At 37.8% G+C, this 230,686-nt stretch carries 230 protein-coding genes, 1 tRNA gene, 1 pseudogene and 3 riboswitches (1 of these 235 cut by a window edge); of the genes and pseudogenes, 73 read left to right on the forward strand and 159 right to left on the reverse strand.

Features of this window, described 5'->3' with window-relative positions; genetic code table 11:
* Nucleotides 1–6: 6 nt before the first annotated feature.
* Genes AC3WJG_RS11890 through AC3WJG_RS11915 form a run of 6 tightly spaced genes read right to left on the reverse strand, consistent with a single transcriptional unit; the run spans nucleotide 7 to nucleotide 10,542 of the window.
* Nucleotides 7–2,880 (reverse strand): ATP-binding protein, encoded by a 2,874-nt coding sequence (locus AC3WJG_RS11890; protein WP_337133727.1) that lies wholly within the window; start codon nucleotides 2,878–2,880, stop codon nucleotides 7–9.
* Entirely contained in the window at nucleotides 2,870–3,238 is a 369-nt protein-coding gene (locus tag AC3WJG_RS11895) for a response regulator transcription factor (RefSeq protein ID WP_025749698.1), read from the reverse strand. The genes AC3WJG_RS11890 and AC3WJG_RS11895 overlap by 11 nt, the downstream gene beginning before the upstream one ends.
* Nucleotides 3,239–3,240: 2 nt before the next feature.
* Nucleotides 3,241–6,489 carry a hypothetical protein gene (locus AC3WJG_RS11900; protein ID WP_492588256.1) on the reverse strand — a complete coding sequence of 1,083 codons (3,249 nt, stop codon included), beginning with the start codon at nucleotides 6,487–6,489 and terminating at the stop codon, nucleotides 3,241–3,243.
* Nucleotides 6,486–7,895, reverse strand: a complete 1,410-nt coding sequence (locus tag AC3WJG_RS11905) for a glycosyltransferase family 2 protein (protein WP_492588258.1) — start codon at nucleotides 7,893–7,895, stop codon at nucleotides 6,486–6,488. Before AC3WJG_RS11905 ends, AC3WJG_RS11900 begins: the two co-directional genes overlap by 4 nt.
* On the reverse strand, nucleotides 7,885–8,934 hold the full coding sequence (locus tag AC3WJG_RS11910; RefSeq protein ID WP_098332429.1) for a HEAT repeat domain-containing protein: 1,050 nt from the start codon (nucleotides 8,932–8,934) through the stop codon (nucleotides 7,885–7,887). Before AC3WJG_RS11910 ends, AC3WJG_RS11905 begins: the two co-directional genes overlap by 11 nt.
* Entirely contained in the window at nucleotides 8,935–10,542 is a 1,608-nt protein-coding gene (locus AC3WJG_RS11915; RefSeq protein ID WP_028407643.1) for a GGDEF domain-containing response regulator, read from the reverse strand.
* Nucleotides 10,543–11,028: 486 nt separating this feature from the next.
* On the opposite strand from AC3WJG_RS11915, the gene AC3WJG_RS11920 reads away from it, so the two are divergent.
* Nucleotides 11,029–11,544 (forward strand): GNAT family protein, encoded by a 516-nt coding sequence (locus AC3WJG_RS11920; protein ID WP_013055642.1) that lies wholly within the window; start codon nucleotides 11,029–11,031, stop codon nucleotides 11,542–11,544.
* A 31-nt stretch (nucleotides 11,545–11,575) separates the two neighbouring features.
* Here the strand turns inward: AC3WJG_RS11920 and AC3WJG_RS11925 are convergent, their stop codons facing one another.
* From AC3WJG_RS11925 to AC3WJG_RS12005, 17 genes are all read right to left on the reverse strand, one after another.
* The gene (locus AC3WJG_RS11925) at nucleotides 11,576–12,310 is read right to left on the reverse strand and encodes a sugar phosphate isomerase/epimerase family protein (RefSeq protein WP_098433455.1); all 735 of its coding nucleotides are present in this window, start codon (nucleotides 12,308–12,310) and stop codon (nucleotides 11,576–11,578) included.
* A 51-nt stretch (nucleotides 12,311–12,361) separates the two neighbouring features.
* Complete coding sequence (locus AC3WJG_RS11930) at nucleotides 12,362–13,168, reverse strand: carbohydrate ABC transporter permease (RefSeq protein ID WP_013055640.1); 807 nt, start codon at nucleotides 13,166–13,168, stop codon at nucleotides 12,362–12,364.
* Between the two features lie 68 nt (nucleotides 13,169–13,236).
* Complete coding sequence (locus AC3WJG_RS11935) at nucleotides 13,237–14,091, reverse strand: carbohydrate ABC transporter permease (protein WP_014461372.1); 855 nt, start codon at nucleotides 14,089–14,091, stop codon at nucleotides 13,237–13,239.
* Between the two features lie 72 nt (nucleotides 14,092–14,163).
* The gene (locus AC3WJG_RS11940) at nucleotides 14,164–15,441 is read right to left on the reverse strand and encodes an ABC transporter substrate-binding protein (protein ID WP_028407641.1); all 1,278 of its coding nucleotides are present in this window, start codon (nucleotides 15,439–15,441) and stop codon (nucleotides 14,164–14,166) included.
* Between the two features lie 351 nt (nucleotides 15,442–15,792).
* A complete protein-coding gene (locus AC3WJG_RS11945) occupies nucleotides 15,793–16,404 on the reverse strand; it encodes a flavin reductase family protein (protein WP_028407640.1) in 612 nt (203 codons plus the stop codon).
* Nucleotides 16,405–16,817: 413 nt separating this feature from the next.
* Nucleotides 16,818–18,086 carry a 3D domain-containing protein gene (locus AC3WJG_RS11950; protein WP_025749708.1) on the reverse strand — a complete coding sequence of 423 codons (1,269 nt, stop codon included), beginning with the start codon at nucleotides 18,084–18,086 and terminating at the stop codon, nucleotides 16,818–16,820.
* Nucleotides 18,087–18,525: 439 nt separating this feature from the next.
* Nucleotides 18,526–19,446: a ribose ABC transporter substrate-binding protein RbsB gene (gene rbsB, locus AC3WJG_RS11955; protein WP_013055634.1), complete on the reverse strand. Its 921-nt coding sequence runs from the start codon at nucleotides 19,444–19,446 to the stop codon at nucleotides 18,526–18,528.
* A gap of 11 nt (nucleotides 19,447–19,457) precedes the next feature.
* Nucleotides 19,458–20,417: a ribose ABC transporter permease RbsC gene (gene rbsC, locus AC3WJG_RS11960; RefSeq protein ID WP_025749709.1), complete on the reverse strand. Its 960-nt coding sequence runs from the start codon at nucleotides 20,415–20,417 to the stop codon at nucleotides 19,458–19,460.
* Nucleotide 20,418: 1 nt separating this feature from the next.
* A complete protein-coding gene (locus AC3WJG_RS11965; RefSeq protein ID WP_492588261.1) occupies nucleotides 20,419–21,900 on the reverse strand; it encodes a sugar ABC transporter ATP-binding protein in 1,482 nt (493 codons plus the stop codon).
* A gap of 14 nt (nucleotides 21,901–21,914) precedes the next feature.
* Entirely contained in the window at nucleotides 21,915–22,304 is a 390-nt protein-coding gene (gene rbsD / locus AC3WJG_RS11970) for a D-ribose pyranase (protein WP_013055631.1), read from the reverse strand.
* The gene (gene rbsK, locus AC3WJG_RS11975) at nucleotides 22,305–23,183 is read right to left on the reverse strand and encodes a ribokinase (protein ID WP_337133739.1); all 879 of its coding nucleotides are present in this window, start codon (nucleotides 23,181–23,183) and stop codon (nucleotides 22,305–22,307) included.
* The gene (locus AC3WJG_RS11980; protein ID WP_208756053.1) at nucleotides 23,176–24,165 is read right to left on the reverse strand and encodes a LacI family DNA-binding transcriptional regulator; all 990 of its coding nucleotides are present in this window, start codon (nucleotides 24,163–24,165) and stop codon (nucleotides 23,176–23,178) included. The genes rbsK and AC3WJG_RS11980 overlap by 8 nt, the downstream gene beginning before the upstream one ends.
* 116 nt (nucleotides 24,166–24,281) lie before the next feature.
* Nucleotides 24,282–24,707, reverse strand: coding sequence for a MarR family winged helix-turn-helix transcriptional regulator (locus tag AC3WJG_RS11985; protein ID WP_013055628.1), 426 nt, complete (start codon nucleotides 24,705–24,707; stop codon nucleotides 24,282–24,284).
* 163 nt (nucleotides 24,708–24,870) lie between these two features.
* Nucleotides 24,871–25,293 (reverse strand): hypothetical protein, encoded by a 423-nt coding sequence (locus AC3WJG_RS11990; protein WP_060744913.1) that lies wholly within the window; start codon nucleotides 25,291–25,293, stop codon nucleotides 24,871–24,873.
* Between the two features lie 8 nt (nucleotides 25,294–25,301).
* Nucleotides 25,302–25,832 carry an NAD(P)H-dependent oxidoreductase gene (locus tag AC3WJG_RS11995; protein WP_014461382.1) on the reverse strand — a complete coding sequence of 177 codons (531 nt, stop codon included), beginning with the start codon at nucleotides 25,830–25,832 and terminating at the stop codon, nucleotides 25,302–25,304.
* Between the two features lie 18 nt (nucleotides 25,833–25,850).
* A complete protein-coding gene (locus AC3WJG_RS12000; protein WP_028407633.1) occupies nucleotides 25,851–27,476 on the reverse strand; it encodes a DHA2 family efflux MFS transporter permease subunit in 1,626 nt (541 codons plus the stop codon).
* 42 nt (nucleotides 27,477–27,518) lie between these two features.
* Nucleotides 27,519–28,157: a biotin/lipoyl-containing protein gene (locus AC3WJG_RS12005; RefSeq protein ID WP_013055624.1), complete on the reverse strand. Its 639-nt coding sequence runs from the start codon at nucleotides 28,155–28,157 to the stop codon at nucleotides 27,519–27,521.
* A gap of 352 nt (nucleotides 28,158–28,509) precedes the next feature.
* Between AC3WJG_RS12005 and AC3WJG_RS12010 the strand changes: the two genes are divergently transcribed.
* Nucleotides 28,510–28,965, forward strand: a complete 456-nt coding sequence (locus AC3WJG_RS12010; RefSeq protein WP_028407632.1) for a MarR family winged helix-turn-helix transcriptional regulator — start codon at nucleotides 28,510–28,512, stop codon at nucleotides 28,963–28,965.
* A 93-nt stretch (nucleotides 28,966–29,058) separates the two neighbouring features.
* Here the strand turns inward: AC3WJG_RS12010 and AC3WJG_RS12015 are convergent, their stop codons facing one another.
* The 4 genes from AC3WJG_RS12015 to AC3WJG_RS12030 all read right to left on the reverse strand — a co-directional run bounded on the left by AC3WJG_RS12015 (nucleotide 29,059) and on the right by AC3WJG_RS12030 (nucleotide 32,082).
* Nucleotides 29,059–29,820 (reverse strand): SDR family oxidoreductase, encoded by a 762-nt coding sequence (locus AC3WJG_RS12015; protein ID WP_028407631.1) that lies wholly within the window; start codon nucleotides 29,818–29,820, stop codon nucleotides 29,059–29,061.
* Between the two features lie 121 nt (nucleotides 29,821–29,941).
* On the reverse strand, nucleotides 29,942–30,769 hold the full coding sequence (locus tag AC3WJG_RS12020; RefSeq protein ID WP_075421316.1) for an aldo/keto reductase: 828 nt from the start codon (nucleotides 30,767–30,769) through the stop codon (nucleotides 29,942–29,944).
* A gap of 32 nt (nucleotides 30,770–30,801) precedes the next feature.
* Nucleotides 30,802–31,557, reverse strand: a complete 756-nt coding sequence (locus tag AC3WJG_RS12025; protein WP_028407629.1) for an IclR family transcriptional regulator — start codon at nucleotides 31,555–31,557, stop codon at nucleotides 30,802–30,804.
* Between the two features lie 216 nt (nucleotides 31,558–31,773).
* Entirely contained in the window at nucleotides 31,774–32,082 is a 309-nt protein-coding gene (locus AC3WJG_RS12030; protein WP_013055618.1) for a hypothetical protein, read from the reverse strand.
* A 498-nt stretch (nucleotides 32,083–32,580) separates the two neighbouring features.
* On the opposite strand from AC3WJG_RS12030, the gene AC3WJG_RS12035 reads away from it, so the two are divergent.
* The gene (locus AC3WJG_RS12035; RefSeq protein WP_034275644.1) at nucleotides 32,581–32,916 is read left to right on the forward strand and encodes a DUF485 domain-containing protein; all 336 of its coding nucleotides are present in this window, start codon (nucleotides 32,581–32,583) and stop codon (nucleotides 32,914–32,916) included.
* A 16-nt stretch (nucleotides 32,917–32,932) separates the two neighbouring features.
* Nucleotides 32,933–34,483 carry a solute symporter family protein gene (locus AC3WJG_RS12040; RefSeq protein ID WP_060744910.1) on the forward strand — a complete coding sequence of 517 codons (1,551 nt, stop codon included), beginning with the start codon at nucleotides 32,933–32,935 and terminating at the stop codon, nucleotides 34,481–34,483.
* A gap of 40 nt (nucleotides 34,484–34,523) precedes the next feature.
* Here the strand turns inward: AC3WJG_RS12040 and AC3WJG_RS12045 are convergent, their stop codons facing one another.
* A complete protein-coding gene (locus AC3WJG_RS12045; protein ID WP_013055615.1) occupies nucleotides 34,524–35,009 on the reverse strand; it encodes a DUF6985 domain-containing protein in 486 nt (161 codons plus the stop codon).
* A 126-nt stretch (nucleotides 35,010–35,135) separates the two neighbouring features.
* On the opposite strand from AC3WJG_RS12045, the gene AC3WJG_RS12050 reads away from it, so the two are divergent.
* The 3 genes from AC3WJG_RS12050 (at nucleotide 35,136) to AC3WJG_RS12060 (ending at nucleotide 38,928) form a co-directional block, all read left to right on the forward strand.
* Nucleotides 35,136–36,878, forward strand: coding sequence for an ABC transporter ATP-binding protein (locus tag AC3WJG_RS12050; RefSeq protein WP_337133748.1), 1,743 nt, complete (start codon nucleotides 35,136–35,138; stop codon nucleotides 36,876–36,878).
* Between the two features lie 16 nt (nucleotides 36,879–36,894).
* A complete protein-coding gene (locus tag AC3WJG_RS12055) occupies nucleotides 36,895–38,679 on the forward strand; it encodes an ABC transporter ATP-binding protein (protein ID WP_337133890.1) in 1,785 nt (594 codons plus the stop codon).
* A gap of 114 nt (nucleotides 38,680–38,793) precedes the next feature.
* The gene (locus tag AC3WJG_RS12060; protein ID WP_255257681.1) at nucleotides 38,794–38,928 is read left to right on the forward strand and encodes a hypothetical protein; all 135 of its coding nucleotides are present in this window, start codon (nucleotides 38,794–38,796) and stop codon (nucleotides 38,926–38,928) included.
* A gap of 87 nt (nucleotides 38,929–39,015) precedes the next feature.
* Here the strand turns inward: AC3WJG_RS12060 and AC3WJG_RS12065 are convergent, their stop codons facing one another.
* Nucleotides 39,016–39,999, reverse strand: coding sequence for a zinc-binding dehydrogenase (locus tag AC3WJG_RS12065; RefSeq protein ID WP_337133750.1), 984 nt, complete (start codon nucleotides 39,997–39,999; stop codon nucleotides 39,016–39,018).
* Nucleotides 40,000–40,177: 178 nt separating this feature from the next.
* Between AC3WJG_RS12065 and AC3WJG_RS12070 the strand changes: the two genes are divergently transcribed.
* Complete coding sequence (locus AC3WJG_RS12070; RefSeq protein ID WP_225049546.1) at nucleotides 40,178–40,510, forward strand: winged helix-turn-helix transcriptional regulator; 333 nt, start codon at nucleotides 40,178–40,180, stop codon at nucleotides 40,508–40,510.
* Between the two features lie 212 nt (nucleotides 40,511–40,722).
* Nucleotides 40,723–42,060 carry an RNA polymerase factor sigma-54 gene (gene rpoN, locus AC3WJG_RS12075; RefSeq protein ID WP_335570614.1) on the forward strand — a complete coding sequence of 446 codons (1,338 nt, stop codon included), beginning with the start codon at nucleotides 40,723–40,725 and terminating at the stop codon, nucleotides 42,058–42,060.
* Between the two features lie 57 nt (nucleotides 42,061–42,117).
* Here the strand turns inward: rpoN and AC3WJG_RS12080 are convergent, their stop codons facing one another.
* The 3 genes from AC3WJG_RS12080 to AC3WJG_RS12090 all read right to left on the reverse strand — a co-directional run bounded on the left by AC3WJG_RS12080 (nucleotide 42,118) and on the right by AC3WJG_RS12090 (nucleotide 46,157).
* A complete protein-coding gene (locus tag AC3WJG_RS12080; protein WP_098333791.1) occupies nucleotides 42,118–42,969 on the reverse strand; it encodes a class I SAM-dependent methyltransferase in 852 nt (283 codons plus the stop codon).
* A 97-nt stretch (nucleotides 42,970–43,066) separates the two neighbouring features.
* Complete coding sequence (locus AC3WJG_RS12085; RefSeq protein ID WP_221840736.1) at nucleotides 43,067–45,484, reverse strand: YhgE/Pip domain-containing protein; 2,418 nt, start codon at nucleotides 45,482–45,484, stop codon at nucleotides 43,067–43,069.
* A gap of 187 nt (nucleotides 45,485–45,671) precedes the next feature.
* Nucleotides 45,672–46,157 carry a GNAT family N-acetyltransferase gene (locus AC3WJG_RS12090; protein WP_337133758.1) on the reverse strand — a complete coding sequence of 162 codons (486 nt, stop codon included), beginning with the start codon at nucleotides 46,155–46,157 and terminating at the stop codon, nucleotides 45,672–45,674.
* 175 nt (nucleotides 46,158–46,332) lie between these two features.
* On the opposite strand from AC3WJG_RS12090, the gene AC3WJG_RS12095 reads away from it, so the two are divergent.
* Genes AC3WJG_RS12095 through AC3WJG_RS12105 form a run of 3 tightly spaced genes read left to right on the forward strand, consistent with a single transcriptional unit; the run spans nucleotide 46,333 to nucleotide 48,731 of the window.
* The gene (locus AC3WJG_RS12095; protein WP_013055605.1) at nucleotides 46,333–46,563 is read left to right on the forward strand and encodes a FeoA family protein; all 231 of its coding nucleotides are present in this window, start codon (nucleotides 46,333–46,335) and stop codon (nucleotides 46,561–46,563) included.
* On the forward strand, nucleotides 46,560–48,530 hold the full coding sequence (gene feoB / locus AC3WJG_RS12100; RefSeq protein ID WP_098332442.1) for a ferrous iron transport protein B: 1,971 nt from the start codon (nucleotides 46,560–46,562) through the stop codon (nucleotides 48,528–48,530). The genes AC3WJG_RS12095 and feoB overlap by 4 nt, the downstream gene beginning before the upstream one ends.
* Nucleotides 48,531–48,545: 15 nt before the next feature.
* On the forward strand, nucleotides 48,546–48,731 hold the full coding sequence (locus tag AC3WJG_RS12105) for a FeoB-associated Cys-rich membrane protein (protein WP_013081918.1): 186 nt from the start codon (nucleotides 48,546–48,548) through the stop codon (nucleotides 48,729–48,731).
* A 43-nt stretch (nucleotides 48,732–48,774) separates the two neighbouring features.
* On the opposite strand, the gene AC3WJG_RS12110 is transcribed toward AC3WJG_RS12105, so the two are convergent.
* Nucleotides 48,775–49,098, reverse strand: a complete 324-nt coding sequence (locus tag AC3WJG_RS12110; protein ID WP_013055602.1) for a DUF3243 domain-containing protein — start codon at nucleotides 49,096–49,098, stop codon at nucleotides 48,775–48,777.
* Nucleotides 49,099–49,114: 16 nt separating this feature from the next.
* Nucleotides 49,115–49,696, reverse strand: a complete 582-nt coding sequence (locus AC3WJG_RS12115) for a hypothetical protein (protein ID WP_028407619.1) — start codon at nucleotides 49,694–49,696, stop codon at nucleotides 49,115–49,117.
* Nucleotides 49,697–49,948: 252 nt separating this feature from the next.
* Between AC3WJG_RS12115 and hxlR the strand changes: the two genes are divergently transcribed.
* From hxlR to hxlB, 3 genes are all read left to right on the forward strand, one after another.
* Entirely contained in the window at nucleotides 49,949–50,314 is a 366-nt protein-coding gene (gene hxlR / locus AC3WJG_RS12120) for a transcriptional activator HxlR (RefSeq protein ID WP_028407618.1), read from the forward strand.
* A 267-nt stretch (nucleotides 50,315–50,581) separates the two neighbouring features.
* Nucleotides 50,582–51,211, forward strand: a complete 630-nt coding sequence (hxlA, locus tag AC3WJG_RS12125) for a 3-hexulose-6-phosphate synthase (protein WP_028407617.1) — start codon at nucleotides 50,582–50,584, stop codon at nucleotides 51,209–51,211.
* A 10-nt stretch (nucleotides 51,212–51,221) separates the two neighbouring features.
* The gene (hxlB, locus tag AC3WJG_RS12130; protein WP_014461404.1) at nucleotides 51,222–51,779 is read left to right on the forward strand and encodes a 6-phospho-3-hexuloisomerase; all 558 of its coding nucleotides are present in this window, start codon (nucleotides 51,222–51,224) and stop codon (nucleotides 51,777–51,779) included.
* Nucleotides 51,780–51,890: 111 nt separating this feature from the next.
* Here the strand turns inward: hxlB and AC3WJG_RS12135 are convergent, their stop codons facing one another.
* The 13 genes from AC3WJG_RS12135 to nei form a co-directional block, all read right to left on the reverse strand.
* Nucleotides 51,891–52,136, reverse strand: a complete 246-nt coding sequence (locus tag AC3WJG_RS12135) for a ferredoxin (protein ID WP_060744902.1) — start codon at nucleotides 52,134–52,136, stop codon at nucleotides 51,891–51,893.
* 86 nt (nucleotides 52,137–52,222) lie between these two features.
* The gene (locus tag AC3WJG_RS12140) at nucleotides 52,223–53,233 is read right to left on the reverse strand and encodes an ABC transporter substrate-binding protein (protein WP_098525487.1); all 1,011 of its coding nucleotides are present in this window, start codon (nucleotides 53,231–53,233) and stop codon (nucleotides 52,223–52,225) included.
* Nucleotides 53,230–53,973 carry an ABC transporter permease gene (locus AC3WJG_RS12145; protein WP_028407613.1) on the reverse strand — a complete coding sequence of 248 codons (744 nt, stop codon included), beginning with the start codon at nucleotides 53,971–53,973 and terminating at the stop codon, nucleotides 53,230–53,232. The genes AC3WJG_RS12140 and AC3WJG_RS12145 overlap by 4 nt, the downstream gene beginning before the upstream one ends.
* On the reverse strand, nucleotides 53,970–54,734 hold the full coding sequence (locus AC3WJG_RS12150) for an ABC transporter ATP-binding protein (protein WP_028407612.1): 765 nt from the start codon (nucleotides 54,732–54,734) through the stop codon (nucleotides 53,970–53,972). Before AC3WJG_RS12150 ends, AC3WJG_RS12145 begins: the two co-directional genes overlap by 4 nt.
* Complete coding sequence (tenA, locus tag AC3WJG_RS12155) at nucleotides 54,727–55,398, reverse strand: thiaminase II (protein ID WP_492588266.1); 672 nt, start codon at nucleotides 55,396–55,398, stop codon at nucleotides 54,727–54,729. Before tenA ends, AC3WJG_RS12150 begins: the two co-directional genes overlap by 8 nt.
* 5 nt (nucleotides 55,399–55,403) lie before the next feature.
* A complete protein-coding gene (locus tag AC3WJG_RS12160) occupies nucleotides 55,404–56,681 on the reverse strand; it encodes an acetylornithine deacetylase (protein ID WP_098248622.1) in 1,278 nt (425 codons plus the stop codon).
* Between the two features lie 114 nt (nucleotides 56,682–56,795).
* Nucleotides 56,796–56,898, reverse strand: a riboswitch (TPP riboswitch).
* Nucleotides 56,899–57,117: 219 nt separating this feature from the next.
* On the reverse strand, nucleotides 57,118–58,128 hold the full coding sequence (locus tag AC3WJG_RS12165) for a MupG family TIM beta-alpha barrel fold protein (RefSeq protein WP_102813444.1): 1,011 nt from the start codon (nucleotides 58,126–58,128) through the stop codon (nucleotides 57,118–57,120).
* Nucleotides 58,125–59,486, reverse strand: coding sequence for a PTS transporter subunit EIIC (locus tag AC3WJG_RS12170; protein ID WP_050689257.1), 1,362 nt, complete (start codon nucleotides 59,484–59,486; stop codon nucleotides 58,125–58,127). Before AC3WJG_RS12170 ends, AC3WJG_RS12165 begins: the two co-directional genes overlap by 4 nt.
* Nucleotides 59,487–59,575: 89 nt before the next feature.
* Entirely contained in the window at nucleotides 59,576–60,430 is an 855-nt protein-coding gene (locus AC3WJG_RS12175; protein WP_028407607.1) for a MurR/RpiR family transcriptional regulator, read from the reverse strand.
* Nucleotides 60,431–60,442: 12 nt separating this feature from the next.
* Nucleotides 60,443–61,348 carry an N-acetylmuramic acid 6-phosphate etherase gene (murQ, locus tag AC3WJG_RS12180; RefSeq protein ID WP_060744895.1) on the reverse strand — a complete coding sequence of 302 codons (906 nt, stop codon included), beginning with the start codon at nucleotides 61,346–61,348 and terminating at the stop codon, nucleotides 60,443–60,445.
* Nucleotides 61,349–61,505: 157 nt separating this feature from the next.
* The gene (locus tag AC3WJG_RS12185; protein WP_337133766.1) at nucleotides 61,506–62,885 is read right to left on the reverse strand and encodes a DUF6612 family protein; all 1,380 of its coding nucleotides are present in this window, start codon (nucleotides 62,883–62,885) and stop codon (nucleotides 61,506–61,508) included.
* Nucleotides 62,886–63,096: 211 nt separating this feature from the next.
* A complete protein-coding gene (locus AC3WJG_RS12190; RefSeq protein WP_013055587.1) occupies nucleotides 63,097–63,474 on the reverse strand; it encodes an FAS1-like dehydratase domain-containing protein in 378 nt (125 codons plus the stop codon).
* Between the two features lie 104 nt (nucleotides 63,475–63,578).
* A complete protein-coding gene (nei, locus tag AC3WJG_RS12195) occupies nucleotides 63,579–64,397 on the reverse strand; it encodes an endonuclease VIII (RefSeq protein WP_098525493.1) in 819 nt (272 codons plus the stop codon).
* Between the two features lie 249 nt (nucleotides 64,398–64,646).
* On the opposite strand from nei, the gene AC3WJG_RS12200 reads away from it, so the two are divergent.
* Nucleotides 64,647–65,648: a DUF3231 family protein gene (locus tag AC3WJG_RS12200; RefSeq protein ID WP_102813446.1), complete on the forward strand. Its 1,002-nt coding sequence runs from the start codon at nucleotides 64,647–64,649 to the stop codon at nucleotides 65,646–65,648.
* A gap of 34 nt (nucleotides 65,649–65,682) precedes the next feature.
* Here the strand turns inward: AC3WJG_RS12200 and AC3WJG_RS12205 are convergent, their stop codons facing one another.
* From AC3WJG_RS12205 to AC3WJG_RS12270, 14 genes are all read right to left on the reverse strand, one after another.
* Nucleotides 65,683–65,847, reverse strand: coding sequence for a hypothetical protein (locus AC3WJG_RS12205; protein ID WP_165918632.1), 165 nt, complete (start codon nucleotides 65,845–65,847; stop codon nucleotides 65,683–65,685).
* 124 nt (nucleotides 65,848–65,971) lie between these two features.
* Nucleotides 65,972–66,988 (reverse strand): FecCD family ABC transporter permease, encoded by a 1,017-nt coding sequence (locus tag AC3WJG_RS12210; RefSeq protein ID WP_136790273.1) that lies wholly within the window; start codon nucleotides 66,986–66,988, stop codon nucleotides 65,972–65,974.
* 5 nt (nucleotides 66,989–66,993) lie between these two features.
* The gene (locus AC3WJG_RS12215; protein WP_028407601.1) at nucleotides 66,994–68,028 is read right to left on the reverse strand and encodes a FecCD family ABC transporter permease; all 1,035 of its coding nucleotides are present in this window, start codon (nucleotides 68,026–68,028) and stop codon (nucleotides 66,994–66,996) included.
* A 79-nt stretch (nucleotides 68,029–68,107) separates the two neighbouring features.
* A complete protein-coding gene (locus AC3WJG_RS12220; RefSeq protein WP_217598944.1) occupies nucleotides 68,108–69,052 on the reverse strand; it encodes an ABC transporter substrate-binding protein in 945 nt (314 codons plus the stop codon).
* A gap of 342 nt (nucleotides 69,053–69,394) precedes the next feature.
* Nucleotides 69,395–70,585 carry an acyl-CoA dehydrogenase family protein gene (locus tag AC3WJG_RS12225; RefSeq protein WP_337133772.1) on the reverse strand — a complete coding sequence of 397 codons (1,191 nt, stop codon included), beginning with the start codon at nucleotides 70,583–70,585 and terminating at the stop codon, nucleotides 69,395–69,397.
* A 15-nt stretch (nucleotides 70,586–70,600) separates the two neighbouring features.
* Entirely contained in the window at nucleotides 70,601–71,734 is a 1,134-nt protein-coding gene (ssuD, locus tag AC3WJG_RS12230) for an FMNH2-dependent alkanesulfonate monooxygenase (protein ID WP_028407598.1), read from the reverse strand.
* A gap of 107 nt (nucleotides 71,735–71,841) precedes the next feature.
* Nucleotides 71,842–73,023, reverse strand: a complete 1,182-nt coding sequence (locus tag AC3WJG_RS12235) for an acyl-CoA dehydrogenase family protein (protein WP_217598945.1) — start codon at nucleotides 73,021–73,023, stop codon at nucleotides 71,842–71,844.
* The gene (locus tag AC3WJG_RS12240; protein ID WP_337133776.1) at nucleotides 73,020–74,405 is read right to left on the reverse strand and encodes an LLM class flavin-dependent oxidoreductase; all 1,386 of its coding nucleotides are present in this window, start codon (nucleotides 74,403–74,405) and stop codon (nucleotides 73,020–73,022) included. Before AC3WJG_RS12240 ends, AC3WJG_RS12235 begins: the two co-directional genes overlap by 4 nt.
* A 307-nt stretch (nucleotides 74,406–74,712) precedes the next feature.
* A complete protein-coding gene (locus tag AC3WJG_RS12245; RefSeq protein ID WP_492588269.1) occupies nucleotides 74,713–75,372 on the reverse strand; it encodes an HAD family hydrolase in 660 nt (219 codons plus the stop codon).
* Nucleotides 75,373–75,485: 113 nt separating this feature from the next.
* Nucleotides 75,486–76,865, reverse strand: a complete 1,380-nt coding sequence (locus AC3WJG_RS12250; RefSeq protein ID WP_060744885.1) for an APC family permease — start codon at nucleotides 76,863–76,865, stop codon at nucleotides 75,486–75,488.
* A gap of 320 nt (nucleotides 76,866–77,185) precedes the next feature.
* Nucleotides 77,186–78,121 (reverse strand): agmatinase, encoded by a 936-nt coding sequence (speB, locus tag AC3WJG_RS12255; RefSeq protein ID WP_028407594.1) that lies wholly within the window; start codon nucleotides 78,119–78,121, stop codon nucleotides 77,186–77,188.
* Between the two features lie 122 nt (nucleotides 78,122–78,243).
* Nucleotides 78,244–79,620 (reverse strand): putrescine aminotransferase, encoded by a 1,377-nt coding sequence (locus AC3WJG_RS12260; RefSeq protein WP_028407593.1) that lies wholly within the window; start codon nucleotides 79,618–79,620, stop codon nucleotides 78,244–78,246.
* Nucleotides 79,621–79,645: 25 nt separating this feature from the next.
* Nucleotides 79,646–81,133, reverse strand: coding sequence for an aldehyde dehydrogenase family protein (locus tag AC3WJG_RS12265; protein WP_034275514.1), 1,488 nt, complete (start codon nucleotides 81,131–81,133; stop codon nucleotides 79,646–79,648).
* 135 nt (nucleotides 81,134–81,268) lie between these two features.
* Nucleotides 81,269–81,856, reverse strand: coding sequence for a TetR/AcrR family transcriptional regulator (locus AC3WJG_RS12270; protein ID WP_028407591.1), 588 nt, complete (start codon nucleotides 81,854–81,856; stop codon nucleotides 81,269–81,271).
* Between the two features lie 594 nt (nucleotides 81,857–82,450).
* Here AC3WJG_RS12270 and AC3WJG_RS12275 point away from each other — a divergent pair.
* From AC3WJG_RS12275 to AC3WJG_RS12285, 3 genes are read left to right on the forward strand one after another with little or no spacing between them, the layout of a single operon-like run.
* Nucleotides 82,451–83,314: a glycine betaine ABC transporter substrate-binding protein gene (locus AC3WJG_RS12275; RefSeq protein ID WP_028407590.1), complete on the forward strand. Its 864-nt coding sequence runs from the start codon at nucleotides 82,451–82,453 to the stop codon at nucleotides 83,312–83,314.
* A gap of 35 nt (nucleotides 83,315–83,349) precedes the next feature.
* A complete protein-coding gene (locus AC3WJG_RS12280) occupies nucleotides 83,350–84,555 on the forward strand; it encodes a quaternary amine ABC transporter ATP-binding protein (RefSeq protein ID WP_028407589.1) in 1,206 nt (401 codons plus the stop codon).
* Complete coding sequence (locus AC3WJG_RS12285; RefSeq protein ID WP_013081885.1) at nucleotides 84,548–85,393, forward strand: ABC transporter permease; 846 nt, start codon at nucleotides 84,548–84,550, stop codon at nucleotides 85,391–85,393. Before AC3WJG_RS12280 ends, AC3WJG_RS12285 begins: the two co-directional genes overlap by 8 nt.
* A 38-nt stretch (nucleotides 85,394–85,431) precedes the next feature.
* On the opposite strand, the gene AC3WJG_RS12290 is transcribed toward AC3WJG_RS12285, so the two are convergent.
* Both AC3WJG_RS12290 and AC3WJG_RS12295 read right to left on the reverse strand, forming a co-directional pair.
* Nucleotides 85,432–86,205 carry a class I SAM-dependent methyltransferase gene (locus AC3WJG_RS12290; protein ID WP_028407588.1) on the reverse strand — a complete coding sequence of 258 codons (774 nt, stop codon included), beginning with the start codon at nucleotides 86,203–86,205 and terminating at the stop codon, nucleotides 85,432–85,434.
* Between the two features lie 65 nt (nucleotides 86,206–86,270).
* Nucleotides 86,271–87,389, reverse strand: a complete 1,119-nt coding sequence (locus AC3WJG_RS12295) for an AbrB family transcriptional regulator (protein WP_028407587.1) — start codon at nucleotides 87,387–87,389, stop codon at nucleotides 86,271–86,273.
* Nucleotides 87,390–87,529: 140 nt separating this feature from the next.
* On the opposite strand from AC3WJG_RS12295, the gene AC3WJG_RS12300 reads away from it, so the two are divergent.
* Nucleotides 87,530–88,402: a LysR family transcriptional regulator gene (locus tag AC3WJG_RS12300; RefSeq protein WP_337133782.1), complete on the forward strand. Its 873-nt coding sequence runs from the start codon at nucleotides 87,530–87,532 to the stop codon at nucleotides 88,400–88,402.
* Between the two features lie 129 nt (nucleotides 88,403–88,531).
* The gene (locus AC3WJG_RS12305; RefSeq protein ID WP_098332453.1) at nucleotides 88,532–88,711 is read left to right on the forward strand and encodes a hypothetical protein; all 180 of its coding nucleotides are present in this window, start codon (nucleotides 88,532–88,534) and stop codon (nucleotides 88,709–88,711) included.
* A gap of 38 nt (nucleotides 88,712–88,749) precedes the next feature.
* On the opposite strand, the gene AC3WJG_RS12310 is transcribed toward AC3WJG_RS12305, so the two are convergent.
* The 9 genes from AC3WJG_RS12310 to pdxR all read right to left on the reverse strand — a co-directional run bounded on the left by AC3WJG_RS12310 (nucleotide 88,750) and on the right by pdxR (nucleotide 98,871).
* Nucleotides 88,750–89,718, reverse strand: coding sequence for a tripartite tricarboxylate transporter substrate binding protein (locus AC3WJG_RS12310; RefSeq protein ID WP_025749762.1), 969 nt, complete (start codon nucleotides 89,716–89,718; stop codon nucleotides 88,750–88,752).
* A 24-nt stretch (nucleotides 89,719–89,742) separates the two neighbouring features.
* Complete coding sequence (locus tag AC3WJG_RS12315; RefSeq protein WP_028407585.1) at nucleotides 89,743–90,414, reverse strand: response regulator; 672 nt, start codon at nucleotides 90,412–90,414, stop codon at nucleotides 89,743–89,745.
* A gap of 27 nt (nucleotides 90,415–90,441) precedes the next feature.
* On the reverse strand, nucleotides 90,442–92,031 hold the full coding sequence (locus AC3WJG_RS12320; RefSeq protein WP_028407584.1) for an ATP-binding protein: 1,590 nt from the start codon (nucleotides 92,029–92,031) through the stop codon (nucleotides 90,442–90,444).
* Nucleotides 92,032–92,184: 153 nt separating this feature from the next.
* Nucleotides 92,185–93,489, reverse strand: a complete 1,305-nt coding sequence (locus AC3WJG_RS12325) for a CitMHS family transporter (protein ID WP_028407583.1) — start codon at nucleotides 93,487–93,489, stop codon at nucleotides 92,185–92,187.
* Nucleotides 93,490–93,817: 328 nt separating this feature from the next.
* Nucleotides 93,818–94,381 carry an ImmA/IrrE family metallo-endopeptidase gene (locus tag AC3WJG_RS12330; protein ID WP_043980266.1) on the reverse strand — a complete coding sequence of 188 codons (564 nt, stop codon included), beginning with the start codon at nucleotides 94,379–94,381 and terminating at the stop codon, nucleotides 93,818–93,820.
* A gap of 228 nt (nucleotides 94,382–94,609) precedes the next feature.
* Nucleotides 94,610–95,035, reverse strand: a complete 426-nt coding sequence (locus tag AC3WJG_RS12335) for a CBO0543 family protein (RefSeq protein WP_176528180.1) — start codon at nucleotides 95,033–95,035, stop codon at nucleotides 94,610–94,612.
* Between the two features lie 438 nt (nucleotides 95,036–95,473).
* Nucleotides 95,474–96,106, reverse strand: coding sequence for a fumarylacetoacetate hydrolase family protein (locus AC3WJG_RS12340; RefSeq protein ID WP_098248639.1), 633 nt, complete (start codon nucleotides 96,104–96,106; stop codon nucleotides 95,474–95,476).
* Nucleotides 96,107–96,400: 294 nt separating this feature from the next.
* Nucleotides 96,401–97,336, reverse strand: coding sequence for a homocysteine S-methyltransferase (mmuM, locus tag AC3WJG_RS12345; RefSeq protein WP_028407579.1), 936 nt, complete (start codon nucleotides 97,334–97,336; stop codon nucleotides 96,401–96,403).
* A 134-nt stretch (nucleotides 97,337–97,470) separates the two neighbouring features.
* Nucleotides 97,471–98,871, reverse strand: a complete 1,401-nt coding sequence (gene pdxR, locus AC3WJG_RS12350) for a MocR-like pyridoxine biosynthesis transcription factor PdxR (protein ID WP_419789174.1) — start codon at nucleotides 98,869–98,871, stop codon at nucleotides 97,471–97,473.
* A gap of 111 nt (nucleotides 98,872–98,982) precedes the next feature.
* Between pdxR and AC3WJG_RS12355 the strand changes: the two genes are divergently transcribed.
* The gene (locus AC3WJG_RS12355; RefSeq protein ID WP_337133793.1) at nucleotides 98,983–99,453 is read left to right on the forward strand and encodes a GNAT family N-acetyltransferase; all 471 of its coding nucleotides are present in this window, start codon (nucleotides 98,983–98,985) and stop codon (nucleotides 99,451–99,453) included.
* Nucleotides 99,454–99,682: 229 nt separating this feature from the next.
* On the forward strand, nucleotides 99,683–99,883 hold the full coding sequence (locus AC3WJG_RS12360) for a YolD-like family protein (RefSeq protein ID WP_074893948.1): 201 nt from the start codon (nucleotides 99,683–99,685) through the stop codon (nucleotides 99,881–99,883).
* A gap of 76 nt (nucleotides 99,884–99,959) precedes the next feature.
* Here the strand turns inward: AC3WJG_RS12360 and ltaS are convergent, their stop codons facing one another.
* The gene (gene ltaS / locus AC3WJG_RS12365; RefSeq protein ID WP_221840719.1) at nucleotides 99,960–101,888 is read right to left on the reverse strand and encodes a lipoteichoic acid synthase; all 1,929 of its coding nucleotides are present in this window, start codon (nucleotides 101,886–101,888) and stop codon (nucleotides 99,960–99,962) included.
* Between the two features lie 382 nt (nucleotides 101,889–102,270).
* Between ltaS and AC3WJG_RS12370 the strand changes: the two genes are divergently transcribed.
* The 6 genes from AC3WJG_RS12370 to AC3WJG_RS12395 all read left to right on the forward strand — a co-directional run bounded on the left by AC3WJG_RS12370 (nucleotide 102,271) and on the right by AC3WJG_RS12395 (nucleotide 105,371).
* On the forward strand, nucleotides 102,271–102,453 hold the full coding sequence (locus tag AC3WJG_RS12370; protein ID WP_013081871.1) for a YolD-like family protein: 183 nt from the start codon (nucleotides 102,271–102,273) through the stop codon (nucleotides 102,451–102,453).
* Nucleotides 102,454–102,601: 148 nt separating this feature from the next.
* Nucleotides 102,602–102,820, forward strand: coding sequence for a helix-turn-helix transcriptional regulator (locus AC3WJG_RS12375; protein ID WP_013081870.1), 219 nt, complete (start codon nucleotides 102,602–102,604; stop codon nucleotides 102,818–102,820).
* Nucleotides 102,810–103,280, forward strand: a complete 471-nt coding sequence (locus AC3WJG_RS12380; RefSeq protein ID WP_013081869.1) for a DUF2178 domain-containing protein — start codon at nucleotides 102,810–102,812, stop codon at nucleotides 103,278–103,280. Before AC3WJG_RS12375 ends, AC3WJG_RS12380 begins: the two co-directional genes overlap by 11 nt.
* Nucleotides 103,281–103,495: 215 nt before the next feature.
* The gene (locus tag AC3WJG_RS12385) at nucleotides 103,496–103,882 is read left to right on the forward strand and encodes a hypothetical protein (protein ID WP_337133798.1); all 387 of its coding nucleotides are present in this window, start codon (nucleotides 103,496–103,498) and stop codon (nucleotides 103,880–103,882) included.
* Between the two features lie 12 nt (nucleotides 103,883–103,894).
* Complete coding sequence (locus AC3WJG_RS12390) at nucleotides 103,895–104,818, forward strand: FAD:protein FMN transferase (protein WP_337133800.1); 924 nt, start codon at nucleotides 103,895–103,897, stop codon at nucleotides 104,816–104,818.
* Nucleotides 104,793–105,371: a ferric reductase-like transmembrane domain-containing protein gene (locus tag AC3WJG_RS12395; RefSeq protein WP_337133802.1), complete on the forward strand. Its 579-nt coding sequence runs from the start codon at nucleotides 104,793–104,795 to the stop codon at nucleotides 105,369–105,371. The genes AC3WJG_RS12390 and AC3WJG_RS12395 overlap by 26 nt, the downstream gene beginning before the upstream one ends.
* Nucleotides 105,372–105,403: 32 nt before the next feature.
* Here the strand turns inward: AC3WJG_RS12395 and gdh are convergent, their stop codons facing one another.
* The 4 genes from gdh to AC3WJG_RS12415 all read right to left on the reverse strand — a co-directional run bounded on the left by gdh (nucleotide 105,404) and on the right by AC3WJG_RS12415 (nucleotide 109,554).
* Nucleotides 105,404–106,189, reverse strand: a complete 786-nt coding sequence (gene gdh, locus AC3WJG_RS12400) for a glucose 1-dehydrogenase (protein WP_043980290.1) — start codon at nucleotides 106,187–106,189, stop codon at nucleotides 105,404–105,406.
* 17 nt (nucleotides 106,190–106,206) lie between these two features.
* Nucleotides 106,207–107,067 (reverse strand): RhaT/GlcU family sugar-proton symporter, encoded by an 861-nt coding sequence (locus AC3WJG_RS12405; RefSeq protein WP_028407570.1) that lies wholly within the window; start codon nucleotides 107,065–107,067, stop codon nucleotides 106,207–106,209.
* Between the two features lie 219 nt (nucleotides 107,068–107,286).
* The gene (locus AC3WJG_RS12410) at nucleotides 107,287–107,973 is read right to left on the reverse strand and encodes a response regulator (RefSeq protein WP_028407569.1); all 687 of its coding nucleotides are present in this window, start codon (nucleotides 107,971–107,973) and stop codon (nucleotides 107,287–107,289) included.
* Between the two features lie 12 nt (nucleotides 107,974–107,985).
* Nucleotides 107,986–109,554, reverse strand: a complete 1,569-nt coding sequence (locus AC3WJG_RS12415) for an ATP-binding protein (RefSeq protein ID WP_028407568.1) — start codon at nucleotides 109,552–109,554, stop codon at nucleotides 107,986–107,988.
* Nucleotides 109,555–109,662: 108 nt separating this feature from the next.
* Between AC3WJG_RS12415 and AC3WJG_RS12420 the strand changes: the two genes are divergently transcribed.
* Together AC3WJG_RS12420 and AC3WJG_RS12425 are read left to right on the forward strand one after the other, a co-directional pair.
* Nucleotides 109,663–110,721, forward strand: a complete 1,059-nt coding sequence (locus tag AC3WJG_RS12420) for a DctP family TRAP transporter solute-binding subunit (RefSeq protein ID WP_028407567.1) — start codon at nucleotides 109,663–109,665, stop codon at nucleotides 110,719–110,721.
* Between the two features lie 145 nt (nucleotides 110,722–110,866).
* Nucleotides 110,867–112,135, forward strand: coding sequence for a dicarboxylate/amino acid:cation symporter (locus tag AC3WJG_RS12425; protein WP_028407566.1), 1,269 nt, complete (start codon nucleotides 110,867–110,869; stop codon nucleotides 112,133–112,135).
* A gap of 37 nt (nucleotides 112,136–112,172) precedes the next feature.
* Here AC3WJG_RS12425 and AC3WJG_RS12430 read toward each other — a convergent pair whose 3' ends face one another.
* Nucleotides 112,173–112,838 carry a TerC family protein gene (locus AC3WJG_RS12430; RefSeq protein ID WP_050689286.1) on the reverse strand — a complete coding sequence of 222 codons (666 nt, stop codon included), beginning with the start codon at nucleotides 112,836–112,838 and terminating at the stop codon, nucleotides 112,173–112,175.
* A 377-nt stretch (nucleotides 112,839–113,215) separates the two neighbouring features.
* Here AC3WJG_RS12430 and AC3WJG_RS12435 point away from each other — a divergent pair, with 377 nt between their 5' ends.
* Complete coding sequence (locus AC3WJG_RS12435) at nucleotides 113,216–113,398, forward strand: YolD-like family protein (RefSeq protein ID WP_013081858.1); 183 nt, start codon at nucleotides 113,216–113,218, stop codon at nucleotides 113,396–113,398.
* A 110-nt stretch (nucleotides 113,399–113,508) separates the two neighbouring features.
* Here the strand turns inward: AC3WJG_RS12435 and bioA are convergent, their stop codons facing one another.
* The 5 genes from bioA to AC3WJG_RS12460 all read right to left on the reverse strand — a co-directional run bounded on the left by bioA (nucleotide 113,509) and on the right by AC3WJG_RS12460 (nucleotide 119,261).
* Nucleotides 113,509–114,882 carry an adenosylmethionine--8-amino-7-oxononanoate transaminase gene (gene bioA, locus AC3WJG_RS12440; RefSeq protein ID WP_492588275.1) on the reverse strand — a complete coding sequence of 458 codons (1,374 nt, stop codon included), beginning with the start codon at nucleotides 114,880–114,882 and terminating at the stop codon, nucleotides 113,509–113,511.
* Nucleotides 114,863–115,585, reverse strand: coding sequence for a dethiobiotin synthase (gene bioD / locus AC3WJG_RS12445; RefSeq protein ID WP_028407562.1), 723 nt, complete (start codon nucleotides 115,583–115,585; stop codon nucleotides 114,863–114,865). The genes bioA and bioD overlap by 20 nt, the downstream gene beginning before the upstream one ends.
* Before the next feature lie 32 nt (nucleotides 115,586–115,617).
* Nucleotides 115,618–116,181, reverse strand: a complete 564-nt coding sequence (locus AC3WJG_RS12450) for a biotin transporter BioY (protein ID WP_060744865.1) — start codon at nucleotides 116,179–116,181, stop codon at nucleotides 115,618–115,620.
* Between the two features lie 132 nt (nucleotides 116,182–116,313).
* Nucleotides 116,314–117,750 (reverse strand): amino acid permease, encoded by a 1,437-nt coding sequence (locus AC3WJG_RS12455; protein ID WP_013055535.1) that lies wholly within the window; start codon nucleotides 117,748–117,750, stop codon nucleotides 116,314–116,316.
* Between the two features lie 317 nt (nucleotides 117,751–118,067).
* Complete coding sequence (locus AC3WJG_RS12460) at nucleotides 118,068–119,261, reverse strand: NupC/NupG family nucleoside CNT transporter (protein ID WP_013055534.1); 1,194 nt, start codon at nucleotides 119,259–119,261, stop codon at nucleotides 118,068–118,070.
* Nucleotides 119,262–119,399: 138 nt separating this feature from the next.
* A riboswitch (purine riboswitch) is annotated at nucleotides 119,400–119,501 on the reverse strand.
* 387 nt (nucleotides 119,502–119,888) lie between these two features.
* Here AC3WJG_RS12460 and liaG point away from each other — a divergent pair.
* A complete protein-coding gene (liaG, locus tag AC3WJG_RS12465; RefSeq protein WP_337133810.1) occupies nucleotides 119,889–120,758 on the forward strand; it encodes a LiaG family protein in 870 nt (289 codons plus the stop codon).
* A gap of 26 nt (nucleotides 120,759–120,784) precedes the next feature.
* Here liaG and AC3WJG_RS12470 read toward each other — a convergent pair whose 3' ends face one another.
* The 3 genes from AC3WJG_RS12470 to folP all read right to left on the reverse strand — a co-directional run bounded on the left by AC3WJG_RS12470 (nucleotide 120,785) and on the right by folP (nucleotide 123,321).
* On the reverse strand, nucleotides 120,785–120,979 hold the full coding sequence (locus AC3WJG_RS12470; protein ID WP_013055532.1) for a hypothetical protein: 195 nt from the start codon (nucleotides 120,977–120,979) through the stop codon (nucleotides 120,785–120,787).
* 241 nt (nucleotides 120,980–121,220) lie between these two features.
* A complete protein-coding gene (locus tag AC3WJG_RS12475) occupies nucleotides 121,221–122,354 on the reverse strand; it encodes a zinc-dependent alcohol dehydrogenase (RefSeq protein WP_098333808.1) in 1,134 nt (377 codons plus the stop codon).
* Between the two features lie 118 nt (nucleotides 122,355–122,472).
* Nucleotides 122,473–123,321 (reverse strand): dihydropteroate synthase, encoded by an 849-nt coding sequence (gene folP / locus AC3WJG_RS12480; protein WP_081085188.1) that lies wholly within the window; start codon nucleotides 123,319–123,321, stop codon nucleotides 122,473–122,475.
* A gap of 353 nt (nucleotides 123,322–123,674) precedes the next feature.
* On the opposite strand from folP, the gene AC3WJG_RS12485 reads away from it, so the two are divergent.
* A complete protein-coding gene (locus tag AC3WJG_RS12485) occupies nucleotides 123,675–124,661 on the forward strand; it encodes a S8 family peptidase (protein ID WP_080754379.1) in 987 nt (328 codons plus the stop codon).
* 69 nt (nucleotides 124,662–124,730) lie between these two features.
* Here AC3WJG_RS12485 and AC3WJG_RS12490 read toward each other — a convergent pair whose 3' ends face one another.
* From AC3WJG_RS12490 to yknW, 4 genes are read right to left on the reverse strand one after another with little or no spacing between them, the layout of a single operon-like run.
* A complete protein-coding gene (locus AC3WJG_RS12490) occupies nucleotides 124,731–125,927 on the reverse strand; it encodes an ABC transporter permease (RefSeq protein ID WP_016763129.1) in 1,197 nt (398 codons plus the stop codon).
* Complete coding sequence (locus tag AC3WJG_RS12495; protein ID WP_028407557.1) at nucleotides 125,924–126,613, reverse strand: ABC transporter ATP-binding protein; 690 nt, start codon at nucleotides 126,611–126,613, stop codon at nucleotides 125,924–125,926. Before AC3WJG_RS12495 ends, AC3WJG_RS12490 begins: the two co-directional genes overlap by 4 nt.
* Nucleotides 126,610–127,740: an efflux RND transporter periplasmic adaptor subunit gene (locus AC3WJG_RS12500; protein WP_098433431.1), complete on the reverse strand. Its 1,131-nt coding sequence runs from the start codon at nucleotides 127,738–127,740 to the stop codon at nucleotides 126,610–126,612. The genes AC3WJG_RS12495 and AC3WJG_RS12500 overlap by 4 nt, the downstream gene beginning before the upstream one ends.
* Nucleotides 127,741–128,427, reverse strand: a complete 687-nt coding sequence (gene yknW / locus AC3WJG_RS12505) for a YknW family membrane protein (protein ID WP_098248652.1) — start codon at nucleotides 128,425–128,427, stop codon at nucleotides 127,741–127,743.
* Between the two features lie 337 nt (nucleotides 128,428–128,764).
* Here yknW and AC3WJG_RS12510 point away from each other — a divergent pair, with 337 nt between their 5' ends.
* The 3 genes from AC3WJG_RS12510 (at nucleotide 128,765) to AC3WJG_RS12520 (ending at nucleotide 131,659) form a co-directional block, all read left to right on the forward strand.
* Nucleotides 128,765–130,072, forward strand: coding sequence for a homocysteine synthase (locus AC3WJG_RS12510; RefSeq protein ID WP_492588279.1), 1,308 nt, complete (start codon nucleotides 128,765–128,767; stop codon nucleotides 130,070–130,072).
* A gap of 97 nt (nucleotides 130,073–130,169) precedes the next feature.
* A complete protein-coding gene (locus tag AC3WJG_RS12515) occupies nucleotides 130,170–130,907 on the forward strand; it encodes an ABC transporter ATP-binding protein (protein WP_337133818.1) in 738 nt (245 codons plus the stop codon).
* A complete protein-coding gene (locus AC3WJG_RS12520; protein WP_028407552.1) occupies nucleotides 130,904–131,659 on the forward strand; it encodes an ABC transporter permease in 756 nt (251 codons plus the stop codon). Before AC3WJG_RS12515 ends, AC3WJG_RS12520 begins: the two co-directional genes overlap by 4 nt.
* 31 nt (nucleotides 131,660–131,690) lie before the next feature.
* On the opposite strand, the gene AC3WJG_RS12525 is transcribed toward AC3WJG_RS12520, so the two are convergent.
* The 6 genes from AC3WJG_RS12525 to aimA form a co-directional block, all read right to left on the reverse strand.
* On the reverse strand, nucleotides 131,691–132,698 hold the full coding sequence (locus AC3WJG_RS12525) for an aromatic ring-hydroxylating dioxygenase subunit alpha (protein ID WP_102813469.1): 1,008 nt from the start codon (nucleotides 132,696–132,698) through the stop codon (nucleotides 131,691–131,693).
* A gap of 392 nt (nucleotides 132,699–133,090) precedes the next feature.
* On the reverse strand, nucleotides 133,091–133,534 hold the full coding sequence (locus AC3WJG_RS12530; RefSeq protein ID WP_050689301.1) for a hypothetical protein: 444 nt from the start codon (nucleotides 133,532–133,534) through the stop codon (nucleotides 133,091–133,093).
* 217 nt (nucleotides 133,535–133,751) lie between these two features.
* A complete protein-coding gene (ppc, locus tag AC3WJG_RS12535) occupies nucleotides 133,752–136,520 on the reverse strand; it encodes a phosphoenolpyruvate carboxylase (protein ID WP_337050993.1) in 2,769 nt (922 codons plus the stop codon).
* A 460-nt stretch (nucleotides 136,521–136,980) separates the two neighbouring features.
* On the reverse strand, nucleotides 136,981–137,490 hold the full coding sequence (locus tag AC3WJG_RS12540) for an acyl-CoA thioesterase (protein ID WP_013055518.1): 510 nt from the start codon (nucleotides 137,488–137,490) through the stop codon (nucleotides 136,981–136,983).
* A gap of 151 nt (nucleotides 137,491–137,641) precedes the next feature.
* Nucleotides 137,642–138,688: a DUF5105 domain-containing protein gene (locus AC3WJG_RS12545; RefSeq protein ID WP_337133891.1), complete on the reverse strand. Its 1,047-nt coding sequence runs from the start codon at nucleotides 138,686–138,688 to the stop codon at nucleotides 137,642–137,644.
* 182 nt (nucleotides 138,689–138,870) lie between these two features.
* Nucleotides 138,871–140,466 (reverse strand): glutamate/serine transporter AimA, encoded by a 1,596-nt coding sequence (aimA, locus tag AC3WJG_RS12550; protein WP_028407547.1) that lies wholly within the window; start codon nucleotides 140,464–140,466, stop codon nucleotides 138,871–138,873.
* 56 nt (nucleotides 140,467–140,522) lie between these two features.
* A riboswitch (ZMP/ZTP riboswitch) is annotated at nucleotides 140,523–140,601 on the reverse strand.
* Nucleotides 140,602–140,986: 385 nt separating this feature from the next.
* On the opposite strand from aimA, the gene AC3WJG_RS12555 reads away from it, so the two are divergent.
* From AC3WJG_RS12555 to AC3WJG_RS12565, 3 genes are all read left to right on the forward strand, one after another.
* On the forward strand, nucleotides 140,987–141,586 hold the full coding sequence (locus AC3WJG_RS12555) for a cupin domain-containing protein (protein WP_081085187.1): 600 nt from the start codon (nucleotides 140,987–140,989) through the stop codon (nucleotides 141,584–141,586).
* 377 nt (nucleotides 141,587–141,963) lie between these two features.
* Nucleotides 141,964–142,167: a DUF3311 domain-containing protein gene (locus tag AC3WJG_RS12560; protein WP_028407546.1), complete on the forward strand. Its 204-nt coding sequence runs from the start codon at nucleotides 141,964–141,966 to the stop codon at nucleotides 142,165–142,167.
* A complete protein-coding gene (locus AC3WJG_RS12565) occupies nucleotides 142,167–143,666 on the forward strand; it encodes a sodium:solute symporter family protein (protein WP_028407545.1) in 1,500 nt (499 codons plus the stop codon). The genes AC3WJG_RS12560 and AC3WJG_RS12565 overlap by 1 nt, the downstream gene beginning before the upstream one ends.
* A 29-nt stretch (nucleotides 143,667–143,695) precedes the next feature.
* On the opposite strand, the gene AC3WJG_RS12570 is transcribed toward AC3WJG_RS12565, so the two are convergent.
* Nucleotides 143,696–145,126, reverse strand: coding sequence for an alanine/glycine:cation symporter family protein (locus AC3WJG_RS12570; protein ID WP_050689307.1), 1,431 nt, complete (start codon nucleotides 145,124–145,126; stop codon nucleotides 143,696–143,698).
* Between the two features lie 102 nt (nucleotides 145,127–145,228).
* The gene (locus AC3WJG_RS12575; protein ID WP_028407543.1) at nucleotides 145,229–146,218 is read right to left on the reverse strand and encodes a glutaminase; all 990 of its coding nucleotides are present in this window, start codon (nucleotides 146,216–146,218) and stop codon (nucleotides 145,229–145,231) included.
* 266 nt (nucleotides 146,219–146,484) lie between these two features.
* Here AC3WJG_RS12575 and AC3WJG_RS12580 point away from each other — a divergent pair, with 266 nt between their 5' ends.
* Together AC3WJG_RS12580 and AC3WJG_RS12585 are read left to right on the forward strand one after the other, a co-directional pair.
* Nucleotides 146,485–147,735, forward strand: a complete 1,251-nt coding sequence (locus AC3WJG_RS12580) for an ATP-binding protein (protein ID WP_060744928.1) — start codon at nucleotides 146,485–146,487, stop codon at nucleotides 147,733–147,735.
* Between the two features lie 4 nt (nucleotides 147,736–147,739).
* Complete coding sequence (locus AC3WJG_RS12585; protein WP_028407541.1) at nucleotides 147,740–148,678, forward strand: response regulator; 939 nt, start codon at nucleotides 147,740–147,742, stop codon at nucleotides 148,676–148,678.
* Nucleotides 148,679–148,717: 39 nt separating this feature from the next.
* Here the strand turns inward: AC3WJG_RS12585 and AC3WJG_RS12590 are convergent, their stop codons facing one another.
* The 9 genes from AC3WJG_RS12590 to AC3WJG_RS12630 all read right to left on the reverse strand — a co-directional run bounded on the left by AC3WJG_RS12590 (nucleotide 148,718) and on the right by AC3WJG_RS12630 (nucleotide 157,484).
* Nucleotides 148,718–149,326 carry a malonate decarboxylase holo-ACP synthase gene (locus AC3WJG_RS12590; protein ID WP_060744854.1) on the reverse strand — a complete coding sequence of 203 codons (609 nt, stop codon included), beginning with the start codon at nucleotides 149,324–149,326 and terminating at the stop codon, nucleotides 148,718–148,720.
* Nucleotides 149,314–151,014 carry a biotin-independent malonate decarboxylase subunit beta gene (mdcD, locus tag AC3WJG_RS12595; RefSeq protein ID WP_328240395.1) on the reverse strand — a complete coding sequence of 567 codons (1,701 nt, stop codon included), beginning with the start codon at nucleotides 151,012–151,014 and terminating at the stop codon, nucleotides 149,314–149,316. The genes AC3WJG_RS12590 and mdcD overlap by 13 nt, the downstream gene beginning before the upstream one ends.
* Nucleotides 151,001–151,303 carry a malonate decarboxylase subunit delta gene (locus AC3WJG_RS12600; RefSeq protein ID WP_028407538.1) on the reverse strand — a complete coding sequence of 101 codons (303 nt, stop codon included), beginning with the start codon at nucleotides 151,301–151,303 and terminating at the stop codon, nucleotides 151,001–151,003. The genes mdcD and AC3WJG_RS12600 overlap by 14 nt, the downstream gene beginning before the upstream one ends.
* A gap of 23 nt (nucleotides 151,304–151,326) precedes the next feature.
* Entirely contained in the window at nucleotides 151,327–152,193 is an 867-nt protein-coding gene (locus tag AC3WJG_RS12605) for a triphosphoribosyl-dephospho-CoA synthase (RefSeq protein WP_221840704.1), read from the reverse strand.
* 5 nt (nucleotides 152,194–152,198) lie between these two features.
* Nucleotides 152,199–153,851: a malonate decarboxylase subunit alpha gene (mdcA, locus tag AC3WJG_RS12610; RefSeq protein WP_050689313.1), complete on the reverse strand. Its 1,653-nt coding sequence runs from the start codon at nucleotides 153,849–153,851 to the stop codon at nucleotides 152,199–152,201.
* A 37-nt stretch (nucleotides 153,852–153,888) separates the two neighbouring features.
* Nucleotides 153,889–154,815, reverse strand: coding sequence for a malonate decarboxylase subunit epsilon (mdcH, locus tag AC3WJG_RS12615; RefSeq protein ID WP_098433423.1), 927 nt, complete (start codon nucleotides 154,813–154,815; stop codon nucleotides 153,889–153,891).
* A 101-nt stretch (nucleotides 154,816–154,916) separates the two neighbouring features.
* Entirely contained in the window at nucleotides 154,917–155,150 is a 234-nt protein-coding gene (locus AC3WJG_RS12620; protein WP_176536144.1) for a hypothetical protein, read from the reverse strand.
* Nucleotides 155,151–155,270: 120 nt separating this feature from the next.
* Nucleotides 155,271–156,227 carry an LLM class oxidoreductase gene (locus tag AC3WJG_RS12625; protein ID WP_328240394.1) on the reverse strand — a complete coding sequence of 319 codons (957 nt, stop codon included), beginning with the start codon at nucleotides 156,225–156,227 and terminating at the stop codon, nucleotides 155,271–155,273.
* Nucleotides 156,228–156,284: 57 nt separating this feature from the next.
* Nucleotides 156,285–157,484 carry an MFS transporter gene (locus tag AC3WJG_RS12630; protein WP_028407533.1) on the reverse strand — a complete coding sequence of 400 codons (1,200 nt, stop codon included), beginning with the start codon at nucleotides 157,482–157,484 and terminating at the stop codon, nucleotides 156,285–156,287.
* Between the two features lie 329 nt (nucleotides 157,485–157,813).
* Between AC3WJG_RS12630 and AC3WJG_RS12635 the strand changes: the two genes are divergently transcribed.
* The 7 genes from AC3WJG_RS12635 (at nucleotide 157,814) to AC3WJG_RS12665 (ending at nucleotide 163,728) form a co-directional block, all read left to right on the forward strand.
* Nucleotides 157,814–158,182, forward strand: coding sequence for a winged helix-turn-helix transcriptional regulator (locus tag AC3WJG_RS12635; protein ID WP_013055500.1), 369 nt, complete (start codon nucleotides 157,814–157,816; stop codon nucleotides 158,180–158,182).
* A gap of 82 nt (nucleotides 158,183–158,264) precedes the next feature.
* Nucleotides 158,265–158,444, forward strand: coding sequence for a hypothetical protein (locus AC3WJG_RS12640; protein WP_060744848.1), 180 nt, complete (start codon nucleotides 158,265–158,267; stop codon nucleotides 158,442–158,444).
* Nucleotides 158,444–158,641 (forward strand): YwbE family protein, encoded by a 198-nt coding sequence (locus AC3WJG_RS12645; RefSeq protein WP_028407531.1) that lies wholly within the window; start codon nucleotides 158,444–158,446, stop codon nucleotides 158,639–158,641. Before AC3WJG_RS12640 ends, AC3WJG_RS12645 begins: the two co-directional genes overlap by 1 nt.
* An 868-nt stretch (nucleotides 158,642–159,509) precedes the next feature.
* Nucleotides 159,510–159,674 carry an aspartyl-phosphate phosphatase Spo0E family protein gene (locus tag AC3WJG_RS12650; protein ID WP_081731992.1) on the forward strand — a complete coding sequence of 55 codons (165 nt, stop codon included), beginning with the start codon at nucleotides 159,510–159,512 and terminating at the stop codon, nucleotides 159,672–159,674.
* A gap of 226 nt (nucleotides 159,675–159,900) precedes the next feature.
* Nucleotides 159,901–161,580: an acetolactate synthase AlsS gene (gene alsS, locus AC3WJG_RS12655; protein ID WP_081731991.1), complete on the forward strand. Its 1,680-nt coding sequence runs from the start codon at nucleotides 159,901–159,903 to the stop codon at nucleotides 161,578–161,580.
* 16 nt (nucleotides 161,581–161,596) lie between these two features.
* Nucleotides 161,597–162,310, forward strand: coding sequence for an acetolactate decarboxylase (gene budA, locus AC3WJG_RS12660; protein WP_060744847.1), 714 nt, complete (start codon nucleotides 161,597–161,599; stop codon nucleotides 162,308–162,310).
* Between the two features lie 236 nt (nucleotides 162,311–162,546).
* Nucleotides 162,547–163,728 carry an MFS transporter gene (locus AC3WJG_RS12665; RefSeq protein WP_028407520.1) on the forward strand — a complete coding sequence of 394 codons (1,182 nt, stop codon included), beginning with the start codon at nucleotides 162,547–162,549 and terminating at the stop codon, nucleotides 163,726–163,728.
* Nucleotides 163,729–163,777: 49 nt separating this feature from the next.
* Here AC3WJG_RS12665 and nasC read toward each other — a convergent pair whose 3' ends face one another.
* Both nasC and nirB read right to left on the reverse strand, forming a co-directional pair.
* Nucleotides 163,778–165,928, reverse strand: a complete 2,151-nt coding sequence (gene nasC, locus AC3WJG_RS12670; protein WP_060744845.1) for an assimilatory nitrate reductase catalytic subunit NasC — start codon at nucleotides 165,926–165,928, stop codon at nucleotides 163,778–163,780.
* A 19-nt stretch (nucleotides 165,929–165,947) separates the two neighbouring features.
* Nucleotides 165,948–168,293, reverse strand: coding sequence for a nitrite reductase large subunit NirB (gene nirB, locus AC3WJG_RS12675; protein ID WP_337133833.1), 2,346 nt, complete (start codon nucleotides 168,291–168,293; stop codon nucleotides 165,948–165,950).
* A 337-nt stretch (nucleotides 168,294–168,630) separates the two neighbouring features.
* On the opposite strand from nirB, the gene AC3WJG_RS12680 reads away from it, so the two are divergent.
* Entirely contained in the window at nucleotides 168,631–169,065 is a 435-nt protein-coding gene (locus AC3WJG_RS12680) for a hypothetical protein (protein ID WP_060744843.1), read from the forward strand.
* Between the two features lie 55 nt (nucleotides 169,066–169,120).
* Here AC3WJG_RS12680 and lrgB read toward each other — a convergent pair whose 3' ends face one another.
* The 12 genes and pseudogenes from lrgB to AC3WJG_RS12740 form a co-directional block, all read right to left on the reverse strand.
* A complete protein-coding gene (lrgB, locus tag AC3WJG_RS12685; protein WP_050689329.1) occupies nucleotides 169,121–169,801 on the reverse strand; it encodes an antiholin-like protein LrgB in 681 nt (226 codons plus the stop codon).
* Nucleotides 169,802–169,834: 33 nt separating this feature from the next.
* On the reverse strand, nucleotides 169,835–170,269 hold the full coding sequence (gene lrgA / locus AC3WJG_RS12690) for an antiholin-like murein hydrolase modulator LrgA (protein WP_098332487.1): 435 nt from the start codon (nucleotides 170,267–170,269) through the stop codon (nucleotides 169,835–169,837).
* A 162-nt stretch (nucleotides 170,270–170,431) separates the two neighbouring features.
* Entirely contained in the window at nucleotides 170,432–171,172 is a 741-nt protein-coding gene (locus AC3WJG_RS12695) for a LytR/AlgR family response regulator transcription factor (protein ID WP_102814012.1), read from the reverse strand.
* A 1-nt stretch (nucleotide 171,173) separates the two neighbouring features.
* On the reverse strand, nucleotides 171,174–172,925 hold the full coding sequence (locus AC3WJG_RS12700) for a sensor histidine kinase (RefSeq protein WP_043980398.1): 1,752 nt from the start codon (nucleotides 172,923–172,925) through the stop codon (nucleotides 171,174–171,176).
* A gap of 121 nt (nucleotides 172,926–173,046) precedes the next feature.
* Nucleotides 173,047–174,375 (reverse strand): 6-phospho-beta-glucosidase, encoded by a 1,329-nt coding sequence (locus AC3WJG_RS12705; RefSeq protein WP_337133834.1) that lies wholly within the window; start codon nucleotides 174,373–174,375, stop codon nucleotides 173,047–173,049.
* On the reverse strand, nucleotides 174,372–174,701 hold the full coding sequence (locus tag AC3WJG_RS12710; RefSeq protein WP_025749845.1) for a PTS lactose/cellobiose transporter subunit IIA: 330 nt from the start codon (nucleotides 174,699–174,701) through the stop codon (nucleotides 174,372–174,374). The genes AC3WJG_RS12705 and AC3WJG_RS12710 overlap by 4 nt, the downstream gene beginning before the upstream one ends.
* 13 nt (nucleotides 174,702–174,714) lie before the next feature.
* On the reverse strand, nucleotides 174,715–176,073 hold the full coding sequence (celB, locus tag AC3WJG_RS12715; RefSeq protein ID WP_337133835.1) for a PTS cellobiose transporter subunit IIC: 1,359 nt from the start codon (nucleotides 176,071–176,073) through the stop codon (nucleotides 174,715–174,717).
* Between the two features lie 13 nt (nucleotides 176,074–176,086).
* Nucleotides 176,087–176,392, reverse strand: a complete 306-nt coding sequence (locus tag AC3WJG_RS12720; RefSeq protein ID WP_013055477.1) for a PTS sugar transporter subunit IIB — start codon at nucleotides 176,390–176,392, stop codon at nucleotides 176,087–176,089.
* A gap of 161 nt (nucleotides 176,393–176,553) precedes the next feature.
* Nucleotides 176,554–178,503: pseudogene (locus AC3WJG_RS12725) on the reverse strand (BglG family transcription antiterminator).
* A 260-nt stretch (nucleotides 178,504–178,763) separates the two neighbouring features.
* On the reverse strand, nucleotides 178,764–179,342 hold the full coding sequence (locus tag AC3WJG_RS12730; RefSeq protein ID WP_337133836.1) for a TetR/AcrR family transcriptional regulator: 579 nt from the start codon (nucleotides 179,340–179,342) through the stop codon (nucleotides 178,764–178,766).
* 4 nt (nucleotides 179,343–179,346) lie between these two features.
* Complete coding sequence (locus tag AC3WJG_RS12735) at nucleotides 179,347–180,069, reverse strand: MBL fold metallo-hydrolase (RefSeq protein ID WP_337133837.1); 723 nt, start codon at nucleotides 180,067–180,069, stop codon at nucleotides 179,347–179,349.
* A gap of 265 nt (nucleotides 180,070–180,334) precedes the next feature.
* Nucleotides 180,335–180,673 carry a YflT domain-containing protein gene (locus AC3WJG_RS12740; protein ID WP_013081802.1) on the reverse strand — a complete coding sequence of 113 codons (339 nt, stop codon included), beginning with the start codon at nucleotides 180,671–180,673 and terminating at the stop codon, nucleotides 180,335–180,337.
* A 445-nt stretch (nucleotides 180,674–181,118) separates the two neighbouring features.
* Here AC3WJG_RS12740 and AC3WJG_RS12745 point away from each other — a divergent pair, with 445 nt between their 5' ends.
* Nucleotides 181,119–182,510: an amino acid permease gene (locus tag AC3WJG_RS12745; RefSeq protein ID WP_028407507.1), complete on the forward strand. Its 1,392-nt coding sequence runs from the start codon at nucleotides 181,119–181,121 to the stop codon at nucleotides 182,508–182,510.
* Between the two features lie 288 nt (nucleotides 182,511–182,798).
* Here AC3WJG_RS12745 and AC3WJG_RS12750 read toward each other — a convergent pair whose 3' ends face one another.
* The 10 genes from AC3WJG_RS12750 to AC3WJG_RS12795 all read right to left on the reverse strand — a co-directional run bounded on the left by AC3WJG_RS12750 (nucleotide 182,799) and on the right by AC3WJG_RS12795 (nucleotide 191,062).
* Nucleotides 182,799–183,428, reverse strand: a complete 630-nt coding sequence (locus AC3WJG_RS12750; RefSeq protein WP_098790839.1) for a copper homeostasis protein CutC — start codon at nucleotides 183,426–183,428, stop codon at nucleotides 182,799–182,801.
* Nucleotides 183,429–183,492: 64 nt separating this feature from the next.
* Complete coding sequence (locus AC3WJG_RS12755; protein WP_337133838.1) at nucleotides 183,493–184,938, reverse strand: DEAD/DEAH box helicase; 1,446 nt, start codon at nucleotides 184,936–184,938, stop codon at nucleotides 183,493–183,495.
* Nucleotides 184,939–185,306: 368 nt separating this feature from the next.
* Nucleotides 185,307–186,524 (reverse strand): hypothetical protein, encoded by a 1,218-nt coding sequence (locus AC3WJG_RS12760; protein WP_337133839.1) that lies wholly within the window; start codon nucleotides 186,522–186,524, stop codon nucleotides 185,307–185,309.
* A 15-nt stretch (nucleotides 186,525–186,539) separates the two neighbouring features.
* Nucleotides 186,540–186,902: a hypothetical protein gene (locus AC3WJG_RS12765; RefSeq protein WP_337133840.1), complete on the reverse strand. Its 363-nt coding sequence runs from the start codon at nucleotides 186,900–186,902 to the stop codon at nucleotides 186,540–186,542.
* Between the two features lie 273 nt (nucleotides 186,903–187,175).
* Nucleotides 187,176–187,538, reverse strand: coding sequence for a hypothetical protein (locus tag AC3WJG_RS12770; protein WP_337133841.1), 363 nt, complete (start codon nucleotides 187,536–187,538; stop codon nucleotides 187,176–187,178).
* Between the two features lie 55 nt (nucleotides 187,539–187,593).
* The gene (locus AC3WJG_RS12775) at nucleotides 187,594–189,258 is read right to left on the reverse strand and encodes an HK97 family phage prohead protease (RefSeq protein WP_337133842.1); all 1,665 of its coding nucleotides are present in this window, start codon (nucleotides 189,256–189,258) and stop codon (nucleotides 187,594–187,596) included.
* Nucleotides 189,259–189,395: 137 nt separating this feature from the next.
* Entirely contained in the window at nucleotides 189,396–189,629 is a 234-nt protein-coding gene (locus tag AC3WJG_RS12780) for a hypothetical protein (protein ID WP_337133843.1), read from the reverse strand.
* A 176-nt stretch (nucleotides 189,630–189,805) separates the two neighbouring features.
* Entirely contained in the window at nucleotides 189,806–190,024 is a 219-nt protein-coding gene (locus tag AC3WJG_RS12785) for a hypothetical protein (protein WP_337133844.1), read from the reverse strand.
* Complete coding sequence (locus AC3WJG_RS12790; RefSeq protein WP_337133845.1) at nucleotides 190,017–190,541, reverse strand: P27 family phage terminase small subunit; 525 nt, start codon at nucleotides 190,539–190,541, stop codon at nucleotides 190,017–190,019. The genes AC3WJG_RS12785 and AC3WJG_RS12790 overlap by 8 nt, the downstream gene beginning before the upstream one ends.
* 290 nt (nucleotides 190,542–190,831) lie before the next feature.
* Nucleotides 190,832–191,062: an HNH endonuclease gene (locus AC3WJG_RS12795; protein ID WP_419789175.1), complete on the reverse strand. Its 231-nt coding sequence runs from the start codon at nucleotides 191,060–191,062 to the stop codon at nucleotides 190,832–190,834.
* Here AC3WJG_RS12795 and AC3WJG_RS12800 point away from each other — a divergent pair.
* Nucleotides 190,979–191,200, forward strand: a complete 222-nt coding sequence (locus AC3WJG_RS12800; RefSeq protein ID WP_337133846.1) for a hypothetical protein — start codon at nucleotides 190,979–190,981, stop codon at nucleotides 191,198–191,200. The two genes, AC3WJG_RS12795 and AC3WJG_RS12800, sit on opposite strands and share 84 nt — an antisense overlap.
* Before the next feature lie 5 nt (nucleotides 191,201–191,205).
* Here the strand turns inward: AC3WJG_RS12800 and AC3WJG_RS12805 are convergent, their stop codons facing one another.
* The 4 genes from AC3WJG_RS12805 to AC3WJG_RS12820 all read right to left on the reverse strand — a co-directional run bounded on the left by AC3WJG_RS12805 (nucleotide 191,206) and on the right by AC3WJG_RS12820 (nucleotide 194,414).
* On the reverse strand, nucleotides 191,206–191,580 hold the full coding sequence (locus AC3WJG_RS12805; protein ID WP_337133847.1) for a hypothetical protein: 375 nt from the start codon (nucleotides 191,578–191,580) through the stop codon (nucleotides 191,206–191,208).
* A 43-nt stretch (nucleotides 191,581–191,623) separates the two neighbouring features.
* On the reverse strand, nucleotides 191,624–191,965 hold the full coding sequence (locus AC3WJG_RS12810) for a hypothetical protein (protein WP_337133848.1): 342 nt from the start codon (nucleotides 191,963–191,965) through the stop codon (nucleotides 191,624–191,626).
* Nucleotides 191,952–192,143 carry a hypothetical protein gene (locus AC3WJG_RS12815; protein ID WP_337133849.1) on the reverse strand — a complete coding sequence of 64 codons (192 nt, stop codon included), beginning with the start codon at nucleotides 192,141–192,143 and terminating at the stop codon, nucleotides 191,952–191,954. The genes AC3WJG_RS12810 and AC3WJG_RS12815 overlap by 14 nt, the downstream gene beginning before the upstream one ends.
* Before the next feature lie 570 nt (nucleotides 192,144–192,713).
* On the reverse strand, nucleotides 192,714–194,414 hold the full coding sequence (locus tag AC3WJG_RS12820) for a DEAD/DEAH box helicase (protein WP_337133850.1): 1,701 nt from the start codon (nucleotides 194,412–194,414) through the stop codon (nucleotides 192,714–192,716).
* Nucleotides 194,415–194,645: 231 nt separating this feature from the next.
* Between AC3WJG_RS12820 and AC3WJG_RS12825 the strand changes: the two genes are divergently transcribed.
* Both AC3WJG_RS12825 and AC3WJG_RS12830 read left to right on the forward strand, forming a co-directional pair.
* A complete protein-coding gene (locus tag AC3WJG_RS12825) occupies nucleotides 194,646–194,810 on the forward strand; it encodes a hypothetical protein (RefSeq protein WP_337133851.1) in 165 nt (54 codons plus the stop codon).
* Nucleotides 194,810–195,070: a hypothetical protein gene (locus tag AC3WJG_RS12830; RefSeq protein ID WP_337133852.1), complete on the forward strand. Its 261-nt coding sequence runs from the start codon at nucleotides 194,810–194,812 to the stop codon at nucleotides 195,068–195,070. Before AC3WJG_RS12825 ends, AC3WJG_RS12830 begins: the two co-directional genes overlap by 1 nt.
* Before the next feature lie 240 nt (nucleotides 195,071–195,310).
* On the opposite strand, the gene AC3WJG_RS12835 is transcribed toward AC3WJG_RS12830, so the two are convergent.
* On the reverse strand, nucleotides 195,311–195,649 hold the full coding sequence (locus tag AC3WJG_RS12835) for a hypothetical protein (RefSeq protein WP_337133853.1): 339 nt from the start codon (nucleotides 195,647–195,649) through the stop codon (nucleotides 195,311–195,313).
* Between the two features lie 237 nt (nucleotides 195,650–195,886).
* Between AC3WJG_RS12835 and AC3WJG_RS12840 the strand changes: the two genes are divergently transcribed.
* From AC3WJG_RS12840 to AC3WJG_RS12860, 5 genes are all read left to right on the forward strand, one after another.
* Entirely contained in the window at nucleotides 195,887–196,321 is a 435-nt protein-coding gene (locus AC3WJG_RS12840; protein ID WP_337133854.1) for a hypothetical protein, read from the forward strand.
* A 297-nt stretch (nucleotides 196,322–196,618) separates the two neighbouring features.
* Nucleotides 196,619–196,861, forward strand: coding sequence for a hypothetical protein (locus AC3WJG_RS12845; RefSeq protein ID WP_337133855.1), 243 nt, complete (start codon nucleotides 196,619–196,621; stop codon nucleotides 196,859–196,861).
* Between the two features lie 135 nt (nucleotides 196,862–196,996).
* The gene (locus tag AC3WJG_RS12850) at nucleotides 196,997–197,578 is read left to right on the forward strand and encodes a hypothetical protein (protein ID WP_337133856.1); all 582 of its coding nucleotides are present in this window, start codon (nucleotides 196,997–196,999) and stop codon (nucleotides 197,576–197,578) included.
* A gap of 109 nt (nucleotides 197,579–197,687) precedes the next feature.
* Entirely contained in the window at nucleotides 197,688–198,359 is a 672-nt protein-coding gene (locus AC3WJG_RS12855) for a hypothetical protein (RefSeq protein WP_337133857.1), read from the forward strand.
* Between the two features lie 114 nt (nucleotides 198,360–198,473).
* Entirely contained in the window at nucleotides 198,474–199,412 is a 939-nt protein-coding gene (locus tag AC3WJG_RS12860; protein ID WP_337133858.1) for a zinc-ribbon domain-containing protein, read from the forward strand.
* 69 nt (nucleotides 199,413–199,481) lie between these two features.
* Here AC3WJG_RS12860 and AC3WJG_RS12865 read toward each other — a convergent pair whose 3' ends face one another.
* The 4 genes from AC3WJG_RS12865 to AC3WJG_RS12880 all read right to left on the reverse strand — a co-directional run bounded on the left by AC3WJG_RS12865 (nucleotide 199,482) and on the right by AC3WJG_RS12880 (nucleotide 202,270).
* Nucleotides 199,482–199,865 (reverse strand): hypothetical protein, encoded by a 384-nt coding sequence (locus tag AC3WJG_RS12865; protein WP_337133859.1) that lies wholly within the window; start codon nucleotides 199,863–199,865, stop codon nucleotides 199,482–199,484.
* Nucleotides 199,866–200,121: 256 nt separating this feature from the next.
* Nucleotides 200,122–200,823 (reverse strand): hypothetical protein, encoded by a 702-nt coding sequence (locus AC3WJG_RS12870; RefSeq protein WP_337133860.1) that lies wholly within the window; start codon nucleotides 200,821–200,823, stop codon nucleotides 200,122–200,124.
* A gap of 160 nt (nucleotides 200,824–200,983) precedes the next feature.
* The gene (locus tag AC3WJG_RS12875; RefSeq protein WP_337133861.1) at nucleotides 200,984–202,075 is read right to left on the reverse strand and encodes a tyrosine-type recombinase/integrase; all 1,092 of its coding nucleotides are present in this window, start codon (nucleotides 202,073–202,075) and stop codon (nucleotides 200,984–200,986) included.
* Nucleotides 202,076–202,198: 123 nt separating this feature from the next.
* Nucleotides 202,199–202,270 (reverse strand) — tRNA-Val (locus AC3WJG_RS12880).
* 264 nt (nucleotides 202,271–202,534) lie between these two features.
* Between AC3WJG_RS12880 and AC3WJG_RS12885 the strand changes: the two genes are divergently transcribed.
* Complete coding sequence (locus AC3WJG_RS12885) at nucleotides 202,535–203,290, forward strand: arylamine N-acetyltransferase family protein (RefSeq protein ID WP_060744836.1); 756 nt, start codon at nucleotides 202,535–202,537, stop codon at nucleotides 203,288–203,290.
* Nucleotides 203,291–203,317: 27 nt separating this feature from the next.
* Here the strand turns inward: AC3WJG_RS12885 and AC3WJG_RS12890 are convergent, their stop codons facing one another.
* Complete coding sequence (locus tag AC3WJG_RS12890; RefSeq protein ID WP_013055467.1) at nucleotides 203,318–203,767, reverse strand: Lrp/AsnC family transcriptional regulator; 450 nt, start codon at nucleotides 203,765–203,767, stop codon at nucleotides 203,318–203,320.
* A 172-nt stretch (nucleotides 203,768–203,939) separates the two neighbouring features.
* On the opposite strand from AC3WJG_RS12890, the gene AC3WJG_RS12895 reads away from it, so the two are divergent.
* Nucleotides 203,940–204,560 (forward strand): YitT family protein, encoded by a 621-nt coding sequence (locus AC3WJG_RS12895; RefSeq protein ID WP_028407503.1) that lies wholly within the window; start codon nucleotides 203,940–203,942, stop codon nucleotides 204,558–204,560.
* A 38-nt stretch (nucleotides 204,561–204,598) separates the two neighbouring features.
* Here the strand turns inward: AC3WJG_RS12895 and AC3WJG_RS12900 are convergent, their stop codons facing one another.
* The 5 genes from AC3WJG_RS12900 to gnd form a co-directional block, all read right to left on the reverse strand.
* On the reverse strand, nucleotides 204,599–205,210 hold the full coding sequence (locus AC3WJG_RS12900; protein WP_337133862.1) for a DUF1349 domain-containing protein: 612 nt from the start codon (nucleotides 205,208–205,210) through the stop codon (nucleotides 204,599–204,601).
* A 154-nt stretch (nucleotides 205,211–205,364) separates the two neighbouring features.
* On the reverse strand, nucleotides 205,365–206,693 hold the full coding sequence (locus AC3WJG_RS12905; protein ID WP_028407501.1) for a GntT/GntP/DsdX family permease: 1,329 nt from the start codon (nucleotides 206,691–206,693) through the stop codon (nucleotides 205,365–205,367).
* Between the two features lie 268 nt (nucleotides 206,694–206,961).
* Complete coding sequence (locus AC3WJG_RS12910; protein ID WP_337133863.1) at nucleotides 206,962–208,488, reverse strand: NCS1 family nucleobase:cation symporter-1; 1,527 nt, start codon at nucleotides 208,486–208,488, stop codon at nucleotides 206,962–206,964.
* 278 nt (nucleotides 208,489–208,766) lie between these two features.
* Complete coding sequence (gene gntK / locus AC3WJG_RS12915; protein WP_028407499.1) at nucleotides 208,767–210,308, reverse strand: gluconokinase; 1,542 nt, start codon at nucleotides 210,306–210,308, stop codon at nucleotides 208,767–208,769.
* Nucleotides 210,309–210,333: 25 nt separating this feature from the next.
* Complete coding sequence (gene gnd / locus AC3WJG_RS12920) at nucleotides 210,334–211,233, reverse strand: phosphogluconate dehydrogenase (NAD(+)-dependent, decarboxylating) (protein WP_028407498.1); 900 nt, start codon at nucleotides 211,231–211,233, stop codon at nucleotides 210,334–210,336.
* A 150-nt stretch (nucleotides 211,234–211,383) separates the two neighbouring features.
* Between gnd and AC3WJG_RS12925 the strand changes: the two genes are divergently transcribed.
* Complete coding sequence (locus tag AC3WJG_RS12925) at nucleotides 211,384–212,229, forward strand: MurR/RpiR family transcriptional regulator (protein WP_013055460.1); 846 nt, start codon at nucleotides 211,384–211,386, stop codon at nucleotides 212,227–212,229.
* 169 nt (nucleotides 212,230–212,398) lie between these two features.
* Entirely contained in the window at nucleotides 212,399–212,878 is a 480-nt protein-coding gene (locus AC3WJG_RS12930) for a GNAT family N-acetyltransferase (protein ID WP_025749861.1), read from the forward strand.
* 125 nt (nucleotides 212,879–213,003) lie between these two features.
* On the opposite strand, the gene AC3WJG_RS12935 is transcribed toward AC3WJG_RS12930, so the two are convergent.
* On the reverse strand, nucleotides 213,004–213,540 hold the full coding sequence (locus AC3WJG_RS12935; protein ID WP_013055458.1) for a phosphatidylglycerophosphatase A family protein: 537 nt from the start codon (nucleotides 213,538–213,540) through the stop codon (nucleotides 213,004–213,006).
* Between the two features lie 173 nt (nucleotides 213,541–213,713).
* On the opposite strand from AC3WJG_RS12935, the gene AC3WJG_RS12940 reads away from it, so the two are divergent.
* The 5 genes from AC3WJG_RS12940 (at nucleotide 213,714) to AC3WJG_RS12960 (ending at nucleotide 216,790) form a co-directional block, all read left to right on the forward strand.
* Nucleotides 213,714–214,100: a hypothetical protein gene (locus tag AC3WJG_RS12940; protein ID WP_028407497.1), complete on the forward strand. Its 387-nt coding sequence runs from the start codon at nucleotides 213,714–213,716 to the stop codon at nucleotides 214,098–214,100.
* A 162-nt stretch (nucleotides 214,101–214,262) separates the two neighbouring features.
* Complete coding sequence (locus tag AC3WJG_RS12945) at nucleotides 214,263–214,988, forward strand: alpha/beta hydrolase (protein WP_028407496.1); 726 nt, start codon at nucleotides 214,263–214,265, stop codon at nucleotides 214,986–214,988.
* 82 nt (nucleotides 214,989–215,070) lie between these two features.
* Nucleotides 215,071–215,583 carry a YjcG family protein gene (locus AC3WJG_RS12950; protein ID WP_013055455.1) on the forward strand — a complete coding sequence of 171 codons (513 nt, stop codon included), beginning with the start codon at nucleotides 215,071–215,073 and terminating at the stop codon, nucleotides 215,581–215,583.
* A gap of 5 nt (nucleotides 215,584–215,588) precedes the next feature.
* Entirely contained in the window at nucleotides 215,589–216,023 is a 435-nt protein-coding gene (locus tag AC3WJG_RS12955; RefSeq protein ID WP_028407495.1) for a GNAT family N-acetyltransferase, read from the forward strand.
* 89 nt (nucleotides 216,024–216,112) lie between these two features.
* Entirely contained in the window at nucleotides 216,113–216,790 is a 678-nt protein-coding gene (locus AC3WJG_RS12960; protein WP_013081784.1) for a DUF421 domain-containing protein, read from the forward strand.
* Between the two features lie 76 nt (nucleotides 216,791–216,866).
* On the opposite strand, the gene AC3WJG_RS12965 is transcribed toward AC3WJG_RS12960, so the two are convergent.
* Entirely contained in the window at nucleotides 216,867–217,118 is a 252-nt protein-coding gene (locus tag AC3WJG_RS12965; RefSeq protein WP_028407494.1) for a hypothetical protein, read from the reverse strand.
* A gap of 378 nt (nucleotides 217,119–217,496) precedes the next feature.
* On the opposite strand from AC3WJG_RS12965, the gene AC3WJG_RS12970 reads away from it, so the two are divergent.
* Both AC3WJG_RS12970 and AC3WJG_RS12975 read left to right on the forward strand, forming a co-directional pair.
* A complete protein-coding gene (locus AC3WJG_RS12970; protein WP_098332494.1) occupies nucleotides 217,497–219,815 on the forward strand; it encodes an ATP-dependent helicase in 2,319 nt (772 codons plus the stop codon).
* Between the two features lie 431 nt (nucleotides 219,816–220,246).
* On the forward strand, nucleotides 220,247–221,035 hold the full coding sequence (locus tag AC3WJG_RS12975) for a M48 family metallopeptidase (RefSeq protein WP_028407492.1): 789 nt from the start codon (nucleotides 220,247–220,249) through the stop codon (nucleotides 221,033–221,035).
* Nucleotides 221,036–221,081: 46 nt separating this feature from the next.
* Here AC3WJG_RS12975 and spoVIF read toward each other — a convergent pair whose 3' ends face one another.
* The 5 genes from spoVIF to AC3WJG_RS13000 all read right to left on the reverse strand — a co-directional run bounded on the left by spoVIF (nucleotide 221,082) and on the right by AC3WJG_RS13000 (nucleotide 222,555).
* Nucleotides 221,082–221,339, reverse strand: coding sequence for a sporulation-specific transcription regulator SpoVIF (gene spoVIF / locus AC3WJG_RS12980; RefSeq protein WP_013055449.1), 258 nt, complete (start codon nucleotides 221,337–221,339; stop codon nucleotides 221,082–221,084).
* A gap of 133 nt (nucleotides 221,340–221,472) precedes the next feature.
* A complete protein-coding gene (locus AC3WJG_RS12985) occupies nucleotides 221,473–221,595 on the reverse strand; it encodes a YjcZ family sporulation protein (protein WP_013055448.1) in 123 nt (40 codons plus the stop codon).
* 87 nt (nucleotides 221,596–221,682) lie between these two features.
* On the reverse strand, nucleotides 221,683–221,862 hold the full coding sequence (locus AC3WJG_RS12990) for a hypothetical protein (RefSeq protein WP_041816498.1): 180 nt from the start codon (nucleotides 221,860–221,862) through the stop codon (nucleotides 221,683–221,685).
* A gap of 61 nt (nucleotides 221,863–221,923) precedes the next feature.
* Nucleotides 221,924–222,100 carry a hypothetical protein gene (locus tag AC3WJG_RS12995; RefSeq protein WP_164797097.1) on the reverse strand — a complete coding sequence of 59 codons (177 nt, stop codon included), beginning with the start codon at nucleotides 222,098–222,100 and terminating at the stop codon, nucleotides 221,924–221,926.
* Nucleotides 222,101–222,168: 68 nt separating this feature from the next.
* On the reverse strand, nucleotides 222,169–222,555 hold the full coding sequence (locus AC3WJG_RS13000; protein ID WP_060746414.1) for a hypothetical protein: 387 nt from the start codon (nucleotides 222,553–222,555) through the stop codon (nucleotides 222,169–222,171).
* Between the two features lie 261 nt (nucleotides 222,556–222,816).
* On the opposite strand from AC3WJG_RS13000, the gene AC3WJG_RS13005 reads away from it, so the two are divergent.
* Nucleotides 222,817–223,554: a BMQ_0737 family morphogenetic spore coat protein gene (locus AC3WJG_RS13005; RefSeq protein WP_060746415.1), complete on the forward strand. Its 738-nt coding sequence runs from the start codon at nucleotides 222,817–222,819 to the stop codon at nucleotides 223,552–223,554.
* Nucleotides 223,555–223,693: 139 nt separating this feature from the next.
* A complete protein-coding gene (locus AC3WJG_RS13010) occupies nucleotides 223,694–224,527 on the forward strand; it encodes a hypothetical protein (RefSeq protein ID WP_033578058.1) in 834 nt (277 codons plus the stop codon).
* Between the two features lie 47 nt (nucleotides 224,528–224,574).
* Here AC3WJG_RS13010 and AC3WJG_RS13015 read toward each other — a convergent pair whose 3' ends face one another.
* The 5 genes from AC3WJG_RS13015 to mgtE form a co-directional block, all read right to left on the reverse strand.
* Nucleotides 224,575–224,910 (reverse strand): DUF1360 domain-containing protein, encoded by a 336-nt coding sequence (locus AC3WJG_RS13015; protein WP_034267630.1) that lies wholly within the window; start codon nucleotides 224,908–224,910, stop codon nucleotides 224,575–224,577.
* Nucleotides 224,911–224,987: 77 nt separating this feature from the next.
* Nucleotides 224,988–225,500: a CotO family spore coat protein gene (locus AC3WJG_RS13020; RefSeq protein ID WP_028407488.1), complete on the reverse strand. Its 513-nt coding sequence runs from the start codon at nucleotides 225,498–225,500 to the stop codon at nucleotides 224,988–224,990.
* Between the two features lie 217 nt (nucleotides 225,501–225,717).
* Nucleotides 225,718–225,852 (reverse strand): hypothetical protein, encoded by a 135-nt coding sequence (locus AC3WJG_RS13025; RefSeq protein WP_268798642.1) that lies wholly within the window; start codon nucleotides 225,850–225,852, stop codon nucleotides 225,718–225,720.
* A gap of 172 nt (nucleotides 225,853–226,024) precedes the next feature.
* Complete coding sequence (locus AC3WJG_RS13030) at nucleotides 226,025–227,884, reverse strand: monovalent cation:proton antiporter family protein (protein ID WP_028407487.1); 1,860 nt, start codon at nucleotides 227,882–227,884, stop codon at nucleotides 226,025–226,027.
* Between the two features lie 158 nt (nucleotides 227,885–228,042).
* On the reverse strand, nucleotides 228,043–229,419 hold the full coding sequence (gene mgtE, locus AC3WJG_RS13035; protein WP_014461563.1) for a magnesium transporter: 1,377 nt from the start codon (nucleotides 229,417–229,419) through the stop codon (nucleotides 228,043–228,045).
* A gap of 177 nt (nucleotides 229,420–229,596) precedes the next feature.
* On the opposite strand from mgtE, the gene prpE reads away from it, so the two are divergent.
* On the forward strand, nucleotides 229,597–230,337 hold the full coding sequence (prpE, locus tag AC3WJG_RS13040) for a bis(5'-nucleosyl)-tetraphosphatase PrpE (protein WP_025749875.1): 741 nt from the start codon (nucleotides 229,597–229,599) through the stop codon (nucleotides 230,335–230,337).
* Nucleotides 230,338–230,355: 18 nt separating this feature from the next.
* Here prpE and AC3WJG_RS13045 read toward each other — a convergent pair whose 3' ends face one another.
* Nucleotides 230,356–230,686 carry the final stretch of an RluA family pseudouridine synthase gene (locus tag AC3WJG_RS13045; RefSeq protein WP_013081773.1) on the reverse strand. 578 nt of this gene lie beyond the right edge of the window, so 331 of the gene's 909 nt are visible here — the last part of the coding sequence; the start codon falls outside the window, past its right edge; it ends in the stop codon at nucleotides 230,356–230,358.

The raw sequence follows: 230,686 nt of genomic DNA on the forward strand, positions 1-230,686 counted from the left end.
AAATTTCTACTCTTCTTTATCTGATGGAATCATAATTTCTCCTTCATGCTCTTGTTTTTTTAAGAGCAGCTGGAGAATCGTTTTGGATAATTTACTAGGCTGATAAGGTTTAATCAGAAACTCACACACTCCAAGCTCTAACCCTTTGCTTCTTTCGTCTAAAGCAGATGAGATTAAGATAGGGATTTTTTCTGTCTCTGTATTTTCTTTGAGGTGTCTTAAAACATCCCATCCGTCTAACTTATTTTCCCCTAGCATAATATCTAGAACAACCACTTCAGGCTTTTGCTGATGAATAGAGTTTAATGCGTCTTCTCCGTTGTTAAAATACCGAACATGAAAACCGCTTTCTTTTAATTCTACCTGTAAAAGCGTCGCTAAACTTTTATCATCTTCTACAATCACTACGCTTTTACGGTTATCATTTGTATTTATCATCTCTTCATCGTACTGAACTTCATATAGAAGAGGCAGAACAACCGTGAATGTTGTTCCTTTTTTCCATTCCGATTGTACAGTAATGTCTCCGCCATGAGCTTTTACAATTTCTTTTACAATTGCTAATCCTAGACCCGTTCCGCCAATTTTGCGCATATCGGAATTATCTACTCTGTAGAATTTGGTAAACAATTGACCTATCGCTTCACTTGGTATACCAATTCCTTCATCTTGAATATCAATATAAACAGCGTGTTCCTTTTGATACACTTTAACTGTAACGTTCCCTCCATCGGGCGAATATTTCACTGCATTGCTAATTACATTATTAAACAATTGCAGCAGCTTATCTTTATCTCCCATTACTGTAAAATGCTCTTGATCAGAAATCATATCAAATTCATGCTTACTTGTTTGTATTTTCTGGACCTCAATCACCTGCTTAATAAGCGGCAGAACGTCTTGATACTTTTTATCGTAGGTTTGTTTCCCTGCTTCCATCCTTTGGACGTCCAGAAAATCGTTGATTAAAGACGTTAACCGCTGTGCTTCCTGATAAATAGTAGTTAAATACCTCTTCTGTCTTTCTTCTTTTAATGTTTTGTTTAGCATAAGCTCAGTGAACCCTAATACGCTTGCTAGCGGTGTGCGCAGCTCATGACTCACAGTGCTTACAAATTCCGACTTCATCTGATCAACTTCAAATTCTTTCGTAATATCACGATGAACGAACAATATGCCAAACATCTGACGGTTTCGATACACGTATTCGCTATAAACTTTTATAACTTTTCGCTTACCATCCGTGTGCAGGTAATAAACAAAAGACTTTTCTACTTGCTCTCCCTTACAAATGGCTTCAACGTATTGTCTCAGCTGATGTATATTTTCGACTTTTTGAGAGAGAGCATCTATCCATTGATCGAGAGAAAGCTGAAGAAGCCCGCTTTGATGCTCATATTGAAACAATTCGCTAATCTTTGTATTCACTTGTAGAATCGTACCGCTTGTATCTACAAGCTGCATTCCTTCTTGAATCGAATTTAAAATATCTTGAGATAGCAATCGGTCATGCTCGGACTCTTCGTAAATATAAATTTTTTCAAGAGCAATCGTGATTTGTTTGGCCAGTATTTCAAATGTCTGTAATTCATGTTCTGTGTATTCATCCGCGTAGCGGCTGTAAAACATATAGGCTAGCATATCTCCCTGCGAAGACAGCACCGGTACGATAACATCATACAAATAAAACGTTTGCTGATGATATAGGCGCTCATGTTCTATACACTCTCTTTTTACTACCATACATTTTTTCGTCTTTTGCACATGATCAACGTAATTATTATGAAGATTTGCCACCATCTGTTGAACACTTGCTGAAGATAGACCAAATGAAGCATGTGTCTTTTCATCGGTTAGCATAATAAACCCGTGATCAGCTTTCATCACCCGGCTCATGTTTGTGACAGCACTCGTGAGAACTTCTTGCTTGTGAAGAGAATTTGTTAGTCCATGCACAAATAAATTGCGCAATTCTAACTCTCCTTCTCTTTCCTTTGTTAATTCTAATGCGTGCTGAAGTTCATCTTGCTGACTGTGCAACTCATCTTGCTGTGCAATCAGCTCCTCATTTTGAGCCGTTAACTCCTGTTCATTATTTTGCAAAGTCGATACCATTTTGTAAAAGGCTTGAGATAGCATACCGATTTCATCTCTTCTATGTTCATCAAATGTTATAGGCATTTCTTTTCCGGCAGCAATTTCGCTTGCCGTATATGCTAGCTGACTCAGTGGCTTTACAAACTTATTTAGCAATACCCGTGTAAGCAATAATAAAATGACCACTGTAAACGCTAAAAATAAAATAAAGAACGTTTGACTTTTCTGCATGTCACTCGACGTGTCATCGTACTGTGTATTTAAGTCTTTAGTTAATTCATTTTGGTAGTCATCAAGTTCTTTTTGCATTTGTTCTATTGATTTAGAAGCAGCCTTCCGCTCAGGGCTAGAGCGGACTCCTTCAATACCTTTTTTGTCGTAAATATCTTTAAAATAAGGAAGCGTTTGATTAAAATACGTGTTTAGCATAACCGTCGCTTCATTTACAAACGTACGTTCACGTCTATCTGCGGCTAGACCTGACAGTCGATCAAGATTTTCTTCGATAATTTTTTGCTGACTTGCAGCCTCGTTATACATATCCTCCGAATCAAATGCAATAAACCCACGAGCCTGCAAAAAAGCCTTGTTCATTGATTTATCAATTGTAGATAGCAGCTGTGCCTTCTCCCGTACTTGTGCCCTGTACTGGGCATAATCAGCTGTAATTTCTTTTTGCCGTACAACAAGTACAGTTGAACCCGCTGCAAAAGCAAGTAAAAGGATACTTGCTAAGAGGATGAACTGGGTTGAGATACTTTTTCGTTTTAGTTTATTGTTCATCTAAAATTTCCTCGACACGTTCGGCTAGTAATAGGGGACTAAACGGCTTAGACATAAAATACGCAGCCCCTGCTTCTAACACTCGGCTTTGATCAGCAGCTTGATTCTTAGCTGAAAGCATCAATACTTTTGTATGGCGCTTATCTTTCATTTCTTTCAGCTGTTGAATGACTTCAAGCCCGGTGAACACGGGCATCATATAATCCAAAATAATCAAGTCAAAATCACGTTCTTTAATAAATTCCAAAGCTTCTTCGCCATTTTCTGCTTCCGTCACATCATGTCCTTCATCTTCAAGCGTATCTACCACTAACATACGAAGCACTTCTTCATCTTCCGCTAATAAAATTTTTGCCATTGTTATCCCTCCGCTTGTAGTCGTCCATACGTTTTTTGCAATATGAAGTAGGACGGCTTTATTCGTTCGTGAAAAGTTGGATACTCCCAATTTTTCCACTTGTATAAGTAAAAATCTTTTAATAAAAGTTCTCCTTTTTTCTGAGTCGGAAACGTATCTTCCACGTCATTGCTCTTCTTATTAACAGCTACGACTCCCACTTGAATTCCTTTTATTTTCTCGCTGGATTCCAATCCTTTTTTGGACCAAATATCTCCCATTATTTCTTTTTGACTAGGGTCTTTTACATTTAAAAGCGCCCAAGGAATGCGAAGTTCAGCAATTCCATTTGATTCATTCACTTTAAAATCTGCTAGCGAATCAAATGAAGAAGAGTTAGGATCGCTGTTTCCTTCTTGGAGCTTCCCTGTTTCATAGGCGTCAAAAGGAATGGTTCTCTTGTTTTCCCCTTCTCCAATCGCTAACTCTTTGTTAAGGGCGAGCCTGATTGGGTTAAACATGCCGTTGTCTTTTGTATCGGTTCCTTTTACCGCCGGAATCATTTGAAGCTGATGAGCATATGAAAAATAATACGTATCGTAATAGCTGTCTACCCATAAATGACTGTCTTCTTTCCCGTTTAATTCTGCTACAAAATCAATTCCTTTTGTTTTTAAGGAAGGGATTTGAGGGATCTTTGACTGTCCCTGATTGTTAATCGTGTTAAACAAGAAATAAAGCTTTTGATTTTCCAATTCTTTTGCATTCACGTGTAGATATAGATAACCTTCATCACTTGTAATGTTCAATGCTTTTAACTTCTTAGACGGCTTATACACCGACTTGCTGTTCAGCTTTTTCCAATCATCTGATTTACCGTCCACTTTGACTTTCAGCTTCTTTCCTGGATCAAAACTCAGCAGTCCAAAATGCTGCTCTCCCGTTTGCAAATTCGTCCAAAATGGCCTGCGGTTCGGATTGTCGTACTCCATCGTATTCCACGTTCGCTTAAACCATTCATCTTGCCATGTAAAGACCATACCGCCAGCCATTTTTTCTTCAGCAATATCTTCGTATAAGCGTGACAGAATCTTTCCTTGTTCTTGTTCCGTATGAAAACCTTGATCCCATCCGTATACGTTTCTATGGGTGAGTCCTCGCGAAGCCGGAATGCCAAATTCAGCAACAAGAACGGGCATATGATGAACTTCTTTCATATTTTGCAAATAGCCTGCGTAGTTATTTTTCTCTCCTCGATGATCTCGATAAGCGAGATAACGAGGTTCATAGTTTAAAAAGTCAGGATAGTACGGATAAATATGATAAGAGGCAAATAAGCCCGGCTCAAATTTTTTAGTTGTGTGAATTAAATTAGGATTAACAGACACTTTATCTTCGTCTTCAGAAGGCTCATATGGATGAGTAAGCAAATCCGTCGTCACCCAGTTCGTAAAGCTCATAGGCCGCTGCCAATCATATTTATCCTGCTCATAGGAAATTGTTTTTTCCATAAGCTGGGCAAGCCAAATTTCAAAGGGGTTGCCTTTTTCGGTATAGATGTACTGCCCTTTAAAATCTTTCATGCCTTTATGTTTTTCATTTGTCGAAAGGGCTACCGTGGGATCCCATTCAACTCCTATAATCCATCCTAAAACATAAGGAGACACGTCTGCTGTATACGTTCCGCTTGCATGTCCTGTCCGTTTTGGCAGTGTTGCCTTTCCGTGAATAACGTTTACAATCCTTTTCATTTCAGCTTCAAATTCTTTTGTATTTTCCTTCGCAAAAGCATCTTGGGAATCATAGAAAACTTCTTCATTCACCCATGCCCCATGAAAAAGATAAATAGGTTCTTCGGCTTTTTGGTTATACTCAGCAAGCGCTTCATAAAAGGCGGGAGGATGAATGGTGTATACGCGGATTGAGTTGGCATTCATCTTTCCAATTTCTTCAAACCAGCGCAAATATTCTTCTTTTGAAATAGCAGTCTCACCAGGGAAATGGCCTGGCTTACTAATGCCCATATTTACTCCTTTAATAAGCAAATCTTTCCATTTACCATTTTGATAAACTTGCAAATAATCTTTTCCTACTTTCCCTGCTACTTTAAGGTCAGCATCTTCATAGATTTCCATATTTTTATTAAAAGTAACAGAAGCAGGCTGCGATTCATTTTGCTGTTGATCGATGATCTTATTCATAAGAGGAAGATAAACAGTCCAGTAAAAAGAAGACTCATCTTCTTTTCCGATTTTCTCTGTCCATTTCTTCCACACCGGGTAAAAAGAAGTTTGATAAATGGAAGGTACTTCTCCTTGATCTGCAAAATCTCCTGCAAAGTAATAAGTATCATATCGCTCTTTGTTATGATGAACGACTGCTGGTATGGACAAAGGGATACCATTTTCCTTCAGCTTGTTTTTTCCTTCAGAATCCAAGTGAAAGACAAACTGAGCCTGCACATCACTTTTTTGCTGGGGTGTAATTACGTCAAACCAATATTGATAAGCAGATTCATCCTGTAAATTCGATGTTTTCTTTCCTTGTTTTGTATATTGAAACCATACTGGATTTTCTTTTAATTCTTTTTCCGTTATAATAACGAGCTTATTGGATTCATTAACGAATAATAAGCCTTTTCCTGTAAGGCTCCACTCTTTGTTGTACTGCTTTTTGTAAGCACTCTTCACCCAAGCAGGAACTTCTTCACTGCCGAATTCATCAAAATAGCGACCAATCCAGCCGGACCACGTCACATTGTACAATTCATACAGTTCTTTGCGAACGTCTAAGGAAGTAGGGCTTCCAAATGTATTAAACTCTCCAATCAGCGTTTTTGTACGTCCATTCAATGCTTTCTTAACGTAGCTCACGTCTTCAGAAGTCATGCCGCCATACACCAATTGAGAGCGATCTCCTCTTTTAGCTTTTACGCCTAAATCTTCTTTGTATACACCATACGTGTCCGTGATATAAATCATATCTGCAGAGTTTGTTTTTGGCAGAGATTTAATGCTGTATGTTTTATCTCCTTTCGGGTAAAACCCTGCATAATCTTTTGAGATTTCATAAGGCTTCCCGTCTTTGCGTACTTTCGCTTGATTCAGCATCCACATTAAGCCTTGATGCTCTCGAAACGTTTGATCTGGCACTGTTTTATCAATGACAAGCATATTCAAATCAGTTGGTTTCTTTAGCTGCCAAATAAGAAATGGAGAAGCCGTTATCGCCATAACCAAAATAATGCCGCCGATTAATAACCATTTTTTCATTGTGAAACTCCTTTTCGCTGCATGTCTCCCCAGCCTTTTTTATTGCGAATAACATCCAACAATCCATGACAGCGCCATATAACAGTTAGAGGGCGATACCAAAAGGATTCAGTCAGGGAAAAGACAAATAGCTTAGCAATATCAGATACTTTTGGATATTTACGAAGGCTCCACTCTTCTAGCAAAACGGCCGCCATTGAATAAAGAGAACCATATACAACCATTAAAAGAAAAAGCAAATAAGCAAATTCTACATAAATTCCGCCTACAACTAGAGAAATAACAATAAACAAATAGCCTAACATTTCCATGACCGGTCCGATTAGTTCAATAAACACAAAATAAGGCATGGAAATCATTCCGATGCTTCCGTATTTCGGATTAAACAGCATCTCTTTATGCTTCCAAAGACTATCAAATAAACCACGGTGCCAGCGGTTTCGCTGTCTTCGCAAATATTTGATTTCATCAGGTGCTTCTGTCCAGCATACGGGATCTGGAATATAAACAATTTGATTGTTGGTTTTTTTCTGTTTAATCAGCCGGTGCAGGCGAACGACAAGCTCCATGTCTTCGCCGACTGTATGAGAATACCCGCCAGCTTCAATCACCCAGCGTTTAGAAAATACGCCAAATGCTCCTGACACAATAAGTAATAAATTATGGCGACTGAGACCAATGCGCCCCATAAGAAAGGCACGTAAATATTCAATAATCTGCATCACAACAAGCGGCTGCGTATCAAGTCCAATCGATACGACCGCACCGTTTTCGATTTTACATCCGTTTGCAATTCGAATACTTCCCCCTGAAGCAATTACTTCTCCGTCTGAATCAATAATTGGCTTCATAACTTTTAAAAAAGCATCTCTTTCTAACACTGAATCGCCATCGATCGAACAAAAATAAGGATAGTTGGATAAATTAATTCCTGCATTTAATGCATCTGACTTTCCCCCATTTTGTTTATCGACTACATATAAATAATCGTATAATTTAGAACGATATACAGCTTTTACTGCTTTCGTCTCTACTTGCTTTCTCACAACTCGATTCATTTTCACAAGAGAAAACTCTTCGATAAGCTTTTCTAACGTATCATCTGAAGATCCGTCATTTACTACGATTACTTCATATTCCGGATATTCAATTCCAAGCAGCGAACGTACGCTCCCAATAATCCCGACAGATTCGTTATAAGCGGGAACTAATATAGATAACGGCGTTGTATAGCTAACCGCAAGCAAATCTTCATAAGGTTCTTCATCGTTTAATTGATATTGCTTTCGCAGTTGAAAAGCAGAGATGATAAACATCATAAAATAAAAACAAAGCACAAAAATCATATAAGCAAATACAGCCCATCCGCAAATGGACAATAAAAGATGCCAAACACTATTCCACAACCGTAATTCCTCCTTTTTCAAGCCATTCTGCTGCCATATCTTTCGAAAACTTGTCATCAGTCGTTTTGTATACATGAACTAAGTATTCTTTACCTGTTGGGATTTTCATCATTGACTGAGCAGCATTCGAACGCACAAGAAAATGAGAATCTTTTAGCGACTGCTCGAGAATTGATAACCCCTTCTCATCTCTCGTTTTACCTATTAGTTTTGTAGCCATCATTCTTTCTTGCCAAATACCTGACTGAAGATGGTTCGTGAGCTCCTCTATTCTTAATGGAAAAGATAAAGCATTAAGTGATTTCAACGAACGAATTCGCAGTTCTTCTGATGAACTTTTCATGTGCATTTTTAAGAAATCTATATACTCTAACTTATGATTGATACCGATCATATCGATAAGAGGCAGCTGAATTTCTTCTTGCAGGTCTTCAAATTTATTAATAAATTGCTGAAACTGTTCACTGTTCATAGTTCCAAACAAAGAGCGGTACATAAATTCAGACAGCGGTCTAGAAGCGTTCGTCATGTACACAACAAACTCAGGGCGGTTCAGCTTAACCAAAATCTTTAAAATTTGATTTTTTTCAGCCGCTGTACTATTTTTTTTCTCATACATTTCTACTAATTGGTCTGTTAGCGTAGTTAGACCAAAGTCTTCAATAGCATAAAGGGCATTCATTCTGACACTCCACCTAGAATGATGCAGCTCTTTTTTATATTTGGGAGTAAAAACCTTCTCCGCATAGAGCGTAATGTTATTTAAAATTTCATCGCCTTGCACAGCTGCAGAAAAACCGCTTAATAGTTCCTCTACACCCGCCAGCTCTATTTTATTTTTAGGCTCTACCCGATGCTCTTCATCTTTTCTGTATAAATAAATAAAAAGAGATTCTTTTATACTATCTTTATAGGATTCTACTTTTGCTCGAAAAGCGTTTAAACGCGCTTTTTGAATAAGTAAATAACTCAGAAAACAGACTAAAAGCAATAGCAATCCGCTAAATAAGACATACACCACTTGAATGGACATCGCCATTTATTTCACCTTCTTCATTAAATGACGTACGCGCGCTTCAAGCTCCATTAACTTAAATGGCTTTGTCATGTAATCGTCTGCCCCGAGCTCTAATGCTCTTTGAATATCTTGTTCGCTGTTTCTTGATGTAAGCATAATAACCGTATACTGATCGTGACGTTTATTATGTCTTAATTTTTGCAGCACTTCTAAGCCATCCATTTTAGGCATCATTCCGTCTAAAATAACAAAGTACTGATCGCTAGAATGAATCCATTGAGACTCAAAAAATTCGATCCCATCTTTAAACACTTCTATTTTCACTTCATAGCGATCTCCTACATCAATCTTGCTTAAAAGCTCTTTCAGCATCGTTCGAATGATAGAATCATCATCAATAATAGCCATACGAAGCGTTCGCTTTTTAACCAGCTTGCTTTGAGAAGAAGCTACAATTTTTTGACGTCCTGATTCCTTCGCTATATATAATGCCTCATCAGCTTGATGAAGAGCTTTTTCTAACGGCCATTCAGTGTTATGAACTTCTACAACTCCGCCGGAAAAGCTGCAATAAAACGAATTGCTTTGATGTGTGAACACTTTTTCCACAAAGAAATCCAACAGTCTATTTAATACTGTTTCTGCCTCTTTTATATTGGTTTTTGGCAGTAAAAGAATAAATTCTTCGCCTCCATATCTAAAAATGTGATCTGTTGGACGAATTTCATGCTTCATATACTCTACAAATGCTTGCAGCACACGGTCTCCCATAAGATGTCCATATCGATCATTTATTCTCTTAAAGAAATCTAAATCTAAAATCGCTAAACAAAAAGGATCTTTTAAGCGGTCGTAGCTGGATAGCTGCTGACTGTAGATTTCTTTTAAATACGTTCGGTTATAGGCTCCTGTTAATTCATCAAACATTAAATAGGAGTTAAACATCTGCTTTCGTTCAATATGGTGACCAATTCGAAGTAGACTTTCTTCCATATCGAGAGGTTTAACAAAAAAATCATCGGCCCCTAATTTAAAAGCCTTCAAACGCGTCTCTCTTTGATTATCAACGCTCATCATGACAATCGGGACGAACAGTTGCTTTGTTTTATCGCGTAAAAATGAAAGAATGTCAAAGCCTGTACCGTCTTTCATATGGACATCTACAACAAAACAATCCGGCTTTAATTCGTAAAAAGCCGTAATAGCTTTTTCTTTAGAGGCAGTTGCTAATACGTACCAGCCTTGTTTTTCAAACTGTTCTTTTAAATACATCAACATTGAAAGATCGTCGTCAACAAGTAAAATATTAGCTGTTTTTTCACTGATTTCTAGCGGTTTATTTATATCTTCTACCGATTGAATTTCATCTTGATAACAAATTTTAATAATATCTAATAAAAAAGCATTTAACTCCGCGTAATCCCAGGTTTTTTTCTGATTTTTTTCCACAGCTTCCATTAACTCGCGGGAGCGGTCTCCTAAATAATGCAGTCCAATGGTCGCAGCCGTTCCAGAAATTGAATGCAAAAAGCGGTACACCTCTTCATGAGGTATTTCTTTATTTTGATCGGTCCACTCTTGCAGCTGCTTGCGGACATTAGCTAATAATGCAATTTGATATTTATCCATCTTATACACCCTTTGTTCGATATAGTTAACACTTACTCCATATTACTTCATACATTTTTCTATAATATTTTGTAAGTAAATGAAATATTTTCTTACTTTTATTTTAAGTATGTTTTTTAAAAATGAAAAGCAATTCCTTTTTAACCATACTTTTCCTCCAATGATTTTACTTTAAAATGATTCTTTTTTCACTCATTATTTTTTCTTCCCAATAAGCAAAATGACCTGTTATCTTCTTTATAAATAGACCTGCAACCTTATTGACAAAATTAATGAGTCTTTGTTACCCTTATACACGTTGTGAAAAATTTAAAAGTGAATGTTAAGGAAAGCATCCGTTTTGATGAACGATCAATCAAATCAGGTTCTTTCCTTTTTATATTTTTACTAAGGTAGATACTTTGCTAAATAAAGTTTCGCTTTATACACCGTGTCCTCTTTGTCATAGGCGCACTTAGACCGAAAACAGACGGAAAGGAGTATAAAATGTTTACTCAGCTTACAGAAAAAAACCAGAATGCAGAAGAACTAAAAGAAACACTTGATGATTTAGAGTTTCAGCTATTTCGCATGCAGGATAATTTAAAAGAAATTGCTAAAAAGTATGAAGTTATTGGCGTCGATCAGCCTGAAGATAATCAGTTAGTTATTGTATCGGCACAAAATGACGGAAACGCATGTAAAATTATGCTAAACGAATGCACAAAAGCTTATAGAGGGGCTTGGGATTTTGCTATCGACGGCGTATATGAAGATAATCACACGATTTTCATCGGTGATATTAAAGGGCCTGCTAATAAAGGATATGGCTCTGTATGTATGAATTATTTAAAAGAAGTAGCGGTTGATCAAAATGTTCATGTCATTAAAGGCGATATCGCTGAACGCGACTGGGATCATCTCGAAAGATTGATTCATTTTTATGAAAAACATAACTTTGAGGTGAATATCGATTATACGAATAAGTGCGGAGAAATTGAGTGGACTCCAGCTTATCAATAAAAAAAACGAACAGACAGCATCTGTTCGTTTTTTATTTGATATATGCTAAGCTTTTTTTAATGCTGCTAAGAGGACTTTCTATACAGTGATCTTGTTCAACGATCCACCATTTTACGCCTGCTCTATGTCCTTCTTGCATTACAGCCTTTACATCTACTCCTCCGGTACCAAGAGGAGCAAAAAATTGCTCGCCGTCTGTTGTCATATCTTTTAAATGAATAAAAGGCGTACGATTTTGATAATGCTTCATCCACTCCACTGGATCTTCGCCTGCTTTAGTCAGCCAATAAATGTCCAGCTCTACGTTTACCTCAGTTTCTTCTAAGATTGTTTGGAGAGCTGACTTTCCAGTTGACAATTTCTTCAGCTCAAAATCATGATGATGATAGCTAAACGACATGCCTTCTTTTTTACAATACACGTAAATAGAATTTAAAGAATCAATAAGTTCGTAATATCCTTTTTCCGTTTGACGTTCAGGCATTAAATAAGGACAAACAATATGTGAATTTCCAACTTGCTGTTCAAAGTGAATCACTTGCTCTAAATTAGATTCTAATTGTTCAAGCGGCACATGACTAGAAGCCGGCTTCAACTGTAAATCCGTTAACCATGCTTTTACTTCTTTTGCTGTATATCCTTCGTACCCTGCAAATTCTACCCCTTGATATCCTAAAGCAGCTACTTTTTGAAGCGTTCCTTTAAAATCTTTTTTCGTTTCTTCACGCAGCGTATAAAGCTGAACTCCTACAGGTATTTCTTCCATCTTCTCTCCCCCTGTTCATTGAGAAAGCTCCTATAATAGGAGCTTCTGCTTTTATTTCACTGCACTTCCAAGCATTCCTGAAATAAAATGACGCTGAAGTGCCAGGAAGAAAACAATGATTGGAATGGTTGCAATCGTTACTCCCATCATTACTTGACCGTAATCAATAATCGATAAGCCAATTAAGCTTGAAAGAGCAACTGGCAATGTAGCCATTTCGTTAGATGTAGTCGCAACTAGAGGCCACATAAAGTTATTCCACTGTGTCATAAATAAGAAAATAGCTGCTGCAGCCATAGCAGGCTTCATAGAAGGAAGCACAATAGTTAAAAAGATTCTCATCTCTCCAGCTCCGTCTAAACGAGCTGCTTCAATAAGTTCCGTTGGAAAAGCTAAAAAGTTCTGACGTAATAAAAAGATAGCAAACGGAAAGCACAGCTGCGGAACAATAAGAGCAAAATACGTATCAAGCAAATTAAAATTCGACATCAGCTGAAAAAGCGGAATGAGCGTTGCTTGATATGGAATCATCATAGACAATAAAAGCGTAGTGAAAATTGCGTTTCGACCTTTGAATTCAAATTTAGACAGCGCATATGCGGCTGTGGAGCAGACCATTAAAGCTACAATCACATACACGACTGAAACAAATACTGAGTTAAAAAAGACGCGCCCTAAATCAATTGAAGCATTTAAATTTTGTAGATTTGTCATAAATTGATCGCCAGGCTTCAGCGTTGGAGGGTTTGTAAACATTTTTCCTGATTCATTCGTAGCGCCGATAATCATCCAGTAAAAAGGAAAAATAGAAATAATCGTGAACAGCCCAAGCATGCTGTATAATCCTATTTTGCGCATGACGTTACTTTTCTTTTTAACTTTAGGCAAGGTAGCTACTGCAGTTGCTTCTACTCTCTCTAATACACTCATGATTTATCACCCGTAAATTTAAATTGGAAGAACGTTAAAATGCCAACTAATAATACAACAACGTACGCAATGGCTGAAGCATATCCAAAATCAAAGTATTTAAAGCCATTTTGATAAATATATAAGCCTAGCGTCATCGTGGAATCAGCAGGGCCGCCTTTTGTTAAGTTAAAAGGTTCGTCAAACAATTGAAGCGTGCCAATTGTTGATAAAATAGTAGCAAATAAGATAACGGGTTTTAATTGTGGAACCGTTACGTGGAAAAACTTTTGAATTCGGTTTGCCCCGTCTAAATCAGCTGCTTCGTAAACTTCATGAGATAAACTTTGAAGAGCTGCTAGAAAAATAACCATGTTATAACCTGTCCATCTCCAAGTCATCGCAACGATGATTGAGACTTTAGCCCAGAATGGATCTCCCAGCCACTGAATGGCATCAATACCAAAAAAACCTAAAATAGTATTCATTATTCCTTCATCTTGAAGAATGATTGAAAACAAAATAGAATAGGCAACTAGTGACGTTACTGCAGGCAAGAAAAATGAAACTCGGAAAAAACCTTTTAGTCTTAAAAGCTGACTGTTTAACGCGTTAGCTAGTACAAGTGCTAATAAAATCATTACGGGCACTTGAACGATTAAAATAATGCCGGTATTTCCAAGCGCTTTCCAGAAAATATCATCTCCGAGCAATCGTGTATAGTTTGATAACCCGGTAAATACATACTTTCCGCCTTCCATGCTCTGAAAGCTTAGAATAAAAGATGAAAAAATAGGGTAGATGGTAAACAGCGCAAACAGCAAAAGTGCTGGAGCAATAAATAAGTAAGGCAACGATTTATTTGTCTTCATGATGACCTCCTAGTACCGCAAGAAGAAGAGATAGAAGGCAATTTTCTAAAAATCACCTTCTATGCTTCTTGATTATTTTTGAATTCGGTTTTCTAAGCGTTTTTGAGCTGCTTCAAGCGAGTCTTTAACGCCTTTACCATTTGTTACTTCTGACACAGCTTTGACTGCTTCACTGTTTGCAACTGAGTAATTGCCCGTAAAGTTAACCGGCTTAATATCTTTCATTTCATCTGCGAATGTTTTCCAAATCGTTTGATTGCTAAAGTACTCATCTTGTGCAGTGAATAATTTTGAAGAATATACGGTATTTAATGATGGGAATAATCCGCCCTTCATCGCTTCTTCTTGAACTTTATCCGTTGTTGAGAAATACTCCATAAATTTGTACGCTTCATCTGCTTTTTGACTAGTTGCTGAAATCACATAGTTGCTTCCGCCTAAGTTAGAAGCACGGTTGCCTCCTTCTTCAAACGAAGGTAATAAAAACACTCCCCATTTTCCTTTTAAATCTGGAGCCTGCTGCGTAATAGAACCTGATAGCCAAGCACCAGATGGTGAACTTGCTACTTTACCTTCTGCTAAAGCACTGATTGAAGCATCCCAGCCCACTGTATTTTTAACAATGCCTGCTTCTTTTAACTTCTTATTTAACTCCATTGCTTTTTTCGCTTCTTTAGAAGTTAAATTCAACTTTCCTTTGTTATTAAAATAGAACGTACCTTGCTGTGTCAGCGTCATTCGGAATAAGCCATCGTCATTATTAAAATCTAAACCTAGTAAATCAACGCCGACTTTTTCTTTAATTTTCTTACCAGCCGCAATGTAATCATCCCATGTTTTGATACTGTTTGGATCTACGCCTGCTTTTTCAAAATAATCTGTGCGATAGAAAACGCCTGTTGGACCTGCATCAAACGGGAAGCCGTACATATCCCCATCCTTTGATAAAAGAGTTTTCTTAAACTCTGGAAACTTATCTTCTTGCTTATCAAATCCTTTTTTAGATAGGTTTAAAAATGCATTTGGAAATGCATCCAAGTATCCTTGGAAACGATCGTCTTCTACTAATACAATATCAGGAAGGCCTTTTCCGCCAGCTTGCAATCCTGTTGTTAATTTTGAATAAACGTCTTCACGTCCCATATCCACTACTTTTAATTTAAATCCTGGATTCTCTTTTTGGTATTCTGCTGCTGCTTTCTTTAATACCGGTACGTTAATATTCCAAGCCCATGCAACAACTTCTTTTCCACCGCTACCACTTGTTTCATTAGCGGACTTTCCTCCGCATCCTGCAAGTACTAGGGTTAAAATGAGTGCAAAACTGATTAAACTAAACCAACGTTTCAATGAATACCCCTCCTATAATCTCGTCTCCTAGTGTGGCAAGTTTTTTTGTAAACGCTCATGACTCTTTCTCAAGAGAATTATTGAAAAATAATTCTGTATATTGAAAGCGTATACAATTTACTTAATCTAAATTATATGAATGAATACCCTTTTCCTCAATGGTAAATATAAAAGGCAAAAACCTTACATTTTTGCCTTTTTCTAAATTGGTTTTGTTATTATGGTTTCTATTAACTTTTTCGTTCATGAAAAAAAGCGAATGTACTGTCGTTGTTGAAACAGAACACAATCGCTTATTTAAAAAAATCCAATGTATACTATTTTTTTGCTACATAAGTAACACTTTCTTGCTTATTTGGGACGTTCTAAGGAAAATAATTGCCCCAATTTACTATAGTTAGAACCCGCAAGTCGGCTGACTGGCTTCACACGTTCTGCAGAAACGCGATCGTTTTCTATCACTTTTTCACTAATATGAAACATCACAACTTCACCGATAAACAAATCTGAGCTGTATGCCTCATCCGTTCCTAATGGAACAATTTGGTGAAGCTTACATTCCATCCGAATGCTGGCTTCTTGAATTCCGGGAACCTGCACTTTTTTGCTCGGTGCTAGTGTTAACCCTGTTTCTTCGACTTCACTCACGGAAGAAGGATAAGAAGATGCCGCTTGATTCACTTGTTCCACTAAGTTTTCGTCTACAAGATGAACTACAAATTCTTTAGATGCACTAATATTTTTTGCCGTATCTTTCGTCATTTGACCTTCACTTCTCGAAACCGAAACGGCAATCAGCGGAGGCTCTGCCGCAACTACATTAAAGAAACTAAACGGTGCGGCATTCACTACACCGTCATCATTTTGACTTGTAACAAACGCAATCGGCCGGGGAATGACGACCCCTGTTAACAAATGATAATTGTCTTTTGCACTTTGTACCGCTGGATCGACTACCTTCATTTTACACACTCCTTTTCTTCCATTTACTTTATTGTATGGTAACGAAAAGAGTATAGATTAGCTAGCAACTTGCTCACCAAATATGCAAAAAAGAGATTGAGACATACCTCCATCCACCTAATCCGAAGACAAACAAATGGGAGTAATGAGCTGGTATCGATCACTTGTGACACCACTGTTGATTTCCATAGAAGGCTTCGCTTTCCGCGGGCGACCGATGAGCCTCCTCGTCGATTACGGGCCTGCGGGGTCTCATCACTTCTGTTTTTCCCTCAGGAGTCTTCGCCTTCCTCTCCAATCAACAGCTAGAAGCAACTAACTAGATGAAACCTACGTTCACTACAACAATGAAAAAATCCGAACGATTCATCGTTCGGATTTTCCTGCAACTAAAATATTTTCAGCCTTTTTCTTTAATTTAACACCGTGATTTTCACTGTACGACGTCCGAATGCTTTTGCAGCTGACTCAGAAGGTACTAATACATCAATTCGATATCCTTTAATCGCACCGCCCGTATCACCTGCTGTTGCCACTCCGTATCCTTCTACATATACTTTTGAACCTAATGGAATAACGGATGGATCTACCGCAATAATTTTATGAGTGCCTGAACTTACATTTTGTCCAGTCGCTGTTACGCCGCTACATCCTGCACAATTAGCTGTATAAGCTGTTGCTTCTACATACATTTCTTTTCCAGAATGCTTTTGTGTGCTTTCTTCTTTTTTCGTTTCTTTTGCTTCTGAAGAAACGGCTGCTTTCTTCTCTGTAGCAGCAGCTGTTTTTACTTCTTGTTTTGGCTCTGTTTTTACTTCTTTTTTAGCCGTTGCCAGTTCAGCTTGACGCTTTGCTTCTGCATCAGCCTCAGCCTTTTCAGCTGCCTGCTGTTTTGCCACTTGCTCAGCTTGCTTTTGAGCTGCTTCTTTTTCTTTTGCAATCTTATCTTGAATGCCTGTTAATTCAGACTGAAGGTTTGCTTTTTCTGAAGAAGCTGCATCAATTTCATTTACGACCGTGCTGTACTTTTCTTGCATAGTTGTTAACGTTGCTGTTTGTTTGGCAACGTTTTTATCTAATTCAGCTTGTTTAGCCGCTAAGCTACCTTTTGCTGCTTCTAATACTTTTTCTTGCTTATCAATTTCTTTTTTATCTTTTTCAATTTGATCTAAATCATTTTGATGCTGCTTTAAAATATCATTATCTGCTGACAATAACGTTGTGACAGCACCCATACGTGCAACAAAATCTCCAAAGTTATCAGCATTCATTAATGTATCAATAACAACACTTGTTTTATCGTCTTGCTGCAAAGCAACTAATCGATTTTCAATAATATCTTTACGACTTAACACTTTTTCCTGAAGCAAAACAATTTCTTTTTTCTTTTTCTCAATCATTTTGTTCGCTTCTGAAATCTGCTTTTCAGTCGATGCTAACTCTTTTTTATTGCTAGAGATTACTGTATGTAATGAATTTAATTGTGATTGAATGTTTTGAACATCTGAATTGATAGACTGTTTCTCTTTCTCTTTTTGTTGAACAGCCTTTTCTGTTTCTTTAATTTTATTTTCAGTACTCTGGAGCGCTTCTTCATTCGATTGGGCGTGAGTCTCTGTGATGCCGGTCATGAAGAAAATTCCTGTGACTGCTGCAAGAGTCATACGCTTAAAAATTTTCATAAAGTAATAGTCCCCTTTCCTCATAGACATAGTTATACCATAAAAAACTATCTGTTTATGTTACAATACAGTTAAAAGTTTCCCATAATCTGTATAACCAAGAATCTCTTTCTGGGAATTCATCACCAGAATCCCTTGATAGAGAGGTTTACTGTTTATTAAAAAAGATATATTTTTGTCATAAACAGGGCAAAATTGCTCTTTAAAAATAGAAATAAACGCTTATTATTACAGGTATATTACAAATTTTTCACAGAAAATTATGTGTTTTACCGTCTTTTTTCGGTGTTTTTTACTTTTTATTACATAAATTCCACCTACATAATTCCTACACTATTTATAAAGTTGTGACTTTTTCACTTCTTTTTTACACTTTACATACATAAAAAGACGCCCATAAATCAAATGAGCGTCTTTTTTCTACACACGTATAAAACCATTATTTGTCAGAGGTTACTAGTTTTAAAGGCACTGGAATTTGCTTATCTACCTTTTTGCCTTGAAGAACATTTTTAGCAGACTTTACGGCAAGTTTACCGATTAAAACAGGCTGCTGAGCTACAGTTGCTCCTAGCTTCCCTTCTTTTACCGCTTTAATTGCATCGTCGTTTCCATCAAACCCTACTACTAGCACATCTTTTCCTGAGCTGTTAATCGCTTGAATAGCTCCTAATGCCATTTCATCATTATGAGCAAATACGGCTTTGATCCCAGGATTTCCTTGAAGAACATTCTCCATAACGTTTAAGCCTTTTGTACGGTCAAAATCAGCCGACTGTTTAGCCGTAATATCTAGCTTTTGATCTGCAACGTTGTGGAACCCTTTTCCTCGTTCACGAGTTGCTGAAGCTCCCGGCACGCCTTCAAGTTCTGCTACTTGAGCTTTTTCCCCTACTTTTTTCACAATGTAATCAGCAGCCATTTGACCACCTTTTACATTATCTGAAGCTACCAGTGTTTCTACTTTTCCTTTTTCTGCTGAACGATCTAGCGTAATAACTGGAATTCCTACATTATTAGCCGATTGTACAGCTGTTGAAATAGCAGCTGAATCCGTTGGGTTAATAAGCAGAATGTTAACACCTTGCTGCATTAAATCTTCTACATCGTTAATTTGTTTTGCTGAATCATTTTGAGCATCTACTACAACTACTTCCATGCCCAGTTTTTTTGCTTCTTTTTGTACCCCTTCTTTTAACGAAACAAAGAACGGATTGTTTAATGTAGAAACGGATAAACCAATTTTAATATCTTTTAAATTTTTACTTTCAGATGGTTTCGCCCACTCAGGAGGCTGAAGTGAACAAGCCCCTAACAGTAATAATGAAAATGATAATAGCACGAGCCAAATTTTCTTCATGTTTTTCCCTCCTAAGCTGACTTTTTGCGATCAATTAATACCGCGATTAAAATAACAATTCCTTTTACAACCATTTGGTAAAATGACGAAACGCCGAGTAAGTTCAAACCGTTGTTTAACGTTCCGATAATCAGCGCACCAATTAACGTTCCAACAATGCGTCCACGTCCTCCAGAAAGGCTTGTTCCCCCCAGTACTACTGCAGCGATAGCATCTAACTCATAAGACGTACCTGCCGTTGGCTGAGCAGAGTTCAAGCGAGAAGTCAAAATCGCTCCTGATAGCGCTGCCAATAATCCTGCTAGTGAGTAAATCATAACCTTAACTTTCGGAACTTTGATTCCTGAAATAAATGCTGCTTTTTCATTTCCACCGATTGCATATGTTCTGCGGCCAAACGGTGTTTTATGCAAAATCACCCATAGGACAGCAAACGCTAGTACCATCGTAATTGCCGGAACAGGAATACCTAGAAAATAGCCGCGGCCAAATAACTGGAAGTAATAGTTTTCGCCTAAGCCCGTAATCGGATTTCCATCTGTATAAACAAGCGTTAACCCTCTAAAAATTGTCATCGTCGCTAGCGTTGCAATAAACGGCGCCATTTTTCCTTTTGTAATAAGCAAGCCGTTAATCATACCCATTACAGCTCCTAACACACATCCTATTAAAATAGCTAAAATAGGATCTACACCTGACACAATCATACCTGCCATTAACGCACTTGATAAAGCAAGTATAGAGCCAACCGATAAATCAATTCCGCCTGTTAAAATGACAAACGTCATACCGAATGCAATTAAGGCATTAATGGCTACTTGACGCAGCAAGTTTAAAATATTTAAAGGTTCTAAAAAGCTTGGATTTAAAATCGATACAATGACAATAAGAATAAATAGACCTAGTAACGGACCTAGCTTTTGCATCACGTTATCAACGCGATTTTCTTTTATCGCTGTGTTTGCTTTCATTTTACTGACCTCCTGTTGCAAATGTCATAATTTTTTCTTGAGTTGCTTCTTCACTTGTCAGTTCACCCGTTATTTTTCCTTCATGCACAACCAAAATGCGATCGCTCATGCCGAGCACTTCCGGAAGCTCTGAAGACACCATGATAATAGCCACGCCTCTGTCTGTCAGTTCATTCATAAGCTGATAAATTTCACGCTTTGCCCCGACGTCAACTCCTCGAGTTGGTTCATCTAAAATCAGCACTTTTGGTCCAATGCCAATCCACTTGGCAATCACTACTTTTTGCTGATTGCCTCCCGATAAGTTACCCGCACTCGTCTCAGACGACTCGGTTTTGATCGTTAAACGTTTAATAAGTAAATCTACAAATTGCTGCTCGCTTTTTTGTTCAATAAAGCCTTTTGGCGAAAAGCTGAATAGACTTGGAAGCGCAATATTTTCTCGAATAGAAAAATCCAGGACGAGCCCTTCTGTTTTACGATCTTCTGTAATGAACCCGAGACCTAATTTAATGGCTTGGTCGGGCTTTGTGATACTGACCCGTTTGCCATTTAATATAATTTCGCCTTTTTCTAATGGATCAAGCCCGAAGATAGCGCGCATAATTTCGGTTCTGCCAGCTCCCATTAGCCCCGCAACACCGACAATTTCTCCTGATCGCACTGAAAAATGAACGTCATGAAATACACCTTTTCTCTCCAAGCCTTTTGCTTCAAATACAACGTCTCCTTTAGGAGATGTCCTAGCAGGAAATCGATCGGTTAGCTCTCTTCCTACCATTTTGCGAACCACGTCATCGAAGCTGGTTTCTGGAATCGGCTTTTTGTCTACCGTCTGTCCGTCACGCATGACCGTAATGGAATCACAAATAGCAAAAATCTCTTCCATACGATGTGAAATATACACAATCGACACACCTTGTCTTCGCAGCGCATTAATTACGTCAAATAACTTTTGAATTTCTCTTTCAGTAAGCGCTGCGGTTGGCTCATCCATGATAATGACTTTTGCATTCGTCATCAGCGCTTTGGCTATTTCAATCATTTGCTGCTGTCCGACAGAACAAAGTCCCGCTTCTTGATCAAGAGGAATGGTCACAGCTAATTTTTCAAACTGCTTCTTTGCTAACGCTTTCATTTCTTTTGTTTTTAAAAAACCTAAAGGCGTTTTTAATTCTTTGCCGATAAATAAGTTCTCAAGCACCGTCATTTCAGGCCAAACGTTCAGCTCTTGATGAATAAAGGTAATTCCGTTTTGTTCTGCTTCTTTTGGATTTTGAAAATACGTCTCTTTGCCATCAATCAGAATCTGCCCTTCATCTTTTTTATGAAGGCCGGTTAAAATATTCATCAGCGTAGATTTCCCCGCTCCATTTTCCCCCATTAGTGCGTGAACTTCACCTTCATGTAATTCAAAATCCACGCCTCTTAGTACACGGTTTGCTCCAAAGGCTTTATGAATCCCTCTCATTGCAATATGCATGCTGTTCACCTCTTTTAAAAAATAACTCCCGCTTGTAAAATACAGTTTGCATAAGGAGTTGCTTCTCCTGTACGAATCACAACTTTCGCTTTGCTTGTCAGCATTTTTAATTGTTCATGCGATACTTCTTCTACTAAGATGTTTTGCTTTTCCATCAACTCGTAAGCCTTTTGATTTCTTTCTTTCATCTCAGAAGCAATCACTATTTTTTCTGTAGCCATATCTTCTAACACAGCTACTACTACATCTTCGAAGCTAGGCACTCCTAGCTTTAAAGATAAATCAATTTTAGGCACATCACTCGGAACAGGTAACCCTGCATCTGCAATGACAATAGTGTCTGTATGACCTAGATCTGTTAGTATTTTCGTAATATGACTGTTAATCATTCCGTGACGTTTCATTTACAGACTCTCCTCCACTTCTTTGCGAGTCGGCATACCGCCTTGTGCACCAAATTTAGTGACGGATAGCGAAGCTGCGCGATTAGCAAACTGAATTCCTTTTTCAAAACCCATTCCTTCGGCAAGTGCCACAGCAAGCGCTGCGTTAAATGTATCTCCTGCTCCTGTTGTATCAATCGTTTCTACTTGATAAGAAGGAACCAATACTTCTTTCTTGCCGTTAAAATAGCGCACACCTTGTTTTCCTTCTGTAATAAACAATTTATTTGGATACTGTTTTAATACTTCTTCTTTTTCTTTTCCTTCAAATAAAAGCTCTGCTTCATGTTCATTTGGAGTGATGTAAGAAACTTGTTCAATCACTTCTGCTTTTAATGGTCTTGCAGGCGCCGGATTTAACAAAAGCGGTACTTTAAGTTCCTGACAAAGCTCAGCAACATATTCAACCGTTTCTTCTGGAATCTCTTGCTGAATAAGTACGATATCCGCTTCTTTAATTTTTTCTTTTGCTTTTTCCATGTAGTCTGGAGTAATATAATCGTTTGCTCCTTTGACGACTACAATGCTGTTATCTCCTTCAGCGAGTATAATGTGCGCTGTTCCGCTATCTGAATCTGTAACCGGTTTCACATTTTCCACAGATACACCGTTTGATTTGAAATTCTCCAGGATTGCTTTTCCGTAATGATCTTCGCCCACACACCCAATCATACTCACATCAGCTCCAAGACGGGCTGCTGCAACAGCTTGGTTCGCTCCTTTTCCTCCCGGAACGGTTTTGAATGATTCTCCTAATACTGTTTCTCCAGCTCCAGGACGAATATTTGATGTTACTACTAAATCCATTGATGAACTTCCAATCACAGTTACTTTAGCCATGTTCCTCAACCTTTCGTGTCGTATTTCGTTCAATAAACGTAACGGGTAGTTGTACTTGCTTTTGAATTAAAGGTTCTTTCTTAATGCATTTTATTAACAGACCTGCTGCTTGCTTGCCCATTTCATAAGCAGGCTGACGAATTGTAGACAGCGCTGGAAACGAAAAGCGGCTTTGCGGAATATCATCAAAACCAATTACTTGTAGATCATCAGGCACGCTTTTTTCTAATCGAAACGCCTCGTGTAAAACGGCTGTGGCTACAATGTCATTACTTGCAATAATCCCGTCCGTTTCAGGGTACTTTTGAAAGATTTCCTTTGCCCATTTCTGCGCATCGTCAAACGCTAGAGAATTTGTATTTAATACGTAAAAGTCTACATCAGACTGACTCAAAACAGACAGAGAGCCTTGAAAACGTTCCTGAGCAGGCTTTACATTTACTGGACCTTTGATAAGTGTAATTCTTTTACTTCCTCTTTTGATTATTTCTTCTGCAGCAAGTTTTCCACCTTCAAAACCATCAGCATAAACGGATGGATACTGATCAGAACTTCTATCTAAAAACACGACGGGAAATGTAAGACCTTCATATAGTTTCTGAGCTAGACTTGTTGTTGCCGTGATCATCCCTACTACATGGTTTTGCGTAAACGTTTGGAGATAAGTTAATTCTTTCTCTAACTGCTCATCACTATTGCCAAGAATTAAACGAAATCCATGGCTATGTACTTCATCTTCTATTCCTCGTGCAAGCTGAGGGAAAAAAGGGTTTGTAATGTCTGGAAGCAAGAGACCAATCAAACGAGATTCACGTGTATAAAGCGAACGGGCTACCTCGTTAGGGCTGTAGTTTAATTTTTGAATTGTATTCATTACTCGCACACGCGTGTCTTCTTTTACATATCCTGTACTGTTTAAAACGCGCGAAACGGTCGCAACGGACACGCCTGCTTCTTTTGCTACATCGCGAATTGTTACCACTTTATTTCCCTCCCTTCATATATGTAACCGTTTACACAAATGATAACATGGAAAAGTGAAGTTGACAATCTTTTTATTAAAAAAAATCACTTCATTAAGAAGTGATTTTTCTTTCATTAGATATTAGCGTCTAGTTTCTTAAATAATTTCAAAAATTGCTCTTGATCTTTCGGTTCATAGCAAGAAAAGAAATGAGCAATCATCTTTTGCACAATTTCATTTGCTTCTTCAATCACTTGTTCACCTTTAGCTGTTAACTCAATGTTTACTTTGCGGCGATCCTCTTTAGAGTGATAGCGTGAAACTAACTCTAAGTCTATTAAACGATTAATAACAGGAGTAATTGCACTAGGCTTGACGCGCATCTCTTCTGCCAGCTTGGTTACTCCAATGTGACTGCACTTACCGATAATTAATAAGATATGATATTGAAAAGGTGTAATCCCTTGTGAAAGTAACCTTTCTTTTATCTCTGTCATTACCTTTTTGTTAAGGGATATCGAAATTCTCTGGACCTCTTCAATAAATGTGAGCTGTTCCATGTTTTGACGTCCCCTTTCTTATAATCAGGGAGTCGATGGTTAACATGTCAGCCCCCTGCTGCACTCCAAGCAAAACCTAGCCTGGGGAGAGCGGCTGGTTTCGCGGAATGCTTATAACCTATTTTCTATCTATTTTATTCCGTACTATTATAATAGAAGAAACTCATTCACTATCGTTTTTCTTAAACGATCTTAAAGCCTTACGAAAAGCGTCATCATTCATAACGTCACGTTCTTCTTTTGTAAAAACCGTGTCGTCTTTTTCGCCTTCTCTAAACTTTTGCAGCACTTGACGATACATATCATCGTTCATGACATCTTTTTCTTTCTTATGTCTAGATGTTCTCGTTTCCGTCTTGGCCTGTGGCTCTTTTGGCTCTTCTTTTGGTGCTTCTTTTGGTGTTGCAGGTTTTTTTTCTGCCACTTTTTTCTCTTCTACTTTTGGCTCTTTAGGAGCATTTGAAGCAGCCGCTTCTTTTTTAGGTGGAACTGTACGCTGGCGCTTAGAAGATGATGCTTTAGCATTCATTGTAATAATTAGTACAACCAGAATCACAGCTACAACGATCAGTAAAATACCTAACATACTGTCACCTACTGTCCTTGTGTCATTCGTTTAGTCACTTGAACAACACGTTCTCCTAACGCTTTACCTAGCGCTTGGTCGTTCTCTGTTAATAATTCGTCACCTTCGATTGGACAAGTAATTCCCACACCGTAATAAGTACCGTACAGCGCATTTTCTGGAATGTTACCTGGTAAGCCAGCGATAACCATTCCTTGATGAAGCATCGGTGTGATTAAATTTAAAAGCGTTGCTTCTAAGCCACCGTGCGTTGTAGCTGTTGTACAGAACACCGCACCTACTTTATCAATTAATTTACCTTCTGCCCATAAATAACCTAATTTATCAATCCACGTTTTTAACCCTGAACTGATTGTTCCAAAATGCCCTGGGCAGCCCCAAATAATAGCATCCATTTCAGGCAGTTCACGTACATCTGCTTCTTCTACATGCTTTACATATACAGTTGCTTCTCCAGACAGCTCGGCGCCAGAAGCAATCGCTTTTGCTAATGCTTCTGTATGTCCGCCTTCACTATCATATACGATACAAATTTTCATCCTTTATCCCTCCGTTGCTTATGAGTTCATATCTTTTGGTGCCGGTAACATACGAATATCGTCTGTTGTTTCTTTTTCTGTCTCTTCTACTTCTACTACTGCATCTTTACGAACATCACGTAGGAAGAAACTTAAAATCAATCCAATAATGGCAATAATAACTGTCCAATAAAACGCGTCGTTAATTCCTTGCACAGTTGCTTGCGCTTGAACTTTTCCAGCTAATGTTGTTAAAGCTTGTTTTTGCGCCTCTGTTTGAGAAAGGTGAAGCGTTTGAGCAATTTTTTGCACAAATGCCTGGAAGTTATTCATAAAGAATGGATCGGATGTAGTCATGGAACTGCTCATTTCATTCACATGATATGTTGTGCGATTTGTAAAGATTGTAGTCATTAAACTGATACCGATTGAACCACTCACTTGACGAAGCGTGTTCGCCATTGATGTACCATGGCTGCTTAATTTTGCCGGCAGCTGATTTAAACCAGCCGTCATAATTGGCATCATCAATAATGACATACCGAATGCACGGATCATATAAATAATAACAATATGACTAAACGGTGTTTCAAGCGTTAATTTTGTAAATTCAAATGTTGTTACAACCGTAATCAACATCCCGACAATCCCTAGTGGACGCGGTCCTAATTTATCAAACAGCGTACCAGAAATTGGTGACATAACTAACATAACAAGTGCACCGGGCAAGATTAATAAACCTGAATCAAATGCTGAATAGCCACGAATGTTTTGCAAGTAAATTGGCAATAAGAACATACCAGCATACATACTAATTGTAATGGCAATACTAATGATATTAGATAATGAGAAAATACTGTATTTAAATACTCTCACATCAAGTAATGGACTCTTAAGTCGAAGCTGCTGCACGACAAAGATGATTAATAAGACAATACCGCCAATCATCGTTGACAATACAACTGAATCCGTCCAGCCATCGTTTCCAGCTTCACTGAAGCCGTATAGAAGTAAAGCCATACCTGCAAGAGATGTAAACACAGAAATTAGATCTACTTTTACATTTTGAGGTGGTTTAATATCTTTTAATTTAAAAGCTGCAATAATAAATACGAGCGCACCTAGTGGCACCATTCCCGTAAATAAAATGTGCCAGTCATAGTTTTGAATAACCCATCCTGAAAGCGTCGGTCCAATTGCCGGAGCGAACATCATGGCTAAACCAAAGATACCCATTCCTTTTCCGCGCATATGAGGAGGGAAAATAAATACGATAATGGTCATAACTAGAGGTGCTAGCACTCCGCCTCCGACTGCTTGAACAAGACGTCCGATTAGCATAATCGAGAAAGTCGGCGCAATTCCGCAGACAAGTGCCCCTATTGTAAAGCAGGCCATTGCAAATAAGAATAAGCGACGAACTCCAAAACGTTCAATTAAATAGGCTGATAATGGAATAAGTGCACCATTTACAAGCATGTATCCTGTAAGCAACCACTGTGCCGTATTAGCTGTAACGCCAAACTCTGTAATCAGATGCGGGATCGCAACATTTAGCAGCGTTTGGTTTAAAATTGCTAAGAACAATCCAAGCATAAGTACGACTAGCAGCGGAATATGCTTTTTAACTGAGCTTTCCTCTGGTTGTATCGTGTTTGCTGACATCAGTTCCTTCCTCCTTTCTTCTCTTCTTAATCATGTACGTTCTTAGTTTTTAGAGATTTTAACTTCTGCGTTCATACCTGGTAGTACGTTTTCAGAGTAGTTAGAAATAGAGATTTTAACAGGAACTGTTTGTGATACTTTCGTATAGTTGCCGTCTGAATTAGAACTTGGCATTAATGAGAAAATTGAGTTTGTTGCATAACCGATTTCTTCTACTTTTCCATCGATTGTTGTTTTAGTATCTCCGTCAACTGTTACATCAACGTCATCGCCAGCTTCAATATCTTTTAATTTGTCTTCTTTAATGTTTGCAATGATGAATAAGTTATTCATATCTACTTCGCTAGCAATTTGTTGACCAGCTTGAACCATTTGATTTTCTTTTACCTGTGTTTTGATGATTTTACCGTCTTCTGGTACTGTAACTGTTTTTTCTCCATCTTCTGATTGGATTTTAGCTACCTCATCATCTTTTGAAACATCTTTACCTTCTTCAACGTTCCAGCTTGCTACTTTACCTGCCGCTGGCGCTACTACTGTATAAAGGTCGCCGGACACTTTTGCATTGTCTGTGGATACATAATTAGATTTTTGAATATAATAGTATCCCCCACCAATAATTAAAGCTAATACTACAATAATTCCGATAAAGTTCATTAAAATTAAACGCCCTCTTGACATTTATTTTACCTCCTTAATATTTCATTCAGTTAAGTATTACGCTAGATAACTTTATCACAAAGATATTTAGTTGTAAATAACTTTGATTTTAATTTATTTTTAAAACTAAACATTTATGTTTCATAAAGTTTTCCCGACTGAATACTTTACTACATCTTTAACTGAAATACAACTTAAAAGTTTTGGTTTCTTTACAAGTACTTTACTTTACTTTAAAGTTAGATATATAAGCATAGGGTTATACACAAAAACAGCTTCTTTTTTTGGAACAAACTCCCTATATACATAAACCACAATAGGTAACTAGCAGCAATTGTTTAACACCTATAATGATAAAGAAAAGGTGATTATAATGGATCAGCAGTTAATAGATAAACTAGAAAAACTTGACCAAGTTAAAACCTCATTATTTGAACTCAAGCGAAAGCTCTTGGAAGATAAAATCAGTGAGCAGCCCTATAGTTTGACCATTACGAAATTTTTAATTCTAAAATTCATTGGAGTCAGCTCTAAACGTATGGTAGCGGAAATTTCTTCAAATCTAAAGCTAACTTCCGGAGCTACTACCATTTTATTAAATCAATTAGAAGATGATGCACTCATTAAGCGCGTACGTGACCAAAAAGACCGCCGAATTGTATGGATATCCTTAACAGAGGCTGGCGAAACATTAGTGAACTATGTAATTGAGCAGCGGAATTTATTTTGGCAAGACATGCTTTTTGCTCTAACTCCTGAAGAACAGGATGAGTACCTCCGCATGCTTGAAAAAATGGAAAAACGAATTAGACAAACTGTAGATCGTTAATGCTAAAAAACGTGTGTTCATTTATTTTATGGACACACGCTTTTTATGACCCGCTACTATTGACGAGTTTAGTAAGCTTTTTGTTTGCTGTCTTTAAAATTCAGGATTATTTTTCAAAAATCCACTCCAAGCCTGTGCTGTAGCTTTCTCAATTTCTTCTTTGGAAGCATGAAGCCTCTTAGCGCTGTCTCCATAGCCAATTTCGATTTTACCTTTTTTCAATTCTTCAAATATCGAATCGGCAAAGTCATCAAGCGGTGCTCCAAATGTATGAAGTCCCGGTCCTCCCAAATCCGTGTTCACGGCTGGAGGAAGAATTTCTATCACTTCGGTATTTGTTTCTTCTAATTGATGTCTTAGACTAATCGTAAACGACCTTAATGCCGCTTTTGTTGCGCTGTAGATTGGCACCCATGCTCCAGGTGTTAAAGACAGCCCGGAAGTAACGTTAATAACCGCAGCACCTTCTTGCTGAACGAAATGAGGAATCAATAACGACGTTAAATGAATAGGAGCACTTACATTACTCATTAGTTCTTTTTCGTAATACTGCCACTCTTTGTGCATGTGTAAAAGATTTACGCGCTGCTGAATGCCTGCATTATTCACAATAACATTTAATTTCGGGAATCTTTCAGTCGCCCATTTTACTAGCTCTACTCTGCTTTCTTCTATTGATACATCGCACACTTTTGTATGTAATGAAGGGAATTTTTCTTTTGCTTCTTGCAGCTTTGACTCCCTTCTTCCACAAATAATAACTTCATTTCCTTCATTTAAAAACCGTTCTGCAAGCGACAACCCAATTCCTGATGCTCCGCCCGTAATTAAAATAGTGTTTTCTGACATCTTCATTACTTTTCCTCCTCGTTCAACCATCGCATTTACTCTTTAATAAACAAAGCGCTACTGCATGAATGACAATAGCGCTTTGTTTATTATTTATCTTACAAGACGTTTTAGTCTTGCTTTAAAATTAAAAGTCAAAGTTATCCGGATCAGGACCTACGCGATGATTTTGATTTAATGCGTTAATTTTTTCAACTTCATCTGCATTTAATTCAAAATCAAATACGTCTGCATTTTGGATAATACGATGTTCTTTTGTTGACTTAGGAATAGTTACTACTTCGTTTTGCAAGTCCCAACGTAAGATAACTTGAGCAGTTGATTTTCCGTGCTTTTCAGCAATTTGAGTTAACACTTCGTTATCAAGCAGCTCACCTTGTGCAAGCGGTGACCATGCTTCCACTTGGATTCCTTGTTTTTTGCAGTATTCACGCACTTCTGTTTGTGTTAAAAGTGGATGAAATTCGATTTGGTTTACCATCGGCTTGACTTCTGCGTCTGCAATTAAGTCTTCTAAATGATGAACTTGGAAATTTGATACGCCGATTGCACGAATTTTCCCATCTTTATAAAGCTTTTCAAGTGCTTTCCACGTATCTTTATACTTGCCTTCAACTGGCCAGTGAATTAAGTATAAATCTAAATATTCAAGACCTAGCTTGTTTAAGCTTGTTTCAAACGCTTGAATAGTTGTGTCATATCCTTGATCTGCATTCCACACTTTTGATGTAACAAACAGTTCTTCGCGAGAAACACCTGATTCTTTGATCGCTTGTCCCACGCCTTCTTCATTTTCATAAATTTTAGCCGTATCAATGCTTTTATATCCAGCTTTGATTGCATATTTAACTGAATCTACAACTTCTTGACCATCTTCTACTTTATAAACACCTAAACCTAACCAAGGCATTTTAACGCCGTTTGCTAAGGTCGTCGTTGACTGTAAGTTTTCCATGTTGCTGTTCATCCCCTTTTTTTACTATTGAATTATTCGTAAAGAGTAATTGCTTGTGAAATTTGTTCTGCGCACTGTTTAACAAGTGCAGCATGTTCTTCGTCTTTCTCTTGTGAAATACGAAAGGATGGACCTGATAAAGCAATAGCCGCCATTATTTTTCCTTTTCTGAAAATAGGGGCTGCAATACAGCGAACGCCCGGCTCCCGTTCTTCATCGTCGACAGCATATCCTCTTTCCTTACTTAAAGCTAAATCAGCTTCAAGCTTGTCCAGCTCGGTGATCGTTCGATCTGTATAAGCTTCAAGCGAAAGTTCATGAAGAATAGATTTTTGTGCGCTGTCCTCTTGATAAGCAAGAATACACTTTCCAATAGCATTTGCATGAAGCGGCTTTTTATTTCCTACTTCAGAATGCGTACGAGTGCTATATTGCCCGTTAACCACCTGAGTTGTAACCATTTGTTTATGATGGAGAATTCCCGCATAAATGGTCTCTTTGGTCTCTTCACTCAGCTTCTGCATAGCAGGAACAGAGAGCCAATTCATTTCATAGTTCGTATGCATCGTATTTTGCACGAGTGCCAGCACCAGTTGCGGTGAAACCGTATAGCGGTTAGACGGGTTTCTTACAATAAATCCGTTTTGCTCAAGCGTGCTCACAAGACGATACATCGTACTCTTATTAAAACCGAGCGCTTCCATCATTTCTGGAATAGTCATATTCGGACGGTTTAAAAGCAAAGAGAAGATATCTAATCCTTTTTTTAAAGTTCCAACCTCGGACATGCCCTTCTTCCTCCTTTTATCCGAACAACAATTTTATTATAAAACAAAGCTCTTTATCGTATCAAATAAGGAAACTACACTAAGTTATTTTCCCTATATAAGAGAATACATAACGTGATTGTTCTTCTTAATCTATTCCACTGTTTTTTCTATTTAAACATAAAAAAAGTCTTAACAATAGAATTTTTTTACATTTTTTGAAATTAGTTTTGCTTTTCACTCGTTAACTTCTTCAAATCGCTTCAGCTGCTCCAGCTGATTTTCCTTTTTCATAATTTCTTTCTGACGCTCACCTAGTAAATCGAAATGAGGATAGCCGGATCGATTATCAATATACTTAGCGGGAATACCGTACTTTTTTCCCCACTTAATCAGCTTATTTAAGTCACTGCAACCTACTTTTGTTACGGTAGTTGCATGTGGAAAACGCTCATCAAGCCAATAATGAGTTAAAAACGCGATCTCTCCTCGCTTAACAGCTGCTTTCCATGCGTTTAGTTCCGGGCGTTTAATTCCAAATGCCATTCTTTCACCTTTTCTCTTTTATATAAGTAGTTACATTATTTGTTTACTATAAAGAAAAAATATCATTCATATAGAAATCTTTCATAATATCTTGTCTATTTATAACCATCTCTAAATAATAGCTTATTTTCTCAACCTGTTTCCTCTCTAAGCATTATTGTGTGCTTATGATTCTATCATCATCTTCTTTTCTTTTTCAAAAGATCAAACAAACAAATAACGTTTAAATAATAAAGAAAAGCCTTATATATATAAGAAACTAAGGATTAATTTCAACATTTCTTTTGCGAATGATTTTTCCTTTGTATTAAATGTTGTTCTTTTTTTATTATGTCAGTATGCATTTATTACGAACCTTCAGTATATTAAAAAACCTACACAGTTACCATTCTCACAAAAAGACAGAATTTACTTTTTATTCCGAAAATAATATAATTCAAGTGATATGAAGCTTTTCGCTTCATCTATTTATTATTAAAGGGGGAATTCTGCTTGGCGATGAATGAAAATTCTTTAAAGAAGGTAAACAATGCTTCTTCCTCTCCTGATTACACAGAAATTGTACAGTCTGCTTCATTTCAAAAGCTTTTAAAACAAAAACGCAATTTTATTTTACCGCTCTCTCTGTTTTTTCTTGCTTTTTATTTTACCTTGCCTATCTTAACGGCTTACACAACCGTCCTAAACAAACCAGCTTTTGCTTCTATGACCTGGGCCTGGGTATTTGCTTTTGCACAGTTTGTGATGACCTGGACCCTATGCATTCTATACACAAAAAGAGCCTCGAAATTCGATGAACTTGTTGACACGATTAAAAAAGAAGCTGCAAATTAAATAGGGGGTTAAATCAATGAACGTACTAGCTTTTTCACTTTTTTTAGCCATTGTAGGTCTTACGCTAATCATTACGTATGCGGCATCCAAGCGGACAAAAACGACCAGTGACTTTTATACAGCAGATGGAAGTTTAACCGGCTGGCAAAACGGTATGGCAATTGCCGGAGATTATATGTCTGCTGCATCATTTTTAGGCATAGCTGGAATGGTAGCGCTTTCTGGATTTGACGGTTTTTTTTACAGCATCGGCTTTTTAGTTGCCTACCTGGTTGTGTTATACATTGTAGCTGAACCCCTTCGCAACTTAGGAAAGTACACGATGGCAGATATGATAGCAGCTCGTTTTAACGAAAAGAAAGTGCGGGGAGTTGCTGCGTTAAACACGATCACCATTTCCATTTTTTACATGATTGCGCAGCTTGTTGGAGCAGGAGCATTAATTCATTTATTACTTGGTCTAGATTACGTATACTCTGTCTTGATTGTCGGCGTCTTGATGACGGTTTACGTTGTATTTGGAGGAATGACAGCGACTAGCTGGGTTCAGATTGTCAAAGCCTTGCTTCTGATGATTGGTACGTTCATTATTTCCATTATCGTATTTTCAAAATTTGATTTTAGCTTAGCTAAAATGTTTTCCGAGATGAAAACTGCAACTCCTCTTGGTGACGGCTTTTTAAATCCAGGAAATAAATTCAAAAATCCGCTGGACATGATTTCGTTGAATTTAGCTCTTGTTCTTGGTACAGCAGGCCTGCCTCATATCCTTATTCGTTTCTTCACAGTAAAAGATGCCATCACCGCAAGAAAGTCTGTTATTTATGCAACGTGGATCATTGGCGTTTTTTACATTATGACAATCTTTTTAGGATTCGGTGCTGCTGCTTTTGTAGGATATGATGATATTATCAAAGCAAATGCAGCAGGAAATATGGCGGCTCCTCTGCTCGCTCAAGTTCTTGGCGGAGACTTTCTTTTTGCGTTCGTTTCAGCTGTAGCATTTGCTACAATTTTAGCTGTTGTAGCTGGACTGGTGCTCTCAGCAGCTTCAGCATTCGCGCACGACTTCTATAGTCATATTCTGCGTAAAGGAGATGCTACTGAAAAAGAACAGGTAGTGGCTGCACGATGGGCTTCTATTGGGGTATCCATTTTATCTATTATTCTTGCATTATTTGCTCAAAACATGAACGTGGCATTTTTAGTGGCACTTGCGTTTGCGGTAGCAGCGAGCGCTAACTTGCCAATTATTCTTCTCACTATTTTTTGGAAACGTTTTAATACAACAGGAGCAGTCACTGGCATGCTGGTTGGACTATTCAGCTCCCTGTTTTTAGTTGCCATTAGTCCTAACGTATGGGCACCTGAGCCGGGAGCTGCTATCTTTGTAGGTGAACCGCTCATTACGCTAACAAACCCTGGTATTATCTCTATTCCTCTAGGCTTCTTAGCTGCTTTTATAGGAACACTTCTTTCGTCTAAAAAAGCAGACGAAAAGAAATTTGATGAGATTTTAGTAAAAGCAAATACAGGCATGGGAATCGAAGAGCCCGTCAAGCATTAATGCCAAAAAGCCTTGAAGCAGGTTGCTTCAAGGCTTTTTACTAGAATAAATCTTCTTGTAAACCAATAGCGGAAATTTGTTCATTTCTAAACTTTACAGCTAACATATGCTCTTCTTCCCACGTACATTCAAAAAACAAACCAAGTTCTCTTGTATCATGAGGTGCTTCAGGAACAAAGATTTGAATACACTCAACTAAAAAACCGATGTCTTTTCGCTTTTTTACATTCGGAACTAATAAGTCTACCACGTCTTTTTCAACTTGAGTTCTGTATTCATCTCGCACCTGCTGATAATAATCAAAAAGAGCTTTTTCCGTCCTCTTTAACAATAATTCACCTTGAAGCCAAAATGCTTGAAAGGCCTCTTCTTGTCGTTTTTGAAATGGCTTCTCTTTATCTCCATCAATTGTCAGCAACACCTGTTGTTTTTGTCCAAAGAAAGTGACCTGTTTTTCTCCAACCCAGGCCGAGTCATATAACAAAGATCCAAAAAGCGGATGATGTACTCGTAATGTTTGATTCATTGCATACCTGACCCTCTCAAAAAGTGGATTTCTGCTTGCATTGGCGTATAATAAATGGTGCTTGAAACAAACTTCTAAACTTATTCTATGTTACCATATTTTTTACAGAAAGGAGTGCCACAATGTGTGAATACAATTAAATCTTTGTACCCTTACTTAAAACCTTACAAATGGCTCGCGCTGTTTGCCCCGCTATTGATGGTAATTGAAGTGTTAGCTGACCTTCTTCAGCCTACTATTATGCAGCATATCATTGATTATGGCATTGCAAACAACGTTCAAACATATGTTATCACGCGAAGTATCCTTATGCTCATGTTAGCAGTCATTGGCTTAGCTGCCGGTATCGTCTGCGCCATCCTTAGCACAAAAGCGGCAGTAAATTTTTCTACCGATATTCGGAAATCGCTTTTTGAAAAAATTGAAAACCTCTCAAACAGCAACAGAGACAAACTAGGGACTGGTCACTTAATTACCGTCATGACAAATGATGTAACGAGTGTTCAAAACGCATTGAATATGACGCTAAAAGTATTAGTTAGAGGTCCTTTACTTTTTGCAGGAAGTATTGTGATCGTGTTATTAACCGCTCGTTCTTTGTTTCCTATTATCGTTGTGGTCGTCCCTATTTTATTTTTATGCATTTGGTTTGTGATCACGAAAGCTGGAAAACTTTTTAAAAAAGTTCAGCAAAGCGTTGATCGTGTAAATACAAAAGTCCAAGAAAATTTATCAGGGATGCGTGTAGTAAAAGCGTATGTAAGAGAATCGTATGAAATCAATCAGTTTAAAGAAGCAAACAGCTCCTTGACGCGAGCTAATATGAGTGCTGTTCAGCTTATTTCGCTTTTAATGCCCGTTATTTTATTTGTCGTAAATATCGGAATGGTAGCTACTCTATGGCTGGGAGGACTTCAAGTCGAAGCAGGAAAAATTGAAGCAGGTGTGATTTTAGCTTTTATTAATTACTTAACGATTATTTTAAACGGACTTATGTCAAGCAGCATGGTGCTGATGCAAATTACACGCGCATTCCCTTCAGCTGAACGAATCGATTCTGTTTTAAAAACAAAAATAGACATCCCTCCAGCAAACTCTGCTGCTCAAATCAACAGACTTAAAGGTGATCTATCGTTTCAAAACGTTACATACAGCTATAGTAAAAATGGCGAAAACGTATTAAAAGATATTTCGTTCACTGCTAGACACGGGGGAACCATTGGCATTATCGGCTCTACTGGAAGCGGGAAGTCGACGCTTGCAAAACTTATTTCCCGCTTATATGATCCTGATGACGGCGAAATCTTCGTAGATGGAAAAAACCTTACGGACTATGACGTAAAAGTGCTTCGCTCATCCATTGGGTTTATTCCTCAAAAAGCTACGCTGTTTACCGGCACGATTGATATGAATATTCGAATGGGAAAAGATCAGGCTTCTTCCTCAGAAATTGAAGATGCTGCGGATTTTGCATGCGCAACGGAGTTTATTGAAAAACTTCCAGAAAGATATGAGTATCCTTTAACGCGAGGAGCAACCAATTTATCAGGAGGGCAAAAGCAGCGTCTTTCAATCGCGCGTGCATTTGTTAGAAAGCCCGCTATCCTGGTCATCGATGATGCAACTTCGGCATTGGACGCTGTCTCAGAAGCGCAGGTACTAAAACATTTAAAAGAAGAGTTTGCTGATGCCACCGTTATCATTATTGCTTCTAAAATTTCGTCTCTTCTCCACGCTGATCATATTATCGTCATGGATGAAGGCAAAATTGCTGAACAAGGGACTCATGAAGAGTTGCTTCGTTATCGCTCTCTTTATTACGACATTTACCTTGCACAAGGCGGAAAAGAGGTGTTGCCTAGTGAATAATCAAGGTAAAAATCAAATGAGCTCTATTCGCGGCCCTAGAGGAATGATGAAAGGCCCTGTAGTTAAGCCAAAGAATGCGAAAAAAACACTGTACAGAATCTGGTCATATATGGGGAAACGAAAACCTCCGCTTGCGGCTGCGATAATCTTAGTTATTGTGACTTCCCTGCTTAATTTATTAGGCCCTTATTTAATTGGAGTTATTATTGATGAGCATATTATTCCTAAAGATATCAGCGGAACGATACGAATGTCCCTTATTCTTGCAGGAATTTATATCACGACATCTTTATTAACATGGCTGCAAACCTATTTAATGGTGAACGTTTCGTTTACAACTATTGGAATACTCCGCCAAGATTTATTTGCAAAGCTTCAGACTCTCTCCCTTCGCTTTTTTGACAAACGAGCTCACGGAGAGTTAATGAGCAGAGTCACAAATGATATTGATAATCTAAACAGCGCTCTGAGTCAAAGCGTTATTCAGGCTCTGTCCTCTATTTTGTCTTTAGTCGGCATTACCATTGCGATGTTCTCGCTCAACTGGATTCTTGCCATTATCACGCTGATTGTTATTCCCTTGATGGTTATAATCGTTCGACAAATATTAAAACGCAGCAGTGAAAATTTTGTCAAACGTCAAAAAGACTTAGGTGAGCTAAACGGCTTTGTAGAAGAAGCAATCTCTGGAGGAGAAGTTGTTACGCTTTTTAGTAAGGAAAAAGACTTTTTAACTGTTTTTAATGAACGAAATGAACAGCTGAGAAGTTCAGCAACAAAAGCGGAAACATTTTCAGGCTTTTTAGGTCCTGTCACAAACTTTATTAACAACTTAGGCTTAGCACTAGTGATCGGAGCGGGCGCATTTATGGCTGTTCAAGGTAGCGTTACAGTTGGTATGATCGCTTCATTTGTTAACTACTCACGTCAGTTCTCTCGCCCAATCAGTCAAATGGCAAACTTAGTAAACACCATTCTTTCGGCTATTGCCGGCGCAGAGCGCGTGTTTGCGATTATGGATGAGCAGCCGGACGTCACAAACAAGCCAAACGCTCTTTCTGTTACAAAATTTGCAGGAGACGTTGCTTTTGAAAACGTATCATTTGGCTATAACGATGAAAAAATGATTTTAAAAAATGTTACACTGACAGCAAAAAAAGGTGAAATGGTTGCTTTGGTCGGTCCGACAGGTTCTGGTAAAACAACCATCATTAACTTGCTCACACGATTTTATGACATCTCAAACGGAGACATTAAAATTGACGGACGTTCCATCAGTGACTATAACATCCATGATTTACGAAACCGAATCGGCATTGTTCTTCAAGATACCTATTTATTTTCCGGTACGATTGCGGATAACATTCGATTTGGCCGGTTAGATGCCAGCGATGAAGAAGTGAAAAGCGCCGCAAAGATGGCCAATGCTCATTCGTTTATCAAACATTTGCCGCAGCAATACAATACCGTGATTTCAGCTGGCGGAGGAAATTTAAGTGAAGGTCAAAAGCAGCTTTTATCGATTGCTCGAGCCATGCTTTCTGACTGTGATATTTTAATTTTAGACGAAGCTACTTCCAATATTGATACAAAAACAGAAATTGATATTCAACGAGGAATGAGTAATCTATTAAAAGGAAAAACAAGCTTTGTCATTGCCCACCGCCTTAAAACGATTGAAAATGCAGATCAAATTCTTGTCTTAAAAGACGGACAAATTATTGAAGAAGGAAATCATCGCGAGCTGCTAGATAAACAAGGGTTTTATCACAAGCTCTATACGCAACAGTTTACGATTTAAAAGAGGCTAAAACAAAAAGTATGGTAGTTTAAGTAAGGTCCGAACGAGTAATCGTTCGGACCTTTTCATTGTGTTGGTAAACGTAGTGTTCATCCAGTTAGCTGCTTCTAGCTGTTGAGTGGAGAGCAAGGCGAAGACTCCTGCGGGAACAGCGGAAGGGATGAGACCCCGCAGGAGCGCAAGCAACGAGGAGGCTCATCAGCCGGCCGCAGAAAGCGAAGCCTTGCACCAAAATCCACAGCAGTGTAATAAATGATCGATACGAGCTCCTTTCTTCCATTTGTTTATCTTTAGATTGAATTGATATAGTTATGTCTCAATCTCTTTTTCGTTCTATCATTTATCTATTACAGCTACAATTTTCCCTTTTACTCGACGAGTCGCCAGTTCATCTAATGCTGCTGGCACTTCGTCTAGTGAAATGACTTTTTCCACGAGTGCATGTAGCTTATTTTCTTGTAAAAGCAAAAGCATTCTATTTCCCATCTCCGCAAGTTTTCGCTGTTCTTTTACGTTATTAGACTGATGTACACTTCCTAATGCAACTTGATGAAACGATAGTGGGTGCGCAAACGAAATCGCATCGTTTACATTAGGCGGTCCTGCGATGAATGCAATTTGCCCATTAAAAGCAAGAGCCTTCACTGACTCGTCTGCATTGTCTCGCCCAACGGTATCCAAAACTAAATCTACACCAATTCCATCAGTAAGCTCCATCACTTTTTTCTCAAAGTCTTCTTTACGGTAGTCGATTACATAATCAGCACCTAAACTTTTTACAAACTCATGATTGGCTGAAGATGCGGTTGTGAGCACTGTAAGGCCTGCATTTTTCGCAAGCTGAATGGCAAACCCTCCAACCCCTCCAGCACCTGCGTGAATTAAAATTGTTTGTCCTTTTGAAGCGTTCATTTTGTGAAACAATGCTTGATATGCTGTATATCCCGCACATGGAATAGCTGCAGCGTCTTCGAATGAAACCCCTTGCGGAATAAGAGAAACTGTGTGAGCTGTTGTCACTCCGTATCGTGCAAACCCGCCTTTTTTTGATAAATCGCTATGATATACAACGCGGTCTCCGACTTTGACAGCTGTGACTTCTTCTCCCACTTCCTCGACAACGCCAGCTGAATCAAGTCCTAATACGTGAGGATATGTCCAACTAGGATTACCGCCGTTTCCTGTTTTATAATCTACAGGGTTCAGGGCAGTAGCTTTAATTTTAACTAAAATTTCACCTTTAGACGGACGCGGCTTTTGGATATTTCCGACTTTCATCTCACTTACTTTCCCTTTGCCTTCTAGCAGTAAAGCTTTCACCAAGATCTCCCCTTTTACATTTCTTCCTTCAATTAAAAGTTCTTTTTCAGTATAATAAATATATGTTGTTTACAAAAGACGGCACTTTCATGTAACCAGGTACCTTCCCGGTAACCTAGGTCTATGGATATTAAATTATTATATCCATATTTCATATCTGTTTATGAATGGAGGATTAATGGTGAAAGCACCCCACTATAATGTACCTGTTGAAGCAACGCTTGAAGTAATCGGCGGGAAATGGAAAGTCGTTATTTTATGCCTATTAAAAGAAGGCAAAAAACGTTTTAGTGAACTCCAGCGAGCTATGCCCGCTATTACCAAAAAAATGCTGTCTCAACAGCTAAAAGAATTAGAAAAAGACGGTGTGGTTAATAGAAAAGTATACAATGAAGTTCCTCCTAAAGTAGAGTACTCACTCAGTGAAGAAGGCGAAACCTTACGAGAAATTTTAAATATGATGTGCGCATGGGGAGATAGAAGAATGGGAAACACCCCAAATTGCAGCTAAGTTCTCCTAGCAGCTCTATTAAAACAAACGAATAGCTATTGCCAGGAGCTATTCGTTTTTGTTTTATCTATTCTCCTACTCTTTCTTGCGATAAGCCTTTGTGTAAGAACATCTGACAACACTATAGAATTCTTTCGCATTTTCAGCTATGATGATGTCGAACGATGCAGCCAGAATTGTCGAAATAAAACTCAAGAATGATAGGTGATTCAATGATGCAATTAGGTTTAGATTTATCCCAAAAACAACTATTAAAATTGGCCATGACACCTGAATTACGTCAGTCTATCAACATTTTAAATTATTCTACGGCCGATTTAGTTCATTATCTTCATCAGCAAGTCAATGAAAATCCTGTAATTAAACTGTCTGCTAGCGACTCTCAGCAAAAAGATTCATTTGATACTAGAGAACAGCGTTCATATTCAAAAGGTTATACCGATGACGAGTATAATCCGTTTAATTATATATCTGATCAAACTGTGACATTAGAGAGTCATTTATTAGAGCAGCTGTCTATGCTAAATCATTTACACACACACCAAAAACACATCGTTCAATTTCTAATTGGAAACTTAAATAAAAACGGCTTTTTAGCAATTGAGCCAAAATTGGCAGCCGAACTGCTGAATGTTTCATTTAACGAAGTCAACGATATGATTCACGTTTTACAAAGCTTTGATCCGATTGGCGTGGGCGCTCAAAATTTTGTCGATTCACTGCTTATTCAAATTAAGGCCAAAAAGTCAAAGCCTCCTCTTTTATACGACGTGGTAAAACACGATATTGAAGATATTGCTAACAAAAAATATCGGAACATTTCAAAAAAATACTCTATTCCGATGCGTGAAGTACAAGAAATTGTTGACTGCTTGCGGACATTAAATCCTCGGCCAGCAGGAGATTTCCACGTCCCGCTTACGAAGTACATCTCGCCTGATGTAACGGTACAAAAAATTGACGGCCGCTATCATGTTATTCTTCATAGCGAGCTGCTTCCGTCCATCGAAATTAACAGTACCTACCAAAAGCTGGTTCATCGCTCTGCATGCGTAACAACCGATCGATACGTACAGGAAAAAATTCATGAAGCTACTTGGCTAATCAATAGTATTGAGCAGCGTAATGCGACGATTTACAACGTGTCCAAAGCAATTGTGGAACATCAGCAAGATTTTTTTGAAATGGGTATTTCGGGGCTAAAGCCGCTTACCTTAAAAGATATTGCTCAAAAAGTAGACTGTCACGAATCAACGGTAAGTCGTGCGACTAACGGAAAGTATATTCAAACGCCACGCGGGCTGTTTGAGTTAAAATACTTTTTCACCAATTCTTTAGAGCGAACTGATGGCGAACAAAGCAATTCTACTGCCTTTATAAAAGAAAAAATTAAAACATTAATTGCCGAAGAAAATAAATTAAAACCTCTTTCAGATCAAAAGCTCATGTCTCTTCTTTCCAGCGAAGGAATTCAGATTTCAAGAAGAACAGTAGCTAAATACCGTGAAGAAGCAGGAATTGAAAGTTCTTCTAAGCGGCGACGATTTTAATATTGCTTATCCTAAATTACAGCTTTATCCCTACTAAAAAGAACCCGTTGATTTTACTCAACGGGTTCTTTTTATCGGTTTCCAATAAATAAAAGCCATATGATATTGATACGTATATTCATATGTGCCATTTATTTTCTTTACATGCTGTAAAATAATCTTCTCAGTTTCTAACTTGTCAATATCTTTAGAAAGCACCTTTGTCGAGTTCTTCTTGATAAGATCTTCGTACGTCTCATAGGTTACCGTTTTGGTTATAGGAACCAGCTTACAATCCGCGTAAATACCCAGTTCATATAAAATATTTAGTAAGTCAATATATTCCTTACGGCGCCATTTAATCTCGTACCCAAGCTTTCTATGTAACTCTACGTAGTGAGGCTTTTCTGGACCCGTTGACATGCCTATAACCGCCAAACGATTAGCCGAATCATTCATATTTAAGAGACCATCGACAATATTATGCATACGGTAAAAACAGTTTATTCCTACTACGGCATCATAGTTATCTGTTAGACGCTCATACTCCCATTTACCTTCTATGAACTTTAGATTAGAGCGGTCCTCTGATTGCGTTTGTAAGTAGCGAATAATGCTTGGCGAACAATCCATACACGTAAGTTCTTTTACATAATCAGCAATCGAAAACGTATAATTTCCCCAGCCAGGGCCAATTTCCATAACAGAGTCAGTTGGATTCAAAAAAGCAAGAAGTTCTTGTTGAAGCTGTTTTACTACAGGGTCATTTGCTGAATTAAAAGACATTTTTTCTACATACCGCTGCCAAAACTCATCTTCAGCTCGGTCATTTATCATCCGTTCCGATATTGAACCGTCCCATTCTTTCAGCCCTTCCTGCCACTTTTTCACACGATCACTTTCATATACCGAAATTTTTGTAAGCTGCATGTATTCACGTTCCCCTCTTTTATACGTAAACCTATACTATCATAAAGAAAAAGAGAGTTCCTTTTTAAACTGGAACTCTCTTTTTATATTAGTTAAATTATGCTGCTGCCTGTTCCTCTGTGTGATGCTTCTCTTTTCTGGCATTGATATAAAACATTATCAATGAAAGAGTGATGAAGATTGCTGCAAAGATTCCAAGTACGCCAGCCTGATGCCATACGTAGCCGAAATCATCACCAATGGAAATGATTTCACGGAAACCGCGAATTGCATAGGTCATAGGCAAGTACGGATTAATTGCCTGGAAAAATTCCGGTACAAGTGCTTTAGGGAATGTACCTGCACTGCCGCCAATTTGAAGCAGCAGAATAATGAAGGCTAAATATTGCCCTACTTTTCCTAACCCTGTTGTTAAGAACAAGATAAGTGTAAAGAACGTCACACCTGTAATCATGGTAAAGATATAGAAGTGCCAAATGCTTGTTACGTTTAAATGCAAGCCCCATAGAAGAGCTGTAACAGCAATCGCTGCCTGCAGCATACCTACAATAGTGATGACACTAAACTTACTTAAGAACCACGAAATGCCTGATGTCGGTCGAATTGATGGCTCTTTCATTGGATATACCGCTGAGAACATTAACGTTCCCGCAAACAAGCCAATACATAAAATGTATGGAGCTAATCCGACACCGTACTTATCTACGTTGTTTTGTTTATCTGATTTTAAATCCGTTGGATTTGAAAACATGCTATATGTTTTATCATCTGCTTTAACATCTTTTGCATCTTTTGCACCATCTGCTAAAGATGAATGAAGCTCGCTTGTTCCATCTGATAATTTAGATGAACCATCATATAGTTTGGACGAACCATTTGTTAACTCTTTAGAACCATTTGCTAACTTGGTGGCCCCGTTTTCTAGCTGCGTTAAGCCATTTGCTAGCGCTGCGCTTCCTTGTTCAGACTTCTTAAGTCCATTCACAAGTTGCTGCTGCCCGTCAGCAAGCTTTCCAGCTCCTGTATGAGCGTCAGCTATACCGCTGTTTAGTTCCGCAAATTTGCTGTTGAACTGCTTTTCTCCGTCTGCTAGTTTAACAGCACCGTTGTATAGTTGAGTTTGACCATTATACAATTGAGTTTGTGCGTTGTATAACTGAGTTTGGCCATTATACAGCTGACTTTGCCCATCAGCAATTTTATCAATAGCGCTTTGAATGTCTTCTCCGCCTTTAGAAAGCTTTTGCAGCGCTGCTGATAACTCTTGCACTTTATCTACTTTTGCTTTTAGCTGCTCTGCTTTTTGCTGCTGTTCATCCATAAACTGCTGAGACGTGAGTTTTTTAATTCCTGCAATCAGCGTTTGTTTTTGCTCATCCGGAATGGACTCGTTGCTGTTAATGCTGTCAATGAGAGCTTGCTGCTGCTGTTCAAACTCTGCTTTTTTTGAATCGACCTGCTGTTTAATCTGCGTAATTTCCTGTTCTGCTTGATTAATTTGCTGCGTAACGCTGCTCACTTCAGCGTCCACTTGGTTTAAGCCGCTTGTGAACTGGGGTAGTTTCCCTTGAAGTGTTTTTGTTCCTTCATTAAGTTGCTTGGTAGCATCCTGGAGTTTTTTGGTCCCACCTTGCAGTTTTTCAGTTCCATCTTGTAGTTTCCCTAACCCAGTGCTAAGCTTTCCGGCACCTGTTTCAAGTTCTTTAGAAGCCGCATAAAGCTGCCCGCTCCCACTTTCTAGCTTCCCTAAACCGCTGTTTAGGCTGCCTAAGTTTTCATTAATTGTGTCCGCACCGTTTAGGAGCTTAGCAGCACCTGCATTTAAATCTGTTGCTCCTTTTCGTGCATCCGTTAATCCGTTTGCCAATTTAGCTGTACCGTCTTCGAATGTAACCGTGCTGTCTGCTAGTTTCTTCATATTATCTCGCAGCGTTTTCGAGCCGTTTTCGAGCTCTCCTGCACCGTCACTTGCTTTTTGAAGACCGTCCGCTACTTGCTTAAAGCTGTCAAATACCGTTTCAGCATACTGCTTTGTGACTGCTTCTTTAATCTGATCATTGATTTTAGCCACTGCATTTGAGCTAATTTGAGCGCCTGAATAGTTCTTTCCGGCATTTGTATGATAGATAAATTTCATTTTTTTAGGATCTTTATCCATTAATGTTGTTGCATTTTTGGAGAAATTCTTTGGAATTTCTAAAACTAAATAGTAGTCCTCATTTTTTAGGCCTTCTAACGCTTTTTCTTTGTTCGTAAATTTCCAGTCAAATTTATCATTTTTCTTTAAATCATCAACAAAATCACGACCGACATTCAATTTCTTTCCATCTAACGTAGCACCTTTATCTTCATTTACCACTGCAACTGGAATTTGATCTGTTTTTCCATATGGATCCCAGTAAGCAGATAAAAAGATGACATTATAAAGTAATGGAACAAATAACAATCCGCAAATCACAACAATAGTCATTGGTTTGGAAAAGATTTTTTTCCATTCTCCTTTAATCATATTCATGTTTTTTAGCCTCCAATAATCCTTACTTCCGCCTGACTGTTTGACCGAAAAACATTTTCGGTCATTAAGTTCTGATTAATGTTACCATATTCACAAGAATAAGGTCAATCGTTATTCTGTAATTAAAAGCTGATTTTAACAGAAAGTTTAAAATCAGCTTTTTTAAGATAACATTCATGCTATAGGCTTAAATCATTAACTTCATCCGCATCGTTTTTAACAAATGCCCTTCAAATTCATCATCAAATTCATCCACGAGCTGGAAACCTTTTGATTGATAAAAAGCACGGCCTATTCCGTTTTCCCTTTCTACATTAATGTAAACGATTTTTAGTTCCTTCGAGCGCTTCATTCCTCTTTCTAACAATTGCGAACCGATTCCTTTTCCTTGATAAGCAGGAAGTATATAGATAGATCCTAGTTCTATTTCCCCTCTGTTTTGTAGTGGGAAAAAGTTAGCGTACCCTACGATTTTCTCATCAATAGTTGCTACATAAATGAACGAATTACGCAAGCGCCACAGCATCCTTTTATTGGAGTATGCTTCTGAAAGAAACCGATTCTGAACGCTTCTAGGAATAATTCCTTCATATGTATCATACCAGCTCATCTTTGCGACGTATTGAACAGACGTAATATCTTCTTTTCTCATTTTGCGAATGATTACCTCCACTCACATCCCTCCTGACAATTTGCTGCTAAAATCGTACATAATTTCATCTGAAAAATATAGTTATAAATATATATTTTTAATTGTAACGCTCTAGAAGCATTGATTGATTTTAGAACCTTATGTATAATCGAGATAGATACAAATTGAAAATGATTATCATTAACAGGAGTGCTGAATGATGAATTTAACTACCGTGAGTATTGGCGACAAAGTAAAAGTTAAAAACATTGAATTTTTAGATAGATCATTAGAACGCCGCCTTCTTTCTTTTGGAGTAAAAAAAGGCTGCGAACTGTGCATGAAGCAAAAAACCATCTTAGGGGGACCTTGTATTATTGAATGTCAAGGTCAAATGATTAGCATCCGAAAACGCGATGCGGCTAAAATTGAGGTTGAGACAGCATGAGTACAATTGCACTTTTAGGAAATCCAAACACAGGAAAAACTTCTTTATTCAATATATTAACAGATTCCTATGAATACGTAGGAAACTGGAGCGGTGTAACCGTTGAAAAGAAAGTTGGGTCTATTAAAAAGCAAAACAGCCAGCTGGTTGATTTGCCGGGTGTGTATGATTTTACTCCTCTTTCTTCAGATGAAGCAGTGGTAACTAACTTTTTGTTAACCGGAGAATTTAACAGTATGCTGAATATTGTAGACGCTTCTCAGTTTGAAAGAAGCATGCACCTCACTATTCAAGCATTGGAATATGGAAAACCATTAGTAATCGGCTTAAATATGATTGATGTAGCAGAAAAACGCGGATTGACTTTTCATTTGGAGAAGCTTAGCAAATCATTACATATTCCGGTTTCTGCAATTATTGCCCGCAATGGAAAAGGAATTAATGAGCTTCTCTCCACTTTGAAACAAGATTTAAAAGCCCCTTCATTTCAATTAAATTACGGGGAAACCACTGAACAAGCAATTCGTATGATTCAAACAAAAGCGGATGTCAGCAGATGGATTGCCATTCAATTTTTAGCGGAAAATAGCGTAATCGAATCAACATTAAAAGAAAAAACGAGTTACTCAGAGCTGCTTGAACTTCGAAAAGCGGCTGCACAAAAATTAACCAAGCCGCTTAGCGAGCATTTCTTCGACGTGCGTACAGCATTTATTGAGCGCATTTCCAGCGAGTGTATCATAAAGGGCAGCGAAACACCTCTAACCTTCACAGATCGAATCGATCGAATTGTGACGCATAAGTGGCTTGGTCTCCCTATTTTTCTTGGCTTAATGTATTTGATTTTTAATATTACGTTTACTTGGATTGGCGTTCCTCTTTCTGATAAACTGGACGGTTTTTTTGGCGGAACGCTTAGTAAAGGCGCTGATTCTCTTCTAACTGCAGCTGGTGCCGCTCCATTTATTCATGATTTAATTGTGGACGGCATCATCGCAGGCGTAGGCGGCGTACTAGTATTTGTACCACAAATTTTTGTCCTGTTCTTTTTCATTTCACTGCTTGAAGATTCAGGATACATGGCTCGAATTGCTGTAGTAATGGATCGTATCATGGAATTTTTCGGTTTGAACGGAAAAGCATTTATTCCGATGATTATTAGCTTTGGATGTAACGTACCAGGGATCATGGCCGCGCGTACAATTGAACAGCGAAAAGAGCGCCTTATGACCATTTTAGTAAATCCATTTATGAGCTGCTCAGCACGCCTTCCTGTATACGCTTTGTTTGTAGGTGCGTTTTTTGTACAAAACGGAGCAGCTGTGGTGTTTTCTATGTACTTGCTTGGCATTATTTTAGCACTTGTTGTAACGAAAATTTTATCAGTAACGCTTCTTAAAGACGAACAATCAACTTTTATTGTTGAACTTCCTCCTTACCGCGTACCGCAAGCCAAGACTCTTTGGAGAAGCACGTGGGAAAAAGGCCGAAATTTCGTCCGAAAAGCAGGTACGGTTATTTTAGCTGGCTCTGTATTTATCTGGCTATCATCTTACGCTGGCCCCGGCGGTTTTGGAGTAGATATGGAAAATAGCTTTATGGCTATTATTGGAGGTGCTATCGCTCCGCTATTTATCCCTTTAGGTTTTGCCACATGGCAAGCTGTAGCATCACTGATTACAGGCTTCCTAGCAAAAGAAGTGGTTGTTTCGACTATGAGCATCATTTATAAAGTACAAGAAGGACAGCTTGGCGACACAATGAAGACATTCTTTACACCGCTAACAGCCTATACGTTTATGGTGTTTGTTCTTCTTTATGTTCCGTGTCTAGCAACCGTCGCTGTTATTCGACGAGAAACCGGCTCATTGAAATGGACAGCATTTGCTGTGGCCTACCCTTTGGTTGTCGCTTATGTCGTAGCTTTGCTTGTACACACTATTGGAAAAGTACTTGGTTTTTCTTAAAAGGAGTGAATAACATTGATTATTAACATTTTAATTGGGGTTTTGATATTTGGATATGCTCTTTATCATATGACAAAATTCTTCCGCAAGAGTACTCAGGGAAAATGTGCAAGCTGCGCACAGCAATCTTCTTGTGCAACGGATGATTGCGGTATTGATTGGGATAAAACGATTCAAGAGGCTCAAAATCAATCATCTTAATACATTAAAAAAGCATCCTGATAGATGGGATGCTTTTTTAATGTTACGCAACTAGTTTTAAAATGAGATGAGAAAGGACTTCCTTTTCCTCTTCACTGCTGACTTTCCATAACTCATGAAGGACTTTTTCTTCTCGGTTTCGAGGCTCCTCATTTTTGGCTAAATAGCTAGCCACTTTTTTTGTAGCGGCCGTTAATTGTTCCTCACTTAACCCGAGCTTTTTACCGACATGAACTTTTTGACTTAAATAATCGGTAAACGTATCAAAGTTCTGCAAAATTGCTTCTTTTTTCTCCGTCCCTAAATTATCTGCCGTTTCTTCAATTTTATTCATGTCTTTTGTAGTTCCTTCATTCATTTGACTCACAGTTAACATCTCCCTTTTAGTGAATAGACTGGTATGTTCTTTCACGCTCAGCTTCTGGTTTTTCGTCTGGCGTCATCTTTTCCTTACTTATTTCAGAAGTTGCATCTTTCACTTTTTCACCAATTTGCTGTAAATCACTTTTAGCATCTTCTACCGTCGATTTTGCATCATGCGTAACGCTTTTCACATCTTCTGCTTGCTTAAAGAAATCTTCATTTACACGCTCGTACAAATGTTTAGCATCATTAATTGCATCTTTTAAAAGATTCGATGCGTTTTTCATTTGCTGCACCATTTTTTCTTTTGTTTCTTGAGGATTTTCTTTTACTTGATTAATCATGTTTGTAGAAGAGTCCTTTAACGTAACAGCTCTTCTTTTAACAGACGAACGAGTTTTGCTATCGAGTAGTGTTATACATCCACCCACAACTGCTCCGACAACAACACCTTTTACGAGCTTGCTGCTGCAGCTTTTTCCGTTGCTAACAGCAGTAGGGCTATTAGCTGTCTGTGGATTGTTATTGATTCCTATATCGTTGTTAATGCCTGCGCTGTTGCTTACAGCAGGGTTTTGTAATTCAGATCGACTTCTTTCCATTTTTACTGCCTCCTTTAGCATTGTTATTGAGTGATTTCCCATCTTTTTTTATATTTAAACAATTGAACACAAAAAACATGACTAAAGGCCACCTTTTTGCTCCCACTAGTCAAGAATAACTATGTAATAAAAAAGCTCCCCTTTTTTAACGGAAAAGCGCAAGCCGGATTTTTGTAAAAGGATTGTCAGCATCGGTATAATAAGAAGTACTTTAAAATAAATTTTATACTATTGGTCATAGGGGTGAAGCAATTGAGCCAGCTTAATAAGGAATTTAACTGTGAAAAAGAATTGACGCTTGCTATTATCGGTGGAAAATGGAAGATGCTGATACTATGGCACTTAGGACGTGAAGGAACAAAACGGTTCGGGGAATTAAAATCGCTTATTCCTGATATTACGCCGCGCATGCTGGTTAATCAGCTGCGGGAACTGGAAGAAGATCTGATTGTTAATCGTAAAGTCTATCCTGTCGTACCACCTAAAGTCGAATACTCACTTACGAAAGAAGGAGAAAGTTTAATGCCGATTTTGACAGCTATGTACGATTGGGGTAAAAATTACCGTGACACAGTGCTCGCTAATCAAGAACAAAAGGCGGAAACGTTAATTAAATGATGGAAACTACTCCTTCTATTCCATAATTTTTATTTTTTTATGCGGATGATGTTACTCAACATCATCCGCATTTTTAATGAAATTAAGCGGTTACAAGACTGATATGTCCATTAGTATACTTCTGTATACTATCATTTCCCACACTATTTGCGGGAAAAGTGCGTACTTTTAAGAACCTCAAACTGCGGGTACAATAACTAAACCAGCTGCTTTTTACGTAAAAAAGCACAAAAGGTATCTATAGATTTTTCTAAGGAGTGGAGTAGAATGGAATTACAATTAGCATTAGATCTTGTTAATATCGCTCAAGCAAAAGAGGTAGTAAAAGAAGTTGAAGAACATATTGATATCGTAGAAATCGGTACGCCAGTTGTAATCAATGAAGGGCTTCGCGCCGTTAAAGAAATTAAAGAAGCATTTCCTAACTTAAAAGTATTAGCTGACCTAAAAATTATGGATGCGGCTGGCTATGAAGTACAGCAAGCTTCTCAAGCCGGAGCAGACATCATTACCATCTTAGGTGTTGCTGAAGATATGTCAATCAAAGGTGCTGTAGAAGAAGCAAAAAAACAAGGTAAAAAAATTCTTGTCGATATGATTGGGGTAAAAGATATTAAAGGACGCGCAAAAGAGCTAGACGAATTTGGCGTTGACTATATCTGTGTACACACAGGATACGATCTTCAAGCAGTTGGTCAAAACTCTTTTGAAGATTTAGTAACAATCAAAAGCGTTGTAAAAAATGCAAAAACAGCCGTTGCTGGCGGCATTAAATTAGAATCTTTACCTGAAGTAGTAAAAGCACAGCCTGATCTTGTTATTGTTGGTGGAGGAATCACGAGCCAAGATGATAAAAAATCAGTTGCTTCTCAAATGAAAGAGCTTATTACAAATTAAGGAGCTTTCTATGCAGACGAGCGAACATTTAAAAACAGTTATGAATGAGCTTTTACAAACAACAGCTCTAATCGCTGATGATGAAGCTGAGCAGCTTGTAAATGGCATCATCTCATCTAAAAAAGTGTTTGTCACTGGAGCAGGCCGTTCAGGTCTTATGGGCAAGTCGTTTGCTATGCGTATGATGCATATGGGCATTGATGCTTATGTCATTGGAGAAACCGTGACTTCTACTTTCACAAAGGATGATTTATTAATCATCGGATCAGGTTCTGGGGAGACGAAGAGCTTGATTCCTATCGCTCAAAAAGCAAAAGAACTTGGAGGAAAAGTTGGAGTAGTCACAATTTCTCCCGACTCCACGCTTGGCAAGCTGGCTGACTTTATCGTGAAGCTGCCTGGTGCTCCTAAGGATCAAGAACAAAGCAGTTATCAAACAGTACAGCCTATGGCGTCGCTGTTTGAGCAAACGCTTCTTCTCTTTTACGATGCGCTGATTCTTCGCTTCATGGAGAAGAAAGAACTTGATACCCATACAATGTACGGAAAGCATGCAAATTTAGAATAAAAAAAGGTCTTGCTCTAGGCAAGACCTTTTTTATTTTGAAACTTTCTATTTCACCAAATATTCACTTATGTCATAACTAAATGTACTTTATCGTTAACTTTTTTAAAAACCTTATTCGAATTTTGTTGCATCTCCATAAAACGGCTGCTCTGCGATTTTAATGGATTCTGTTGGGCATCCTTCATACGCTTCCATCATCTCATCTTGCTGATCTTCAGGAACCTCTTTTGTTCCTTCATTGTTATCTAGCACTGCATAAGCAAGACCTTCTGAATCATAATCATAAAGACCTGGTGCGCTCCCTCCACATGCTCCGCAAGCAATGCATGTTTCCTTATCTACTATTGTAAAAGCCATAAAAAAACCTCCTTTACCTTTTCACTTTCTCGTTCAGAAAGTTACGTTCAGTATAAGAAGGTTTTTTTAAATTTGTCTTAAATTATTTACTTGGATTCTCCGATATTCTCAAACATTTCATCTACATTTGGCTTTTTCTTAATTAATCCTGACTCTTTTAACCAGTCCACATTTGACTGCCATGATTCTTTCGTTTGACTGCCAAATCCTTGTTCAGACTTCATTTTCGGAAGTAAAATATTTAAACTTTTTGTTTCCACGTCTTTTTCAAGGGGGAAGTTTGATTTATCTTGGTTATCTAATAGAATTTGAAGTGATTCTTTTGGATGTTTCTCTGTGTACTCATACCCTTTTGTAGCGGCACGCCAAAACGCTTTAATCGTATCAGAATCTTTTGCCCACGTTTGATCCCCAGTAACTGCCACTAGCTCGTAATAAGATGGCACGCCGTAATCTGAAGGATCAATGTCAACCGTTTTATATCCTTTTTTATGAAGTAATGGTACTTCGTGGTTAATATATGCACCTATTACGGCATCTACTTTTTTGCTAATCAACGATGAATTTAACTCAAATCCTACGTCTACTAGTTTTACTTTATTCGGATCTCCTCCATCGCTTTTCACCATTTTCTTTAGAACAGATTCACTTAATGGTGTTCCGCTGTATCCTACTACTTTTCCTTCTAAATCTTTAGGACGCTTAATACCGCTATCTTTCAGCGCCACAACTCGGTTCAATGGAGACCTTACGATTGCTCCTACCGACTTTACCGGCACATCTTCATTTGCTCGTGCCATTGCTACATCAGGCTGATAATAAAGGCCGAGTGTAACTTTCCCCGCAGCTGCTAAATTAAGCGAGTCTGTTGGATTAGCAGGAAACTGTACTTTCACATTCAGCCCTTCTTTTTTGAAATATCCTTTTTCTTGTGCAGCATAAATGAAGCTGTGCACTGCATTTGGGTACCAATCAAGCATAATTGTAACGTCTTTTAATTTTTTACTGCCACCAGCTTTATTTTCCTTGTCCTGACCGCAAGCAGCGAGCATCAAAACAAGCATCAGGCTTAAACCAATTACAAACCATTTTTTCATTCTGTTTTCCTCCACTTTAATGAACGTTTTTCGAAACCTACTACAATAATAAAGAATAAAATGCCAAGCGCGGATAAAATCACAATTGGTGCAAATACACCAGCTGCATCAAACTGTGTCATCATACGACGACTGAAATATCCTAAGCCTGCTTGTGCACCTAACCATTCGCCAATGGCAGCACCTATTATACTAAAGGTAACCGCTACTTTGAGCCCTGAATAAAAATGAGGCAGTGCAGAAGGAATGTTCAACTTAAAGAAAATATCTTTTTTTGTTGCTCCCATGGTCAGCATGAGTTCTTTTAACTCTTTATTGGTCGAACGAAGCCCGTCAAATGTGCTAACCGTAATAGGAAAAAAAGTAATTAATACGGTCACAATCACTTTGCTCCAAATGGAGTAGCCAAACCACAGAACAAATACAGGAGCTATGGCAATGGTGGGAATCATTTGCGACGCAATAATAAGCGGATAGAAAGCACGCTCAATAAGCGGACTCCAATTCATCCATACAGCCAGCATAACTCCCAGGACCACGGATATAACCAGTCCAATTACAACAATAGATAGCGTAGCTGGTAAATGCTTAAACAATAAATCCATTCGCAGCTCCCAAAGCTTCGTTAAAATACCGGTGGGCGTTGGTAAAATAAACGGATAGTTTACAATGCGTGCTCCAATTTCCCAAGCAGCCAGCAAAATGACGACTAAAATAACTGAAGCCCCGTATTTTTTCATGTGTTCACCTTCGATCTTAGCTGTTCAATTAAATAATCTTTCACATCAAGCACACGCTGTTGATTCAAATCTTTTTGCGTTCGAGGCCTGCTAAGCGGTACTTTAATCTCTTCAAGATGACTTACCGGCTTGTCTGAAAAGATAAAAATACGATCTGATAAAAACAGGGCTTCGTTTACGTCATGAGTGATAAATAAGATGCTATGTTTACGCTTTTGCCATTGTTCAAGCAGCCATTCCTGCATTGATAAACGCGTAATGGCATCAAGCGCACTAAAAGGCTCATCTAAAAGCAGTACGTTAGAACCGCTTAATACCGTTCGCAGAAAAGAAACACGCTGCTTCATCCCTCCGGATAAATCACTTGGAAAACGATTTTCATACCCTTTTAAACCAAACTCTTCGAGCAGCTGAGATACTTGCCTATGAGCACTTGCTTTTGACACATTGTGAAGCTCAAGCGGCAGAGCTGCATTGTCTAAAATCGTGCGCCACGGAAGAAGCAAATCTTGCTGCGGCATGTAGCCTACTTTTCCAAGCCGTTTTTCATAAGACTGTCCGTTAATCACGATATCGCCTTCACTCTGCTGTTCAAGACCTGTAATGAGACGAAACAACGTACTTTTCCCAGAACCGCTCGCTCCAACGATACTGACAAACTCGCCTTCTTTTACGTCTAAGTTTAATGATGTTAAAATCGGTTGATCACCGTTTTTGTACGTAAAACTGACGTTTTGAAAAGATAACACAGACTTATTCATGAATTGGCCACATCGCTTCGTTATAAGCCATATCCCAGAACATATACTCAAAACGCGTTGTATTCAAGAAAATTTCTTCGAGCTTTTCTAACTCCGCTTCTGATTTGTCTTCAGTAAGTGAGTCGAATAAATTAATACACCATGTCGCTAGTTCTCCAAATTCTTCTGAGCTGTACATTTCAATCCACTCACGATAAAATTCATTGTTAGCTCCAGGCTTTTCACTGAGTTCTTTTCCTATTTCCCAATAGCTCCACATACAAGGCAAAAGAGCCGCCACTAATTCAGCTAATGTGCCGCTTTGACCAACGTGCAGCATATAGTGTGTGTATGCAAGCGTTGTAGGAGATGGCTGCGCTTTTTCTAATTCTTTTTCGCTGATTTCAAATTTCTTGGCATACTCACGGTGCAGGCTCATTTCTTCGTTTAATGTAGAATCCAAAAGTGCAGCAAATTTCCCCATCGTTTGAACATCGGTAGCTTTCATGGCTCCAAACGCAAATAATTTTGCATAATCAATTAGGTAAAGGTAATCTTGAATCATGTAAAAGCGAAACTTCTCCTTTTCAAGCGTTCCGTCTCCCATTCCCTGTACAAAGGGATGATTATGATTTTGACGCCAAATAGGCTGCAGCTTTTCGTATAATCGTTCACTAAATTTCATGATGATCACTCCTTATGCGTATGCAGCCACGTATAAATGAACTGCAACATCACTTTTGTATATTGAACAAGCTGATTTATATCTAATTGTTCGTTCACAGCATGTGCATTTGCTAAATTCCCCGGACCATAAATAGCGGCCGGAATCCCCGCATCAGCTAGCCATCCCCCGTCTGTTACGCTAGTTGACACATCGATTGGGGGCTTTTTCCCTTCAATTTGTTCATGAGTATGTGCAAGCAGCTGTACTCCAGCATGATTTTCATCAATTTCTAATGACGGGAAGATTTCTCCTCTGTCTTCAATCATTGATGTGCCTCCCCATTCAAAGGTTGGCAGGTTATCTTTTAACCATGGATCTGCTTTTGCAATAGCTAAAATGTATTCTTCCACTTCTTTTGATACTTGGTCGTATGATTCATTGGGATAATAGTGAACGGTGACCCACAGCCTGCATTCATCTGCAATAAAAGCAGCATGTCTTCCCCCTTCGATTACTGCTGGATTAATCGTATTTGTTCCCGGCAAAAATCCTGGATAGCTTTTTGTAACAGCCCAGTGGCGCTCCAATTCTTGCAGCCCTCCGATCACTTTTGCCATCTTCTCAATAGCACTCGCAGCTAACAGACCTCCTCCAGCATGAATCATACTTCGGCGTGTACCGTCATGATAGGTTTTACTGCTTTTTATCGTAATCCATCCCGTGATCACTCCGCCTTGACCTTGAATATGTAAATCACTCGTATCAGCAACAAGCGCAAAGTCAGCTGTATATCCTTTCTGACAGCATTGCAGCGTACCTGCCTCTCCCACTTCTTCTCCTACAACGGATTCAAAAATCAAGTCTCCCGGCAGTTCGATTCCTGCTTCTGTTAAAAGCTGGACTGCAAATAATGCTCCTGCCAACCCGCCTTTCATATCAGCAACTCCGCGTCCGATTATCATGTTGTCTTTTACTACAGCTTCAAACGGATTTGTCTCCCACTTTTCATTTTCTTGTACCTCAGCTACATCCATATGCCCGTTAATAATTAAGCTTTGATAGTCAGCTGATTTTTTCCCTTTTAACGTGCCCACTACAATAGGATCGTTGCAATATAAATCCCACATATCGATGGAAAAACCGCAGTTTTTAAGGAAATCCGCTACGTAGCGCTGCGCTTCATGAGAATTTCGTGCAGGAGGCGCTGGCGTTTTATATGCAACAAGCGTTTTTACTAACTGGATTAGCTCCCCTTTGCGCTCCTCTACCTGTTTGACAAGCAAATCAATTGTTTCTTCCATGTATGACACCTTCCTTTACGCATAAAAAAACACTTCTTTCGCAGGAAAGAAGTGTTTTTGTTTATATACAAAAAATTATTATAACGAGTTCGTAAGGAAATACCATACAAAACATCCATTACAATACCTCTTTCCTACGCTAGTATTACCTAGTTCAGGTTATAAGGGTTAAGACTTCTCGTCTCTCTCAGCTTAGAAAGCACCCCTAGTGGCGTTGTATCTCTATAAAATTAAACGATTATCATATGTTTACCTGTAATAGTTTTATCATAGTAAAGCGTTTTATTCAATAGAAAGGTTCATGATTCAGCAATGAAAATAGTTTCCTTTTTAGTAAAATAAAAAGCACACACTTTTTTTAAGCAGTGTGTGCTCTTTACTTTTATAAGCTTACTAGTTAGCTATCGGCTTCTTTAAAAATACACCGTTTTTCCATTCAGACAGGAATAAGCTCAAGTTTTTGCCCCGGCTTCACTAATGAAAGCAGCTCATGATCTTCTTCTATCACATACCCAATCACGTTCACATTCGCATTTGCAGGCAAATTCGTTTTAGCTATTTGAACCTCTCCTCTATAACGTCCGTAGCCATCATTGTCCATTGTAATTGCTCCGATTCTGCGCTCGACTGTATGAAATGGCGGCACTGGTTTTACAGATCGTGTATCAACTAAACGCAGAGCGTCTCTTGATACATCTGGACGCACGCTGTACGTTCCCTCTATATGAGGTGAACGAATGCGCAGCGGAATAATGCTGCTTTCTTGATATTGAAACAAACGCTTTAATAAACTTGAACCGGCGCATGGATCTCCAATATAAACCTCCGCTACTCCGCAGCCGTATAAATCTACTGCAGAGGTAAAAGGGCATCTATTACGGTCTTTTTCTCTAGTAGGAAGACCTTGATAAATAGGGCCTCTCTTTTCGCCTTCCCCGGGAATATAAGCGCAGACTGGGATACGAAGTTCATTAAATAAATCTGTCTGCTGTTGAAAAAATGTTTCTTCAAGCCCTGTTTCAGGCCGCGGATAAAAATTATGCCATGCAAGCAGCTGATGATGATGAAGACCTGCACATAAGAGTGCTTCAATTTCTTGTTTGGATAACGTACTTGCATTAACGGCAATATAAAATTCATTCGCAAGCGAAAGAGTTTCTGCTGTGCTAAACCCATCGTCTAGTCTAATACCAGATACGCCAAGTGAAGATAGCGACATAAGGCTTTCAATACCTAAATGAATCGGCGTATGCTTGGATACGTCTGCATACACGCTTATTCCACAATCTCTAGCCACATGAAGCATTTCTTTTGCCCGTTCAGCCAAATCCCCTTTTTCCTCTGGAATATGAAGCGAAGTGAATGCACGTGTGACGCCGCACTCACTTGCTTCTATTAATCTTTTTTTAGCATCACTATCATTTAAATAAAACGAAATGCCAATCATTCAAACTCTCTCGCCATTTCATCGTTGAATCCAAAGAAATACGTACAAACAAAGCCGGCTGCGTAAGCAACAACTAACCCGAGTAAATAAAGAAGAATTTGATGCGCATGAACTAAAAACGTAAGCGGCAAACCTGAGACTCCCACTGCTACAGTCGCAATATGAAAGTGCGCCTGAAACGCTCCGCCGATTCCAGCTCCAAGACAAGCGGTTAAAAAGGGGCGTCCTAAAGGAAGTGTGACTCCAAAAATAAGCGGCTCTCCAATTCCAAGCAGCCCTGAAGGAAGAGCGCCTCCAATTGCTCGCTTTAAACGTTTTTTCTTTGTTTTGATATAGATAGCAAAAGCTGCACCGACCTGACCGGCTCCGCCCATTGCTAGTATAGGAAGAAGCGGATCATCTCCAATTGAATTGATAAGCTCTAAATGAACAGGAGTAAGACCTTGATGAAGTCCTGTAATGACGAGCGGCAAAAATGTTGCTCCTAAAACAAAGCCTGCTACAACTCCTCCAACCTCCAAAACTCCTAAAAGGCCTTTTGTGATTCCGTCTGAAATCAAGCCGCCGATTGGCATGAATACTACATACGTAATAATGCCTGTAATTAACACCGTAACGGTTGGTGTAATAATAATATCCAGTGACTGAGGGACAAATTTACGCACTCGTTTTTCCACTACGGCCATAAAGATTGCTGCAAGCAAGACTCCTATTAAGCCACCCCGACCCGGCAAAAGTGCTTCACCAAAAAGTTTAATATCAGCTACGGCAGGATTAATGACTAAAATACCTGCTAAGCCCCCTAAAGCCGGCGAACCACCAAATTCTTTTGCCGCATTAATACCTACTAAAATACCCAGATAAGCAAATAAGCCGCTTCCGATAACGGTTAAAAGAATAGCAATCTGTGAATCTGCAGGAAGCCACTTCGCTTGAACTGCTGCTTTTGTCACTCCGGTGATAAGTCCAGATGCTACAAGAGCAGGTATTAACGGAATAAAAATACTTGCAATTCGGCGAAGCAAGAGCTTAAACGGAGTTGCGTTTTTTTCTTTCAGCTCCGATTTCCGCTGAGCCGCACGATTTTCTAAATTAATACCGCCAGATTCATCAATTAACTTTTCAAACTCCTCTGTTACTTTGTTTACTTTTCCAGGACCAATAATGATTTGCAGCGTTTCTTCTTCCACTAATCCGAGTACGCCTTCAAGCTTTCGTATATCTGCCTTTTTTACAATTGAATCATCTTTTACAGTCACGCGCAGCCGCGTCATACAATGCGTATACGCTTCAATATTTGATGCTCCCCCAAGCATCTCCAAAATAACCTTTGCTAATTGATGATTATCTAAAGACATGTTAATCCCCCTTTGTATTTTCCTCTTAGATGGATACGGTACTGAGGAAACAGACCACAAAATCCCCTTTTTGTAATCGCTTTCTTTTTTTATTTCTTAGTTTTCAAAAACTGAATGGCATCCCTTGTTTTATCAATATACTCAATCGTCTGGTCATACTGCTGCGCTGCAATACTTAAAAATAGTACATCAATCACATAAAGCTGGGCTAAACGAGACGATGTAGCTGCGCTTCGAAACGGCGCTTCTTGAGAATAAGACGTATACAAACAGATATCAGCTAAAGACGAAACGGTAGACTGTCCGTATTTGGTTAAGCTAATCGTCTTTACTCCGCGATTTTTAGCTAAAGATAAGACGTTGCTTACTTCAGGAGTCTCCCCTGAAAAAGAGATGCCCACAACTACATCGTCTTTACTTGCATTTGCGATGAGTGTAGCTGCTAAATGGCTATCTGCAAAAGCCGTGGCATTTTTATTAATTCGAAGAAATTTTTGCTGCGCATCCATAGCAATAATATGTGAAGCACCGATTCCAAAAAAATGAATGTTTTTAGCTTCAATCAGCGCTAAAACAGCCCGCTCTGCTTCTTTATAATTCACAAGCTCGGCCGTATCACTTAGACTTTGAATGCTGTTGCTTGCCGTTTTTTTGACAATAGATTGAATCGTTTCATTTGTTTCAATATCGCGGTATCCTTGCTCCGTATCTCTAGCTAAATCACCGGCTACTCTTACCTTTAATTCTTGAAACCCGCTAACCCCGATAGATTTACACAAACGAATAACAGCAGCACTGCTAGCATTCGCTAGTCTACCTAATTCTCCAGCCGTACTGTTTATCACAGTATGCGGGTTGTTTAAAATATATTCAGCAATTTTCCTCTCCGAATCAGGAAGCTTAGCCACCGTGTTTTTAATCATTGTTAATCCGCCTGTTGACATCGTTTCTCTCCTTTATACGTAATGTTCAATCGCTTTTCTCACATAACCGCCCGCATTATTCAGTAACATCTTCGCGGTGTCGTAATTTTCATTTGTTTTGATCATAACCACTGCTGTTTTTACCTCATTATTTGCTTCTTCAAGCGTTTGGCTTGCTTGTTCATAAGAAACACCTGTAATTTTACAAATAATACCTATCGCTCGTTCTTTAAGCTTTTCATTACTCACATGAACATCTATCATTAAGTTTTCATACGCTTTTCCTACTTTGATCATAGCCGCTGTAGAAATCATATTGAGAATCATTTTATGAGCGCTTGCTGCTTTTAACCTTGTGGAACCTGTTAGCACTTCCGGACCTACTACCACCTCAATACTATGGTCCGCTTCCTTTCCAATAAGAGAATTACCATTGCAAGACAGCGCTACCGTTTTAGCTTTTACAGATTTTGCATATCTTAATGCACCAATCACATAAGGAGTGCGTCCGCTTGCAGCAATTCCAATGACTGTGTCTCGTTCATTCAAATGAATTTTTTGTAAATCTGCTGCTCCCAATTCTTCTTTATCTTCAGCACCTTCAACTGCTTTAACAAATGCTTTTTCTCCTCCAGCCATCAATCCCTGTACTTGATCCGGATTGGTACTGAAAGTAGGCGGGCATTCAACAGCATCCAATACTCCCAGCCTTCCGCTTGTTCCCGCTCCGACATAAATAAGCCGGCCTTCCTTTTGAAACGATTCACTTACAAATTCAACTGCCACCCCTACGTCTGGAAGTACTTTTTGTACAGCAAGCGCCACTTTTTGATCTTCTTTATTCATTATGTTTAAAATTTCTTTTGTACTAGCTGTATCGATCTTCGTTGTCTGCTCATTTTGAGACTCCGTTGTTAATAACGTAAGCTGTTCATTCATCTTTTTTGGCTCCTTTTTCATCTTGTAGTGACTTTATGGTTATTATAATTCCATTGAAATATAATTTCAATAATTTATTTTTATATTTGAAATTATATTTTAAAAGAGACATAAAAAAAAGATTTCAGGCATATAGCCGAAATCTTTTTTTGTCTATCTACGATTGCTGAGCAAATGTTAATAGATACTCATCTTGCATTAAAACTTCGTAATCTTTTTCACCATTTCTTACGACGTGTACAGGAACTGTTTTTGCTGGAAGTAATTCAACTGGCTCACGATAGCGTTTTGCTACTCCGTTAATAAGTTCGTTGACTAACTGCTCGTTACTCAGCTCACCCGCCTGGTATTTTTCTGCAAGTGGTGTCATAACTTCCGCTAATACACTTGCATCGTTAAATCCTTGAATTTCGACTTGTACGACGTACGCATCATCTTCATCGCTATACGCTGTATCTTTAATTTTATATTTTGTAGATGAAAGAGCTTGTAGAAAAGCGCTGCTTACTTCGTTTAACTGCTCATCGGTTATGTTTGAGCTCAATGATGATAAAGCACCTTTAAAATTCGTTTCAAAAAACTCTACAAACGAACTCTTTTGGAACTCCCCTTTTTCTTCTACCTGTTTCTTATCTTGCTGATTCGGATGTTTAGCAACAAATTGATCTGTATTTTGATAAACAGTTGCTTGAATTAAAGCGTCCACGTATTGTCCCGCTTCCTTGGCATAAGCAGCTTGCTTTTCTTTACTTGGCGTTTCAGTGCTGCTATCTTTAGAAGCAGCAGCGGCTTTTGCTTCCACTTTTGGTTTTGTTACATTGTCTAATTGGTTATATGTATACGTATACGTTTGCTTAGACTTTGAGTTTTCTGTTTTTCCGTCCACTTTAACTGAATACGACTGATTTTTTACTACTTTCTTTATTTGATTCGTTTCTTTATCAATTGTCACAACAAGCGAAAAATCTTTTCCTTTAATTTGCTCAAGGTCTACAGCGGTATCGCTGCCTTGATTTGTTATTTTATAATAAGCTTTAGCATCACCTGCTACAATTTTTTGCTTTTTGTCTTTGTCTCCGTTAAATGTTAATACATACTCTTTGTCTTTTTCGGTGACGTCAAATTCATTTGGAAGATTTTCATCATATTTTTGATAGTAGCGTATTGGATTTTGTTGAAGCTCCATAGCGTTATTAATTAAAGCCGTAACGTACTTTTTCTCTTCTCCCTGTACTTTTGTGCTTTCTTCTCCAGCCACAGCTAACGTTTCATCACCGTCATGATACATCTTCAATTCTTCGCCGTTCATTTTTGTGTTAATGTAACCTGCTTTACTTTTAAAATCAAATTCTTGTACTCCGTTTACTTGGTAATCAGAGGAGCCTTCTTCTTTTCCAGTGACCTTCACTTGAACATTTTTCACCTTTTCTTGTGCTTCTTTCACGTCACCCGTTAATTCCTCTGAAGACGGCATCCCACATGCCGAAAGCAATAGAGCGAATGATATTGCTAAGCTGGTATTCAATATTTTTTTCATATAAGAAACTCCTTTTTAAATATTTTTCCAAAAACAAGAATCTATGTACTTAGTAAATACACAATTTTACCATTTACAAAACCCAACTTTACTAAAATACCATATTTACATTTAAATGGTAACCAACAAAAGAAGGAAATTGCACAATAAAAAAGTCACGAATCCGTGACTTTTCTAACAGCATTCATACTTATTTGTTAACGTTTTTATTTTAATCTCTAATAATTCCATTACTTGTCCCTATCAGTACTTCTTTACCTTGTTGATTTCGATACACTGATTTGATTTTCACTTTTTGAAAACCATCTGCTTTTTCTACTTCAGTTAATATGCATTCACAGGTAACTGTATCTCCTGCAAAAACTGGACGAAGAAATTCACTCACCATTTCTCTTGCAATGTAGTTTAAGTCTCCTCCTATTTTCGTTCCAATACTAGCAGTCATAAGTCCATGCACCATTAGCCGCCCTTTTTCGTCACGTTCTATATGATGTTTGCCCCGGTCTCCAGTCATCTCCGCAAACTGCATGATTTCTTCCTCTTGAAACGTTCTTTGCCACGTAAATGTATCTCCTGCTTTACATTCCATCTTATCCATCCCCTTAAGATTATGACTTTACTTTTTAACTATATCACAAAAATGAACAGTCATTCATTTTCACATCAAAAAAATAGCAGAATAAATATACCCTGCTATTTTTGACAAGTAGGACAGTAATAAAGCCTTCTAGAAGCAGCTTGCACTTTTAAGATAGGGGTGCCGTCAATTCGGCAAGCTTCTCCTTCACGGTTAAAAACCCAGTGGCGGTATTCAGAGCGCTTTTGGCCTTTCTTTTTTAACGTTTCAGCAAGCTTTACATCATTTGTAATGCCACCTGTTTCATAGGACTGTTTGACAAGAGAAATGGTTGCTTCAGCTGCCTTTTTAAGCTGTTCTTCCGTGCAGTCTACCGGACGAGCTGCAGGATTAATTCCCGCTACAAATAGGATTTCACTGCGCAAATAATTTCCAATCCCCGCTATAAAGCTTTGGTCTAGCAGCAGCGACGCCCATTTTCTGCGGTAAAATGGCTTAGAGTAGAAGCGATCTAAAAGCTCATCTGCCATTACTTCTTCACTTAAAATATCCGGACCTACTCTTGATACAAAAGGATGAGCAGAAACTTCTTCATCACGCAATACTTCAATATCAGAAGCGCTATAGAGCAGCGCTGATTTCTTTTCATTATGAATAGCAAGACGCAGCTGTCTGTTTGTAGATGGATAATTGTAAGATGAACGTACATACCATTTTCCATAAAGCTGATTATGTGAATAAATGGTATAGCCGTTGTCGAAACGAATAAGCATAGCCTTCCCTTTTGTATCTACCCTTTTAATACGAGCACCCGTTAATACTTCTTCGTAATGCTGTAAAGATGGAAAAGCAAACCATATCTCTCCAACGGGAAGACTGATAATCGCTTTTTCCACTTCATCGGCTGCTCGTCTAATTTCTGGACCTTCTGGCATATAATGAAACTCCTTTCTTTCCCGACTTTCTTCATTTATTATTTCGGTTTTATTTTTGCTTTGCAAGAAAGAAGCGGTTGAACTCTTCTTTTCCTAAAAGAACCTTTAAATTATGCATGACGGTTACTCTTATAGTAAAATGTTTATACCTTTTTTTACTTTCTATAGTGTTTATCTTACTTCCTTTGACTTATACTAGTTGATAACCTTTTAGAAACTTGTTAATTATCTATATATGAGGAGTTTATTATGAACAATCAATCATTTTCTCCACTATCAGCTGCCGAGATGGCTGTTATTTGGAAGCAATATATGAACGATAAAGCAATTTCTTGTATGCTTAACCATTTTCTGTGTCATGTAGACGATTTAGATATTCAAAAAGCGATTCAAGGTACACTGCACATCACAACAAGAAACAGTGATGCGCTCACTGCTATCTTTTTAAAAGAAAATATGCCAATCCCGCTCGGTTTCGGAGAAGAAGACCTTGATACTGAAGCTCCAAAATTATTTTCGGATTCTTTTTATTTGCTTTATTTGAAGCATATTTCAAACGTCCTTCTGCTATCAGCAACTACGGGCGTCGATGTTGCCGCAAGGAATGATGTACGGTCTTTTTTTCGCAGCTTACTGCTAAAAGCGGAAAAGCTTAACCAAACGATTACAGATTTGCTGGTAGAAAAACAAATTTTTATAGAGCTTCCTCCTATTCCTATTGCAGATGCATCTGATATGAACGACAAAGAGCTCTTCTTAGGGAGCTATTTTGATGAAAAGCGGCCGTTAACGGTCATTGAAATTTCTCATATCGTGTCAAGCATACAGACGAACTTAATTGCAAAGGATTTAATTTTAGGGTTTGCTCAAACAGCTCCTTCTCAGGAAATTCAAGCTTTTTTGTTAAAGGGTAGAGACCAGGTACAGCAGCACATTGAATCCCTGTCACAACCGCTAATGGTAGAAAACATACCGGTCACAATGAAGTGGGATTACGGAGTAGAAAAGTCTTCCGTTCCTCCATTTTCAGAAAAACTCATGATGTTTCACCTGGCTGCGATGATTACTGAAAATGTACGTGGATATGGGCTTGCGATGTCAACGAGCCCGCGTTTAGATCTCGCTTTAAACTATACAAACTTCACGAATGAAATTTTGGAATACGCCAAAGAAGTATCAAGAATAAGTATTGAGCAAGGATGGCTAGAAGAGCCTCCGCATATTCCATTCCCAAAAATTCATTTGGAATAAAAATGAGATTGGGGCATAACGAAATGAACCCAATCTAAAGACGAGCAATGAGTTGGACTGCTTGTGACACCGCTGTTGATTTCCGTGCAAGGCTTCGCTTTCCGCGGGCGCCTGCTGAGCCTCCTCGTCGCTTGCGCTCCTGCGGGGTCTCACCTGTTGCGCTTTTCCCGCAGGAGTCTTCGCCTTGCTCTACAACCAACAGCTAGAAGCACCTGCATATATGAAACCTACGTTCACCATGATTACAAAAAAACACGAACTATTCATCCATTTTTGATGGATAGTTCGTGTTTAACTTTAACTACACTACTTTTGTCACAGCCTCATTTTTTAGATTCTCTCCACAGTAAATAAAGAAAATACGGAGCGCCGATAATGCCAATGATTAATCCGGCCGGAATTTCAATCGGAGGAGCAATTCCTCTCCCAATTAAATCTGCTGCTAGTACAAACAAAGCGCCAAGCAAAGCGGCTGTAGGAATCAATTTTTTGTGTCTCGGTCCCACTAACCGTTTGGCCACGTGAGGAATAATAAGCCCTACAAAGCCAATTGTCCCAACCACCGATACAACCGCAGCCGTCATTGCCACTGCGCTTGCCAGCAATACTAGACGAATTAACTCTACTCTAGCCCCTAGTCCTCGAGCCACTTCATCACCTAAATGAATTAAATCTAACCGGGCAGCTAACACCCAAATCAGCGGTACTAATATAACGATCCAGGGAAGTAAACCAATTAATTGATCCCATGTTCTTCCCCATAAGCTGCCGCTCAGCCAAATGAGTGCTGCGTTTACGTTTGGATTTGCTTTTGAAATTAACAAGTGAATACCGGATGAACAAAAAGCGCTGACTGCTACACCGATTAATGCAAATCGAATAGGTTCTACTCCTTTTTTATAAGCAAGCAAATAGACGATGACAAAGACAAGCGAGCCTCCTGCAAACGCAGCGACGGATAAAACAGATGGGCTTGCTAAAGGCAGTAAAATAGTGACTGCAACAGCTGCTAATCCTGACCCGCTTGATAGACCTAATGTATCTGGACTAGCGAGCGGATTTCTCATAATAGACTGTACGACGACTCCGGACACAGCTAGGCCGACTCCCGTTAAAATAGCCAGCAAAATACGAGGCAGACGAAATTCTACTAAAATGGACGTCAAGTCAGGATCGCCAATACCAATAAAAGACGTAATAATGTCTAGAGGAGGTATGTTAATGTCTCCTAAGCTAAGGCTTATCACACTCAGCGCTATAATTAAGACAGAAAGAATGATAAACAGGCCGACAGACTTGAATCGAGATGGCTGCTTTTTTGTTTTATTGACAGTCTGCATATAACTCATGCCTTCCTTTCTGTTTTTTTGCGTCTCGCTAAGTAAATAAAGTACGGCGTTCCGAGCAATGCTGTTACTGCACCTACAGGAGTCTCATACGGGTATGTAATAAATCGTGATAATACGTCTGCTAACAGCAATAAAGATGCACCAAGCAGCGCGCTCATTGGCAAAACGACCCGGTAATCTACACCTATTAAATAGCGTACCATATGAGGAACAACAAGCCCTACAAAGCCAATGGGGCCCGCAATTGCCACCGAAACACCTGCTAATACAATCACAACAACTGCAGTGAACGCTCTAATGGCAAAGACTCGCTGCCCGAGTCCTCTAGCTACGTCATCTCCTAAAGACAATAAAGAAGACGCTCTTCCCAGACCAAACGCAATAAGCAGGCCCACGATGCTAAAAGGAACCAATACATGAACATGTCCCCAATCTCGCCCAATAACTGAACCGGTGAGCCAGAACATAACGCCTTCTGTTTTGCTTTCATTAAAAATCAGCAGCGTTTGCGTGAGAGACATAAGCATACCTTGTATAGCAACACCTGTTAAAGCAAGCTTTACATCACTGTCGCCTCCTTTAATCAACGAACTCATGACATAAACAATAACAGCAGCAAATGCGCCTCCTAAAAATGCACCAAATACCCCGCCAATCATGCTTACACCAGGCACTAAAACCGTTAAAAATACCATTGCCGCTGATGCGCCGGCATTAATACCAAAAATACCAGGAGAAGCTAATGGATTTCTAGTTAATGCTTGCATCAACGCTCCAGCGACAGCCAAATTAGCGCCAACAAATGCCGTTACCAGTAAGCGAGGCAGGCGGACAGTTTGAATAATAGACTGTTCTTTTGATCCGTCAAAATTTAGTATAGCTTGCTTAATCGTTCCAAAAGAAATATGTATAGAACCGATGGAAATAGATAAAAACATTGAAATCAGTAAAAGAATAATAACCGCAAGAAAAATAGCTATTATACGAAGCGGAGATTTGTTTCTTTTGGATAAGCCGTGAACAGCTTTCATAGTAGACTGCGCCCCCTTTCATTTGAAAGTTCATTAAAAAGAAAAAAACAATCCCGCTGGATTGTTCTTTTCTTCGTTATTATTTGCCTTCAAATAATAACTTTTCTGCTTCATCTGCAATACCATTTGCACCTTGTACACTTCGGCGAAGAGACCATTTAAATACATCAACTTCATACACTTGATTATTTTTAACCGCTTTTAGCTCTTTCCATAATGGCTGTTTTGCTAAAGGCGTATGACCTTTTTCATTTCGCATAACAATGAGTTTGTCCGGATCTGCTTTTACAAGCTGTTCCATTGTCATTTTTACACTGTACTCTTTTGTAGGATCTGTTAATGCATTTTTGAAGCCTAATTGCTCAAGAACACCCGTTGTAAAGAAATTTGAAGTTCTAGCATTAATATTACCATTTGCATCAGCGATAACAAGTACATTGCCCGGATTTTTTGGTGCTTTTGCTTTTAAATCCTTCATTTTTTGCTTATGCTCATCTACCACTTTTTCAACTTTTGCTTTCTTGCCAACCGCTTCTCCTACTTTTAACTCTGTATTTAGTAAATCATCGTAATTAGCATTTAAGTTTTTCAACTCAATCGTTGGCGCAATTTTCGATAATTCTTTGTATACATTTTTATGACGTTCTGAATCGGCGATAATCAAATCGGGCTTCAGCAGTTTAATCGATTCCAAGCTTGGCTGCGCTCGCGTGCCAACTGATTTGTATCCTTTGATTTCTTTTAGTACATCTTTATCAATAAGCTGTTCTGCTTTATCATCATCAGCTACTCCTACAGGTTTGATACCAGCATCTAACAATGCATCAATAAAGCCTAACTCTAATACGACTACTCGCTTTGGATTCTCTTTTACCTTTGTCTCTCCAAGCTCATGCTTGACCACTCTTGTTTTTTCACTTTTTTCATCAGCTGAATTTTCCTTATTCGTGTTGCTGCAGCCGATAAGCATTCCGATTGCCAGCATTGTAATAAAAGCCAGCAGTCCTATTTTTTTCTTATTCAAATGTCATTCCTCCTGCTTGTATCTTTATGTAGATAATCGACTCTTGAAACTGATAATCGTTATCATTATATCAGTTTTATCTATTTAAACAAGCTGATTCGTTATTTTTTAATTAAAAAAATTATATCTATTCTACAAAAAAGAGATTGAGATATAGCTACATCATTCCAATCTAAAGACGAACAAATGGGATATATGAGCTGAACTGCTTAAGACACGGCTAGAAGAAACTCAGTATATGAAACCTACGTTCACCATCACCATAAAAAAACCGAACGATTCATCGTCCGGATCTTCCTTCAACTAAATTATTTTTCTCCCAGCCTCTTTTTAGCAGACTTTCTATGAATATGGTGTAATAGGCGGCAGTTCACTGCTAAGACACCATTTCCCTATGTCACGCAGCTTATAAGCAATAGGATCGTGTAAGCTAATTGTCCGGGCGTTGCGCCAGTATCGATCAAATTTATACTGATCAGACGTGGCTCTCGCTCCCATCCCATCAAATATAGTAGAGGTAATATGTAAGGCCGTTTTGACAGTAAATGTTTTGGCCAACGCAATCGCAACTCCAGACTCGCCCCGCTGCTGTTTCGTTAGCGCATCTTCTTTTTTCCATGCATGATCAAATTCTGCAACAGCTTTTTCTATAAGTGCTGAACAAGCATGAAGGTTTAAACTCATTTTACCGTATTGCTGAATAATGTACGGATCTTGCTCTGCTGCTTCAACGTCTGAACTTATCCACGGCTTTGTATGAGCCTTCACGTAAACTTTTGATTCTTCCAAAGCGCCTTGAGCAATACCGTACAATAAGTGAGTGAGCATAAGCTGAGCCAAATGCGTTCGTACCGTAGGAAAAACCTTTTGCTCTTCAGCTGCTTTACGCAATATTTCTTCTTCATAAACGATAACATCTTCAAACTTTACACTTCCGCTATCCGTTTGGCGCTGGCCAAATCCATCCCAATTATCTTCAGTAACGATTCCGGCTCTATGAGTAGGAAGTACACATAGCAATACCTCACCGCTTCCTTCTTCTTGAGCCGATACTAACAAACGGTCTGAATCGGTTGCCCCGGAACAAAAACTCTTGCTTCCGCTAAGCATTAATCGCCCATTTTCTCGGACTGCTTTTAGTCCTGAATCTCTAGGGTTAAAGGCATTGCCCCAAAATAGCTGGTGAGCTGCTGTTTCTTTGTAAAAAGTTTTGTACTGCTCAATACTTCCAAATAGAAACGTCGAACAAACCGTCAAATAATGATACCCCAACAAGTGGGCAAGTGAACTATCTGCTTTCGCAATGATATTCACGACTTTAAAAACAATCGGCCAGCTGGCTCCATAACCCCCGTATTCCTTAGGAATCGGGAGAGCTAAAAGACCGCTTTTTCTAAGCAGATTACGCTCATGTAGAGGCGTTCCACCTTCTCTATCTCTTTTTGCAGCAGTTTTGGAAAACTCTTTAGCCAACTGGTTAGCCAATTCGAGGATCTTCTCTTGAGACGCTGCAATCGTTTGGGTGTTGTTCATGATTACCCTCCTTTCTCACCTTTTAGCGGGTGCTTTATCATTCACTTTCACTTCACCAAATGGACTGATAAATGTGCGCTCGTTCTCATCGTGCTTACGCTTAACTGGAAGCCTTGGAAACAAAAGCTCTGCTGTTCGATATGCTTCTTCTAAATGGGGATATCCAGATAAAATAAATGTTTCGATACCTAACTCTGCATATTCTTTGATTCGTTGTGCCACCGTATCAGCATCTCCTACTAAAGCAGTCCCTGCTCCTCCTCGAACTAACCCTACACCGGCCCATAGATTAGGGCTTACTTCTAAGTTTGAACGGTCACCTTGATGCAAGGCGCTCATACGTTTTTGACCTTCTGAATCCATTCGAGAAAATACTTTTTGGGCTGATTTAACAGCTTCTCCATCTACATGTTGAATCAGTTCATCTGCAGCTTTCCAGGCTTCTTCTTCAGTTTCACGAACAATGACATGAAGCCTGATGCCAAATCGAATTTCTCTTCCTGTCTGCTTTGCTTTTTCTTTCATGCGTTCAATTTTTTCTTTTACTTGTGCAGGAGGCTCTCCCCAAGTCAAATAGACGTCTATATGCCTTGAGGCAACGTCCATCGCTACAGGAGAAGAACCTCCAAAATAAAGGGGAGGATACGGTTTTTGGACTGGCGGATAAAGTACGTTGCCACCTTTAACACTCAAGTAGTCTCCGTCAAAGTGAACATCGGATTCATTTAATACCCTTCTCCATATCGTTAAAAATTCATCTGTCAGCTCATAGCGATCGTGATGGTTTAAAAACACTCCGTCTCCTTCTAACTCAACGGGATCTCCTCCTGCTACGACATTAATAAGGAGCCTTCCTTTCGAAAAGCGGTCAAATGTTGCAGCCATTCTTGCGGCTTGGGTAGGCGACATTAAACCCGGGCGTACCGCTACTAAAAACTTCAGATTGTCAGTGACTGGCACTAAAGTAGATGCAGCAATCCACGCGTCTTCACATGATTTTCCCGTTGGAAGCAAAACCCCGCTATATCCTAGCTCATCCGCAGCTTGTGCAACTTGTTTGCAATAAGAATAGCTTGCAGCCCTGGCTCCTTCATGGCTTCCTAAATAACGTCCATCTCCATACGTTGGAATAAACCAAAATAACTCCACTTGTATTCGCCCCTTTTTAAAGCTACATAAAAAAACTCCGTTATTACAAATAAACTGCAATAAGGAGCCTCAGTTGTCTGATAGCTTCATTTTTTACTATTTTTAAATCAAGCATACGGATTAGGTGTAGGGTACTGCTGATTTAACACCCAGTTCCCAACCGTTCGAAGCTTGTATTCAGCTGGATTATGCAGAGTATGAGTTCTTACATTACGCCAGAATCGATCGTATCCGTATTCAGCATGAACCGAACGCGCTCCCATAACTTCAAATATCTTACTTGTGATATCCAGTGCAGCATTACCAGCAAAAACATTGGCAGCCGCTACGTGAACTGCTAGGTTTCCACGTTCTTCTTCCGTTAATTTTCTGCCTTTTTCCCACGCTTCATCCAATATGAGAGCTGCTTCATCTGCAAGTGCACTGGCTGCTTTCGCTTGAATCCAGAGTTCACCGTATTTCCGCAGTATACCTGGATCATCCGAAGCTTTTTCTACTCCTGATGTTAACCAAGGCCTTGTTTTAGAAGCCGTATAGTTTTGTGCTTCTTCAATTGCTCCAAAGGCGCTTCCTATAAAGACATTCGTTAAAATAATTTGCGACAGCGAGGCTCCAATAGTTGAAAAAGAAGTAGGGTTTTCAACAAAATCTTGAATCACTTCATGTTCTTCTATTCGTACATTTTTAAAATCTACATTTCCACTTCCCGTCTGTCTTTGTCCCATCGCATTCCAATCATCTTTGACGGTAATGCCTGTTCTGTCAGTAGGCACGACTCCGTTTAAATATTGCCCCGTTTCTCTGTCATTAAATGATAACCATAAGTACTGAGAATCCGGTGAACCAGAACCGAACGCTTTCGTTCCATTTAATAGATAACCTTGTGATTGCTTGTCACCTTTTAGGCTTTCTACTAAAGGATTAGAGGCATTTCCCCAAAAAGCTTGCTGCTGAACAGATAAAGGATAAAAATAGGCCTGCTGTTCTTCTGTGCCTTTGATTCGAATATCTGAGACAAACAAGGAGTGATAGCCATATAAGTGACCCAATGCTGCATCGCCTTTCGCCAACTCTCGAACAATAGCTAAAGCCGTTGACCATTTCCCGCCTTCTCCGCCATATTTTTGAGGAATTAATAAATTTAACAGCCCGCTTTGGCGAATAGCATCTTTTTGCTGTTTAGGTGTTCCGCCTTCTTTATCTCTTTGTGCTGCATCCTTCGCAAAAGAAACGGACAGCTTTTTTGCTTGATCAAGATAAATTTCTCCCTTTACAGTTGTTGCAGTCATGTTAAACTCTCCCTTTGGCTCGTCTTTCGATACTGAGCGCCATAGTGTTCATCAGGCAAGAAATGTGATTTTTTAAATAGCTTTTCTCTATAAGTTCCTTCACTGTAATCTGTTTTGAATAAATCTCTTTCCTGCAAAACAGGAATCACTAAATCAATAAAATCAGCAAACGTTCCCGGCGTGGTTACATAAGCCATATTAAACCCATCCATGCCTGTATCGTCTATCCATTCTTCCATAAAATCAGCTACTTGTTCCGGACTCCCCACAGTAACTGGGCCCATCCCTCCGATACTGACAAATTTCACTACTTCTTCTACCGTCCACTTTCTATCCGGATCACTTATTGTAAATTTCTCTAAAGCGGAACGGACTGAATTTGTCGCAATAAATTCAATGAGCTGTTCTGGTTCATAGGCGGAAACATCGATTCCCGTCCAGCCGCTAAACAGCGTAGCTGCTCCTTCAAAATTCACATAGCTTTCAAAACGAGCAAGCTTCTCTTCAGCCTCTTTTTCTGTTCGTCCAACAATTGGGGTAAATAAATTAAAAATTAATACGCTATCTGGGTCTCTGCCCTCTGCAGCAATTTGAGTGCGCATTTTTTTCACATAATCTGAGGCTACTTTTTTAGTAGGAAAACTTGTAAAGATACACTCAGCATGTTTGGCGGCAAATGCTCTTCCTGGGGCAGAAGCTCCTGCTTGAAATAAAACTGGAGTTCGCTGCGGGGAAGGTTCTGATAAATGTACACCCGGAACACTAAACCACTTCCCTTTATGATTAATCGGATGAACCCGGTCTGGAAGTGTAAAGATCCCTTTTTCTTTATCTCTTACAACAGCTCTTTCCTCCCAACTTCCTTCCCATAATTTATAGCAAACTTCTAAAAATTCGTCGGCAATATCATAGCGGGTTTCATGCGTAAAATGTTCTTCTAATCCTAGATTAATTGACCCGCTTTCAAGATATGAAGTCACAATATTCCATGCAATACGTCCATTTGTTAAATGATCCAACGTCGAAAATTTTCGCGCAAACGCATAAGGCTTCTCATAAGTAGTAGAGACCGTTACCCCAAACCCTAAATGCTTTGTTGCATATGCCATAGCGGAAATAAGTGCAGTTGGTTCATTCACTGGAAGCTGAGCAGCTTGTTTAAGAGCTCCTTCATTACTTTTCCTATAAACGTCATAAATACCTAACACATCGGCTAAAAACAAACCGTCAAACTTTCCTTTTTCCAATAGCTTAGCTAACTTCACCCAGTAATCTAACGTTTTATATTCGGCCGCCTGATCACTTGGGTACGTCCACAAACCAGGTGTCTGATGTACAACACAATTCATATCAAACGCATTTAAATAAATATGTTTCCCCATAGAAACCTCCAAAACTAATTAAATACATAAATTAACTAAGAATTAAATCTGTTTGGAAGTAATCTTAAAACATATTCTTCCAGGGTGTCAACGAAACTTCTCTCTTTATAATGAAACATAAATGAAGCTATTACTAATGCTGAATTAGGATTTCTTTAAAGGTTATTGACTTATTATTGCAACAGCTAAAAAAACACTACAACAGCGTCTATACCCCTGTAGATAACCCTTTTTATTTGACTGAGGAAGCAGTAAAACAATAAAAAAAGCGCCACATTTTCTTTTGAAAAATGTGGCGCTTTTAGCGTTAGTCTTCAATACAAAGATACTGAATCACTTCTTTTAAACTTTTCTCTTTCATCGATTCGATGTGTAAGTGATATCTTTCGAATGACAGATGTTTAGTTAACGGATTTGGTACAATCACACAGCGCAAGCCTGCTGCCATAGCAGCTTTCGCTCCATTAGAAGAATCTTCAAATGCCAAAGCTTCAGAGGGCTCTACTCCTAGCTTTTCAATTGCATTTCGGTAAAGAGCCGGATCTGGCTTCACTTTTTCTACATCATCGCGCGTTTGAATGACTTCAAAATAGTGCAGCAAATCTAGCTCTTTTAAAAATGCTGTTACCCAGTCTCGATATGAGCTGCTTGCTAAACCAATTTTTAATCCAAGTTCTTTTGCTTCTGCCAAGTACTCCGCTACACCTTCTCGGGCTACTAATGATTTCATTTTTTCTTGATGACGTCTTAACGATTTTTGAGCTAGTTCCTCTTTTGTGAACTCATTGTTAAACTGCTGAAGCAAGTAATCGTAAAGTGCCGTAGCATCCGTTCCCACATAAGAAGCAAACGTTGCAATCGGTAGATCTACTCCCCTGTCTTCTAACATTTCGCGGTATACCTCATACCACACTGATTCTGTATCAATAATTAATCCATCAAAATCAAACACAACTGCTTTAATCATAATTTACCTACCTTTTTCTATCTTATCGTCCTTACATAGTAACACGTTCAAAATACGTAATCCATAAATGTGGCTTCCTTAATAAGATAGGCTTAAACAGGTAGTTTCTATCCTTACTTTTCTCCGACTTTCATCAAAGGTGACATTTCTTCTGTTTCCTTAAACTCAATGGAAGACAGCTGCCTTCTAAAACCTTTCGTTGCATACACTAAATAAACTAAACCAGCAATCGCCCAGCCAATACCAAGTAAAAAGGAGTTGCGCTCCAAGTTAAGCCATAAAACGCCAATCGCTGCTGCTCCTAATAGTGGCATAACAATGTATGACCAAAATCCCTTAGCCGACCGGTGCTGCTTTTGATGAACAGCATAGTGCGCAATAACCGAAATATTAACAAAAGAAAACGCAATGAGTGCTCCAAAATTAATAAATGATGTAGCTGTTGCCAGGCTGAAGAAAATGGCACTTGCTGATACAACTCCGACTAATACAATATTTCGCGAAGGGGTGCGCAGCTTAGGATGAACATAACCAAAAAATGACTGAGGTAAAATTCGATCGCGTCCCATTACGTATAATAAACGCGAAACGCTTGCATGCGATGACATGCCTGATGATAATGTTCCTGCAATTCCTCCAGCTAAAAAGACAATTTGAAACAGCGTACCGCTCACATACATAGCAATTTCAGGAGCCGCAGCGTCTGGATGCTTGAATCCTTCTAACGTTGGAAAAACCGCTTGAATAAAATAAGATGTCACGGTAAACATGACTCCTCCGATTAACGCAACTAAAAAAATAGCTTGCGGAATCGTTTTTTTAGGATTAGGCGTTTCTTCTGATAACATAGCCACTGCATCAAATCCTAAATAGGAAAAACACATAAGTGTGGCTCCCGCTATTAGCCCTGATGAGGTCATGTTCTGATTAAAGAAAGGCTTCATAGAAAAAAGAGCACCTTCCCCCATTCCGCCTAGCAAGGCTTTGATTGAAACAGCAACAAACAATACTAAAATCGTCATTTGAAATACAACAAGAAACGTATTGAAATTGGCGGTGAAATTAACGCTTCGTAGATTTAGCAGCGTAACGATAATGACGAAGCTGACAACCCAAATCCACGATGGTACCGAAGGAAAAATAGATGATAAATAAATTTGAAAAATAAGTGCGTTAACCATCGGTAAAAAGAGATAATCCATTAGTGCAGACCAGCCAACTAAGAACCCTAAATGTGGATTGATTGTCTTTTGCGTATATGTATAAGCTGACCCTGCATTTGGAAACACTTGAATCATCTTTTTGTAGCTTACTGCCGTGAGAAGCATCCCGACAAGGGCTATGATATAAGACGTGGGAACGTGTCCATTCGTCATATCAGACGCAATCCCAAACGTATCAAACACTACCATCGGAGTCATATATCCGATCCCCATTAATACAATCTGCCATAATTTCAACGACCTTTTTAATGTTACTGTTTCATGTTTCATTTATCTTCCCCCTTCTATTTATTAAGAACATTCTGACAATTAAATCCATAAATGCCTGTATTTAATTTCTTTATATAAAAATGAATGACTTTCATTCATTTTTATATAAAGAGTGGTTACATTTACTATAGCAAATATATGATTTATTTCTTTAAGTTGGTAAGGGTTGCTAACAAACTATCTTTTTCTTTTATCATATTATGAAAGCGCTTTATTTTAAATAGCTATATGTTCCTAATCTCCTGCTATATCAACGCAGAAATACCCTCTGAATAAGAGGGATTTCTGCTTACAAGCCGTTATTCAATCGTAGTATTCAATCACTTTCTTTTCGTTTTCACTGCAACTAAACTAGCAAAATCATGAATGATTGTAGCTGCAAGCAACGAGGTTATCTGAGTTGGATCATAAGAAGGCAGCACTTCCACCAGGTCAAATCCAACATAGTTAAATTCCGTCAGAGAACGAATCATTTGCAGCGTTTCTCTGCTGCTGAATCCGCCTACTTCAAGCGTTCCTGTTCCTGGTGCACAAGAAGGATCAACAAAATCAATATCAAACGTTAAAAAGCACGGCGTATCTCCAATCGCTGTCTTCATTTGCTCTAAAACCACTGAAAATCCTTGATGTTCAAGCTCCCCTGCCGTTACTACATGATAACCGAGGTCTTTGCTTTCTTGAACATCTCCCGGGTGGTTTAATGTTCCTCTGATACCAATTTGAAAGACCTTCTTTGGATCTACTAGCCCTTCTTCATATGCGCGTATAAAAGGAGATCCGTGCCAATATTTTTCCTCGTAATACGTATCCCACGTGTCTGTATGAGAATCAAAATGAATCATAGCCACTGGACCATATCTTTTAGCAGCAGCACGAAGGCTTGCTAAGGTAATCGAATGATCTCCTCCAATTCCAATTGGAACAATTCCTCTATCCATAAGAGTGCCTACCGCTTCTTCCATTAATTCATAGCTTCTGTGAATATTATGTGGAATAACGGGCACATCACCAATATCGATAGCATTTGTATCATCGAATGGATATACGTCGTGTACCGGGTGATAAGGAAACAGCGTCATGGAAGATTGCCGAATTGCCTGAGGGGCAAAGCGCGCACCTACTCTGAAAGATGCTGCCGTATCAAACGGCATACCTACTAGCCCTACTTTTGCATTTTCTCTTTCCGCTGGCAGCCTCATAAATGAGCCCGTTGTACAAAATTCTGGTTTGACATCTGGGGACAATGGATATTTCATAATTTATTCCTCCGTTTCAATGATTTCAGTTAGTCGCTAGGCATTTCCACTACTAAAATCATTGAAAGCAATACGGGAATAAGAAACGTTTGCCGACTCATATTCATTGCTCCTTGTTACATTTATTGGTGGTTCAGCTCATTTAATACTTTTTCAAATGTAGAAATGACTTGATCTACTTCTTCCGCTGAAATAGTCAACGGTGGCTCAATACGAATTGTTTTAGAGTTTACAAGCGTGCCGGCTACTAGAATCCCTTCATCAAACATACCTTTAGAAAGCGCGTAGCCAATTTCATCTTGGTGAAACTCAATTCCAATCATTAAACCTTGCCCTCTGATTTCAAGTACTTTATCTCCATGTTTTTCAGCTGCTTTCTTTAAACCAGCAAGGAAATATTCTCCCAGCTCTTTCGCACGGTTTGGCAGCTGTTCTTCAATCAACACGTTAATGGTTGCAATAGCGGCTGCGCAGGCAAGCGGGTTGCCTCCAAACGTTGTTGTGTGCATAAAAGGATTATCAAAGAAGCTTGAGAACACTTTTTCTTTTGCTACGACTGCCCCAGCAGGCATAACCCCTCCTCCAAACGCTTTAGCAAGACATAAAATATCGGGTACAACATCGTATAGTTCTGATGCAAACATTTCACCGGTACGTCCCATACCTGTTTGAACTTCATCAAAAATTAAGATAGCATCGTACTCATCACATAGTGCACGCACTTCTTTTAAATAATTTTCAGGAGGAAGAATAATGCCGCCTTCTCCTTGAATTGGTTCTAATAAAACAGCTGCCACATCTTCCCCTACAAGCGCGCACGTTTCAAATGTTTTGCGCATCATGTCAATATCACCAAACGGTACGTGACGGAAACCTGGAATTAACGGCAGAAATGGTTTACGGAACATTCCTTTTGCCGTACCTGATAAAGAACCTAGACTTTTTCCATGAAAAGAACGTGTTGTGGAAATAAACGTTGTTCGATCACTATACATTTTCGCTAATTTTAAAGCGGCTTCTACACTTTCTGTTCCGCTGTTTGTGAAAAAGGAATACTTCAAATCCCCCGGTGTAATATCTGCTAAAATTTTCGCAAGCATCGCACGAAGTGGATCTAATAAGTCTTGGCTATGGAGCGCTTGACGCTGAAGCTGATCTTGAACAGCTTTGACTACTTTAGGATGGCGGTGCCCCACGTTATAAATTCCAAATCCGCCCAAACAATCAATGTATTTTTTACCGTTTACATCCGTAAAACAAGAGCCTTCATCTGACCATTCAACAGCTGCGAACTGCGTATCCACCGTTACTGTTTTGCGATATTCTAAAAAGCCTGGGTTGACATGCTCACGAAATCCGTCTACTGTTTCTTTCGTAATCCACTGTGCTTCTTCAGCTGACACTTCGCTTTTTTCAATAAGCCCCAGCACTTTGTTGATATATTCGTTTACTTCACCATATGCTTTGTTTACCTCTTGATTTTTCGTCACTGTATTCATTTTAATATCGCTCCTTCTCTACTTTTTAATTTTTAAACCAGCCGATTGGCTCTACTTGTAAATTAATATTAATTTGTTTTACTTCTTGAAATTCTTCCAATCCAAACGTACCCAGTCCTCGGCCAATTCCGCTCTGCTTATATCCGCCCCAAGGCGCTTCGTTAAATGTAAAATGATACGTGTTTACCCAAGTGATGCCCGCACGCAGCTTTTTAATCACTCGAAGAGCTTTTGCGCCGTCGGTTGTAAACACACTGCCTGCTAAACCGTATTCCGTATCATTTGCAAGCTTAATAGCTTCTTTTTCATCTTTGAACGTTTGAATAACAACAACCGGACCAAAGATTTCATCTTGCACAATTTTCATATTTGACGTAACGTTACTAAAAACCGTAGGTTCTACAAAGAATCCTTTTTCCAATCCACTGCTGGTGATTCGATTGCCTCCGCATACAAGGTGAGCGCCTTCTTGCTTTCCAATTTCGACGTACTTTAATACTTTTTCCATATGTTCTTCACTTACAAGAGGGCCCATTTCAATCTCTTGTTCCATTCCATTTCCTACTTTAATTTTTTGAGCACGCTCTGCAAAACGTTCGATAAATCTCTCAGCGATGCTTTCTTCTACTAAAATACGAGAACCTGCAGCGCAAATTTGGCCGCTACCTGCAAAAATTCCGAATAAGGCATAATCTACAGCTGTTTCAAAATCAGCGTCAGCAAATATAATGTTCGGTGACTTTCCTCCAAGTTCTAAAGAGACTTTCGTTACATTCTCTGCTGCTTGACGCATAATGTGTTTTCCAGTTACCGTTCCGCCTGTAAAGGAAATCTTATCAACACGCTTATCTTGAATAAGCGTATTTCCTACAGTATCTCCAGCTCCCATAACAAGGTTTGCTACTCCTTTTGGCAATCCTACGCTTTCTAAGATCTCAAAAAGTTTTGTAGGAGTAACCGGTGTCACTTCAGAAGGTTTAAATACAATCGTATTTCCTGCAGCTAAAGCAGGTGCAATTTTCCACACGCTCATCAACAGCGGATAATTCCAAGGTACAATCAATCCGCACACTCCAATTGGTTCTTTTATAACCATTGCTTGCATAGGTGCAGGAACACTGTACGTTTGACCGTCTGGCTTTGTAATTAATCCAGCGTAATATCTAAAACAAGCAGCTGCATCTTCCACATCAGCCTCAGCTTCGCGATAGGGCTTTCCGTTATCCATTGTTTCTAGCGCTGCTAATTCCTCTTTCGCTTCTTCAAGCTTATCGGCAATTTTAAATAAGACAGCTGCTCTTTCAGAGGCAGAAGTCTCAGACCAAATTCCGCTGTCAAAGGCTTCCCGTGCAGCTTTAATTGCTGCTTTCATATCTTCTGCGCTGCCTTCTGCAGCATATCCAATTACTTCACCTGTCGCTGGATTAACAGTAGGACGCTGCTTCTCTGCTTTTTTCCACTCTCCGTTTATGTACATATTCAAAGTTAACGTTTTAACGGCTGTACGATCCATAAGATACCTCCTTATTAAATAATGACTGATTATCAGTCATTTTAAACTTTAAAAAACTTATATTTCTGATAATTTATTATATATTTTGAATGAATGTCAGTCATTTTGATAGGTGTAATATCAGCAGCGCTAATATTACACGGATGGCACAAGAGAACGCTTTAAGAATTGAAAAAGTTCTTCCTTTGATTGCTCAAGTGTGACATCTTGCTCTCGCCCGATATAAAAAAGTTCAGCAGCATTTTCAATCAAATTGATCATCGTTTTAGCTGTCCATTTAATGTTAAGCTGCTTGATGACTTCTTCTTTTTTTACAGCCTCATTTAATACCTCTTCAAACCAGTTGTAATAAGGTAAATAAATAGCTTCCCATGTTTCTAATGAATAGTCAAAAGCGAGCCCCGAATAGCATAAAACAAGAACATCTCTATATTCATCTGTTGTTTTATACGTTTCGTCAATCATTACCTCTAATGTACTTAAAAAATTTGTTGCTGTTTTAGCTCTTTCTTTAATTTTTTCAAGCGACAAAGAAAGTAAGTTTTCTGCAATAGCAGGAACAAGGGCATTTTTGGATCTGAAATAAAGATAAAAAGTTCCTTGAGCTACGCCTGCACGCTTTACAATGTCTGAAATCGACGTTTTATCAAGCCCCTTTTCAGATATAACTTCAATCGCTGCCTGTAAGATTTTATCGTATTTTTCACTTGTGCTTGTAATCAACTCTTTCCCTCCACCTATAAAATGAATGACTTTCATTCATTTTACTACAAGCAACCAAAATTACGCAAGATAAAATTTTCTGAATCTTTAAATTTAATCAAAAATCGGCCGTATACCGACTTCAAAAATATTTTTTTATTTTATCATTTTACCCTCGCTCTTTTTATATGTCTCACTGTTATTTCTCTTCTTTTGACAATCCAAAATAAAAGCTGATACAACGCTCTTTAAGCAACTATTCTTCTGAAAAAATATCTTTATTAGAAAGATACTTTTCTGCGTTTATTTATAAAGCTTTATGACCTAATTACTCTTCACTTAAAGTTGACGGAGTAAAAAAAAGAGTGGTAACATGTAAAACTGATTCTACAGTCACTTATTTTATCCATTTATTTCCCATAATTTCTCTTAACTACAATGTACATTTTTAGCTAAAAATAACTTTATAACGCCGAAAAATCACCCACTCTATTTCACATTTTATATTTTCTATGTTTACTACCTAAAAAAACCGGGTATACACTTCGTTGTGTTTAGCACTCGTTCTACATATCAGTCAGATTGATTTAAAACTTTATAAAGGAGTTACATTGCATGAAGAAACTATTGTTAATCAGTATGATTTGTTTTCTTCTAGTTATTACTTCGGCTTGCGGCAACGGTAATGGCGCATTTAAAGATAAAAAAACCATTACCATCGGCATGAATAACTATACTGAAAACATCGCCTACACATACGTATGGAAACAGATTTTAGAAGATCGAGGTTATAAGGTTAGAACTGTTTTCTTAGAGAAAGCCGGTGTTTGGGTAGGAACGGCCAATGACGACATTGATATTTCGTTTGCACCATGGCTGCCTACAACAGATGCGCCTTTTTACAAAAAGTATAAAGATCAAGTGAACATCGAAGACCCTTGGCTTAAAAACGCGCGCTTAGGATTCGCAGTTCCCGCCTATATGAAAGATGTGAACACAACGGAAGACCTTGCTAAGGTTGCTTCTGATGTCGATAACAAAGTAATTGGAATTGACCCAGGCTCCAGTATTAATGGATTAGCCGAACAGGCGTTAAAAGATTATAACCTTAAAAGCTATACGCTTGTAAAATCGTCTGAGGCAGCTATGCTCAGTGAACTGCGCAAAGCCTATGATGCCAAAAAACCAATTGTTGTTACTATGTGGAATCCTCACTGGGCTTTTGCAGACTTTGATATCAAATACTTAAAAGATCCTAAAAATTCGTTTGGAGACCCTGACAACATTTACACAATGACAAGCAAGGAATTTAAAAAGACAAATCCTCAAGTCATAAAATGGATGAATAATGCACAGATGAATGATAAATTAATCAGTCCTCTTCTATCACAAGTTGAAAAATCTTCGAATCCTGAAGAAGCAGCGCAAGAATGGGTAAAAAAGCATAAAAAGCTAGTTGACAGTTGGACAAAAGATTAATGGACGTAAAAGAAAACAACAATTGAGGTGGACATATGGAACACGTAAAATTAAAAGTACAAAATATAACCAAAGTGTTTGGTAAGAATCCGTCAAAAGCGATTGATTTACTTCAAAAAGGAAAAACAAAAAAAGAAATTCTAGAAGAAACAGGAATGACAATAGGGGTTAATCAAGCAAACTTCGAAATCAAATCCGGTGAAATCTTCGTTATTATGGGCCTGTCTGGAAGTGGTAAATCCACTTTAGTTCGTATGTTTAATCGCCTTGTTGAACCAACATCTGGATCCCTTATTTTGGACGGTGACGATGTAGTAAAAATGAACAAAGATGAACTCCGCGACATGCGCCGAAAAAAAATGAGCATGGTTTTTCAAAACTTTGCCCTATTCCCTCACCGTACGGTTCTTGATAACACAGAATACGGACTAGAAGTTCAAGGTACACCAAAAGCCGAACGTGAAAAGAAAGCAAAAGAAGCGCTTGAATTAGTAGGTTTGAAAGGGTACGAAAATCAATACCCTGGTGAACTGAGCGGCGGTATGCAGCAGCGTGTCGGACTGGCCCGAGCACTTGCCAATGACCCTGACATTTTATTAATGGATGAAGCATTCAGTGCACTAGATCCGCTTATTCGTAAAGACATGCAAGATTTCTTACTGGAGCTTCAAGAAAAAATGGAACGTACAATCATTTTTATTACCCATGATCTTGATGAAGCTCTTCGAATCGGAGATCGCATCGTTTTAATGAAAGACGGCAGTGTTGTTCAGGTAGGAACACCTGAAGAAATTATGACAAACCCTGCCAATGATTATGTTGAGCGCTTTGTGGAAGACGTTAATGTAGCTAAAGTATACACAGCTGAAAGCGTGATGAATCGTGCCGAATCTATTACCGTAGACCGAGGTCCGCGCGTGGCTCTTAAAATCATGCAAGAAGCTGGTTATTCAAGCATCTACGTCGTAGACAAGAAAAAAACTCTTCTAGGAGTTGTAACTGCAGATGATATTAGCCGTGCCATTAAACAAGATAAACTGACAGCAGACGTATTAGATACGGATATTCCAACTGTTACAACAGATACGCTACTAGAAAACTTGTACGACAAAATGGTTATCAGCCGCTTTCCGCTACCGGTTGTAGATGAAAACCATCGTCTGCGCGGCATCATTAAAAAAGAACGAGTGATTGAAGCACTCGCCGGTACTGATAGTAATGAGGTGAACGTAAATGAATAGTATTCCTAAAATTCCCGTTGGCAATTGGATTGACCATTTTGTCACGTTTTTAAATGATAATATCAAAGGTTTTTTTGATGTTATTTCAGCTATTGTCGATGGTATTGTAAGTTTTATTGTACTAGTGTTAACTTTTCCACCAGCATTAATTTTAATCTTAATTGTCGGAATCATTGCTTGGTTTTCAAGTAAAAAATGGTCATTTACTATTTTATCAATGATTGGCCTGTTATTTATTCTTAATCTTGGCTACTGGCAAGAAACCATGGACACACTAGCCCTCGTTTTAACAAGCGTACTGATTTCGATTATAGTAGGAATTCCGCTTGGCATCTGGGCATCTCAAAGCGAAAAGACGGCTCGAATTATTACGCCAATCTTAGACTTTATGCAAACAATGCCCGCATTTGTTTATTTGATTCCAGCACTTTTCTTTTTTGGAATCGGTGTAGTGCCAGGTGTTATCTCATCTGTTATCTTTGCAATGCCTCCGACGATTCGCTTAACGAACCTAGGTATTCGCGAAGTACCCGCTGACTTAGTAGAAGCAGCAAATGCCTACGGTTCAACAACAAAACAAAAATTATTTAAAGTACAGCTTCCATTAGCTACAAAAACCATCATGGCCGGAATTAACCAAAGCATCATGCTATCTCTTTCAATGGTTGTTATTGCCTCTCTTGTAGGTGCTCCGGGACTTGGTGCGGAAGTATACCGTGCAGTTTCTCGACTTGAAGTCGGCACGGGCTTTGAAGCTGGAATTTCAATCGTTATTTTAGCGATTATTTTAGATCGTATTACGCAATATTTTGGAAATCGTTCAAACCAACGAGCATAAGTAAAAAAAGAAGCCAACTCCGGTGAGTTGGCTTCTTTTTATTTATTTTTGTAACACGCTACAAAGATTGCTTCCCCTTGAAACGATTCAATTCTTTGTTGATTCGTTTTGATGTCAAAAAACTGCTTAAATCCCCTTGGTATATTCAGCATATATTGAGTAAGCTCATGCTTTGTCTCTTCCGGAACATTCATCATCCCGCACCAGTCATCAAATAAAAAGCGCTTTGGAAAAGTTGTCAGCACTTCTGTACGGAACCCTTGCATTTCAAGCATAGAAAGCCACTCTGTTTTTTTATAAGCACGATAATGGCTTGGATCTCTTGTCTTTTCAACTCGATTATAAAACTCGTCATAAGCATTCACTTCCGGTGCTACATTATCAATGAGCAAGAACTGTCCGCCTGGCTTTAACACTCGGTATACCTCTTTGATGAACTGTTTAATATTAGGAAAATGGTGAGGTGCAATTCTGCACGTTACCGTATCAAACTCGTCATCTTGAAATGGCATATCTTCAGCATCTCCTTGAACAAACGATACATTTTCATGACCATTTTCTTTAATAAAGCCTTCAGCACTTTGCAGCATTTGAGGAGTTAAGTCAAAAGCCGTTACTTCTTGAAAAACAGGTGCTAGCTTATTTGCCACGTGTCCTCCTCCTGTTGCTACATCAAGCAGCTTTCCTCCTCTATTTTCTTCAGCAATTTCCGCTAAAACAGCTAAATCTTTGCCTTTCGCATGACCTTTACTTTTGACGTACTTTCCAGCATTCCCCCCGAACTGACTGACCACCATTTCTTTATTACTCATCTATTCTCCCCCCATTTTCCTCTTTAAAACTCTCTGTTACTTTGCCTAGTGCATTCACATATTTATTAGGAAACGTGTGAATGTATTCTTTTTCTTTCTCCCCATTGATGAAACATGCGAAACAGCGGAGGAAGAAGCAGCCAAATGGTTAAAATTCGAAGTACTTGGACGGCTACTACCAACGTCGAATCAGCTTGCAGTACAATTGATGTAGTCGCCATTTCTGCAATGCCTCCAGGAGCAAACGCTAAAATAGACGTAATAAGCCCGATTCCAGTTATTTTGGAGACGAGTAGTGCACAAACAAACATAGCAGCAATTAAGCCGATTGTATTAATAAGCGCAACAACTATAATTTTTTTTACGCCGATAAACATTTCTTTATGAAAGCGAGAACCAATGCTTGACGCGATAAAAATTTGCGATAAAATCATCACAGAATGAGGCCAGTATGCTTGAAGATTATAGCCCGCGTACGATGAAGCAGCTGTTTGAACAATCGCAACAGTAAGCATTCCCCCTACTAACCAAGGAGCAGGAAATTTTAGTTTTTTTCCTATATAATAGCCTACTACTGCTGTAACGATTAAAACGCCTGTCCATAGCAGTGATTCCCACCCAAAAATACTTGGAGTAGCTGCCACTGCATGCCGACCTGTATTACTTCCCCAATAGACCACAAATAAAGGAACAGCAAGCACAACTAAAAACACGCGCATTGTTTGAATGATGCTTACAACTGCCGTATTAGCCCCTACCTCTTCAGCCATGCCTGGCATTGCGCTCATTCCTCCAGGAGTCGTGCCGAAAAAGCTTGTTAATAAGTCTGTGGAACTGAACCTCCATAGCAAATAACCGGATAAAAGAGAAAAAACAACGGACAGCAAAAGCATGATCGTAATGGTGGACCAGTGAGATTGAAACGTAGTTAATACAGACAAGTTAATCTTTTGACCTAATTCAATCCCTAAAATACACTGTCCTGCGTACAGCCAATATTTTGGAATACCTTTTTTGCTTGTTTGAGATAAAAAACGCGGCTTTCGGAAAGCTAGAATAGCAGCTAAAATGAGGGTCCCAAGCATCCAGCCAATGGATAAACCTGTTAACGATAAAAGAAATCCTCCGACGCTTGTTAATAAAATAAAAAATATAGATTGTAAAAAAATAATTCTTGCGTTCATATCTACTTCCTTCCTTCTACAAGGCTTTTCTTTCTTACACCGAACATTCTTCTTCTTAACTATAGTATAATTTTAGAGATAATTAAAATATCGAAATTTTATTATAAACCATTCATTTTTTTTATTCCTGGAGGGGTAGTATGGACGATCGAGATTGGCTTATTCTACAAGTGTTGTATCGAGAAAAAAACATTACAAAAGCAGCCAAGGAGCTGTTTATCTCTCAGCCTGCGCTTACGCATAGACTGCAGCAGATGGAGAAGGAATTTCATGTTCAGATTGTGAACAGAGGACGCCGCGGCGTTCAATTTACACCGCAGGGGGAATATTTAGTGAAGTGCGCAGAAGAAATGCTGCTCACGCTTCAAAAAATAAAAGAAAATGTGTTAAACATGGATGATCAATTAACCGGTACTTTACGTCTAGGAGTGTCTAACTTTTTCACTGACTACAAGCTACCTGGACTATTACGGTTATTTAAAGAGCGATTTCCTGACGTTGAATTCAAAGTCACCACCGGATGGAGCAGTGACATGGCTCACTTACTTTATAAGCACGATGTTCATATTGCGTTTGTAAAAGGTGATTATAACTGGCAGGATCAGAAAGAGCTGCTTTTTAAAGAAACGATTTGCATTGCGTCTGCACAGCCTGTTGACATAAACAACCTTCCCAATATACCTCGAATTGACTATCACCAAGATCGTTTTTTAAAAACATCTGTTGATAACTGGTGGGCTGAAAATTACTCTCAGCCTCCCCTTGTCAGTATTGAAGTGGATAAAGCAGAAACATGCAAAAAGATGGTTGTAAATGGACTCGGTTATGCGATTTTGCCGAGTATGCTGCTTGATGACGCAGCAGAGATTTACAGATACACGTTAAAAACAAAAAACCAGCAGCCTTTAACGCGCAGTACATGGATGTTTTATCATGAGGATTCATTAAAAATTAACATCGTAAAAGCTTTTATTGAGTTCATTCAAAACTTGGATTTAAAAGATGTACACTGATAGAAAGAGGTTGAAACAAACGTAGTTTAGCCGAAATGAAAAAATGAACCATTAATCAAAATGTTTGATTAGTGGTTCATTTTTTGTTGTAGTAAACATAGGTTTCATCTGTTTCGTTCCTTCTAGCAGTTGATTGTAGGGCAAGACGAAGACTCCTGCGGGAAAAGCGGGACAGGTGAGACCCCGCAGGAGCGTAAGCGACGAGGAGGCTCATCGCCCGCCCGCGGAAAGCGAAGTCTTGCACGGAAATCAACTGCGGTGTCTAAAGCAGTTCAGCTCATATATCCCATTTGTTCATCTTTAGATTAGATTCATTTCGTCATGCCTCAACCTTTTCTTTATCATGTCTACTCGTCATTTGTTCCGCCCATTAAGTCAGAATACAGCTTGCTTTGCTGTTCAAGAAAGACTTTAGCACCGCTGCTATTTTTATAAAAAGAGGTTAAATCGTTATCTTTAAGCAGCTGTTCCCATTCTTTTGTATGAACCATTTCATACACTGTCTTATTCCAATATGCTACCTGCTCTTTGGTCATATTAGGCGGTCCCATTAGACCTCTCCAATGGCTAAATGTTACGTCAATTCCCGCTTCTTTCCATGTTGGGATCTCTTTTAACTCTTCTAGCCTGCTGGGAGAAGAAACGGCGAGTATTCTTACCTGCCCTTGTTCATACTGCTTTTTTACTTCTGATAATGACATAGGTGCTACATCTAGCTGATGATGAACGAGCGCATCGATCACTTTATGACTGCTGTTGTAAACGAAGAACTCAAGCTTAGAAGAGTCTACGCCTGCTTTTTTATTCAGCTGCATGAACGATAAATGATCGTCGTTTCCTAAGCGAGGTGATATTCCTACTTTCATGCTGGATTCACTTTGATTTAACGTGCGTATGAGCTGTTTTAAATTATATATAGGAGAGTTAGCAGGAACTACGATGACCTCCCATTCAGATGTTAAAATAGCGAGCGGAGTAAAGTCTTTATAGGTTAATTGACTTTGCCCTAGCAAATTATTTGTAATCAGCAAACTGGAATTTCCGGAAACAATATTCCCTTCTTTTCTCTGTTTAATATATTTCCATCCTTCTTCACCTTGCCCACCTATTTTATTACTAACAGAAACGGGTACCTTCACAATCTTCTTTTCCGTTAGCACTTGTTGAATGGCTCTTACTGTTGCATCTGCTCCTCCGCCTTTTGCACCGGCTGCCACAATTTCAATTTCCCCCATATCAATACGGTCTTTTTTAGAGGGCGAAGAACAGCTAACAAGCAATACACTTATAAACACTATCATGAGCTTTTTGATCATATATACCATCCTTCAAGGCTAATGCTACGCTAAATAGTACTTGCGCTCCGGCCGTCCAATAATCCCATAATCATACTCAACGTGACATTCACCAGTTGATACTAGATACTCTAAATATCGTCTAGCTGTCGTTCTAGATACTCCCATGTGTTGCCCCATCTCTTCGATCGTAATTCCTTTGATGCTTTTTAAAATGTCTTTTGACTTTTGTAACGTGATACCATCAATACCTGAAGGAAGAGATTTATCCGCTTTTGGCTTTGTTCTGACATGTCCAAAGTACGCATCAATAAATGATTGATCAACTTCTTCACGCGTACTAAACAGTTCCTTTTTCTCTTGATACTGTTTAATAGCATTAATGAAGGATTCCATCATAACCGGCTTAATCAAATAATTAACGACGCCGTTTCTCAAACAGATTTCTACAATGTTTTTTTCGGTGGCAGCCGTTACCACGATAACGTCAACGTGTGGAAACTGCGCTCTGATTTTTGGCAGTAAATCTGTTCCCATTTCATCTGGCATATAGATGTCTAAAAGAAGTAAATCAACTTTCTTCTCCTTTAGCATTTCAAGCGTCTCTTTTGCATTCAACGCTTTACCTACAACTTCCACACCATCTACTTCTAATAAAAATCGCTCTTGAACTTGAGCAATTCGAAAATCGTCTTCTGCAATTGCGACTCTTAACATTTCGACTCTCCCCTTACTTCTCATGATTCAGTTTTTTGGAAGGTAAACTGAAAAAATGGCTCCTCCTTCTGGCTGATTATATACTTCAATAGATCCTCCAAGCTCATCTACCATTTTCTTTATATTTGCCAGTCCGTATCCTCTGTCTGTACCTTTGGTTGAAAAACCTTTTGTGAAAATTTGATTTAGTACTTCTTCTGATATACCAGGTCCGTTATCCATCACTTCAATAATTAAATCATGACCAATATCGGTAATAAAAAACGACACTTCTTTTTCAGACTGCTGACTCACTGCTTCAAATGCATTATCAATTAAATTCCCAATAATGATAATGAGATGAGAAATTTCAATATGTTCTGGGAGCGTATCGAGTGTACTCTCCGAATCAACCGAAAAGTGAATTTTCTTTTCAGATGCTTTTCCAATCTTCCCAAGCAATATTGCTTGGACTTTAGAATCTAGTATCTGATCAAATAGAATACGATTTTGTGTTTGGTGTACGGCTGATTCTTTTTGAATAAACTCAAATGCATCTTTGTACTGCCCTAACTGCAGCAAACCCGACAAAACATACAGCTTATTCGTAAACTCATGCGTTTGAGCTCGTAAATCCTCTGAATACTTTCGTACTTCTGAAATCGTATTGATTAAGCTTTTTAATTCTGTCTTATCACGAAAACTAGCGACCACTCCTACAATTCGCTGATGTTCAATAATAGGTGTTAAGTTTAAGATAAACGTTTTTTCATTCAAAAAAATCTCTTGGTCGCTTCGGGCTATTCCCGTATCTAGCACTTCAATCATATTCGTATAAGGAAATACTTCAATGATATGATGATGTAAATATTCCGTCTGTAGTCCTAGCATATTTTTAGCTGATGTATTCATCATCGTAATAAAGCCCTGATGATCAATAGCAATAATTCCTTCTTTTATCGAAAGTAAAATCGCATTTCGTTCACGGTATAAAGAAGCGATTTCATGGGGCTCAAGACCGAGAGTATCTTTTTTGATACTTTTAGCTAAAAAAATACCCCCGATCATACCAAGCAATAAAACAGCTAGTGAAAATAGGATAATTTGCTGAATGCGCGTAATGAGCTGAGCATGAACATGAGACTTTAAAAACTCAACCGTCACTACTCCCACGACCTCCGTATACTTTCCGTGACTGATAACAATAGGCGCTTTCCCCATAATTGCAGGACCTGTGGTTCCCTCTCCGTCAAGCGTATAATATCCGCCAAACAGCAGTGCTCTATCGTTAACCGCCTCTTTGTTTTTCTTTCCTATCCATTTTTGATTAGAATGAGAATAGATGAGTTGCTCACGGTTTTGAACCACAATACTTGCTGCTCCGATTTGTTCCCTCACTTGCTCGGCAAGCGGCTGAATGTAGCGACTCGGCTGTTTTTTTTGAAAAGCAGCTTTGACTTCCGGCATAAATGATATTGATTTGGCTGCTTGAAGAGCCAGCTGCTCGGCTTGCCTTTTAGATTCTACAAACTGCATGTAAGAGAAAATACTCGCTAAAAGAACAATAACAGTTATGATTAATGCTGCGGATAAACCTACGATTTTTGTTTGCAGCGATACTTGAAACCACTTTTTCATTTCATCGCACCTTTAGCCTTTACCTTATAGTTCTATTCCTCTTTTATTTTATCAAAATTTTTTGTATATCCGCTCCTTATTCCAAAAGCTTTTTAGACAAAAAAACTTATCAATCCCAAAAGCGGAATTGATAAGTTTTTAGGTTCATGATCTTTACAGCGTAATAACTCCTGTAATAATAGCTACTAAAAGCATCACCATCGCTGTTCCAATCGTCCACTTTAAAGTAAAGCGCTGGAATTCACCAAGCTCGACTTTTGCCATACCGACCAATAGATACGTAGAAGCAACTAAAGGACTTAGTAAGTGAACAGGTTGACCAATCAATGAAGCACGGCCAATTTCTGCAGCATCAATACCGTATGCTGAAGCTGCTTGAGCAATAATTGGTAAAATTCCATAGTAGTAAGCATCATTTGACATAAAGAACGTAAATGGCATACTTGTGATGGCTGTAATCACAGACATGTAAGGCCCTAACGCATCTGGAATTAATCCTACTAAACTATTACCCATTGCATCTACCATTTTTGTACCTGATAAAATGCCTGTGAATACGCCTGCTGCGAATACAAGAGATACAACAGCAAGTACATTACCGGCATGTGCTGTGATACGCTCTTTTTGAACTTCTAAATTTGGATAGTTAATCATGATAGCGATTGCAAATCCAATCATAAACAGGATTTGAAGCGGCATAACTGCTGTGATAAGTCCTACTAATAATAGAGCTGTTAAAGCAAAGTTTACCCATAAAAGCTTCGGACGCTTGTACTCGATTCCTTCAGCAGCGGCTGCTTCTGCAAAAGCTACTTGAGCATTTGTAACGTCTTGAATATCAATAACACCTAAGCGCTGGCGCTCTTTTTTCCCGAAATAGTAAGCCGTAAATAATAACCAAACAGCTCCACCAATCATGGCTGGAATCAGTGGTGTGAACACCTGTGAAGCATCTAACTTCAATGCGCTCATCACACGAGCAGTAGGTCCGCCCCAAGGCGTTAAGTTCATAACTCCACTACCCATAATAGCGATACAGGCTAAAATCATAGGCTTCATGTTTAGCTTTTTATAAAGCGGAAGCATCGCTGAGAGCGTAATCATATATGTTGTTGTTCCGTCTCCGTCTAATGAGATAATAAGAACTAAAATAGCTGTACCAATTGTGATTTTTAGTGGATCACCTTTTACGATTTTTAAAATTCTTCCTACAACTGGATCAAACAAACCAGCATCAATCATAATCCCAAAATATAAAATAGCAAACATTAACATAACGCCTGTAGGTGCTAATTCTTTTACACCATTTAAAGCCATTTCTCCAATATCACTTGTGAATCCCCCTATGATTGCAAACAATACTGGAATAACCATTAAAGCAATAAGCGGCGTTAATCGTTTTGTCATAATTAGAAACATAAATGTACAAACCATCAAAAACCCAAGAATAGCTAACATTATTACCCCTCCTATTTTTGAATCCGCTTTCATAACAGTGGAAGCGATTCGTTTGTATGTATGACTCGCATATGTATGCCAGTTCGTCTATACGATTACAACATCGCTTGTTCACTATTAAGTTGTACCTTAAAACTTTAAAATTTTCTGTTTTTTCTTAAAATAATCATAATTTACAGGAGGGTATAGTGTAAATAATTCGTACTATAAAAACTTTTAAAACTTTATGGGTAATTAAATCCTTTTTGTTCATTGGAAGAATAAAAGAAAGGAAGAGGAAAAAAGATAGGAAAATAAAAAACGGAGAGAGAGGAACTATTCTCGTGAATTATTCAATTTGAACTCTAAGAGAATAAGCTCCAGAATGAGGAGTTTTATTCCATTGAGTAAGAGACTCCTCTAAAAATGGAATGTTTTTCAACTTCTTTGTTTGGAACTTTTCTATTTTTGAATATTTCTCTAAAGCATACGTATTAGCAAACATTTCCTGCGTTCTATTTCCTTCTTTTAAAAGCGTTCCATTTGTCATACGATCCACATGATGGCCTAATTCATGCAGAATGATAAAAGCAAATTGATGAGGCTTTTTATTTTTTGTTGTATCGATAAAGACAATAGGACATTCCGTTACTGTATATTTAATATAGTCAATTTCAAACTGAAGTTTGCGCTTATCTTTTGGAAGGTTATCATTAAATTGGCCATAGTACACACCTAGCACATCTTTCCCTTGCACTTTTACACTGCCTAAGCAATACACACCTTTTAGCCCATCCCAGTCTTTTTCGTCTGTTACATTAGCAATTTCCTGCAGGGCGGCTTTTTGCTTCGCACTCATGACTCCATGAAACGTTACGCCATGAATTTGGATTTTTTCACTACGCTTAAACATCTTCTTGCCTCCTTTGCTAAATTCCTTCTACAACATATTATTTAGCAATAAGTATATTCATTCACAATACATGGTTAAAAACATGAAGTTAATGTCAAGATTCCCGTTTTGATGTTTTTTAACCCTGCTTATATGCTGCTTCGTTTATTTTCTATTTTTACTATATTACATATGTAGCCATTAATAAAATATCATTTTTTTATGATTTATCATTACTTTTTTTTATTTCTATTTTTGTTTATCGATAATCTGAAGCCTCCGTATCATTTTTAAATTTAAAACCATTGCTATATAAAGAAAAGGATAGCAAAAAAACGAGTATAGCGTCTTCCATTCGTTATAATAAAACACTTCTGTTTGGGCAGAAATGTATTCAAACAGGGTTGTAAGAATTACCCACACTGTAATATATAAAGCTTTTTTAGCCAAACTCTTGCTCTGTGGATAAAAATTTAAAAATACACTATTCGTTGCAGGATAAACAAAAATAAAAATTAAAAGATATTCAAAATCTACTCCTTTTGTGAAGAATCCATAAAGATCATATTTAACATCAAGATATATATCTGCTACCGATCCTAAAAACATAACAAACAAAGAAGTTGTGTACATTTCTATCCAGCTGATACGTTTTGGCATAACTAGTACACTCAAAATAGAAATCACCGTTGTAAGGATTAAGAGCACCATGCTGAGGACCTCGTTTTCTATAGGAGATAGAAACAGCTTTCCCATTGGATATTAAATTCATTCTGAAGGCTAAAAAATTAAGACTTCGCAGAAAAAGAGATTGAAGCATAACGAAGTCAAGATAATCTAAATACGAACTGAGATAAATGATTTGGACTGCGTGGTACACCGCTGTTGATTTTCGTGCAAAACTTCACTTACCCTTCTGCGGGGTCTCAGCCACTCCACTTTCCTCCCGGAGTCTTCGCCTTACCCTCTAATCAACAGCTAGAAGCAAATATATACAATCTACGTTCACCATCACAATAAAAGATCCGAACGAGTTGGATTCTCTATCAAGAATCTCAATTCAGCGTTCGGATCTTCTTTCAACTGAACTACTTTTGTTTCAGCTTCTTTTTGTTAACGAAAGGAAATGATGCAAGAACCAAGCTCTTGCTGTCCCCATTTAAGTGAAAGCTCATCATGATGAGTAAGCGGACCTACTCCCTCAGGTGTACCTGTAAAAATAAGGTCTCCTTTATCAAGACCAAAATGTTTTCCTGTAAAATCAATAATCGTTTGTAAGTCAAAAATCAAATCTTTAATATTCCCCAGCTGCACGCGTTCATTGTTTTTCACTAGCGAAAAGTCTTTCTTCTTAGATGCTTCTACTCCTTCAAATGGAATAAAGTTTCCCACGACCGCTGAATGTTTGAATCCTTTTGCAAGCAGCCAAGGGTGCTTTTTTTGTTTTAATTCGCTCTGCACGTCTCGAAGCGTCAAGTCTAATCCAATCGTCATCTCGTCAACAAGTTCATCTACCGTTATGCCCTCTTTGTAAGATTGTCCAATATGAAGAATCAGTTCAGTTTCAAAGTGCACCTCTCCTTGGTCGCTAGGAAGAGTGATTGATTGTCCAGCTGCTTCAACGAGAGCGTGAGTAGGTTTGGAAAATAAAAAAGGTGATGTTGGAATATCATTATGTAATTCTTTTGCATGCAGTGCGTAGTTTCGGCCTACACAATAAATATTTTTAATATCTTTCACTTTCATCATCCCTTCTTTCGTTCAAATAAAGATTTTTTAACTTATATTCTTTTATTTTACAAGAAAAAAAGACTGGGACATAATAAAATGAATCTACTCTAAAGACGGAACATGGGGATAAATGAGCTGAACTGCTTGTGACACTTCTGTTGATTTCCATGCAACAGCTAGAAGGACCTGCCCACACGAAGCCTACGTTCACCATGACCATAAAAAAACACGAACGATCTATTAAAAATAGATCGTTCGTGTTTAACGTTAGCGAAACAACTTTTCTCACATTCTCTTTCTTTCAATCTGTTATTTTCTAGCCCATTTTGTAATGCCTTTGATATCATCTGGAGTTGTACGGCAGCACCCTCCGATTAACTGAGCACCTGCTTCATACCAGCTGTGAGCGCTGCAACCATACGTTTCGCCAGCAGATGTCCCGTTCCATGTTTTAGATTCAGCATCATAATGCTCCCCTGAATTTGGATACACAATGACTGGCTTATCCGTTTGAGATTTAATTTCTTTAATAAGTGAAGAAATATATTGAGGCGGCGTACAGTTAACTCCAAGAGCCGCTACTTGCTCATAAGAATCCAGATAGCGTGCACACTCCGAGATTAATGTTCCGCTGCTAATGTGCAGGTCATCTTTTGCGCTGAACGTAATCCATGCGTACGCTCCTTCAAACTCTTGTAGCAGCCTCGCAATGGCTCTTGCTTCCATTACATTAGGAATAGTTTCACAAGCTAATACGTCCGCTCCTGCCTCAACTAATGCTTTCATACGAGGACGATGAAATTCCATTAACTCTTCTTCTGTTACGTCATACTGTCCAGTATATTCCGATCCGTTTGCTAAAAATGCTCCGTAAGGCCCTACCGAAGCGGCGACAATTGGTTTGGGACGATTAAGACGATTCTCTTCTTGGTGCCAAAATTCATCTCTTGCTTCAGCCGCAATTTTTACAGATGCTTGAATTAACTCGCGAGCCTCTGCTTCACTCAGTCCACGTTTAGCAAAACCTTCAAATGTGCTTTGATAGCTTGCTGTAATCGCACAGTCAGCTCCTGCTTCAAAGTAATCTTGATGCACTCTCTTAATCAATTCCGGCTGCTCCATCAGCACTTTTGCAGACCATAAGCTGTCGTTTAAATCACAGCCATATCTTTCAAGTTCAGTTGCCATTGCACCATCTAGTACAATCACAGGGAATGTATGTAAAATTTGTTGGATAGGATTCATTGTTTAATCTAGGGTTGTCCACTAGCAGTTAGCTTCGATTACCCTATCCTCCTTTCAGATAATTTAAAATATATGCAAAAAAGTCTAAAGGACTAGGCAACTTTTGTCAAGAAACCGAAAAAACAAGCATGGATTTATAACCATGCTTTTTTTAACCGCCTTATTCCTTCTTCTATTTCCTCTCTCCTCAAACTTCCGAAGCCTAACAAAATATGAGGCTTTTGTTTAGGTACTTCCGTAAGCCAATAACGAGAGGTACCGTAGACGGAGACATCTTGCTTTCGAGCTGCGTTAATTAATTGCTGTTCGTTCATATCGTTGTGCACGCGTACAAGTATATGCAAACCTGCCAATTCACCTGATATCGTAATGTTTTCGTTAAACTCTTTCTGTAAAGCTGCTAAAAGAGTACTGTGTTTCAGTTGATAAGCAGTTCTCACTCTTCTTAAATGCTTGTTCCACTCTCCATTTTTCATTATCAGCCCGAGCGTCTGTTGATGGAGAGTTGGAACAGCTTGCTCGTATAAAGAGAAACGTTGTTCATGATATGTTTTTAGAAGAACTTCAGGTAACACAAGGTAGCTGATTCTTAAAGAAGGCATAAAAGATTTTGAAAATGTACCTGTATAAATGACGCGACCATTCGAATCCAAGCTTTGCAATGAAGGAATAGGACTTCCTTTATAACGAAACTCTCCGTCATAATCGTCCTCGATAATAAACCCATTGCAGTCATTCGCCCATTCAAGAAGCTCTATTCTTCTTGAAACAGGCATGATCATTCCATATGGAAACTGATGAGATGGTGTAACATAAACAGCTCGTGTTTGGCTATCATAAAGCTCTTGAATGTTTATGCCTTTTTTATTAAGCGACACGGGTTTTAAGGAAAATCCATGCTGCTTAAATACAAAGCTAGCCCCGTCATAACAAGGATTTTCAAAGGCAATATCTCTGATGCTTTGCTTTAACATCTGCGCTAATAAACTGAGTGATTGCTGCGTACCTGCTCCAATAACAATTTGATGTTTTGAACAAACCACTCCTCTTGACTGATAAAGGTACGTCGCAATTTCTTCGCGCAGTGATTCTTCTCCTTGACTTTCTTGATACGTGAACAAAGCTTCTCTATAAGTTTGAAGACTTTCATTGTATCGTTTTTTCCACTCATTCAAGGGAAACAAACGGCTATCAACTTTTCCATACCGAAAATCATAGGTACACGACTTTGTTTCTGAGTGAGGGTGTAAAAATACAGTCGGCTTTCTATCTGTTTGCAGTAAATCAAACCGTGTATTCGTTACGTACAGTCCACTTTTGGGCTTGCTTTCTACATACCCTTCAGCTAAAAGCTGCTGATAGGCCATATCTACCGTATTTCGACTTACGTTTAAGTAAGCAGCAAGAGACCGGATAGAAGGCAGTTTGTCATTCACTTCTACCCTGCTGGACACAATTTCTTTTTTTATATATTCATATAGCTGGTGATACAAAGGTATATCATCCTTGCGGTTTAATAAAGGTGTGAACTTCACGCTAGCTCCTTTCATCTGTCCCTATTTTATTTTTCAAATCTGGCTCTTTTAGAGGAGATGCATTTCTTTTACTATAAGTGTAGATCATCTGATTAAAAAGGAGAAGATTTAATGACTACTATTACAATTCGTCAAGCTAATGCTGCTGACATGGAAGCACTTATTTCATTAATGAACGAATACATTGTTGATTTTTACAAGCGCCCTCAGCCTACCAAAAAGCAGCTGAGAAATTTGATTAATCACTTGTTTCACCATCCGGATGCTGGCATTCAGTTTATCGCGACTCAAAATGACAAGGCAGTAGGTTTTTCAACGCTTTATTTTACATTTAGCACCACGCGTGTAAAGCCTGTAGCGATTTTAAATGACTTGTACGTTATAGAAAAAGCAAGAGGACAAAAAATTGGCGAAAAATTATTTTCTACTAGTCACCAGTATACAAAAGAACAGCAGTATGCAGCTATGTCTTGGGAAACGGCTCGTGATAATACAAGAGCCCAAACACTTTACAGAAAAATGGGCGGAAATGTAACGAACGATGAATGGATTCACTACGACATTTCAAACAATATTTTATAATATTCTTCCATCCATAAAGTTTTAACACGTTCTTAACACTCCTTTCATAAATGTGTTTTATGATGAATACGACAAATAAATCAGTTTCTGTATGTATTTGTCACATTCTCTGTTAAAGTTTTCACAAAGTGTTCAAACTTTAAGTGAAAACGCTTTCTATTTTTGTGTATAATAAAAATATGCAAATGAAAATAAATGTTACAGCTCGTTAATCATACACATTTTAAATATGGAAGGAGTTTTGAAAATGATTTTAAAAGCATTAAGAAAAAACGGGGCCGTTACAATTAACTATTATAAAAACGGTTTGCTTCAAACGTTTAAAGGAAAAGTACAGCGCCTAGATTTAACAGACCAAACGCTTTCATTAAAAGATGAACAGCAAAATACTTTCTCTATTCGCTTATCGGGAATTAAAGAAATTTATTGATGAATAGTTTACAGTAAAAAAGAACATGATGTTCATTCTGCTTTGCAGAAGTCATCATGTTCTTTTGATTTTAGCTTTATTTAGCTGGTGTTTCTGTTTCTTCTTTCCCGTACATATATTTCGAAGGGTCGACTGTTTGGAAATCCTTCAGCTTGTGGAAACGAAGTAAGTCTCCATAAAGAACCTGATCAGATAACTCCAGTTCTTTCGCTACCTTCTGTTTATAAGCTTTCATTTGATTATTTTCGTTAAGCGCTTGGCCCGTCTTAGAATCATAATACGTTCCATCCACTAATGTATACTTCGGAGATACGTAGTTGCCATTACGGAATGCCACTACATCATCATGATTTTTAGAAAATAAATCTGTACCAAATTGGATAAATTCTTTGCTGTCAATTCCTACTAAATGAAGAAGAGTTGGCACAACGTCAATTTCTCCACCGTACGTATGATTAACTCCGCCTTTCACTCCAGGAACGTGAATAAATAGAGGTACACGCTGCAGCTGAGCATTTTCATAAGGCGTAATTTCTTTTCCTATTACTTTTTCCATTGCCGCATTATGATTTTCAGAAATACCGTAGTGATCTCCATAAATCATAATCACAGAATTATCATAAAGCCCAGAAGCTTTCAGTTCTTGGAAGAAAGATTGCAATGATTCGTCTAAATAACGAGCCGTTTGGAAATAACGGTCAACTGTTGCATCGCCCGTGTTAGCCGGCTGGATGCTTGCCTCATTGTTTCCAAGTAAAAATGGAAAATGATTTGTTAACGTAATTAAATGCGCATAGAACGGCTGTGGTAAAGACTGCAGCATTGGAACAGATTCTTTAAAGAACGGTTTGTCTTTTAAGCCATAATTAATTTTATTTTCACCCGTCATATTGTAATAACTTGCATCAAAGAACTTATCCACACCGAACTGCTTGTAAATTTCGTTACGGTTCCAAAACGTCTTATAGTCTCCGTGAAGCACAGCGCTCGTATAGCCAGCTTTTTGATCTAAAATAGCTGGTGCTGCCTGATACGTATTGCTTCCTTTCAGTACAAAGGCAGAACCTTGAGGAAGGCCGTATAGAGAGTTGTCCATCATCAGCTCAGCATCTGATGTTTTTCCTTGTCCTGTTTGATGAAAGAAGTTATCGAAATACGTAAAGTCATTTCCATGGGCCAACGAATTTAAGAAAGGTGTCACTTCCTGGCCATTTAATTTGTAATCAATTAAAAAAGACTGAAATGATTCCAAATGAATTTTAATAATATTTTTCCCTTTAGCTTTTCCAAAATAAACGGAATTAGGCTCCGCATAGTGACTGTTTTTAAAATTAACGACGTTTGTTAAATCATTGCTGCTTGCAAAAGCTCGCTGTTTAGAGTTTTGAGCAGTCTGAACACCGTCATACATCGTATAATTATAGGCACCTAAATACTTTACTAGATAATTGCGGTCAAAAGTTCGAGATAGAAGCTGCGGGCGATCAATTTCTGCTAATGTTAAGTTGACAGAAAAAACCATGAATCCTAAAGAAAGAATAGTTACAGCATTCTTAACCGATACTTTTTCATTATGCCAGTCAATTTTTTTACTAAAAAAGAGGAAAAAATAAATAATAAAATCAACAAAATAAAAAACATCATGTGCTTTTAATAAATCCATAATGCTTCCGCCCATACTTCCTGCATTACTTGTCTGCAACAGTGTAGGAAGCGTTACAAAATCGTTAAAAAAACGATAATAGAGAATGTTGCTGTATAACAGCAGCGTCATAATGAAACTGCCTGCAAGAATCCAAGCTCCTGCTTTCTTTCCTTTAAAAAATAAGCCGATTCCTAAAAAAATCAGCACTGAACTCACAGGGTTTATGAATAGCAGCATTTGCTGCATTACGCCGCTTACGCCTAAATTAAATTCAGTTTTATAAGCCACATACGACTTTATCCACATTAAAACAGCGGCTAATATGAAATAGTGCAGCGGCTTAGAAACGATTCGCTTCATTTTGATTTTCCTTTCTCGATTAGTTTATGAGTAGATTCACAAAGAACATATAGAAAACCTTTATCATTATACTCATAGAAAATGAAATCCTAGCCTTCACAACTATAGATAGATTCTTTAAATTCATCTACTAGTTTACCTAATACCCATAAATAAATAAACTAAAATCACCTTTTTTATCATAAAACCCCTTATCCCCTCATATACTGTATTCTGTTGCAACACCCGTACTGCAAACTTGTGCATTTTTTCACAATTTATCTACAAACTATTCTCATCTTGCTGTATAATAATAATTCTGCCTTGAGCATTCTTCAAATTCTTATGCTTAAACCACAGCTTTCTTTTCATAACAGATGCACACATGAAAGGAGATGAATAAATGATTTTAAAAGCGTTAAAGAAAAACAAACATGTAACCGTGAATTATTACGAAAATGGCCTGCTTCAAACCTTCAAAGGAAAAATCCAAAATTTAAACCTAACCGACCAAACCCTCTCCCTACGAGATGAAAAACAAAATATTTTTTCCATTCGTTTGTCTGGCATTAAAGAAATTTATTAACAAAAAAGATCCTGAAGAATTCTTCTAGGATCTTTTTTGTATTTTTTATCCATTAGTTATTGAAAAATCATCCAATTGATGTTAAATTAACTTTACATAATGTTAAATCAACTTAACAAATTTATTAAAAAGTCAGCGGGTGATCATATTGACTCTTATTAATCACGTAAAAGAGCTTAGAGCTAAACATGGATATACGCAAGGAGATTTAGCTGAAAAAGTTGGAGCCACTCGCCAAACCATTGCAGCTATTGAAAAGGGAAATTACGTTCCTTCCCTACTACTTGGTTTAACAATTTGTGATGTCTTTCAATTAAAAATGGAAGATGTTTTTACACTTCAAAAGGAGGAGAAAAATGTTGAGTAATGTTATTAAATCTTATTTGTTGAATGTAGTGTCCCTGTTGTGCGTAGGTTGGTTTTTATATGATTTTTTAAGCCTAAATATTCAATTTAGTGAAGTTATGACCGACCCTGAACCTCCGTGGGAAATTACTATGTCTATAGGCTCTTTTGCTTCTTTAATTGTTCTTTTAATTGTCTCATTTTTTTACTACCGCGCCCGTAAAAAGACGAAGAACGTTTCGCCTTTATTATTTCCGTTTGAATTTGCAGAAGAAGATGAACGTGAAAAGATGATAACAGCAGAAGCTTGTAAAAAAGCCTTTGTTTTCCTCCTATTTTCTATTCCTATAGGTGCTATATTAATAGCTTTTTATCCGCTGTTACCTAATTCTTTTAGCTTCTATCCCATTGCCGTTCTTTTGCTTCTTTCTCTTGTACAGTTAACGGTTTATTACGTATCAATTAGTAAGATTTATCGGTGATTAAAAAAGGGTTGTTCTAAAAAGAACAACCCTTTTTTAATCTAATAATTCACTGAATTCCCCCACAAAAATAATCCGACCTACATCTATTTCACTATTTTTTCATTTTCTCTGTCTATATTGAACTATAACAATTGAACGATGTATGTTACCTTCCACTGCAGTTTTTCTTCAGTGTTCAGTTGCAAAATATGAAAGATAAAAGGAGCATGTCAATGGCAGCTAATAAATGGACAAAATGGATGGTTGGTTTATCGAGCGTTGCTGCATTTACCACTTTTATAGGACTTTCTCAAAAATATGATCAAACAAATTCAACAACTACAGCACTAAATAACGATGCATCAGCTGATAATTCATCTCAAACTCAAACGGAAGATGAGACGGACCTATTTCCAGATTCAGGATCTGACTCCAATACGGACAATGGAACTAACGGGCAAGATCAATGGTCAAATGACAGTTCTAGTGAGCAAAGTGATCAGTGGTCAGACGATGATTCAAGTAATCAGCAAGATCAGTGGTCTGATGATGATTCCGGAAATAGTCAGGATAATTGGGGCAATAACGATGATTTTTCTATGCAATCAAGACCTTCTTAAGGATGTGATGTAATGAGCTACTCATTTAAAGCAATGAATACCGAATTTAACGTATATCAGCTTGAAACACATGTCAGCCAAAAAGTGGAGAGCTGGTGTTATCTTGTAGAAGAAACCCTAAGCCGATTTCTTCCAACAAGCGAACTTTCACAGCTTAATTCGCTGAACGGAAGATTATTTTTACCGTCAAAAATGTTGTATGAAGCTGTAAAAACAGCCTCTTACTATTACAATGAGACAAACGGAATTTTCAACCCATTTCTGTATCATTCTATTCAAACTCTAGGATATGACCAAAGTTTTGAACAACTGCCTAACAATCAGCTTCCTCAAGAAGTAGCAGCTTTTGATGCTGTTAACCCTCTTATGATTCATAAAGGAATGAGAAGTATTCACCTTGCTTCTAATGTCGGCCTGGATTTAGGCGGAATCGCAAAAGGTTGGAGCATTCAGCAAATGGCGAATCAATTAAAGAAAAAAGGAACTTCACTTGGGGCAATCGATGGAGGCGGTGATATTGTAACATGGGGGCCTGCTAGCAAGCACTGGTCTATTGCGCTCTCTCATCCATTTGACTTATCAAAAAATCTCATGAGTATTAAAGTAAAGAGCAACAGCGGCATTGCCACAAGCAGTGTAGGCAAGCGTTTGTGGAAAGTAAACGGCCACACTCACCATCATATTATTGACGGCAGAATCAGCAAGCCTAGTTCATCAGAACTTCTGCAAGCAACGGTTGTTTCAGAAGACTTGACCGTTGCTGAAGTCTATGCAAAATGCATGCTTATTCTCGGATGGGACGCCGGATTAAGATTAGCTAAAATGCATCACCCTTCTTTAGAGGTCATTGCGGTTACAAAAGAAGGCAAGGTGTTAATCGAAAAAAATGTGAAAGGTCAGGTATACCATTATGGCTACTCTCCTCGCGCAATTTAGTTCCCACTTTCCCGTTTGGAATACCATTCGGGCAGCCGGCTTAACCTCTTATTTACTCATGTTTGTATCGGTTGCCGCTGGCATTTCTCACAGCTTTTCATTTTTTAAACCAAAACGAAAAAAACAGCTTTTGCTGGTTCATCAATCATCAGGGTGGTTCGGGTTATTATTTGGTATGATTCACGGACTTGTTTTATCATTTGATCAATCTATTCATTTTTCACTTTCTGACATTTTAATTCCGTTCACTTCCGATTACAAACCAATTAGCACAGGTCTTGGTACTATTTCACTCTACATTTTATTCGTACTGATCATCACATCCGATTTTATAAAACAGCTGGGGAGAAAAACATGGAAAGCTATTCATTTTCTTGCTTTTCCAGGCTATTTGCTTGCACTGTATCACGGCATTACTTCTGGAACAGATACACAGCAGCCGCTTGTTCTTGAGATGTACAGCATCACTGGCTGCACCGTTTTGATTTTGCTTTTTTTACGAATTCAACACCAGTCAGCTCCTAAGAACCAAAAAAAAGCTCAGGAAAACTAAAAAACGCACTCTATCATAGAGTGCGTTTTTTCTCATCCGCGTCCTGCTTGGAATGATGGGTACTGTGTCATACCGCCGTCAGCAAAGAGCGTAATCCCTGTTACATAACTTGCCTCTGAAGAAGCTAACCATGCAGCAACCGCTGCAATTTCTTCCGGCTCTCCGATGTATCCCATTGGAATCATGCTTTCTACATCTGCACGCTGCTCAGGATCAGCAAATTTTTCAGCGTTAATCGGTGTATTAATCGCTCCCGGTCCAATGTTATTTACACGAATACCTTTTGGAGCGTATTCTAATGCAAGTGTTTCAGTCATGAGCTTCATTCCGCCTTTACTTGCTGCGTAATGAACAAATAACGGCCAAGGAATTTTCTCGTGAACACTCGACATGTTAATAACTGTTCCCTTAATATCATTTTCCACAAAATATTTAATCGCTTCACGGCTGCCTAAAAATGCTCCCGTTAAGTTCGTATCAATGACTTTATTCCAATCGCTTAAAGACATTTCATGAGATGAAACCGGATTTTCCATTCCTGCGTTATTAATCATAACGTCTAACTTTCCAAATTCTTTAATAGCAGATTGAACTAGATTGATCACGTCAGACTCAACTGTTACGTCACCTTTAACGGCAATTGCCTCTCCGCCGACTTTTTTAATTTCTTCTAAAACGCTGTTAGCTTCTTCTTCTTTCGAACGATAATTCACAACTACTTTGGCTTTTTCTGTCGCAAAGCGAATCGCCATTGATTTTCCCAAACCGGTAGATGAACCTGTTATGACAACTACTTTTCCTTCTAAATCTTTATACATTGTTAATACCCTCCTAGTTAGCTTTTGGCGAGCCCTAACATGACTCCTGCTATGATGATCAGTATAATTCCAATAATAATCCCAACTAGCTGACGCTTCGTTTTCTTCTCACCTAAAATAATGATCCCGCCTAATGTTGAAATGACGATTCCCATTTGGGAAAGCGAAAAGCTTGTCGCTACGCCTACTTTAGGTTGTGAGATGAATAAAAACATATTACCAGCGGCCCAAATAAGACCTGGGATAATGTTGCGAATTGCATATTTATTAAATGGCTTATGCTTAAACGTCAGCAATACTCCTCCAATAACCATACCAATCGCTTGAGGTAATAAAGCCGACCATCCGTCTACATTAAATAGACGGGCTACTACAACATAAACTAAATAACCAACGGTTGAAATTAATAAAATAACAATTCCTTTTTTGAAGTTTCCTTTTCCTTCTTCAGCCTCTTTCTCTTCTTTGCTTTGAAGTGATGCTAAAACAATCCCTACAATAATAAAGATAAGAGCGAGCACACCAAGAATGATTGAAGTTTTTGTAGACCACTCGTGAAACACAATTACTCCAAATAATGAAGTGGAAACTAATTGAAGCCCAGTTGAAATAGGCATCGTTTTAGAAACTCCAATTAAATCAATACTTTTCAGCTGATTACTTTGTCCAACTGCCCAAAATAGCCCCGATACAACTCCAACGCCAAAGATTAAAGGTGTAAGCGTAGGGTGTACAAAAATATAAATACCTATGGAGAAAATCAAAGCTCCCAATGTAGTTCCAAGCGTTTGACTATAAGGTCCTCCGCCTAGTTTCACATTGAAAAGCACAATGCTTCCCCAAAATATGGCTGGTAAGACGGCTAAAAATATGTCCATGTTTCAAAACCTTCCTGTGCTAAAATTAAATGTCAAAGTGCATATTCCCCAATTTTTCCGCCATTAATCCTTTTTCAGGGACATTTTATGAATTAATGACCGCACGAAATATTCTTTGGATAGCGAAAACTGTATACCTTAATTTGTTCTAGGAGAGAAAAAGATATACTTTCTAACGCAAAAAAACAGCTTTTCCAAATAAAAGCTGTTCTGTATCATTTAATTTATTTTTAACATATAGCGATTAATAGGTCTCCCCACTCTGCCGTATTCAACTGATAATTTCAGCTCGTTTTCCTGTTCTAAAAACTCTAAATACCTTCTTGCCGTCACACGCGCAATTCCTACGCCGTCCGCTACTTCTTCAGCAGAAATTGGATGATTTTGTTCGGAAAGATATTGTTGTATCCTCCTTAGCGTAACCGCATTTAGCCCTTTTGGAAGCAAATCGGCTTTTTCTTCGAATTGCTGAAACAGCATAGAATCTAATTCAGACTGAGTAATATGTTCTTTTTGACTTATTTTAACTTGAAACGAACGATACTGCTCAAGCGCTTGCTTCATTCGTTCAAACTTGAACGGTTTCATAATATAATCCACCGCCCCGTATTGAAGAACTTTCCGTACGGTTTCAATATCACTTGCAGCCGTAACTGCTATCACGTCTGTTTTATAGCCATTTGCTCGAATTTGCTGTAAGGTAGTTAAGCCATCTTGACTAGGCATATACATATCAATAATCGTTAAATCAGGCTGATGCTGTTTAATGAGTTGCATACCCTCTAAACCATTCGAAGCTGCAGCGATAACGATGAACCCTTCAACTTGTTCAATAAATTGGCGATTCACTTCTTGTACCATAGGATCGTCTTCTATGAGAAGCACCGTCCATTCTTTTTTATTCATTTCCCACTCCCCCTATAAAAAGAATGTAATGATGAAAGTCGTTCCAACATCTACTTCTGACTCTACTTCGATCTGACCGTTTCCTTTTTCAACAATTTGTTTCACTAAATGCAAACCAATTCCTCTATTTTCCTTTGCCTTGGTTGAAAAACCTTCATCAAAGATTCTCTCTACTTGATCCTCATTCATGCCACACCCGTTATCTTCAACTAATATAGAAAGAATCCCGTCATTTTGTTCCATACTTATATAGATCTTCCGTTCACGACGCTCCAAATGTTGATATGAATCAAAAGCGTTCTCAATTAAGTTACCAATAATAATCACAAAATCATGATGGTCTAGGTAAGGAGGAAATGAGCGAAGCTCACTGTGGCGATCGATAGCTAACTCAATTCCGAGTTCTTTGGCACGGCTGACTTTGCTCAACAGCAATCCCGATATACTTTCATCTTTAATATGCTTATGAAGAAACTGGGTGAGCTCTTCTTGCTGTTCAGACACTTGAAAAACATACTGAAGAGCCTTGTCTTTATTTCCAAGTTGGATAAGCCCTGCAATCGTATGAAGTTTATTCATGTATTCATGGTTTTGAACTCTAAGAGCGCTTACAAATGATTTAACTCCTGTTAACTCTTCAGCTAATTTTTTAACTTCCGTTCGGTCTTGAAAAATAGCGACCGCACCGACTGTGTGATTATTAACCTTAATCGGCACACGATTGCTTAAAATATTCAAATTCCGAACTTGAAGCTCTCGATTATAAACAGGCTGATTAAGCTGCAGAATTTCTGGAAGTCTTGTATCTGGAATCACATCATAGATCTTTTTTCCAATTACCTCATCGGGTACATCCATCATAATTTTCGCTTTATGATTAAAAATAGTGATGTTCTCCTCTTTATCAATGGCAATGACTCCTTCATGCATGGCATTAAAGGTCTCCGTTCGTTCTACGAACAAACGAGCAATTTCATGAGGTTCAAGCTCAAACATCTCTTTTTTGATACGAGATGCAAGCGCCCACGCTCCCCATCCTCCAAAAAAAAGAGCAAGACCTGAGATAAGAAAAATTTCTTTTTTTAAACTTAAAATGACCTCTGTAAATTTCGGAAGAAGATAGCCTGAGACGACTACGCCTACTTGTTCATGCTGATCGTTCACAACGGGCACAAAAGAGCGAATGACCATTCCGCCTTCTCCTTTTGCTTTATCGGTATAGGTATGTTCTGCAAACGCCTGTCCCTCATCATCTCCTTTAGAGATTTTTCCAATCATGCTTTGCAAAGGGTGAGACAAACGTTCATGATTCATATTCATAACCACTACATAATAAGCACCGTGAATAATGCGAATCGGCTCTACAATTTGATTAATGTTCTTGCTATCTCTTTCAATTTTTTCTCGAATTTCAGGCATTTCAGCAACTGTTCTCGAAGTGATTAAAGCCCTTTGCTCTAAATCGTTTTCTTTTGACTGTACAAAATTATTAATCACCACGATACTTGCTAAAAACAACGAAAAGACCACGATAAAAAAGATTAACCCCGTCATTTTCGTTTGCATCGATAAGCGCGTCATAGCGGAACACCTACTGCTGATTGAAGTTTATTTTAATTTTACCACGTTGAGAAATTGCGTGTTAGAATATTTGTAGAGAAAAATTATTGAATCGCGGGGTTGGACATTTTGAAGATGTTTATAGGGGCAAGTATCATTGTCAGCGTTTTCTTGATGATCTATGTTTTTTTGCAGTATACGGTTATAAATCAAGATAATGTGTATCATGACGATGAGCAAAAAGGATTAAATAAACAAATTGTGATTAATTTTAGCCACGTTGTAGCCGAAAACACTCCAAAAGGCTTAGCCGCTCAAAAATTTGCTGAAATCGTTAATCAAAAATCGGATGGCAAAGTTAAAATTGAAGTATATTCAAACGGTGTATTGTATTCAGACGACGAAGAACTTGCCGCCCTTCGCCGAAATGATGTACAAATGATTGCACCTTCCATTTCAAAGCTAAGCGACCTCTCCCCTACGTGGCAACTTTTTGATCTTCCCTTCATTTTCGATGATTACAGCGAGGCAAAACAAGTGTTTACCGGTAAAATCGGACAGGATTTGTTGAGTACGCTGCAAGAGAAAAACATTAAAGGGCTTGCGTTATGGAGCAACGGCTTTAAACAAATGACTAGCAATACGAAACCTTTGCTCCATCCAGCAGATTTTCAAGGTCAAACGTTTCGCATTATGCCAAGTGAAGTAATCAAAAAACAATTCGAACTTCTTGGCGCCAAGCCTCAGGCTGTCTCGTTTAATAAAGTATATCAATCCCTCGAACGACAGGAATTTGATGGACAGGAAAATACCATTTCTAATATTTATTCAAAACGTTTGTACGAGCTGCAAAAATATATGACCATCAGCAACCATGGATACTTGGGCTATGCTGTTTTAATGGATGAAAAGTATTGGGACAACCTCCCTGAAGATGTAAAACAACTATTAAGTGATGCAATGGTAGAAACAACTAACTGGATTTGGACTCAATCAAAAATGATGAACGATGAACAGCTGCAGCAAATAAAAAATAAATCTGGCATGCGCGTTTATTACTTAAATGATTTACAAAAAGCCGAATGGAAAAAACAGTTTAACTCTCTTTATCAATCGTTTGAAAACAATGCAACAAAACAAACGCTTGATATCATTCAGCAAATAAAAAATATCGAAAGCAAAAAGTGATGACTATATGTTCATCACTTTTTTTGACCAAAATGACCAAAAAGAACATTATCACCAGAAATATAAATAGTTAAAATTATCAGTTAATATAAGGATAAGAATAATGTAAGCGTTAACAAAAATATTCTCGAAAGGAGCATTACGTATGAAATTAAGTTTTAAAAATCTAACTGTTCAAGTTGTTATCGGTATCCTTCTTGGTATTGCAATTGGCTTCATGTTTCCTGAATTTGGAGCTAAATTAAAAGTATTGGCTGATATCTTCATTAAACTAATTAAGATGGTGATTGCCCCAATTATTTTCTTAACAGTGGTCATCGGTATCGGAAGCATGGGAGACTTAAAGAAAGTGGGACGAATTGGAGGTAAAGCTCTTTTATACTTTGAGATTGTCACTACTTTTGCCTTAGCAATTGGAATTATCGTTGTAAACTTTATTAAACCTGGGGCTGGCTTTAATATCAATGGCGCAAACGGAGCTGATGTTACTCAATATACGCAGCAAGCAGCTGAAGCGGAGCATGGCTTTATGGAGTTTATCATGGGAATTATTCCAGACAGCGTATTTGGCGCAATGGCAAATGGTGAATTATTGCCAATCTTATTCTTTGCCGTACTATTTGGAATGGCTACAGCTACACTCGGCGAAAAAGCGGCTCCTGTCATTACGTTCTTTGAACGCTGTACAGATATTTTCTTTGGCATTGTTAATATGATTATGAAACTTTCACCTATTGCGGCGTTTGGAGCGATGGCTTATACGATCGGTAACTTTGGAATAGGCTCTCTTCAAAAACTCGGTTTCTTAATGGGATCTGTTTACATTACTATGTTCTTATTTATTGTATTTGTACTTGGAACCATTGCTAAGATTTATGGATTTAATATTTTTAAATTCATTGCTTTTATTAAAGAAGAAATTCTACTTGTATTAGGTACGTCTTCTTCGGAATCTGCACTGCCAAAAATGATGGACAAAATGGAGAAGTACGGATGTTCAAAATCGGTGGTAGGACTTGTCATTCCAACTGGTTACTCATTTAACCTAGATGGAACAGCCATCTACTTATCCATGGCTGCTATCTTTATCGCTCAAGCGTATGGAGTCGACCTGTCGTTAATGCAAGAGATTACGCTGCTTGGTATTTTAATGCTAACGTCTAAAGGAGCTGCCGGAGTTACTGGCTCTGGATTTATTACACTAGCCGCTACGCTTGCTGCATTCCCAATGATTCCAGTTGAAGGAATCGCGCTGTTAATCGGGGTAGACCGCTTCATGTCGGAAGCTCGTGCTATTACGAACTTAATTGGAAATGGTGTAGCAACTGTAGTTGTATCGAAAATGGAAAATGAATTTCATCCTCCTGTAGAAACAGTACAAGATGTTAATTCCGCACCTCCATTAGCTAAATAATAAAAAAAGACCCCCTCACAGGGGTCTTTTTTTATTATTAATGCGTTTCTTTTTTAGAACGTCCGCTAAGTTTCCCAACAACAACAACTAAAATAGCTAACAAAATAGGAACAATCGTATGCAAATACGGATTTAATCCTTCTAATACATGTCCCACCGCTTTGTCTTTAAAGATCATTTCACCAGCAGTATAGCCAAGAAGCGCTGCTCCGGCAATGATGATAATTGGAAATTTTTCCATAATTTTCATCAAAAGCTGACTTCCCCAAATGATTAACGGAATGCTGATAACAAGACCAAGGATAATGAGTAGAATATTGCCGTTAGCCGCACCCGCAACCGCTACTACGTTATCTAAACTCATAACAAGATCCGCTATAATAATTGTTTTAATAGCACCTGCTAGAGTTGAATTCGCTTTAATATCTCCGTCATCTTCACCTTTTAAAAGACTAATCGCAATCCATAGAAGAAGCAGGCCTCCGATGAAATTTAAAAATGGGATTGTTAATAAATATACAGCGACAAACGTTAGCCCTACACGTAATACAACCGCTCCTAATGTACCGAAAACAACCGCTTTGTTTCGATGCTGGTCCGGAAGATTCCGACAAGCTAAAGCAATCACGACTGCGTTATCGCCACTCAGTACAATGTTAATCAGTAAAATTTCTAAAAGATTTAAAATAAAACTCTGATCCATAAAAAAACTCCTTGATTGATTTTTATTAGTCTATTTCTCTATCTCTTATTTCATTACTAGAAATAGAGAACTAAAACTCTATCAATATAACCCGTTCTTACCCTTTAATGAAGAGAAGTAGTTATTTCACTAACAGTATTTTATCACTAAAAAGAAATTTGAAATAGGTATTTGTAAAGGAAAAGTCAGTTCATTACAATAAATCAAACCTTATCCTTTATCTTTCATCTGTTTTTCACCATCACCCTCTACTATTAGTAGCAGGAGAGCATTTATAAAAAACAGAGTAATTTTTATAAATAATACAAGCCTCCAATTGCTTCTTCATTATTTTGTAGTTTTTCGGCAGCTACGATATAAGAAGGGAGAAAATAGGTATGATTTTAAAAGCATTAAAAACAAATAAATTATTAACTATTAACTATCAAAACAACGGTTTTGTTCAAACGGTAAAAGGTTATATTCAAAACTTAAACTTACTCGAACAAACGCTTCTATTAAAAGATGAAAATCAGCATGTACGATCACTTCGCCTATCAAGCATTAAAAATATTTATTGATAAAAAAAAGGAGAAATTCACGTTCCCATAACCATAAAAAGATCCGAACGATGAATCGTTCGGATCTTTTTTAAACTAAATAAAAAACTTTTGTCCTATCCTCTTTTTATTTAACTCACTGTATGACGTGCAATTACTTCTTTAATTGATTCATATACAATTTCAACCATTGTTTTTAATTCTTCGTCTGTCATTGAAAGAATAGGCATCATCGTAATCACAGGACCTAGCTCTCTAATAATTAAACCTTTTTGACGAGCCGCTAAAATGATGTCTCCCATCACTTTTTTATCTTCAAAAATAGACTTTGTTTGGCGGTCTTTCACAACTTCGATTCCTGCCATTAATCCTCTTTGTCTAATGTCTCCCACGTTGGGCAGTTCATAAAGCTTTAATAGATAACGTTTAAAAACTTTTTCCTTTTCTTTTACACTACGAATTAACTCCCTTTCTTCTATCAGTTCAATATTTCTAAGCGCTACTGTACAGGCTAATTGATTTCCGGTATACGTATGTCCATGAAAGAACGTTTTATTTTCATCTGGATGAGCTAAAAAAGCATTAAATATCTGTTCGCTTGTTAACGTAGCCGCAAGCGGCATATACCCTCCTGTTATCCCTTTTCCTACACACATAATATCCGGTACAACATCTTCTTGTTCACATGCAAACAGCGTTCCGGTTCGTCCAAATCCAACGGCTACTTCATCACAAATCAGCAATACCCCGTACGCTTTGCACAGACGCTCTACTTGTTTAAAAAAACCTGGAGGATGTGTAATAATACCCGCGGCTCCTTGAACAAGCGGTTCAATAATCAAACCGGCTACTTCTTCTCCTTTGTTCTGCAAGAGCTTCTCTAGCTGTTGAATACAGTAAGCTGAAGCTTGCTCTTCCGTTTCTACCCCGTCCATACGGTAAGTATAAGGAGAAGGTGCGGGAATTCGTTCAAACAGCAAAGGCTTAAAGATGCGATGAAATAAATCCATGCCTCCCACACTGACTGCCCCAATTGTATCTCCATGATATGCCTCATTCAATGAGATAAATTTATTTTTGTTTTTGTACTTTACAGAGTCGAGATTTTGCCAATATTGATAGGCAATTTTCAATGCAATTTCGACAGCGGCGGAGCCTGTATCAGAGTAGAAGACTTTCGATAAGCTGCCAGGGGTAATTTCCGCTAGCTTTTTGGCTAACAAAATAGATGGAACGTTTGCGGATCCAAGCAGCGTAGAATGCGCTAATTTTTCCACTTGTATATGTAAAGCTGTATTTAATTCCGGATCATTATGTCCATGCACGTTCACCCATAGAGAAGCGTATCCATCTAAATATTTGTTTCCCTCTACATCATATAAATAGCTTCCTTCTCCTCTTTCAATAATAAGAGGGTTGGATTGACGGTAAGCTTTCATTTGCGTAAAGGGATGCCATACATATTCTTTATCCCATTTCTCCAGCTCAGCTTTTTGATACGGCACAGTCAAACACCTCCTGAATATGTTGAATAACACTTTTTTGCCTCATCATTTTCTCAATATATGCATCTAACTCTTCATCGATATGTGTGAATACTGGAACGGTCATTAAAGATGATATTTGAAGCAGCTTTTCAATCGTTCGAATATTATCGTTATGAATGATACTGCTGTGATTAAAACGATTAAAAATGAGTCCGTTGATTTTAAGGTGATGCTCACTTGCATATGAAAAGGTAGAAAGCGCATCGTGAATAGCTCCTAACCCTGTTGTTCCAACAGCAATAACCCGCATCTGTGCATCTATGATCAAATCTTTTGTCATATAGAACGTTGTTTCCTTCTCAATTAAAGGTACGGCAAGACCTCCCGCTCCTTCTACGAGCACTACATCAAATTTCTTTTTTAATTCATTAATGCGTTTTAAGACGATTGAAGGCTCTACTTGCTTGTTGCTCAGTGCAATAGCCAAATGAGGAGACGTCTCCGGCTTTAACTGATAAATACCCGTATCTGCTACTCCGAGCCTTGTTTCAAACCAGTGAATATCCGGATAACCTCCAATTTTGTCTTGGTAGCCGGTTTGAAATGGTTTGCAAATTGTCGTTTTTATTCCTAGACGACCAAGTACTTTATACAAAATACTTGTAACCAGGGTTTTTCCAATATCTGTTCCAGTTCCCGTAATAAAATACGCTTTGCCCATTTTCTTTTCTCTCCTTTTTTTCTATGTCTTAGTTACCCCGCTTTAACCCGCTTTGATGACAAACGACTAAATCGAGGCTGCATTCGGTGAATCAGCACTGAACATAAAATACACAACAAAAGATCTCCAGGCATTGGCAAAACAGCTCCAAAAAGAAGTGTATCGCTCAGTGAAAGAGGCTTTTCAATTATCCATTTCATTGCTCCGTAAAGCCAAAAGCAGCCGACTGCGTACACAATAGCTAACGTAGATAAATTAGCTGAAAAGATAGAAAAAGGTTTCTTTAAGTCATATTTTTGAATAAGGTAGCCGTTCATAAATGCACCCATAGCATAGCCAATTAAATAGCCAAACGTTGGTTTGAAAATATACCCTAAACCTCCTCCTTCTGCAAAAACCGGAACACCGATTAACCCAATACCTATGTAGCATAGCTGACTATACAAACCTAAACGCGGACCTAACAGCGCACCGGCTAAATAAACAGGAACAATTTGAAGAGTAAACGGTATGTAGGGAATAGGAATTTTTATAAATGCACCAATCGCCGTTAAAGCTGCAAATAAGGAAACATACGCCATTGTTTTCGGTTTCATATTCACCCTCCTTTCTCTTTTCGCTGCTTTAAGTTTGCAATAATTCCTTTTTATTTGTCAACTTAATTTTATTTTAAGTTTACAAATAAACAATAAAAAAAGACGCAAAAGCCCAGGCTTTTGCGTCTTTTTTTATAAAATTACTTTTTTGTCGTCTTTAAGCTGCACTTCTTGACGGCTGATAGATAAATCAACTTTCTTTTTTACACGTGCGTGATAATAAGCATAAAACAGCAGCGCTAGTGGAATACCGACATACAGTGCCATTCGCTGTTCTGCATCAAATGCCATGCTTCCCAATACAATTGTATTTAATACTAATGCGATTAAAGGTAATACCGGGTAAAGAGGGACTTTAAATTTTAAATCCTCGATTTGCCCTCCTTGATTTATATATCTTTTTCTAAATGCAAGCAGTGATGCAGCAATCGTAATCCAGCCGATTTGTGCACCTAAACCCGCTGCAGAAATGAGCCATACAAATACTGTTTCTTGAGCAAAGAATCCTGAAAGTAAAGATAAAAGCGCAATGCCTAATGTTAAAAGCAGAGCATTCATCGGCACACCGCGTTTATTTACTTTCATGAAAGCCGAACTTGCCATGTTATCTTTTGACAATGAATACAGCATACGCGTTGCTGCATAAAGACCTGAGTTAGCTACAGATAACAGTGCCGTTAGGATAACAAAGTTCATAATATCTGCTGCATATGGAATACCAATTTGGTCAAATACAACAACAAATGGACTCTCAACTACGCCTGCTTTTTCAAGCGGAATCATACCCGCTAAGACAGCTACAGCTAGTACAAAAAATACAAGCGTTCTCCATACCGTTTGTTTAATTGCTCTTGGTACAGTCTTGTCTGGGTTTTCACTTTCCCCAGCCGCTACACCAATAAGCTCCGTGCCTTGGAATGAAAAGTTAACTGTAATCATGGTAATCAACACGGCACTAATTCCGTGAGGAAACACACCGTGAGCCGTATAATTAGAGAAAAGCGGTGCGCTGTCTCCATTACTTAATGGAAGAAAACCAAACATAGCAGCTCCACCAAGCACGATAAATAAAATAATAGCTAACACTTTAATGCTGGCAAACCAAAACTCCGCTTCACCAAACGCTTTAGCTGACAGTGCATTTAATGAGAATAATAAAAGGGCAAATATAGCACACCAGATCCATACAGGAGAATCAGGAAACCATCTTTGCATAAGCTGACCTGCTGACAAAAATTCTAATGCAACCGTTACAGCCCACCCCAACCAATATAACCATCCAAAAGCGAAACCAACACCAGGGCCAATAAATTTTGTTGTATATGTCTGAAACGAACCGGAAACTGGCATTGCTACTGCAAGTTCCCCTAAGCAAAGCATTGTTAAATACATAATGAAGCCACCTACGATAAACGAAAGGATAGCTCCAATCGCTCCTGCTTGGCTAATCGTGTATCCTGTTCCTAAAAAGAAACCTGTACCGATAACCCCGCCGAGCGAAATCATAAACAAATGTCTGCTTTTCATCGTCTTTTTTAATTCATTTGTTTGCTGTTGTCCTTCTATCATATTAACGACATTTCCTTTCAACCTATTTATTACGAGATATTACCTAGAAAAAAATTAATAAACCTTTGTTTTCTATGCATATTTACTTACATATTTATGCGGTGTTCTCAATTTAAATGAAACAGCCTTTTGTAATCTTAACATAATGCTCACTAGATTTAAAATGTTTTTCTGCAAAAGTAAAATGAATTTTTCTTGAATAGTGTGATTTTCTTTTACTGTGGATATTCATAACCATTTTTCTGCAAATGAATAGGTGATGCAACAAGAAAAAAAGCTGTGCTTTCGTCTTAGAAAGCACAGCTTTTTTTAACTTTTTACCAAACAAACAATCCAACAATCATAGCACTTAATAACGAAACAGCGATACCGCTCACAAGCAGTTTCCATACGTTTTTTCCAATAATCGTTGATTTACCTTCTGATAACGTAGAATTATACGTCCCATAAATCATACCCACCGTACTGAAGTTAGCAAAAGATGTTAAGAATGTTGTAGCAACTGCAATCGTATGCGGTGGAAGTGTATCTAGATTTTTCTTCAAATCCATCATTGCCACGAATTCATTTGTTGCTAGCTTGATACCCATCAGCTGAGCTACGTACATTGCATCATGTCCCGTTAGCCCTAGTAAGAATGCGAATGGACTAAAGATATAAGAGAAAATCTTTTGTACAGTCAAGCCGTCTACGATAACGCCTAAAATACCGTTAAGCGCAGATGTAAGAGCTACATATCCAATAACCATCGCTAAAATAACAATAACCATGTTCATTCCGACTAACATACTGTTTGAAATGGTAGAGAAAAAGTCTTTTTTCTCCGACTTTGGCGGTACGTAAATCATATCTTCTTCTTTTGTAACATGAACTGGATTCAATAAGCTCACTAAAATAAGCGCGTTTAAACAGTTCAGTGGAATTGCTGTAAACACATACGTAGCGGGAACCATCGTTAAATAAGCACCGATAATAGATCCGCTAATACTGCTCATACTCATAATTCCAAACGTAAGCAAACGGTTGTCTTTTAACACAGAAAGCTGATTACGAATAACCGCTAATGCTTCCGTATTTCCTAAAAACATCATTTGAATAGCGAAAAAGCTTTCTAATTTAGGCAAACGAGAAACTTTCGAAATGACCCAGCCTACTTTATCAATAATCCACGTTAAAATACCAAAGTAAGATAAAATATCAAAAAATGTCACGACAAAGATGATAGGCAGTAATGCACTGAAGAAAAAGTCAACCGTTTCATTTCCCATCACGGATGGGAACGCAAAAGCAATTCCATCGTTAGCACAGGAAATTAGCCAAGTAAAGAACGAAGCAATCTTATTAATAATCCATGTTCCGATTGAAGTGCCTAACATAAACCAAGTAATGAGGACTTCAACGACTAGCAGTGAAGCAATAGGACGCCACTTTATTTCTTTCTTTTTAGGAGAACATAAAAAGACGACACCCATTACGACAAAAACGCCTAATAAATTTAATAAAAAGTACATGCAAGCCACTCCCAGGTGTGTATTTGAAAAACAAAAAAAGCTCTTACTTTTCATAAATTCTGACAATAACAGAAAGTATGAAAAGTAAGAGCTTTGAAAGAAGACTGTACTCATGAGAATACGCCCTTCTTTTTGCTGCTTATATCCAAACTTTCTTGTAGTCTAGTTTTTTACGGTTACTAGGTAGAGACTATCAGACCATATTACTGATAATATACAAGATCGTAATCTTAGCTGTATTCAATTGATATGAACAAATTCTACCCTTTATTTTTTTAATAATCAACACTTTAAAAGTTTTTCGGAATAATAAAATTGGTATGAAAATTCTATTTATTTATTACTTCTTTTGAACTACTCATCAGAAAATTACACAAAAAAAGTGAATTTAACCGTTCTTTTAACTCAATTATTTTCCTATTTTTGAAACAAAGAATTTGATTCTTTGATGAGTATGTTTAAATATCTACTTCGCTTTTCATTTAATTCCTCAAAAAAATATTTCATTTTTACGACTTGAGGCGTAGAAAAAAATAATCCTGCTGTTCGTTGAAATTAACCGCTTTTCAATTTACACTTTATGGTAGAAGAAAACAAATTTAATTTAGGTAGAAAGCGGGTTATAACGTGAAAAAAATATTGGCTTTTATTTTAGTGATAGGTGGTACGGCAGTCCTCTTTTCTACTGCGTTTGCACCTTCCTCTTGGTCGTTAAGTTCGTTCAAGACGTCCAAGTCTGAAGCGGCGTTATCAAGTGATATTCAGCATATTCAAATTGACTCTCCAAGCATTAGTACAACTGTCGTGCCGCAAGATCGTCAAGATATTAAAACAAAAGTAGAAGGTAAAGGAAAAATAGATGTAAAGCAAAATGGAGATACCCTAGTCGTCACTTATCAAAAAAGTCCTTTTCAATGGCTTTCTATTTTTTCAAACACAAAAGTGACAATCTACATTCCTAGAGATTATCACCACAACCTTGCGCTTACGGTAGGTTCTGGGGACCTTCAAGTTGCTACACAGCCTGAGCAAGCGCTTCAGCTGAAAGATGTTTCGATTAAAGTAGGTTCTGGAAATGCAAGTATTTCAAACTTGAGGAGCACCTCTCTTCGTACGGATGTCAATTCTGGAGATTTACAGCTGAGTAATGTTGAAAGCCAAACAGCTAAATTTGCTGTAGGATCTGGGGAAATTAAAGGAACAAACTATAAAGGAAAACTTCAGGCGCGCATTGGATCTGGTGATCTCTATATGTATTTTAAAAAGCTAGAAGAGGCCGTTTCTGTAGATGTAGGATCTGGAGATGCCGTGCTGGTTCTTCCGAAAAGCGCTGGTTTTAAAGTGAATGGAAAAGTAAGCAGCGGTGATATAAACAATGACTTTAAGTTAAGCAATGCAACCGTAACAGAAGATGTATTAAAAGGAAAGCATGGAAATGGAAAATATCCTATTGATGCAGCTGTTTCAAGCGGAGAATTAACGTTAAAATCAAAATAAAACGAACACGGAAGTGTTCGTTTTATTTATGGTCTCACTGCAATATACCACGCTACTCCTACGATTGAGCCTATGAATACGACTCCGTAAATAATAGATAAATTCACTATACTTTTCTTTTTAGATTTTCCGTAATCTTCATCTACTTTCTTTGCAGCACTGATCGTACCTGCAAGGGCAGCAACGCCGATAATAATGACAAGAAGCAATGCTAATTTCATTCATTCTCTCCTCCATATTTCGGTGATTGAATAAGACTGAATACCAAGATGTTATTTATTTCATTTTAAGCAGCACGATTTAATCAGAATATAAAAGCGTTATATCTTCTCTTTCTATCATAAAGCTAAATTATGTAAAATCAACCATCCAATCGTGCATTATTTTCCTCCCCCACTTTACATACATAAAAAATTCCCGAGCTTCACTGCTCGGGAATCTTCACCTAATAGAACTGGCCTTTTAAGGTTTTAAAATAACTTTAATGCAGTTATCTTGATGATCATTAAAGATTTTGTAGGCATTAGCTGCGTCTTCTAAAGCGACTTTATGAGTAATAATTTCTTTTGGATCGAATTCTCCTTGTACAATTTGATCATACAATTTCGGCATAACCGGAATGACAGGAGCTTGCCCCATTTTGAGAGTTACATTTCGAGCAAAAAAAGCTCCTAAAGGAAAACTGTTATAGTTGCTTCCGTATACCCCGGTGATTTGGACGGTTCCACATTTACGAACGGCTTTTGTCGCAATTTGAATGGGTCCGAGCGTTCCACCTTGAAGTTTTAATTTTTGCTCAATGTATTCAAGAGGCGACTTTTTGCCATCCATACCTACACAGTCAATCACCACATCAGCTCCGCCTTTTGTGATTTCTTTTAAATGCTCCCCCATATCTGGGTATTCTGTAAAGTCAAAGGTTTCTACGGCATTCATTTTCTTTGCATGCTGAATTCGGTATGGAACATGATCTATGGCAATAACCCGTTTGGCACCTTTCATCCAAGCAAACTTTTGAGCCATTAATCCCACTGGTCCGCAGCCGAGTACGATAACGGTATCTCCTTTTTTAACATCCGCATGCTCTACACTCCAATAAGCAGTTGGAAGCACATCTGATAAAAAAAGAAGCGATTCATCTTCTAATTCGCACGATTCCGGAATGACAAATGGTGTAAAATTCCCAAACGGCACTTTTAAATATTCAGCTTGACCTCCCGGATGATTTCCAAACTTTTCAGTATAACCGAAATAGCCGCCAGAATCGTAATGTGGATTAGAATTATCACATTGGCTCGTTAAATCATCCTTACAGTATGCACACTGTCCGCACGCTACGTTAAACGGAATAATAACGCGATCTCCTTTTTTTACTTTTGTAACCTCCGGCCCTACTTCTTCCACAACCCCCATTGGTTCATGACCAATAATATAACCGTGAGGCAATGGCATGCTTCCTTGATATAAATGCAGATCAGAACCACAAATAGCCGTTGACGTTATTTTAATGACAATGTCATCTTTCTTCTCTAACTTCGCATCTTCTACTTCTGCTACTTTTACCTGATTAGGTCCTTGATACGTTACTGCTCTCATTTTCACCCTCCATTTTTACAACCTTCATATTACTTAAATTTATCTAAAGGCATGTATTCTATCCGGAGAAATCAAGGAAAATAAAAAAGCAGCGCTTACGCGTCTGCTTAAATGATTATTAAAACTGAAATATATGTTTTCCTACCAGTACATCTGCCATCTTTACAAAGCGCTTGATTTCTAATACGTCATGAACTCGAACCATTTGAACGCCTTGTGCAATCCCTGCATATACAGTAGCTGCAGTTCCTTCCATTCTTTCCGTTGGAGGAGCATCGACTATTTGTCCAATAAATCCTTTACGAGAAGTAGCAAGCAGCACAGGGTAGCCCATCTTTGTCAGCTGATCTAGATGCTGAATCGCTTCTACATTATGTGCAGCCGTTTTTCCAAAGCCAACGCCTGGATCTAAAATAATCTGATCATCTCGAACTCCTGCAGCTTTTGCAATTGATATGCTTTCTTCCAAATCACTTATCATATCTGTAATCAGATTTGTATAATTGGGCTCATGGCGATTATGCATTAAAATAATAGGAACATTATAGTCAGCTGCAACTTGAGCCATTTTGGGATCAGCCTTTGCGCCCCATATATCGTTAATAATATGTGCTCCTGCTTCTAGCGCATGTTTGGCCACTTCCGACTTGTATGTATCTACAGAAATCGGCACCTCTACGCGCTTAGCCACTTCAGAAATAACGGGCACAATCCGTTTAATCTCTTCTTCATCACTAATTCTTGTATACCCAGGACGAGTTGATTCTCCTCCGATATCAATGATGTCTGCTCCTTGCTTCACCATTTCCTCAGCATGAGCCACCGCTTTATCTACATCGTAGTATTTTCCGCCATCTGAAAATGAATCCGGGTTTACGTTTAAAATCCCCATAATAAGCGTACGGTCCGCATAATTCAGTTCATATTTTCCGCATTTGATGACGGATTGAGACGTTAAAGTTGACACTATCCTCAGTCCCTTCGTAATTTGCAAATTGATGTATATTTATAAATATCATGTATTTTGAGAATGTCATACCGTTCGTAATTATATCAAAAGTCGCCGGTCCTATGTGATTTTTCTTAGAGTTTCTTTCTTCTATAGTGTGAGATAAACATTAAAAGTGAATACATAGATAACATTAAAAATCTCTATCGGGCTTGTCTTCAGGGTCTTTTTTCCTTTTCTCACATCTTTTGTGAGTCTTTTTATTCAAAAAGAAAGGATTCGCATGAAAAGTGTTTAATTTATAGCAATAGTTGGGAATTTATAATTAAGTAACTTCCATTTTTATGGAATTCATTTTAAGGAGGATGACTATGACTCAACAACCGTTACAAGTCAAATTAATTCCTTATACAATTGAGTCGATTATCGACTCAACAAACGAAACGCCTAAAGGAGTAAGCTTAATTCAAGCGCCTGCTATTTGGGAACAAAGCAATCAAGGAGAAGGCATTGTAATTGCAGTTATCGACACTGGTGTTGACACAAATCATCCTGACTTAAAAGATTGTATTATCGGAGGAAGAAACTTCACTTCGGATTATGACGGAGATTCTTCTGTATTTGAAGATAATAATGGGCACGGCACTCACGTGTCTGGTACCATTGCTGCTGCGCTTAATAATGAAGGGGTAGTAGGAGTGGCACCAAAAGCAAAAATTCTAAGCTTAAAAGTACTTACCGGTGAAGGATCGGGAAATTACGAATGGATTATTGACGCTATTAACTACGCCGTCGAATGGCGCGGTCCTAACAATGAGCGAGCACGAGTTATTTCCATGTCACTGGGGGGACCACAAGACGTTCCAGAACTGCACGAAGCTGTTCAGAATGCTGTGAATAAAGATGTTTCTGTCGTTGTTGCAGCTGGAAACGAAGGTGACGACCGCGAAGAAACCTTTGAATATTCATATCCAGGAAGTTACAACGAAGTCATTCAAGTAGGAGCAGTGGACAACAGCTTAAGCTTGGCTCCTTTTACCAACGTCAACGAAGAAGTGGATTTAGTGGCACCGGGAGTTAACATCATCTCTACTTTTTTAGAAGGTAAATATGCGACTCTTTCAGGAACTTCAATGGCAACTCCCCACGTAGCAGGAGCTTTAGCTCTATTAATTAACTTATGTGAGAAGGAATTTGGCCGCTCTTTAATCGAAGCCGAAATCTATGCTCAACTTGTAAGAAGGACGCTTCCTCTTGGATATCGAAAAAGCTCTGAAGGAAACGGGTTTCTCATGCTCGATTTGGTAGAGAAAATACATGATATTATTAACGTAGCCCGTATCAACCCTAGTAAGTAATAAATAAGAAAAACGAGAAATCTTCTTGGTTCTCGTTAAATTGAAATAAAGACATGCGAACGCATGTCTTTATTCATATCTTAATGCCTCAATTGGATCTAGCTTCGCCGCTTTGTTTGCAGGAAGCATGCCGAATACAATGCCAATCGTCATGGAAAACAACACTCCTCCAAGTACCACTTGCCACGAAATTAACGACGGCCAGCCAGCAAATAATGAAACAAGAGCTGCACCGCCCGCGCCGAGACCAATTCCAAGCAAACCACCAATTAACGTGAGGGTAATGGATTCAATCAAAAACTGAGTTAGAATTTGTCTTTTAGATGCTCCCAACGCTTTACGAATACCAATTTCTCTTGTACGTTCCGTTACAGAAACCAGCATAATGTTCATAACGCCAATCCCGCCAACAAGCAGGGAAATGCCTGCAATCGATCCAATAATCGTTGTCATAATCCGCGTTACATTTCCAATGCTATCTGCTATTTCTTCTAAGTTCTGCACTTGGTAAGCATCTTCCGCATCATGCAAATTATTTAACAAATCCGTTGCGTCATTGCCTACTTTTTTTAGTTGATCAGAGCTTTTTGCTTGAACACTAAGGTTTGTGTAATCGAGCTTACCGAAGCTTGATTTATACGTATTATTCGGAATATAAATGGTTGGTATTTCAAATGCTAAAAAGCCCGTTGCCTTTTTTGTGACACCAATAATTTTGATAGGCTGACCTTGCACCCATACTACTTGTCCAAGGGCTTCTTTTTTATCAAATAGCTCTTTTTTCATATCGCTTGTGATAACACCTACTCGATTACCTGATAAAAAGTCAGAGCTGTCTAACATTCTTCCTTTTGAAACTTCCAGCTGATTAACTTCAATATAGCCTTCGTTAATAGCATTAACAGTCGTATCAGATTCCTTGTCTCTATATCTTATCCCCATTCCCATTGAACTAGAGGCCACCACATTCTTCACTCCGGGAATAGTCGAAAGAGCTTTGATATCATCCTCTGTAAAGATAGGCTCACCCGTCATTGAAAGGTCATCAGCTTGCATCTCGTCTTCAGGAGGCTGATAGTATACATCAACTGTATTGCTTGCTCCTGTTATTTCCGACTTAATCATCTGTTCTCCGCCCTGACCAATGGCTACAACGATAATAACAGCCGCTACGCCAATGATAATACCAAGCATCGTCAAAATAGAGCGCATTTTATGAGCAAGAACCGAAGAGAGCGCCATGCGAATATTTTCTATCAAACTCATAGGCTATCGTTCTCCTTATCGCTATGACTTAGCACTTTACCGTCACGAACGATAACTGTACGCGATGTGTATTCTGCCACTTCAGGTTCATGGGTAATGACTACAACCGTTGTGCCATCTGCATTAAGCTGAGAAAATTGCTCCATAATGTCAGCACTTGTGTTTGTATCTAGAGCTCCTGTTGGTTCATCTGCTAAAATAAGCGTCGGATTGTTAACAATAGAACGAGCAATAGCAACGCGCTGCTTTTGCCCTCCTGATAGCTCGCTCGGTAAATGTTTCATCCGCTCACTCAGCCCTACTTTTTCAAGCGCAGCTTCTGCTCTGGCTCGTCTTTCCTTACGCGTTACACCTGCATATACCATTGGAAGCTCTACGTTTTCTACCGCTGTTAAACGCGGCAACAGCTGAAATTGCTGAAAAACAAAACCGATATGAATATTTCTTACTTTTGCAAGCTGCTCATCACTATAAGTGGAGATTTCTTGTTCATTTAATAAATAGGACCCTGACGACGAACGGTCTAAACATCCGATAATGTTCATTAGCGTTGATTTACCTGAGCCAGAAGGTCCCATAATCGCAACAAATTCACCGTCATAAATCTTCAAATTAATATCTTTTAAAATTGGCACTTCCTCTTTGCCAAGATGATAACTTTTATGAATATTCACAAGCTCAATCATTGAACAGTCACTTCCGCACCATCAGTTAAGTTCTTTGTAGGATTTGTAATGACTTTGTCTTTAGAAGATACGCCGCTTTTGATTTCAATAAATTTATTTGTTGTTTCTCCAATCTTTACTTCCTTACGAACCGCCTTTTTATCTTTCACCACATATACATATTTTTCCCCATCTTCATTTACAACTGCTTTTATCGGCAAAGATGAAGCTTTTTTACTGCTTGTTTCAATTTCAAGTAGCAGCTTAAATCCCGGCTTAATCATCGTGATATCTTGGTCATCTACTTTTACTTCAACTGGATATTGATTAGCCCCATCATTGCCCGCTTCTGCTGATGCCTGCTGCTGAGGTAGATAGTCAATTTGTTTAACGCTCCCTGCCCATTCTTTATCAGGCAGCACATCTGATGTAATTTTGACAGCTTGACCGGTTTTAATTTTTAATGCATCGTACTCAGACAGCACACCAGTAGCTAAGTATTCATCGGTATTACCAATATGTATAAGCGGTTTTTGAACGTCACTTGTGTTATTAACCGCTTCTTTATCTACTTCTAGCACCGTCCCATTAATATCACTCGCTACGTCTAAATTACGTTCTTTTTTAGCAATTGATTTGGCTTCTAGTTTGTTTCGTTCTAAATCAATTTTAGCCGTTTCTAAATCGAGATTGAGCTGCATACGTTCTGTATCGATTTGATCTCTCGCTTCTTGCTTACTCATTTCTTTTTCCAATTCTTTTTGTTTTTTATTTAAATTAGAAAGCTGTTTGCTTACTGAGTCAATTTGCAGCTGACTGGATTTTTTTTCTAGCTTATTTTGTTCTTGCTCTAAATCAAGCGTATCGCTTTCGTATGTTACAAGAGAGGTTCCCTGCTGTACACGAGATCCTTCTGTTACGTGAAATCGTTCAACCTCGCCTTTTTCAGCATCAAAATAGACATATTGCTCATCAGCAAGCTTTAACGTACCGGGAACCATAACTGTATTTCTTAACTTTTTTTCCTTTATATTTGCTACGTGAACATTGATTGCTTTCCCACTTACACTTTGTGCACGATATACGTTAATTCCAATAACCGCAACAATAACAACTGCTACAGCTGTAATAATTATTCCTTTTTTCATTTACAATCCTGCTCCTTTAAGCGCTTCTGAAGCAGCTCCTCCAACTCCTGAAATAGCGGCTCCTAAGATGAATAAAATAATCACTGTAATAATAGAAGCAGCTTTTGATACATTTGCCACTTTTTGTAGTCCTACTGCTGTCAGAATAAGTCCCCAGATAGAAAAGATTTCAATGGAAGTAAATACTCCTCCCATAGCACCTTTCGCACCAACCATTCCATTTAACGAAGTCACATTAGCTGAAGTATGTGCTAGTGCAGCTACTCCCGTATTAATTAGCTGACCGATTGCTGTGATGAACGTAACAAACAAATTTAAGCTAAACATTTGGCGGTAAGTTGTTTTTCCAGTCCCTAACTTTGCAATTAAAAACAAAATTAAACTCGTGAATGCCAGTGTAGCAACTATTGCAATCACTCCTCCAACCGTTCCGCCGATCATACTAAATGTTGAATTCACTTCAATGCCAGCTTCTTTTTGCTGCTGTAATGCTTCTTTTGCCTGAGGGGTATAGACGGCTAGAATCGTTGTTGCAGCTGTTAAGATGAGGATAAGTAAAAGAGGTCCCCAAATGACCGGGTTGCTTTTCATTTTCTCAAACTGTACAACTGGACTCGTAATAAAACCAAAAATAGAAGGCTTTCCTTTCTCTTGGACTTCCGAAGATACGTTAACTTCTGTGCTCATAATCAAACTCCTTTTATTTTGTTTCGTTATTAGCTCTTAAGACCCGTCTTTTGCTGTTTTTTAAAGTTTTCTAGCAAAATCGACTCTTTCTAAGAAACTCTCAAACACCTAATATTCTAACATAATTATACAAATTAATTGACATTTTTCTTACATTTTATATTTTTTATGGTATTTTTAGAAATTAAAGAGATGTCTGAATGAAAGTATTAATCTTACTTATAATTTCTAAATATTCTAATTATTATTTGACATCATTCAATAGAATCCGTATATTATGATTAAAGTTTATTATTCCTATGCTTTTTATAAGTTTTATATCTAAGGAGGAGTTTCAATGTCTGCTAAGAAACCATTTCGTCCTGAAACACAAGCCATCCATTCTGGCCAACAGCTTGACCCGGCTACTTTTTCGCGTGCGGTACCTATTTATCAAACAAGCTCATTTGGATTTAAAGATACGGAGCATGCTGCATCTTTATTTAATTTAAGTGAACAAGGCTACATCTACACTCGAATTGTAAACCCTACTACGGACGTTTTTGAACAGCGAATTGCTGAGTTAGAAGTCGGAGTAGGTGCTCTAGGAGTAGCTTCGGGTCAGTCAGCTACTACCTTTTCCATTTTGAATATCGCTTCGGCAGGAGATGAAATTGTATCAGCAAGCAGTTTATATGGGGGAACATATAACCTCTTTTCGTCTACGCTTCCTAAACTGGGCATTACCGTCAAATTTGTAAACGCTGATAATCCAGAAAATTTTAGAAGTGCAATCACTTCCAAAACAAAGGCAATTTATGCTGAATCCGTTGGAAACCCGCAGGGAAATGTGCTAGACATCGAGGCAGTTGCAGACATTGCCCATGAACATGGAATTCCTCTTATTATTGATAATACGGTTCCAAGCCCTTACCTTCTTCGTCCAATCGATTTCGGAGCAGATATTGTCGTTCATTCTGCTACTAAGTTTCTTGGAGGGCATGGAACAGCAATTGGGGGTGTTATCGTAGACAGTGGAAAATTTGATTGGGAAGCGAGCGGGAAATTTCCAGACTTAACAACTCCAGATCCAAGTTACCATGGCCTCGTATACACGGAAGCTGCCGGTGAAGCTGCTTATATTACAAAAGCGCGCGTTCAGCTTTTACGAGATATTGGAGCTGCTTTATCACCTTTTAATTCCTTTTTACTCCTTCAAGGGGTAGAAACACTCCATCTGCGATTAGAGCGTCACAGCGAAAACGCATTAAAGGTAGCGAAATTTTTAGAGCAGCATGAATTAGTAGAATGGGTAAATTATGCGGGGCTTCCTTCCCACCCTTCCTATTCTTTGGCACAAAAATACTTGCCTAAAGGGCAAGGAGCAATTTTAACCTTTGGTGTAAGGGGAGGAAAAAACGCTGCGGCTAAGTTAATTGATTCGGTTCAGTTATTTTCTCATTTAGCCAATATCGGCGACTCTAAATCACTCATTATTCACCCGGCAAGTACCACTCATCAACAGCTATCTAAAGACGAACAAAAAGCTTCGGGTGTGACGCCAGAACTCATTCGTTTATCGGTTGGAACAGAAGCAATCGACGACCTTCTTGAAGATTTGGATTATGCCTTAAAAGCCAGCCAAAAAGTGAATACAACTGTTTAAAAGCTGTGATTTTTCACAGCTTTTTTTATATCATCCAATAACTTTTTATACTTTCGCTTATGCTACAATAAACAAAACGAATGAAAAAGGAGTTACTATGAACACGTTCAATTCAATACCTGCTATCACATTTACAGACGTTCATAAAACATTTAAGGATAAAGAACATAGTGTTTTAAAAGGCATATCGGGTACAGTGATGCAAGGCTCGCTCGTCATGATGGTAGGACCATCAGGATCCGGAAAAAGCACCCTTCTTTCCATGTGCAATTTACTCTCTGCACCTGATGAAGGAAGTATTGAAGTATATGGAAAAGACATTAGCAAATGGACTATTTCTGATTTACGAAAAAAAGTGGGCATTGCTTTTCAATCTGCTCCTGTTATTGATGGAACAGTGCGAGATAATATGATGCTTGTTCAAAAACTGCACGGCAAACAGGATATTATGCCTAAAGAACTCTGTGCCTTGATCGGTCTTTCCCCTGACTTGTTAGACCAGGATGCCAGAGATTTATCCGGTGGTCAAAGACAAAGGTTATCATTAGCCCGCACGCTGTCCAACGGATCTGACCTTTTACTTTTAGACGAAATCACTTCTGCTTTGGATGCCACTTCTGCTCATGAAATTGAGCAGCTTATTTCTCATTTACATAAAGAGCAGAATAAAACGATTATTTGGGTTACCCATAATTTAGATCAAGCGAAACGTTTAGGAGAGGAAGTCTGGCTTTTAATGAACGGAGTGATTGTAGAAAAAGCGAAGACGGAGACCTTTTTTCATGCTCCTGTAAAAGCTGAAACAAAACAATTTATTGAAGGAGCCTTTCTATGAGTTCACTTTCACTGATTTTTACAATTGTTTTTGTTTTTATTGCTCTTTTTTTATCAAAATCTTTTCGTATAGGACTCGAAAAAGATATTATCATTGCCAGTATTCGAGCAGCCGTTCAGCTGTTAGTGATCGGATATGTTTTATCGTTTATTTTTGACGCGAATCATCCTGTTTTTATGATTCTCATTTTATTCGTTATGCTCACAGTCGCTTCTCAAAACGTTGTAAAGAAAAAAAAGCAGGAATTTAAAGCTTTTTTTCGTGTATTTGTCACTCTTTTTATTGTAGAAATCCTGACCCAAAGCGTTATGCTCGGTCTACATATTATCCCTGCTACTCCGCGCTACGTCATTCCTGTCAGCGGTATGATTATTGGAAATTCGATGATTTTGGCTAATTTATTTTTAAATCGGTTAGATGCTGAAGTAAGTCGAAGAAGAGAGGAGATTCAATTAATTCTGGCGCTTGGGGGTACTCCTAAACAAGCTATTCATAGTATTTTAAACGCCGCAATCAAAGCTAGCATGATTCCTACGGTAGAAAGCCAAAAAACAATTGGACTTGTTCAGCTTCCGGGTATGATGACAGGCCAGATTATTGGAGGGGCAGATCCGATACAAGCTGTCAAATTCCAGCTGCTTATCGTTTTTACTATTCTAGCGTCTGCTACGCTTTCCTGCGTCATCTTAAGCCGATTAACATACCCTACCCTCTTTAATAGCTATCAGCAGCTTATCCGTGAGCATACATAAAAAGAAGAAAGGAGACTCCTTTCTTCTTTTTTTACTGAGCAGCTTTTTTTAATCTTGATCCTACGTCACTTCCAAAGGTCACTCCTAAATCACCGAGCCATCTTCTATAGGCAATACTCAATCGGTCCGGATTCAAATGAAGCTCTGCTTGTAAGTCAAGCGGCAGCTCTTCTGGTTTTTGACTTTCCACAATACTGGTATCTTGTTCAATAATAAGCTGCTGAAAATCGCGGAAATATTGATCAGGTGCATCAAACGAATAGTTTCTAGAAACCAGCGCAAACACCGTGGACTTTCTTTCCTCTTCAGGTAAAACCGCAAACAGCATTGAAAAGATTTCACCCGTTTCATAGTTCACTTTTTTCAATCTTGCAACAGTAGGACGAAGAATTTCAAAGGTATAATAAATAGTAGCAAAGTTACCCGTACCATCTGCATCTGCGTACACAGCGATTTCATCAGAAACGTATCGGTTATCTTTCCAATGCACCTTATAATCAGGAATTTCGGCGTAGTCAGAGTGTCCAAGGCTTCCTTCGTGAACAAAAGCCAAATGGCTTACATCTAGAAAGTTTTCTACGACACGAGGAGCTGCTGCCTGCAGAGTATGAGAGTTGGCGCAAACCGTTTTGAATCCGGAGTTAAGATGTTCGTCATACTGGGGAAGAGGAGTATCGCCCGCCTCTCTATTCATCTTCACCCATATAATTCCGTACTTTTCAACGCAGTCATACACCTGTGCTTTTGCTTTTGAAGGAATAGCTCTTCCCGGCGGCTGTTGAGGAATTTTTACACAAGCCCCGGCATCATCGTATTTCCATCCGTGGTAAGGGCATACAATGCAATCATCTACCACCTTTCCAAGAGATAACGCTGCACCGCGATGGATGCACAAATCTTTAAATGCTTTAATGGCATTAGTTGTGCGAAAAAGCACAACTCGCTCTTCTAAAATCGTTACTTGCAAAGGCTGATCTGTTAAATCATGTGAATAAGCTGCAGGCAGCCATTCCTTAGCCAATACTAAATCTTTAATCATCTACATCGCCTCCGTACAATAAGTAAATTTATTTCTTGTTTATAAAAAAAACCGCAGAAATAGAAGGAGTGCTTCTACTTCCGCAGCTTTTTCGTTCCGTAAAACAGACTATAAGCGCGCGAAGATTCTACATGATTGCAGATAGAGCGACCTTAGCACTTCATCTACAATGACAATACGTGTTCATCGCTATTTTTTAAACTTAATACTTAAACCCTTATATATTGAATAAAGAGCGGCCAGCCGCTAAAAGCTTTTCTGTCCACTGATTTCTCTTAGTTTTACTTTATCAATTTCCCACTGAAAAATCTCTTGATTTGTAAGCACCTCTAACATGATTTTTTCGGTTAAACGAATAAAAGCTGCGGTTTTTAAAACCGCAGCTTGCTTTATTATGAGCTCATATAACTGGCTGTATATTTTTTCGTCTGCTTTTGTATTTCTTGATTTAAATGTTTGAAAAATGAGAGGGTTTCTTCATAATCCGTCGCTTTTTCATGAAACTTCAATGTAAGACTTTCTTCAAACAACGTTTCTCCTTGATGACCAACCGCTTTCAGCTGAACATCTGTAACAATACCTTGCGAAATCGAACATAATAAATAATTAAAGCAATGAACCGGAACGATATGCATGAGATGAAAATCATCGATAGTTCTATCACTTTTTGTTTTCTTAAATTCCACGGTGAGTTCTTCCGGATGAATAAACACATTTATATGCTGTTTGGACAAACAAGTAGGATTCATTTTTTGTGTATACTCACAAAATTCCAGTCCAATAAATACAGAATTCTCGGAGTCAGCTTCAATGAAGATTTGCGAATTTTTTACCATTGTCCTCGTCCTCCATATTCAATCTAGTTCCCCCATCACTCGCATTCAGTTGTAGAATATTTCCATCTTTTTTCTATTCTATCATTGATTTTTCTCAGTGCCTATTTAATAGAAGGAAGTTCTCTTTAAAAGAGAGGGAACTGACAGGCAGTTCTTTATGTGAGAAGAATAGGCAAAAGACACCTCTTTTATTTTCTTGAGGTGTCTTTTGGTAGCATCAGCCTGTATTACGCAACCCTGCTGCAATGCCGTTAATCGTTAATAACGCTTCTTTTAAAAGTGCTTCATTTAACGTTCCAGCCTCATCTTCACGCAGCTTGGAAATGACTTTAACTTGTAAGAATGTTAGAGGGTCCACATACGGATTTCGTAATTTAATAGATTCTTTAATCGTAGGAAGATGATCCATTAGTTCTTTTTGACCTGTGATTTGAAGAATCATTTCTTTTGTGAGATTATACTCTTTTTTAATGGCGGTAAAAATCCGCTCTGAAATAGCCGGGTCTTGTACCATTTCCGTGTATTCTTTTGCTGCCATTAAATCTGCTTTTGTTAAGGCCATTTGCAGATTATCGACGGTCGAGCGGAAAAATGGCCATTCTTTATACATTTGCTGAAGAAGCTGTATATCTCCCGACTTCTCTACTAAATGCTGTAAGCCCGTACCTGCAGCGTACCAGGCTGGAAGCAGCTGTCTGCTTTGCGTCCATGCAAATACCCACGGAATTGCTCGCAAGTCTTCAAAGCGATCACTTCCTTTTCGACTCATTGGACGTGACCCAATATTTAAAGCTCCCAGCTCAGGAAGAGGTGTAGCTTGTTTAAAATACGTTAAAAAGTCTGAATCTTTGAAAACAAGCTCTTGATACTTACGTAAAGAAGCAGTTGAAATCTCGTCCATTGTTTCTTCCCATTCATGTGTACGAATATCACATTGTTCAGCTTCTTGAGAAACATTTGCTGCCGCTGTAAGAAGAGCTGAGACCGCTTGTTCAAGGCTTCGGTAGGCAATGTCATATAAAGCGTATCTAGAAGAAAGAACTTCTCCTTGCTCTGTAATTTTCACACCGTCTCCTAGCGTCTCAACAGGCTGAGATAAAATGCTTCGGTTTAATGGTCCACCTCCTCGGCCTAGTGAGCCGCCTCGGCCATGGAAAAACTTCAGACGAACTTGATACTTCCTCGCCATATCGTGAATTTCCTGCTGCGCTTTATAGAGCTTCCAATTAGCAGTAAGCGTTCCTCCGTCTTTACTTCCATCTGAGTAGCCAAGCATAATTTCTTGCAAATCCTGCTGTTTCCTTAAGTGCTCACGATAAAAATCTAATTGAAATAGCTGTTCCATAATTTTAGGACCCGCTGTGAGATCATCAATCGTTTCAAGCAGCGGAGCTATATTTAACTTACTTTCAATGCGGCCATCTGCATGAAGGCGATAAATACCCGCTTCTTTGGCAAGTACCATGACTTCTAACAAATCACTTGCAGACTGCGTCATGCTGATTAAGTAGACTTCAATAGATCTTTCTCCAAATTCTTTATGTGCTCGATGTATCATATTAAATACTTCAATTACTTGCTGCGTTTCTTTAGAGTAATTCTCTACAAACGATAGCACAGGTCTTGGGTCTTGAAGAACTTTCCCTAACAGCTCAACTTTTTTCTCTTCTGTTAACGCTGAATAATCTTCAGCTAAAGAAACCGCATGGAAAATTTCTTTGATTGCCGCTTCATGTTCCCCGCTGTGATTACGGATATCAAGCGTTGCTAAATGAAAACCAAACAGCTCAACTTGGCGAATTAATTTACATAAGCTTTTTAACTGATAATCCTGAGGCTGGTGCTTTTGCAAACTGTCTTTGATTAGAAATAAATCATGTAGAAGTTCTTCCGACCTTTGATAACCCGCTTCCGACTCTCCAACTAAATTTAATTTATGAAGCATAATCGTAAGCTTGCAGCGATACACTTCGTGTTTGATTCTCCATCGCTTTTTCTCAGGCAGCAGCGATATTTCTTGATTAATAGAATCAAGCAGATTATCTGAAACTGCGACTCTTTTTGTAGACTGACTTAACCTTTGTCTCAATTGAGTAAGCGACTCTTTATATTTACGAATAGCTAACTTTCTTTGTTTGACAAGCGTTTGCCACGTTACTTTGGGAGTTACGTTTGGATTTCCATCCCGGTCTCCGCCAATCCATGAACCAAATCGAAGAATATTAGGCACCTTCCAATTTTCTTGGGGGTAATTCTCCTGCAATGAATTTTCCAACTCCTGATGAAGTTGAGGAAGCACTTCAAATAACGTTTCATCAAAATAATATAATCCATTCGATACTTCATCCATTACGGTTGGCTTGCGATCTCGCAGTTCATTTGTTTGCCATAAAATCAACACTTCGCTAAACAGTCTTTCTTCAATTTCCGTACGTTCGCGTTTTGTTAACGTTGGATTATCCAAGTTTTTGAGAAGCTCAGCCATTCGTTTATGAATATCAAGAACACTTCGTCTAGTGGCTTCTGTTGGATGAGCAGTAATGATGAGCTCTAGAGATAAAGTTTGAAGCAAGTTAGCAATTACGTCTGGCGCCACGCCATTATTTTTAAGCGAAACAACGGCACTTTCCAATGAGCCCGGCTGCATAATAGAATCTTCTTGCTGCTGATATTCCCGTCTGCGACGAATTCGATGATTTTGCTCTGCAATATTAACTAAATGAAAATAAACTGCAAACGCCCGAATAACCTGCTCGCGCATCGGCTGTTCAAGAGTAACGATTTCATTTTTTATTTCTTTATAGATAACTTCATCTTTGTTTTCTCTAAGTGATTTTGCTACTTCGCGTATTTTTTCTACTTTGTTGAGCAGTTCTTCTCCACCTTGGTGAACCAGAACTTTCCCTAACAATTGACCGAGAAACTTTACATCACGGCGCAGGGCAGTGCTGCTGTTTTGTCTTTCTGCTGCTTCTACTGTTACCATTAGACACGACACCTTTCTTTATAAATGTTGTACTTTTTAAACTTTTTAGAAAATTATATTAAATCCATATTACCATGAACGAAAATAAATTTCATATAATTTTATTTCCTCCTCTCGTTCAGGAGAGGAGATTCATCAAATATAGAAAGAGGTTAAGACATAACTAAATGAATCCAATCTAAAGACGAACAAATGGGATACATAAGCTGAACCGCTTGTGACACCGCAGTTGATTACTGTGCAAGACTTTGCTTTCTGCGGGCGGTCGATGAGCCTCCTCGTCTCTTTCGCTTTTCCCCCGTAGTCTTCGTCTTGCTCTCCAATCAACTGCTAGAAGGAACGAAACAGATGAAACCTACGTTCACCATAACAAAAAAAACGAACCACTAATCAAACACGTTGATCACTGGTTCGTTTTTCATTTAAGCTAAAACACTTTTGTCTCGGCCTCTCTTTTATGCTACCAAGGTTGTCCTAAATCCAATACCGATGCTAATTCATTGCTTTTTTTACGCACTTGCTTACGCGTGGCAGCGCGATCTGCCCCCGTTTGAAACAGGTATTTTTCTTCTTCTGTTTCTGGAATAAGCTCCGGTACTGCACGGGGCTTTCCATCATCATCCATTGCCACAAAAGTTAAAAATGATGTGGCTGCAATTTGACGCTCCCCGGTTTTTAAATTTTCTTTAATCACTTTCACAAACACTTCCATGGATGAACGACCTGTCCATGATACGTATGACTCCAAACATACAGAATCCTGAGGCGTAATAGGGTGCAGAAAATGAATAGAGTCTGCTGAAGCTGTTACACACTCTGTACGACTGTGACGATAAGCTGAAATGGACGCAATCATATCAATATCACTCATTAACTTTCCGCCAAATAACGTATTGTGATTATTAATATCATTAGGAAAAATGCGGCTCGTTCGAACAGCCTTTGTATCTTTACAATAATTTGCTTTCATTAGTAAGAACCTCCATTGATGCCTATCATAATAAGAATAAAAGAATGAATGAACCTATACTAGCATATTTTGATAAATTTAGCTTTACAAAAAACTCGTTGATTTATTTACAGAAAACAAAAAAGAGAAGAAAAATTCTTCTCTTTTTTGTCTATCGAATATAGCTTGATCCAAACGTTTTACCTAAAGAATCACTGTATAGGTCACTTGGTTTCACAGTCCATTTCCCATCTTCTTTCACCATAAAAATTCGTAGGGGGCGACTTCCTTCTTTTGTTTCCAATTCATTTACAATATCTTTGAAGTGAGAAGCGGCAAACTCTTCAGAGTGTTCTGTATCGTAATCTTTCGTTTCCTCTGTGTAGGCTCGTTTAAGCTGCGATACGTATGAATACAAGTCTGATAAATTAAGAGTCGTGTACTCCACCTCTACTACTGCTTTATTATTTGCATTCGCAATCACATTTGTTTTCACGCTTGCTTTTTCTTTTAAAACATCTTTATACATGTTAAAAAAGTCTTTTTTTGCTTTGTCGGTTAAACTATTAGAAAACGCACCTTTTAATTCTTCGTTAAACGCTTTTTTCTGTTCTTCTATAACAGCTGTTTTATCTGCTGTTACATATTTATCATAGTCTACGTTTTCTTTATTTAAGTAAAGGACTTCTGTATAAGCTTGCAGAGCTTTTTCTGGGTCTTGCAGCTTATTATAGCTTTTCGCGTATTTCTTTGTATCCAGTGTTAATGTCACTTCGTCAATTTCTTTATCATAATCAGATGATTTTGGCTGAAGCCCAATTTTATACTTTTTATCTTTTTTGACTTCAAAGACAAACGTTAAATTTTTTTGCTTTCCAGCACCAATTTTGTCAGATGCACTGCTTTCTAGTCCGAGCTCACGACTGTTCACTCCCGTTTTTGGAGACAGCTGTTCATCTCCTTCGTATAAATAAACACCGTCATAATCCGATAAAGATATACTGTTTTTGGAGACATTTTTCACTTTTAAATCAACTTTCAACAGCCCTTTTTCTTCACTTGTAGCTCCTTCATCACTATCTACTAAAATGTAAGAAGCGCTGTCAATAGATGCTTCAATCGCCTTATTTTTAGCCGAAGTAGACCCTCCCGTTTCCTTAGAACTGTTGCAAGCCGCTAATACTAGCATAAGTACAAAAGCTAAAGCCAAAACATTCATTTTTTTCACAGCTGCCTAATCCCCTTTATTTTGTTTTTTTAGAACTTTATCCCAAATAAAGGTTCCCTCTGTATAAATACTTAAACCTTAAAATCTATATTTTTTACAATATTTTGATAAAAACTAAGTCTAAACTCTCCACTCATCTAAATAAAAAAACACGAGCACTGGCTCGTGTTTTTTTATTTAGATTTAAAATTTTCTTGATTGATTTGTTCAGCTTCTTTCATATATCGGTTAGATTTGCCACTCTTAATTCCCCAGTAATAAAAAGCTAATGATACGCAAGCAATCACTAGCATATCCCATCCGAAAGGCAAAATATTTTTGCCTCCGAATTTTTCGCTTCCTATGTAGGAAATAAAAATCATGCACGCTAAATAGATAAGCATCCAAGCCCCGGTTAAAAATTCTTTTTTAAAGCCCACCCATTTATTTTTCGCTTGGTAATAAAAATAAACAGGCAGGCCAATTGCCATAATAAAGATCACTTCACCTGTAAGTGGCCACCTTGCCCAGTAAAGCGTCAAGGAAGCAAAAACGAAGCCGCATGGCGCAATAACTGATGCCCCTTTTAAATAAAATGGACGGTAAAAGTGTGAAGCCGTTTTTCTTAATGTTATAAGCGCTACAGGACCCATAATATAAGAGATAAGCGTCGCTACTGAGATCACTTCTGCTAAGACACCCCATCCTCTAAATAAAAAGAGAAACAAAAAGCAAGCTGCTAAATTTAGCCACATAGCTGGGCGCGGGACATTGTAAAGTGGATGAAGCGTACCAAAGATCTTTGGCAAATATCCATTTTGCTGCATCCCGTATAACATTCTAGAAGTAGTTGCCGTATATGTAGCACCTGTGCCGGAAGGAGAAACAAATGCGTCTGCGTATAACACAATTGTTAGCCAATTAATTCCAAGCGCAATCGCTAAATCAGCAAAAGGAGAATTAAAATTCAAATGATTCCATCCATCAGCAATTGATGACGGACTTACTGCTCCGATAAAAACAATTTGCAATATAATGTATACAATTCCTGCAATAAAAATTGAACCAATTACAGCTACCGGAATCGATTTATTAGGTGATTTTGCTTCTCCTGCCATATTTACAGGACTTTGAAACCCATTAAATGCAAACACAATACCTGATGTTGCCACTGCCGTTAAAACACTGGCCCATCCATAAGGGGCAACCCCATGCTCACTTGAAAAGTTTCCGCTATGAAAACCAGCAAAAAATAAAGCCCCTGCCGTTAAACCAGGAATAATTAATTTAACAATCGTAATAAATGAGTTTGCTTTAGCAAAGAGATTTACCGTCCAATAGTTCACAAAAAAGTAAACGAATAATAACAAAGACGCAACTGCCAACCCCTTGGACGTTAAAATTCCATTATCTACTAATTCATGAGTCCAGCGAGCCCATTTCCACGGCCAAGTACTCATATATTGCACAGATGCAATAGCCTCCACTGTTATCGTTGAAGCGATTGAAATCCAGTTAGCCCAAGCAGCCAAAAAACCAATAAATGATCCGTGTGAATACTGAGGATATTTAACCATCCCCCCTGCTTGTGGAAACATCGCGCCCAGTTCAGCATATGATAGAGCAATGGTCAAAATAACCACCATTCCAATAACCCATGAAAAAATAGCCGCGGGTCCCGCAATTTGAGCTGCTTTCCATGCTCCAAACAGCCACCCTGAACCGATAATCGAACCTATGCCTGTCATGGTTAAAGCAAATGTTCCCATCTTCCTTTGCATATTGCTCATCCAAATCTACTCCTCTTCCCTAGGAAAATAAAAAAAACACTTGCGAAAATTTCTCAAGTGTTTGCCCAGGCGCGCGGCTTATACGCTATATGCTCCCCCATGGTCATCCATGTTGCGCCAGTCACATATAGGAATATATTTTTTATCAGTATATAACATTCATTTCTATTACTCAATACACAAAAATGTTTACATTACTTTTATAAAAATAATAAATTATTCGTAAAATTCCGAATAAAACTTCTAGAAACCTCTTTTTAATTACAAAAATAACTAAAACCCTAACTTTTCTTGTTGTTTGATTCTTTTACTCCACGAGTAGATTACCTTCTAAAGATTATACTAATATATAGTATTCATTTACATAATAAGAATTAACAGCTATATATCCATAGAATTCTTGCACTAGACCCTTTACTTATATACAATATGAAGAAAAGATACTAAAGTGAACTGTCCACCACTTAGCTACGCTTGAAGTGGGAGACTTCTTTTAGGAAAACGTTAAAACCTACATATCATGCACTTCGCAACAAATGAAGTACTTCGAGCAAACTTCTCTGTTTACGCAAGCAAAAAACAGGGAAAATTACGAAAAAAGATTGTTAGAGGGATGCTTATGAATTATGCAAATGTAAAAGTTCTTTATTTTGATGACGACGGAACCATTCCAAATCACCCTCGTCTTCCAGTTTTATTGTATGAACACGTATTTATCAGTAAGAAAGAGAAAGTGGAGAGCATTTTTAATTCTCACAACTGGAAAAACAGCTGGGTAGGTGGCATACATGATTTTCACCATTACCACAGCAATTCCCATGAAGCACTAGGTGTAATTAGCGGATCTGCACGTTTAAAACTAGGTGGACATATGGGGGAAAATATCGTGGTGCATGCTGGCGATGTTCTCGTACTTCCTGCAGGAACAGGGCATATGCGTCTGCAGTCAACTGCTGATTTTAAAGTGGTTGGAGCTTATCCAGAGGGCATGGATTACAATTTACGAACAGGAAAACAAACTGACCGCCCTCACGTATTTGATGAAATTGCACAAGTACCTATTCCTACAACAGATCCTGTTTATGGCGACAAAGGACCATTGACAGAGTGGTGGAACTAGACAAGCACTTATTGTCTAGTTTTTTTATTTGCTCTGTTTTATTCTTTCCATGAATCTCTATTTGAACATACAAATTCTTTTCTTATGATGCAATAGCAATATACTTTATCTCAGCGAAATAACAAAAACTTCCCGGTCAAAACTAAATTTCTTCTTTTCCGTTCTCTTTTTGCTTCAAGAGCAACTTCGCTTAGATTATTCCCCTTTTTTTCTTTCATAATCATTTCAAATATACTCTCATCACAAGCTCTTTTTTGTTTTTCTAAAAAAATTTTCATAGATTATAACGAAATTTTCAAAAAACTTATTGCTTTACCATGTCAGACTTGCTATCATAGTGAACATTGTTAGATAAATTTTTAGTAGGAGGAGTAAAATTGAATAGAAAATTCATAATTTTTATTTTATTTATCATTCCATTTATTGCTCAATTCGCTGTTTTACCTTTTGTAAATAACATTCATCCAATTATTTTTGGATTACCTCTTTTGCATTTATGGTTATTTTTATGGGTCTTCTTAACGCCTGTATGTACATTTATTATTTATCGTTTACAAAAATCTTGGGGGGACATTGAATAATGCAAGGAAATTTAACAGCACTTTTAATCACATCAGCAATTGTTCTTGTTGTTATCGCAATTGGCTTTATAGCGGGACGTGACAAATCATCTAGAAGCTCAGTTGAAGAGTGGGCTGTAGGTGGAAGACGTTTTGGAAGCCTGCTCGTCTGGCTTTTAGTAGGAGCAGATTTATATACTGCTTATACATTCCTAGGACTTACAAGTACAGCTTATCAGGGAGGAAGCATCGCATTTTTTGCCATCCCTTACTCTGTTTTAGCCTTTTTAATTTCATACTTTTTTCTTCCAAAGCTTTGGACTGTTGCTAAAAAGCACAAACTTACTACGCTTGCTGATTATGCCAGAGAACGTTTTAGCAGTAAATTTCTCTCCTCTTTAATTGCTATAGTAGGTGTATTGATGCTCATTCCATATATTGATCTTCAGCTTAGCGGTATTCAAGATACTCTTCGCGTTGCAGGAACTGGCTACATTAACGTAAAAGCAGTCGTTATTCTTTCATTCTTTCTTGTGGCTCTTTATACCTTTTTCAGCGGAATTAAAGGTCCCACATATACGGCAATTATTAAAGATATTTTAGTATGGGCCATTATGTTATTTATGGTTGTTTCTCTGCCAATTATGCATTTTGGAAGCTGGGGCAACATGATCGACAATGTTGCAAAGGATGCACCTCAGCTATTAACGATCCCAACACAAGGACCTAAAGGCATTCCATGGTTTATTACAGCATCACTCGTATCTGCTTTAGCTTTATTCATGTGGGCCCACGCTGCTACAGGTGTTTTCACTGCTAAAAGTGCAGATTCGCTTCGTAAAAATGCTATTTTCTTACCGCTTTACAATATTGTTTTAATTCTAGTCATCTTCTTAGGATTTATTGCTTATCAAGTATTACCTCAAGATACAACGGATCCTAGATTAGCATTATTAACCTTAATTCAGTATTCATATGGCGGCATTGGCCAAGGGTTAGCTTATGCAACGATTGCTCTTGCTTCATTAATTCCATGTTCTATCATGGCTATCGGAGCGTCTAACTTATTTGCAAATAATATATTCAGAGATTTAATTAATCCAAATGTACAGGGTAAAACATTAACAATGGTTACTCGTTCTATGGTTTTCGTTGTTATTGGACTGGCACTTTTATTCGGTTTATTATTCCCTCAAGCACTTGTTTCCCTACAGTTACTAGGGGTATCTGGTATGGTACAAATCTTCCCGGCTATCGTTATCAGCCTGTTCTGGAGAAATCAATCGAAAGAAAGTACGATTGCTGGATTAGTAGTAGGGCTGGTTGTAACGTTTACCGTCCATGCCACAGGAAATTCATTTGGTCTTTATGAAGGGTTCTGGGGATTATTATCTAACTTACTCGTAGTTGTTATTTTAAATCCAATCTTTTCGGCCAAAACAAAAGCAGCAACTAACGGTGTGAAAGAAACATTGTTTTCTAAAGGCACTCCGCAAACTGAATTAAAGAAAAACGCATAAAAAAGTTCAGCCAATTGGCTGAACTTTTTTTAGATAATATTCTCTTTTTCAGAAGGGGGTGGAGTAGATTCTCTTTCCCAGCATTCGATATTTTGATTGTTTTCTAACGCATCTCTATAAAAGACTGGATTTTTCCCTTCCTTTTTCTGCTGAGTATAGTCATGCAAGGCGGAAAATGCCACTTTCGATAATAGAAAAATAGCAATCAAGTTCACGACTACCATCATCCCCATAAATAAGTCTGCCAAGTTCCATACAAGCTGAAGCTGAGCAATCGATCCAAAAATAACCATCGCTAAAACACCTACACGATAAGACCAAAGCCACATCTTATTTGAATTTAAAAACTCAATATTCGTTTCTCCATAATAATAATTGCCAATTAACGTACTAAAAGCAAATAGAAATACCATGATAGCTAAAAACCCTGATGCCCAAGAGCCGATATGGGTACTAAGAGAAGCCTGCGTTAGTTCAATGCCGCTTAGTCCCTGCTTATAGGCGGGGGATAAGAGAACGATAAATGCTGTGCTTGTACAAATCACGAGTGTATCCGTCAAGACACCAAATGCTTGGATAAGACCTTGTTTAACTGGATGACTCGTCACTGCAGTTGCCGCCGCGTTGGGAGCACTTCCCATTCCTGCTTCATTGGAAAACAGTCCGCGCTTTACTCCATTGATTAACGTTGCACCAATTGATCCCCCAAGCGCTTGTTCAAATCCAAATGCATTTTTCACAATTAGAGATAGAACCGCAGGCATTTGATCAATATTTTTAAAGATAATGAACAGAGCCATTCCAATGTATAAAACGGCTAATACGACCACGATGTATTCCGATATCTTGGCGATGCGTTTGATTCCGCCAAAAATAATTACCGCAAATATAACTGTCATAATAATCCCAACCAACAAGCGGCTCGTTCCAAAAGAGTTCTCAAATGCCAGCGTAATCGTATTAGACTGCACAGCGTTAAACACCAGGCCAAATGATAGTGTAATGAGTACAGCAAATAGCCCGCCCATCCACCTTTTATTTAACCCTTTTTCCATATAATAAGCGGGTCCTCCTCGAAACCCGTTTGATCCTTTTACTTTATAAATTTGAGCGAGTGTACTTTCTACAAAACTTGATACTGAACCGATAATGGCAATAATCCACATCCAAAATACAGCACCCGGGCCACCAAGTGCAATAGCAATCGCTATCCCTGTAATATTTCCCGTTCCTACTCGAGCTGCCATGCTTATGCAAAAAGCTTGAAACGGGGAGACTCCTCCACCTTTAGCCGCTCGTCCTTCTTTCAAAACAAGTACCATTTCTTTCAACATGCGAAACTGCAAAAAACGAGAGCGAATCGTAAAATAAATACCAATTGAGACAAGTAAAATAATTAATAAATTCGACCAAAAAAAATCATTGATGACGCTAATCACACTTTCGATTGCTTGTTGCATGCCTATCACCTCATTAAAAATTTGGTAGAACAAATGCAAAACATGAAAGTTTTTTCTCTTGGTGTTTATATTATTGAAGCGAATGAAGAGTACGTAAATAGACTAAAAAATACTCAAATCCCATTCTTTTGCGATTTTTTTTAGCAGCGTAACGCCTTTTACGCTATTCCCGTATTCATCAATAGCTGGACTGTATATTCCGATACCGCATCCGTCTGGAAATGGAGACTGCTTTTTCGTATTAGGTGGCACCAATGACATGATTCCTCCCGATACACCGCTTTTAGCTGGCATACCAACAAATGCCGCAAACTTTCCTGAAGCATTATACATACCGCATGTAAGCATGAGCGCTTTTGTTAATTTAGCTACTTCTTTTGGAATTACTTGTTTATGAAACACTGGATGGTATCCGTCTAATGACAGAATTAATCCAATCAGTGCAATATCTTCAGTCGTTACTTCAATTGAGCACTGCTTTAAGTAAACCTCTAGAACTTCTTCTACTTCTCCTTGCAAGTAGTTCGTTTCTTTTAAATAGTAAGCAAGCGCACGATTTCGATGAGACGTTTGCCATTCTGATTCAAAGACCGTTTCATTAATGAGTGGTGTTTTCCCGGTAAGCATCGTTATCACATCAAACAAATAGCTTAATTTTTCTTTTGCCGTCTCCCCAGATAAAAGAGATGAAACCGTTAAAGCACCAGCGTTAATCATAGGATTGAACGGCTTTCCTGGTTTATGCATTTCCAGTCTTATAATAGAATTAAATGCATCTCCAGTCGGCTCTACATCCACTCTCTCTAGCACATAAGGAATGCCGCAGCATAAGCAAGCTGCTATAAAGCTAATGACTTTGGAAATACTTTGAAGAGTAAATACCGATTCATAATCTCCAGATTGGATAACTGTTCCGTCAGCACCAATCAAACAAATACCTAATTGAGACGAGTCCATATCTTTCAGCGCTGGAATGTAATCAGCCGTCTTTCCTTCTGACGAAAATTCTTTTATTTGTTGCACCCACTCATGTAACCGGTCTTTTGCAGTGAGCTGTAAGTAAGACATTTCCTGTTCAATTTCTCTTTTCATTAAAATCACCTCATCACTTAATTAACTTTTTATTTTAAAGCGCTTTCATAAAGCGAGATTTCATTTTCGTTTTTAATGTACAATGCAACCTACGAGAGCATACAAAAACCTACAAAACTTTTTGGAATTATATTTTTATCTTTGGCACTCTTCTCCATTGTGCTGGACGCTGTCACAATGTATACTAATTCACGAATCACTTCAGGAGGTGAAATTGTCTGAATTTTAAATCTTTCATTCGAAAAGATCCGTACATTTTATTGCTCATGCTCATTACTGTCCCGCTGGCGGGAGAGTTAAAATTTTATCCGTTAAATGAAACATTTCGAATTACATTTGGAGCTCCTACATTTTTCTTTTTCCTGTTGCTTTTAAAACGGAAAACCGTTTTAGCCGGGGGCTTGTTAACCGCTTTAAGCGTCGTTCTCTTTCGCATCATGCTCGATTATATCATGCTCGATCATTTTCAATTTGCGGCTTCTGCACATACGCATTACCCTACGTTTTTCTTCTACTTTACGTATGCACTTTTATTTTTTATTTTTAAAGTAAGCCGCATGAACTATAGTGCTATTGTAATTGGAGTGATTGGACTCATCATTGAAATTGCTGCTGATGTAGTGGAACTAACTGCGCAGTATATAGTTTTGCACACAACAATCCATGTCGATTCATTATCTGACATGGCCGTTATTGCTTTTGCTCACAGCTTCATTGTACTCAGCTTTTTTAATATGATGACGATTTATGAATCACAGTCACGGGAACGTCAAATTCGCAAACAAAATGAGCACATGCTAATGCTTATTACAAGCCTTTATGAAGAAACCGTTCATTTAAAAAAGACCCTTCATAATACAGAAGCCATTACAAAAGCTTCGTACGATTTATACCGTGTATTAAATCAGCAGGAAAAAGATCATTCTGTGCTAAACCAAACGCTCAGTAAAAAAGCGCTTCGGATTGCCGGAGATATTCACGAAGTAAAAAAAGACAACCAGCGTATTTTTGCGGGCTTATCTAAAACAATTTCAAATGAAAGTTTCCAAAATTATATGAAAGCAGAGGAATTAATCGAGCTGATCGTACGCATCAACAAAAAATATGCCGATTCTCTTCACAAACAAATCACCTTTTTTTCTTCTGTAAACGGGGAACATTTCAGCTACCACGTTTATACCATTTTATCGATCATTAATAACTTGGTAGCAAACGCAGTGGAGGCGATTAAAGATGAGGGAAGGATTGTTTTATCGGTACATAGTCAAGCTGAACATGTAGAATTTCATGTACAAGACAACGGTCCTGGAGTACCTTTAAAGTACGAAAAAGCTATTTTTGAACCTGGTTTCACCTCAAAGTACGATCAATTTGGAAACCCCTCTACTGGCATTGGTCTTTCTTATGTAAAAGATATTGTTCAAGAACTTGAAGGTACGATTAAAGCTACACAAGAAGACAGCGGAATGACCTTTATCATTCAAATCCCCCTTCGTAATCTAATTCAGAAAGGATGAGTTTATGCGATTTTGTATTACAGATGACGATTCAGCTATTCGTTCAACGCTCAGTCAGCTGATTGAAGATGAGGATTTAGGAGAAGTTGTAGAAGAAGTCGTCGACGGAAGCTTTTTAGATGCCTCTACGTTAAATTTAAAACAAATTGATATTTTATTTATCGATTTACTTATGCCAGGACGGGACGGAATCGAAACAATCCGTCATTTAAAAGATTCATTTAACGGAAAAATGATTATGATTTCACAGGTAGAGTCCAAAGAATTGATAGGAGAGGCTTACTCATTAGGAATTGAATACTATATTACAAAACCAATTAATCGAATTGAAATTTTAACGGTTATTCGAAAAGTAATGGAACGAATCTCCCTTGAGAAATCAATCGACGATATTAAGACCTCATTGAATAGTTTAGCGACAGCTCATCACGCTCCCCCTTCAAGCCAGCCGATAACGAAACAAGCCCATCTATACGATGTAGGAAAATTCTTATTAGCCGAGTTAGGTATTGTAGGAGAAAATGGTGCAAAAGATTTACTGGATATTTTACAGTTTCTGTACACTTATGACCAAAGAGAAAGTGTGGAAAAACATTTTCCTTCTCTAAAAAATATTTTTGTAAATGTTGCGGAGAAAAAATTAGGAGCTCACGCGTCTTCTATTGAAATTAACCGTGAAACCAAAGCTTGTGAACAGCGTATAAGACGAGCAGTTACTCACTCACTAAATCACTTTGCTTCTATTGGATTAACAGATTTTTCAAATCCAAAGTTTGAAAATTATGCTTCTAAGTTTTTTGACTTTACAGCCGTTCGTAAAAAAATGAAAGAATTGCAGGGAGATTCTAAAATTTTGCCGATTCGCATTAACACTAAAAAGTTCATTCAAATATTCTTTTTTGAAGCAAAACGCTTGTTAAGCAAGGAAAAAAGCTGGTATTGATAGAAAAGACGGAAAAGGTGCAAATACCTCTTCCGTCTTTTATACTAATTGATTCAGTTTTACTAAGGTAGGTCCATATACAGTACGCAGAAGCAGCTTCTTTTCTCCTCTTGCATATTCCATCAGAGAAAATGCTCCTTTTTCTGTTTCTACCTGTACATCTACAGAAACTGGACACTCTTTTAACTGATTAACTATCAGTTGCGCTTGTTCCACCGACAAATAAGAAGAAAGCCGAATAAGTATATCCAAATCACTAGTTGTTGTAACAACTTCGGCACCACTTGCAAATTCGAATCCCACACTGCCGGTTGGTCCCCACGCAAAATCTTTTAAAATAATTGCGACTTCTTTTAAAGCACCTATGGCTGGCATGTTTCTAAAGTGGCCGTTTTGAAAAATAGAAACGAGATCTTCCGGCCTAATTCTTTGTTTAACGGCCTGCTCAGATACAAATGCTCCAAAACGCTGATTCCTTCTTTCTCCCCTTACTCCAACAGGTATCAGGCTATCTCGGTGAACAGCCCGCCTTACAACGACAAGCGGAGCCTTCGCTAAAGAATGCTCCACCCAATCGGGGATAGGTGTATAACTGATAAGCTTTACTTCCTCTTTTAACTGAAGTAAATCATGAGCTATATATTCCATTGTTTTTCCAACTCATCTCTTACTAATAAAGAAGCTTTTCGCCCTTCCTTCCTTGCTTGCTCACTGTATAGCCGGGTGCTTAAATCGTACACACCTTCACGGCGTACATCTTCTACTGCTCCAGTCAAAATATCTTGAATCGTTTGAACGTCGCGCTCTGTGGGCTGCTCTGCTTGAATACCGCTAACCAGCTCATATAAAGCGCCAAGTGAGGCAAATGATTCAATATCATAAGCCATGGACGGGACTTTCTTTGAAGCTTCTTCAAGTTCTTTTATACTTCTTTTAGTAATACGCGCTGCCGACTGTTTGGACATGGCGTGAACATTTACTCCTTCGTCTTTTAAAGACACAATTCGATTTGATTGGTATCCATGAGCCAAAAATGCTCCTGAAATTGCTTTTCCGACAATTAGCGTAATAACCGGATGACCTGCTAAGCGCGCTGCTGCATAAGCATCAGCCGCAGCACCGCAAGCATAGTGAATACCTAGAAGTTCTTCATGATAGCCATACGCTTGACTCGGTACGTCTACAATGGCAATTATAGGGCGCGGAGATTGATTTCGATCTTCGTTTATTACTTCACGAACGTGCTTGGCAATTGCCCATCCTTCATCGAGTCCTACTTCCCCTTTTCGTGCACGTAAGAAACGATTATAAGGATTAGGTACAACCGATATATATCGGACCTTTTCTCTTCCTAGCAATGCGTCTTTATAAAGAACGGAAGGAATTTCAAAATCTGCTTCTTCATCATTTATTAAGGCGTTGATCCACACGCGACCGCGGCTGTTGGGCATGTGACCTGGAACTTCATTCAATGAGTAAGAGACTGTTGAAGGGATAGGTTCATTTTTTGTTGCTTTATACAATTGTTGAAACTGATCAGGAGCCATTTTTTCTGAAGGATCAACCTTACTAAGCAAATGTCTGTAAAAATCTACTTGTTCTGTTTTACTAGTTGCTTTTTCTTTCTTCTGAAACGTCTCTTGAACCGCTCGTTGAATAGCAGTGACATCATCCTGTGCTAAGGCATCTGCAAACCCGGTTTCATAGCGTTGAATACCGCCAATCGTTTTCCAGATTAAGCTTCGGTCTCTTGCATCAAACTCTTCAACCCCTGCTTCTTGCTCGATTACTTCAGGGCCGTTAAGGCCAAACCTTGCTTCTTTTGTCATAATGAGATAACTAAAGAGTGAAGCAGTGATGGACATTCCTCCAAAGCAGCCTACATTTCCTGAGATAACTCCAACAACAGGTGTATGCTCACGCAAAGCAACCACAGCTGAGCCAATTTCAGATATCGACAAAAGTCCATAATTCGCTTCTTGGAGCCTTACCCCTCCTGTATCGAATAGAAAAACAGGTCTGACAGGAACACCTTTTTTGTGATTATTAAGGGCTAGTTCTAAAGCTCCTGCAATTTTAGCTCCCGATACTTCACCAATGCCTCCCCCTTGAAATCCTCCTTCTATGGAAATGACAACGGCTGGCTCTCCTGCTATCAGCCCACCTGCTATAATGACACCATCATCGCTTTGAGGAACAATATTTTGCTTAGGTAAATGAGGCGATTCGATTCCGTCAAAAGGGCCAAGCAGCTCATAGAATGTTCCTTGATCTAAGATTGCCTCCGCTCGTTCTCTTCCATTTAACTCAATAAAGCTTTGACTATTCACTCCCATTTTCACTCACCTCCAAAGCTTGTGCAAGACGCAAGGCGACTACACCGGGCGTAGCACCGAAATCATTAATTACAATTTTCGCTTGAATGGTATGAACGCTAAAGAACCGGTCTAAAACGGCTTTCCAGGTTTCACTAAACCCTTCACTTCCTGTTCGTACTGATACGTGAGCATGTTCTTCATCCGAAGGAACCAATAAAATTTCTAAATCCCCTGAACCAACAACGCCTACATGTGCGCGCTGAGTTAACTTTCGATCGGCTTTGTATTTAAACACTAACGTTTCCATTAGCCACTCCTCCCTGCAGACGTTTACGATTCTTTAAAAAGAGATATTCGATCTAAAAATAATACAGCAGCCAGCAAATCTGCACTTCCGCCTGGAGAAGCGTTAGATGATAGAAGGATATGATCTAACGCTTCTAGCCGCTGTTTTCCCATTGATGTAGATACCCCCCCAGCTTGTAACACATTGGATGCCGCCATTTTAACCTCCTCTAACACAACCGGACCAGCACGATGCAAAATACACGTATCATCAAGGTTGGCAATTAATGTTACTAAAGTATCAACCCTTGCTGATGTTTCATGTATGCCTAGCTTGCGAGCTTTATGTAAAGCAGGCAAGCCTATATGAATCACGTGGGGAAACCCTTGCTTCGCCTCTCCAGCCGCTCCTTTTGCGCCATACTGTTTTTTCACACGAAGTCCATTAGATGAATGCAGAGGACAAAAACGATCTGCATAACGAGCAATTTGTCCTGCAGCTTCTGTGATGGATGCAGGTGATGCTTGAATGCCGCAAACTGCTGTTGCAGAAGCAAGTAGACCTAATGCCCAAATGGCTCCTTTGTGTGTATTAACACCATCCGTAGCCGCGTACATAATTTGTTCGCCCTCGCGTCCAATTCGAGCAATTTCTTCCCTCAGCATCTGACTTGGCTGCTTTCCTTGACTGTATAATGCAATCTGTAAAAAGGTCGGTTGTAAAGCATAAGCAGAAGTTAACAGCGTCTCAATATTCATATCTTGATGAGATCCAGTTGTTGCTGCATCTACAAGCCCAGGCTTAGGTGTAAGCACCGCTTCATCAACCAGAGCGGTAACTGCCATTTTAGCTATTAGACATGAGTAAAACACAGCTGGTCTTGGCTCTTCTTGAATACTTTGAATACGCATATTCCTTACCAGCTCCTAAATTTAGCAGGCGGATTATACAAGCCATCCGACCATTCTACTAAATCTTCGACACTTCTTGCTGCCAATAATGAACGCTTTGCTTCTGTACGGCGAATCTGTAAATCTTCGGGAAAAGCCACTAGGCCATCTCTGCGCATCTTTTCCACTTTATTTTGGTTATGTCGCAGGCCTATAGGTGTTACCCCTGCTACTGCTTCAAGCGCTGCTTTTCTTTCGTCCAAGCTTTGTGCTTTATATAAATAAGCAATTCCTTCTTCCGTCACAACATGCGTCACATCATCTCCGTAAATCATGACAGGAGCAGTAGCTAACCCTGCTTGTTTCGCTACCTTTATCGCATCCAAAGACTCCACAAAAACAGGCTCATTTCCTGATTGAAAGGTTTCAACCATTTGAACAACTAGCTTTTTGCCTCTTGCTAGTTCGTGCTGCTCGTTTATCATATCTAGCCAAGCAGGGGTAGAATGTCGGCGGCCTCTAGGGTCATGTCCCATATTAGGCGCTCCGCCAAACCCTGACAAACGTCCAGATGTGACGGTAGAAGAATTTCCTTCTCCATCTATTTGCAAAGTTGATCCTACAAAAGCATCTACCGCATATTGACCAGCCACTTGACACATCGCACGGTTTGAGCGCAGGCTGCCGTCGCGTCCTGTAAAAAACACATCTGGACGCGCTGCTGTGTATTGTTCCATCCCTACTTCTCCGCCAAAGCAGTGCACGCTCTCGATCCATCCGCTTTCAATAGCCGGAATTAACGTAGGGTGAGGATTCAGAGCCCAATGCTTGCATATTTTACCTTTCAATCCTAACTTTTCTCCATAAGTAGGCAGCAAAAGCTCAATTGCAGCGGTATTAAAGCCAATGCCATGATTTAATGATTGTACGCTGTGGCGTTCATAGATCCCCCTAATTGTCATCATACCCATTAAAATTTGGAGCTCTGTAATATGACGAGGATCTCGCGTAAATAAAGCTTCCAATTGATAAGGCTGATCCGCCACGACGATACAATCAATCCAAGAAGCCGGAATATCCACTCGCGGAAGTTCTTCAACAAGTTCATTTACCTGCACAATAACAATTCCATCCTTAAACGCCGTTGCCTCGATAATGGTTGGTGTTTCTTCCGTATTTGCTCCTGTATATAAATTACCTTGTGCGTCCGCTTTGTCAGCAGCCACTAAGGCAATGTTCGGAATTAAATCAATGAAAAGGCGTCCGTAAAGCTCTAGATATGTATGAATTTCTCCCATTTTCAACGTCTCATCTTCAATCATTTGAGACACGCGAAGGCTTTGAGCACCGGCGTACGAAAAATCAATTTTTTCAGCAATTCCTTTTTCAAATATGTCGAGATGTTCGGGACGTGAAATACTAGACATAATCATATGAAGGCCGTTTACTTTATCAGCGCTTACTTCATTCAGCGCTTTTGATAAAAAAGATGCTTGCTTTTGATTATCTCCTTCAAGCACTACTTTATCTCCGGGTGATATAAGCAATTCTAACGCTTCAATAATGTGTTCATTACCCAATAACTTTCCTTTAAGAAGATGGTCTATTTGTGCAAGGCGAGCTGCTTTTTGATCTCGGCGAGTTGTCCATGATTTTGAAGTTTTTTTTATGCCACTCATGTTCTAGCTCCTTTCTGACATTTCTAAATTAATACGCTTACATTTTTTCTTTTTCCATTAAAATCAGCAAAGTTTTCATCGTAGATTCGGCTGCCGAAATAGCCCTTGCTTCAGGGAAGCTCTTAGCAGCCAAATCCGTCAGCACTCTTCCTGGAGCCATTTCAATATATAATCTTGTGCCCATTTCATACATAACTTCCGTCGTATCATGCCAACGAACGGGCAGGGCAACACTCGCAGCCAAGTCTTCCTTAACATCAGCAGCTTTCCATAATTTCCGAGCTTTACAATTACCTATAAAAGGAACGATCGGGTCTTTTCCTTTTACTTCAGTTATTGTTTTTCGTAATTCACTCGAAACTCCTTCCATAAGAGGACAGTGAGAAGGCACCGTTACATGAAGCATTTTAGTTTTTCTAGCCCCTTTTTTAGATGCTTTTTCAAGAACTTTCTCGATTGCTTTTAAGGTGCCAGAAATCGTCATTTGATCAGGAGCATTTAGATTCGCTACGTACACAGGAGCTGCATCAGTTGCTAGTTCATGTACAATAGAGAGAAGCTGATGCTCGCGAAGTCCCATTACAACCCCCATACCATAACCATCAGGATAAGCATTTTCCATCAGTTCCCCTCTTTTTTTCACAAGAAGAAGAGCTTCTTTAAAAGATAACACTTCAGATGCAACTGCTGCTCCAAACGCCCCTATTGAATGCCCCCCTACTACGTCTGGCGAGTATCCTTTGTTTTTAAACGACCTAGCCGCAGCTACTCCTGCAATAAAAAGACATATCTGAACATTTTTATTATATTTCAATTTTTCTGACGAATCTAACGATAATACGTCTTGATTTAATGCCTCACTTGCTTCTTCAAACGTAGTCGCTAATCCCCATTTATTTTTTATATCATGAAGCATACCAGCATATTGTGCACCTTGTCCTGGAAATAGAAATGCAACACTCATCGTGTTTCTCCTTTCGACTTTATATCATCCAAGGAGATAATGGATAATTTTATTATAAAGAACATAGGATCAATAACTCTAATACATATTTCTTATATATCCTATAACTTGAAATCTATATAAAAAAGAGGTTGGGATATAACTAAATGAATCCAATCTAAAGACGAAAAAATGGGATACATGAGCTCATATGGCTCGCTTGTTCCATCACGGTTGATTTCCGTGCAAGACTTCGCTTTCCGCGTGCGTCCGCTGAGCCTCCTCGTCGCTAAACTTCTGCCGGTCTCACCTATTCCGCTTTTCCCGCAGGAGTCTTCGTCTTGTCCTCCAATCAACCGCTAGAAGCAACTCCATACATAAAATCTACGTTCGTCCTATCAATAAAAAAAACCGAACGAGTTAGATTCTCCATTAAGAATCTAACTCGTTCGGATCTTCAACTAAAGTACTTTTAGCTACAGATGAGCCGGAAAATGCGGAAGCACTTCTTTGCCAAGCTCATGTATAACTTCTTCAGCGGGACGCTTACTATCAAAAAGAGCAAAAAAGAGATGATTAACTCCTATTTCTTTATAAATAGAAAGAAGCTCAATTAATGCATTACGACCTGCTCGAAATCCTAAACGAATTGGCGTTGGCATTTCATTTGGATCTTCTGCCAAATCTAGATGCATAGGTTGCGTAAAAGGTTTAAAAACGCCTGGATGATAGATGTCAACCAGTTTCCTCCATTGTGTAATAGCTTCTGCTTGAAAATGAGGATGACGAGGATAATACATCCAGCCGTCTCCATACTGGGCAAACCACTCCATATTTTGCTGACTGTATCCCGTGATCATCGTTGGAATACGTTTCGTTGGCTTAGGAACCACATTTGCTCCTTGAACAGAACCCAAAGTAGACTGGATAGATGGAAAATCTTGATTTAACGCTGCTTCTAAATAATGAAAAGCCTCTGTAAATCGCTTTCCTCTTTCTTCATGAGGAATACCTAGTCCTCGAAAATCTGCTTGACGGTCTCCAGAAGATACGCCCATAATCAACCGCTCAGGAAAAAGCTGATCAATGGTTGCCATTTCTTTAGCTACACGAAGCGGATGACGCAAAGGCAGCACAATAGCAGATGTACTAAGAGCAATTTCTTTTGTTTGACTGGCAAGGTAAGTCAAATAAATAAGCATATCATAAATTTGACCCGTTGCTGGATCGCCAAATGATGGATCTTGAAGAAGGACATCACGGAACCATAAGCTTGTAAATCCATATTGTTCTGCAAGCTGCGTGAGCTCTACTTGTTTTTCCATCGTAGGCGTGGCATACTGATAATTTTCAAGCGGCATATGCAAACCTAACGTTAACTCATTCTCCTTGTACATACGACGATACGCCTTATGATGTTGAAATGCAGTCATTTGCTTCCTCTCCTTTTATAGATAAGAGATCATCGCAAAAGGCGATGATCTCTTGTTTTATTTTGCTTTTGCTTCTATTGAGCGGCTCCATGCTGTTAATAAGACCGCTCCTAAAACCATAACTCCTCCAATCCAAGGAGTATGAACAAGACCAATCGAATCAACAATCAGGCCGCCTACAAAGGAGCCAATAGCAATTCCAACGTTAAATGCAGCAATATTAAGCGCAGACGCTACATTCACTGCTGAAGGAACATACTTTTCAGCTAAGTTCACGACCAGCACTTGCAGTCCAGGTACGTTCATAAATGCCAATAAGCCCATGGCAAAAATCGTAATCGTTCCCGCTACTTTAAATGATGCAGTAAACGATAAAATAACTAAGATAACGGCTTGAATTAGAAACATCCAAAATAATGCTTTTAACGGGTCTTTATTCGCAGCTTTTCCTCCGATTGTATTTCCGATGGCTACCGCTACACCGTATACCAGCAGTAAGATACTAACCGCGCTTGGTGCATATCCTGTTAGTTTTTCAAGAATAGGTGCTAAATACGTATAGGCTACAAACGTTCCGCCATATCCTAAGGCAGTAATAGCAAACGATAGTAAAAGCGGCCCGTTTTTCAAAATTTTCAATTGATCACTAAACTTTGCCGGCGGCGCTTCTTTTAAGTTTTTAGGCACTAAAAGAGCACTTGCAATAATGGCAATAACCCCAAGTAACGCTACTCCCCAAAATGTTGCTCTCCAGCCGAAAGCTTGTCCGATAAATGTACCAAGCGGAACACCTGTAACCGTTGCAACTGTTAAACCTGTAAACATTAAAGCAATGGCACTTGCCCGCTTATCTTCCGGTACCAAATCAGCAGCGATAGTCGCACCGATAGAAAAGAAAATTCCGTGTGAAAATGCAGTAATAATTCGTGCTATAAGCAGCAGTCCAAAGCTTGTTGATAAAGCTGCTACTGAATTTCCTACGATAAAAATAACCATCAATAGCATCAACAGTGATTTTCTGCTCATTTTACTTGTTAAAGCTGTTAATACGGGAGCTCCAAATGCCACTCCCATTGCGTATCCTGAAATTAATAACCCTGCTAGTGTAATGGAAATATTTAAATCATCTGCAAGCGATGATAATAAACCTACTGGAACGAACTCTGTAGTTCCGATCCCAAAGGCGCTAATAGCTAGCGCTAATAGCGGCAAAGCACCGCTTTTTTTACTTTGTTGTGTTTGTGAAAGTGTATTCACTTTTTAACGCCTCCTGTTCGTTATAATAACTTCTTTATAATAGCTTCTTTTATGGCTGATTAGCTTAGGTACCTTTCATATATTCGCTAACTCGCCATCAACAATTGTTATTATGAGCGATGTAAAACCAAAGAAAAAGTACGCACTTTCAAGTGATATAGGTACCTGGAGGTTACAATAAGCGTAAATACTAAAGTCATGAACTATTGGGTATTCTAAAAAAATGCTTACACCTAGAAAATTCTGCTCTATAGTGGTATGATAAACATCAGAAAAAATGCGAAACCATGCATTTAACCGTTATCTCTAGAACAAGGAGAGTTGTTAACGTGAAAAAATATAATATTCCAGTGGAAGCGGCACTAGAAGTCATTGGAGGCAAGTGGAAAGTCGTTATTCTTTGCCACTTAATCAAAGGGACAAAGCGCCCTGGAGAATTAAAAAGAATTATGCCGCGCGTTACACAAAAAGTATTAACGCAGCAGCTTCGTGAACTTGAAGCAGACGGCATCATTGTTAGAAAAATGTACAATGAAATGCCGCCTCGAGTAGAATATTCTTTAACAGATTACGGATGGTCTTTAAAAAGCATTCTTGATTCATTATGCTCTTGGGGAGAACATCATATTGAAAAAACGTATCCTGATAAAGAAGCTGTACTTATGCAGCCTGTAGAAGAAGTCACTGTTTCTAATTAAAAAAGCTGACTAGATAGTCAGCTTTTTCATTGCCTTACTTTCTTTGTTTTTCAGACGATGTACGTATTCAGGAGGAGCCCATATGACAGAACAATCAAAAAAGAAAATTAGTCTTCAAGATGCTATTAAACAGCAGCTTGCTAATAAGAAAAACCAATCTTCAAATAAAGCTAAGAACAGCAGTACTAATCAAGCAACCAAAAAGCTGACAAGTCAACAAACAAAAAAAACGAATAATCAGCGAAAGAGAACAGGTGTATAATGAACGGACAAAATAGAAAAGACGTAGCTCCTGGAATTAAAGTCGACATTGTTTTAAAAGCAGATCAGCGCTCTGGAAAACTGACACATGGAACGGTCAAAGACATTCTGACCAATTCAAGCTTTCACCCTCACGGCATTAAAGTTCGTTTAACAGATGGACAAGTCGGACGTATAAAAGAAATTTACCCAAATTAAAAAAGCATGTATTCTACATGCTTTTTTAATTTATCCTTCAAATAAATCTACTTATCATTTCCTACTTTTGTTAAAATAAAGAAGCACTGTCGTCCCCTTTCTTTCCCTTGGGAATTCACGCAAGGAAAAAAAGGTGGTGGATAGTCTGAGACAAATCCTCAAGTCATTTTTCCTAGATGCTGAGAATGTTCAGCTCCTAACGGCTTACGTCGAGCTTTTAGGAGCCATAGTCGCTCTTATTTGCTATTTTTCCAGTAGCAAAATAAGTAATCACCGATAAGTATCGTCTAAAAGGTTCTTCATCCATAAGGCTCGTGTGCTGATTGTCTTTAGGGAATGGTGTTTGGCGGCACTTCCCTATAGTAAAAAGACAGCTTCCTTGCAGAAATGGACAAGGTGTAATCAACTACGGCCGATTATGGGTGCGGGACCTTTTTCTTTATTAGTCTATGTCTTTTTTTCCCTTCCCATACACAAAAATAAAAAAACCTCCGAGTTGGCGGTCTCGAAGGTTTTTTCTAGTGAATCGTTTTCGACAAATCCTCATCCGGGCTAACAAGGTTCAGATCTAATAAGATTATGTGATGAATTTCTTCACCTTACAAGCTAAACTTGTCAAAGCTAAGAATTCATTCGCTTGTTAAGAATAACTGAACGTGCGCTCCAGATTGTCATTTTTCCTAGCCTCAGTATATCATACTTGTTGAAAACAGGTAAAAAAAGTGTTCGACAAAGCTTGTCAGCAGCTCTTCACCTATGTCATATTTTTCAAAACAAAAAACATTTTACAAATATGAAGGAATTTCATACTATTAGATAAAAGATAAAACATAGAAGATAGAAGTATTCTGACTTGGAGAGGATTTCAATGAAGCAACCTCAGTTAGAAAAAGAAATTCGAGCCTTACAATCAGATATTTACCAATTAGCTAAGAAAACAAGCAGCTATTCTCAGGGTGAGATTTTAAAATTAAGTCAAAAGCTAGATCAAAAAATTGTTAGTTACCAAAAGCTTTTTAACCATACCAAATAAGAGCCGCGTAGGACTTTCACTTGCTATCCCTCAGGTACCATAAACCTACAAATAAAACAGATATGTTTTATTCGCAATAGGTACATCTCTGCTTCCCTAATTAATAGGGAAGTTTTTTATTTAGAAAATTAAAACCTTCTCCTTTCCTTTGATTAGTTGTCATACAAATTGGGTATTCAATCAGTAGGCCTTAAAACCTATATAAGAAATATAAAGGAGAGAATGCATGATGAGTAATGCTGATACTACCGAAACAAAAAAAGGAGCTGACTTACTAGTAGAAAGTTTGGCAAGTCAGAATGTGCCTTATATTTTTGGCATTCCAGGAGCCAAAATTGATGGCGTATTTGATGTTTTGAAAGAAAAAGGGCCGGAAGTAATTGTTTGCCGCCATGAACAAAATGCTGCGTTTATGGCAGCTGCTATGGGAAGACTGACAGGTACGCCGGGCGTTTGCCTTGTCACATCAGGTCCAGGTGCCGCTAACTTAGCCACTGGCCTTGTCACTGCTACTTCTGAAGGTGATCCAGTGGTAGCCCTAGCAGGAGCCGTTCCAAGAGCAGATCGATTAAAAAAGACGCATCAATCAATGGATAATGAAGGATTATTTAAATCTATCGCCAAATTCAGCGTTGAGGTAGAAGACGCTGCAAACGTTCCAGAAGTGATAACAGACGCCTTTCGCGAAGCTGTTTCTTCTCCTTCAGGAGCATCTTTTGTCAGCTTGCCGCAGGATGTAATGGATAGCGAAACATCAGCTTCCACTCTATCCGTTTTAAAAGCTCCTACGATTGGGGCTGCTAATTTAGACGCTGTTGCCCAAGCTATACACACTATTCGCACAGCAAAACTACCTGTCTTGCTTTTAGGTATGAGAGCAAGTAAATCTAAAGCAGTGGAATCAATCCGTCAGCTTATAGCGGAACATGACCTTCCTGTGGTGGAAACGTTCCAAGGTGCGGGAGCTGTTTCACGAGAGCTTGAAACTCACTTTTTTGGGCGAGTAGGTCTTTTTCGCAATCAGCCTGGAGACGTCTTATTGAAGCATGCTGACGTCGTCTTAACAATCGGATATGACCCAGTTGAATACCCTCCTTCTCTTTGGAACTCAGAAAGTCAAAGAACCATTATTCATTTAGATGATTTACAAGCACAAGCTGACCACCATTATCAGCCGGAAATTGAGTTAGTAGGAGATATTCCAAGCACAATTGACATATTAGCGGATAAACTCCCACATTTAATACGTTCAAAAGAAAGTGCTTCTTTTTTAAAAACACTAAAAAGCAAACTTGAACAACCTGACGATCAGTACGAGTTTTCTAATGACACTCACCTTCATCCCCTACAATTAATTGAAGCTCTGCAGAACTTTGTTGAAGATGATACTACCATCACATGTGACGTTGGTTCGCATTACATATGGATGGCTCGTTATTTTCGTTCCTATGAACCTCAGCATTTACTATTCAGCAACGGTATGCAGACACTAGGTGTTGCTTTGCCTTGGGCCATTTCAGCTGCACTCGTTCGCCCCCATAAAAAAGTTCTGTCCATGTCTGGAGACGGCGGGTTTTTATTTTCAGCTATGGAGCTCGAGACAGCCGTTCGGTTAAACTTACCAATTGTTCACATTATCTGGAACGATCAAACCTACGATATGGTTGGCTTTCAACAGCAGATTAAATATGGCCGAAAATCTGCAGTAGAGTTTGGCAGCGTAGACTTTGTTACGCTTGCTGAAAGTTTTGGTGCCAAAGGATTTAGAGTTAACTCACCAGAAGAATTTCTGGACACTCTAGCAAGCGCTTTTCGTGAACAAGGCCCCGTTATCATTGATGTTCCTGTAGATTATAAAGATAATGAAAAACTAAATACACAGCTACTGCCAGATCAAATTAACTGAAAGGACTGAGTAAAGAATGAGCAATAAAGAAAAATTAACAATTCACCAAACTTCCACTATGATCGCTTTATTAGACGGAGTATTTGACGGTGTTGTCACATACAAGGATTTAGCTAAGAAAGGTGATTTCGGCATCGGTACGTTTAATCAATTGGATGGTGAAATGATTGCCTTTGACGGAGAATTTTATCATATTGCTGATGGAAAAGCCGCACCTATTAGTAAAGATGCAAAAACACCTTTTGCCATTATGACAACCTTTTATGAAGATATCTCTTATCGTGTAGAAAAGGAAATGAATCGTGAACAACTAGAAAGCTTAATGAACGAGCTTATTCCTAGCCCGAATTTATTCTATGCAGTTCGCATTGACGGGAAGTTTAAAGAAGTAAAAACGCGCACGGTTGCAAAGCAAGAGAAGCCCTATCCTTCTATGGTAGATGCGGCTGCTGATCAGCCTACATTTACATCTTCAGATGTAAATGGAACACTAGCAGGTTTTTATACGCCAGAATATTCTTCAGGCATCGGTGTTCCCGGCTACCACCTGCACTTTATTGATGAATATAAAAAAGAAGGGGGACATGTTTTAGATGTCTCCGTTCAGGATGTTACAATTCAAATCTGCAAAAAAACGAAATTAAATCTCAATTTATCGGAAACAAGTGAATTTTTAAATGCTAACTTAGAAGACCATGATGTAGAAGAAGAAATTGCGACCGCTGAATAAACAACGATACTCTTACTGTAAAAAAACTCTCATCGTTACGCATGACGATGAGAGTTTTTTTATGAACACTTCGTGTATCTTTAAGTTTCCTCCCATTTCTATTAGTAATATAGGTCTCCCATAAAACCACGGAAGAAAACCTAACACAGAATGATACATAAAAAAGAAAGCGTAGTATCATAATTACCATATTGCAACAGCTTTACGCTGCATATAAAAAAGGAGGTTTTTAAGTAATGTTTTCTAAACGGCCTTTATCTGTACTTCTTATCTCGACTTTATCTATGATTATTGCTTTTTCAGTATGGTCTGTCTTCGCACCTATCGCTGCAGATATTCAAGTGATGTATTCATTAACCAATGCTGAAAAAAGTATCTTAATTGCCACTCCCGTCTTATTAGGTTCTCTTATGCGAATTCCGATGGGGATTTTAACAGATCGCTTCGGAGGAAGAAAAGTGTATTCTTTGACGATGCTGGCTCTTCTACTCCCTACCGTTTGTGCAGGCTTTACTCATTCTTATACCATGCTGCTCTTTTGGGCATTTTTTATTGGCATGGCCGGAACAACCTTTGCTATTTCCATTACATATGTCTCTAAATGGTATTCACCTCAAAAGCAAGGTTTTATTTTAGGAATTGCCGGGATGGGCAACTTAGGATCGGCGGTAGCAAGCTTTAGTATTCCACTTATCTTTTCTTCTTTTGGCTTGCCTTGGGTATTTTGGAGTTTAGCAATTGCGGTAGCCTTAATGGCTCTTTTATTATGGGTAGGAACTTCAGACCACCCTTCTGCTGCTTCCCCCAAAACGCTGCAGGAATCTTTATCGGTATTAAAATTTAAAGAAACGTGGTTTTTATCCGTTTTCTATTTTTTAACATTTGGTGGGTTTGTAACGTTCAGCATCTATCTTCCTACCATTTTGCATGATCAATTTAATGCTTCAACTGTAGACAGTGGGCTGAAAACAGCTGTATTTGTCGTACTAGCAACGTTTGTACGGCCTCTTGGAGGATATTTATCGGATGTATTCGGAGCAAAAAAAGTACTTACCTTCGTCTTTACCGGAATGCTACTAATAGGGTTATTTATTGCATTTACCATCACTGCCTTCTCCCTATTTAGCGTAGGTTGCTTACTTGCAGCCATTACTCTTGGTATCGGAAATGGAGCTGTTTTTAAAATGGTTCCATCTGTTTCAACAGGAAATATTGGAGCTGTTACCGGAATCGTAGGAGCATTCGGAGGAATAGGCGGCTTTTTCCCTCCTATTGTGCTAGGCTTTATAAAAGATACAAGCGGAGATTACGTTGTCGGTTTTTCTTTACTAGCGCTTTTTGCCCTATTCTGTCTCTTACTAAATTATTCTGGATTCAAAAAACAAGATGTACGTATTAACCAAAAGCACCTTGCCTGATTCCATTCAAAAAGCCTCTTTTTTCAAGAGGCTTTTTGCATCAGCATTTTTAATAGCTGCTTCTTTTTACAGAAGGGCTAATCTTCACAGCACTTACTTTAAACCCTGGCATCTTACAGGCGGGATCTAATTTTTCAGAAACAAGATTATTAACATTTTGAGAATCCGCCCAGTGAAAAGGAACAAATACGGTATCTGGCCGAATGCCCTCTGAAAATTTGCTTCTTACCACAATCCTTCCATATGAAGATTCAATTTGTACTAATTCTTGATTCGAAATTTCATATTTTTTCGCTGTTGAAGGGTGGATTTCCATAAAAGATTCGAAATTTCTAGCAGATAAAGACGCACTTTTTCGCGTTTGTACACCCGTTAAATAGTGCGACATCACTCTTCCCGTTGTTAAATAGAGAGGATATTTTTCCGTTATTTTTGCTTTAGGTACAATAGCTTGATTCGAGACAGGGACCATCATCGCTTTTCCATCACTATGAGCAAAACGCGTTTCAAACAGGCGCTCGGTTCCTTTATCTGTTAAGCTTCTGCATGGCCATAAAATTCCTTTTTCCTCTCGTAATCGTTCGTACGTAATACCGGAGTAATCAGCGATCCCTCCTTTACTTGCCATTCGCAGTTCATTAAATATTTCTTCAGCTGATGAAAACGAAAAATATTCCTCTTTCCCTAAAACTTTAGCAATTTCACATAGTATTTCCCAGTCGTGTTTGATTTCGCCGCGGCATGGAAAGCTAGCTTCGCGTAATGTAACTCTTCCCTCTACATTTGTCATGGTTCCTTCATCTTCCAAGTAGGAAGATGCTGGTAAGATCAAGTTTGCTAATTTTGCCGTTTCTGATTCAAACATATCTGCTACCACTAGAAATTCAAGCTTTTCAAAAGCCTTCTTAACAAAATTAGCGTTTGGATTTGAAACTGTTGGATTTGAACACATCAAAAACAGCCCTTTAATTTCACCGTCATGAATTTTTTCAATCATCTCATATGCAGAAACACCTTTTCTAGGAAGATCTTTCTCCTCTATGTTCCACACATCTGCTATATACATCCGGTGCTCATGATTTTCGATTGAACGGTAGCCTGGAAGCTGATCCGCTTTTTGACCATGCTCTCGGGCTCCCTGCCCATTTCCTTGACCGGTAATGGCCCCATATCCGCAGCGAGGTTTACCGATTTTCCCAACAGAAAGTAGAATATTCAAAAAATTTTGCACCGCAGCACTTCCGTCTGTTTGCTGCTCTACCCCTCTAGCAGTAAAAATCATTCCCGTTTTTCTTTGACCAAACATACGGGCAGCTTGATACATTTCTTCACGTGGCACTCCCGTTATTTCTTCAATGATATTAAATTCTAAAGACGCCACATATTGAATTACTTCTTCAAATCCATTGACACGTTCTTGTAGAAATCGTTCATCTAGATAATCTTCTTCGATAAGGACCTTCAAGATCCCATTGGCTAATGCCGCGTCGCTCCCCGGTTTAAGTTTCAAGTGTAAATCAGCTATTTTAGTTGTAGCGGTTTCTCTTGGATCAATTGCAATAATAAAAGCTCCGTTTTCTTTTGCTTTCTCAAAATAAGGCATAATCGTTGGCTGACATTCCGCAATATTTGTTCCAGCTAACATAATACATTCAGTAAACGGAATCTCTTGCAAGCTATTCGTAAATCCTCGGTCCATGCCAAATGTTTTACTAGCAGCAGAAGCAGCAGCCGACATACATAAGCGTCCATTGTAATCAATATACTTTGTCTTTAACGCAACTCGAGCGAATTTCCCTAATAAATAAGCTTCTTCATTTGTAATAGAGGCACTTCCATAAACACCTAGCGCATCTGCTCCATTCTTCTCTTGAATCTCTGTAACGTTTTCTTTAATATAGTGAAGAGCTTCTTTCCAAGAAATCTTTACAAACTCTCCGTTTACTTTTAATAAAGGATATTGAATCCGATCTTTATGCAAAGGATGCTGATGCGCATTCATTCCTTTGATACATAACCTTCCTTGAGAAGTAGGGTTATCTGCTCCAATTGTTTTATACGTTTTCCTTTTTACATGTGTTTGTTCAACTAACTGCATTTTGCACTGCATGCTGCAGTAAGGACACTGAGTATTATAGATACGCTCGGTTTCAACTTGCTTTTGCTGCTCACGAAAATATTTCAATAGCATCTCAGTCATCGTAGGTCACCCTTCTTTCCTATAATAAATATGTGATTGCACGAGAGCGCTCTGAACTGAGCTGCTTCATTAAATACTCTCGATTGTCTATCTCAAACAAAACTTCTCTGACATGAACAATTCCTACTCGTTCGATCCAGCTCCCGACAGTTTCTAAATAGTTTCCTGTTTCACGGTAATATTGAATCAAAGAACAGCTGATTTCTACTGCTTCTTCGTTCGTTTCGGCCACATAAAACAGCTCCCCGCTTCTGGCTTCTGCGCTGCTTCCGCCGACATATATTTCCCATCCTCTGTCTATTCTTCTTAATCCTAAATCACTTGTTGTTACATTCTCTGCAATGTGAGAACACGAAGCAATACTGATTTTGATATCACATGGGGTCTTTACATATTCAAGCTGTTTATCTAATTCATTTGATAAAGCAAGAGCAGGTTCATGCTCACAAATACACGTTCCTTTTCCTATATAAACAGATACATTTTTAACTGTACGTTCATATAGCTGCTGAAGTCCTCTATCTATTTCCTCACTTATCAACGGAAGATATTCTTTTTTCACTCCAATGAGTTGAATGCGCTGATCATTTGTTAAACGAATAGTAGAGATGTTGTACTTTTCAGCTACATTTGCTATGTTCCTTAATTCCTGTACATTTGTCAGACCACCGTGAATTTGCGGTACCACTGCATAAGTCCCATTGTGAAGCAAAACGGTCTGTTCATTCTCCGTAGTAAATAAAGAATGTCGATTGTTTTCATAATGAGGATGCATCATATCTAAATAGTAATGAAGACCGCCTTCACATAACGAACAGCCTTTCATGTCTTTAAACTTTAATATTTCTCTTACTTGCTGAACCGTCTCAAATTGATATTGCTGCATTTCTCTTACCAGCTCATCTTCTGATAAATGTGTACATGTACAAAAGGTTTTTTGTTCAATAATTTCATCAAACTCATCGCTTTGAATATATGTTAAAAGATCTGTTACAAGGGGTTTGCATCCTCCGCATGAACCAGAAGCTTTCGTGCAACTTTTTATTTCATCTACTGTCGTTAAATCATTTTTCTGTACTGCTTCAATAATGGCTCCCTTTGTTACACCATTACAGTTGCATACCATATCTGTAAGTGGCATAGAAGCTACTGCATTTTCTTTTGCATGTTGAGAAGGAAATAATTGTACTTTTTCCGCTTGCGACAAATCCTTTTTTTCATTAATCATTTGTGATAGCTTTATAGCCTCACTGGTATCTCCAAAAAGAACAGCTCCCACTATTTTCCCCTCGCGAAAAACGACTTTTTTGTATATACCATCTAACATATTCAAAATCGTAATGGCTTTTGCACCTTGATTTTCCTTGAACTCTCCGACTGAGTAAACGTCTATTCCTGATATTTTTAATTGAGTGGAAAGAACGGACCCGCGATAACCATCGTTTTTTATTTGGCAAAGATGTCGCGCTAAGACTTTTCCTTGTTCGTAGAGAGGAGCAACAAGGCCGTATGTCATCCCTCGATGTTCCGCGCATTCACCTACTGCATAGATATCCGGGATGCTCGTTTCTAAATAATCATTTACGATGATTGCTCTATTTGTTTCTATTCCGCTTTTTTTAGCTAGATTAACATTTGGCCTCACTCCTGTAGCCATTACAACTAAATCAGCTGCAATTTTGCTGCTATCGTTAAATCGGACGCCTTCTGCTCGATTTTCCCCTATAATCTCATCCGTATGTTTATTTAATAGAAAACTCATGCCTTGCTTTTCCAATTCTTCTCTTAACATAGCAGATGCTGCTCTGTCTAACTGTCGCTCCATTAAGAAACCCGAATGATGAATGACTTGAACATCCATTCCCAAATTTAATAGTCCCCTAGCAGCTTCCAGCCCTAACAGACCCCCTCCAATAACCGCTGCTTTTTTATATTGTTTAGAAATTTTAATCATTTCCTGACAGTCTTCGATGGTACGAAAACCGAGGACACCTTCTTTGTCAGACCCTTTAACGGGGAGCATATACGGGCTCGAGCCAGTAGCAAGAATAAGCTTGTCGTACATCGTCTCTCTGTTTTTATCTGTTTTTATTATTTTTCTCTTAGTGTCTATGTGCGTAACGCTTTCTCCTTTAAATAAAGTGATATTATTTTCCTTATACCATGCGAAAGAATGAATATTGATATCTTCAAGCTTTGTACTGCCTTGTAAAACGGTTGATAATAAAATTCGATTATAGTTAACGTGAGGCTCACTTCCAAAAACAGTAATATCAAAACCATCTGGAGAATGAATAAGAATTTCTTCAATACAGCGCATTCCTGCCATTCCATTTCCGATTAATATCAGCTTTTGTTTCGTCATATAAAAACCTCCAACACATAGATTCAGACCGTAAAATATACAGTTTTTATTATTCCATAAACTTCTCTAAAAGAAATGAACCTTGTTATAACTTCTAACATTAAAATCTGTTTAAAGCGTATGAATACGCCGATACCATTCGTTGAAAGCAAGCTTTTATATAGAAGATTAATATGCTTTAAAAAGGGGTAGAAAAAAGGATGCTATGCTTATATCACCTTTCCCTACGCCTTGTAAGTAATCTATATAAAATTTTGTTATCTTCTTTTTGCCTACTATTTATTTATTTTGAAATCAATTATGATAAAAGAAAGAGTCTGAATTGGAGGTTTAAAACATGTCAATAACCGTTCACGCCACTCAGTGGATTCATTTTCAAATTAAATTGTATAACCTTCATTCCAAAACGAGATCGCTTAAAGATCAAAAACTAGAATTACCTCTGCCAGAATTCCATCAAAACCTGATCATATTTACATCTGCAGCTCATCATGGCCTTACGTTTGGATATCAAGCCATACAATGGGATACACCCTATACTTCCTTTCCGATTTACATAGAGCATCAGTCTATTCCATGGTCCACTTTAGAACAACGTTCCCCTAAGCACATAACCGAACATATTACAGCTATTTTCTTAGAGACAATGTTTTATAGACAAAGTCAATTCAAACAATGTCAATTTTGTTTTGAATTTATCATTCCTGAGAGTCTTTTTGACCATACAACCTGTCAAAACTGCGCATCACGACATTTTGGAGTGGTGTATTAATTAACAAACAAAAGCCTGAAGGAGTCAGAAAATCTCTGACTCCTTCAGGCTTTTGTTACATGACTAGCTGAACAAAAAGTGGAATAACGGCAACTGTGACGACGCCTACAATAACAACTGCAATACTTGCCATGGCTGCCTCTACTTCTCCCATTTCAATCCCTACGGCTACTCCTAGCGCATGTCCAGAAGTGCCAAGAGCTAATCCTTTCGAAATTGGATTCTTCACCTTGAATACTTTTAAAAATAAAGCGCCCAGCGCATATACGATGACTGCATTAAAAATAACAGCAAAGGAAGTAATAGCAGGAATACCTCCAATATCTTGAGACAATGGCAGCGCAATCGCTGTTGTAGCTGCTTGTGGAAGCATTGATTTCATCACGACTTCATCCATATGAATACCTTTCGCAATCGCAAAAATAATCGCTACCGAACAAATTGATCCTACCGCAATAGAAGAAAGGATTTGCCACCAGTACTTTTTTAATTTATCAGCTTGTTTATATAAAGGGATGGCAAAAGCAATCGTTGCTGGTTCTAAAAAGAAGCTGATAATTTTTCCGCCGCTACTGTACTCCTCATAAGAAAAGTGACCAATTTTCAAAAAAGCAATCCCGAGTACCATTGCCACAAATAAAGGAGTAAATAAGAAAAACCCTTTTGACTTTTTAAATAAATACGTTCCAATACCGTACGCAGCTAAAGAAACCACGATTCCAAAATACGGATTCATCTTTCCAACCACCTTGTCTCTTTATAATTGATATTAAGCAATGTCCTGTTTTTTTGTTTTTTCACTCATAGCTACATCTTTTATTTCTTCTTTTGCTTTATTATCTTTTGTCATGCCAAGTATAAGCTGTGAAAATAAGCCTGTAACGCCTAACAAAATAATCGTTGCCACGATGATAACTAAACAAATTTGAATGCCGTACTGCTGCATAACACCTAATGAATTCATAACAGAAATACCTGCTGGTACAAATAAAAATCCGATCAAAGAAGTTAAAGCCGTTCCCAGTGATTCAACTTGCTCTAGTTTAATAATCTTCAAGCATAGTGCAAGAAATAACAGCACAAGTCCAATGACTGAAGCAGGCATTGGAAAAGGCAAATGCTCTGCAATAAAATCTGAAATCAACATAATTACGGAAAAAATAAATGCTTGTGTTAAGAAGCCATACACTTTTTTAGCACTCATTTCTTTCACCTCTCTCTGTTTGTTGACTTCATTATATAAAATGAAAATCAATAGGAAAGCGTTTTCAAATCAAAGAGTCAAATATTTATGCTCACTTACAAAAATCGAGCCTTGAAATACAAAAAACAGCTTGCCAAAATGCATACGCAAGCTGTTTTTTTCTTAAATTCCTAAACGTTTCTTTAATTCTTTAGCATATGTACGGCTGACAGGAACTCGCTCATCGTTTTTCATTACTAAATTATACGTAGAATTAAACCAAGGCTGTACTTCGGAAATATGATCTACGTTGACGATATATCCCCTGTGCACACGACTAAACGACTGAGAAGGGAGCTTTTTTTCTAGCATAGCAAGCGTATCAGCAGTATGGTAGGACTCTGTTATAGTCTGAATGGTGACTTCTCCTTCTATTAACCCTACAAACAAGATGTCCTTTATATTCACCAACACAATCGAATCGTCTACAGAAATCGCTAACTTTCCAGTTTGAGAAGAAGGCTCTCCTATCGATTCTTCTTCTTTCACAGCGGAATGAGGAACACGCATTTTTTTATATTTATGAATGGCCTGCACCACTCTTTCTTCGTCAAAAGGCTTCAAAATGTAATCAATTGCATCTACTTCAAAGGCTTGTAAAGCGTACTGATCGTACGCGGTTGCAAATATAATAGCTGGCGGATTTTTCATTTTTTTAAGCCTTTTAGCAATATCAAAACCGCTGTCATCTGACAGTTGTATATCTAAAAATAATAAATCCGGCTTTTCATCCATCATTTTATCCAACGCCTCTTCGATACTTTCAGCTTCTTCAATGAAGTCTACTTCTTTCGTTCGATGTAATAAATATTTTAATTCATCTCGCGCTAACATTTCATCATCTACTATTAGTACTCGCAGCATATTATACACCCTCGCTTTTTAATTCAATTGGTATAACAAACGAAACCGCTGTTCCTTCTGTTATGTCAAACTCCAGCGTTGTTTCTTTTCCAAATAATCCGTGCAAACGTTGTTTAATATTGTAAAGAGCCGTCCCCGTTCCTTTTTCTGAAAAAACGGGCTGATTGCCAAGCTTTTGCAATCGTTTTGTGTCTATACCTTGTCCATTGTCTTTTACCTTTACGTATACATATTTATCTTTTGTCTCAATATGAACTTCTACGCGACAGTGCTTTTGTTTACGCGGAAAGGCGTGCCGAATGGCATTTTCCACAAGCACTTGAAGAATAAATGGTGGAAGCAAGACATCATCTAGCCCTTCTTCAATATACATGTCAATTTCGTATTTATTAGGGAACCTGGCTTGTTCCAGCGATAAGTACGCGTGAACATGATCAAGCTCTTTTGATAACGGAATCAACAGCTGCCTTGCACCTTGCAAATTGGAACGAAAATAAATGCTTAGCTGCAAAAGCAGCTTTCTGGCTTTTTCTACGTCCTGTCTGCACAGCGCCGATATCGTATTAATAGCATTAAATAAAAAATGAGGATTCACCTGAGCCTGTAAAGCTTTAATCTCCGCATCTTTTAGCAATTTACTTCGAAGCTCTGCTTCGCCGAGCTCTAGCTGAGTTGAAAAAAGTTTAGCTAATCCTTCTGCCAGCTCTTCCTCCACTCGGCTTAACCCGCTCGCATCTTTAAAGTACATTTTTAGTGTTCCAATGGTAGTACCGTGAGAAGTAAGCGGCATCACAATGGCGGCATGAAGCGGACAGTCTTTATGCTGACAATCAATTTGTTCTCTCGATTTTGCTTTCATAATTTTTCCTGTCTTCAGCACTTCGTGAGACAGCCCGGTAATTAAACTATGCGAAGGAACGTGATGATCAATTCCTTCCCCTACATGAGCTAAAATTTTGTGCGTATCAGTTAGCGAAACAGCATCCGTACCTGTGAAGCGATGAATAATATTTGCAACATTTTCACATGATTCACTAGTAAGACCCTGACGAAAATGTGGAAGAGTTTGATCCGCAATTAATAATACTTTGTGTGTCTGAAGCGCTCTCATTTGTTCCTCTTGCCGTAAAATGGACTGAATAATAGATAAGAAAATATAGCTTCCCGTGCCATTTACAATAATCATTGGAATAGCAATAATACTCACTAGCGTCCATGCCGAATCAAACGGTTTAGCAAATAATAAAATAATCAGCATCTGAAGCGTTTCCATCGCTATGCCTACAAGTGCAGCAAAGCGCGGTGTAATCGTTCGATGTTTTTTCCGGTAGGCATAGCCGATATATCCAGTTAACACCCCTGCTAAAACGGATGAAACTGCACAGCTAAACGCCGTACTCCCTCCTAACATAAAGCGATGAACGCCAGCAAGTATTCCTACTCCTAAACCAACAAATGGACCGCCAAGCAGACCGCCCATTTCCACACCCATAATTCGTGTATTTGCAATCGAGCTTGATGGATCTACTTTTAATAATAAGTCTTCATTTCGAATAATTGTTCCTTGAATCTCAATTCCCGTGTAGTTACTAATAATGCTAAAAAGAGAAAAAATAAAAATAAGTACAGCTTTTCCTTTATATCCTTGCTGTTTGCGGAGAAATTGCCGAAAAACTTTTGTATGTGCCAGCAAAAAACCTAAGATGACAATAACTCCGACTCGTTCTACCATCATAATTAATAAATGAATCATTTCTAGCCACCCTTTGCTGTCCGTTTCTACTTTATATTGTTACATTGATGGTGGCAGAAATCTAGCTTTACAAATAGAAAAAAAGCTGTGCGAATACGTACTGTATTCGCACAGCTTGATTTTAAGCTTGAACCGTTTTAAAAAATTGAGGCAAGTAATCTTTATGAGCTTCTAGCATCTCGTCTACAATTTGCTTAGCTAGTTTATCAGAAGCCACAAGAGGATTAATGGTTAATGCTAAAATAGCTTTATCATAATCTCCGGTCACTGCTGCTTCAGCTGCAATACGCTCAAATGACTTAATTGTTTGAACAAGACCTCGCACAGGTACAGGAAGGTCGCCGACTGAAATTGGCTTCGGTCCATCTTTTGTAATGATACAGCTTACTTCTACGGCAGAATCAGCAGGAATACTTGCTATGGCACCATTATTGATAGTATTTACGGGCTGAATATCACCTTTATCCGTGTAAATGGATGTAATCAATCGAACGGCTGCATCACTATAATAGGCTCCGCCGCGCTGTTCTAATTGAGGCGGTTTAATGTCTAGATTAGGATCTTCATACAGTTCGAACAGCTCTTTTTCCAACTGTTTTACGACTTCTGCTCTCGTTTCACCTTTTTCATAATTAACGAGCTCTTTTTCTACCATTTCACGCGTTTTATAATAGTACATGTGATATGGACACGTTAACGCATTTAGGGCTTTTGTAAATTCTGGCTCCCATCCAAGTCCCGCTACATTTTTCACAAAGCTGCTGTTAGTTGGATCACTCAATAAATCAATAACTTGATCTTTAACGCTTACACCATCTACATATACATCTAATCCATAGACCATGTGATTTAAACCAGCAAAATCAATTCGAATGCGAGAGTGATCTACATCAAGCAGCTTAGCAATCCCCATTTCCATTCCGATTGGTACATTACAAAGTCCTACAATCTTTTTAATGTTACTATAGCGGAGCACAGCTTCTGTTACCATGCCTGCAGGATTTGTGAAGTTAATCAGCCAAGCTTCTGGACATAACTCTTCAATGTCACGGCAGATATCTAAAATAACGGGAATCGTGCGAAGTCCTTTAAATAATCCGCCCGGTCCATTTGTTTCTTGACCAAGCACCCCGTATTTTAGCGGTATTCTTTCATCTTTCGCTCGTGCATCTAACAAACCAACTCGGAATTGAGTCGTTACGAAATCCGCATCTTTTAGTGCTTCTCTTCGATCTAACGTTAAATGAACATTAATTGGCAAACCTGATTTTTTCACCATTCGTTTTGCTAAATTCCCAACAACCTCCAGCTTTTCTTTTCCTTCTTCGACGTCTACTAGCCAAAGTTCTCGAACTGGAAGTTCATCGTATCGTTTAATAAATCCTTCTATTAGTTCAGGCGTATAGCTTGAACCTCCGCCAATCGTTACAATCTTAATACCTTTTTTCATAGTGTAATCCCCCCGGAAATTTTGATTGCTTCATATAAATCTACAAATTCAGTAGCCATTTCTTTTACCGTCATCGCATTCATTAAATGATCTTGAGCATGAATCATGAGCAGAGAAATTTCTGTGCTTTCCCCTCTAATTTCACCTTGAATTAACGACGTTTGGATATGATGAGCAGCATTTAATTCTTCTGCAGCTTGTGTAAGCTTTTCACGTGCTTCCGAAAAATTTCCGCTTTTGGCAGCTGCTATCGCTTCCATTGCTGAACTTCTGCCGTTTCCACCGTGTAAGATTAATTTAAAAATATATTCTTGAATGCCTTCCATCCTTTATCCCTCCTCACACAATATCTTTCTTTGTATCACTTGGTACCCCTTCAGCTGCAGGCTGTATACCATTTTCTTCAGTGAATTTTTGTTTATCCCACATTCTAAAGAAAGGATAATAAATGCAAACAGAGATTCCGATATTAATAGCTTGCATAACTGCACCCGATAATTTCCCTCCTGTTGCCAAATAGCCAGAAATAATCGGAGGCATAGTCCAAGGAACCGCAATACCTGCTGGTTTTGCTACCAGTCCTGTCGACATCGCAATATAGGTTGCTACTACCGTCACAAGAGGGGTAATAATAAACGGAATAAGCATCATTGGATTCATCACCATCGGAAGTCCAAAGATGATTGGCTCATTGATGTTAAAAAGAGCTGGTCCTATTCCTAACTTACCAAGCTGCTTCATTTGTTGACTGCGTGCTTTTAAAATCATAGCTACAACTAGAGCTAACGTTGCTCCGCTGCCTCCGATATTAATCCAAATATCAAAGAACTGCTGTGTGAAAATATTTGGTAATGCTTCATGATTAGCAAATGCAATTCGGTTTTCATCCATAGCTCCATACCAAATGGGAGCCATAATTCCACCGACAATATTCGCTCCATGAAGTCCACATGACCACATGAGCATAATAACAAGTTCGGCAACTAGCGTACCGCCTAAACTGCCGCCTAACACACCTAAAGGCTTTCCAAGCAATTCTCCAACGATATTATGCAGACTTCCAAAATGCGTTTGTTCTACTAACAAACGTAAAATCCAAATAAATGCTATTACCGTAAAGCCAGGAATAAGAGCAGCAAACGATTTTCCAACAGCGGGAGGAACTCCATCAGGCATCTTGATGATAATGTCTTTTTGAATAAACCATCTGTAAATTTCCGTAGAGAGAATCGCGACAATCATTGCCACAAAGAGTCCTTTACTTCCCATTAAAGCGGTTGGAATTCCGCCGTCTACTAAAATAGCTTCTTTGGCTCCACTTGGGAGAAAGGACACTTTATACGGAGTAGCAAGTAAAAAAGCAGCAAGTGAAATAGCCCCTGCGGACAAAGCATCTACTCCGTATTTTTCAGCTAACCGATAGGCTATTCCGAAACAAGCAAGCAGCGCCATAATATCGAATGTAGCTCCAACTGGATAGGCCATTTTCGTTGCCCATTCTTTTCCGAAAATCCCTGCCATAAAGTCGTTATAACCTGGTATCGGTAAATTCGACAGTATTAAAAATACTGAACCGATAATAATGAGCGGCATTGTCAGAACAATACCGTCTCGAAGTGCTTGTAAATGGCGTTGACCCGCCATTTTTCCAGCGATAGGCATTATTTTACTTTCAAGCATACTATTAAATTTGCTCATGTAGTCCACACTCCTATTTTGAAACTAGTTGAACTGCAAATTTTAACACTTGTTCCCCATTACACGTTCCGTAGTGAACAGGATTTATAACGTCAACTGGCACTCCTTTTTCTTCACCTAGCTTCTTAAGCTGCGGCAATAGGTAACGCACTTGAGGTCCTAATAAAAGTACATCCGCTTGATCAATATGGTTGCGAACAGAGTCACCAGGAACCGCCCAAATTTTATACTCCGTGCTTTGCTCCTGAGCGCTTTTTTCCATTTTTGTTACTAGTAAACTTGTAGACATTCCAGCTGCACAACATAATAGAATATTCATTTGTCATTCCCCCGTTTTTTATTTTGCTATCTGTTTTGTTGATAGTTTTATCATAAAATAAAAGCGCTTACATTTATACACAACCTTTTTCCGTTACTAGCGGAAAAATTATGTTTGAACATTCAGATAAAAAAAGAAGCCCCTCTCTTAGACTTCTTTTTTTATCTAATATTTTTCATAAACACCTCAATAAATTCCTCATAATCCTTGCACTTTACTAAGCGCTGCACGACCTGCTTATCATCCACAACGCGGACTAACAAACTGTACATCTTTTGCAAATCGCCTTGATTATTCGCTTTTACACTTAAAAGGCAAATAAATTGTACGAGGTTTCCTTCCCACATAATCGGTTTTTTTAACGTGCAAATGGCCCAAAACGTCGTATCCGTTTGAGGAACCATAGGATGAGGAATCGCAACGAGATTGCCAAAACTTGTTGGTGATGCAGCTTCTCTTTCAAAAACAGATTCTATAAATTGAGAAGGAACTAGTCCTAGATGAGTTAATTTCTCTCCTAAAAAATGAAGCACTTCTTCTCTCGTTTGAAATTCTTGCTGTAAATATACTAATTCTTTTTTTGTGTATTCTAAGGAAGGCTGCTGTTTGTTCTTCATTAAACAATCAATTTTTTAAAAATCACTGTTTCCTAGAATCGTACTTACTTGTACTACAGGAACAGGAAGATGATCTGGAATTGGAATGGTACTAACAATAAAATCTAAAGAGTGCAGCGACATTTGGTGAAGCTTATAATACTGCGTTGTTCCTAAAATAGTCAGATTTAATCCAAAAGTAGCCTGCAACTTATATGATAATAGCTTGGCACTCCCTACTCCCGATGCGCATACAATCAAACAGCGCTTAGGCTGATTGATAATTTTCCGACGTTCAATGGCCCCTCCAATATGTAAAGCTAAATAGCCAATTTCCGTTTCATGCATGTCGATTTCAAGGCGATTTTTCAAAACCTTCCCAGCTATAATCCCAGCTTCAAAAGCCAGAGGGTAATGACTCTTAATTCCTTCAAGCATCGGGTTTCGCAGATTCATTCCATATTTATAGCGATTGATAGCCGGTTTCAAATGCAAGCTCATGCCAAGGATCAGCTCTGAATCTTCACTAATTCCTAAATGAAGCTCTTTTTCAATTGCTTCTAATATAGCTGCTGTTAATTCATAGATATTTGTGTCAATAAACTGCTTTACTTCTTTTTCTTCATGATTGCTATTGTTGAGCATTTTTGTACCTAACAAATGAATGGCGATATATGCCGTTTCTGACTTCGGAAAACGAATCTTGAATGCATTTTCAATCTCCCGCACAATTTCAGCTGCCACTTCATATTCTTTATGTTCCATAATCTCAAGCAGATCTTCTGAATACAAAGAAATAAAATTTTCTTCTTGTATTCGCTTACAAGCTATAGCTAAATGAATGATTAAATTATTTAATCCAATGTCTGAAACCATAATATTGTATCGTTTTATTTGATTTAAAATGTGGGCTTTAATCGTTAAGATTGATTCTTGGGGCAGAATAGATATTTTATTGTATACCATATCTATTTCTTTATCTTTTCGGTTGAATATGTACTCAGACATACAGAATCTCATTTTCATTTCGTCCCCTTTAGCTTTCAAGCCATAGTTAGGACGTTTTTCTAAAAGAATATCATACTTACACAGCTGTTTTTTAACATCTCTTAAATCGTTTTGAACCGTTGACTTGCTAATATACAACTCGTCTGCTAAATCTTCGAGCTTCAAATATTCGTCTGCTAGCAGCAACCTTTTGATTAAATAATGCACGCGGTCATCAGGAACGGTTGGAATAGAAGTTGCATCAAATAATTGATTAGCCGAAAGTTCTTTTAATAGGTGATGGAACTGTTTTTCATCTAACACGCTAAGTTCATATCCTGTCCCACGAGCTGATTTAATTTTAGCTCCGTACTGAGACAAAATGTCATCTAGCTGTTTTATATCCGTTCGAATAGTTCGAGAAGATACTTGATTTACTGTTGCTAAATATTCACTCGTAACGGTTGATAATGTAGACTGTACGGACATTAGTTCTCTTAATATGACGATCATTCTTGAATTAAGCATGTTTGCTTCTCTCCATTCTCAGAAGATTTCTCCCTTATAAAACAAATGAAAAGGGCTGGTTATTTTAAACAAAAACAAAAAATACCTAAACAGCAACAAACAGAAACTACCTTTTTCTGTCCTTGCAGCTTAGGTTTTGCCTGCTTCATCAGTAACAACCCTAAAACAATAGGAATAAATGTCTTTATTTGTAATCTATCATTCTTTCTCTTTTTTTTCAATTTCAACTAAAGCATTAGGCTTAGTGGCATTAATAAAATTTATGTGGTCTGCTTATACCGGTGTAGGCCCAATGCAAACGTACGGATTAAAAAGTCTAGAGTCTCATCAGTGCTTAATGACATTCCAAATCCCCCTTTATGCTCCAAAGAAGAAAACCCATGTAAAATGCTGCGAAGACTTCTAACAGCATGAAGGGCTTCATTTTCCGGAAGCTGATACGGTTTCAACACATCCAGCACTAAAAACAAAATGTTATCAGATGCTTTTTGTACTTCTTCATCCTGTATCCTTGGTGCTACCGTTGCCGTTGCTTCGTATATTCCCGGAGACTTTCTTACAAATGAAACGTATGCTTTACTTAGCCGATAAACAGCGTCTTCTCTAGAAGCATGTTCAACAGCACTTTTTAAAAGATGATATAGCTGCTGCAGTCCACTTAAAGCCAGTTCTTTGCGCAGCTCTTCTAATCCTTTTATATGGTTATATAAAGACGGTGGACGAACATTTAATTCTTTGGCTAATGAAGCAATTGTAACAGCATAAAACCCTTCCCGATTTGCCAAATTTTCACCTGTTTGAATCACCTTTTTAAAATCTAACCCTTGTCGTGGCGACATCCCTTCATCTCCTTTTTTCTATTTTTACTTTTGCTTGTTGTATTGCTTTTTCCATCAATTTTAGCGGCTGAGAAAGAATTCTTCCGTGTCCAACAGCAAGAAGTGACGGGTTTAGTTCATGTAGCTTTTCTGCACTTTTAAGCGCTAGCTCTTTGCTCCACGTTCCAAAGGCAGGAAACGGAAACAGCGGTTTTAACTGACCTGATACTGCAATTCCTCCTCGCACTTGGAACGAATCTCCGGCAATTAATGCGTTCGTTCTCTGGTCTAAAAAAGACATAGATCCAGGTGTATGTCCAGGTGTAAAAATAGGAGCAAGTGAGCCTATATAAGAATCTTCTTCGATGAAATGATCAATTTTAGTTGAAACCTTTCCTAGTTTTGGTATTCCTCCACGGATTGGGTTTTGAGGTTCTTCAGAATCGAGTGTGAAATCTCCTGAAAACAATCGATAATCTCTTTGCGACATATAAACAGAAGCATTCGGCAAACTTTTTTTCAAATTATCAATCGCTCCGATGTGATCTTCATGAGTATGTGTAAAAACAATTCGAGTAATCGGTTTTCCAATTTGATCTGCAGCTTTCAAAATACCCGACGCGCTGTAAGGAAGAGCTGCATCAATTAATGTAAGACTGTCTTTCTCTTCGACTAAATAACAATTCACTGGAAAAAAGCGAGGCAAAAACGTCAGTTGATACAACATTTTCTCACGAACTATTCTCATTTCCTCATCCCCTATTATCAAAATAAAAACTAATGGTATTAGTTTTTATTTTAACTAATACCATTAGTTTTATCAATCATATATTGGAAAAAACAAAAAAAGTGTGAGACATAACGAAATCAATTAAATCTAAAGACGAACAAATGGGATAAAGAAGCTCGTATGGTTCACCTGTTACACCATCCCCACAAAAAAATCCGAACGCGTTTGATTCTTCATCAAGAATCAAACGCGTTCGGATCTTCTTCCATAGTCTCTATTAAAATTAAACGTCTTTTCTTTCTCCTGTAGCAGCCACTACAATCGCACTGCCTTTCTTTAACTCTTCTTCATATTTTTTTGTTTCGTCTTTTGATAAGCCTAGTGAAGCCATTTTTGTTCGAAGCTCATCTTCTCTGGTTAAAAATAAACTCGCTGCTGAATGTAAAGGACCTTCTTCAGACAGTCGAATAATATTTGTGTCCGTTACTTCTGTTAAATTTTTAGAATTTTCCTTGTCATACGTAAACACGTATACTTCATCTTTCTCAAAACCTTTGTCTGCAAATTGATTAACTGCTTCGTTAATGTTTGCTCCTTTTTCTACTACTTCAACATGTTTCATTATTTATAACCTCCTGTTTCTATCGCACAACTTTCTTTTATACTTAGCAAAAGAATAAACTTCTTACTACTATATATACCCGTTTTCAGAAAGGAAAACCCACATTTAGAGCTTTGCAGAGAGTTTGAATATCATTCCACATTATCCTTTAATAGAATGTATACCTCTTTTGCTTAACTTATTTGAAACAATCATTCAGCTTATTTTCAGCTACCATTCATAAGAAATTCATCTACATTGCTTATTATAAAAAAGGAAAAAGACGCTAATCAGGTACTTTATACGCATAATGAATGTCTGTGTCAGAGTAAGCCGGATATGAATGCAACCATTCATATCCGCTTTTTGTATGAAAGAACCTCTAACAACATCCTGTCCATACGTCTTACAACATACTATAATTCTCCATATTAACTAAAAATTCAGGTTATATAGGAGGTTACAAATGAACAGCCATCCACAGCCACAGTTAAAAAAAGAGTTAAAGATCCGGCATATTACCATGATTTCTCTTGGAGGAATTATCGGGGCAGGATTGTTTATCGGAAGCGGATCACTTATTAACACCGCTGGACCGGGATCTATTTTTTCGTACGCATTTGCTGGTTTGCTCGTTATTTTAGTCATGCGAATGCTTGGCGAAATGTCTACTGCCAATCCTTCCAGCGGTTCTTTTTCTACTTATGCAAAAGAAGCATTAGGCCCTTGGGCCGGCTACACGATTGGCTGGCTCTATTGGTTTTTCTGGGTTATCGTTATTGCTGTTGAAGCCATTGCAGGTGCAAATATTATTCAATACTGGTTCCCGTCTTTTCCGTCTTGGGGAGTAAGCCTGACTCTTACTTTTTTATTAACGATGACCAATCTGTACTCTGTTAAATCTTTCGGAGAATTTGAATATTGGTTTTCCCTCATTAAAGTCGTCAGTATCGTTCTTTTTTTACTTTTAGGTATAGCTATTATTTGTGGATTCATTCCAGGAATTGATTCTCCCGGCACTTCCAACCTTTTGCACAAAGGCGGCTTTTTACCGAATGGAATTAGCTCTGTATTTTTAGGAATTGCCCTTGTCATGTTCTCTTTTATGGGAACAGAAATTGTCGCAACCGCAGCAGGTGAATCGTCTCAGCCTGAAAAAGCCATTACCATCGCGACCAATACCGTTATTTATCGCATTTTGTTTTTCTATTTAGGCTCTATTTTTATTTTAGTAACGGTTCTTCCGTGGAATTCGTCAAGCCTAATGAAAAGCCCATTTGTATCTATTCTTGAATTAGTGAATGTACCGGCCGCAGCTCAAATTATGAACTTTATTATTTTAACAGCCGTTCTTTCCTGTCTGAATTCTGGTCTATATACAAGTTCTCGCATGCTGTTTTCCATGTCTCAAAACGGCGATGCGCCAAAAAGTTTTTCAAAATTAAATAAAAAAGGCGTGCCGGTTAGCGCGATATTAGCATGTACAGTTATCTCGTACATTAGCGTTATCTTTAACTATATTTCACCGGACAAAATCTTTTTGTTTTTAGTGAATGCGTCAGGCGGCGTAGCGCTTCTTGTATATCTTGTTATTGCATTTTCACAGATTAAAATGAGAAAAAAATATGAAAAAGAAAATCCCGAAGCATTAAAAATTAAAATGTGGTTATTTCCTTACTTAACTTACGCTACAATCCTTGCCATCACTAGTATTTTTATTGCCATGGCATTTATTGATTCATTACGTTCGCAGTTCTTCTTAACTCTTTTAATTGCTGTACTCGTCGTAGGTTCTTTTTTCTTTCAGCGTACCAAAATGACGAGCGGCTTAGCATCAAAAGAAAATACATCAAAATAAAAGAGGTTGAGACATAACTAAATGAATTCAATCTTAAGACGAACAAATGAGATAGATGAGCTGGACTGCTTATTACATCGCAGTTGATTTCCGTGCAAGGCTTCGCTTTCCGCGGGCTGCCGCTGTTCCCACAGGAGTCTTCGCCTTGCCCTCCAATCACCTGCTAAAAGGAACGAAACAGATGAAACTATATTCACCATCAAAAAAAACGAACCACGAATCAAACATATTGATTAATGGTTCGTTTTTCACTTGGATTAAAATACTTTTGTAGCAGCCTCTTTTTATTTAACGAGATAAATCTCCTACAATTTTTGTTCCGTGTAATTCAGCTGCTTTTGTTTCTTTTATAACCGCCTCTGCGTTGCCTTCATGAATTCCTCCGCCAGGCAAAATAATAATACGTTCGTTAGCATATGTGATCAATTCCCGGATCATATGAAGATTTTCCAAAGCAGATCCTTTCCCTCCTTTGGTCAAAATACGGTCTGCTCCCAATTCACTAAGTATATCAATAGCTTTGTATTTATCTTTAATCTCATCAAATGCCATATGAAACGTAACGCTTAAAGGATGAGCTTCTGCTATTAACTCTTTAGTGCGTCCATAATCGATTTCAGCTTCTTCTGTTAAAATGCCAAATACTACTCCGTTTACTCCAAGGTCTTTACATGTTTTAACGTCTTTTTTCATAATTTGAAATTCTGCTTCGGAATATATAAAATCACCGCTTCTTGGGCGAATAATTACGTTGATATCTGTATCAAGATGTTCGCTTACATATTGAATGGTGCCGTAACTTGGCGTAGTGCCTCCTTGACTGAGATTGTCACATAATTCAATGCGGTCTGCTCCTAGCTTTTCTGCTTTTTTTGCCTGCTCATACCCTTCTACACACGCTTCTTTTATGTACTTCATACTCTCAACTCCTTTATTGTCTCTATAAATAAAGCCCATCTTTAAAAAGATGGACTTCCTTCTGCTATTTAATTGCCTTATGAACTTTTAATTTCTTTCCTTTAATCGTTTTGTTTTTCATTGCTTGTAACACTTTTGGACCTTTTCCATTCAAAATCTCTACATAAGAGACATTTTCTTGGATCGTAATAATTCCAATATCGTCCGCGGTTACTCCGTCTAACTTCGCAATTGTTCCCACAAAATCAACCGCTCTAATTTTCTTTTTCTTTCCTCCGTTAAAATACAGCTTCATAATGTCTTTATTTAATGACTCGCTTTTATCCTTTTTAACTTCTGGACGCTCATTGATTTTTTCAGTAAAAGCGGATGCTGCCTGCTGTACTTCTTCTTTAGAAGGAGGAGTAGATGCTGGAATTGAAAAACCGATATATTCTTCAATTTCCGATAGCATTCTCTCTTCATAAGGCGTTACAAATGTGATAGCCTTTCCTTTTTTACCGGCACGTCCCGTTCTTCCTGTACGGTGAACGTAGCTTTCTTTTTCTAACGGAAGGTCGTAGTTAATAACGTGTGTGATATTATCAATATCAATTCCTCTCGCAGCTACATCTGTCGCCACTAAATAGCGGAATTTACCTTTTTTGAAATCATTCATAACCTCAAAACGGTCTTCTTGTACCATTGCCCCGTGAATTTTATCACAAGGATACCCAAGATCATCTAAATCATCTAACAGCGTATTTACCTGCTCTTGTGTGCGGCAAAAAATGATGCAGCTGTCTGGGTTTTCTACTGTGGTTACGTCTTTCAGCAGTTCAAATTTACGTTCGTTTTCTACTGATATAACAGAATGGTCAATCGTACTTGTCGTTAATCCATTTGCTTTGATTTCAACATCAACCGGCTTTTTCATATACTTGCGAGAAAGCTCTTCAATATCTTCAGGAAGCGTAGCAGAGAAAAGCATCGTTACACGCTCACTAGGAAGATGTTGAATGATTGCTTCTACTTGGTCAATAAAACCCATATTTAGCATTTCATCTGCTTCATCAATAACCAAATAACGAATTTTCTCTAATGCAAGCGTTTCTTTTTCTATATGATCAAGCACTCGTCCAGGCGTACCTACAACAATATGTGTTTTTTGCTTTAATTCTACTTTTTGCTTAGCAAACGGTGATTTTCCGTAGACAGCTGCTGCTTTAATTCGCTTAAAACGGCCGATATTTGTAATATCTTCTTTTACCTGCGCGGCCAGCTCTCGTGTAGGTGTTAACACTAAGGCCTGAGGCTTATTTTCTTCCCAGTTAACTAATTCACACAGTGGAATGCCAAAGGAAGCCGTTTTTCCACTTCCTGTTTGAGACTTCACGACAACATCTCTTTCTTCTAGCGCGATGGGAAGCACCTTGCTTTGTACTTCCGTGGGATGATTGTATTGCAGGCTAGAAAGCGCCTTAGCTACCTTATCGCTAAGACCATATTGACTAAAACTTCTTTGATTCATTTTGTACCCTCATTTATTTTAAATTAGTGATTATCTTTATCATGACCTGATGCACTATGTTTCATTATACTTTAATTCTTCTATACGCGCTCAAGATTTAATGTAGCATTGATTTGTCAAACAAAAGAGAAAAGCCGCTCTCTTATTAATAAGAAAACGGCTTTGGTATGAGCGATGAGGGATTCGAACCCCCGACCCCATCCCTGTCAAGTAACAGGTTTGAAAGTGGAGTTAAAGAAAATCCAACAACGTTGACATACTAACATTTCGTACATTCTGTTGCTTCAATTATAACTACTTGACCTCAACACTTCAACTATTTTTTTGAATGAATAAATTTAAATTTTAAATATAAAGAAGAAATTTAATTATACAAGTTCAGGTTGTTCAAAATGAACAAGTGTATATTTTTCATAATGCTGTTCTTCTAAATAATTATTTACAATTTCTTTTTTTACTGTTGCTTTTATTGCACTCGGCACTTTAAATTGTACATTGTTGCTTTTCTTTAATTCTCTAAACATTTCAGATGACATTTTCCCACTTATTTCCCCAATAGTAGTAGTTACAATTCTAAATTTATTATAAGAAGTATTTATTGATGTTAATACTCCTTCTACTTCTATTTCTTCAACAAGCTTCTCACTTTTTTCTTTGAGGATGCTATTTAATATGCTTAATTTATTATAAGATTCTTTATCGAACTTTACTTCTTTAGATCTCATTTGTAATTTGGTGTTTGCTTCCAATGTTAAAGAAAAATCATTATCCACAATATCTTTAAGCATATTCTTAACACTTTGTATTGTTTCTATTGAGTATTCTTCATCTATGTCGATTTGTTCTTTGATTTCATTTGGACTTTTATGTTTAATATCGTCAATTAACTCAAATAAGTTATTTAAAGATTTCTCAGGAACCTCGAATAGATCAGCTTCCAATGGTTCAGCTTTTAACCATACACCAAAAGAAGAAGGTTGCAAAGAATCAACCCTTAAATTGATAGCATGTTCTGGTTTTTGTCCCATTAATTTATTTCCAATATCATACGCAATATCGTTAATTGATTCTTTTAAATTACTAAGGATATCTAAGAACAAATCTAAACCTATGTCATGCCTATTTTCATCGTCCTTTAATACCATTTTAAACTTCGAACTATCAATAATATCTTCTTCTATTTTTACAAGTTCTTTTTCCGTTACATAATCATATTCAACAAAGAAATCTTCTTCAGGAAAACTTTCAGGATCAAAATTATTAGCATCCACAAGTTCAATTTTTAAAATTGAATCGGGCTGGTTTTGCGATGGATTCATAAAAAGATAATGAAGTCGTTTTTTTTCAAATAAATGATTAAGTAATTTCAATACCGAAAGTCTATGTTCCATTAAATCAGCACATTCTTTAATGGAAATTCTTCCAAACATCCATTTATCGGTATTTCCTTCTAGTTCTTCTACGTAGTAATTTACATAATATTCATTAATAGGAGATTTAGAAACGAAGAATAAAGGAAAATCATAGTAATCAAAGATGTGAATGATTTCCAAGCTTTCGAAATCAGAATATTTTTTTATTTCCACTTTAATTCTCCTCTCCTAATCTTGAAAAATTTTTACCATATCTACATTTTCATATAACCACAAGTTCAAATGTTCTCTTTCTGTTTTATGTATACCGCATTCCGAAGTAATTCTACCTGGTAAAAGCGTTTTATTTTTGAAGGACTTATATTTTTTAGGCATCTCCATTGCCGCCTTAGTTGAAGTAAAGAACGAAATCGCAAGAGCTTCGCATGTTTTACTTGGTGGATAAGGTCGCTTTCTTTCCTTATGATTTAGAAAATCTATTTCTCCCACTGTTTCTTTTTCAATAAATCTATATACTGGACTAACATCTTGTTCAATTGCATCCGCAGGTGGACACTGTTCTGGCATATTTGCTTGACTTTTAAATACCATTATTATTCTGTCCTTTCCCCCAATTATTATTCTTTATACATAATGATTGCTAGTACATTCATGTAAATGTTCCTAAGACAAATATACCAATCATTTTGGATAGTAGAACAAATTCGACAAAAGTAGACAAAAAATATTGGTTAACTTTGTTAAGCTGAGTATATGCGATGACATAAAAAAAGAAAACAGAAATATACATTTTGAATCTGTAAACCAAGTTCAATAAGAGTTTCTGCAACTATACAAGAAATGTTATCTCATGAAATGTAGATTTTACTTTTTAACCCACGTAACAGATTTTACATAATCATTTTTTGGAACGCCTGTAGCACTGACTTTCATAATCGTTACATAACTATCATTTACAGGTAAATCCATTAAACTCATTTCGAAAATTCCTGTGCCTGAAGTAGCATAACCAGGAGTGCTGAAAATTGTTGGAATATCATGTTTAACTGGCACCAAATAATTTCCACGAACTTTGAATATGGCAAGCTCTGTGACTTGATCAATATATGTTTCCCAATAAAAATTTGTAGCTGTGACTGAAGTAGTCGCAAAAGTACCGCCAAATGTGGAGATTGGCAAATTTTCAATATCACTTAAATTTTTTAACCTTATATTATTTATACGCATTTTTTAATTTCCTCCTAAAAAATAAGGAGCTCCCGAAGGAACTCCATTGTTGATATTATGCAGTTTTTACATCAAGTCGAGCAAAACAATCTTTGTTGATTACTTTGCCACCCGCAAAAACATCCATTACGTAAACGATTGTACCTTTGTACGCTTTATTTGTATTGGAAGTCGGTTGTAAATCAAATGAACGGTATTGTTTATTGATTTGGTTTCCGTAAATATCTTGTGTGACTGATTTCAAATTTTCAGAGAATAACGTTTTGTAACCAGCTTTTAAGTTACTAAGAATGATACGATTTTCGTCTGCATAATCATTTACTACGATTGGAAAACCAAGTAGATGATACATTTTTTCACCAGATACTTCATCCATATCAAATTCAATGTGGTCTTTGAAATCTACATTAATCAGAATTTTATTTAATACATTCGTGTGCATGATAAACTCCGCACCTTCACGGTATGTTTGATTCATTTTTCCGATTAATGTTGTTACGTCAAGCCATGAAATTTTGTTTACTTCAACACTAGGTGTAATACTTGAAACTGAAGTATCAGCATTTAAATTTTCCATATTTCCTTCGCCTTTGAGCATTGAACGATTTAAACCATCATGAATACGGTCAATTGCTGTATTTTCAATGACTTCTTCTTGTTCAGCACGATTTGATTTTTCCAATAATGTTTTTGAAGCTTCCACTCCTGTGCCAATACGTTGAGTATCAATAAGAACTTTAGTACCTGTATAATCATCTAAAATGACATTATCTGAATCGCCTACGAATAAATTTTTATCGTAGTTTTCAGCGTCTTGAAGAACTACTTCCAATTTTCCTTCTTTTTGAATCTCAATATTAGTACGACCAACTAATGAATATTTCCCCTTCATTTTCTTCGCTTTTTCTCTAATTAAATTGGTTTTAACAAGGTCCGAATCAAAAGTGCCGACTGGTGTCATCATACGTGCTTCTTGATATTCTAAGTTATCAGCTGTAGTTGCTGTTTTTTGTTTTTCCAATGTTGCTTCCATTTTACGAATTTCTCCTTTTAAATCTTCAATTGATTTTTCAATTTCTAGGTCTTTTCCGAATAAAGACAGCATTTTTTTACGTGATTCCAAGTTACTTTTTTTAACGTCAAGTTGTTCTTGAAGTGTTAATTCACGTTGTTCTGCTTTTTCCTCAGGTATTTCAACGTCTTCGATTACTTCTATAGAACGAGCTGCAATTGATGACTGAACATATGCTGGGTTCTTCACTGCACTAACCTCAAACAGATCCAATTCGTTAATTGTGCGTTCTGAAATACCGTTATTGCGTTTCTCCCATTTTTGACCACGTACAGCCATACCAAATGACATATTTGTGATAATGCCATCTTTGATTAGGTTGTAGTAATCTTCGCCCCATGAAGTAGGAGTAATTTCAGCTTCCATGTAAAGCCCTTCCGAATCTTCACGAAGCGTTAACTTGCCATTTTTGGTACTTGATAAAATTTTCTTACTATCATGTTCCGCAAGAAACTGGATTTCCGTAGCACGTTGTAAAGCACGCTTAAATGTGCCAGGCATGATACGCTCAACGAATTTATTTCTTGTTCCTAATGGTTGTGACCATTGATTTGTTTTATTTACATAACCAGACACGACCATTTTGTCTTCAGCAATTGTATTTAATTGGAGTTCGTTAACACGAAGTTCCATTTTATTAATTGTCATAATAAAAAACTCCCTTGATTTAAAATAAAAAACAGCCACCAAAAAGGTGACTGCTTAGAAAATATGAAGCTACGATCTGTTTACTAGGAGTTGAAACGTTATCGTAACTCGCAATTATATTAAGTCATAAAATGACTTTAAATTTGTTGTTTGGATTGTTTTAAATGATGTTTAACACAACCACTGGTAACTGTTTTGTTTTTCCATGATTGGAGTACTTCATTTAAAATAAATAAAATCTCATTTTGTTTTAAGCCTTCATCATTAAAATGCTGAATGATAGCTTTTTTGACTTCTAATTCAATATCAACGTTTGGAAGTTTTTCTTCCAGCTCCGTCAATTTATTTAATACTTGCTCCATTAAATCCATTCGATTCATCCTTTAAATTTACTAAAGACGTAAATAAGATGTGATACGTCTTCTTAATATATATACATTTCTATAGGTGGGAGTAAGCCCTTTTGTGCAATCTTTTTTAAAAAGGTACTTACTACCCTACTTTCTGTTAGTCTCTGTAACTAACAAAAAAGGGAACAGCAACTCATTTAGTCGTCATTCCCTTTAAAAATGTTATACAATTTCCATGCTTCTTTAGCTTGCTTATCATTTCCATTCATTTCTGCCATTTCATATCGTGTATGATAATACTCAGCAGGAGAAAAGCCAGTTTGACTTTGATAATCGTCAATCAAGTAAATTACAGGATCAATTAAATCTTTTCTTGTCAGCATTTCGAGTGCTGCTTCTTTTTGTTGTTTATCCATTGTTAAATTTCTTCTCCAATACTTTATTTAAAAATCCAACATTTTCTTCGGAAGCAAATTGAGACACACTCTCCTCATTGAGTTTCTGCATATGTTGGCGCATTTCAGGTGTTAAAGATAATGATTTCGCAAGAGCTAAATATGAAGCTGTATATTCTTTAATAATTTTTAAATGAGGATTTGGCTTGGGACCATGTGTTGTAGGAATCATTAAGCCGTTCTCATTAACATGAATACGAGCCTGTTCAATAATGCCTAAATGAGATGCTAGGTTCGTCATGCTTGGTTTATCAATGTCAGTTATCAATTGGATTTTCTCCAACTGCTTCAACAGAAGTTTATAATATTTAAGTCCATATTCGTCCAATGAACTTGGAATGTTTTTAAAGTCTTCTTTTGTCATTAACTCAGCAAATTCTTGTTCTTTTTGCTTCCGTTCATCTAAATCTTTTTGCGAATACTTTCCTGTCAATGTATCTGCTGGTTTTCTTGCTTTCTTTCTACCGATTTTCTCCATAAAAATCAACCTTTCTATCATATTTACAGACTCTGTAAAAGACCCCGATTTCAAACGAATATTATACCTGTGATGTAAAGGGAGGTTACCCTCGTCCGTACTTCCCTTTAACTAAATTTTGTTTTACCTATCGGGGCTACCCTATTTGCTCTTCTTTTTCTTGTAGCAATTAATCCTTATTGAATCTGCTATGTCGCATATAAAATCAACGACAATCATTATTAAATCGTCCAATGTTATTCACCTTTTCATAAATAAAAAAGCAATCACAATTATATTTGCAATCGCCTTTATAAACTGTATTCATAATCATTCGGCACAACCCAATCAAAGTCCAATTGCTCTACAATGCCAAGTTGTTTATTACATGTATCACATAATGTGATGAGGTTGCTATGTTCAAAGAATAGCTCAGGATACTTTGAAGCAGGTTTAATGTGATGAACAGTTACCTTGCTACTTTCTATGATTCCATACTTAATAAGACACCTTTGACAATGAGCACCATCACGCCTAATAATGTGTGGTCGTGTCTTCCGTTTCCATCGGTCACTATTCCTCAGCTTATCAACTTCATTTGGTTCTTTTTTACGCCTGTTACGATTCCTACAGTTGCACCGTGTTCCCATAGGAATGAAACGCCTACAACCACTACATAATGTCTTCATGCAATTTCCTCCAACATAGATTTATATTGTTGTTCCATGTTCATCGCTTTTAAACAATGTCGTGTATATGCAATAGCTAATGTAATCGCATTTATCTCCCGATATGTGTGCTTGAAATTTGCTCTGATTGCATATTGTTTCTTAACAGTAATCATTGTTTTCAATAGCGTATGATCTTGCAACGTAATGTCTTTTTCTAAAGCAGATAATATTAAATGGAATCCTGCGAGTACCGATTGTTTTTCATCAAATCGTACATAATGCTCCATAATCGCATTTAAAATATCAAAATGCTTAAATCCTTCAATATCTTTTGCGCACTGGAGCACATTTGTTTTTAATTGTTTAATATACTGACTATCCGTTTTCATATAAAACCATCCTATTCTTATATTGAACTTTAAGTTAATTTAGTTAAACATAGTAAATATCATTGATTGTCTGATAATCAAAACGCTCCCCATCGTATGTGTATACAATAGGTTCATAAACGTTTGTATTGTCAGTTTCTTCGACTGTTACATTGCCTTCATAGTCATATTTAATTATTGTATTCATACCATTCACATGAAATAAAAGAACATAATCAAGTTCATATTGTTCTATAGCTGCATGATAATCATTGTCCAAATAACCACCATATGCAGACACGAAATATTCAATGCCATGCTCCAATAATTCATCAGCAGGAATTGTGCTGAAATATCTATATAATTCAATCATGTATTCTTTCGTACCGTCGTCAATTAAAATCATTTGTGTTATCTCCTTTTTGAATATTAATTTTCAATTCGCGTTTGGTATTTGCTTGTTTAACCACTTCAGCCTTGATTTGAGCTGTTGGACTTGGTAAACCCGTTTTGTTCATTTCGTTTGCATATACCGTAAAATCTTCCGTCTTTAATTTGAAACGGACTTCTACATAATTACTCATTTAATAACCTCCATTTATTGTCTAATAGTGTCTGATAGCGTCTAATATATATATATAGATGTGACATAGAAATAAAGGGTATTTTGCAATCTGTAGCATAATTGTAGTATTTGGGTAAGATTCTGTAAGATCAGTAGAATATTCTATGGGGTAACTAAAATAGGTCAAACGTGGTCAGCAATCCATTGTAGGAGTAAGAAAAATTTTAAATTCTGTTATAATAACAACATATAAATAGGTCATTCGTTCAATAATTGGGCAATCGTGGCGAGGAAACCGTTGCAGGAGTAAGACCCATTTTCAGGACTGTTATAAGTCATATAGATAATTAGGCAAACATAACACAACAACAATTGCGTAATGCAATGGAGCAATAAGGATAGCTATGCTATCCAGTTATAAGTACTTTATATAACGATGCAGACACGGCTTAGCATCGTTAATTAGCTTGCGCTAATGTATGACGTCATTTTTTGTTTTGTTTATTTTTAATAAATACATAAAACCTCACCTACTAATCATTTACTATAAGAAAACGACTAGTTGATGAGGTTTTGTGCATCATGATTATTATTTACTTACGCAATAATGAGTATCTCCATTAACTCGAGGTGCTAACAATTTAAAACCTTCTGATACAAGGAATTTCCGCATTACAGACGTTCCAGGTTTTTTACCTCGAGAATCTTTTACGCCAAATACTTCGTACATATAACTGCAAAATTCTTTAAAAGTAGCTGAATCCATTATTTTACCCATATGACTTTCAATGAATGGAATCATTTTCTGTTCACGATTTTCTTCAATTTCTTGTTTTTTAGCCCGATTTTCATAATGAGCATTTTTATGGTCAATGCTGATATTGATGTATCCCATATCGGATAAAACATGTTCCATAGTCATATGCAATGGCATATTACGGACTTTATCTTCTGCATACTGTTCTTTAGCATCTAATAACCGATTCAAATAATTCAATCGGTAGTATGATTTTGACACCAAACAGAAATTAACAATCAATTCCGTACTAAGTAGACCTTCTCCTACATGACGGGCTAACATTTTGATACATGTAACTTTGCCTTGTGAATCTGCATTTTGAGCATTTTCTTTCTGTTCATCTTGCGATTGTGCATTTAATGAGTTAATTAATTCAACATGTTTCAAACGGTGAGCATATTCTTCAATAAAAGCGCCTGTACTTAAATTTTCATATGCTTCATACATCATAATTTGCTCCAAGGCCAGTTCTTTTTCACGTTGTAAAAACACCCTGTCTGTATTAACAGCCCAAACTTTGAGCTTATCGTCAGGATTGTTGATATTGAATCGTTTACGTCCAATCATTTGTTTCATCGTTACAGGGTCGTAGTGATCCAGTAAAATGATATGCTTGAGGTCTTCATCTTTAAAATCGACTCCATTATCGACAGCTGCGTTTGCCACTGCACCGTCTTCATCAAATTTATGAAGGTCAACAAGCTTCTGATACTTTGCTTTCATTTCTTTAATGATTTGAATTTGACCATTTCTATTATCCCACTTGGAATGATAGAAGCCGACACAACGAGTATCACTACTTAATTCTTCAGACAAAGATTCAATTTTATTTTTGCTGTAACTGCTATTTACAAATAAAATGTATTTTTCAGTAACAGGAATGTTATTGATAATATCGTAGAAATCCTTGTTTGTGGCAATACATTCAATTCGTTCGTTAAATCCAAGCTCCTTTGAGTAATCAATTGGCTTCATGTCGATTTTCCGTACTTCTGTATAATCGAGAAGTTCTTCTGGAGTAGCTGTAAACATAGCACATGGAACATCTTTCGACCGTTCAATAATCCGTGTAAACACATCGTCCGTTGTGCCATTCCATGAATCTTGTAAAAAATAATGCGCTTCGTCCATAATGATTAAATCAAACGCCTTTAGAAATTCTTCATCTTCATCAATTCTTTTTTGTGCGGTTTGATAGCTATAGACATGCACCGAATTACGGTAGACATAATAACCATCTTTTTCAAATGTTTGCAAAAAGGTTTCATCAATCGCCTTTAAATATTGTTCCAGTAACGCGGAACGATTGACCAATAATAATACACGTTTCATCCCAAATGGAGCTTTCATTGCCTGATATTCGTTTTTCATTTCTTCAACGATTAGGTATGTCTTTCCACTACCTGTAGGAGCTACACAAAGCTTTAAACCATTTATTTTAAACAAATCGTCCTTATCTTCTTTTTTTAGTACTTCTGATAAATATTTCATTCTAATTCCTCATTCCAATAAAAATAACGTTCATACATATATTCTACTGTCAGCAATTTTACTGTCAGGAGCGCCATTTGAAAATCCGTCTGATCTCCCTCACAACATATGTTAAGACCTACTAAAATGCCGATTTTAGGATATTTATATAAAGAGAAATTCACCTCTTGTCAGCCATCTTTTAGTGCATTACCATAATATGGTACACACTAATTAGGAGTTGAATTGCAAATGAATATGACATTTGAAAACGTAATCGTACCATTAGCCAAAAGCTGTAGTGACAACCTTTTTCAGCAAATTTACTATATGACTTACATGGAACAAACAGTGAATGAATTACAAAATGCAGAAGTGATTGCGCTTCAAAATTGCGAATTAGGAGATGAAAAATAATGCAAGAATACCAAATGGAAAATCTCATTAGAACATTAATCCGTCATCTTAAAAATAGGGACGAATTGAATGAAAATATTTTTTATGAATATATGAAACACGTATGTAATGCAGAAAGTCCGTATTATATGCTAGGTGACTTAGCATTGTTGGCTAAAGTCCTGAAAAAGTATGAGATTCTTAAATTCATTGATTTGATTGAACCATTCGATAAACATGCAGCTATGCAGTTGGATATTTTGGTGATGGAGCATGAGTGAAGAAAAAACGGGACTAAAAAATGTTTATAAGAAGACGTTGGCGATGGAATTATGCAGATTAGGTCACGACATAGAACATTCTATGCGAAACAAAAGAGATAAACGTTTTCAAGTATATGTATTCAAAGAAACTCCTGAGCTAATACGTGACATGTTGTATTTGACTCAACGTGACCAATTCAACAAAAGAAAATGATAGCAAAAAAGAAACCACTGATCTTTGTCAGTGGTCTTTTTACATTATAAAGATAATGCGCTAAAGTTCGGTTTGCTTTCTTCATATTTAGAAATCCATTCAGCCAGCTCATCAAAGTAACTTTGCACTTCTTCTTGACTTTTTGTTTGTGAAGCGTCCCAAATGTCGGAAATGAAATATCCAATGTCTTGTGGGAATGAAATTGATTCAGAACGAAAAGCTTGTTCAATACCAGGGCTTGCGTGTTTATCGCTTTCGATTCCTTTGTATTTCATTGTTTTCACAATCCAACCATTTTCTGTTTTGGTTAATGTGTAATTATCACGATGACCCCAACGACAGCTGTAAACTCGCATTTTAAAATCAGTTCCAATATTTTGCATTACGTTTCCTCCCCAAATATATTTCAATTCATTTTATACCATATAAGGAAATTATAACAGTAATAAACAATATATTCTTTTTACTATTAACACATAAACACGAACATTAGGTGTTTACATATGTTAATAGGTTCGGTTTTTATATTAAAAATATTAAAAAAAGCTTTACAAAGTTCGGTTTAAGGTGTTAGTATACGTTTATACAAAACAATCCAAGCCTGAAAGGTACGATACATAATGACAAATTTAGCTAACGCATTAGCCAAACACATGGAGTATGAATTAACACAGCTTTCTTATTTAACTGCTTTACTTGATGAAGAAGGTATAAGATACCGATTCTTGCCTAGAAATTCAAAAGTTATTATATTCATAGGAAATTTTATGGAAGGATTATCTTTTGAAGTTGAAACATGTGAGTACGGTTATAAATTGTCTCCCAAATATGTTGATGGAAAATATTGTTGCACCAATTTAAAAACAATTGAACGTTCTTATGCTGAAACTATTATTGATAATATTTGGAAAATCATACGTAACGTTGACTTTATGGTGGATAAACGAAAAAAAGAGATAGAAGCTTGGAAACGTAAGCTCAATACATTACATAAAAAGGAATATCTTGAGGACGTAAAAAACGAATATGCTGTGAATGAATACCAAGTTCATTGAGCTCGGTATTTTTTGCCTATATGTACCGAATTAATACAATATTACATTTAAACACATTAGTTTGCGTTTAAACGCATTTTTACTTTCAAACGATTAACTACATTTGAACACTTTAGAACGTTGTTTATACGTCAATCTGTGGGTTCATTTTTTCGTTTGTTTGATTTTTGCGTTCATTTAATGAAGAAAAACGACTTCTGAAAGTTTTTTAAAAAATTTATCGGCTTAACCTTACATTAGAATTTTTCACAGTATAATAACTGTGTAATGAAAAACAAACGGAGGTGAAATAATCCAATGAATATAGAATTAACGGATTATGAAAAAGCCGTTTGGAATCAACTTCCAAAGAAACAACGCGAAAGGTATTTAATGAAAAAATACATTCGCTGGTATAAAACCGAGATCAGTATTTCCCAGCGTGATTGTCACCAACGTATGAATAAATGGCTAATCGAACAAGACGCAGATTATAAACAAAAAAAAGTTTCACAACGGTACATGAACTCTGGCACGAGCCATCTATTGAATTGGATATGATAACGAGAAAATAATTCAGAATTTTCACTTAATTATCCTTACATTTCAATCTAACACAGTATAATGACTGTGTGATAACGAAACACACATAAAAAATTCAAAAAAAAATGAATCAATTACTCGGAGGTAATTTAAATGAAAGAAATGAATGTAAAAAAAATCATGACAGATATGGAACGAATCAAATATCAATTAGAAATAATCCAAAATCGAGAAAGAGAAATGTTTCAAGAAATTGTATTACAATTGGGAATTAAAAATGACAATCCTTTAATTTTTATGAATCATGCAAATTCGATGTTGGTTGCTTGGACGAAGGACTTAACTTTTGAAATTAATTTAAACAAAAACAGTAATGGCTACATTTTACAAACGCTCGTTCTTGAAGATGATGAATTTGAACTGGCTCTTGAAAAAATCAGACGTAAACAGGCTAAAACAATCGTTCAACACATGGAACGAATTATCAATGATTTACCAAACTTGATTCAAAAACGTAAAGAATATTATGCAGCATTGAATCAAGAACGTGAGGAAAGTGATCAACGATATAAAGAAAAAATTCGTCAGGAAGTAATTGTTGAAATGCAAAATGAAAAGAACAAAATTAAAACACGTAAAAAGCGCAAGACAACAATGGCTCATGAAACAATGCCAATACCTGTTCTTACTGAACAAGAAGCAATTGAATTATATGGAGATACACCTGATTTTTGATTAAAACACGGGGCTCGTAAGGGCTCCCACACAAACAAAATACAGAATATTTTGAATATTAATATTCAATTATTAAAATTAAACCAACTCAAATGGAGGAATTATTATCATGACAGTAGCAGAATTAACAAAAGAAACAGTTGAATTTAAAGGATTTCACATGTTCTCGGTGAAGGATAATTGGCATTTATTAAAGCCATTTTTACATGATAAAGCAGTTGAATTGAAATTAAATGAGATGATGGATTTACTTTGCAATGTACACTCAAGCGTTATTAAAAAAACATGGATAAATGGGGCTGCTCCTTGGAAATACACTCCTACAGACGCATGGACAAAACACATAAACAATTCAGTTAAAAATGACAACGATTATTTGTCTGAGCTTGCTGAATTGGAACAAAAATGGGTGCATAAATTATTCGGACAAAATGATCACATTGACGATTACAAGGAAGATCTTTATAAACACAAAAAATTCCTCCGCAAGTATGAATTATTGAGAAACAAATATGATGAAAAATATGCTCCTCAAAAAGATACGATTGAATATTACCAAGTATATAAGGCATGTCATTGGATAAATCGCGTTCTTGAAGTATTGCTTCAAACAGCTTTGGAAGTAGAAACCGACTTATGGCAGACGGAATTTCATACTGTAGTTACATTTGAAATTGATGGTTACATATATTGCGCTGACATTCTTAATGAATGGAAAAGCTACGTCGATTTGGTTGGATTTATGGAATATGATATTCATCCTGATTACAAACCAAATTAAGTATTGAGGTCATTGGTTTTAAATCAATGACTTTTCCTTTCCAATTAAATTGGTTCCTCATCCTGACAGTCATTTTTCACTTACATATAATAAAAAATCAATGGAGTGATATATATGAAAAAACAATTCGTATCATTTGAAGACGTTAGGCCAGATTTAAAACGTTATTACAACTCAGAATTAAATGACGGTAAGCTTATGAGCGAAATATCAACAGGACACAGCAAAAAAATAACAATGATTTGTGACCGTTGTAATAAAACGGAAAATAAAAACATCCGTAACTATTGTAACTTTCCTGACCGCCCCTTTTCTTGTACATATTGTAAATCGATTAGCTTCAATTCTCCTGAATTGGTTGTAGAATGGGATTATGAGAAAAATGGGAAACTGTCACCTGATTCTGTCAGTGCAAAATCAAACAGAAAGCTTTGGTGGAAGTGTTCAAAAGGGCATGAATGGTCAGCAGTTGTACACAGCAGGACGTCGAGAAAATTAGGTTGTCCTTATTGTTCAGGCTATAAAATCACAGAGGAAAATTCTTTGGGACATAACTTTCCTGAGCTTTTAAAAGAATGGGATTACGATAAAAATACTAACATATCTCCTTTCGAAATTGGCAAATGTGTTAGAACGAAAATTTGGTGGAAGTGTTCGGAAGGACATGAATGGAATGCAGTTGTTCACTCTCGTACAAACTTAAAATCTGGTTGTCCGAAATGTAAACTTTCTAGAGGAGAAAAAATTATAAATGATTGGCTCACTAATAATTTTATTCACTTCATTTCTCAATATTATGTTAATGGAAGGCATTATGATATTTATATTCCTAAAATGAAGTTATTTATAGAAATTCATGGAATACAACATTTTAAAGAGATTCCTTTTTTTAATAAACGGAGCTTGAAAGAGGAGCAAGAGATTGACCGCCAAAAACAGGAATATGCAGAAAAACACGGTCATTATATGATGGTTGATTACCGTGAGCATGATCCTGATTTGACGTTAGAACGTTTTATTAGTAAATTTCTTAAATTCTTAGATAACAGTTAATAAAATAAATAATCACGTTTCCTTTTAGAATTGTTACTTTTAAAAGGATTCATGATGCTAATCTGTTGTTTAAATAGCATCTTGAAAAATAGTAATTATTTCGGCTGTTATCACAATAAACATAATAATTGTAGCGATTAAAAATATCCATATAACTATAGCAGAAACTCCAATGGATAAAACAAGTTTAAGTAATAATATAAAAGTGCTGAGTAATATAAATTCTAAGACAATATCAGAAACTTTTTTTCTCAGGTCGCTAGACTTGCCACCTTTAATCAAATTTGTAACAGAAATTAGAAGTGCGGAAAATGCGATCAATAATGTAAGGGATACATCAGTAAAAACTGAAGCTATTGTTAATAATTTTTCTTGATAAAAAATTAAACCCACTGCTAGTATAAGCATCAAACCATAAAAAATCCCGTGATTCCTAGAAAAATATTTGCTCAAAGGCTTCTCCTCCTTTAAAACTCATTGATATGAATAATATAAAAGATATTACTTGTAAAACTATATCTTTTCTACCATATTATATCAATACTTTTTTGAACTATGATTATCAGTCACATCTACCAATCAAATGTTCTATTTAAGGAGTCTTATTTGATATTCTGTTTCCGAAGGGCTTGTAAAGTAACAAACTTTCGTGTCTATATCTAACAATCAGCTAAATGACATTAGTTGCCGACTCTACTCCGTATTAATCCTATACTTGTCGACCCATTAGGACACCGTAGAAATCGTTTAAACCGTGATGTTCAAATACTTTTGTGCCATTACTACACTGTATATGATTCTTTACTTTGGATAAGGCTCCTTCAAAATATTTTTTAAAGTTGCGGATTCCTTTTTTGTTTTTTACTTCTGTCAGGATCTTGAAGAATAGAGTTTTGTTTATGTGTTGTTTAAATTTTATGTACGCATTATGTATTATTTCTTCTTGTTGAACCTTTTTACTGTTAACATTAGTGTTTTTATTATAATTTTGATAAAAATTATAATTTGTTTTAGAAAAGGAATTAGAAGTGTTTTCAGCAACTTCGACTGGTTCCGCGTCACTATTGACTCGCTCCGTTTGTTCACCGTTTGTCATTTCCGTTTGATGTTCTTGTGAAATGAACGTAAAAATAAGTGCTGCAAACTGTTCCCCAATGTTCCGATTTTGCTCAATCTTTAATAAATCAGCACAATTTTCTTTAATTTTCTTTAGGTTTCTGCTAATTGTAGATGCAGTTACACCGCACTTTTCTGCTAGTGTAGAGTTTTTCTGACTCACTACAAACGATTGTTTCGCGTATGCTTGACGAGAAACTTCTTGAATGATGATATATAGGGTACTACCTGTTTTAACACTTAAACGTGCAAGCAAACGTTTCTGCAACGCATTGATTTCAGATTTAACGTTCATATTCATACTCCTTCTCAGACGAAGGAAACTTTGCTATAATTGAGTAGCAATGTCCTTCGGATATTGTGTGGGAAACGAACGGTAGGATTGCAGTCCTTTGACCCGTTCGTTTTTATTTTGTAAACTTTTCTATACTAACATATCCTAAATTTCTTCTAAACTATTTTTTTCTTTTATTAGAACGTTTCCGTTGAATTAAATTTTCGCTTCCGAAAAACCCGTGATTATGATGTTTTTCTTTTATCGTAGAATCTGCTAAGTGACTATAAATTAATACTGTGCGTAAATCGGCATGTCCAAGAATTTTACGCAATGATTCAACATCTCCTGATGAACGTAAATACTCAGTTGCCACCGAATGACGAATTAAATGTAAATAAAATCGTTTCTTGATTCCTGCTTCTTTCGCCCATTTTTTCAAATCACGTAATACATTATTTTTGTTTAACATGCGTCCTGACAGTGACAAGAAGACAAGATTATCTGTTTCTCCCTCGAACGCTTCATTTTCATCTAATAATTGATTTAGCAAACGATATGTTTTATTGCTCAATGGAATGATCCTGCTTTTTCTTGACTTCGCATTTACTGACCGAATTAATATTGTCTTATTCACGCGGTCAATGTCATCTGGTGACAAGAGCAACGCTTCAGTAATACGTAACATGCCATCAATCAAAAGATGTAGCAAAACAGTATCTCTAAAGTATTTGAACGATTTGTTAGAATAAAACTTTGCTACCTTGAGCAAGTTATTTAATTCGCCCCGTGTTAAAACATCTATCTCTGTGCTGTTCTGCTTAAAACCTTCCCAGTTATCGAATGGATTACTTTGTATTAACTTTTTTCTCAAGCACCAATTAATGAAGGTTTTTAAAGACCGTATACGAGTAGCGATTGAAGCGTCTGCTAATCCAATTGTTTTGACACGCTCAGGCACATTGTTGTTATTCTCAAATTTTATATATTCGTGTTTCAACCAGTAAACATAATCACTTATAAATTCCGTTGTAATATGCGTTACATGTAGAGTTGCTTTACTTCGTGTTTCATGGAACGCTTCTAGGTTTTTAAATAATGCTACGAATTTATTTAAAGATGGTGGACGTAAATTCTGTTTCGATTTAAATTCAAGGAACTTCTCAAATACTACTTTTGCTGAATCTTTTTTTAAAATTTTTTCATCTTTTCGTTTATGAGGTTGGCGTTTATTTACTCGAGGTTTTTCATCGAAATAATTAAATGAGGACAACAAAAAAACACTCCTTCACTCTAAAATTAGAATGAACGAAGTGTTTTCGTCAAAACTTGATTGAATCATTACGAAGGTTTTGCTAGTTATAAAAACAGCACCAACGCAACAAATTCAATGGTATGAGCGATGAGGGATTCGAACCCCCGACCCCATCCCTGTCAAGGATGTATTCTCCCACTGAACTAATCGCTCGTGATATGTATTGACTATATTATAGAAAGAGTTATCCAATTTTGTCAACTATTTTTCCGCAGTTCCCAAGTTGGAAGGATCGTCTTTACTTTTGATAAAATAAAAACATGCCATAAAGGAGCGTGACGGGATGAAAGTACCAACTTTAAAAATTGACAGCCGTGTACTTCAAGGATTCGCTTTCAAAGAGACAATCGAAAAAGCGCTGTTACATGAACGTTCTGCTAAAGACAGAGAGAAATGATTCACTAAGAGGTGTATTTGATGAATATTAATTATTATTTTAGTCGGTTTTTAGCTAAGAAACCGGATAGCCCAACGTATGAAAGCTTAGCTGCTTTACAGAACAAACACATGCTTCATGTTCCTTTTGAGAACTTAGATGTTCTGTCTCAAACCCCTATTATAATTGAGTTAGAACGAATTTTCCAAAAAGTAATTGTAAATTTGCGGGGAGGATTTTGCTACGAATTAAACGGTCTATTTGGCTGGCTGTTAAAAGAAAGCGGATATGAAGTCTCTTACGTTTCAGCTACCGTCAAAAAACCCGACGGCACGTGGACCATTGAAGGAAGTCACGCTACAAATCTTGTGACGATTAAAAATCAGCCTTACATCGTAGACGTTGGGTTTGGAGATTCTGTGCGCAAGCCAATGCCTTTAAATGGCGAAGTAGTAAGAGATGTAAGCGGCTCTTATCGTATGACAAACGTTGCTGAGCATATGTACGATTTGCAGCGATGGGAAGATGATGTATGGAAAACGCTGTACCGTGTGTCTACGCTTCCTAAGAAACTGACTGACTTTACTCCCATGTGTGAGTTCAATCAAACGTCAGCCGATTCTCCGTTTGTACACAAACGTCTTGTTACAATCGCAACCCCTACAGGGCGCATTACCCTTTCCGGTGAAACGCTGACTGTAACAGATGGCGAAAAAAAGACGAAAAGGAACCTTTCAGAAGAAGAAATACCTGATATTTTACAAAATCATTTTTATATTATTAAAGGATTTTATTAATATGTCCTTACACGAAAAACCGGCCTCTTATGGGGCCGGTTTTTGTACAGGAGTAATCATCCTGTTTTCTACAGGCGACTTTAAAATAATTGAGGTATTCACATTTCCATAAGGAATCAGTTCATCCACTAGCATTCTAAGTCCATCCATTCCAGACACGGCTGCTTTAATAAAGTAAGAAACCGGCCCCGTTACGCGATGACATTCAAGCACGTCTTCATTTTGCTCAATAAAGTCTTCAAATTCCTCCGGTTTTCTTTTTAATTCACTTACTTGAATAAACAGCTGTGTATCTCTTCCTAAAGCTTTCGGAGACACCGTAGCGCTGAAACGCTGGATCACCCCTCGTTCCTGAAGACGCTGAAGTCTTTCTGATACGCTTGGACGGCTAAGAGCCAGCTTTTTTGATAAATCACTAATCGTCATACGTCCGTCCCTTTGCAAAATAGACAATAGTTGTGCATCGATTTGATCCATACAAACCTTTCCTTTCAAAATGAATATAATAAATAAAATCTTTATTCAAGTTGATAACAGAACAAGTATTATTTCCTTCATTTATACATGTGTTTTCTTTATTTAATATCCTATCATTAAAGTAGATAATTGAAAATGAAAATTCCGAAAAAACAAACAAAGGGGTTTATTTATGAAAAAAGTTTTATGGATTATTCTTGGATGTACGATTGCAAGTATTGGTGTTCTTATCTTGCGGCACTCTCACGTAGTGACCGGGGGAACAGCTGGTCTGTCTCTTAGCTTGTCATATGCCCTTCCCTTATCGTTTGCCGTGATCTTTTTTCTCATTAATATTCCTTTTTATCTCTTTTCCTTCTTTCAAATGGGATGGAAATTTACTGCCACAACTATAGGATCAGTGTCTTTGCTATCGCTTCTCACTTCACTCGACCACTTGCTTCCTTCTTTTACACTTCCCAGCCTGATGGGTGCTGTTACGGGCGGACTAATTGCTGGCCTTGGCTTATCCATTTTATTTATGAACGGAGCTTCTCTCGGCGGTGCTAATATTCTAGCGTTATTCGCGCAGCGAAAATTCGGTTGGGATCCTGGAAAAGTGAATTTTTCATTTGATTTCCTTGTCGTGCTGTCGAGCATGTATTCAATTGGACTTTCAAAAGGAATTTTCTCTGTTATATCCATTGCGATTACAGGTTTTGTCATCAGCTACTTCAAACAAAAGATTGCTTTACACAATCAACCGACATCCGCTTCTTCCACACAGCCTTTAGATAATGCGCTTTCTAAATAAAAACCACGATTTAGCTGTGGCTAAATCGTGGTTTTTATTTACATTTTTTCTACTTTTATAAAATCAAATTGGGCTTCATACCCTTCTCCTTGAGGACTACAAGCGTAAATACCAACTTGAACAGGTTCTTTGGTTGAGTTCAATAAGTGAGCGAGTCGGAGCTGAGTCCAAGAATCTCCATCACTTGAATAACAAACGGTGTAATCATCGTTTTTGCGCTGAATTTTAAAATAAAGCGCTGATTTGTTTTGAGTAAAATTTTGACTGGACCAATCTGAGAAGCCCTGGTTGGTTACGACTGCTCCTAATTGGTTAGGACCATCGGGATTGTATTCAACTGACGTTTTGATCCACGTATCTTTTGATACACGAATCATGAGACCTGCTTGATCGTAGCGATTAACTGGATATGTATGCACCTTTGTCATGATTTCAAAGTCGCCTTCTACTTCACGGTAAAGAAAGTGTCCATTGTCCGCTTTAAAGCCATAATGAGTACGCTGCCAAAAATCCGTTTTAGCGTCTGTTTTAATCACTAATCGATTCGTTTCTGTATCAATTTGAAATTGAGCTGGTGGACAATACCAAGAAACGTCTGAATCTAATTTTCCTTCTGAAAAGTTTGTGAAAAATACTAGTTGATTACTCACTCTCTGTCATTCCCTTCTTAGAAGCTATTATTCTTCTATTTATATTTTGCCATAATTTAACGAATAAATAAAATATTTTGATTATTTTTCTTGTAAATTCTTTTCTTTCATAAAAAAACAAGACTCTTTTACATAGAGTAAAAGAGTCTTATTTTTAAATTAATGCATTTAGAATAAGTGCTCCTGCAAAAGCAATAAAGGATAGAAGCGTTTCCAGAACGGTCCATGTTTTGAACGTTTCTTTCACTGTTAATCCTAAATACTCCTTCACCATCCAGAAGCCAGCATCATTAACATGAGAGAACATTAGTGAACCCGCACCCGTAACGATAACAAGCAGTTCTAAGTTAACACCGGACATATGCTCAATGATTGGTGAGACAATACCAGCAGCTGTTGTTAATGCAACTGTTGCTGAACCTGTAGCAATACGGATTAATCCAGCAATTAAAAATGCAAGTACAAGTGGTGATAGAGATAGATGTTCAGACATTTGACCAATCGTTGTACCTACTCCGCTATCGATTAATACTTGTTTGAAGCCACCCCCTGCACCAATAATTAAGACAATAGATCCTACAGGAAGCAAACATTCTTCCGTTAGTTTTTTAATCACATCTTTTGTCATACCTTGACGTTTTCCAAGCAGGTAAAACGCTGCAAAACAAGCAATTAAAAGTGCAATTAATGGACTTCCTATTAATTCTACAAACTTCACTACGCCGCTTGGCAATCCGTTAATAACAGGTGCTATCGCTGCTAAGATCATTAATAGAACGGGCAGTAAAATGACAAAAAATGAAACGCCTGTACCAGGAAGATCTTTTGATGTTGTCGTAATACGAATTAGATCAGGTTCTCCTTCTGGAATCACTCGTTTGTGAACCCATTTTGCAAAAACTGGTCCAGCGATAACTGCAGCTGGAATTGAAATGATTAATGCGTATAAAAGCACTTTTCCCGTATTTGCTCCGTAAATACTAATAGCTGCCATCGCTCCTGGATGAGGAGGAACGAGACCGTGAACAATTGATAATCCTGCAATAACCGGCAGAGCAATCAATAATATATTTTGTTTTGTTGTTTTATGAATCGAAATAACTAAAGGCAGTAGAATTAAAATTCCTACTTCGAAGAAAACAGGAATACCAATAATGAAACCTGCTACTAGCATCGCCCATGGCAGTCTTTTCACACCGAATATTCTTACGAAATAATCCGCTACCTGCATGCCGGCACCTGAATCGGCCATCAGCTTACCTAAAATCGTTCCCAGCGCTAAAATTCCTACTAAGTGCCCTAAAACACCGCCCACTCCCGTTTCGTAAGCGCCAACAATTTTATCCATTGATAACCCAGAAGCAATTGCCAAAAACAAACTCGCAACCGTTAAACTAATAAACGCATGCCATTTAAAAACTGAAACACCTACAATAACAATAACAATTGCGGCAACTGTAATAGCTAATAAGTATGCATCCATCTTGCTTTCCACCTTCCCTTTAAGTAAACGCTTTCTCTATGTAGCAAAAAGCTCTACACCCTGTGAATTTTTTAAAAATAAGTTCCAATTATCGAAATCGTTTACATTAATTAATTTAGAAAACGATTTCATTTTTTTATTACTTAAATTATATGAAAAAAAAATTCTTAAATCAATAAAAAAACTCAAAAAAATTTTATCAATTTTATTCCATACGGTTTTAACACATAAAAAAATCCAATCATGTTAATGATTGGATTCACCTTATTTATTTGGTGATGGTTGGATCAGCCGTTTGACTGTCGATAATCGGTTTTTCGCTTGTTTTTAACGTTATTTCTTCATATTCCCCCGGCGCTAATACACTTTTATCTCCTTTCATGAGATACGTGTAAACAATGATAGAAATGAATAGACCAAATGTCCAGGCATTATCCCATAAAAAACGCAGTCCAGGAATTAGTAAGCCTAAAACGGGTATGGCCACGCCAATTACTAATGCATAAATACCGTTTTTATTAAAACCTGTTGAATAACTGTAGCGACCGTTTACCTCATATAGATCCTTTAATGCCATCTGTCTCCTTCTTACAAGCCAGTAGTCAGCAATGGCGATGCCGTCTATAGGGCCAAGCAGTGCTCCGTATGTTCCAAGCCAGCCGAAAATATAGTTCCCGAAATTAGACATGATGTACCATGGCTGAAGTAAAATAGCAAAAATACCGGTCACTAGCGCCCCCATCGCAAACGTGATTTTCTTTGGATTCAGATTCTCAATTGCACGGGCTGGCGCGACAATATTTGCTCCCACATTAATCGTTAAAGAAGAAAGCACGATAACGATTGTTCCTAAGAAAATGATAAATGGAGGGAATTTAGCTACTAACGCCACTGGATCCCAAATAGCTTCTCCAAATATAACGATTGTTGCTGAGGTAACAGCAATTCCAATAAATGAAAAAATACTCATCGTCAACGGCAAGGAAAAGGTTTGCGCAACCATTTGAGATTTCTGACTTCTAGCATATCGACAAAAATCAGGAATGTTCAAAGCGAGCGTCGCCCAAAATGCAATGACTCCGGTTAAAGCAGGGAAAAATATGGCTAGAAATTCTCTGGTTGATGTAAATTTAGAAGGCGCAGATAAAATAGGCCCCCACCCTCCCGAGTTGGTATAAGCCCATATAAAAAGAATAATAGCTGAAATACCAATAACCGGAGCAGCAATCGCTCCTAATACTTTAATCGCTTGCGGTCCTTTATATGCTACTCCTACATTTAAAAGCCAAAAAAGAGCAAATACAATGGCTGTATGACCAGCTAAACCATTCCAAGACGAAAACGAAGCGCTTAGAAGTGTATCAATTGCTTCCGTTCCAATCCATGTATTAATTCCAAACCACCCAGCAGCCACAATGGCCCTAGCCAGTGCTGGGATATGTGCTCCTTTATCTCCAAACCACAGGCGGGCAAATACTGGATAAGGAATGCCAAACTTGGTTCCAGCGTGAGAATTAAGCAAGATAGGAATAAGAACAATAACATTTCCTAAAAAGATTGTACCAATTGCTTGCCACCAGTTCATTCCAAGCGTCATCATTCCGCTCGCCATTGTGTAAGCTGGAATACACAGACACATCCCAATCCAAAGCGTGGCAAAGTTAACTCCTTTCCAAGAATGCTCTTTCATCGTAGTCGGACGTAAATCCTCATTCCAAAGGTCACTGCCGCTCAGCTGATTGTGCGTCTCATCTGTGAGCGTCACAATTCCATCTTGCTCAATTTGTGTTTTCATCCATAAAACCCCTTTTCATAAAATAAGTTCATTTCAAAAAACAAATTTTGTTTGAATTTTCTGAAATATAAAGGCGTTTGTGACGATTCCTTCTAGTATGTGATAAATACTAACGTTATCCCTTATTATATTTAATGCGAAACGGGGATACACTGGACAAATTGTAACATTATTTGAGGAAACTTTTATATATTGTGTAGTGTCAACTCTTTTGATTGTTAGATAACCTAACACAAAAAAAATCATCGCTTGAAAGCTTCAAGCGATGATTTTTGAACTTAATGTACATATTTTTTTTGAAAAGCCGTAATGCTTTCGTATTCTTCTTTAAATAAGCGAGCCAAACGAATATAGATAGCCGTTAACTCTTTATATACTTCACTGTTTTCTTTGATTGGATAATGATGATTAGTCGCTCCAACCATATCAGAAACAACGTTTAATGAGTCAACTTCGCCAAGGCTATATAAGCCAAGAATAACTGCTCCTAGACATGAACTTTCAAAACTTTCCGGCACGGATACTTCTTGGTTAAAAATATCTGCCATCATTTGACGCCAAAGTGCGGAACGTGCAAATCCGCCTGTTGCCTGAATTTTTGTAGGCTCTCCAATTAACTCTTCAAGTGCCAATAACACCGTATACAAGTTAAAAATAACGCCCTCTAATACAGCACGAATCATATGTTCTTTTTTATGATGTAAACCTAGGCCAAAGAATGAGCCTTTGGCATTTGCATCCCAAAGCGGCGCACGCTCTCCTGAAAGGTATGGGTGAAACAATAAGCCGTCTGCTCCCGGTTTCACTAAAGCTGCAATATCCGTTAATACTTCATACGGATCTTTTCCAAGGCGTTTAGCTGTTTCTACTTCGGATGCTCCAAACTGATCGCGAGCCCATCTAAAAATCATGCCTCCGTTATTTACAGGGCCGCCAATTACCCAGTGGTCTTCTGTTAACGCATAACAGAAAATACGACCTTTGGGATCAACTACTGGCTTGTCAGTCACTGCTCGAATAGCTCCGCTTGTCCCGATCGTCACAGCAACAACGCCTGGTTCAATTGCATTTACGCCTAAATTTGATAATACACCGTCACTTGCACCTACAATAAAGGGCGTATCTGGAAGTAAATGCATGTCAACTGCAAGCGCTGGGTTTAACCCTTTTAACTGATGCATTGTTGAAACAGGAGTGGATAACTGATCGGTTGTAACACCTGCTACTTTAAGTGCTTCTTCATCCCACGCAAGATTTTTCAGATTAAACAAACCCGTTGCTGATGCAATCGAATAGTCGATAACATATTCGTTAAACAACTTAAAGAATACATATTCTTTAATCGAAATAAACTTATGTGTTCCCTTCACTAATTCAGGCTGTTCATTAGAAAGCCATGTTAGCTTAGAAAGCGGCGACATCGGATGAATAGGCGTACCGGTACGCAAATAAATCTCATGACCATTGTATTCATTTTTAATTTTTTCCGTCCATTCTGCACTTCGATTATCCGCCCACGTGATACATTTTGTCAGCGGTTTTCCCTGCTGATCAACGGCAATAACACTGTGCATAGCTGAGCTGAATGAAACGCATAAAATATCATCAGGTTTTACATCGCTCGTTTTTACAACCGTTTGAATTGTACGTACAACTGCTTGAAAAATTTCTTCAGGATCTTGCTCAGCCATCGCGGGCGTCGGCGAGTATAGTGGATACTCAATCCCATGATTTGCAATGACTGTACCGTCTACTGAAAACAATACAGACTTTGTACTCGTTGTTCCGATATCTACACCTATTGCATATTTTTTGCTCATGCTGCTGTCCCCCTACTTTACTACTTTACTTATTTACAACACCGTGGCCGCCGAATTCATTTCGAAGTGCTGCTACAACTTTTCCTGTAAATGTATCTTCCTCTAATGAACGATAGCGCATCATTAACGATAAAGCAATAACAGGAGTTGCCGTTTGAAGATCAAGAGCAGTCTCTACGGTCCATTTCCCTTCGCCAGAAGACTGCATAACTCCTTTAATACTGTCTAGTTTAGGATCTTTTGAAAACGCATTTTCCGTTAGTTCCATTAACCAAGAACGAACAACAGATCCGTTATTCCAAACGCGTGCTACGGCTTCATAGTCGAAATCAAACTGACTTTTTTCCAGAACTTCAAATCCTTCAGCAATGGATTGCATCATTCCATATTCTACACCATTGTGAACCATTTTTAAAAAGTGACCGCTTCCGCTTTTACCTGCGTACATAAATCCATTTTCTACGCAAATATCATTAAAAACCGGTTCAATTGTACGGAATACTTCCGCATCTCCACCGATCATTGTACACGCTCCGTTTCTTGCGCCTTCCATTCCGCCGCTTGTCCCTACATCAAAGAAGTAAATACCTTTTTCCTGAAGATCCTGAGCACGTCGAACAGATTCTTTATAATTAGAGTTTCCTCCATCTATTATAATATCTCCTTCTGACAGAAGTTCTTTTAGTTCTGTAATAACATTTTCCGTTACTTCTCCAGCCGGAACCATAATCCATACAACTTTAGGTGAAGGAGCAAGTTCATTAACTAACTCTTCAACAGTAAAGGCGCCAGTTGCTCCTTCATTTGCAAGTTTTTCTACCGCTTCTTTATTTACATCATAAGCTACTACTTCATGATGGTTGTCCATTAAATTTAATGATAAATTATATCCCATTTTTCCTAAACCGATTAATCCAATTTTCATTTTACAAACTCCCTTTGAAAAAAAATTTCACATTACCTCCATTATACGAATTATTTTTCATTTTGCAATCGTTTACAAGAAAATTTTTTTCACTCATATTTTTGTGCTATACTCTTTTTACTACTAAATTCGTGGAAAGGAACATCAGTTATGACGCAAAATTGCTTAGGAAAAATTCGTTCTCACTATGCTAGATTCAGTGAAAAAGAGAAAAAAATAGCAAATTATATTTTAGAACAGCCGGAACAAATTATTCACAGTACCATTAACGAAGTGGCAGACGATTTAAATGTAGCTGATGCAACAGTCTTTCGCTTTTGTAAACGAATTGGCTTCAAGGGCTATCAAGCGATGAAAATAGCGCTGGCTGCTGAAATTATGACGCCTATTCAGCAGATTCACGAGGAAATTGCTGAAACGGATAATGAAAAAACGATTGCTGAAAAAATCTTTCGCTCCAATGTGCGAACGCTTGAAAATACATTACAAATACTAGAAAGCAACGCTATTGAAAAAGCCGTCAAACTTCTTATGAAGGCGGATAAAGTTCAGTTTTATGGCACGGGTGGTTCTTCAGTAGTGGCTATGGATGCTTTTCATAAATTTGTTCGAACAGGAATTAAAACGTTTGCATTTATTGATTCCCATTTCCAGCTTATGTCCGCTTCTCAATTAACAAAACAGGATGTAGCGGTCGTGATTTCTCATTCTGGAACAAATAAAGACACGATGAACATTTTAAATACAGCAAAAGCGAACGGTGCCAAAACGATCGGTATTACGGGTTTTCCAAAATCTCCATTAAGCCAAAATGTCGATGTTTCTCTTTATACGAGTTCAGAAGAAACAGAATATCGATCTGAAGCTCTTGCCTCGAGAATTGGACAGCTAAGCCTCATTGATGCTTTGTACGTTAATGTAATGATTGCGAATAAAGATGCCTCTAAACACTCGCTTGAAAAAGTACGCGATGCCATTGCTGAAACTAGAATTTAACGTTTCGCTCTTATATATTCTTCAACTATAACATCAAACAGAGCATAGAATATATGCTCTGTTTAGTGCAGTTCTTCGCTTAAAATTTTCGAGTTTTAATTCTCATTTAACATTTTCTAAGTTGCTACATATGATAAAGCACAACTTTTAAAAAGTAGGTGAAGTGTGTATGGAGATTATCTATCGCACTGCAAAACTCGATGATTATACAGAAGTAAATAAAATATTAGGGGAATCACTAGAACTCCACGCAAATGCGCTTCCTTCTATGTTTGATAATCAAATGGCTGTTTTATCTCCCGAACAATATCAAGCTACTCTTTATTATGCAACCATTGATATTCTTGTAGCTCAATATCGAAATCAAATTATTGGGGCGTCTGTTGTTGAATTAAAATATAACCCTCCCACTACATTAGCTCCTCTTTCCTACACAGCGTACATCCAATATTTTGGCGTTAAGAAAGGCTTTCAAAATTATGGCGTAGGAAAAAGTCTTTTTTCTGCTACGAAACAGTGGGCTGTACAAAAAGGAGCAAATGACCTCCAGCTTACCGTATGGGCATTTAACGAGAAAGCACGTGCTTTCTATGAAAGTCTTGGGCTGAAAAACTTAAGCTACCTTATGACTACTTCACTACAGCCATAAATCGTTCCAATAACGGAGACTAGACACGTAGGTGATACGTGCCTAGTCTCCGTTATTCAAATAAAAGACTAAATCATTTCGACGTGTTAATTTACACAGCTTATATACATACTAAAAGAAGTTTATTACGTAGCCGGATTGCCTTCTTGCAGCTGTTCTTGTTCATCACGCTGACGGTGAGCTAAACGACTTGCCGCACTAGAAGCTACGCTCGCTACTAAATCATCTAAAAAGGTATTAACTCCTTTTTCTTTTTTACAGTCCAGCTTTTCAATAATGCCTACTTTTACTTTATCTAAATAGCCAAAGGTCGTAACAGCGATACTGCCATAGGTTAAAACGGCACCTAAAGCAATCGTTTCATCAACACCAAACAACCCTTCGTCTTGTTCTACAATACTTTGAAGAGGTTCTGATAATTTATTTTGCTCAGCTAACTTATCAAGTTCGATTCCAACTAGAAGCGCATGCTGAATTTCTCTCTTTTGCAGTACTCTTTCTACGCTCTCAGCACATTCCTGAATGGTTAGAGCTGGATGATAAGGAAGCTGTAAATCATACACAATTTCAGCAATATCCAAAACTGTTACGCCACGCTCTTCTAGCAAATCAAATGTTGCCTTTGCTACTTCTTTGCTCGTTGGGATTTTTTTCGCTGTCATGTCTCTCTCTCCTTTTCAAGTTGTTGTCTCTCTTTATATTAAATTCGATGAGAGGCGCTAAAAACCTTTTTTGTTTCATCTACCTGAATTCATAAACTCGTCACATATCTCTTTAGGCGCTCATTACATTTACTTGCTATAATGAAATTATCTAATCAGGAGGTTTGTCTACTGTGGAAGAAAAACAAAGTAAATTTAGCAGAGGCTTATTATTATTTTTCATTGGCGCAACAGCCCTTTTCTTTATCGTCTTAATCGTTCTGTTTCTCATGTCTACGTTTGGAAAAAGCGAAAAAGAAGCCGTGGCTCTTTTAGCAGGGAATCACTACGCTATCGTTAAGGAAGAGAATTCATATACTCTTTATGATCAAAAAGAAAACAAGCCTATTTTAGAAGATGTAAACGGCTATTTCGGTGCTCGCAATATCCGAAGTTATGTAAAAAATGACACAGAATTGGTTTCGATTGATGAAAAAGAAGAAGAATATACGAAGAAGCCTCTAGAAAAAGCCAGCCAAGCAGAAAAAGCTATGTTTAAAAAAATGAAAAAATTAGAGTAACCAAAAGCGCTTCAGTCGATTCTGAAGCGCTTTTTTAATGACGCATGCCTCTTTCTCGTCATTCGCTTAAAAATTCGTTACAATAAAATAAAGAACGGTTATTAGAAAATGTGTTACAATAAAGGTAACGCTTTCATTCAAATGCATAGGAGTCGATTATTCATGTCAGAAAGTAAGCGGAAGTTAGAAGAAATTTCTTTTTATAGTGACGCACTGCAAGAAGATGTCACGTTACTAGTCTATTTGCCGTCAAACTATTCTACGCTCTATAAGTATTCCTTACTTATTGCCCAAGACGGAAAAGATTATGTTATGTACGGACGAACACCTCGTTTAATTGATGATTTAATGAACGAGTCGGAAATCGATCGTACTATTTTTGTTGGAATTCCATATAAAAGCGTAGAAGACAGACGCGATAAGTATCATCCAGAAGGAAATCAAGTAGATGCCTACATTCGCTTTTTAGCACATGAACTTGTGCCATTTTTGGATAAAACATATCCTACATATCAAATGGGAAAATCACGTGTTCTAATTGGTGATTCGCTTGCTGCTACAGTTTCACTGCTGACGGCCATTGCGTATCCTCACACGTTCGGGAAAGTAATTATGCATTCTCCTTTCGTGAACGATGCTGTATTACAAACGGTCAACTCATTTGCTTCTCCTTCACTGCTGGATTTGTATCATGTTATTGGAACTGAAGAAACAGATGTCAAAACAACACAAGACGGTATATTGAATTTTATTGAGCCTAACCGCCTGTTGCACGAACAAATGAAGCAGCGTGGATATTCTGTTTTCTACGAAGAATTTAATGGAAATCATACGTGGAAATACTGGCAAAAAGACGTAAAGCGGTCGCTTCAATATATGTTGAAGTAGAAAGATATCATATTTTTTGAAAATTTGTTATAATAAGCTCGCTTTATACATATTTTATGATCTTACTTTGGAGGGATTTTTTATGAAATTTGGCGTTGTACTTTTTCCATCTAAAAAATTGCAAGATGTAGCGAATTCTTATCGAAAGCGCTATGATTCTCACTATTCATTAATTCCGCCTCATCTTACATTAAAAGAAGTCTTTGAAGCTACAGAAGACCAAATTGATGAAATTGCGGCTAACTTGCGTAAAATTGCCGAAGAAACAAATCCATTTACATTAAATGTAACGAAAGTAAGCTCATTTTCACCAGCCAATAACGTCATTTACTTAAAAGTGGAACAAAAACCAGAACTGACGTCACTTTACAATAAACTTCATGAAGGCAATCTCGAACAGCCAACTGAGTATTCATTTATTCCACATATTACAATTGGTCAACGTCTTTCAGATGATGAGCACTTAGATGTGTATAGCCAGTTGAAGCTTGTAGATGTCGCTCATGAAGAAACAGTGGATCGCTTTCATTTAATGTACCAGCTTGAAAATGAAACATGGACTGTGTTTGAAACATTTCGTCTTGGAAAGGGATAAGATACGTGAACATCAAAGTACTAACGAACAAACAAGATCATTCTGATGCTTACTTCGTACGTCAAAAAGTATTTGTAGAAGAACAGCAGGTTGATGTAGAGCAAGAAATCGATGAATACGATTCCGAAGCCCTGCATTTAGTTGTATACAAAGGAACTGCACCAATTGGGGCAGGACGCTTCCGTATGGTAGAGGACTATGGAAAAGCCGAACGAATCTGCGTTCTTTCTTCTTATCGAAAAGACGGTGTAGGAAAGCTTTTGATGGATAAGTTAGAAGAGCTCGCAGCAGAGCACGAGATTGAAAAAATTAAGCTGCATGCTCAAACGCATGCGGAAGAATTTTATAAAAAGCTAGGCTACGTAACGGTTTCAGGTGAATTTATGGATGCTGGAATTCCACATGTAGAGATGGTAAAGAAACTAAGTAAAAAACACTAGGAATTGAACCTGGTGTTTTTGCTTTTTTAAAGGATAAGAACCTTTGCTTTGCTTATACTAATACCTAATCATGTGAATTAGGTGAAAATATGGATGAACTTATCGGAATTGCATTAGAACTCTTTATCGGATTTATCTGCTTGTTTATTTTAACTAAATTTTTAGGCAGAGCGACGATCACTCAGCTTACCACTTTTGATTTTATCTCTGCTCTTGTATTAGGAGAGTTAGTAGGAAATGCGCTATATGACTCAGAAGTAGGAATAGGCAAAATTTTATTTGCTGTTATCTTTTGGGGAGCGCTTATTTATGTCACCGAAGTTATTACTCAAAAAAATATTCGCCTGCGTTTGTTTTTAGAAGGACGGCCATCTATTATTATTCGAAAAGGGAAAATTTCCTACAAAGAACTTAGCAAAAATCGATTGGATATCGATCAGCTTCTTCATATGCTTCGTTCAAAAGACATATTTTCCATTCGTGAAGTTGAATATGCGATTTTAGAAACAGATGGATCACTAAGCGTATTGCCAAAATCTGATTATGCTAAGCCAACAAGAAGCGATCTACAGCTGCCTCCTTCTGAACCCGTTTTATCTATCGCCTTCGTCAGTGATGGACGTTTGCTTTTGAAAAACTTGATTCAGTCAGGCTTTGATGAAGACTGGCTAAAGACACAGTTAAAAAAACAAGGATTTACCGATTATAAACAGGTGCTTTATGCTGAATGGCAGCAGGGCAGTACTCTTTTTATTGAATCTTACTAAGATGTTTTTTACTTGTTCATTACTTTGTTAAAAAATCGTGAGCGTATTCATTCTGCGGCGTTCACGATTTTTTCTATTAGACACGTGTATTAATCACTAGGCCCTTATTTGTTAGCTTGCTGTATACACGCTCTGCTGCTTGAAGTTTTTTTCGCTTTTGTACTGAACTTGGCGTCAATTCCAGTGAGTGAGAACGCGATTCAAACTCTTCGTCAAAGCTTTTTTTCTCAATAGGCCAAATACGATTTGAAAAAGAAGCATTATTTTTTTGAAGACGATTTGCATATTGAATAGATTGATAAGGCGTGACGGGCAGTATATATCCCATATGAACCCTCCTCTTTTTCAAGATACCTTTTACTCGCAGAACTCAGTATTTTTCTCAAGAAGTATCGACATTGAAACCGCTCACTTTAATCCTCTACTTTAGACTTGTTCAAAACAGATGACACCTTGTATCTATACCGCCTGTTTTGAACATATGTGATGTCTTATTCAATATATACCCTTTTTTACATCCTATCCCTCCAAAAATATCCGTGCTCTTTTTAAAAAAAGATGATTTTGATATGATAGACTTTGACTATAAAACAAAGACTGTGCGTATACACACATCTATATCGATGTAGAACGAGAGCGGCTTCTTGCTTTAACTCCCTCTTATTTACTATTGATTATTCATGTTTTAAAAAGGAGGCCATGTTTTTTGCAACGTGCACTTTATCAAAATCAAATACTTAATCTTGCTATAACGGCTAGAGACCGATTTCAATATTTATATGAAGCTAGTCTCCGCGGAGAAATAACGTGTGCTCACTGCGGAGAACCAGTTAAATTATATCTGGGGATTGAGCATTCTCCTTACTTTTATCATGCTCAAGTTCCCCATGAAAGAGAAGAGTGTTTAGACACACTATCAGAAACAACAGCGGTGCAACAAATAAAAGAAAATCCGCCTGAATACAGAGAAACCAATGGATTTCGTATTCCTAAAGGACGAGCTATTGGCGAGAAAAGTTCAACTGTAAAAGAGAAAGCAACATGGAGGTCTTCCGCACCTTTTTCAAGTGTTCCTGCTTTTCGCTTAAAACCAGCTGTTCCTAAACACTCTGACTCTCCTTATTTAAATGAATTTAAAGAGAGCGGTATTGAATTAGATTCGAACCAGTGGAAAGCTGTTACACATTCAGAAGGACCGCTCCTTATTCTAGCTGGTGCGGGAAGCGGAAAAACGCGTGTATTAACAGCTCGCACCGCATATATGATACAAGAAAAAAAAATTGATCCGAAATCCATTATGCTGGTGACTTTCACGGCTAAATCAGCTAAAGAAATGAAAGAACGATTGGCTACATATCCAAAGATGTCCGGCTTACATCTTCGTCAAATGCTAGTTGGAACTTTTCACAGCATTTTCTTACGTATGATTGTTCATCATAATCCTCAAGCGTGGCAAATGGACCGCCTGCTAAAATGGGATTGGCAAAAAGAACAGATCGTGAAAGAAGCAGCAAGAGAGCTCCACGTGGATGAAAAAGATTTTCCGTTTGATCAGGCACTTCAGCAAATCGGCTATTGGAAAAACACGCTTGTTGGCGTGCAAGATGTGCGGCCAAAGGACAAATGGGAACAAGATGTGCACTTTTTATATCGTCGCTATGAAGAAGTCAAAAAGCAAAAACAGCTATTCGATTTTGATGACATGCTGTATGGATGTTATGAAATGCTAAAACAAAATCCCGATTTACTCACTCGTTACCAAAAAAGGTTTCGCTATTTTTTAATTGACGAATTTCAAGATATTAATAAAGTTCAATATAAAATTATGAAAATGCTAAGTGAAGACTCTAAAAACTTGTGTGTCGTAGGAGATGATGATCAATCAATTTACGCTTTCCGCGGAAGCGATCCTTCGTTCATTTTAAACTTTGAAAAAGATTTTTCTAATACAACTGTTATTACGTTAAACCAAAATTATCGTTCAGCTCACGCCATCGTTTCTTCTGCTAATAAAGTCATTGCACGAAATACAGCGCGCCGACAAAAAGAAATGGCTGCCCAGTTTGATAATGAGTTGCGACCTACATTCTTCTTTCCATACGACGAAGAAGAAGAAGCAACAATGATTGTAACGGATATGAAAGAAAAGATTAAGCAAGGGGCTTCTCCAACTGAATTTGCGGTCTTGTACCGAACTCACGCTTCTTCACGCGCCATCTTTGAACGTTTATCACAGTCAAACCTGCCATTTTCAATCGAACAAGATGCGGATTCGTTTTATAAAAGACGCATGGTTCGAAGTTTACTTTCATTTCTACGCTTGAGCGTGAATCCAAATGACGCAAGTTCGCTACAAGATTTAGTAAACGCACTCTTTTTAAAGAAAACAGCAGTCAATGACTTAAAAGCAGCAAGTATTCTTCATGATGGTACATTTATCGATGCACTTGAATATCTTCAAGATTTAAAACCGTTTCAGCAAAAAAAACTCAAGAAAGTAATTCCTTTATTCAAGTCGCTAAAATCAATGTCTCCTTCTTTGGCACTTGAGACGATTTCTAAAGATATGGGATTCGATGATTTTGTCAAAAAACGCGGAAATGAAGGAAATATGATGGAAAAAGGTTCGGATGACGTGCGGGATTTAAAAGTTGTAGCACGTAAATTCAAAACCGTACCTGAACTCTTAGAGCATGTGGATCATATGATTGCCATGAACACAGAGATGAAAGCTTTAAGCAAGCAATTTAATGAAAGTATTCAGCTAACCACAATTCACCGAGCAAAGGGTCTTGAATATAAGCATGTATACGTACTGAGCAGCGTAGATGGCGGTTTGCCTCATGATTATGCACTCGAAGCTTATCGAGGCGGAGATGATGTGCCGCTTCAAGAAGAACGCCGTCTTTTATATGTAGCAATGACGCGTGCACAGAATTCACTTTATTTATCTGTTCCGCAAACTAGAAGGGGTAAAACCGCTTATCCTTCAAGATTCCTGAAGTCGTTTATAAAAAAAGTGTAAAAGAAAAACAGGCTGGGACAAAAATATTTGAGTTAAAGGAAGAAGCTAGGACAAAAGTAGTTTCATTAAAATAAAAAACGAACTATCTATCAAAAACGGATAAATAGTTCGTTTTTTTATAATCATGGTGAACGCAGGTGCTTCTAGCGGTTGGTTAAAGAGCAAGGCGAAGACTCCTGCGGGGACAGATGAGACCCCGCAGAAAGCAACAGCGGTCGAGCAAGCCGGATCATGTATCCAGATTGTTCGTCTTTAAATTGGATTCCTGTAGTTATGTTTCAACCTCTTTATCTTACTTCAAGCTAGCGTCCATAACTAATATTCTCATCATCTATTATTAACCAAATATTCCACTAAGAGGTAGATATTCATACGTGGATACGTTACACTACGTTATGTACTGTACTACTATATTTTAGGGGGCTCCATTATTGAACACAAAGCTTATTCATGAAAATGAAAAGATTTTTTTCATTTTGTGTATGGTTATCAGCTTATTAACTTATTTCTTTTTAATTATTTCACTCATTGGTATTATCTACCTTGTAATCGGTTTTTTAATTACATTTATACTCCACGGTTTCTCCATTGCTCAAATTCGCAATAATGGGGTTAGATTGACAGAGAAGCAGTTCCCGCACACTTATCATCAGGCAAAACAGTTATCTTTAGAGCTGGATTTAGAGCTGCCCGATATTTATATTGTTCAATCAGGCGGCTTGTTAAATGCGTTTGCTACACGTTTTTTTGGACGTCACTTTGTCGTTTTATACTCCGACATTGTTGAAATGATTGAAGATAATCAAGAAAAAGAACTTTCTTTTATTATTGCCCACGAATTAGTTCATATCAAACGTAAGCATACACTCTACCACTCACTTATTCTACCTGCTCTTTGGGTTCCTTTTTTAGGAAAAGCTTACTCTAGGGCCTGTGAATATACGTGTGATCGCATAGCTTCCGTTGCGATTGGTGATGCAAAAGCTGCCACTCAAGCACTCACTATACTTGCGGTTGGTCATTGTCTAAATAAAAAAGTAAATCAGGAGGAATTTGTTCATACGCACTCACAGGAAAAAGGTTTTTTTATGTGGTTGAATCAAGCTACTTCAACTCACCCCCCTATCGCCCATCGTATTAAAGAAATTAATTACTTAGCACAGCATCCGGAATTGTTTGATCTTGATTCTAACGCATTTCAAACAAATGAAATTGCATAAATGGAAAAAAGCCCTGACGTGTCAGGGCTTTATATAAAACATTAAATTATTTTTTCTCATTTAGCATTTTAGCGATGGTCGCAAAATCAATGGATTGATTATTGTTTGCAATCGCCTTAACAATTTGTTCTTCTTTTTGTTTTGAAATTGGCTTATTCGCAATTTGTGCTACTCGCTTCACAATATTACGCACCGTTTGCTCATCTTTAAAATTAGCATTTTGTACAGAATTCGCAAGTTCAAAGATATCCTTCATATTAACGCCTGTTTTCTTTTCTATATTTTTAAACATATTATTATCCATTTTGCATGACCTCCTTTATTTATACTTCATCGTATGCACCATGTGCCTAGATGGTGCCCTTTACATTTAATAAAAAAATAAAGTGCGAGTGAAACTTCACCCGCACTTTTCGGTGCCTTATTCATAGAAGGGATTAATTGTAAAAACAAACACAACCAACAATAATTAATAGAATGAATAATACAACGATTAACGCAAAACCACCGCCGTAGCCACCACCGTAACCACAACCACCGTAGCCAAATCCGCAGCCCATAATATTACACCCCCTCTGTTTTACTCTCTATACTGTATGTTCACTCAAATGATTTCGTATGGGCTTTTCAACTGTGTACATTAAATTTCATTGTCCAAACGGATCTTCAGCATCTTGCTCATCAAGTCTTTTTACATTTTGTTGCAGTTTCCTCTCCTGCTGTTCCATCTGCTTTTCTGCTTTTTCTACTTCGTTCATTCTCTTTCGATGTTCTCCCATCATATGCTGTTCAAAAAAACGTTCAAATTCATCGAAAAAATCCGGCATCTCTACACCTCTCTCCACTCTATGTAAAAAAGCACTGTCCAAGTGACAATGCTTCTATTGCTTATCGCTTTGGTAACTTTGAACCACAGCCGCAACCACCTTGTTTTGGTGAAGGGTACTGGACTGGCTTAGGAATAGACTGCCCTTTCTTTACCGATTGTTTTGTCATTGGTTGTGGATGATAAGGCAGGGGCTGAGGGTATTGATTAGGATTATAATTATAATGATAATACATCATGTTTTCCCTCCTTTTCACAGCATCCTATCTATAACATTATATTCAGGACTAAAGAAAGACGTTCTATCTTATTTGTCCATTTTGCGCTGCAGGGACAAAAATAAATCCGTGCTGTTTTTTGGTTTCCTCACTCTCGGTCTTTCTCCTCCCTTTTGCTCTGTCACTTCACGCAGCCGATTTTGCAGTTCTTGAATTGTTCCTTGAGCTTGATGATTGTACTGTACAATGGACTGTTCGGTTTTTGATTTTTGTTCATTAACGCATGCTTTCAGCCAATCTATTTTTTCCTCTAGCTTCTTTTTTTCTTCTTCATGCTTTTGCTGTAATTCCGCTAGCTCTTCCTTAATATCTTCATATTCAAATTCTTGGTGCTTGAATTTTTGATATTCTTCTTTATAAAAAGCCAACTCCGACTTCAATGAAGCAATGTATTTTTTCGTTTTTTCCTCGCTCATGCCCTTCACTCCTCCATTATAAATAACCCACAGCTTCTAAAAAATCAGTTAAAGATGAATAACACTTTTTATTAACATGAATATGCTGTAATTGAGTTTATTATTTCCTTCATTTTTTATGCTCGCTCCAACTAGGATTTATTCCGATAAATTCCGCTTTTACTAAGGAACATAAAAGCAGGTCATTCATACACTATAGTAGTCCGATACCTAGTAACGAAAAGCGTAAAGGAAGGACAATTACAATTAGGAGGTTTAAAAATGGCAGAACTTTTTGAATCATTATGTATCCGCGTACCTAAAGTGTACGACTGGGTTAGACGTCAAGTTGTTTTACCACAAATCTTTACTAACGATACTTCATTGTTTGATGAAGAAGATCTTAAAGATTTAGGCCATGACGTAGAAGTGGAAATTGTTTTAACGGATAGTGAAGGTCACCCTGTAGATCCTTCAGATGAAGACGCACTTGATAACGTGATTGAGCTTGTGCCCCACGGTGGTCGTAGACCTAAAAAAATCGTGTTACCAGATGGAGAAGTTGTTGTTCTTCATGAAGTAAAATTATCAATTAGCGGCTTTTACCGAGTTAAGTTAATTGAATTGAGTGGGCACCACAGACATGACGAAGTTGAATCTAGCATTATTCCTTGGAAAATACATCAAACATTCTATTTATGCGCCCCGGAAGGAACAGAACCTGTTGTCCACCTTGAATCTTTTGAAGGAACTGACGGTTCTCTCAGATTATCAGATTGTCACTTACAGCAATTAAGCTTTGATCTTATGTTATGCCTAAGTGTTCAAATTGAAAAAGATGTTAAAGTTGAAGTAGAAGGAAGCTTCTGCTACCCTCGCCCTGAAATCATTTCTACAAGCAGCTGCTCACCTATTGAATATCCACCTCAATGTGATGCTATTTTCCCTGGAAGACCACATCACGATGATTTTGATGGAGACGATGTAGAGTCAGGCTTCGACCATCACGACTTTGATTAACAAGATAAAAAGCCAGAGGAGAATATTTCTCCTCTTTTTTCATCCTTTACGCGCTTTCTGCATACATATAAATAAAACTGCTATGGGCAGCTCTAACGACCAGATTAATTTATAGCTCAGCAGGAAAGGAGACTACTAGATGAGTCGTAACTCCCCTTCCCCTAAAGATGATCTAACTCAATTAAAACAAAAGCTCATACACTATAAATCAGAAATTCGAAACGTGCAAAACCAACTAAAAAGCTATGAACGAGCTTTAGAGCGAGAAAAAGAAAATACATCGTTTTGGAAAAAGAAACACGCTGAGACGCTTTCTACATCTGAAAAAGAAGTAGAAATTGAAGAATTAGAAAAAGAACTGGATCTACTGAGAAACGAGCTTTCCGAACAAAAAATTATTGCCGAAGCGTTTCGAGAAAAAGCTTCAAGGAAACAGCCCGTTATTGAAGAAAAAATCGTGGAGAAAGTAATTGAAAAGATTGTAGAAAAACCCATAGAAAGGTTCGAAAAAAGCGATATCCTCTGTTTCTTCCAACATTCCATACTGCTGCCAGAACAAGATGAAAGCGAGCTGATGATGTTCGGCAACGTAATTATTCAAAATCAAACGAGCAGTACTTTATACTCTCCAACACTTTGCTTAAAAATGAAGCCTACTGCTTCTGCTATGTTAAGCGGGAAGATCATTGATGAAAAAGATATTGAAGCTTCTAGTGTCCCCTCTTCTTCTTTAGAATGGCGCTACGCTCATCCAAAATGGAACGAAAAAATTCAAAATGACGGTGAATATTGGATTAAACCCATTAAGCAAACAGTATTAAAGCCCAAAGGCAAATTACTATTTGACTCTTTTCAAGTAGTCATTCCTCTCTCCACTGATACGACTTCGTTTATTCTAGAAGGCTTTTTCTATAGTGAAGAGTGGCAGGAAGGTATTCCTTTTTTAAATAAAGTTGTGCTAAATTTCCCTTAATCATTAAAAGACATATTGACGATCAATATGTCTTTTAACTCGTCCATTTATTTCATAAAAGATTCTATAATTCCTGCACACCCTGCAATAGCTAAGATCGTAATAATAGGAATAGCAATGTGCGGGACCGCTACATAACTAAAATAAATTCCTACCGCACACCATATGCCTGTACACCAATAGCAGCTGAGCAGCTCTCCAATCCACTTTTGCAGTCCCTTCCCTTTTATCTCTAAATAAGTTACCGTATTTCCTTGTTCATCTTGATCTTCTACGATTTTATGAAACGGTTTACGAATAAACGCTGTAATTTTATCAAAAACAATTAGACGAGTAAGTCGAAACGTCGCAAAGACAAATAATGTTAGATAAATCCATGTCATCTTCATTCCTCCGTGCATTCACAAACTTATGAAAATAAAAGCTAACGTGCTTCTTCACTGTTAGCTTTTAGAGTTGCTTAAATTTTAATGATAGATATGGTCTGAATATCATGAAATTTCAATACTGTTTTCTCTTTATTAGGGGGAACGCTCACGTATAAACTTCCTTCTTTTAATTCTAAGATTGTTCCTATATATTTTTGGTTTTGACACGTAATTTCACAAATTGGCTGAGACATATGAGGCGGGAAGCTGCATAGAAATTCAACTTTTTCTTTAATCGTCATAGACTGAAACATTTTATTTGGCTTTTTAGTCTCTGATTGCGGTATATCCACGGGAACAATTGAACGCTCTTCCTCTTTTTCTTGCTTAATCTCTTCCACTTTTTCTACGTCAGGCTCTTTGACTTCTTGAATGGAAGAAAAGCTGGGCTCTTCTTTTAACACGTGCTCTTTCTCTATTCCTTTATTGTCTTGCTGTTTTGAACTAAAATAATATTGCATAGAACGCTGATTTTGCGTAGCGTTTGGCTGGACAATGTACATTAGCGGCTCGTTTTCTTCTGACTTAGATTTTGAGTTAGTCATGAAGCATACCTCCAATTGCTTGTTATCGTTCTTTTAAAAATGTATGCTTGAACACGGAAAAACTTGTTTATTTTTTTGCGGTAGCCTTTTTAACACCAAAAGCAGGGCTGTACTTTTATTTCCAGCATGTGAGAAAACACAATAAAAGAGGTTGAGACATAACGAAATTAATTCAATCTAAAGACGCACAAATGGGCCACATGAGCTGAACCGCTTGTCACACCGCAGTTGATTTCCGTGCAAGACTTCGCTTTTCGCGGGCGGCCGATGAGCCTCCTCGTCGCTTGCGCTCCTGCGGGGTCTCATCTGTTCCGCTTTTCCTGCAGGAGTCTTCGTCTTGTCCTCGAATCAACTGCTAGAAAGAGCTAAACAGATGAAACTTATTTTCAAAACAACAAAAAAAAAACGAACCACTAATCAAACATTTTGATCAAGGGTTCGTTTATCACTTCAGCTAAAATAATTTTGTCCCAGCCTCTTTCTCTCATTCAATAAGGTAGCAAACTAAACCTACCTAGATACCTTTATCTAATTTTATACTCAAGAAGCATACGCAATTCATTCACATACGAACGAGACCCCGTTACAATCAAACGATCATCAAATTCAAGCTCTGTATCGCCATGAGGTACAATGGAATCTTTGCCTCTAAAGATTCGAACAAAGATCACATCTCCTGTAAATGGGAACTTGCGAAGCTCTACCCCCTCGTATTTAGGGTTACGCATATTAATTTGATAAAGTGCTGTTTCTTGATTCGTTAAGATATTTAAAATATTTGGCGATTCAATTAAAGCTTTTAGCAATGCAGTCGTAGATAACAGCACAGAAAAAACTTCAATGTTATTTTCTTTCATCTTTTCATCTAATACAGGACTTTCTACACGGGCAATAACCCGTTCTGTACCATATTGTTTTGCAAATAGAGCAATGTCGCTATTTCTCTCTTCTTCCCCGGTTGTTACAACTAATACATCCGCATCTAAAATCCCCATACGCATTAAAGTTTCCTTACTATATCCATCGATGTCGACGATATTAAAAATGGAATCCGACGTACGGTTTTCAATTTTGTCCTGCGTAGGATGATAAATGGTAACATCATATAAATCAAGATCCATTTCTCGAATAACCGGGAGTGTAAATTGATTTGCACCGAGCATATTAATCTTCAGCTTTCTGTCACTGATTTCTGGCTTTGGAAACAGCTTTCTAAAGATAATAGGTGTAATAATACATGTAATAATCGCCACCAAAATCAGCGCACCGGACATTTGTGAATCAATAACACCAATATTTTCACCAACCGTTGCTGCTGCAATAACGAGTGATAAAGTCGATGTTAAAAGAAAACCCGATGCCAAAACGGTTTTCATATCATACCATTTTCTTAAGATTAACGCTGGGACTAGCTTGGATATCAACAATGCAATGAATAATAAAGGCATTAAAATCAGCACTTTTTTATCACTGAACAATGACCAAACGTCAAGCTTCACTCCTACCATCACAAAAAAGATAGGAATTAAAAATCCGTAGCCAAACGAATCTAATTTATGAACTAAATTTTTGTTAGGCGCAAGAAGAGAAACGAGTGATCCCGCTAAAAAAGCGCCTAAAATGTTTTCAACACCAATTGACTCCGAAAGGCCCACTAGAATGATAATGAGTGCAAATACCGCACGCGTGTCGATTTGAATTGTACCTTTAGACATTGTCTCAAGAAACGATCGGTTTTTAAACTGCTTCCCTATGAAGTATAAAATCACTCCTACTCCAAATAAAATTAAAATCAACCATGTATTGCTATTTCCTGATTTATCATAGACGGAAGCAAATACGGCTAGTAAAATCATCGTGACTAAGTCCGCAATAACCGCAATCAATAAAATGGTCTGTCCAATCGGCTTTTTCATAATCTGTGCATCTTTTAAGGTCGGCACTACTACTCCTAATGAAATGGTAGAAATAATAAGCGTCATCAAAAAGGCATTATCGATAAAACCGGTCCATACAAAAACATAGGACAAAAATAGTGAAACCGCAAAGATAGCTGCAAACACTAGTATAGAAATGGAAAAAGCATTTGGCACCTTAGCTCCTGATGCCTTTTTGTCTTTTGAATTTCCTCCAGCAAAAGCAGAAAAATCAATTTCTAAACCACTTAAAAACATCAAAAAGATAAAGCCTAGAGTGGAAAGTGTTTCAAGCCACATATCCTGCTCCACAAGGTCAAAACCACTTTTCCCTATAATTAATCCCATAATAATTTCAGCTACGACTACAGGTATAATGTTGAGTTTAAACCGATGCAACAGTATAGGCGTTAAAAAGGCCAAACTAATGACGATAACAAGTGATGTAAAGGACGCGTGCTGTTCCATTAGATTCCCCTCCTTTTACCTTCGTTATTTATAAAACGAAGACGTTAGTATTCAAAATTAAAGGTTAATCATAAAAGCTTGAAGGTTCTCTGTCAACTATATGAACTGATAATGAAAATCCGACATGATTACTCATGTCGAATTCTAAAGTCTCTTCATTATTTTAAATAACTCATAAATGTTGTCGCTAGACCGAAGTAAATTAAAATACTGATAAGATCATTGATCGTTGTAATAAATGGTCCTGATGCGACTGCAGGGTCAATTTTGAACCTGTGCATGAGAAGCGGGATAAACGCTCCTGCTAGTGTAGCCACAATCAATGTTGAAAATACAGAGACGCCTACCAAAGCGCCTAAAATAAGATCACCTTGCCAAATATAAACAATTAATACAACTAAAAGTCCACATGATGCGCCCGTAATCATTCCCGTAGCTGCTTCTCGGATTAACAGCTTAAATTTGCTTTCTTCTTCGATTTCTCCCGTCGCCAGTCCACGAACCGCAACGGCTAGTGCCTGTGTTCCTGTATTACCAGCCATACCGCCAATCAAAGGTATAAATACAGCTAAAATAGCTACTTGATTCAACGTATCTTCAAAACGTCCAATTAAACTCGCTGTCATCATTCCTAAAAACAGCAAAATGATAAGCCAAGGCAGCCTCTTTTTGGCCGCTACTAAAGGATTGTGGTCGATCGTATCATCTACATCGCTAATACCGGCTAATTTAGAATAGTCATCGGATGCCTCTTCATCCAGAACATCCATCACATCATCAACCGTAATAATCCCGAGAAGATGCTGCTGAAAATCAACAACTGGAAGCGCAAGAAAGTTGTAATCGCGCATAATACGGGCAACTTCTTCTTGGTCTTCTGCTACTGACACGGATACGACTCGTTCATTCATCACTTCGCTTATCATCGTATCTTCATCTGCTATAATTAAATCACGAAGAGAAATAACACCTGCTAGATGCTTTTGTTCATCAATAACAAATACATAATAAATCGTTTCCGCTTCCGGAGCTTCCCTGCGTAGAATGTGCATGGCTGAATGTACGGTTTGATTTTCACGAATGGCCACAAATTCAGTCGTCATAATACTTCCAGCGGTATATTCCTCGTAATGAAGCAACTCTTTAATTTCATCGGCTGCTTCTTCATCCATAATCGTTAAATAGCTCGCCACTTGTTCTTTATCCAATTCATTTAATACGTCAACGGCATCATCCGCCGACATTTCTGACAGCATGTCTGCTGCAAAATTGGGATGCATCTCTGAGAGAATTTCTTGATAATCTTCTTCTCGTATCTCTACATTTTCAAAGATATCCGCCATTTCTTCTGGAGATAACATCTCGTACAGCGCAAATCTAGAAGGCTCATCTAATTCTTCAAAAAATTGAGCTTGGTCATACGTATGCATATGTAAAAATTCTTCACGAAATGCATCGATTTCATTTTTTTCTAAAAGTGATAATAAATGTTCGGCGAACCATGCCTTTTCTTCTTTTTCAATTGAATCTGTCATGTCTTCAACCTCCCTGTCGTACAAAACTCATTTAACTTTATGATGAATTTTGTTTTTTTTCAACTCACAGCTCTTTACTCTTTTCCCAATAATATATAAGTTCTACACATAGTTTGCTCCATATAAGGGTAATTTTATATCGTCAAAGGAAAAACCTTTTAAGGATGTGGATAAAAGATGAAAGTAGATATAATAGGGGATATCCATGGGTGCTATGATGAATTAAAAGCGTTAACAGAAAAACTTGGGTATGAGTGGCAAGACGGGATTCCTGTCCATTCTGACGGACGGCGCCTTGGATTCGTAGGTGATTTAACAGACCGAGGACCTCATTCACTAAAAGTGATTGAGCTCGTATGGTCCCTCGTAATAAAGCATCAGCAAGCTTACTACTGTCCAGGCAATCACTGCAATAAGCTATATCGCTTCTTTTGCGGTAACAAAGTGCAAATTACTCATGGGTTAGAAACGACCGTTGCTGAGTACGAAGCTTTACCTTCAAGAGAACAGAAATTCATTAAGAAAAAGTTCATTGAGCTTTATGAACAATCACCTCTATATGTGCAGCTTGATCAAAACCAATTAATTATTGCTCACGCCGGCCTTAAAGCTGAATACATCGGCAGAACGGATAAAAAAGTAAAAACCTTTGTGCTATACGGAGACATTACGGGTGAAAAGCATCTAAACGGCATGCCTGTCCGACGGGATTGGGCCCAACATTATAACGGAAAACCGTTTATCGTGTATGGGCATACACCCGTAGTAAAAGCTAGAAAAATTCATAATACCATTAATATTGATACAGGCGCAGTTTTTGGAGGGGCTTTAACGGCGTTTCAGTATCCTGAAAGGAATATTATATCAGTGCCTTCATCTATGCCTTATGTAGAGGAAAAGTTTAATCACTTCGTGTAAAAAGAAAGTCGCTTTTCATTAAAAAAAGCGACTTTCTTTTACGATTTGAAGTTTCTGCATATCTGGCGGCAAAGGTGCTGTAAAAGACAAAGTTTTTTGTAAAAAAGGATGAAAAAAAGTGAGTTCATAGCTGTGAAGAGCTTGACGAGAAATAAGATGATTCGTTCCGCCATATAAGGTATCTCCAAGCAGTGGATATCCTTTATAAGCCATATGAACACGAATTTGGTGAGTTCTCCCCGTCTCAAGCGAAAGAGCAACTTCTGTAAAAGAAGAATACTGACGAAGCGCCGTATAGTGTGTAATAGCAAATTGCCCATCTTCTCTTACTTCCCGTTCGATGATACTT

The organism is Priestia sp. FW507-14D1A (assembly GCF_058781295.1).

Coding starts and splice junctions, on each gene's coding strand:
- AC3WJG_RS11890 (WP_337133727.1), bottom strand. CDS start 2,880: ATGAACAATAAACTAAAACGAAAAAGTATCTCAACCCAGTTCATCCTC.
- AC3WJG_RS11895 (WP_025749698.1), bottom strand. CDS start 3,238: ATGGCAAAAATTTTATTAGCGGAAGATGAAGAAGTGCTTCGTATGTTA.
- AC3WJG_RS11900 (WP_492588256.1), bottom strand. CDS start 6,489: ATGAAAAAATGGTTATTAATCGGCGGCATTATTTTGGTTATGGCGATA.
- AC3WJG_RS11910 (WP_098332429.1), bottom strand. CDS start 8,934: ATGGCGATGTCCATTCAAGTGGTGTATGTCTTATTTAGCGGATTGCTA.
- AC3WJG_RS11915 (WP_028407643.1), bottom strand. CDS start 10,542: ATGGATAAATATCAAATTGCATTATTAGCTAATGTCCGCAAGCAGCTG.
- AC3WJG_RS11920 (WP_013055642.1), top strand. CDS start 11,029: ATGTTTACTCAGCTTACAGAAAAAAACCAGAATGCAGAAGAACTAAAA.
- AC3WJG_RS11925 (WP_098433455.1), bottom strand. CDS start 12,310: ATGGAAGAAATACCTGTAGGAGTTCAGCTTTATACGCTGCGTGAAGAA.
- AC3WJG_RS11930 (WP_013055640.1), bottom strand. CDS start 13,168: ATGCGCAAAATAGGATTATACAGCATGCTTGGGCTGTTCACGATTATT.
- AC3WJG_RS11935 (WP_014461372.1), bottom strand. CDS start 14,091: ATGAAGACAAATAAATCGTTGCCTTACTTATTTATTGCTCCAGCACTT.
- AC3WJG_RS11945 (WP_028407640.1), bottom strand. CDS start 16,404: ATGAAGGTAGTCGATCCAGCGGTACAAAGTGCAAAAGACAATTATCAT.
- AC3WJG_RS11950 (WP_025749708.1), bottom strand. CDS start 18,086: ATGAAAATTTTTAAGCGTATGACTCTTGCAGCAGTCACAGGAATTTTC.
- rbsB (WP_013055634.1), bottom strand. CDS start 19,446: ATGAAGAAAATTTGGCTCGTGCTATTATCATTTTCATTATTACTGTTA.
- rbsC (WP_025749709.1), bottom strand. CDS start 20,417: ATGAAAGCAAACACAGCGATAAAAGAAAATCGCGTTGATAACGTGATG.
- AC3WJG_RS11965 (WP_492588261.1), bottom strand. CDS start 21,900: ATGCATATTGCAATGAGAGGGATTCATAAAGCCTTTGGAGCAAACCGT.
- rbsD (WP_013055631.1), bottom strand. CDS start 22,304: ATGAAACGTCACGGAATGATTAACAGTCATATTACGAAAATACTAACA.
- rbsK (WP_337133739.1), bottom strand. CDS start 23,183: ATGGCTAAAGTAACTGTGATTGGAAGTTCATCAATGGATTTAGTAGTA.
- AC3WJG_RS11985 (WP_013055628.1), bottom strand. CDS start 24,707: ATGGAACAGCTCACATTTATTGAAGAGGTCCAGAGAATTTCGATATCC.
- AC3WJG_RS11990 (WP_060744913.1), bottom strand. CDS start 25,293: ATGTTAGGTATTTTACTGATCGTTGTAGCTGTGATTCTGGTTGTACTA.
- AC3WJG_RS11995 (WP_014461382.1), bottom strand. CDS start 25,832: ATGAAAATTTGTATCGTATATGATAGTGAAGGCGGACATACAGAAGCA.
- AC3WJG_RS12000 (WP_028407633.1), bottom strand. CDS start 27,476: ATGTCAGCAAACACGATACAACCAGAGGAAAGCTCAGTTAAAAAGCAT.
- AC3WJG_RS12005 (WP_013055624.1), bottom strand. CDS start 28,157: ATGTCAAGAGGGCGTTTAATTTTAATGAACTTTATCGGAATTATTGTA.
- AC3WJG_RS12010 (WP_028407632.1), top strand. CDS start 28,510: ATGGATCAGCAGTTAATAGATAAACTAGAAAAACTTGACCAAGTTAAA.
- AC3WJG_RS12015 (WP_028407631.1), bottom strand. CDS start 29,820: ATGAAGATGTCAGAAAACACTATTTTAATTACGGGCGGAGCATCAGGA.
- AC3WJG_RS12020 (WP_075421316.1), bottom strand. CDS start 30,769: ATGGAAAACTTACAGTCAACGACGACCTTAGCAAACGGCGTTAAAATG.
- AC3WJG_RS12025 (WP_028407629.1), bottom strand. CDS start 31,557: ATGTCCGAGGTTGGAACTTTAAAAAAAGGATTAGATATCTTCTCTTTG.
- AC3WJG_RS12030 (WP_013055618.1), bottom strand. CDS start 32,082: ATGGCATTTGGAATTAAACGCCCGGAACTAAACGCATGGAAAGCAGCT.
- AC3WJG_RS12035 (WP_034275644.1), top strand. CDS start 32,581: ATGAATGAAAATTCTTTAAAGAAGGTAAACAATGCTTCTTCCTCTCCT.
- AC3WJG_RS12040 (WP_060744910.1), top strand. CDS start 32,933: ATGAACGTACTAGCTTTTTCACTTTTTTTAGCCATTGTAGGTCTTACG.
- AC3WJG_RS12045 (WP_013055615.1), bottom strand. CDS start 35,009: ATGAATCAAACATTACGAGTACATCATCCGCTTTTTGGATCTTTGTTA.
- AC3WJG_RS12055 (WP_337133890.1), top strand. CDS start 36,895: ATGAGCTCTATTCGCGGCCCTAGAGGAATGATGAAAGGCCCTGTAGTT.
- AC3WJG_RS12070 (WP_225049546.1), top strand. CDS start 40,178: ATGGTGAAAGCACCCCACTATAATGTACCTGTTGAAGCAACGCTTGAA.
- rpoN (WP_335570614.1), top strand. CDS start 40,723: ATGATGCAATTAGGTTTAGATTTATCCCAAAAACAACTATTAAAATTG.
- AC3WJG_RS12080 (WP_098333791.1), bottom strand. CDS start 42,969: ATGCAGCTTACAAAAATTTCGGTATATGAAAGTGATCGTGTGAAAAAG.
- AC3WJG_RS12085 (WP_221840736.1), bottom strand. CDS start 45,484: ATGAATATGATTAAAGGAGAATGGAAAAAAATCTTTTCCAAACCAATG.
- AC3WJG_RS12095 (WP_013055605.1), top strand. CDS start 46,333: ATGATGAATTTAACTACCGTGAGTATTGGCGACAAAGTAAAAGTTAAA.
- feoB (WP_098332442.1), top strand. CDS start 46,560: ATGAGTACAATTGCACTTTTAGGAAATCCAAACACAGGAAAAACTTCT.
- AC3WJG_RS12115 (WP_028407619.1), bottom strand. CDS start 49,696: ATGGAAAGAAGTCGATCTGAATTACAAAACCCTGCTGTAAGCAACAGC.
- hxlA (WP_028407617.1), top strand. CDS start 50,582: ATGGAATTACAATTAGCATTAGATCTTGTTAATATCGCTCAAGCAAAA.
- hxlB (WP_014461404.1), top strand. CDS start 51,222: ATGCAGACGAGCGAACATTTAAAAACAGTTATGAATGAGCTTTTACAA.
- AC3WJG_RS12135 (WP_060744902.1), bottom strand. CDS start 52,136: ATGGCTTTTACAATAGTAGATAAGGAAACATGCATTGCTTGCGGAGCA.
- AC3WJG_RS12140 (WP_098525487.1), bottom strand. CDS start 53,233: ATGAAAAAATGGTTTGTAATTGGTTTAAGCCTGATGCTTGTTTTGATG.
- AC3WJG_RS12145 (WP_028407613.1), bottom strand. CDS start 53,973: ATGAAAAAATACGGGGCTTCAGTTATTTTAGTCGTCATTTTGCTGGCT.
- AC3WJG_RS12150 (WP_028407612.1), bottom strand. CDS start 54,734: ATGAATAAGTCTGTGTTATCTTTTCAAAACGTCAGTTTTACGTACAAA.
- tenA (WP_492588266.1), bottom strand. CDS start 55,398: ATGAAATTTAGTGAACGATTATACGAAAAGCTGCAGCCTATTTGGCGT.
- AC3WJG_RS12160 (WP_098248622.1), bottom strand. CDS start 56,681: ATGGAAGAAACAATTGATTTGCTTGTCAAACAGGTAGAGGAGCGCAAA.
- AC3WJG_RS12165 (WP_102813444.1), bottom strand. CDS start 58,128: ATGATTGGCATTTCGTTTTATTTAAATGATAGTGATGCTAAAAAAAGA.
- AC3WJG_RS12170 (WP_050689257.1), bottom strand. CDS start 59,486: ATGTCTTTAGATAATCATCAATTAGCAAAGGTTATTTTGGAGATGCTT.
- AC3WJG_RS12175 (WP_028407607.1), bottom strand. CDS start 60,430: ATGTCAACAGGCGGATTAACAATGATTAAAAACACGGTGGCTAAGCTT.
- murQ (WP_060744895.1), bottom strand. CDS start 61,348: ATGAATGAACAGCTTACGTTATTAACAACGGAGTCTCAAAATGAGCAG.
- AC3WJG_RS12185 (WP_337133766.1), bottom strand. CDS start 62,885: ATGAAAAAAATATTGAATACCAGCTTAGCAATATCATTCGCTCTATTG.
- AC3WJG_RS12190 (WP_013055587.1), bottom strand. CDS start 63,474: ATGGAATGTAAAGCAGGAGATACATTTACGTGGCAAAGAACGTTTCAA.
- nei (WP_098525493.1), bottom strand. CDS start 64,397: ATGCCAGAAGGTCCAGAAATTAGACGAGCAGCCGATGAAGTGGAAAAA.
- AC3WJG_RS12200 (WP_102813446.1), top strand. CDS start 64,647: ATGAACAATCAATCATTTTCTCCACTATCAGCTGCCGAGATGGCTGTT.
- AC3WJG_RS12210 (WP_136790273.1), bottom strand. CDS start 66,988: ATGCAGACTGTCAATAAAACAAAAAAGCAGCCATCTCGATTCAAGTCT.
- AC3WJG_RS12215 (WP_028407601.1), bottom strand. CDS start 68,028: ATGAAAGCTGTTCACGGCTTATCCAAAAGAAACAAATCTCCGCTTCGT.
- AC3WJG_RS12225 (WP_337133772.1), bottom strand. CDS start 70,585: ATGAACAACACCCAAACGATTGCAGCGTCTCAAGAGAAGATCCTCGAA.
- AC3WJG_RS12235 (WP_217598945.1), bottom strand. CDS start 73,023: ATGACTGCAACAACTGTAAAGGGAGAAATTTATCTTGATCAAGCAAAA.
- AC3WJG_RS12240 (WP_337133776.1), bottom strand. CDS start 74,405: ATGGGGAAACATATTTATTTAAATGCGTTTGATATGAATTGTGTTGTA.
- AC3WJG_RS12245 (WP_492588269.1), bottom strand. CDS start 75,372: ATGATTAAAGCAGTTGTGTTTGATTTTGATGGATTAATTATTGATACA.
- AC3WJG_RS12250 (WP_060744885.1), bottom strand. CDS start 76,865: ATGAAACATGAAACAGTAACATTAAAAAGGTCGTTGAAATTATGGCAG.
- speB (WP_028407594.1), bottom strand. CDS start 78,121: ATGAAATATCCATTGTCCCCAGATGTCAAACCAGAATTTTGTACAACG.
- AC3WJG_RS12260 (WP_028407593.1), bottom strand. CDS start 79,620: ATGAATACAGTGACGAAAAATCAAGAGGTAAACAAAGCATATGGTGAA.
- AC3WJG_RS12265 (WP_034275514.1), bottom strand. CDS start 81,133: ATGGATCGTACAGCCGTTAAAACGTTAACTTTGAATATGTACATAAAC.
- AC3WJG_RS12275 (WP_028407590.1), top strand. CDS start 82,451: ATGAAGAAACTATTGTTAATCAGTATGATTTGTTTTCTTCTAGTTATT.
- AC3WJG_RS12280 (WP_028407589.1), top strand. CDS start 83,350: ATGGAACACGTAAAATTAAAAGTACAAAATATAACCAAAGTGTTTGGT.
- AC3WJG_RS12285 (WP_013081885.1), top strand. CDS start 84,548: ATGAATAGTATTCCTAAAATTCCCGTTGGCAATTGGATTGACCATTTT.
- AC3WJG_RS12290 (WP_028407588.1), bottom strand. CDS start 86,205: ATGAGTAATAAAGAAATGGTGGTCAGTCAGTTCGGGGGGAATGCTGGA.
- AC3WJG_RS12295 (WP_028407587.1), bottom strand. CDS start 87,389: ATGAACGCAAGAATTATTTTTTTACAATCTATATTTTTTATTTTATTA.
- AC3WJG_RS12300 (WP_337133782.1), top strand. CDS start 87,530: ATGGACGATCGAGATTGGCTTATTCTACAAGTGTTGTATCGAGAAAAA.
- AC3WJG_RS12310 (WP_025749762.1), bottom strand. CDS start 89,718: ATGATCAAAAAGCTCATGATAGTGTTTATAAGTGTATTGCTTGTTAGC.
- AC3WJG_RS12315 (WP_028407585.1), bottom strand. CDS start 90,414: ATGTTAAGAGTCGCAATTGCAGAAGACGATTTTCGAATTGCTCAAGTT.
- AC3WJG_RS12320 (WP_028407584.1), bottom strand. CDS start 92,031: ATGAAAAAGTGGTTTCAAGTATCGCTGCAAACAAAAATCGTAGGTTTA.
- AC3WJG_RS12325 (WP_028407583.1), bottom strand. CDS start 93,489: ATGTTAGCTATTCTTGGGTTTTTGATGGTTTGTACATTTATGTTTCTA.
- AC3WJG_RS12330 (WP_043980266.1), bottom strand. CDS start 94,381: ATGTTTAAGCGTAGTGAAAAAATCCAAATTCATGGCGTAACGTTTCAT.
- AC3WJG_RS12340 (WP_098248639.1), bottom strand. CDS start 96,106: ATGAAAGTGAAAGATATTAAAAATATTTATTGTGTAGGCCGAAACTAC.
- mmuM (WP_028407579.1), bottom strand. CDS start 97,336: ATGAATCCTATCCAACAAATTTTACATACATTCCCTGTGATTGTACTA.
- AC3WJG_RS12355 (WP_337133793.1), top strand. CDS start 98,983: ATGACTACTATTACAATTCGTCAAGCTAATGCTGCTGACATGGAAGCA.
- AC3WJG_RS12360 (WP_074893948.1), top strand. CDS start 99,683: ATGGAAGGAGTTTTGAAAATGATTTTAAAAGCATTAAGAAAAAACGGG.
- ltaS (WP_221840719.1), bottom strand. CDS start 101,888: ATGAAGCGAATCGTTTCTAAGCCGCTGCACTATTTCATATTAGCCGCT.
- AC3WJG_RS12370 (WP_013081871.1), top strand. CDS start 102,271: ATGATTTTAAAAGCGTTAAAGAAAAACAAACATGTAACCGTGAATTAT.
- AC3WJG_RS12380 (WP_013081869.1), top strand. CDS start 102,810: ATGTTGAGTAATGTTATTAAATCTTATTTGTTGAATGTAGTGTCCCTG.
- AC3WJG_RS12385 (WP_337133798.1), top strand. CDS start 103,496: ATGGCAGCTAATAAATGGACAAAATGGATGGTTGGTTTATCGAGCGTT.
- AC3WJG_RS12390 (WP_337133800.1), top strand. CDS start 103,895: ATGAGCTACTCATTTAAAGCAATGAATACCGAATTTAACGTATATCAG.
- AC3WJG_RS12395 (WP_337133802.1), top strand. CDS start 104,793: ATGGCTACTCTCCTCGCGCAATTTAGTTCCCACTTTCCCGTTTGGAAT.
- gdh (WP_043980290.1), bottom strand. CDS start 106,189: ATGTATAAAGATTTAGAAGGAAAAGTAGTTGTCATAACAGGTTCATCT.
- AC3WJG_RS12405 (WP_028407570.1), bottom strand. CDS start 107,067: ATGGACATATTTTTAGCCGTCTTACCAGCCATATTTTGGGGAAGCATT.
- AC3WJG_RS12410 (WP_028407569.1), bottom strand. CDS start 107,973: ATGAATAAAAAAGAATGGACGGTGCTTCTCATAGAAGACGATCCTATG.
- AC3WJG_RS12415 (WP_028407568.1), bottom strand. CDS start 109,554: ATGACGCGCTTATCGATGCAAACGAAAATGACGGGGTTAATCTTTTTT.
- AC3WJG_RS12425 (WP_028407566.1), top strand. CDS start 110,867: ATGAAATTAAGTTTTAAAAATCTAACTGTTCAAGTTGTTATCGGTATC.
- AC3WJG_RS12430 (WP_050689286.1), bottom strand. CDS start 112,838: ATGGATCAGAGTTTTATTTTAAATCTTTTAGAAATTTTACTGATTAAC.
- AC3WJG_RS12435 (WP_013081858.1), top strand. CDS start 113,216: ATGATTTTAAAAGCATTAAAAACAAATAAATTATTAACTATTAACTAT.
- bioD (WP_028407562.1), bottom strand. CDS start 115,585: ATGGGCAAAGCGTATTTTATTACGGGAACTGGAACAGATATTGGAAAA.
- AC3WJG_RS12450 (WP_060744865.1), bottom strand. CDS start 116,181: ATGAAACCGAAAACAATGGCGTATGTTTCCTTATTTGCAGCTTTAACG.
- AC3WJG_RS12455 (WP_013055535.1), bottom strand. CDS start 117,750: ATGATAGAAGGACAACAGCAAACAAATGAATTAAAAAAGACGATGAAA.
- AC3WJG_RS12460 (WP_013055534.1), bottom strand. CDS start 119,261: ATGTACTTTTTATTAAATTTATTAGGCGTTTTTGTCGTAATGGGTGTC.
- AC3WJG_RS12470 (WP_013055532.1), bottom strand. CDS start 120,979: ATGAAATTAGCATTGCTTCTTGTCATTATTATCGGCGTTGCTGCCCTT.
- AC3WJG_RS12475 (WP_098333808.1), bottom strand. CDS start 122,354: ATGAGAGCAGTAACGTATCAAGGACCTAATCAGGTAAAAGTAGCAGAA.
- AC3WJG_RS12485 (WP_080754379.1), top strand. CDS start 123,675: ATGACTCAACAACCGTTACAAGTCAAATTAATTCCTTATACAATTGAG.
- AC3WJG_RS12490 (WP_016763129.1), bottom strand. CDS start 125,927: ATGAGTTTGATAGAAAATATTCGCATGGCGCTCTCTTCGGTTCTTGCT.
- AC3WJG_RS12495 (WP_028407557.1), bottom strand. CDS start 126,613: ATGATTGAGCTTGTGAATATTCATAAAAGTTATCATCTTGGCAAAGAG.
- AC3WJG_RS12500 (WP_098433431.1), bottom strand. CDS start 127,740: ATGAAAAAAGGAATAATTATTACAGCTGTAGCAGTTGTTATTGTTGCG.
- yknW (WP_098248652.1), bottom strand. CDS start 128,427: ATGAGCACAGAAGTTAACGTATCTTCGGAAGTCCAAGAGAAAGGAAAG.
- AC3WJG_RS12510 (WP_492588279.1), top strand. CDS start 128,765: ATGTCTGCTAAGAAACCATTTCGTCCTGAAACACAAGCCATCCATTCT.
- AC3WJG_RS12515 (WP_337133818.1), top strand. CDS start 130,170: ATGAACACGTTCAATTCAATACCTGCTATCACATTTACAGACGTTCAT.
- AC3WJG_RS12520 (WP_028407552.1), top strand. CDS start 130,904: ATGAGTTCACTTTCACTGATTTTTACAATTGTTTTTGTTTTTATTGCT.
- AC3WJG_RS12525 (WP_102813469.1), bottom strand. CDS start 132,698: ATGATTAAAGATTTAGTATTGGCTAAGGAATGGCTGCCTGCAGCTTAT.
- AC3WJG_RS12530 (WP_050689301.1), bottom strand. CDS start 133,534: ATGGTAAAAAATTCGCAAATCTTCATTGAAGCTGACTCCGAGAATTCT.
- ppc (WP_337050993.1), bottom strand. CDS start 136,520: ATGGTAACAGTAGAAGCAGCAGAAAGACAAAACAGCAGCACTGCCCTG.
- AC3WJG_RS12540 (WP_013055518.1), bottom strand. CDS start 137,490: ATGAAAGCAAATTATTGTAAAGATACAAAGGCTGTTCGAACGAGCCGC.
- AC3WJG_RS12545 (WP_337133891.1), bottom strand. CDS start 138,688: ATGAATGTTTTGGCTTTAGCTTTTGTACTTATGCTAGTATTAGCGGCT.
- aimA (WP_028407547.1), bottom strand. CDS start 140,466: ATGAGCAATATGCAAAGGAAGATGGGAACATTTGCTTTAACCATGACA.
- AC3WJG_RS12555 (WP_081085187.1), top strand. CDS start 140,987: ATGCACTTCGCAACAAATGAAGTACTTCGAGCAAACTTCTCTGTTTAC.
- AC3WJG_RS12565 (WP_028407545.1), top strand. CDS start 142,167: ATGCAAGGAAATTTAACAGCACTTTTAATCACATCAGCAATTGTTCTT.
- AC3WJG_RS12570 (WP_050689307.1), bottom strand. CDS start 145,126: ATGCAACAAGCAATCGAAAGTGTGATTAGCGTCATCAATGATTTTTTT.
- AC3WJG_RS12575 (WP_028407543.1), bottom strand. CDS start 146,218: ATGAAAAGAGAAATTGAACAGGAAATGTCTTACTTACAGCTCACTGCA.
- AC3WJG_RS12580 (WP_060744928.1), top strand. CDS start 146,485: ATGCTCATTACTGTCCCGCTGGCGGGAGAGTTAAAATTTTATCCGTTA.
- AC3WJG_RS12585 (WP_028407541.1), top strand. CDS start 147,740: ATGCGATTTTGTATTACAGATGACGATTCAGCTATTCGTTCAACGCTC.
- AC3WJG_RS12590 (WP_060744854.1), bottom strand. CDS start 149,326: ATGGAATATATAGCTCATGATTTACTTCAGTTAAAAGAGGAAGTAAAG.
- mdcD (WP_328240395.1), bottom strand. CDS start 151,014: ATGGGAGTGAATAGTCAAAGCTTTATTGAGTTAAATGGAAGAGAACGA.
- AC3WJG_RS12600 (WP_028407538.1), bottom strand. CDS start 151,303: ATGGAAACGTTAGTGTTTAAATACAAAGCCGATCGAAAGTTAACTCAG.
- AC3WJG_RS12605 (WP_221840704.1), bottom strand. CDS start 152,193: ATGCGTATTCAAAGTATTCAAGAAGAGCCAAGACCAGCTGTGTTTTAC.
- mdcA (WP_050689313.1), bottom strand. CDS start 153,851: ATGAGTGGCATAAAAAAAACTTCAAAATCATGGACAACTCGCCGAGAT.
- mdcH (WP_098433423.1), bottom strand. CDS start 154,815: ATGAGTGTTGCATTTCTATTTCCAGGACAAGGTGCACAATATGCTGGT.
- AC3WJG_RS12625 (WP_328240394.1), bottom strand. CDS start 156,227: ATGACTGCATTTCAACATCATAAGGCGTATCGTCGTATGTACAAGGAG.
- AC3WJG_RS12640 (WP_060744848.1), top strand. CDS start 158,265: ATGACAGAACAATCAAAAAAGAAAATTAGTCTTCAAGATGCTATTAAA.
- AC3WJG_RS12645 (WP_028407531.1), top strand. CDS start 158,444: ATGAACGGACAAAATAGAAAAGACGTAGCTCCTGGAATTAAAGTCGAC.
- AC3WJG_RS12650 (WP_081731992.1), top strand. CDS start 159,510: ATGAAGCAACCTCAGTTAGAAAAAGAAATTCGAGCCTTACAATCAGAT.
- alsS (WP_081731991.1), top strand. CDS start 159,901: ATGATGAGTAATGCTGATACTACCGAAACAAAAAAAGGAGCTGACTTA.
- budA (WP_060744847.1), top strand. CDS start 161,597: ATGAGCAATAAAGAAAAATTAACAATTCACCAAACTTCCACTATGATC.
- AC3WJG_RS12665 (WP_028407520.1), top strand. CDS start 162,547: ATGTTTTCTAAACGGCCTTTATCTGTACTTCTTATCTCGACTTTATCT.
- nasC (WP_060744845.1), bottom strand. CDS start 165,928: ATGACTGAGATGCTATTGAAATATTTTCGTGAGCAGCAAAAGCAAGTT.
- nirB (WP_337133833.1), bottom strand. CDS start 168,293: ATGACGAAACAAAAGCTGATATTAATCGGAAATGGAATGGCAGGAATG.
- AC3WJG_RS12680 (WP_060744843.1), top strand. CDS start 168,631: ATGTCAATAACCGTTCACGCCACTCAGTGGATTCATTTTCAAATTAAA.
- lrgB (WP_050689329.1), bottom strand. CDS start 169,801: ATGAATCCGTATTTTGGAATCGTGGTTTCTTTAGCTGCGTACGGTATT.
- lrgA (WP_098332487.1), bottom strand. CDS start 170,269: ATGAGTGCTAAAAAAGTGTATGGCTTCTTAACACAAGCATTTATTTTT.
- AC3WJG_RS12695 (WP_102814012.1), bottom strand. CDS start 171,172: ATGCTGCGAGTACTAATAGTAGATGATGAAATGTTAGCGCGAGATGAA.
- AC3WJG_RS12700 (WP_043980398.1), bottom strand. CDS start 172,925: ATGATTCATTTATTAATTATGATGGTAGAACGAGTCGGAGTTATTGTC.
- AC3WJG_RS12705 (WP_337133834.1), bottom strand. CDS start 174,375: ATGAAAAAAGGTATTAAGATTGTAACGATTGGCGGAGGTTCAAGCTAT.
- AC3WJG_RS12710 (WP_025749845.1), bottom strand. CDS start 174,701: ATGGAAGGCATTCAAGAATATATTTTTAAATTAATCTTACACGGTGGA.
- celB (WP_337133835.1), bottom strand. CDS start 176,073: ATGAGCAAATTTAATAGTATGCTTGAAAGTAAAATAATGCCTATCGCT.
- AC3WJG_RS12720 (WP_013055477.1), bottom strand. CDS start 176,392: ATGAATATTCTATTATGTTGTGCAGCTGGAATGTCTACAAGTTTACTA.
- AC3WJG_RS12730 (WP_337133836.1), bottom strand. CDS start 179,342: ATGTCGCCACGACAAGGGTTAGATTTTAAAAAGGTGATTCAAACAGGT.
- AC3WJG_RS12735 (WP_337133837.1), bottom strand. CDS start 180,069: ATGAGAATAGTTCGTGAGAAAATGTTGTATCAACTGACGTTTTTGCCT.
- AC3WJG_RS12740 (WP_013081802.1), bottom strand. CDS start 180,673: ATGAAACATGTTGAAGTAGTAGAAAAAGGAGCAAACATTAACGAAGCA.
- AC3WJG_RS12745 (WP_028407507.1), top strand. CDS start 181,119: ATGAACAGCCATCCACAGCCACAGTTAAAAAAAGAGTTAAAGATCCGG.
- AC3WJG_RS12750 (WP_098790839.1), bottom strand. CDS start 183,428: ATGAAGTACATAAAAGAAGCGTGTGTAGAAGGGTATGAGCAGGCAAAA.
- AC3WJG_RS12755 (WP_337133838.1), bottom strand. CDS start 184,938: ATGAATCAAAGAAGTTTTAGTCAATATGGTCTTAGCGATAAGGTAGCT.
- AC3WJG_RS12765 (WP_337133840.1), bottom strand. CDS start 186,902: ATGGTATTTAAAAGTCAAGCAAATATGCCAGAACAGTGTCCACCTGCG.
- AC3WJG_RS12770 (WP_337133841.1), bottom strand. CDS start 187,538: ATGCGTATAAATAATATAAGGTTAAAAAATTTAAGTGATATTGAAAAT.
- AC3WJG_RS12775 (WP_337133842.1), bottom strand. CDS start 189,258: ATGACAATTAATAAAATGGAACTTCGTGTTAACGAACTCCAATTAAAT.
- AC3WJG_RS12780 (WP_337133843.1), bottom strand. CDS start 189,629: ATGGATTTAATGGAGCAAGTATTAAATAAATTGACGGAGCTGGAAGAA.
- AC3WJG_RS12785 (WP_337133844.1), bottom strand. CDS start 190,024: ATGGATAAACAACAAAAAGAAGCAGCACTCGAAATGCTGACAAGAAAA.
- AC3WJG_RS12790 (WP_337133845.1), bottom strand. CDS start 190,541: ATGGAGAAAATCGGTAGAAAGAAAGCAAGAAAACCAGCAGATACATTG.
- AC3WJG_RS12805 (WP_337133847.1), bottom strand. CDS start 191,580: ATGAAAACGGATAGTCAGTATATTAAACAATTAAAAACAAATGTGCTC.
- AC3WJG_RS12810 (WP_337133848.1), bottom strand. CDS start 191,965: ATGATTTTAATTGACGACGGTACGAAAGAATACATGATTGAATTATAT.
- AC3WJG_RS12815 (WP_337133849.1), bottom strand. CDS start 192,143: ATGAGTAATTATGTAGAAGTCCGTTTCAAATTAAAGACGGAAGATTTT.
- AC3WJG_RS12820 (WP_337133850.1), bottom strand. CDS start 194,414: ATGAAATATTTATCAGAAGTACTAAAAAAAGAAGATAAGGACGATTTG.
- AC3WJG_RS12825 (WP_337133851.1), top strand. CDS start 194,646: ATGAATATGACATTTGAAAACGTAATCGTACCATTAGCCAAAAGCTGT.
- AC3WJG_RS12830 (WP_337133852.1), top strand. CDS start 194,810: ATGCAAGAATACCAAATGGAAAATCTCATTAGAACATTAATCCGTCAT.
- AC3WJG_RS12835 (WP_337133853.1), bottom strand. CDS start 195,649: ATGCAAAATATTGGAACTGATTTTAAAATGCGAGTTTACAGCTGTCGT.
- AC3WJG_RS12840 (WP_337133854.1), top strand. CDS start 195,887: ATGACAAATTTAGCTAACGCATTAGCCAAACACATGGAGTATGAATTA.
- AC3WJG_RS12845 (WP_337133855.1), top strand. CDS start 196,619: ATGAATATAGAATTAACGGATTATGAAAAAGCCGTTTGGAATCAACTT.
- AC3WJG_RS12850 (WP_337133856.1), top strand. CDS start 196,997: ATGAAAGAAATGAATGTAAAAAAAATCATGACAGATATGGAACGAATC.
- AC3WJG_RS12855 (WP_337133857.1), top strand. CDS start 197,688: ATGACAGTAGCAGAATTAACAAAAGAAACAGTTGAATTTAAAGGATTT.
- AC3WJG_RS12860 (WP_337133858.1), top strand. CDS start 198,474: ATGAAAAAACAATTCGTATCATTTGAAGACGTTAGGCCAGATTTAAAA.
- AC3WJG_RS12870 (WP_337133860.1), bottom strand. CDS start 200,823: ATGAACGTTAAATCTGAAATCAATGCGTTGCAGAAACGTTTGCTTGCA.
- AC3WJG_RS12885 (WP_060744836.1), top strand. CDS start 202,535: ATGAATATTAATTATTATTTTAGTCGGTTTTTAGCTAAGAAACCGGAT.
- AC3WJG_RS12890 (WP_013055467.1), bottom strand. CDS start 203,767: ATGGATCAAATCGATGCACAACTATTGTCTATTTTGCAAAGGGACGGA.
- AC3WJG_RS12895 (WP_028407503.1), top strand. CDS start 203,940: ATGAAAAAAGTTTTATGGATTATTCTTGGATGTACGATTGCAAGTATT.
- AC3WJG_RS12905 (WP_028407501.1), bottom strand. CDS start 206,693: ATGGATGCATACTTATTAGCTATTACAGTTGCCGCAATTGTTATTGTT.
- AC3WJG_RS12910 (WP_337133863.1), bottom strand. CDS start 208,488: ATGAAAACACAAATTGAGCAAGATGGAATTGTGACGCTCACAGATGAG.
- gntK (WP_028407499.1), bottom strand. CDS start 210,308: ATGAGCAAAAAATATGCAATAGGTGTAGATATCGGAACAACGAGTACA.
- gnd (WP_028407498.1), bottom strand. CDS start 211,233: ATGAAAATTGGATTAATCGGTTTAGGAAAAATGGGATATAATTTATCA.
- AC3WJG_RS12925 (WP_013055460.1), top strand. CDS start 211,384: ATGACGCAAAATTGCTTAGGAAAAATTCGTTCTCACTATGCTAGATTC.
- AC3WJG_RS12930 (WP_025749861.1), top strand. CDS start 212,399: ATGGAGATTATCTATCGCACTGCAAAACTCGATGATTATACAGAAGTA.
- AC3WJG_RS12935 (WP_013055458.1), bottom strand. CDS start 213,540: ATGACAGCGAAAAAAATCCCAACGAGCAAAGAAGTAGCAAAGGCAACA.
- AC3WJG_RS12945 (WP_028407496.1), top strand. CDS start 214,263: ATGTCAGAAAGTAAGCGGAAGTTAGAAGAAATTTCTTTTTATAGTGAC.
- AC3WJG_RS12950 (WP_013055455.1), top strand. CDS start 215,071: ATGAAATTTGGCGTTGTACTTTTTCCATCTAAAAAATTGCAAGATGTA.
- AC3WJG_RS12960 (WP_013081784.1), top strand. CDS start 216,113: ATGGATGAACTTATCGGAATTGCATTAGAACTCTTTATCGGATTTATC.
- AC3WJG_RS12965 (WP_028407494.1), bottom strand. CDS start 217,118: ATGGGATATATACTGCCCGTCACGCCTTATCAATCTATTCAATATGCA.
- spoVIF (WP_013055449.1), bottom strand. CDS start 221,339: ATGGATAATAATATGTTTAAAAATATAGAAAAGAAAACAGGCGTTAAT.
- AC3WJG_RS12985 (WP_013055448.1), bottom strand. CDS start 221,595: ATGGGCTGCGGATTTGGCTACGGTGGTTGTGGTTACGGTGGTGGCTAC.
- AC3WJG_RS12990 (WP_041816498.1), bottom strand. CDS start 221,862: ATGCCGGATTTTTTCGATGAATTTGAACGTTTTTTTGAACAGCATATG.
- AC3WJG_RS12995 (WP_164797097.1), bottom strand. CDS start 222,100: ATGATGTATTATCATTATAATTATAATCCTAATCAATACCCTCAGCCC.
- AC3WJG_RS13000 (WP_060746414.1), bottom strand. CDS start 222,555: ATGAGCGAGGAAAAAACGAAAAAATACATTGCTTCATTGAAGTCGGAG.
- AC3WJG_RS13005 (WP_060746415.1), top strand. CDS start 222,817: ATGGCAGAACTTTTTGAATCATTATGTATCCGCGTACCTAAAGTGTAC.
- AC3WJG_RS13010 (WP_033578058.1), top strand. CDS start 223,694: ATGAGTCGTAACTCCCCTTCCCCTAAAGATGATCTAACTCAATTAAAA.
- AC3WJG_RS13015 (WP_034267630.1), bottom strand. CDS start 224,910: ATGACATGGATTTATCTAACATTATTTGTCTTTGCGACGTTTCGACTT.
- AC3WJG_RS13020 (WP_028407488.1), bottom strand. CDS start 225,500: ATGACTAACTCAAAATCTAAGTCAGAAGAAAACGAGCCGCTAATGTAC.
- AC3WJG_RS13030 (WP_028407487.1), bottom strand. CDS start 227,884: ATGGAACAGCACGCGTCCTTTACATCACTTGTTATCGTCATTAGTTTG.
- mgtE (WP_014461563.1), bottom strand. CDS start 229,419: ATGACAGATTCAATTGAAAAAGAAGAAAAGGCATGGTTCGCCGAACAT.
- prpE (WP_025749875.1), top strand. CDS start 229,597: ATGAAAGTAGATATAATAGGGGATATCCATGGGTGCTATGATGAATTA.